Origin of the sequence: Pedobacter sp., assembly GCF_965249885.1 — a bacterium.
Taxonomy (GTDB): domain Bacteria; phylum Bacteroidota; class Bacteroidia; order Sphingobacteriales; family Sphingobacteriaceae; genus Pedobacter.
The window spans coordinates 4,267,688-4,498,373 of sequence record NZ_OZ252254.1 but is presented as its reverse complement, the minus strand read 5'-3'; the positions used below and the strand labels follow the sequence as shown (position 1 = coordinate 4,498,373).

208 protein-coding genes, 2 tRNA genes and 1 riboswitch (2 of these 211 cut by a window edge) are annotated in these 230,686 nt (G+C 37.9%); of the genes, 113 read left to right on the top strand and 97 right to left on the bottom strand.

What is annotated here, in order from left to right; translation table 11 throughout:
- The 3 genes in view from ACY2A0_RS19050 to ACY2A0_RS19040 are tightly spaced (at most 17 nt apart) and all read left to right on the top strand, a layout consistent with a single transcriptional unit that may run on beyond the window.
- Window positions 1-163 carry the 3' end of a hypothetical protein gene (locus ACY2A0_RS19050; protein ID WP_461790959.1) on the top strand. 206 nt of this gene lie to the left of the window's left edge, so only the last 163 of its 369 coding nucleotides appear in the window; its start codon lies off the left edge, out of view; the stop codon is at window positions 161-163.
- A complete protein-coding gene (locus tag ACY2A0_RS19045; protein WP_461791742.1) occupies window positions 153-605 on the top strand; it encodes a ferritin-like domain-containing protein in 453 nt (150 codons plus the stop codon). The genes ACY2A0_RS19050 and ACY2A0_RS19045 overlap by 11 nt, the downstream gene beginning before the upstream one ends.
- Before the next feature lie 17 nt (window positions 606-622).
- Window positions 623-880, top strand: coding sequence for a hypothetical protein (locus tag ACY2A0_RS19040; protein WP_461790957.1), 258 nt, complete (start codon window positions 623-625; stop codon window positions 878-880).
- 61 nt (window positions 881-941) lie between these two features.
- Here the strand turns inward: ACY2A0_RS19040 and ACY2A0_RS19035 are convergent, their stop codons facing one another.
- Window positions 942-3,431 carry a PAS domain-containing protein gene (locus ACY2A0_RS19035; RefSeq protein ID WP_461791741.1) on the bottom strand — a complete coding sequence of 830 codons (2,490 nt, stop codon included), beginning with the start codon at window positions 3,429-3,431 and terminating at the stop codon, window positions 942-944.
- A 41-nt stretch (window positions 3,432-3,472) separates the two neighbouring features.
- Window positions 3,473-4,453, bottom strand: coding sequence for a PAS domain-containing protein (locus ACY2A0_RS19030; protein WP_461791740.1), 981 nt, complete (start codon window positions 4,451-4,453; stop codon window positions 3,473-3,475).
- A gap of 260 nt (window positions 4,454-4,713) precedes the next feature.
- Here ACY2A0_RS19030 and ACY2A0_RS19025 point away from each other — a divergent pair, with 260 nt between their 5' ends.
- From ACY2A0_RS19025 to ACY2A0_RS19010, 4 genes are all read left to right on the top strand, one after another.
- Window positions 4,714-5,394: a response regulator gene (locus ACY2A0_RS19025; RefSeq protein ID WP_461790955.1), complete on the top strand. Its 681-nt coding sequence runs from the start codon at window positions 4,714-4,716 to the stop codon at window positions 5,392-5,394.
- Window positions 5,395-5,481: 87 nt separating this feature from the next.
- On the top strand, window positions 5,482-6,246 hold the full coding sequence (gene ku / locus ACY2A0_RS19020; protein ID WP_461790954.1) for a non-homologous end joining protein Ku: 765 nt from the start codon (window positions 5,482-5,484) through the stop codon (window positions 6,244-6,246).
- A 1-nt stretch (window position 6,247) separates the two neighbouring features.
- Window positions 6,248-8,689, top strand: coding sequence for a DNA ligase D (gene ligD, locus ACY2A0_RS19015; RefSeq protein ID WP_461790953.1), 2,442 nt, complete (start codon window positions 6,248-6,250; stop codon window positions 8,687-8,689).
- Between the two features lie 4 nt (window positions 8,690-8,693).
- Complete coding sequence (locus ACY2A0_RS19010) at window positions 8,694-9,740, top strand: glycoside hydrolase family 130 protein (RefSeq protein ID WP_461790952.1); 1,047 nt, start codon at window positions 8,694-8,696, stop codon at window positions 9,738-9,740.
- A 23-nt stretch (window positions 9,741-9,763) separates the two neighbouring features.
- Here ACY2A0_RS19010 and ACY2A0_RS19005 read toward each other — a convergent pair whose 3' ends face one another.
- On the bottom strand, window positions 9,764-9,898 hold the full coding sequence (locus ACY2A0_RS19005; protein ID WP_461790951.1) for a hypothetical protein: 135 nt from the start codon (window positions 9,896-9,898) through the stop codon (window positions 9,764-9,766).
- 201 nt (window positions 9,899-10,099) lie between these two features.
- Between ACY2A0_RS19005 and ACY2A0_RS19000 the strand changes: the two genes are divergently transcribed.
- The 11 genes from ACY2A0_RS19000 to ACY2A0_RS18950 all read left to right on the top strand — a co-directional run bounded on the left by ACY2A0_RS19000 (window position 10,100) and on the right by ACY2A0_RS18950 (window position 22,812).
- Window positions 10,100-12,154 carry a BatA domain-containing protein gene (locus tag ACY2A0_RS19000; protein WP_461790950.1) on the top strand — a complete coding sequence of 685 codons (2,055 nt, stop codon included), beginning with the start codon at window positions 10,100-10,102 and terminating at the stop codon, window positions 12,152-12,154.
- 67 nt (window positions 12,155-12,221) lie between these two features.
- A complete protein-coding gene (locus ACY2A0_RS18995) occupies window positions 12,222-13,481 on the top strand; it encodes a dihydroorotase (RefSeq protein ID WP_461790949.1) in 1,260 nt (419 codons plus the stop codon).
- A 143-nt stretch (window positions 13,482-13,624) separates the two neighbouring features.
- Window positions 13,625-14,299, top strand: a complete 675-nt coding sequence (locus ACY2A0_RS18990) for a hypothetical protein (protein WP_461790948.1) — start codon at window positions 13,625-13,627, stop codon at window positions 14,297-14,299.
- A 2-nt stretch (window positions 14,300-14,301) separates the two neighbouring features.
- Entirely contained in the window at window positions 14,302-14,880 is a 579-nt protein-coding gene (locus tag ACY2A0_RS18985) for a DUF4199 domain-containing protein (RefSeq protein ID WP_461790947.1), read from the top strand.
- 169 nt (window positions 14,881-15,049) lie between these two features.
- Complete coding sequence (locus ACY2A0_RS18980; RefSeq protein ID WP_461790946.1) at window positions 15,050-16,000, top strand: glycosyltransferase family 2 protein; 951 nt, start codon at window positions 15,050-15,052, stop codon at window positions 15,998-16,000.
- A 35-nt stretch (window positions 16,001-16,035) separates the two neighbouring features.
- Window positions 16,036-17,007, top strand: coding sequence for a glycosyltransferase family 2 protein (locus ACY2A0_RS18975; protein ID WP_461790945.1), 972 nt, complete (start codon window positions 16,036-16,038; stop codon window positions 17,005-17,007).
- Between the two features lie 104 nt (window positions 17,008-17,111).
- On the top strand, window positions 17,112-18,002 hold the full coding sequence (locus ACY2A0_RS18970) for a hypothetical protein (protein ID WP_461790944.1): 891 nt from the start codon (window positions 17,112-17,114) through the stop codon (window positions 18,000-18,002).
- Between the two features lie 78 nt (window positions 18,003-18,080).
- On the top strand, window positions 18,081-19,583 hold the full coding sequence (locus ACY2A0_RS18965) for a GH3 auxin-responsive promoter family protein (protein WP_461790943.1): 1,503 nt from the start codon (window positions 18,081-18,083) through the stop codon (window positions 19,581-19,583).
- Between the two features lie 48 nt (window positions 19,584-19,631).
- Window positions 19,632-20,777 (top strand): 1-deoxy-D-xylulose-5-phosphate reductoisomerase, encoded by a 1,146-nt coding sequence (locus tag ACY2A0_RS18960; protein ID WP_461790942.1) that lies wholly within the window; start codon window positions 19,632-19,634, stop codon window positions 20,775-20,777.
- A 41-nt stretch (window positions 20,778-20,818) separates the two neighbouring features.
- Window positions 20,819-22,219: an RIP metalloprotease RseP gene (gene rseP, locus ACY2A0_RS18955; RefSeq protein WP_461791739.1), complete on the top strand. Its 1,401-nt coding sequence runs from the start codon at window positions 20,819-20,821 to the stop codon at window positions 22,217-22,219.
- Window positions 22,220-22,290: 71 nt separating this feature from the next.
- Complete coding sequence (locus ACY2A0_RS18950) at window positions 22,291-22,812, top strand: iron-sulfur cluster co-chaperone HscB C-terminal domain-containing protein (RefSeq protein WP_461790940.1); 522 nt, start codon at window positions 22,291-22,293, stop codon at window positions 22,810-22,812.
- Window positions 22,813-23,262: 450 nt separating this feature from the next.
- Here ACY2A0_RS18950 and ACY2A0_RS18945 read toward each other — a convergent pair.
- A tRNA-Lys gene (locus tag ACY2A0_RS18945) sits at window positions 23,263-23,335 on the bottom strand.
- Window positions 23,336-23,536: 201 nt separating this feature from the next.
- Between ACY2A0_RS18945 and ACY2A0_RS18940 the strand changes: the two genes are divergently transcribed.
- The 6 genes from ACY2A0_RS18940 to ACY2A0_RS18915 all read left to right on the top strand — a co-directional run bounded on the left by ACY2A0_RS18940 (window position 23,537) and on the right by ACY2A0_RS18915 (window position 28,779).
- Window positions 23,537-24,103 carry a UbiX family flavin prenyltransferase gene (locus ACY2A0_RS18940; protein WP_461790939.1) on the top strand — a complete coding sequence of 189 codons (567 nt, stop codon included), beginning with the start codon at window positions 23,537-23,539 and terminating at the stop codon, window positions 24,101-24,103.
- Between the two features lie 21 nt (window positions 24,104-24,124).
- The gene (locus ACY2A0_RS18935) at window positions 24,125-24,727 is read left to right on the top strand and encodes a hypothetical protein (RefSeq protein WP_461790938.1); all 603 of its coding nucleotides are present in this window, start codon (window positions 24,125-24,127) and stop codon (window positions 24,725-24,727) included.
- Window positions 24,728-24,810: 83 nt separating this feature from the next.
- Window positions 24,811-26,127 (top strand): tRNA (N(6)-L-threonylcarbamoyladenosine(37)-C(2))-methylthiotransferase MtaB, encoded by a 1,317-nt coding sequence (gene mtaB / locus ACY2A0_RS18930; RefSeq protein WP_461790937.1) that lies wholly within the window; start codon window positions 24,811-24,813, stop codon window positions 26,125-26,127.
- Window positions 26,128-26,229: 102 nt separating this feature from the next.
- On the top strand, window positions 26,230-27,384 hold the full coding sequence (locus ACY2A0_RS18925; RefSeq protein WP_461790936.1) for a prolipoprotein diacylglyceryl transferase: 1,155 nt from the start codon (window positions 26,230-26,232) through the stop codon (window positions 27,382-27,384).
- 4 nt (window positions 27,385-27,388) lie between these two features.
- The gene (locus ACY2A0_RS18920) at window positions 27,389-28,180 is read left to right on the top strand and encodes an inositol monophosphatase family protein (RefSeq protein WP_461790935.1); all 792 of its coding nucleotides are present in this window, start codon (window positions 27,389-27,391) and stop codon (window positions 28,178-28,180) included.
- Window positions 28,181-28,317: 137 nt separating this feature from the next.
- Window positions 28,318-28,779: a heme-binding domain-containing protein gene (locus tag ACY2A0_RS18915; RefSeq protein WP_461790934.1), complete on the top strand. Its 462-nt coding sequence runs from the start codon at window positions 28,318-28,320 to the stop codon at window positions 28,777-28,779.
- A gap of 42 nt (window positions 28,780-28,821) precedes the next feature.
- Here the strand turns inward: ACY2A0_RS18915 and ACY2A0_RS18910 are convergent, their stop codons facing one another.
- The 4 genes from ACY2A0_RS18910 to ACY2A0_RS18895 all read right to left on the bottom strand — a co-directional run bounded on the left by ACY2A0_RS18910 (window position 28,822) and on the right by ACY2A0_RS18895 (window position 31,584).
- A complete protein-coding gene (locus ACY2A0_RS18910; protein ID WP_461790933.1) occupies window positions 28,822-29,370 on the bottom strand; it encodes a NifU family protein in 549 nt (182 codons plus the stop codon).
- A gap of 126 nt (window positions 29,371-29,496) precedes the next feature.
- The gene (purB, locus tag ACY2A0_RS18905) at window positions 29,497-30,843 is read right to left on the bottom strand and encodes an adenylosuccinate lyase (protein ID WP_461790932.1); all 1,347 of its coding nucleotides are present in this window, start codon (window positions 30,841-30,843) and stop codon (window positions 29,497-29,499) included.
- Window positions 30,844-30,978: 135 nt separating this feature from the next.
- The gene (locus tag ACY2A0_RS18900) at window positions 30,979-31,188 is read right to left on the bottom strand and encodes a PG1828 family lipoprotein (protein ID WP_113639234.1); all 210 of its coding nucleotides are present in this window, start codon (window positions 31,186-31,188) and stop codon (window positions 30,979-30,981) included.
- Between the two features lie 186 nt (window positions 31,189-31,374).
- Window positions 31,375-31,584: a PG1828 family lipoprotein gene (locus ACY2A0_RS18895; RefSeq protein WP_461790931.1), complete on the bottom strand. Its 210-nt coding sequence runs from the start codon at window positions 31,582-31,584 to the stop codon at window positions 31,375-31,377.
- 437 nt (window positions 31,585-32,021) lie between these two features.
- Here ACY2A0_RS18895 and ACY2A0_RS18890 point away from each other — a divergent pair, with 437 nt between their 5' ends.
- The 5 genes from ACY2A0_RS18890 (at window position 32,022) to ACY2A0_RS18870 (ending at window position 35,832) form a co-directional block, all read left to right on the top strand.
- Entirely contained in the window at window positions 32,022-32,588 is a 567-nt protein-coding gene (locus ACY2A0_RS18890; protein ID WP_461790930.1) for an RNA polymerase sigma factor, read from the top strand.
- Window position 32,589: 1 nt separating this feature from the next.
- Window positions 32,590-33,699 carry a S1C family serine protease gene (locus ACY2A0_RS18885; protein ID WP_461790929.1) on the top strand — a complete coding sequence of 370 codons (1,110 nt, stop codon included), beginning with the start codon at window positions 32,590-32,592 and terminating at the stop codon, window positions 33,697-33,699.
- A 209-nt stretch (window positions 33,700-33,908) separates the two neighbouring features.
- Entirely contained in the window at window positions 33,909-34,829 is a 921-nt protein-coding gene (locus ACY2A0_RS18880) for a DUF72 domain-containing protein (protein ID WP_461790928.1), read from the top strand.
- A gap of 89 nt (window positions 34,830-34,918) precedes the next feature.
- On the top strand, window positions 34,919-35,554 hold the full coding sequence (locus ACY2A0_RS18875; RefSeq protein WP_461790927.1) for a peroxiredoxin: 636 nt from the start codon (window positions 34,919-34,921) through the stop codon (window positions 35,552-35,554).
- Window positions 35,555-35,634: 80 nt separating this feature from the next.
- Entirely contained in the window at window positions 35,635-35,832 is a 198-nt protein-coding gene (locus tag ACY2A0_RS18870) for a cold-shock protein (protein WP_461790926.1), read from the top strand.
- 57 nt (window positions 35,833-35,889) lie between these two features.
- On the opposite strand, the gene ACY2A0_RS18865 is transcribed toward ACY2A0_RS18870, so the two are convergent.
- From ACY2A0_RS18865 to ACY2A0_RS18845, 5 genes are all read right to left on the bottom strand, one after another.
- Window positions 35,890-36,720 carry an HAD-IIA family hydrolase gene (locus tag ACY2A0_RS18865; protein ID WP_461790925.1) on the bottom strand — a complete coding sequence of 277 codons (831 nt, stop codon included), beginning with the start codon at window positions 36,718-36,720 and terminating at the stop codon, window positions 35,890-35,892.
- Between the two features lie 7 nt (window positions 36,721-36,727).
- Window positions 36,728-38,221 carry an MFS transporter gene (locus tag ACY2A0_RS18860; protein ID WP_461790924.1) on the bottom strand — a complete coding sequence of 498 codons (1,494 nt, stop codon included), beginning with the start codon at window positions 38,219-38,221 and terminating at the stop codon, window positions 36,728-36,730.
- A 34-nt stretch (window positions 38,222-38,255) separates the two neighbouring features.
- The gene (locus ACY2A0_RS18855; protein ID WP_461790923.1) at window positions 38,256-39,590 is read right to left on the bottom strand and encodes a sn-glycerol-1-phosphate dehydrogenase; all 1,335 of its coding nucleotides are present in this window, start codon (window positions 39,588-39,590) and stop codon (window positions 38,256-38,258) included.
- 175 nt (window positions 39,591-39,765) lie between these two features.
- A complete protein-coding gene (locus ACY2A0_RS18850) occupies window positions 39,766-40,404 on the bottom strand; it encodes a uridine kinase family protein (RefSeq protein WP_113639225.1) in 639 nt (212 codons plus the stop codon).
- Window positions 40,394-41,722, bottom strand: coding sequence for a LysM peptidoglycan-binding domain-containing protein (locus ACY2A0_RS18845; RefSeq protein WP_461790922.1), 1,329 nt, complete (start codon window positions 41,720-41,722; stop codon window positions 40,394-40,396). The genes ACY2A0_RS18850 and ACY2A0_RS18845 overlap by 11 nt, the downstream gene beginning before the upstream one ends.
- Before the next feature lie 262 nt (window positions 41,723-41,984).
- Between ACY2A0_RS18845 and ACY2A0_RS18840 the strand changes: the two genes are divergently transcribed.
- Window positions 41,985-42,464, top strand: coding sequence for a Dps family protein (locus ACY2A0_RS18840; RefSeq protein ID WP_461790921.1), 480 nt, complete (start codon window positions 41,985-41,987; stop codon window positions 42,462-42,464).
- A gap of 170 nt (window positions 42,465-42,634) precedes the next feature.
- Entirely contained in the window at window positions 42,635-44,461 is a 1,827-nt protein-coding gene (locus ACY2A0_RS18835; protein ID WP_461790920.1) for a UbiD family decarboxylase, read from the top strand.
- A 67-nt stretch (window positions 44,462-44,528) separates the two neighbouring features.
- Here ACY2A0_RS18835 and ACY2A0_RS18830 read toward each other — a convergent pair whose 3' ends face one another.
- On the bottom strand, window positions 44,529-45,884 hold the full coding sequence (locus ACY2A0_RS18830; protein WP_461790919.1) for an OmpP1/FadL family transporter: 1,356 nt from the start codon (window positions 45,882-45,884) through the stop codon (window positions 44,529-44,531).
- 32 nt (window positions 45,885-45,916) lie between these two features.
- Complete coding sequence (locus tag ACY2A0_RS18825) at window positions 45,917-46,792, bottom strand: hypothetical protein (RefSeq protein ID WP_461790918.1); 876 nt, start codon at window positions 46,790-46,792, stop codon at window positions 45,917-45,919.
- A 106-nt stretch (window positions 46,793-46,898) separates the two neighbouring features.
- On the opposite strand from ACY2A0_RS18825, the gene proS reads away from it, so the two are divergent.
- The 13 genes from proS (at window position 46,899) to ACY2A0_RS18760 (ending at window position 65,277) form a co-directional block, all read left to right on the top strand.
- Complete coding sequence (gene proS / locus ACY2A0_RS18820; RefSeq protein ID WP_461790917.1) at window positions 46,899-48,371, top strand: proline--tRNA ligase; 1,473 nt, start codon at window positions 46,899-46,901, stop codon at window positions 48,369-48,371.
- 87 nt (window positions 48,372-48,458) lie between these two features.
- A complete protein-coding gene (locus ACY2A0_RS18815) occupies window positions 48,459-49,160 on the top strand; it encodes a hypothetical protein (protein ID WP_461790916.1) in 702 nt (233 codons plus the stop codon).
- A gap of 79 nt (window positions 49,161-49,239) precedes the next feature.
- Window positions 49,240-50,403 (top strand): cystathionine gamma-synthase, encoded by a 1,164-nt coding sequence (locus ACY2A0_RS18810; protein WP_461790915.1) that lies wholly within the window; start codon window positions 49,240-49,242, stop codon window positions 50,401-50,403.
- Window positions 50,404-50,430: 27 nt separating this feature from the next.
- Entirely contained in the window at window positions 50,431-51,291 is an 861-nt protein-coding gene (locus tag ACY2A0_RS18805) for a TIGR02757 family protein (RefSeq protein ID WP_461790914.1), read from the top strand.
- A gap of 183 nt (window positions 51,292-51,474) precedes the next feature.
- On the top strand, window positions 51,475-51,987 hold the full coding sequence (locus ACY2A0_RS18800; protein ID WP_461790913.1) for a YdeI/OmpD-associated family protein: 513 nt from the start codon (window positions 51,475-51,477) through the stop codon (window positions 51,985-51,987).
- Between the two features lie 1,352 nt (window positions 51,988-53,339).
- Window positions 53,340-54,806 (top strand): DUF262 domain-containing protein, encoded by a 1,467-nt coding sequence (locus ACY2A0_RS18795; RefSeq protein WP_461791738.1) that lies wholly within the window; start codon window positions 53,340-53,342, stop codon window positions 54,804-54,806.
- Complete coding sequence (locus ACY2A0_RS18790; RefSeq protein ID WP_461791737.1) at window positions 54,796-56,742, top strand: DUF262 domain-containing protein; 1,947 nt, start codon at window positions 54,796-54,798, stop codon at window positions 56,740-56,742. Before ACY2A0_RS18795 ends, ACY2A0_RS18790 begins: the two co-directional genes overlap by 11 nt.
- Before the next feature lie 119 nt (window positions 56,743-56,861).
- A complete protein-coding gene (locus tag ACY2A0_RS18785; RefSeq protein ID WP_461791736.1) occupies window positions 56,862-58,382 on the top strand; it encodes a class I SAM-dependent DNA methyltransferase in 1,521 nt (506 codons plus the stop codon).
- Complete coding sequence (locus ACY2A0_RS18780; RefSeq protein ID WP_461790911.1) at window positions 58,372-59,634, top strand: restriction endonuclease subunit S; 1,263 nt, start codon at window positions 58,372-58,374, stop codon at window positions 59,632-59,634. Before ACY2A0_RS18785 ends, ACY2A0_RS18780 begins: the two co-directional genes overlap by 11 nt.
- Window positions 59,627-60,694 (top strand): hypothetical protein, encoded by a 1,068-nt coding sequence (locus ACY2A0_RS18775; RefSeq protein ID WP_461790910.1) that lies wholly within the window; start codon window positions 59,627-59,629, stop codon window positions 60,692-60,694. The genes ACY2A0_RS18780 and ACY2A0_RS18775 overlap by 8 nt, the downstream gene beginning before the upstream one ends.
- Window positions 60,694-63,801, top strand: coding sequence for a type I restriction endonuclease subunit R (locus ACY2A0_RS18770; RefSeq protein WP_461790909.1), 3,108 nt, complete (start codon window positions 60,694-60,696; stop codon window positions 63,799-63,801). Before ACY2A0_RS18775 ends, ACY2A0_RS18770 begins: the two co-directional genes overlap by 1 nt.
- Before the next feature lie 28 nt (window positions 63,802-63,829).
- Entirely contained in the window at window positions 63,830-64,756 is a 927-nt protein-coding gene (locus ACY2A0_RS18765; protein ID WP_461790908.1) for a DUF5655 domain-containing protein, read from the top strand.
- A 17-nt stretch (window positions 64,757-64,773) separates the two neighbouring features.
- A complete protein-coding gene (locus tag ACY2A0_RS18760) occupies window positions 64,774-65,277 on the top strand; it encodes a hypothetical protein (protein WP_461790907.1) in 504 nt (167 codons plus the stop codon).
- Between the two features lie 57 nt (window positions 65,278-65,334).
- Here the strand turns inward: ACY2A0_RS18760 and ACY2A0_RS18755 are convergent, their stop codons facing one another.
- The 4 genes from ACY2A0_RS18755 to pdxH form a co-directional block, all read right to left on the bottom strand.
- A complete protein-coding gene (locus ACY2A0_RS18755; RefSeq protein WP_461790906.1) occupies window positions 65,335-65,454 on the bottom strand; it encodes a helix-turn-helix domain-containing protein in 120 nt (39 codons plus the stop codon).
- Between the two features lie 559 nt (window positions 65,455-66,013).
- Window positions 66,014-66,739 (bottom strand): polyprenol monophosphomannose synthase, encoded by a 726-nt coding sequence (locus ACY2A0_RS18750; RefSeq protein WP_461790905.1) that lies wholly within the window; start codon window positions 66,737-66,739, stop codon window positions 66,014-66,016.
- Between the two features lie 93 nt (window positions 66,740-66,832).
- A complete protein-coding gene (locus ACY2A0_RS18745) occupies window positions 66,833-68,293 on the bottom strand; it encodes a peptide MFS transporter (protein WP_461790904.1) in 1,461 nt (486 codons plus the stop codon).
- Between the two features lie 82 nt (window positions 68,294-68,375).
- Window positions 68,376-69,026, bottom strand: coding sequence for a pyridoxamine 5'-phosphate oxidase (gene pdxH, locus ACY2A0_RS18740; protein WP_461790903.1), 651 nt, complete (start codon window positions 69,024-69,026; stop codon window positions 68,376-68,378).
- A 99-nt stretch (window positions 69,027-69,125) separates the two neighbouring features.
- On the opposite strand from pdxH, the gene ACY2A0_RS18735 reads away from it, so the two are divergent.
- The gene (locus tag ACY2A0_RS18735) at window positions 69,126-69,689 is read left to right on the top strand and encodes a YqgE/AlgH family protein (RefSeq protein ID WP_461790902.1); all 564 of its coding nucleotides are present in this window, start codon (window positions 69,126-69,128) and stop codon (window positions 69,687-69,689) included.
- Window positions 69,690-69,853: 164 nt separating this feature from the next.
- Here ACY2A0_RS18735 and purE read toward each other — a convergent pair whose 3' ends face one another.
- Both purE and ACY2A0_RS18725 read right to left on the bottom strand, forming a co-directional pair.
- Complete coding sequence (gene purE, locus ACY2A0_RS18730; protein WP_461790901.1) at window positions 69,854-70,336, bottom strand: 5-(carboxyamino)imidazole ribonucleotide mutase; 483 nt, start codon at window positions 70,334-70,336, stop codon at window positions 69,854-69,856.
- 220 nt (window positions 70,337-70,556) lie between these two features.
- A complete protein-coding gene (locus ACY2A0_RS18725) occupies window positions 70,557-71,696 on the bottom strand; it encodes a 5-(carboxyamino)imidazole ribonucleotide synthase (RefSeq protein ID WP_461790900.1) in 1,140 nt (379 codons plus the stop codon).
- Window positions 71,697-71,896: 200 nt separating this feature from the next.
- Here ACY2A0_RS18725 and ACY2A0_RS18720 point away from each other — a divergent pair, with 200 nt between their 5' ends.
- Window positions 71,897-73,084 carry a BaiN/RdsA family NAD(P)/FAD-dependent oxidoreductase gene (locus ACY2A0_RS18720; RefSeq protein WP_461790899.1) on the top strand — a complete coding sequence of 396 codons (1,188 nt, stop codon included), beginning with the start codon at window positions 71,897-71,899 and terminating at the stop codon, window positions 73,082-73,084.
- Window positions 73,085-73,395: 311 nt separating this feature from the next.
- On the opposite strand, the gene ACY2A0_RS18715 is transcribed toward ACY2A0_RS18720, so the two are convergent.
- Window positions 73,396-76,647, bottom strand: a complete 3,252-nt coding sequence (locus tag ACY2A0_RS18715) for an amidohydrolase family protein (protein WP_461790898.1) — start codon at window positions 76,645-76,647, stop codon at window positions 73,396-73,398.
- Between the two features lie 213 nt (window positions 76,648-76,860).
- Here ACY2A0_RS18715 and ACY2A0_RS18710 point away from each other — a divergent pair, with 213 nt between their 5' ends.
- The 9 genes from ACY2A0_RS18710 to ACY2A0_RS18670 all read left to right on the top strand — a co-directional run bounded on the left by ACY2A0_RS18710 (window position 76,861) and on the right by ACY2A0_RS18670 (window position 84,329).
- Window positions 76,861-78,753: a RecQ family ATP-dependent DNA helicase gene (locus tag ACY2A0_RS18710; protein ID WP_461790897.1), complete on the top strand. Its 1,893-nt coding sequence runs from the start codon at window positions 76,861-76,863 to the stop codon at window positions 78,751-78,753.
- Window positions 78,754-78,822: 69 nt separating this feature from the next.
- Window positions 78,823-79,188, top strand: coding sequence for a putative polyvalent protein kinase domain-containing protein (locus ACY2A0_RS18705; protein ID WP_461790896.1), 366 nt, complete (start codon window positions 78,823-78,825; stop codon window positions 79,186-79,188).
- 59 nt (window positions 79,189-79,247) lie between these two features.
- Window positions 79,248-79,451: a putative polyvalent protein kinase domain-containing protein gene (locus tag ACY2A0_RS18700; protein ID WP_461791081.1), complete on the top strand. Its 204-nt coding sequence runs from the start codon at window positions 79,248-79,250 to the stop codon at window positions 79,449-79,451.
- Between the two features lie 45 nt (window positions 79,452-79,496).
- On the top strand, window positions 79,497-80,861 hold the full coding sequence (locus tag ACY2A0_RS18695; protein WP_461790895.1) for an MFS transporter: 1,365 nt from the start codon (window positions 79,497-79,499) through the stop codon (window positions 80,859-80,861).
- Between the two features lie 21 nt (window positions 80,862-80,882).
- A complete protein-coding gene (locus ACY2A0_RS18690) occupies window positions 80,883-81,620 on the top strand; it encodes a (Fe-S)-binding protein (RefSeq protein WP_461790894.1) in 738 nt (245 codons plus the stop codon).
- 109 nt (window positions 81,621-81,729) lie between these two features.
- Complete coding sequence (locus ACY2A0_RS18685; RefSeq protein ID WP_461790893.1) at window positions 81,730-82,623, top strand: hypothetical protein; 894 nt, start codon at window positions 81,730-81,732, stop codon at window positions 82,621-82,623.
- An 81-nt stretch (window positions 82,624-82,704) separates the two neighbouring features.
- Complete coding sequence (locus tag ACY2A0_RS18680; protein WP_461790892.1) at window positions 82,705-83,394, top strand: SIR2 family NAD-dependent protein deacylase; 690 nt, start codon at window positions 82,705-82,707, stop codon at window positions 83,392-83,394.
- A gap of 45 nt (window positions 83,395-83,439) precedes the next feature.
- Window positions 83,440-83,871, top strand: coding sequence for an antitoxin Xre-like helix-turn-helix domain-containing protein (locus ACY2A0_RS18675; protein WP_461790891.1), 432 nt, complete (start codon window positions 83,440-83,442; stop codon window positions 83,869-83,871).
- A complete protein-coding gene (locus ACY2A0_RS18670) occupies window positions 83,868-84,329 on the top strand; it encodes an RES family NAD+ phosphorylase (RefSeq protein WP_461790890.1) in 462 nt (153 codons plus the stop codon). Before ACY2A0_RS18675 ends, ACY2A0_RS18670 begins: the two co-directional genes overlap by 4 nt.
- Here ACY2A0_RS18670 and ACY2A0_RS18665 read toward each other — a convergent pair.
- The 4 genes from ACY2A0_RS18665 to ACY2A0_RS18650 are packed head-to-tail and all read right to left on the bottom strand — an operon-like array spanning window position 84,321 to window position 87,429.
- Window positions 84,321-84,947 (bottom strand): hypothetical protein, encoded by a 627-nt coding sequence (locus ACY2A0_RS18665; protein WP_461790889.1) that lies wholly within the window; start codon window positions 84,945-84,947, stop codon window positions 84,321-84,323. The genes ACY2A0_RS18670 and ACY2A0_RS18665 overlap by 9 nt on opposite strands.
- A 60-nt stretch (window positions 84,948-85,007) precedes the next feature.
- On the bottom strand, window positions 85,008-85,670 hold the full coding sequence (locus ACY2A0_RS18660) for a YdeI/OmpD-associated family protein (RefSeq protein ID WP_461790888.1): 663 nt from the start codon (window positions 85,668-85,670) through the stop codon (window positions 85,008-85,010).
- Between the two features lie 22 nt (window positions 85,671-85,692).
- Window positions 85,693-86,223, bottom strand: a complete 531-nt coding sequence (locus tag ACY2A0_RS18655) for an RNA methyltransferase (protein WP_461790887.1) — start codon at window positions 86,221-86,223, stop codon at window positions 85,693-85,695.
- A 36-nt stretch (window positions 86,224-86,259) separates the two neighbouring features.
- Window positions 86,260-87,429 carry a galactokinase gene (locus tag ACY2A0_RS18650; RefSeq protein ID WP_461790886.1) on the bottom strand — a complete coding sequence of 390 codons (1,170 nt, stop codon included), beginning with the start codon at window positions 87,427-87,429 and terminating at the stop codon, window positions 86,260-86,262.
- 131 nt (window positions 87,430-87,560) lie between these two features.
- On the opposite strand from ACY2A0_RS18650, the gene ACY2A0_RS18645 reads away from it, so the two are divergent.
- Genes ACY2A0_RS18645 through ACY2A0_RS18630 form a run of 4 tightly spaced genes read left to right on the top strand, consistent with a single transcriptional unit; the run spans window position 87,561 to window position 91,490 of the window.
- On the top strand, window positions 87,561-88,604 hold the full coding sequence (locus tag ACY2A0_RS18645; protein WP_461790885.1) for an aldose epimerase family protein: 1,044 nt from the start codon (window positions 87,561-87,563) through the stop codon (window positions 88,602-88,604).
- A gap of 18 nt (window positions 88,605-88,622) precedes the next feature.
- Window positions 88,623-89,792: a glycosyltransferase family 87 protein gene (locus tag ACY2A0_RS18640; RefSeq protein WP_461790884.1), complete on the top strand. Its 1,170-nt coding sequence runs from the start codon at window positions 88,623-88,625 to the stop codon at window positions 89,790-89,792.
- Window positions 89,782-90,711, top strand: coding sequence for a glycosyltransferase family 2 protein (locus tag ACY2A0_RS18635; RefSeq protein WP_461790883.1), 930 nt, complete (start codon window positions 89,782-89,784; stop codon window positions 90,709-90,711). Before ACY2A0_RS18640 ends, ACY2A0_RS18635 begins: the two co-directional genes overlap by 11 nt.
- 2 nt (window positions 90,712-90,713) lie before the next feature.
- A complete protein-coding gene (locus ACY2A0_RS18630; protein ID WP_461790882.1) occupies window positions 90,714-91,490 on the top strand; it encodes a polysaccharide deacetylase family protein in 777 nt (258 codons plus the stop codon).
- On the opposite strand, the gene ACY2A0_RS18625 is transcribed toward ACY2A0_RS18630, so the two are convergent.
- From ACY2A0_RS18625 to ribD, 5 genes are all read right to left on the bottom strand, one after another.
- The gene (locus ACY2A0_RS18625; RefSeq protein WP_461790881.1) at window positions 91,487-91,999 is read right to left on the bottom strand and encodes a GtrA family protein; all 513 of its coding nucleotides are present in this window, start codon (window positions 91,997-91,999) and stop codon (window positions 91,487-91,489) included. The genes ACY2A0_RS18630 and ACY2A0_RS18625 overlap by 4 nt on opposite strands.
- A 7-nt stretch (window positions 92,000-92,006) precedes the next feature.
- On the bottom strand, window positions 92,007-92,879 hold the full coding sequence (locus ACY2A0_RS18620) for a nucleoside phosphorylase (RefSeq protein ID WP_461790880.1): 873 nt from the start codon (window positions 92,877-92,879) through the stop codon (window positions 92,007-92,009).
- Between the two features lie 89 nt (window positions 92,880-92,968).
- A complete protein-coding gene (locus ACY2A0_RS18615; protein ID WP_461790879.1) occupies window positions 92,969-93,583 on the bottom strand; it encodes an IMPACT family protein in 615 nt (204 codons plus the stop codon).
- Window positions 93,573-94,439, bottom strand: a complete 867-nt coding sequence (locus ACY2A0_RS18610; RefSeq protein WP_461790878.1) for an EamA family transporter — start codon at window positions 94,437-94,439, stop codon at window positions 93,573-93,575. Before ACY2A0_RS18610 ends, ACY2A0_RS18615 begins: the two co-directional genes overlap by 11 nt.
- The gene (gene ribD / locus ACY2A0_RS18605) at window positions 94,436-95,488 is read right to left on the bottom strand and encodes a bifunctional diaminohydroxyphosphoribosylaminopyrimidine deaminase/5-amino-6-(5-phosphoribosylamino)uracil reductase RibD (RefSeq protein WP_461790877.1); all 1,053 of its coding nucleotides are present in this window, start codon (window positions 95,486-95,488) and stop codon (window positions 94,436-94,438) included. Before ribD ends, ACY2A0_RS18610 begins: the two co-directional genes overlap by 4 nt.
- A gap of 113 nt (window positions 95,489-95,601) precedes the next feature.
- On the opposite strand from ribD, the gene prmC reads away from it, so the two are divergent.
- Both prmC and ACY2A0_RS18595 read left to right on the top strand, forming a co-directional pair.
- On the top strand, window positions 95,602-96,477 hold the full coding sequence (gene prmC, locus ACY2A0_RS18600; protein ID WP_461790876.1) for a peptide chain release factor N(5)-glutamine methyltransferase: 876 nt from the start codon (window positions 95,602-95,604) through the stop codon (window positions 96,475-96,477).
- A 106-nt stretch (window positions 96,478-96,583) separates the two neighbouring features.
- Window positions 96,584-97,447: an OmpA/MotB family protein gene (locus tag ACY2A0_RS18595; protein WP_461790875.1), complete on the top strand. Its 864-nt coding sequence runs from the start codon at window positions 96,584-96,586 to the stop codon at window positions 97,445-97,447.
- Between the two features lie 66 nt (window positions 97,448-97,513).
- Here the strand turns inward: ACY2A0_RS18595 and xerD are convergent, their stop codons facing one another.
- Window positions 97,514-98,413 carry a site-specific tyrosine recombinase XerD gene (gene xerD, locus ACY2A0_RS18590; protein ID WP_461790874.1) on the bottom strand — a complete coding sequence of 300 codons (900 nt, stop codon included), beginning with the start codon at window positions 98,411-98,413 and terminating at the stop codon, window positions 97,514-97,516.
- 129 nt (window positions 98,414-98,542) lie between these two features.
- On the opposite strand from xerD, the gene aroQ reads away from it, so the two are divergent.
- Window positions 98,543-98,959, top strand: coding sequence for a type II 3-dehydroquinate dehydratase (aroQ, locus tag ACY2A0_RS18585; RefSeq protein WP_461790873.1), 417 nt, complete (start codon window positions 98,543-98,545; stop codon window positions 98,957-98,959).
- A 41-nt stretch (window positions 98,960-99,000) separates the two neighbouring features.
- Window positions 99,001-99,726, top strand: a complete 726-nt coding sequence (locus ACY2A0_RS18580) for a TlpA family protein disulfide reductase (RefSeq protein WP_461790872.1) — start codon at window positions 99,001-99,003, stop codon at window positions 99,724-99,726.
- On the opposite strand, the gene ACY2A0_RS18575 is transcribed toward ACY2A0_RS18580, so the two are convergent.
- Entirely contained in the window at window positions 99,721-100,740 is a 1,020-nt protein-coding gene (locus ACY2A0_RS18575) for a glycosyltransferase family 2 protein (RefSeq protein ID WP_461790871.1), read from the bottom strand. The genes ACY2A0_RS18580 and ACY2A0_RS18575 overlap by 6 nt on opposite strands.
- A gap of 15 nt (window positions 100,741-100,755) precedes the next feature.
- Entirely contained in the window at window positions 100,756-101,625 is an 870-nt protein-coding gene (locus ACY2A0_RS18570) for a lysophospholipid acyltransferase family protein (protein WP_461790870.1), read from the bottom strand.
- Between the two features lie 37 nt (window positions 101,626-101,662).
- Here ACY2A0_RS18570 and ACY2A0_RS18565 point away from each other — a divergent pair, with 37 nt between their 5' ends.
- The 4 genes from ACY2A0_RS18565 (at window position 101,663) to hemF (ending at window position 105,900) form a co-directional block, all read left to right on the top strand.
- The gene (locus tag ACY2A0_RS18565) at window positions 101,663-102,265 is read left to right on the top strand and encodes a WbqC family protein (protein WP_461790869.1); all 603 of its coding nucleotides are present in this window, start codon (window positions 101,663-101,665) and stop codon (window positions 102,263-102,265) included.
- A 73-nt stretch (window positions 102,266-102,338) separates the two neighbouring features.
- Window positions 102,339-103,457 (top strand): magnesium/cobalt transporter CorA, encoded by a 1,119-nt coding sequence (corA, locus tag ACY2A0_RS18560; RefSeq protein WP_461790868.1) that lies wholly within the window; start codon window positions 102,339-102,341, stop codon window positions 103,455-103,457.
- A 96-nt stretch (window positions 103,458-103,553) separates the two neighbouring features.
- A complete protein-coding gene (locus tag ACY2A0_RS18555) occupies window positions 103,554-104,780 on the top strand; it encodes an MFS transporter (RefSeq protein WP_461790867.1) in 1,227 nt (408 codons plus the stop codon).
- A 223-nt stretch (window positions 104,781-105,003) separates the two neighbouring features.
- Window positions 105,004-105,900, top strand: coding sequence for an oxygen-dependent coproporphyrinogen oxidase (hemF, locus tag ACY2A0_RS18550; protein ID WP_461791080.1), 897 nt, complete (start codon window positions 105,004-105,006; stop codon window positions 105,898-105,900).
- Between the two features lie 52 nt (window positions 105,901-105,952).
- On the opposite strand, the gene ACY2A0_RS18545 is transcribed toward hemF, so the two are convergent.
- The 8 genes from ACY2A0_RS18545 to ACY2A0_RS18510 form a co-directional block, all read right to left on the bottom strand.
- Window positions 105,953-108,118, bottom strand: coding sequence for a S9 family peptidase (locus ACY2A0_RS18545; RefSeq protein ID WP_461791735.1), 2,166 nt, complete (start codon window positions 108,116-108,118; stop codon window positions 105,953-105,955).
- A 3-nt stretch (window positions 108,119-108,121) separates the two neighbouring features.
- Window positions 108,122-109,987 carry an LTA synthase family protein gene (locus ACY2A0_RS18540; RefSeq protein ID WP_461791734.1) on the bottom strand — a complete coding sequence of 622 codons (1,866 nt, stop codon included), beginning with the start codon at window positions 109,985-109,987 and terminating at the stop codon, window positions 108,122-108,124.
- Window positions 109,988-110,064: 77 nt separating this feature from the next.
- Window positions 110,065-110,745 (bottom strand): DUF4412 domain-containing protein, encoded by a 681-nt coding sequence (locus tag ACY2A0_RS18535; protein WP_461790865.1) that lies wholly within the window; start codon window positions 110,743-110,745, stop codon window positions 110,065-110,067.
- Window positions 110,746-110,762: 17 nt separating this feature from the next.
- Window positions 110,763-111,542 (bottom strand): enoyl-CoA hydratase/isomerase family protein, encoded by a 780-nt coding sequence (locus ACY2A0_RS18530; RefSeq protein WP_461790864.1) that lies wholly within the window; start codon window positions 111,540-111,542, stop codon window positions 110,763-110,765.
- Window positions 111,543-111,546: 4 nt separating this feature from the next.
- Window positions 111,547-113,583 (bottom strand): ComEC/Rec2 family competence protein, encoded by a 2,037-nt coding sequence (locus ACY2A0_RS18525; protein WP_461790863.1) that lies wholly within the window; start codon window positions 113,581-113,583, stop codon window positions 111,547-111,549.
- Between the two features lie 97 nt (window positions 113,584-113,680).
- Window positions 113,681-115,723, bottom strand: a complete 2,043-nt coding sequence (locus ACY2A0_RS18520) for a helix-hairpin-helix domain-containing protein (protein ID WP_461790862.1) — start codon at window positions 115,721-115,723, stop codon at window positions 113,681-113,683.
- On the bottom strand, window positions 115,713-116,516 hold the full coding sequence (locus ACY2A0_RS18515; RefSeq protein ID WP_461791733.1) for a PorV/PorQ family protein: 804 nt from the start codon (window positions 116,514-116,516) through the stop codon (window positions 115,713-115,715). Before ACY2A0_RS18515 ends, ACY2A0_RS18520 begins: the two co-directional genes overlap by 11 nt.
- 92 nt (window positions 116,517-116,608) lie before the next feature.
- Complete coding sequence (locus ACY2A0_RS18510) at window positions 116,609-116,944, bottom strand: MerR family transcriptional regulator (protein ID WP_461790860.1); 336 nt, start codon at window positions 116,942-116,944, stop codon at window positions 116,609-116,611.
- A 201-nt stretch (window positions 116,945-117,145) separates the two neighbouring features.
- On the opposite strand from ACY2A0_RS18510, the gene alaS reads away from it, so the two are divergent.
- Window positions 117,146-119,758 carry an alanine--tRNA ligase gene (alaS, locus tag ACY2A0_RS18505; protein ID WP_461791732.1) on the top strand — a complete coding sequence of 871 codons (2,613 nt, stop codon included), beginning with the start codon at window positions 117,146-117,148 and terminating at the stop codon, window positions 119,756-119,758.
- A gap of 71 nt (window positions 119,759-119,829) precedes the next feature.
- On the opposite strand, the gene pgl is transcribed toward alaS, so the two are convergent.
- The 13 genes from pgl to trpS form a co-directional block, all read right to left on the bottom strand.
- Window positions 119,830-120,549: a 6-phosphogluconolactonase gene (gene pgl, locus ACY2A0_RS18500; protein ID WP_461790858.1), complete on the bottom strand. Its 720-nt coding sequence runs from the start codon at window positions 120,547-120,549 to the stop codon at window positions 119,830-119,832.
- 84 nt (window positions 120,550-120,633) lie between these two features.
- A complete protein-coding gene (zwf, locus tag ACY2A0_RS18495) occupies window positions 120,634-122,142 on the bottom strand; it encodes a glucose-6-phosphate dehydrogenase (RefSeq protein ID WP_461790857.1) in 1,509 nt (502 codons plus the stop codon).
- A gap of 168 nt (window positions 122,143-122,310) precedes the next feature.
- Complete coding sequence (gndA, locus tag ACY2A0_RS18490) at window positions 122,311-123,729, bottom strand: NADP-dependent phosphogluconate dehydrogenase (protein WP_461790856.1); 1,419 nt, start codon at window positions 123,727-123,729, stop codon at window positions 122,311-122,313.
- A 12-nt stretch (window positions 123,730-123,741) separates the two neighbouring features.
- Window positions 123,742-124,065: a hypothetical protein gene (locus ACY2A0_RS18485; protein WP_461790855.1), complete on the bottom strand. Its 324-nt coding sequence runs from the start codon at window positions 124,063-124,065 to the stop codon at window positions 123,742-123,744.
- Window positions 124,066-124,211: 146 nt separating this feature from the next.
- Window positions 124,212-124,643 carry a hypothetical protein gene (locus ACY2A0_RS18480; RefSeq protein ID WP_461791731.1) on the bottom strand — a complete coding sequence of 144 codons (432 nt, stop codon included), beginning with the start codon at window positions 124,641-124,643 and terminating at the stop codon, window positions 124,212-124,214.
- Between the two features lie 8 nt (window positions 124,644-124,651).
- On the bottom strand, window positions 124,652-125,209 hold the full coding sequence (locus tag ACY2A0_RS18475) for a hypothetical protein (RefSeq protein WP_461790853.1): 558 nt from the start codon (window positions 125,207-125,209) through the stop codon (window positions 124,652-124,654).
- Between the two features lie 96 nt (window positions 125,210-125,305).
- Window positions 125,306-125,390 (bottom strand) — tRNA-Ser (locus tag ACY2A0_RS18470).
- Window positions 125,391-125,520: 130 nt separating this feature from the next.
- Window positions 125,521-126,156 (bottom strand): ligase-associated DNA damage response endonuclease PdeM, encoded by a 636-nt coding sequence (gene pdeM, locus ACY2A0_RS18465; protein ID WP_461790852.1) that lies wholly within the window; start codon window positions 126,154-126,156, stop codon window positions 125,521-125,523.
- 56 nt (window positions 126,157-126,212) lie between these two features.
- Window positions 126,213-126,746, bottom strand: coding sequence for a hypothetical protein (locus tag ACY2A0_RS18460; RefSeq protein ID WP_461790851.1), 534 nt, complete (start codon window positions 126,744-126,746; stop codon window positions 126,213-126,215).
- Between the two features lie 31 nt (window positions 126,747-126,777).
- Entirely contained in the window at window positions 126,778-127,506 is a 729-nt protein-coding gene (kdsB, locus tag ACY2A0_RS18455) for a 3-deoxy-manno-octulosonate cytidylyltransferase (protein ID WP_461790850.1), read from the bottom strand.
- The gene (locus tag ACY2A0_RS18450; RefSeq protein WP_461790849.1) at window positions 127,503-127,703 is read right to left on the bottom strand and encodes a DUF5808 domain-containing protein; all 201 of its coding nucleotides are present in this window, start codon (window positions 127,701-127,703) and stop codon (window positions 127,503-127,505) included. The genes kdsB and ACY2A0_RS18450 overlap by 4 nt, the downstream gene beginning before the upstream one ends.
- 3 nt (window positions 127,704-127,706) lie before the next feature.
- Window positions 127,707-128,321 carry a deoxynucleoside kinase gene (locus ACY2A0_RS18445; protein WP_427528975.1) on the bottom strand — a complete coding sequence of 205 codons (615 nt, stop codon included), beginning with the start codon at window positions 128,319-128,321 and terminating at the stop codon, window positions 127,707-127,709.
- 84 nt (window positions 128,322-128,405) lie between these two features.
- Entirely contained in the window at window positions 128,406-129,404 is a 999-nt protein-coding gene (gene trpS, locus ACY2A0_RS18440; RefSeq protein ID WP_461790848.1) for a tryptophan--tRNA ligase, read from the bottom strand.
- 212 nt (window positions 129,405-129,616) lie between these two features.
- Between trpS and ACY2A0_RS18435 the strand changes: the two genes are divergently transcribed.
- The 5 genes from ACY2A0_RS18435 (at window position 129,617) to ACY2A0_RS18415 (ending at window position 132,573) form a co-directional block, all read left to right on the top strand.
- The gene (locus ACY2A0_RS18435) at window positions 129,617-130,339 is read left to right on the top strand and encodes a lysophospholipid acyltransferase family protein (RefSeq protein ID WP_461790847.1); all 723 of its coding nucleotides are present in this window, start codon (window positions 129,617-129,619) and stop codon (window positions 130,337-130,339) included.
- Between the two features lie 70 nt (window positions 130,340-130,409).
- A complete protein-coding gene (gene gatC, locus ACY2A0_RS18430) occupies window positions 130,410-130,700 on the top strand; it encodes an Asp-tRNA(Asn)/Glu-tRNA(Gln) amidotransferase subunit GatC (RefSeq protein WP_461790846.1) in 291 nt (96 codons plus the stop codon).
- Between the two features lie 164 nt (window positions 130,701-130,864).
- A complete protein-coding gene (locus tag ACY2A0_RS18425) occupies window positions 130,865-131,623 on the top strand; it encodes an ABC transporter ATP-binding protein (RefSeq protein WP_461790845.1) in 759 nt (252 codons plus the stop codon).
- A 96-nt stretch (window positions 131,624-131,719) separates the two neighbouring features.
- Window positions 131,720-132,274 (top strand): cob(I)yrinic acid a,c-diamide adenosyltransferase, encoded by a 555-nt coding sequence (locus tag ACY2A0_RS18420; RefSeq protein ID WP_461790844.1) that lies wholly within the window; start codon window positions 131,720-131,722, stop codon window positions 132,272-132,274.
- 77 nt (window positions 132,275-132,351) lie between these two features.
- Complete coding sequence (locus ACY2A0_RS18415; RefSeq protein ID WP_097129232.1) at window positions 132,352-132,573, top strand: DUF2795 domain-containing protein; 222 nt, start codon at window positions 132,352-132,354, stop codon at window positions 132,571-132,573.
- Window positions 132,574-132,611: 38 nt separating this feature from the next.
- On the opposite strand, the gene ACY2A0_RS18410 is transcribed toward ACY2A0_RS18415, so the two are convergent.
- Both ACY2A0_RS18410 and ACY2A0_RS18405 read right to left on the bottom strand, forming a co-directional pair.
- Window positions 132,612-134,210 (bottom strand): ATP-dependent DNA ligase, encoded by a 1,599-nt coding sequence (locus tag ACY2A0_RS18410; protein WP_461790843.1) that lies wholly within the window; start codon window positions 134,208-134,210, stop codon window positions 132,612-132,614.
- Between the two features lie 2 nt (window positions 134,211-134,212).
- A complete protein-coding gene (locus tag ACY2A0_RS18405; RefSeq protein ID WP_461790842.1) occupies window positions 134,213-135,238 on the bottom strand; it encodes a ligase-associated DNA damage response exonuclease in 1,026 nt (341 codons plus the stop codon).
- Window positions 135,239-135,396: 158 nt separating this feature from the next.
- Here ACY2A0_RS18405 and ACY2A0_RS18400 point away from each other — a divergent pair, with 158 nt between their 5' ends.
- Genes ACY2A0_RS18400 through mgtE form a run of 3 tightly spaced genes read left to right on the top strand, consistent with a single transcriptional unit; the run spans window position 135,397 to window position 138,092 of the window.
- Entirely contained in the window at window positions 135,397-136,005 is a 609-nt protein-coding gene (locus ACY2A0_RS18400; protein ID WP_461790841.1) for a hypothetical protein, read from the top strand.
- Window position 136,006: 1 nt separating this feature from the next.
- Window positions 136,007-136,711, top strand: coding sequence for a DUF3307 domain-containing protein (locus ACY2A0_RS18395; protein ID WP_461790840.1), 705 nt, complete (start codon window positions 136,007-136,009; stop codon window positions 136,709-136,711).
- Between the two features lie 31 nt (window positions 136,712-136,742).
- Window positions 136,743-138,092, top strand: a complete 1,350-nt coding sequence (gene mgtE / locus ACY2A0_RS18390; RefSeq protein ID WP_461790839.1) for a magnesium transporter — start codon at window positions 136,743-136,745, stop codon at window positions 138,090-138,092.
- Window positions 138,093-138,135: 43 nt separating this feature from the next.
- Here the strand turns inward: mgtE and ACY2A0_RS18385 are convergent, their stop codons facing one another.
- On the bottom strand, window positions 138,136-138,546 hold the full coding sequence (locus tag ACY2A0_RS18385; protein WP_461790838.1) for an organic hydroperoxide resistance protein: 411 nt from the start codon (window positions 138,544-138,546) through the stop codon (window positions 138,136-138,138).
- A gap of 84 nt (window positions 138,547-138,630) precedes the next feature.
- Window positions 138,631-140,787 carry an FUSC family protein gene (locus ACY2A0_RS18380; protein WP_461790837.1) on the bottom strand — a complete coding sequence of 719 codons (2,157 nt, stop codon included), beginning with the start codon at window positions 140,785-140,787 and terminating at the stop codon, window positions 138,631-138,633.
- Window positions 140,788-141,668: 881 nt separating this feature from the next.
- On the opposite strand from ACY2A0_RS18380, the gene ACY2A0_RS18375 reads away from it, so the two are divergent.
- The gene (locus tag ACY2A0_RS18375; RefSeq protein ID WP_461790836.1) at window positions 141,669-142,865 is read left to right on the top strand and encodes a cytochrome-c peroxidase; all 1,197 of its coding nucleotides are present in this window, start codon (window positions 141,669-141,671) and stop codon (window positions 142,863-142,865) included.
- Window positions 142,866-142,943: 78 nt separating this feature from the next.
- Here the strand turns inward: ACY2A0_RS18375 and ACY2A0_RS18370 are convergent, their stop codons facing one another.
- The gene (locus ACY2A0_RS18370) at window positions 142,944-143,372 is read right to left on the bottom strand and encodes a DUF1801 domain-containing protein (RefSeq protein ID WP_461790835.1); all 429 of its coding nucleotides are present in this window, start codon (window positions 143,370-143,372) and stop codon (window positions 142,944-142,946) included.
- Between the two features lie 126 nt (window positions 143,373-143,498).
- Here ACY2A0_RS18370 and ACY2A0_RS18365 point away from each other — a divergent pair, with 126 nt between their 5' ends.
- Window positions 143,499-145,079 (top strand): Na+/H+ antiporter, encoded by a 1,581-nt coding sequence (locus ACY2A0_RS18365; protein WP_461790834.1) that lies wholly within the window; start codon window positions 143,499-143,501, stop codon window positions 145,077-145,079.
- A gap of 2 nt (window positions 145,080-145,081) precedes the next feature.
- Here the strand turns inward: ACY2A0_RS18365 and ACY2A0_RS18360 are convergent, their stop codons facing one another.
- From ACY2A0_RS18360 to ACY2A0_RS18330, 7 genes are all read right to left on the bottom strand, one after another.
- Window positions 145,082-146,140 carry a hypothetical protein gene (locus ACY2A0_RS18360; protein ID WP_461790833.1) on the bottom strand — a complete coding sequence of 353 codons (1,059 nt, stop codon included), beginning with the start codon at window positions 146,138-146,140 and terminating at the stop codon, window positions 145,082-145,084.
- Entirely contained in the window at window positions 146,127-147,671 is a 1,545-nt protein-coding gene (locus ACY2A0_RS18355; protein WP_461790832.1) for an FAD-dependent oxidoreductase, read from the bottom strand. The genes ACY2A0_RS18360 and ACY2A0_RS18355 overlap by 14 nt, the downstream gene beginning before the upstream one ends.
- Window positions 147,672-147,765: 94 nt before the next feature.
- Window positions 147,766-149,277 (bottom strand): polyamine aminopropyltransferase, encoded by a 1,512-nt coding sequence (locus tag ACY2A0_RS18350; protein ID WP_461791730.1) that lies wholly within the window; start codon window positions 149,275-149,277, stop codon window positions 147,766-147,768.
- A gap of 3 nt (window positions 149,278-149,280) precedes the next feature.
- Complete coding sequence (locus ACY2A0_RS18345; RefSeq protein ID WP_461790830.1) at window positions 149,281-149,505, bottom strand: DUF350 domain-containing protein; 225 nt, start codon at window positions 149,503-149,505, stop codon at window positions 149,281-149,283.
- Between the two features lie 177 nt (window positions 149,506-149,682).
- A complete protein-coding gene (locus ACY2A0_RS18340; RefSeq protein WP_461791729.1) occupies window positions 149,683-150,783 on the bottom strand; it encodes a DUF4178 domain-containing protein in 1,101 nt (366 codons plus the stop codon).
- Between the two features lie 203 nt (window positions 150,784-150,986).
- A complete protein-coding gene (locus ACY2A0_RS18335) occupies window positions 150,987-151,340 on the bottom strand; it encodes an S-adenosylmethionine decarboxylase family protein (RefSeq protein WP_461790828.1) in 354 nt (117 codons plus the stop codon).
- 64 nt (window positions 151,341-151,404) lie between these two features.
- Window positions 151,405-151,809: an OsmC family protein gene (locus ACY2A0_RS18330; protein ID WP_113635274.1), complete on the bottom strand. Its 405-nt coding sequence runs from the start codon at window positions 151,807-151,809 to the stop codon at window positions 151,405-151,407.
- Window positions 151,810-151,837: 28 nt separating this feature from the next.
- On the opposite strand from ACY2A0_RS18330, the gene ACY2A0_RS18325 reads away from it, so the two are divergent.
- The 3 genes from ACY2A0_RS18325 (at window position 151,838) to ACY2A0_RS18315 (ending at window position 156,962) form a co-directional block, all read left to right on the top strand.
- Window positions 151,838-152,284, top strand: coding sequence for a PaaI family thioesterase (locus ACY2A0_RS18325; protein WP_461790827.1), 447 nt, complete (start codon window positions 151,838-151,840; stop codon window positions 152,282-152,284).
- A gap of 98 nt (window positions 152,285-152,382) precedes the next feature.
- A complete protein-coding gene (locus tag ACY2A0_RS18320; protein WP_461791728.1) occupies window positions 152,383-155,514 on the top strand; it encodes a SusC/RagA family TonB-linked outer membrane protein in 3,132 nt (1,043 codons plus the stop codon).
- An 11-nt stretch (window positions 155,515-155,525) separates the two neighbouring features.
- On the top strand, window positions 155,526-156,962 hold the full coding sequence (locus tag ACY2A0_RS18315) for a SusD/RagB family nutrient-binding outer membrane lipoprotein (protein WP_461790825.1): 1,437 nt from the start codon (window positions 155,526-155,528) through the stop codon (window positions 156,960-156,962).
- 71 nt (window positions 156,963-157,033) lie between these two features.
- Here the strand turns inward: ACY2A0_RS18315 and ACY2A0_RS18310 are convergent, their stop codons facing one another.
- From ACY2A0_RS18310 to surE, 7 genes are all read right to left on the bottom strand, one after another.
- On the bottom strand, window positions 157,034-158,311 hold the full coding sequence (locus tag ACY2A0_RS18310) for a nucleoside recognition domain-containing protein (protein ID WP_461790824.1): 1,278 nt from the start codon (window positions 158,309-158,311) through the stop codon (window positions 157,034-157,036).
- Window positions 158,312-158,432: 121 nt separating this feature from the next.
- Window positions 158,433-159,590, bottom strand: a complete 1,158-nt coding sequence (locus tag ACY2A0_RS18305; protein WP_461790823.1) for a M14 family zinc carboxypeptidase — start codon at window positions 159,588-159,590, stop codon at window positions 158,433-158,435.
- 152 nt (window positions 159,591-159,742) lie between these two features.
- On the bottom strand, window positions 159,743-162,631 hold the full coding sequence (locus ACY2A0_RS18300) for a S9 family peptidase (RefSeq protein WP_461791727.1): 2,889 nt from the start codon (window positions 162,629-162,631) through the stop codon (window positions 159,743-159,745).
- Window positions 162,632-162,943: 312 nt separating this feature from the next.
- Window positions 162,944-164,737 (bottom strand): membrane protein insertase YidC, encoded by a 1,794-nt coding sequence (yidC, locus tag ACY2A0_RS18295; protein WP_461790821.1) that lies wholly within the window; start codon window positions 164,735-164,737, stop codon window positions 162,944-162,946.
- Window positions 164,738-164,755: 18 nt separating this feature from the next.
- Window positions 164,756-166,372 carry a CTP synthase gene (locus tag ACY2A0_RS18290; protein WP_461790820.1) on the bottom strand — a complete coding sequence of 539 codons (1,617 nt, stop codon included), beginning with the start codon at window positions 166,370-166,372 and terminating at the stop codon, window positions 164,756-164,758.
- A gap of 199 nt (window positions 166,373-166,571) precedes the next feature.
- Window positions 166,572-167,276 carry an SDR family oxidoreductase gene (locus tag ACY2A0_RS18285; protein WP_461790819.1) on the bottom strand — a complete coding sequence of 235 codons (705 nt, stop codon included), beginning with the start codon at window positions 167,274-167,276 and terminating at the stop codon, window positions 166,572-166,574.
- A 174-nt stretch (window positions 167,277-167,450) separates the two neighbouring features.
- Window positions 167,451-168,176: a 5'/3'-nucleotidase SurE gene (surE, locus tag ACY2A0_RS18280; RefSeq protein WP_461790818.1), complete on the bottom strand. Its 726-nt coding sequence runs from the start codon at window positions 168,174-168,176 to the stop codon at window positions 167,451-167,453.
- Between the two features lie 80 nt (window positions 168,177-168,256).
- Here surE and ACY2A0_RS18275 point away from each other — a divergent pair, with 80 nt between their 5' ends.
- From ACY2A0_RS18275 to ACY2A0_RS18265, 3 genes are all read left to right on the top strand, one after another.
- The gene (locus tag ACY2A0_RS18275; RefSeq protein WP_461790817.1) at window positions 168,257-169,162 is read left to right on the top strand and encodes a diacylglycerol/lipid kinase family protein; all 906 of its coding nucleotides are present in this window, start codon (window positions 168,257-168,259) and stop codon (window positions 169,160-169,162) included.
- 2 nt (window positions 169,163-169,164) lie between these two features.
- Window positions 169,165-170,472, top strand: coding sequence for a peptidoglycan DD-metalloendopeptidase family protein (locus tag ACY2A0_RS18270; protein ID WP_461790816.1), 1,308 nt, complete (start codon window positions 169,165-169,167; stop codon window positions 170,470-170,472).
- Window positions 170,473-170,559: 87 nt separating this feature from the next.
- Window positions 170,560-171,771: an exo-beta-N-acetylmuramidase NamZ family protein gene (locus ACY2A0_RS18265; RefSeq protein ID WP_461790815.1), complete on the top strand. Its 1,212-nt coding sequence runs from the start codon at window positions 170,560-170,562 to the stop codon at window positions 171,769-171,771.
- A 507-nt stretch (window positions 171,772-172,278) separates the two neighbouring features.
- On the opposite strand, the gene gcvP is transcribed toward ACY2A0_RS18265, so the two are convergent.
- The 4 genes from gcvP to ACY2A0_RS18245 all read right to left on the bottom strand — a co-directional run bounded on the left by gcvP (window position 172,279) and on the right by ACY2A0_RS18245 (window position 178,775).
- On the bottom strand, window positions 172,279-175,158 hold the full coding sequence (gene gcvP, locus ACY2A0_RS18260; RefSeq protein ID WP_461790814.1) for an aminomethyl-transferring glycine dehydrogenase: 2,880 nt from the start codon (window positions 175,156-175,158) through the stop codon (window positions 172,279-172,281).
- Window positions 175,159-176,389: 1,231 nt separating this feature from the next.
- The gene (locus ACY2A0_RS18255) at window positions 176,390-176,947 is read right to left on the bottom strand and encodes a hypothetical protein (RefSeq protein ID WP_461790813.1); all 558 of its coding nucleotides are present in this window, start codon (window positions 176,945-176,947) and stop codon (window positions 176,390-176,392) included.
- 133 nt (window positions 176,948-177,080) lie between these two features.
- Entirely contained in the window at window positions 177,081-177,992 is a 912-nt protein-coding gene (locus ACY2A0_RS18250; RefSeq protein ID WP_461790812.1) for an EamA family transporter, read from the bottom strand.
- A 60-nt stretch (window positions 177,993-178,052) separates the two neighbouring features.
- Window positions 178,053-178,775: a pyridoxine 5'-phosphate synthase gene (locus ACY2A0_RS18245; protein ID WP_461790811.1), complete on the bottom strand. Its 723-nt coding sequence runs from the start codon at window positions 178,773-178,775 to the stop codon at window positions 178,053-178,055.
- A gap of 108 nt (window positions 178,776-178,883) precedes the next feature.
- On the opposite strand from ACY2A0_RS18245, the gene ACY2A0_RS18240 reads away from it, so the two are divergent.
- Window positions 178,884-179,546, top strand: a complete 663-nt coding sequence (locus ACY2A0_RS18240) for a carboxypeptidase-like regulatory domain-containing protein (protein WP_461791726.1) — start codon at window positions 178,884-178,886, stop codon at window positions 179,544-179,546.
- 5 nt (window positions 179,547-179,551) lie between these two features.
- Here ACY2A0_RS18240 and ACY2A0_RS18235 read toward each other — a convergent pair whose 3' ends face one another.
- The 7 genes from ACY2A0_RS18235 to ACY2A0_RS18205 form a co-directional block, all read right to left on the bottom strand.
- The gene (locus ACY2A0_RS18235; RefSeq protein ID WP_461790808.1) at window positions 179,552-179,905 is read right to left on the bottom strand and encodes a DUF6370 family protein; all 354 of its coding nucleotides are present in this window, start codon (window positions 179,903-179,905) and stop codon (window positions 179,552-179,554) included.
- A 99-nt stretch (window positions 179,906-180,004) separates the two neighbouring features.
- Window positions 180,005-183,130: an efflux RND transporter permease subunit gene (locus tag ACY2A0_RS18230; protein ID WP_461790807.1), complete on the bottom strand. Its 3,126-nt coding sequence runs from the start codon at window positions 183,128-183,130 to the stop codon at window positions 180,005-180,007.
- A gap of 77 nt (window positions 183,131-183,207) precedes the next feature.
- Complete coding sequence (locus tag ACY2A0_RS18225; protein ID WP_461790806.1) at window positions 183,208-184,302, bottom strand: efflux RND transporter periplasmic adaptor subunit; 1,095 nt, start codon at window positions 184,300-184,302, stop codon at window positions 183,208-183,210.
- Window position 184,303: 1 nt separating this feature from the next.
- On the bottom strand, window positions 184,304-185,566 hold the full coding sequence (locus tag ACY2A0_RS18220; RefSeq protein WP_461790805.1) for a TolC family protein: 1,263 nt from the start codon (window positions 185,564-185,566) through the stop codon (window positions 184,304-184,306).
- 120 nt (window positions 185,567-185,686) lie between these two features.
- The gene (locus ACY2A0_RS18215; protein WP_461790804.1) at window positions 185,687-187,057 is read right to left on the bottom strand and encodes a sensor histidine kinase; all 1,371 of its coding nucleotides are present in this window, start codon (window positions 187,055-187,057) and stop codon (window positions 185,687-185,689) included.
- A 103-nt stretch (window positions 187,058-187,160) separates the two neighbouring features.
- Window positions 187,161-188,681 (bottom strand): hypothetical protein, encoded by a 1,521-nt coding sequence (locus ACY2A0_RS18210; protein WP_461790803.1) that lies wholly within the window; start codon window positions 188,679-188,681, stop codon window positions 187,161-187,163.
- Window positions 188,682-188,808: 127 nt separating this feature from the next.
- Window positions 188,809-189,486, bottom strand: a complete 678-nt coding sequence (locus tag ACY2A0_RS18205) for a response regulator transcription factor (RefSeq protein WP_461790802.1) — start codon at window positions 189,484-189,486, stop codon at window positions 188,809-188,811.
- A gap of 257 nt (window positions 189,487-189,743) precedes the next feature.
- On the opposite strand from ACY2A0_RS18205, the gene ACY2A0_RS18200 reads away from it, so the two are divergent.
- Entirely contained in the window at window positions 189,744-190,745 is a 1,002-nt protein-coding gene (locus ACY2A0_RS18200) for an LLM class flavin-dependent oxidoreductase (protein ID WP_461791725.1), read from the top strand.
- A gap of 46 nt (window positions 190,746-190,791) precedes the next feature.
- Here the strand turns inward: ACY2A0_RS18200 and ACY2A0_RS18195 are convergent, their stop codons facing one another.
- Window positions 190,792-191,991: a serine hydrolase gene (locus ACY2A0_RS18195; protein WP_461790800.1), complete on the bottom strand. Its 1,200-nt coding sequence runs from the start codon at window positions 191,989-191,991 to the stop codon at window positions 190,792-190,794.
- A gap of 279 nt (window positions 191,992-192,270) precedes the next feature.
- Window positions 192,271-192,464: riboswitch (cobalamin riboswitch) on the top strand.
- Window positions 192,465-192,561: 97 nt separating this feature from the next.
- On the opposite strand from ACY2A0_RS18195, the gene ACY2A0_RS18190 reads away from it, so the two are divergent.
- From ACY2A0_RS18190 to rplT, 7 genes are all read left to right on the top strand, one after another.
- Window positions 192,562-194,430 (top strand): TonB-dependent receptor plug domain-containing protein, encoded by a 1,869-nt coding sequence (locus tag ACY2A0_RS18190; protein WP_461790799.1) that lies wholly within the window; start codon window positions 192,562-192,564, stop codon window positions 194,428-194,430.
- Between the two features lie 105 nt (window positions 194,431-194,535).
- On the top strand, window positions 194,536-195,141 hold the full coding sequence (locus ACY2A0_RS18185) for a DUF6580 family putative transport protein (protein ID WP_461790798.1): 606 nt from the start codon (window positions 194,536-194,538) through the stop codon (window positions 195,139-195,141).
- Window positions 195,142-195,209: 68 nt separating this feature from the next.
- Complete coding sequence (locus tag ACY2A0_RS18180; protein ID WP_461790797.1) at window positions 195,210-196,139, top strand: ABC transporter substrate-binding protein; 930 nt, start codon at window positions 195,210-195,212, stop codon at window positions 196,137-196,139.
- Window positions 196,140-196,350: 211 nt separating this feature from the next.
- Window positions 196,351-198,276, top strand: a complete 1,926-nt coding sequence (gene thrS, locus ACY2A0_RS18175) for a threonine--tRNA ligase (protein ID WP_461790796.1) — start codon at window positions 196,351-196,353, stop codon at window positions 198,274-198,276.
- A 12-nt stretch (window positions 198,277-198,288) separates the two neighbouring features.
- The gene (infC, locus tag ACY2A0_RS18170) at window positions 198,289-198,861 is read left to right on the top strand and encodes a translation initiation factor IF-3 (RefSeq protein WP_113635221.1); all 573 of its coding nucleotides are present in this window, start codon (window positions 198,289-198,291) and stop codon (window positions 198,859-198,861) included.
- A gap of 24 nt (window positions 198,862-198,885) precedes the next feature.
- Window positions 198,886-199,086: a 50S ribosomal protein L35 gene (rpmI, locus tag ACY2A0_RS18165; protein WP_113635219.1), complete on the top strand. Its 201-nt coding sequence runs from the start codon at window positions 198,886-198,888 to the stop codon at window positions 199,084-199,086.
- Window positions 199,087-199,158: 72 nt separating this feature from the next.
- Window positions 199,159-199,503 carry a 50S ribosomal protein L20 gene (rplT, locus tag ACY2A0_RS18160; protein WP_461790795.1) on the top strand — a complete coding sequence of 115 codons (345 nt, stop codon included), beginning with the start codon at window positions 199,159-199,161 and terminating at the stop codon, window positions 199,501-199,503.
- A 689-nt stretch (window positions 199,504-200,192) separates the two neighbouring features.
- On the opposite strand, the gene ACY2A0_RS18155 is transcribed toward rplT, so the two are convergent.
- The gene (locus tag ACY2A0_RS18155; RefSeq protein ID WP_461790794.1) at window positions 200,193-201,617 is read right to left on the bottom strand and encodes an MATE family efflux transporter; all 1,425 of its coding nucleotides are present in this window, start codon (window positions 201,615-201,617) and stop codon (window positions 200,193-200,195) included.
- A gap of 191 nt (window positions 201,618-201,808) precedes the next feature.
- On the bottom strand, window positions 201,809-202,228 hold the full coding sequence (locus tag ACY2A0_RS18150) for an acyl-CoA thioesterase (RefSeq protein WP_461790793.1): 420 nt from the start codon (window positions 202,226-202,228) through the stop codon (window positions 201,809-201,811).
- Window positions 202,229-202,403: 175 nt separating this feature from the next.
- Here ACY2A0_RS18150 and mqnE point away from each other — a divergent pair, with 175 nt between their 5' ends.
- From mqnE to ACY2A0_RS18135, 3 genes are all read left to right on the top strand, one after another.
- Window positions 202,404-203,588, top strand: coding sequence for an aminofutalosine synthase MqnE (gene mqnE, locus ACY2A0_RS18145; protein ID WP_461790792.1), 1,185 nt, complete (start codon window positions 202,404-202,406; stop codon window positions 203,586-203,588).
- A gap of 81 nt (window positions 203,589-203,669) precedes the next feature.
- Window positions 203,670-204,284: a histidine phosphatase family protein gene (locus ACY2A0_RS18140; RefSeq protein WP_461790791.1), complete on the top strand. Its 615-nt coding sequence runs from the start codon at window positions 203,670-203,672 to the stop codon at window positions 204,282-204,284.
- Window positions 204,285-204,290: 6 nt separating this feature from the next.
- Complete coding sequence (locus ACY2A0_RS18135; protein ID WP_461790790.1) at window positions 204,291-205,016, top strand: menaquinone biosynthetic enzyme MqnA/MqnD family protein; 726 nt, start codon at window positions 204,291-204,293, stop codon at window positions 205,014-205,016.
- A 1-nt stretch (window position 205,017) separates the two neighbouring features.
- On the opposite strand, the gene ACY2A0_RS18130 is transcribed toward ACY2A0_RS18135, so the two are convergent.
- On the bottom strand, window positions 205,018-205,395 hold the full coding sequence (locus ACY2A0_RS18130; RefSeq protein ID WP_461790789.1) for a response regulator: 378 nt from the start codon (window positions 205,393-205,395) through the stop codon (window positions 205,018-205,020).
- A gap of 114 nt (window positions 205,396-205,509) precedes the next feature.
- On the opposite strand from ACY2A0_RS18130, the gene ACY2A0_RS18125 reads away from it, so the two are divergent.
- From ACY2A0_RS18125 to ACY2A0_RS18100, 6 genes are all read left to right on the top strand, one after another.
- The gene (locus ACY2A0_RS18125; protein ID WP_461790788.1) at window positions 205,510-206,094 is read left to right on the top strand and encodes a 2'-5' RNA ligase family protein; all 585 of its coding nucleotides are present in this window, start codon (window positions 205,510-205,512) and stop codon (window positions 206,092-206,094) included.
- 99 nt (window positions 206,095-206,193) lie between these two features.
- On the top strand, window positions 206,194-208,803 hold the full coding sequence (gene mutS, locus ACY2A0_RS18120; RefSeq protein WP_461790787.1) for a DNA mismatch repair protein MutS: 2,610 nt from the start codon (window positions 206,194-206,196) through the stop codon (window positions 208,801-208,803).
- Between the two features lie 54 nt (window positions 208,804-208,857).
- On the top strand, window positions 208,858-209,358 hold the full coding sequence (locus ACY2A0_RS18115) for a C40 family peptidase (protein WP_461790786.1): 501 nt from the start codon (window positions 208,858-208,860) through the stop codon (window positions 209,356-209,358).
- Window positions 209,358-209,921, top strand: a complete 564-nt coding sequence (locus ACY2A0_RS18110) for a redoxin domain-containing protein (RefSeq protein WP_461790785.1) — start codon at window positions 209,358-209,360, stop codon at window positions 209,919-209,921. The genes ACY2A0_RS18115 and ACY2A0_RS18110 overlap by 1 nt, the downstream gene beginning before the upstream one ends.
- Window positions 209,922-209,924: 3 nt before the next feature.
- Complete coding sequence (locus ACY2A0_RS18105) at window positions 209,925-210,398, top strand: TlpA family protein disulfide reductase (RefSeq protein ID WP_461790784.1); 474 nt, start codon at window positions 209,925-209,927, stop codon at window positions 210,396-210,398.
- Window positions 210,399-210,447: 49 nt separating this feature from the next.
- Window positions 210,448-211,062, top strand: a complete 615-nt coding sequence (locus ACY2A0_RS18100) for a thioredoxin family protein (protein ID WP_461790783.1) — start codon at window positions 210,448-210,450, stop codon at window positions 211,060-211,062.
- A gap of 4 nt (window positions 211,063-211,066) precedes the next feature.
- On the opposite strand, the gene ACY2A0_RS18095 is transcribed toward ACY2A0_RS18100, so the two are convergent.
- Window positions 211,067-212,989, bottom strand: coding sequence for a DUF3857 domain-containing protein (locus ACY2A0_RS18095; RefSeq protein WP_461790782.1), 1,923 nt, complete (start codon window positions 212,987-212,989; stop codon window positions 211,067-211,069).
- Window positions 212,961-214,940, bottom strand: a complete 1,980-nt coding sequence (locus ACY2A0_RS18090) for a DUF3857 domain-containing protein (protein ID WP_461790781.1) — start codon at window positions 214,938-214,940, stop codon at window positions 212,961-212,963. The genes ACY2A0_RS18095 and ACY2A0_RS18090 overlap by 29 nt, the downstream gene beginning before the upstream one ends.
- A 201-nt stretch (window positions 214,941-215,141) precedes the next feature.
- Between ACY2A0_RS18090 and ACY2A0_RS18085 the strand changes: the two genes are divergently transcribed.
- The 10 genes from ACY2A0_RS18085 to ACY2A0_RS18040 all read left to right on the top strand — a co-directional run bounded on the left by ACY2A0_RS18085 (window position 215,142) and on the right by ACY2A0_RS18040 (window position 223,863).
- Window positions 215,142-216,077: an exonuclease domain-containing protein gene (locus tag ACY2A0_RS18085; RefSeq protein ID WP_461790780.1), complete on the top strand. Its 936-nt coding sequence runs from the start codon at window positions 215,142-215,144 to the stop codon at window positions 216,075-216,077.
- 30 nt (window positions 216,078-216,107) lie between these two features.
- Window positions 216,108-217,403 carry a kynureninase gene (kynU, locus tag ACY2A0_RS18080; protein ID WP_461790779.1) on the top strand — a complete coding sequence of 432 codons (1,296 nt, stop codon included), beginning with the start codon at window positions 216,108-216,110 and terminating at the stop codon, window positions 217,401-217,403.
- Entirely contained in the window at window positions 217,396-218,256 is an 861-nt protein-coding gene (locus ACY2A0_RS18075; protein WP_461790778.1) for a bestrophin family protein, read from the top strand. Before kynU ends, ACY2A0_RS18075 begins: the two co-directional genes overlap by 8 nt.
- A 14-nt stretch (window positions 218,257-218,270) precedes the next feature.
- Window positions 218,271-219,170: a histone deacetylase family protein gene (locus tag ACY2A0_RS18070; protein WP_461790777.1), complete on the top strand. Its 900-nt coding sequence runs from the start codon at window positions 218,271-218,273 to the stop codon at window positions 219,168-219,170.
- A gap of 32 nt (window positions 219,171-219,202) precedes the next feature.
- Entirely contained in the window at window positions 219,203-219,886 is a 684-nt protein-coding gene (locus tag ACY2A0_RS18065) for a pseudouridine synthase (protein WP_461790776.1), read from the top strand.
- 35 nt (window positions 219,887-219,921) lie between these two features.
- Window positions 219,922-220,668, top strand: a complete 747-nt coding sequence (locus ACY2A0_RS18060) for a hypothetical protein (protein ID WP_461790775.1) — start codon at window positions 219,922-219,924, stop codon at window positions 220,666-220,668.
- A 10-nt stretch (window positions 220,669-220,678) separates the two neighbouring features.
- Window positions 220,679-221,620 (top strand): hypothetical protein, encoded by a 942-nt coding sequence (locus tag ACY2A0_RS18055; RefSeq protein ID WP_461790774.1) that lies wholly within the window; start codon window positions 220,679-220,681, stop codon window positions 221,618-221,620.
- Window positions 221,617-222,711 carry a DNA polymerase IV gene (dinB, locus tag ACY2A0_RS18050; RefSeq protein ID WP_461790773.1) on the top strand — a complete coding sequence of 365 codons (1,095 nt, stop codon included), beginning with the start codon at window positions 221,617-221,619 and terminating at the stop codon, window positions 222,709-222,711. The genes ACY2A0_RS18055 and dinB overlap by 4 nt, the downstream gene beginning before the upstream one ends.
- A 77-nt stretch (window positions 222,712-222,788) precedes the next feature.
- Window positions 222,789-223,265 (top strand): GAF domain-containing protein, encoded by a 477-nt coding sequence (locus ACY2A0_RS18045; RefSeq protein WP_461790772.1) that lies wholly within the window; start codon window positions 222,789-222,791, stop codon window positions 223,263-223,265.
- Window positions 223,258-223,863, top strand: a complete 606-nt coding sequence (locus ACY2A0_RS18040) for a DNA-3-methyladenine glycosylase (RefSeq protein WP_461790771.1) — start codon at window positions 223,258-223,260, stop codon at window positions 223,861-223,863. Before ACY2A0_RS18045 ends, ACY2A0_RS18040 begins: the two co-directional genes overlap by 8 nt.
- Here the strand turns inward: ACY2A0_RS18040 and ACY2A0_RS18035 are convergent.
- Both ACY2A0_RS18035 and queG read right to left on the bottom strand, forming a co-directional pair.
- Window positions 223,860-224,699: a hypothetical protein gene (locus ACY2A0_RS18035; RefSeq protein ID WP_461790770.1), complete on the bottom strand. Its 840-nt coding sequence runs from the start codon at window positions 224,697-224,699 to the stop codon at window positions 223,860-223,862. The two genes, ACY2A0_RS18040 and ACY2A0_RS18035, sit on opposite strands and share 4 nt — an antisense overlap.
- Entirely contained in the window at window positions 224,696-225,628 is a 933-nt protein-coding gene (gene queG / locus ACY2A0_RS18030) for a tRNA epoxyqueuosine(34) reductase QueG (protein WP_461790769.1), read from the bottom strand. Before queG ends, ACY2A0_RS18035 begins: the two co-directional genes overlap by 4 nt.
- 106 nt (window positions 225,629-225,734) lie before the next feature.
- On the opposite strand from queG, the gene ACY2A0_RS18025 reads away from it, so the two are divergent.
- Window positions 225,735-225,956 carry a hypothetical protein gene (locus tag ACY2A0_RS18025; protein ID WP_113635176.1) on the top strand — a complete coding sequence of 74 codons (222 nt, stop codon included), beginning with the start codon at window positions 225,735-225,737 and terminating at the stop codon, window positions 225,954-225,956.
- Window positions 225,957-225,971: 15 nt separating this feature from the next.
- Here the strand turns inward: ACY2A0_RS18025 and ACY2A0_RS18020 are convergent, their stop codons facing one another.
- The 4 genes from ACY2A0_RS18020 to ACY2A0_RS18005 form a co-directional block, all read right to left on the bottom strand.
- A complete protein-coding gene (locus ACY2A0_RS18020; RefSeq protein ID WP_461790768.1) occupies window positions 225,972-227,480 on the bottom strand; it encodes a GNAT family N-acetyltransferase in 1,509 nt (502 codons plus the stop codon).
- 488 nt (window positions 227,481-227,968) lie between these two features.
- The gene (ruvB, locus tag ACY2A0_RS18015; protein WP_461790767.1) at window positions 227,969-228,991 is read right to left on the bottom strand and encodes a Holliday junction branch migration DNA helicase RuvB; all 1,023 of its coding nucleotides are present in this window, start codon (window positions 228,989-228,991) and stop codon (window positions 227,969-227,971) included.
- Between the two features lie 104 nt (window positions 228,992-229,095).
- Entirely contained in the window at window positions 229,096-229,992 is an 897-nt protein-coding gene (locus ACY2A0_RS18010; RefSeq protein ID WP_461790766.1) for a 3-hydroxybutyryl-CoA dehydrogenase, read from the bottom strand.
- Between the two features lie 143 nt (window positions 229,993-230,135).
- A protein-coding gene (locus ACY2A0_RS18005; RefSeq protein ID WP_461790765.1) for a tetratricopeptide repeat protein crosses the window boundary here: on the bottom strand, window positions 230,136-230,686 show its 3' portion. 592 nt of this gene lie beyond the right edge of the window; the window shows 551 of its 1,143 coding nt (coding positions 593-1,143); its start codon lies off the right edge, out of view — the gene reads right to left on this strand; it ends in the stop codon at window positions 230,136-230,138.

Sequence of the window (230,686 nt, the reverse complement as noted above, 5' to 3'; positions counted from 1 at the left end):
AGCCAATACAGGTAGTGAAGATTCATCAGCTGTAGCAGGTGTGATGGATGATACGCCTCTTTCCGTTAGCAAACAAGCAACTACAAAAGGGGAAGATCCTAACCACAATGCAGATTTAGAAAACGAAGAAGATAGGAGTAATGATGAAACTAATGAGCAATAGAGACGTAATTGAAGATTTAAAAGGGCTTGTCAATATCCTGAATGATGGTAAAGAAGGCTACATGTCGGCAAGTGACGTCACTAAAAGCATTGAATTAAGGGATTTGTTCTTAAGATTTGCTTCACAGCGTATCGGTTATGCTACTGAGCTAAAAAGTCATATTGCGATGCACGGTGGCGATAGTGAAAACGAACAAGGTGGCTTATTAGGTGCTTTGCATCGCACTTGGATTGATATTAAACAGGCGTTGTCGAGTAATGAAGATGAAGCTATACTTGCTGCCATTGAAACGGGAGAAAAGGCGGCTATTGAAAAGTACGATGAAATTTTAGCAGAACCCGATGCGCATGCAGATCATCTAGAATTACTGCAAAAACAACGCACAGGAATTTTGGAGGCGCTCAAAGAAGTTGAAACCTATAGAATGCGATTAGAAAGATAACTTAAAATTGAAAAGAAATGGAAACGAAGAGCCAAATTTCTTCTACAAATGGAGAGAGCAATGAGTTTGGATTTATTCCAAGATCACAAATGAAAGGAAGCGATGCCGATGTTGACAGACAAGGTAAATCAAGTATTGAGAGCTTTAAAAACATAGGTAAAGGGGCAAATGATGAAGAGGTCAAAGGGCAATCTCTTTTCCGCAAACGAAGAAATACTTGGAATTCAGTAAACTTTGAAAACGAAGATTTGTTGGGCGGATTTACCATTGCCTAATGAAGAATTTATTATGGAATAGCACTTAGCGTAAAAAACTAAGTGCTATTTTTAATATACGTTAAATTGGAAACTGAATGTGTACCGTGGTTTGTTGCGGCAATGAGCTGATTTCCATTTTTCCGTTTAACAGCTTCACCTTAGATTCAATTGTTTTCAGCCCTATTCCCTTATTTTTTCTGGCATCAGTTGAAAAACCCAAACCATTATCCTTGGCAGTAATGTGTACCTCGTTTTTTTGTATCGAAACATCAATATGGGCTATTTTAGCGCTAGCATGTTTGGCAATGTTGAGTGTGAGCTCTTGAGCAATGCGATAAATAGCCAGTTGTAAATACTTCTCCAACGGAACATCCACACCGGAAAATGTGCAGTTGAAATTGGTTTCTCCTTTCATTTGTTCGCAGATATCTCTAATGCTAGCTTTCAAACCAAAATCTTCCAAAATAGAGGGCATCAGCTCGTGAGATATTTTTCTGCTTTCGGTGATGCAAAGTCCCAGTAATTCTTTTGATCTATTAAGTGCCTTGGCATTATCATCAGCAGGTATTTTTTGATCCAGTTTTACACGTTCAAGCGTGGCCTTAACCCCGTATAATACTTGTCCTAGGCCATTATGCAAACTTTCTGCAATGCGTTGTCGTTCCTCTTCCTGGGCGTTTAAAGTGGCCTTTAAAATCTCCCGCTGTTGTTTTTGTTCTAGTAGCTGCCTTTCTTTGGTCAGCTGTTTATTTCTCTCTTCTAAATTGCGCTGTTGGGTAATATCTTGTGAAATACCAACAATATGTGTGGGATTTCCATTTTCATCACGCATGTAAACGGTACTCTTTGTTGTTATCCAATGGATTTCTCCTTTAGCATCTACCAGTCTGTAAGTTACAGCATTAATTTCTTTATGGTTTTTCCATTTTAAATCTTCCAAATTGCCATAGAAATTCGCTTTATCCTCTGGATGAATAAAGCGCTCGAAGAAATTTTTGCCCATCTTCTTAATCTCTACCTGAGACTTTTCCACCAGCTGCTCAATACGGTAATTTGAGTAAAACTGTTGCATGGTTTCTAGGTTGATGGCATACAACATGTCTGGCGCCGAATTGGCAATACCTTGTATCATCGCAGAGTTTTCTGTGAAAAGTTGTTCAGCAATTTTACGTTCAGTAATATCTAATACGGTTGTCAGTAGCCCGTCGCCCATTTTAACAAACATGCAGGAGTACCATTTGTTAAAGTCCTCATACGGATAAAAATATTCGATACTAGCCGGCATACCTGTTTCCATTACTTTCAGCATCTTATCAAAAACCCCGGTTTTAACTATACCAGGATACTCTTCTGCATAAAGCTTATTGATTAAATCCCGACGGCCGGTTTCTTTCTCCAAAGCTCGGTTTACCAAGGCAAATTTGAAATCTAGGATTTTTCCATCGTCATCACGTACGGCACTCAAAACCGATATCGACATCAGCGTATTGTTGTAAATGGCCGCTAGTTCGTCTCTACTTTCCTTTAATTCTTTGGTTCTAAGATTAACATCTCGTTCCAGTTTAACTAAGTACCTTTCTTCTGCTTTTTTGATTAAATCAGCTTGTTCTTTTTGTGCTGTTATGTCCCAGTGGATCCCTCTGACCTCCAAAATCCCACTGTGTGGATGGAAAACTCCTTTTCCTCTTTCTTCAATCCAGGCCAGTTTCCCATCTACAGGTCTAACGATTCTGTAGATATGATGAAACTCTTTTTCATCCTTACACGCTTTTTCCAGTACATCCAAATGGCTTTGCCTGTCATCAGGATGAACCATAAAAAACCCCTCACTGTCGCTGTACGACGAACTGTTGTTTTTCAATCCAAATACTACTGAAGATAGCGGCGAAACCACCACATTCCCCTTTTTTGATAGCCAGTGGAAAGTACTCATGTTGGATGCTGTTAAAGCGACTGCTAGCTGTTCTTTGGAATGGTCTAGCTCTTTTGCAATACTTGCTTGTTCTACGTAAGCCCAAGTACGTTCGGCTGTTTCTTCAATTAAGGAAATTTGATTTTCGGTCCAGGTATACGGTTGTTCGTGCTGCACCATCAGCACAGCTACAAGTTTTTCGTTTTTTATCAATGGAACCGCTACCCAAGCAAATGAATTTAAAATTTGATGTAATGATACTTCCTCAGTGATATCACCACTAGTTACATCTTGCTGAGAGATAATGATCGTTTCTCCTGTCCTAAGTTCCTCTACTTTGATACCTAAATCTGAAAAAGGATATAGGTTAGGCTTAAATGGTGTGCCTTCGTTCTTTTGATATAGCCTTTCAATTTGGATATGCTCCAATTGGTTAACGGAAACTACATGACCGTAAAAAGCGTAATTGACGTTTAAATGCTCGCCAATCGCTCTTGCTGCAGCTTCTTGTATGTCCAAGGGATCTGAGATAAACCTAATCGCATCGGTTAATTTAAGTAAGTAACCTTGCTTTTCATCACTATCAATTAGGATTTTTTCTGCTTTTTTACGTTCCGTTACATCGTTAAATAGTACACCAACAAAGTCGTTGCCCATTTCTGCAATAGGAAATGCTTCTACCTCAAACCAACCATTAATTAAAGTGGTATGAAATTCAAAATGTCTGATTGTTTGCTTTTGGCAATGGCTCCGTAGGTTTCAATCCAGTAATGTTCAATATCTGGTTTAAAATCCAATATGGTTTTGCCCTGAGCGTTAATCATCCCGGTTTGTCGTTCAAACGCAGGGTTAGTTTCTATGAATCGATAGTTGATGGGCTCACCTTGCTCGTTCCATAACATCTCAATAATGCAAAAACCTTGATCAATGGAGTTGAATAGCGATTTATATTTGTCGTTTAATTGTGCGTTATAAGCTTCTTGGTGGCACTTCAGTTCGGTGATATCACGTCCAATAGCGATAACTCCTTTGATTTTTTCATTTACCGTAAACTCAGGTGCTAGCTTAATATCGTAAAACAAATCTCCTTCTGGTGTATTAAATTTGGCTACTACATTTTGGATTTCACCTGTTTCAAATACTTTCTGGGTCTTTTTAATAAGCAAGGGTAAACTGTCTTGTTTCCACATCTCTCGGTGCGTTTTTCCGATAGCATCTTCTAACTGCAAACCACTTCTCGCGATAAAAGCTTTATTGGCGTAGGTAAGCTGAAACTTACTGTTCCATTTAGTAACGATATCAGGCGTGTTTTCCACTAAGGTTTGGTAAAGACTTTCATTGTGCTTGTCTTTTTCAATACAATCGAAAGTAACTACCACACCATCTTCTAGTGGATTGATCGTCAGTTTAATCCAAGTTTTGGTAAATACAGAGATATACTCGAACTCGCTTCTCTTTTTCTTTGTGATCGCTTCGTTTACCTTTTCGAAGTAGTTAGTGCTTTTACTTTCTTGAAATAACTCCCAAACATTTCTGCCAAGCATTTCATTTTTGTCCCGGTTAAAAAAATGCTCAGCCTGTTTATTAATGAACGTAAAATTCCCCTCGTTATCTAACGTGTAGCAAGCTAACGAAATGGCATTTAAAATATCAACAGTAGCTGGGTGTATAGCGTTCATTTAATCGAGTGTTTTAACCAAACAACTTAACCGTTCTTTGGTTCGGCGCCAAAGCTTAGCAAAAAGGAAATTTTTAAAACAAAATGACGGTTTTCGTTATTACGTGTTATAGTTATAGGATTGAAATAACGGCTCTTTTATCGGATTAGCGAAATGTTTTTACAGAAACAGTATTTGTACTTGCAGTAATTGCGCTATATACCTCAAAAGATAAAATAGTACCTAATTTAATCTGCCCGAAAGACATTATAGTGCCTTTGTTGTTTAAGCTTGTAGAACATAATGAAACTGTGATGATACGAATTTTATTAGCAGAAGACCATAATATAGTAAGAAACGGAATTAAGATGCTACTTGAAGCTGACGATCAGATTAAGGTAGTAGGGGAAGCAGTGAATGGTCTGGAGGTGATGAAGCAAATTGCAACTCAACCTATCGACATTATTTTAGCCGACATTAATATGCCAGAAATGGACGGTATGCAACTGCTAAAAGAACTTAAAGCAAAGCATCCGGAAATCAAGGTAATGTTGCTTTCTATGCATGACCACGAAAAATATGTAATGGAAGCTTTCAAAAACGATGCTGATGGTTACTTGTTAAAAAATATAGGCGCCGACGAATTAATTTTTGCGGTAAAATTTGTTAACCAAGGTCGCAAGTATTTATGTTCTGAGCTTACGATGGCATTAATGGACAACTTATTAAAAAGTAAGCAATATTTAGTTTCAATGCTTGATAATGAAATAGATTTTTCTTTAAGAGAATTGGAAATCCTGCAACTTATAGCTGAAGGGCTCACCAACCTGGAAATGTCAGAGAAATTATTTTTAAGTAAACGCACCATTGAAGGACATCGCCAAAGCTTGCTTGATAAAACAGGCTCTAAAAATTCAGCAGCACTTATACGCTATGGTGTTTTGCATGGGTTGATCCAATAACCTCATTGCTAAACCATTGTTAAAATTAGGTGTTATTTAAAGCAGAGCTGTACAACGGCTTTATTCTTCTAACTTAAAAAAATAACGATGAAGTCAATTTGGAAAGGTGCCATTGGTTTTGGTTTAGTTAACATTCCAGTGAAGTTATATTCGGCGGTTCAAAATAGCAACTTGGATTTAGATATGTTGGACAGTAAAGACATGTCTAGAATCAAATATCAACGCATTAGTGAAAGAAGCGGTAAAGAAGTACCTTTCGACCGCATTGTAAAAGGATTTTTATTGAACGAAAGCTACGTAATCCTCGAAGATGAAGATTTTGAAAGCGCAATGCCCGAGAAAAATAAGCTGATAGAACTGGAGAATTTCGTGGACATCTCTGCCGTTAATCCAATTTATTACGAGACATCTTACTATACCCAGCCAGAGCCGCAGGGGAAAAAAGCCTATGCTTTACTTTTAAAAGCACTTCAGAAGTCAAAAAAAGCAGGCATTGCCAGATTTGTGTTGAGGAGTAGCGAGCACCTTTGTGTAATCCATCCCTTAGGCAATATGCTGGTAGTTACACGCATACGTTTTGATGAGGAAATTAGAAGCCCGAAAGAGCTGGAAATTGATGCGCCAACGGTAAAACCAAAGGAGTTGGAAGTAGGCATGGCACTAATTAAACAATATAGCAGCGATTTTGACATTTCTGCATTTAAGGACGAATACAGCAAGGAGCTGATGAAAATCATTAGGGCTAAAGCAAAAGGCAAGAAAACAGTGGTTAAAAAAATGCGCCCTGAAAAACGTGTGAGCGACGATTTATACGAACAATTAATGCAGAGCTTAAATAAGAAAGGAGCTTAACATGTCTTTAACCAAGTACGCCGAAAAACGAAACTTCGAAAAAACTACAGAGCCTAAGGGTGGAAAAGGAAAAGGTAAAAAACTGGCTTTTGTAGTACAAAGGCATCATGCATCGCATTTGCATTATGATTTTAGGTTAGAGTTGGATGGCGTACTAAAAAGTTGGGCAGTACCCAAAGGTCCTTCCTTAAACCCTAAAGATAAGCGCTTGGCCATGATGGTGGAAGACCATCCCTACGACTATAAATCGTTTGAAGGCGTAATCCCCAAAGGTAATTATGGTGCGGGTGTAGTTAATATTTTTGATGAAGGTACTTATGAACCAATTAGCGAGAAGGACAGCTTGCACAAAGGCTTGCACGAGGGCAATTTAAAATTTAAGTTGAACGGTAAGAAGCTAAAAGGCGAATTTGCCTTGGTGCGAATGAAAGATAGTGAGCATAATGCTTGGTTACTCATTAAACATGACGATAAATATGCCGTTAAAGATCAATACAGTGCAGAAAATGAGGTTTCGGCGAAGGTAAAAAAGGCAGGTAAGGACTTTAAAAAAGAACCTGTAGAAGAAATTAAGCTCCCCAAAAAAACAACAAACGCTAAAAAAGAGAATTACAAACCTATGCTCGCTAAACTAGTGAAGCATGTTACCACGGATGAGGACTGGATTTTTGAGGAAAAGCTGGATGGTTATCGAGCCATTGCACAGGTTAAAAAAACGAAGACTTCTTTAACGTCGAGAAATGGTAACGATTTATCTGCAGATTATCCGCCGGTAATCGAGGCACTCAAAAAATTGGGAGTAAATGCCGTTTTGGATGGCGAAGTGGTAGTGCGTGAAAAGAACAAAAGCAATTTTCAGGCATTGCAAAACTATAATCCTAATCAGAAAAAAGTAAACCTACATTACGTAGTTTTTGATGTATTAGAGATTAACGGCTCTGATGTGCGTGATATGCCTTTACATCAAAGAAAGCGCTTACTTGAAATGCTTTTATCCGATAAAAAGGTTGATGAAATTGAACTGGTTAGTGCCAGTAAGGTAAAAGGCAATGAGTTTTTAGAAGAAGCAAGGAAAAACGGCTGGGAAGGCATTATGGCCAAAAACGCCGAAAGTATTTATGCTAGCGGAGCACGGAGCAACAACTGGCAAAAAATTAAAATTCAGCAGTCGCAAGAAGCCATTATTGCAGGATATACTCAACCTTCAGGAAGCCGAAATCACTTCGGTGCACTAGTGTTGGGAATGAAAAATGAGCAGGGAGATTTGATATATATCGGCAACTGCGGTACGGGCTTTAATGAAAAATCTTTAAAAGAAATAGCTTCCTTACTTAAGCCTATAGCAACTAAAACTAAGCCTTTTGCCGAAAAAATCCCGCAGTCTAGAAACATTACTTGGGTAAAACCAACTATCGTTTGCGAGGTTACTTTTTCGGAATGGACAGAAAATGAACATTTAAGGCATCCAGTATTTAAAGGTATCAGAGATGATAAAACGGCGGATGAAATCAAGCAAGAAAAGCCCATGGATAATCCTAGTAAAAATATTAAAGGTGAAGATGAAAAATCGCTGAAGTTTGGCAGAAAAACAGTTAAGCTAACCAATTTAAATAAAGTTTATTGGCCTGAAGAAAAAATAACAAAGGGTGAAGTAATTGCGTATTACCAACAAATGGCAGATTATATTTTGCCGCATTTAAAAGATAGACCGCTTTCCTTAAATAGACATCCAAATGGTGTTAACAAGCCAGGTTTCTTTCAAAAGGATTTAAACACGGAGCAAATCCCAAAATGGATCAAATATGCTTCATTAACTTCGGAACACTTAAATAAAGATATTGATTACCTAATCTGCAACGACGAGGCAACTTTGCTTTGGATGGCTAATTTGGGCTGTATAGAAATTAACCCATGGATGAGCACTTACCGCAAGCCTGAAGTGCCTTTATTTGCCGTACTGGATTTGGACCCGCATGGGGTCGATTTTACTGATGCGGTAAAGGTTGCGCTTACTGCTAAGGAAGTATTGGATGAGCTAAAAGTCATTTCATTCGTGAAAACGTCGGGTTCAAAGGGTATACATATCGTAATTCCATTGGCTGCTTACGATTATGATGTTTCTAAAAACTTCATTCACTACGTTGCTGGTTTGGTTTACGAACAACATCCAGATATTACCAGTTTGGAACGTAGTCCGAGCAAGCGAAAAAACAAAATCTATCTCGATTATTTGCAGAACAGGAGAGGGCAAACTATTGTATCGCCGTATTCGTTACGGCCAAAAGCTGGCGCAACAGTTTCCACACCGCTAAGGTGGGATGAAGTTAATGAAGACCTTCGTATCTCCAATTTCACAATCTTCAACATTAAAGAAAGGGTAGACAAAGTTGGAGATTTGTGGGCAGACATTTACAAGGTGAAGAATAAAATCAAAATTCGTTAACGATATGGATTTAGCGTATCGATTCCCAGAAAATCCACTTTTATCACCTAAAGATGTTGCACCAAGTGCCGATAACTTGCAGATAATCTGCTTGCTGAACCCGGGTGTGTTCAAATGGCGAGGTAAGATTTATTTGTTGGTGCGTGTGGCAGAAAATGTAGCACCGCAAGAGGGTAAATTGTTTGTGCCTTTGCGTAGCGAAGCTGATTTGCTGGAAATCATGGAACTAAAGCTAGATGATCCGGATTTGATCAGTGCCGATCCGAGGGTCATTAATTACAAAGGCCTCGATTATTTAACTACCATTTCTTACTTGCGTTTATTTAGCAGTGCTGATGGCCGAAATTTTAAAGCTGAACCTTTAGGCCTTCACGGAAAAGGATATTTAGAACGTTATGGCATTGAAGACTGCCGAGTGAGCCAAGTAGAAGATACTTTTTACTTGACCTATACTGCGGTATCATCTAACGGAGTAGCTGTAGGTTTGAGAACTACTAAAGATTGGCAAACTTTTTTAAGTCATGGCTTGATATTTCCGCCACACAACAAAGATGTAGCTATTTTTGAGGAGAAAATCAACGGCAAATTTTATGCATTGCATAGGCCAAGCAGCAAAGATATTGGTGGGAATTTCATTTGGCTTGCCGAATCTTACGATGCCTTGCATTGGGGAAACCATCAGTGTATTGTGAAAACCCGAGGCAACAGTTGGGAAAATGCCAGGGTTGGCGCTGGTGCCGCTCCCATAAAAACCGAAAAAGGTTGGTTGGAAATTTATCACGCAGCTAATCAAGATCATCGCTATTGTCTAGGTGCAGTATTACTTGAGCTCAATAATCCGGCAAAAGTTTTGGCTCGTAGTGAAACGCCGATTATGGAGCCAAAAGAAAGTTATGAACTTAATGGCTTTTTTGGATCAGTGGTTTTTACCAACGGCCACCTTATAAATGGTGATGAATTGACCATTTACTACGGCGCCGCTGATGAATTGATTTGTGGCGCAAAGTTTTCAATAGAGGAAATATTAAAAAGTCTAGTTTATTTAGCTTAACTGACCTTCTCACTTTCTATATTCTACTTCCCACTTTTCTTCCTTTGCCTGTCTTCCGCTGCTTTTACTTCATCTTTTTCTGCTAACGGACGTTCCGTTTTCAACGTAGATTTTGTATTAGCTGTTTTTTCTGATGTTGTTTTTTCTGGCTTTTTCATGGTCAATCTTTATAGAAAATAACATCCTCGCTTTGCATTTTGTTGCTGCAAAGTGCTTCTTTTTGAAAAAGCCGTATTAATACCACATCGCTTTGCGTAAAATGCCTAGGCTTTATGCACGTTATCCGTTTGATAATTACTCAATCTTAAAAACTGAAATGTTATGCTTAAATGCCAAATGTTTTGTACCTTTGGTTTTTAATGAATTTCCTCTATCCGGGCTTTCTTTTTGCACTTTTAGCGGTCTCCATCCCGATCATTATCCATTTATTCAATTTCCGGAAATTCAAGCGAGTTTATTTTAGTAATGTTGCCTTTTTGAAAGAGGTAAAGGAGCAGAATTCGTCGAGGGAAAAACTTAAAAACTTACTGATTTTAGCTGCTAGGATACTCGCCATTACTTTTTTGGTATTAGCGTTTGCAAGGCCGTTTATCACTTCAACTGAAAAGGCCAATCAAAAAAGTGGAAATATTGTAAGTATTTATCTGGATAATTCGTACAGTATGGATGCCGTAAACAAAGAAGGGAGTTTACTGGATGAGGCCAAGCGACGGGCAAAAGAAATTGTAAAAAACTACCAGTTAAATGATAAATTTCAGCTACTTACAAATGATTTTGAAGGTAAGCATCAGCGCTTGTTAAACCCAGATGAATTTGTTCAAGCTGTTGATGAAGTTAAAATTTCTGCCGCCAGTCGTAACTTGCAACAAGTAATTAACAGGCAGCAAGGCGTTTTTACCGGTGGGGCTAACAGATTTTCGTACATAATTTCTGATTTTCAAAAGAATTTTGCTGGAGATGCACCTGTTAAAAAAGTGCAGCAAACGCAATTAACGCTACTGAAATTAAGTGCTAACGAATTACCTAATCTTTCGGTAGATAGTGTTTGGTTTTTATCGCCAGTGCACCAAGCTGGAGCTTCAGAGAAAATTGTGGTGCGTTTAAAAAACTTTGGTAACGAAGATGCGAAAAATGTGCCGTTAAAATTGAGCATCAACGGTCAGCAAAAGGCTATTGGTAGTGTTAACGTGGCTGCAAATGCGCATGCAATAGATACACTTTCGTACAGCGGTTTAAGTTTAGGATGGCAAAAGGCAGTGTTAAGCATTAAAGATTTCCCACTTACATTTGACGACGAGCTTTATTTTACGTTCAACGTAAATGCCAATCAGGAAGTGTTGAGCATAAATGGAGGCAAAACGGCAAAATACATCGAAGCGTTGTTCAACGCTGATCCTTATTTCAAACTTACTTCAATTTCGGAAAACAACATCAACTATACTTCCTTCGCTAATTATAGCTTAATCGTACTGAACGGTTTAAACGAACCATCTACAGGATTGGCGCAGTCGCTTAAAAGCTATGTTAGCAATGGCGGCACCGTTGTAATTTTTCCTTCAACATTTACTGATCAATCGGTTTTTTCTGCATTTTTAAATGCCATCGGTTTGCCGTCGGTTAGCAACGTATTAACTGAACCGACAAAGGTATCTCAAATAGAGCTAAAGCATCCTCTTTTTAACGGCGTGTTCGAAACGCTTCCTAAAAATATTGATTTACCATCGGTTAATAGATATTTTACTTTTACCGATAATAGTAAAATAGCAAAAGAATCTTTATTGCAATTACCAGCAGGGAAAACGTATTTAGCTCGTTATCCAGTTTCGGGCGGACAAGTCTTCTTATCCGCTACAGGTTTGCTTGAAGAGGAGGGGAACTTGTCAAAACATCCACTTTTTGTACCGCTGATGTACAAAATTGCTTTTGAAAGCGCTAAAGATCAACCGTTAAGCTACACCATTGCCAAGGACAACGTGATCACTTTGCCGTCAGTTAAGCTTGGTGCAAATCAGTCATTAAAACTTATTGGAGATGGATTTGATGTGATCCCCGACGTAAGTAACCAAAATGGAAATACCTTATTGTTTGTTGCCGATCAAATCAAAAAGTCAGGTTTCTATCAGGTAAAAAAATCAGACTCTACTTTGGCTGTAGTTGCATTCAACGATGATAGAAGCGAATCGAATATGGTTTACGATGACCAAAATACATTGGAAGACAAGTTTGGTCCGCAAAAAGTACTTTTTATTGATGCAAAAAAGCAGAACGTTTCATCAGCCATTGCAGAAAAAAATAACGGAAGCGAGTTATGGAAACTTTGCCTAATTTTGAGCTTAATTTTCATCGCCGCCGAAGTGCTGTTAATTAGATTTTTTGCCATAAATCCAAAAACAAAAATGAATCGAACGCCGTAGTTTAGTTCCGATTGATTTGTGGCTAGAGATACATTGATTAAAATTGAAAATAAAATTATAATAATTCATGAGCCTCTTAATTAAGGGAATTACCATTGCTGATGCTAGTAGCGAGTTTAACGGAAAAACTTGTGATGTGAGGGTTGAAAACGAATCCATTGTAGAAATTGGGAGTGGTTTGTCGGCTAAAAAATCGGAAACTGTTTTTGAAGCTAACGGAGCCGTTTTATCGCCAGGTTTTTTCGATTTGAACTGTTTTTTCGGCGAGCCAGGTTTGGAAACTAAAGAAGACATTAAAACAGGAACTGCGGCAGCTGCTGCGGGTGGTTTCACTGGCGTAGCCATTATGCCTAATACTAAGCCGGTAATCCAAAGCAAAAGTGAGGTGGAATATGTGATCAATAAAGCTAAAGGTAATTTGGTTGATGTACATCCGATTGGCGCAATTAGTCATGCTTTAGAAGGTAAGGAATTGGCGGAGATGTTCGACATGAAACAGGCAGGAGCAGTTGCCTTTGCGGAAGCCGGAAAAGCAATTGCCGACGATGGTTTTATGAGCAGAGCTTTACAGTACGCTTTAGGCTTTGATGGCTTGATTTTTAGTCACCCAGAAAATAAGTCGCTTGCTGGCAAAGCACATGTGAATGAAAGCGTAACTACTATTCTGTTGGGCATGAAAGGCATTCCGGCATTGGCCGAAGAGATGCAGATTTCAAGAGATATCTTCTTGGCACAATACCACAATGCACCAATTCACATCAGTAATATTTCTACTAGCGGGGCGGTGGCAATCATTAAAAAAGCCAAAAAAGATGGCGTTAAAGTAACCTGTGACGTTGCTGCGCATCAACTGGTTTTTACCGAAGATTTATTGAATGATTTCGATAGTAATTATAAAGTTAAGCCGCCTTTACGTAGCAAAGCTGATAATAAGGCACTTATTGCTGGGTTAAAAGATGGTACTATTGATGCGATTTCTTCACAGCACCGTCCACATGAAATTGAGTTTAAGAACGTGGAATTTGAAATTGCTAGCTATGGTATTATTGCCTTGCAAACGGTTTTGCCATTGTTGTTGCAGGCTGGCTTAGAGGCTTCGTTGATTGTAGATAAATTGGCTGTTTCACCACGTAAACTGTTGAAATTGCAGGTTCCTGAAATTAAGGTAGGAGCAAAAGCTAATTTTACCGTATTCAATCCAAATAAAACTTGGGAATTCAATAGCAACACTAATCAATCTAAATCAGCAAACTCACCTTTGTTTAACACTACGCTAAAAGGAAAAGTGGAATTGGTTTATAACAACGGGCAGTACAATATTTATTAATTTAACTCGTCATTGCGAGGTTCCAATAATTCGGAGAAGCAATCTCCAATTAATCATTTAGATTGCAGCGGGAAGACAAATTCCTCCCAACGTAGGAACAGAAAATGCTTCAAACTCGGTAACGACGAAAATATTTGAAATACATGAACAACACAGTAAAAAAAACAATAACTGCAGCGCTGGCTAAATTCGGCGAAGTGCAAAAAGCAGCAAGCGTTGAACTTACGCATCAATTAATTGCTGTCTTCGAAACGGATACCGACTTCATGTCTAAAGCAGAGAAATTTGACGCTGTTTTTGACGAGTATCCAAAATTCGAAGAGTTGAGAGAAGTATTTTTCGATTTACTAATGATTAATTTCTTCACTAGTGATGTAAACAAACTAGAAGAGGATTATCTAGAATCGAAAGAATGGGAAAAGATAGAAGACGAAACCATTGACAGAGGCACAGAGCTACTGAATTTGCTTTTGTACATCAACGAATGCCACGACGAGCAAATTAAGCCTAGCTTAGAAGACTTCCTAAAAGAGTTCTTATTGGTGGAAGAAGATGAGTTCCAAGATGAGTTTCACATTTACGAAGACTTGATTAGCAACCAACCACTTGTGGAAACGAGTATACAAGAAATTTGCGAAAATGCTAAAATTTTAGACTTAGGCGAAGAAATGAAAGATATGTTTGTGCCGTTTATGGCTTTCTTCCATCAGCCGCAAGCTAATGATGCTGTTTATAAAGATTTGGAGCGTTACAGTAACAATAAAGCTTTTGATGCGTCTTTATACAGTCTAATCACTAGTTTTAATCAAAATAGGTAATCATGAGTATGGAACAACATTTAACTGAGGAGCAAAAAAAGCCGAATGTGTTAGCTTTTCAATTGGCTTTATTATTCGCCTTTTATAACATGGCAATGATTTATGTTTCCGAGCTAATGGGTTTGGGCGGTGCAAAATACGAAACCGCCTCTGTTGGAATAAAAATGCTTTCCACAGCTTTAACTTATGTCCCTTTTATAGGAGTAATTTATTACGTTCAAATTAAACATAAAGCTGACCTAGGCGGATTTATTTCTTTCAAAAGAGCTTTTTCTGCTGGTTTCAAATTAGCCGCCTATGCTGGATTATTCATTGCTTTATTGACTGTTCTTTACTATAAAGTTCTTAGCCCTAGTTCGATGACTGCGGTTATTGATGCGGCAATTCAAAATGCTGGAGATGATCCACAGAAGTTGAAAGGTGTTGAAATGATGAGTAAGTATATTATTTTGTTCATGGTTTTTGGTTTAGCTGTTACATTTACGATTTCCGGCTTAATTATTAGCTTGATTAGTGCTGCTATTGTGAAAAAAGAAAATCCAAATCCTTTCGCAAATCAACAAGATCCAAATTTTGGATAGTCGTAAGTACTTTTTGTTAAATTCAAATCAAGCAAATCGTACACTTTAAAATAAATATGAAACGTGCAATTTTCTCAATATAATTGATGAAATTTGCACGTTGTTTTTTTATGGCGAGCTATTTCGAAATTGATCTCGATACGCCATAAGCTATACTCAATACTTAAGAATGGATATATCAATTGTAGTACCGCTATATAATGAAGACGAATCGCTGCCCGAGTTAATTACTTGGATAGATAGCGTGATGCAAAATCACCAGTTTTCTTATGAGGCAATTTTTATTGATGATGGAAGTACCGACCAATCTTGGAAAGTAATTACTGGCCTAAAGGAACAGTTTCCGAGCATACGAGCAATTAAATTCAGGCGAAACTATGGTAAGTCAGCGGCACTAAATGTCGGCTTTGCTGCAGCACAAGGTGATGTAGTTATTACCATGGATGCCGATTTGCAGGATAGTCCCGATGAAATTCCAGCGCTTTACCGCAGAATTAAGGAAGAAGGCTACGATGTCATCTCCGGCTGGAAAAAGAAACGCTACGATCCAATTACTAAGACCATCCCGACTAAATTGTTTAACGCGGCCACTCGTAAAATGAGTGGTATACAACTGAATGACTTTAATTGCGGGCTGAAATCATACCGACATGATGTAGTTAAAACTATCGAAGTTTATGGCGAAATGCACCGTTATATTCCGGTGTTGGCCAAATGGGCTGGTTTTACTAAAATAGGAGAGCAGGTAGTTGAACATAGGGCTCGTAAATACGGTGTAACCAAATTTGGCTTGAGCAGGTTTATCAACGGCTTTTTGGATTTGATGTCTATTTTCTTTGTAGGGAAATTTGGCAAGCGTCCAATGCACTTTTTTGGCTCGCTAGGTGTGCTTAGTTTCTTCTTAGGAATTATCATGGCCATTTATATCATGGTTGAAAAGAAAATACATATTTGGAACAATTTACCTTACCGTAATTCTACAGACCAACCATTGTTTTATTTAGCTTTGGTGGCCATCATCGTTGGTTCACAAATGTTTTTGGCGGGTTTTGTTGCCGAGTTGGTGGGACGTAACGCCCCGGAAAGAAATCAGTATTTAATTGAAAAAGAAATTAATTAGCTAATTGGCTAATTTGAAAATCAGCTAATTGGTTAATGTTTTTCTCCATTATCATACCACTCTACAATCGTCCGCAAGAAATTAAGGAACTGCTATCCACTTTGTGCAAGCAAACTTACATGCAGTTTGAGGTGCTTGTTATCGAAGATGGTTCGGTGAATGATGCAAAAGATATTGTAGAGAGCTTCAACAATAAGCTGGATATCAAGTATTTTTTTAAGGAAAATTCGGGTCAGGGATTTTCTAGAAACTTTGGTTTTGAGCGTGCCAAAGGCGATTATTTCATTATTTACGATTCAGATATTTTAGTGCCATCCAACTACTTGGAAATAGTAAAGAACTATCTTTACGAACATCAGTTGGATGCTTTTGGCGGGCCAGACGCAGCCCATGAAAGTTTTACCCCCATACAAAAGGCAATCAGTTATGCCATGACCTCTCCATTCACTACGGGTGGCATTAGAGGCAATAAAAAACACATTGGCAAGTTTCATCCACGCAGTTTTAACATGGGTGTTTCTAGGGAAGTGTATGAAAAAGTAGGTGGCTTTATTCTTACTCGTTTAGGTGAAGACATTGAATATAGCATTCGTATCCATGAAAATGGCTTCAAAATAGGCTTAATTCCGGATGCCAAAGTTTACCATAAGCGCCGTACTAGCTTCAAGCAGTTTTATAAACAATTGCACTTTTTTGGTAGGGCCCGCATTAATATTTACAAACATTTTCCTGCCGAGTTGAAAGCAGTTCATTTTTTTCCGGCAATATTTACGCTAGGCTTAGGTTTTACACTAGTTTGCAATGTGTTTTATAGGCCTTTAGCTTACGTTTGTAATTTCTTTGTATTGTTATACTTTTTGTTGATATTTTTTCACGCTTGGCAGAGCAACAAATCAATAAAAATTGCATTTTTGAGTGTAGTAGCTTCTTTTATACAGCTCACCGCTTATGGCTTAGGTTTTATACAAGATTTTGTGAAAAGAGTTGTGATGAAGAATGACAGTTAATGATTAACAATAACCATAGTTGTATTAAATTAGTTATTAAAAATTGATGGATGTTTTTGGGATCGAATCTCAATACTCATATCTCAATACTCATATCTAGAACAATGATCAATTATTTAAAAGAAAGTACGTTTGCAGTTAAGGATGTGGTTACGCAAGCATGGACGGTAACTAAAGAGAACTATTTTTCCATAGCAACGCTATGTTTTCTGATTTTCATCACCGCCTCAACCTCAACATTCATGGCGTTTTTTATGGAAGAGGTTAATGTTGGCATCAAAATCATCATGCTTACCATTTTCATCTTCTGTTATTGTGTCATCGAACTTGGTTTAATCAAATATATTTTACGGCTACTGGACAAAGGCGATGCGGACATTCTAATTGTGGAAACTTTGCCTACACGTGCAGAGGTTTTTAAATTCTTGCTGGCAACATTATATTTTGGTATTGCCATATTAGTTTCCATGCTATTTATTGTGCCGATATTGTATTTCGTACTCTACTTGTTGGATTCGTTATTTAAGTACATGGTGGCACAACACATGATTACCAGCTACGGACTAACAGGTGCCATTATTGTACAGGTAGCGGTTAATATTACAGCGTTAACGGTTTTTTTGGCGTTTTTGAAAATTATCTTCTTTCCATTTTTTATCATTGATAAAGGCACATCAGCATTTGAAAGCATCAAGTTGAGCATGGCAGTTACGAAAGGTAACTTTATGAAATTGGTGTTTTTTCTTTTTGCTCAAGTAATTCTGCAGGCAATCGTTTTCTTCCTATTCAGTTTCGGATTTTGGTTAATTTTTAGGGTAATCGGCTTCTTCTGGGATCTAGAATTTTTTCAGCAATATTCTTCGCTGATTGTGGTAGTGTTCACTTCTTTCGTAATGGTGCCGTTTACTACTGCATTTTTGGCGGTGGCCTATCGTAAAATTATGAGCGATTACAAAGGAGACGAACATCCAGACATTATCCATAACATTGTCTAATTGACGTTTTCTCTGATATAAATCATTTCACATCAATCTCAACGATAAACAAAGCGCCTCATTAAAGGTTAAGGGTATATGGCTTTAAAATCTTTCTTAAGTAAAATATTTGCTTCAATAGTAATTAACGGTATCAACAAATGGAAGTTTGATGCTGTAACAACGCAGGAAGAAACGTTGAGAAATTTAGTTAAAGAAGCAGCAAATACAGTTTTTGGAAAGGAACACGATTTTGCTGCCATCAAAAACTATCAAGATTTTAAAGCTAACGTTCCAATTAGGGACTATGAAGAGCTCCGACCATACATTGATAGGGTTGTAGCTGGCGAGAAAGATATTTTGTGGAAGAATAAGCCTGCTTACTTGGCGAAAACCTCGGGTACAACTTCAGGAGTGAAGTATATTCCCATTTCAAAAGAGTCGATGCCGGAGCACATTAAAGCGGCTCGAAACGCTTTGTTAACCTATATCCATGAAACTGGTAATGCTAGTTTTGTTGATGGTAAGGTCATCTTTTTACAAGGCAGTCCGATACTGACTGAAAAGAACGGCATAAAAGTGGGCAGGCTTTCTGGGATTGTAGCGCATTTGGTGCCTGCATACCTACAAAAAAATCGCATGCCAAGTTATGAAACCAATTGCATTGAAGATTGGGAAGAAAAAGTGGATGCTATTGTTGCAGAAACAATCAATGAGGATATGCGTCTGATTTCTGGAATTCCGCCTTGGGTGCAAATGTATTTCGATAAACTCACCGAGAAATCTGGAGGTAAGCAGATCAAAGAGATTTTTAAAAACTTCCAATTATTTGTCTATGGTGGTGTGAATTTCGAACCTTATCGAGCAAAAATCGAAGCGAGTATTGGTAAGCGTATTGATGCCATCGAAACTTACCCCGCTTCGGAAGGATTTATCGCTTACCAAGACAGTCAGACAGAAAAAGGATTGCTTTTACTTGCTAATGCGGGAATGTTTTACGAGTTTGTTCCTGCTGAGGAGTTTTACAATGAACATCCTACTCGTTTAAGTTTAGCAGAAGTAGAATTGGATAAAAATTATGCGCTGATTTTAAATACCAATGCCGGTTTGTGGGGATACAGCATAGGTGATACCGTAAAATTTGTTTCGTTAAACCCATACAAAATTGTGGTTACAGGGCGAATAAAGCATTTCATCTCCGCTTTTGGAGAACATGTGATAGGGGAGGAAGTAGAACAGGCATTATTGTCGGTAGCAAATTCCGAAGGTGTTGAAATCACTGAGTTTACAGTTGCGCCGCAGGTAAATCCGCCAGCTGGAGAGTTGCCTTTTCACGAATGGTTTATAGAGTTTGCAAAATCTCCAGTTAATATTGCCGAATTTGCGCTAAAAGTGGATGAAGCACTGCAGAAAAAGAATATTTACTATCTTGATTTGATTAAAGGAAATATTCTCCAGCCCTTAAAAATTACATCACTTGAAAAAGATGCATTTGTGAACTACATGAAGACGCAGGGTAAATTAGGAGGTCAAAATAAAGTTCCAAGACTGAGTAATGATAGGAAGATAGCGGAAGGATTAGAGAAATATATTAATACGTAAGCAATCTGTCAATATAACACGTTGACAATAAATAATTCAACAATAAATTTGAAACATATATCCATATTAGGTTCAACAGGTTCAATCGGTACGCAAGCACTAGAGGTAGTGCGAGCAAATCCAAACTTGTACAAAGTTGATGTATTAACCGCTCAGCGAAATGCAGATTTGCTGATTCAGCAGGCGCTGGAGTTTAATCCGGAATTAGTGGTAATTTGCGATGAAGCGCAATATCAAAAATTAAAATCTGCATTGCCTAACGTAAAGGTGCTTGCTGGTGAAGCTGCTTTAATTAATGCCGTACAGCTACCTCAAACGCAACTTGTATTGACAGCAGTGGTGGGCTCGGTAGGATTGAAACCTACCATAGCTGCTATTGAAGCAAAAAAAGATATCGGCCTTGCCAATAAAGAAACCTTAGTAGTTGCAGGTGAATTAGTGATGAATTTGGCTAAGCAGCATGGTGTTAAAATCATTCCTGTTGATTCTGAGCATTCAGCAATTTTTCAATGTCTGGTAGGAGAAGAACAAAATGAAATTGAGAAAATTTTATTGACGGCTTCTGGTGGCCCATTTAGAGGTAAAGACAGGGATTTCTTGGCTGGAGTCAGTAAAAATGAGGCATTAAAGCATCCAAATTGGGTGATGGGCGCTAAAATCACTATTGATTCGGCTTCTTTAATGAACAAAGGTTTGGAAGCTATTGAGGCCAAATGGTTATTTGATTTACAGCCTGAACAGATTGAAGTTGTAGTGCATCCTCAATCTATTATCCACTCTATGGTGCAGTTTACTGATGGTTCAATTAAGGCCCAAATGGGTTTGCCTGATATGAAATTACCGATTCATTATGCCTTAGCTTACCCTAGCAGATTAAAATCAGATTTTGAACGTTTTAGCTTTTTAAAGTATCCAGAATTAACATTTTCCTCGGCAGATACAAAAACTTTTCGTAACCTTGAGCTTGCTTACAGCGCAATGGCCAAAGGTGGTAACATGCCTTGCATCCTAAATGCCGCAAATGAAATTGTGGTGGAGGCTTTTTTAAAGGATAAAATTGGTTTTTTGGAGATGAGCGATGTAATTGAGCAATGTATGGGAGAGCTGAAGTTTATCGCAAGTCCTTCTTTGACTGATTATATTGAATGTGACACCAATGCTAGGATGCTAGCACAACAATTAGTAACAAAATAGATAACAAAACATCTAAAAATAGAAATACACGACATTAATATATGGACGGACTGATTATGGCGGGCCAGCTCTTGCTGGGATTATCGATACTAGTAATATTACACGAATTAGGACACTTTTTAGCCGCTAGGGCATTTGGAATTAAAGTAGAGAAGTTTTATCTGTTTTTTGACGCTTGGGGATTCAATTTGTTTAGTTTCAAGGTAGGAGATACCGAATATGGCGTAGGCTGGTTACCATTAGGCGGCTATGTCAAAATTTCGGGAATGATTGACGAATCCATGGATACCGAACAAATGGCAGCTCCTGCTCAGCCTTGGGAATTTCGTTCAAAGCCAGCTTGGCAACGCTTAATTGTAATGTTGGGTGGTATCATCGTCAATATCATTGTTGGTATTTTCATTTTTTGGATGATGGCCTTTAAATATGGTGATACTTTTATTCCAAACGATAAATTAGCTTATGGCATTAGTCCGGGTATTGTTGGCAAGCAAATGGGCTTGCAGCCTGGCGACAAAATTTTGGCTGTAAATGGCCAAAAGTTGATTTACCTTGATGAAATCATGAGTTCAAAGGTGCTTTTGAACAACACCAAATTAACCATTTCTCGTAACGGTGAAACCAAAGATTTGCGTGTTCCTGAATCAGTTTTGGACAGTATTAGTAAGTACAAAATGAAGGCGTTTATTGGCCCAAGGTTGGTTGCTAAAAAAATAGATTCGGTAATTACACCAAAGGACTTGACGCCTAAGCCTAGTATTCTTGATAAACTAAAGGCGTTATTCGTTAAGCCAAAACCGGTTGTGGTAGAAACCCCAGCTTTTGATGCAGGCTTCAAAAAAGGAGATAGTATCTTGTCAGTAAATGGCAAGCCAGCTAAATTCCACGACCAAATTACTACCGAAGTTTCGGCTAATCCGGGTAAGAAAATTGCCGTGGTTGTGCTAAGAGGAGCTGAACAACTCACCCTTACACCAAAAGTGTCTAAAGATGGTGTTTTAGCGATTAATATTCCGCCAATTAAGCCAGCAATGGTAACCATTAATTATGGTTTTTTTGAAGCGTTTTCAATTGGCATGGATAAAGGTTGGACTTCTTTTACCGACAACGCAAAAGGTATTTGGAAGATGATCACTGGTAAATTGAGTGCTCGTAATATCAGCAGTCCAATTGGAATTGCTGGTGCTTATGGAAGCGAGTTCGATTGGGAGAGATTCTGGGGACTAACAGGCTTGATTTCTATGGCGTTAGCTTTCATGAACTTGTTACCAATTCCCGCTTTGGATGGTGGTCACGTAGTATTTTTAATTATTGAGATGATTAAAGGTAAACCGCTAAGCGATAAGTTTATGGAACGAGCGCAAATTGTAGGCTTCGTGATCTTATTGTGCTTAATGGTGTTTGCGTTTGGTAATGATATCCTGAAAAAATTTGGAATATAAATTTGGCATTAGGTTTTAGGAATAAGGTTTTAGACCTGATACCTAATACCTTGTACCTGATACCTATTAAAATGAATTACTTCGAACTATATAGCTTGCCTGTTTCTTTTCATCCCGATCAAAACGTGGTTAAACAGCAATTTTATGCGCTGAGTAAAAAGTATCATCCAGATTTTTACATCAACGAGAGTTTGGAGAAACAGGAAGAGGTTTTAGAGCTGTCTACGCTAAATAATAAAGCGTTTCAAGTGCTTAAAAGTCCGCAAAAGGTGTTACAATATGTATTGGAACTTAAGGGAGTGATTAGTGAAGGAGAAAATTACACGTTGCCACAGTCTTTCTTAATGGATATGATGGATGTCAATGAAGCTATTATGGATCTACAATTTGATCCCAATCCTGATAAGCAAAAGGAAGTCCAAACTAATTTAAATCGTATCGAAGAAGCATTAATGAGAGATTTAGAGCATAGCACAATGGCTTTCGATAATTTATCCGAGGAAAATCAGCAAATACATTTAGATAAAATCAAAGATATCTACTACAGAAACAAATATATACAGAGAATAAAGGCTAGCTTAGCTAAGCTTTAATTCGCTTGGTTTTTCACTTTTACTTCAAATATTTTAGTTGAGTGCTAAATTTACAATCGCTTAACTCGATTTTGTGGCCTCTAACTCTAGGTTACATTTATCGTCCAATGCATTCAACTGCAATTCCGACACTGTGTAAAGTAGCTTTTATAAGCCTAATGACGATTCATCAAAAGCTCTTAGTTTAATCGAAGCTAATATGATGCCAGCGGCCTAGATACTACACACGCTTATTCAGAATCTTAATAAAATAGTAGCTTTAAGACCTTCTATGATTCCGCTAGGACGTGAACTTCGTTAGTTTCTGTGTTTAAAGGCTGGGTTCGTAGTGACTCAGCGAATTGCTCAACTTTTTATGGGAATTCGTGTAAGTTTTAGTAAAGTCCTAAAAGCAAAAACCCTGCTAATCGTACGATTGCAGGGTTTTATGCGATTTTTTAGTCATTTCTGTGATCCCGCTGGGATTCGAACCCAGGACCACTACATTAAAAGTGTAATGCTCTACCAGCTGAGCTACGGAATCTTCCTTTGTTCTAAGGAGGTGCAAATATAGAATTATGTTAAATTAACTGCAAATAAAAATTAATGATATTTTGTACTTCGCTGATTTATAGTGAAATTATTTAAAATTTACCTGCTTTTGAAGTGATTCACCTTTATTTGATGAGATTTGTCTGACGTAAACTTAGCGTAAGCGTATCGATTTCGCATGTATATTTGTGCTATGCAAAAGAGGAAAAAAATAGTTGTAGCCGTTACTGGTGCCAGTGGATCAATTTATGCAAAATTGCTGTTGGATAGCTTAAGCCTATTACCTGAGCAAATAGAAAAAGTGGGCGTAGTAATGTCCGATAATGCAAAGGAAGTATGGTCGTATGAGCTAGGTGACGAAAGCTACAAAAACTATAATTTTGACTTTTATTCTAAGATGGATTTTAATGCTCCTTTTGCATCTGGTTCGGCAAAGTATGATACCATGATTATTGTGCCTTGTTCAATGGGAGCTTTAGGTCGTATCGCACATGGCATTTCTAATGATTTAATTTCAAGGGCCGCAGATGTAGTTTTGAAAGAAAGAAGAAAGTTGATTGCAGTTGTTAGAGATACACCATTTAGCTTAATTCATCTACAAAATATGAAAACCGTTACGGAAGCTGGAGGGATTATTTGTCCTGCAAATCCGTCTTTTTACAGTAGGCCTACCTCAATCGAAGCGGTAGCTCAAACTGTTGTGGACAGGGTAATAGATTTAGCAGGTCTGGAAAAAGAAAGTTATCGTTGGAATGATTAACATAAACTATGAAATTTGCATATGAAAAAAATCTCTATTAGCGCTGCAGTTGTATTTTTACTATTGCTCTCATTTAATGCTTTAAAAGCTCAAAAAGATTATGTCGTTAAACTCACTGGAGACACAATTTTTGGAAAAATTAGGAAACCATTCTTAGATGGTTTGAAGTTTCAGGAAACCGGACAAAAAGATAGTAGATACATCACTTTAGATGAGTATAAAGCTTATTATCGTTCAAAGGACAGTACGCATTATGTTGCAGTTAAAATACCGGGAGCTAAAAAGTATGAGTTTTTGGAGCGTATGGAGTACGGAAAGCTTCAGTTGTTTGTTAGAGTGGTGAGTAGCCCAGGAACGATGGGGCCAGGCGGTGTGATGACTGGAGGTAGTTCAACTTCTACTTGGTATGCAGGGTTCGATTTAGATAGCCTCTTAGAAGTGAAAACCAATGGATTGATGGGATCTAGATCACAAAGGGAAAAAAACTTCGACACTTTGATTAGTACTTATCCAGAGCTTTTGGAGGATTTTAAAAAGGAAAAGGATTTCAGTTTTGCTATGATAAGGGCTTACGTGAGAAAGTATAATTACTATCATAGGCAAATCAAAAATGAAGTAAAGTAGATTTTTGTCAGATATCTTATGACTTAAAACTTACCGCTTTAAATTTACAACTTACCACAAATTCGTATCTTTGCATCCTTATAATGAAAAAAGTAGCCTTTTATACACTAGGATGCAAGTTGAACTTCTCTGAAACTTCAACAATTGGCAGGTTGTTTACTGATGCCGGGTATGCTGTGGTTGAGTTTACCGATGCAGCCGATGTTTACGTTATCAATACTTGTTCTGTTACTGATCATGCAGATAAAAAATGCAGAAAGGTAGTGAAAGAGGCACTTAAATATTCACCTAATGCCTATGTTACCATTGTTGGTTGCTATGCGCAGCTAAAGCCACAAGAAATTGCTGAAATAGAGGGCGTTGATATGGTGCTGGGTGCTGCTGAAAAATTTCGAATTGTCGAGTTCATCACTGATCTAACAAAGCAGCCTAAAGCGGTTGTGCATCAGCAAGATATCGAAAAGGTGAATCACAATTTCATTGCGGCGTATTCCATTGGCGATCGTACGCGTACCTTCTTAAAGGTACAAGATGGTTGCGACTATCCTTGTACTTATTGCACTATTCCCTTAGCTAGAGGAAATAGCCGTAGTGATACCATTGAAAATGTGCTGCAAAAGGCGCAACAAATTGCTGCAAGTGGTGTGAAAGAAATCGTGCTTACTGGTGTTAACTTGGGAGATTTCGGCATAAGAGAAGGCAAGCGTGAAGATCGTTTCTTTGACTTAGTAAAAGCTTTAGATGAAGTAGAAGGGATTGAGAGGATTAGAATTTCATCTATCGAGCCTAATTTATTGAGCAATGATATCATTGAATTCGTAGCTACATCAAAACGTTTTGTGCCGCATTTTCATATCCCTTTGCAATCAGGTTCTAATAAAATTTTAGGCTTGATGAAACGCCGCTATCAGCGTGAATTATACATAGATAGAGTAGCAAAAATCAAAGAATTAATGCCAAATTGCTGCATAGGAGTAGATGTGATTGTGGGCTTCCCTGGTGAAACGCAGCAAGATTTTTTGGATACCTATGAGTTTCTGAACGGTTTGGATGTTTCTTATTTGCACGTATTTACTTATTCGGAACGTGAACAAACCGAAGCTGCAGTAATGCCGGGTAAAGTGGTAGGGAGTACTCGTTTCGAACGCAATAAAATGCTCCAGATCTTATCTGACAAAAAACGTCGTGCTTTCTATCAATCACAAATTGGTGCACATGCACAGGTACTGTTTGAAGATGATCAAAAAAATGGTTTCATGCATGGTTTTACTAAAAACTATGTCAAAGTGAAAGCTAAGTATGATCCACTAATGGTAAACGAACTGAAAAACGTGAAGTTAGTCGCTATCACTGCCGATGGAGAGGTGGAAGTTGCTGAAGCAGAAACCATGTTCAGCTAACATCCACAAAGCATCAAGCAAATCAGCTTAAGCGAAACAAAAGAGTTTATAAATCGCACAATTCAACAATTAAATGTACTTTTGCGATAAAACTTATTAAGTATGTTTCCTACGGTATCCCATTTCTTATCATATTTATTCGGTATAAATATTCCCCTGCCTTTTAATACGTTTGGTGTTTTTGTGGCCTTGGCTTTTTTAGCCGCTTACTGGGCTTTCACTAAGGAGCTTAAAAGAAAAGAAGCATTGGGTTTAATCATGCCGACTAAACGTACTACGTATGTAGGTGAGCCTGCAAGTATTGGAGAGTTAATATCAAATGCAGTATTTGGCTTCTTAATTGGTTACAAGTTGATCTATGCACTTGTTAATTATAAACTTTTTGTGGCTGATTCGCAAAGTGTGTTGTTATCCACAAAAGGCAATGTACTAGGAGGTATCGCCTTGGCGGCACTTTTTGTTTACTGGTCTTATAAAGAAAAAGATAAAAATAAATTACCAACTCCTAAGAAAGTCGAGGTCACGGTTCATCCTTACGAATTAATGAGCAACATGGTAGTTTGGGCTGCAATTTGGGGCTTTTTAGGTGCTAAAATTTTCGACAATTTAGAGCATTGGGATAGTTTTATCGCTGATCCTATCGCTGGTCTGCTTTCTTTTAGTGGCTTAACATTTTACGGCGGGCTAATTTGTGGTGGTGCAGCTGTGTTATACATTGCACATAAAAATGGCATTAAGCCTTTGCACATGCTTGATGTTGGCGCTCCGGGTATGATGTTGGCCTATGGTGTCGGCCGTATCGGTTGTCACATGTCTGGAGATGGAGATTGGGGCATTGTAAATCCACATCCGAAACCATTTTCTTGGTTGCCTGATTGGCTTTGGGCTTACACTTATCCAAATAATGTAGCAGGCGAAGGTATTCCCATTCCAGGTTGCGTGGGTAAATTCTGTAATGAATTGCCCCAACCAGTATATCCAACCCCAATTTATGAAGTAATCGCCGCCTTATTGATTTTTTGGTTCCTTTGGAAAATTAGGGATAAAATAAAAACGCCAGGAATGATGTTTGGCATTTATTTAATGTTCAACGGTTTGGAGCGTTTCTTAGTCGAGCTCATCCGTGTGAACTCAAAATATCATGTTGCTGGTATTCCATTTACACAGGCCGAGTTAATTTCTGCTATTTTATTCATTGCAGGAGCTTCACTTGTCACATATTCGGTTAAAAATAAAGAGAAACTGGCTAATTATTAAGCGGATGAATTTAGAACTGTTGTGTGATAAGGTCGTTAATATTGCTAGGCTTACAGGTAATTTTATCCGAAAAGAAGCTTTGGCTTTCGATCAAAATGCTATCGAATATAAGGGGCTAAATGATCTCGTATCTTATGTGGATAAGACTGCAGAAAGGCAGTTGGTAAAAAATCTTGCAAAAATACTTCCCGAGGCCGGCTTTATTACTGAAGAGGACGAAACAGAAAATTCTTACCACAAGCCGTTTACTTGGATTATTGATCCGCTAGACGGAACTACCAATTTTATACATGGCATTCCAACTTTCTCTATTAGTATAGCACTTTACGAAGGCAGCGAGCCAATCCTTGGCGTTGTTTACGAAATCAATAGGGGAGAGATGTTCTATTCATATAAAGGTGCGCCAGCTTTTTTAAATAAGAAGGAAATCAGGGTTTCGCAAGCCACAGATTTATCACAGTGTTTACTTGCCACTGGCTTCCCTTATTACCAATTTGATAAACAACCGCAATACATCAAATTGTTTACTGAAATGATGCAGAAATGCCATGGTTTACGTAGGATAGGTTCTGCGGCAGTGGATTTAGCTTACGTTGCATGTGGCAGGTTTGATGCTTACTTCGAATACAATTTGAATTCTTATGATATGGCGGCTGGTGCATTTTTGGTGAAGCAGGCAGGTGGTACGCTACTTAACTTTTCTGGTGGTGATGAGTATTTAGAGACGCGGGAAATTGTGGCTACTAATGGCTTAATCACTCAGGAAATCCTCGACACCATTAAAAAGCACTTCTGATATCGTGTTTTTTAGCGCCGCAATGTGGCTACTTTGTACAATTTGTCTTTAATCAAATTCTAAATTAAGATTAAGGCTAGGTCTGAATAACTTTTCTTCGTTCAATAGTTGTATATTGTTTTATCAATAGTACTGCAATGAAAAAGAAAATATTACTGGGCCTATTGCTCGCTTTTTTGCTTATTCAATTATTTAGGCCACAGAAAAATAAATCAGAAGTAAAGCAGGTTAATGACATTAGTGCAGTGTATCAGGTTCCCAAAGAAACGGGTCAACTACTTCAAACGTCCTGTTATGATTGCCACTCTAACAACACCAACTATCCATGGTATGCGCACATACAGCCAGTGGCTTGGTGGTTAAATGATCATATTGTGGAAGGTAAGGAGGAGCTTAATTTTTCGGAGTTCGGTACTTATTCACTTAAAAAACAAGCCCATAAATTGGACGAAATAGCTGAGCTAGTGGCAAGCGGCGATATGCCTTTACCGTCCTACACCATCATACATGGAAATGCGAAATTGAGCGATGTTCAGAAAAAACAGCTCACCGATTGGGCGAATAGTCTAAAAATGGCGATTGAGGCTAAGGTGAAATAGACTTAATAAAAAAGAGCTATCTTTTAGTGATAGCTCTTTTTTCTATAATGCTTCTGATACTACTTCTTTTACTTCGGGTACCATGCGCTGCAGTAAGTTCTGTATGCCTGATTTCAACGTGATCGTACTTGATGGACAGCCGCTACAAGAACCTCTTAGTTCTACCGTTACAACGCCTTCATCAAATGATTTGTAGGAAATAGCACCGCCATCTTGCTCTACCGCTGGTCTTACGTAATCATGTAAAATCTGCTGAATCTTAATCTCAGTTTCTGTTCCTTCAAAATTCGGAGCTTCTTCAGCTGCGTCTTTAATCTTCAACTCAGATTCAACCGCACCTTTTACAAATTCTTTTAAGATAGCTTCAATATCACTCCATTCTGCGTCTTCAGTTTTAGTGATAGTCACAAAATTACTAGCAAAAAAAACGCCGTTTACAAAGTTGAATTTAAACAGTTCTTTTGCAAATGGAGAGCTTTCTGCACTTTCTTTGGTGGCAAAATCCTCACTGCCGTTAATAAGCAGCTTATTTACCATAAATTTCATGGTAGCTGGGTTTGGAGTTTGCTCTGTATATACGTTGATAGTCATTGATGTAAAATTTAATAGTACAAAAATATGGAATTGCTATTCCACTTCTTGTCTAATTTAGGTCATTAAAGTTAAAATGGTCTATTGAATTTAATAATGATAATAGAACAAATTATCCATTAGCGCTTAAAAAATACCAGTGTAGCTAAAAGGCGTAATTTGTTTTAGCTCCACCTTTACTTGCTCATTAACATCTAGCTCGTCAATAAAAGCTGCAATTGTATTCGCAGTGATTTTTTGATTAGTTCTAGTCAGCGCTTTCAGTGCTTCGTAAGGATTTGGATAAGCCTCTCTACGTAAAATGGTTTGGATTGCTTCTGCAACTACTGCCCAGTTTTCTTCCAAATCTGCGTCAATAGCCTGTTGATTGAGTATGATTTTTCCTAAACCTCTTAATGTTGAGTTGATTGCGATTAAAGTGTGTGCCATCGGTACGCCGATATTTCTAAGCACTGTTGAGTCGGTTAAATCACGCTGCAAACGTGAAATTGGCAATTTCGCAGCTAAAAATTCGAATAATGCATTGGCAATCCCTGCATTTCCTTCCGCATTTTCAAAGTCAATAGGGTTTACTTTGTGTGGCATTGCCGATGAGCCAACTTCGCCTTCTTTTATTTTTTGCTTGAAGTAATTTTTTGAAATATAGGTCCAAATATCTCTATCTAAATCTATGATAATATTGTTGATACGTTTTAAAGCATCGCACTGAGCAGCAAACTGATCATAATGTTCAATTTGTGTGGTGTATTGCGCCCTGCTTAAACCCAAAGTTTCGTTTACAAATCGGTTTGAAAACTCAACCCAGTTAATTTGTGGATAGGCAATGTGGTGCGCATTGAAGTTACCCGTTGCACCGCCAAACTTAGCACCATTTGGTAGCTGCTTTAAATTTGCCAATTGTACTTTTAAACGCTCTACGAAAACCATGAACTCTTTTCCTAATTTAGTAGGTGACGCAGGTTGACCGTGAGTATGTGCCAATAACGAAACATCTTTCCATTCGTTTGCAATGTTGGAAAGTGCAGCTATCAGTTGTTCTAAAGCTGGATAATAACTTTCAGTTAGGGCAAGTTTAAACGTATACGGAATAGCAGTATTGTTAATGTCTTGTGAAGTTAGTCCAAAATGGATAAATTCTTTGTAGGCTTCGAGGCCCAACTGATCAAACTTTGCTTTGATAAAGTATTCTACCGCTTTTACATCGTGGTTGGTTACGCTTTCGGTTTCCTTCACACTCTGCGCATCGGCATCATTAAAGTTTCCGTAGATATCTCTGAGTTTGGAAAATAAAGTACTATCAAAGTTTTCGGTACCCGGAATTTTCGCTTCAACCAGTGCAATGAAATATTCTATCTCTACTAAAACCCTATACTTGATTAAAGCGTATTCCGAAAAATAATTAGCTAATGCTGAAGTGGTTTTTCTGTAACGGCCGTCAATAGGGGATATCGCTTGCAATGGAGATAAAGTCATAGTTGCTGGTTTTTTAAAAAGATTTGCAAAGTTAACATTTGTTGGCTATTAACATAGCTAAAAAGCGAAATGTCGTAAACGAAAAAAGTCCCGAGTAATTAAACTCGGGACTTTCTATTCTGTTTCAACTATTGACTAGTGAGCTTTAGCAGCTGAGTCAACTTTAGCAGCAGCTGAATCAACTTTAGCAGCAGCTGAATCTACAGTAGCAGCAGCTGAATCAACAACAGCAGTTGAATCCATTGCAGTTGAGTCAGTAGCTTCTGCTTTTTTCTCAGATGAACAAGCAACTACAGTTAAAGATAATGCTAATGCTAAAAAGCCAAATTTGAATAAGTTTTTCATTTTGTTTTTAAGTTTAAACTTTATATAAAATTAATTAATTACTGGTTAATACCCTTATTCTTAAAAGGTAACCCGAAAAATTTCGAAAAAAATTAATAAATGTATAATTAATTGATTTTTAGGAAGTTAAAATGCAAAAAAAATCCCAAGGATAAACCTCGGGACATTTATTTCATTAGCTATTGACTAGTGAGCTTTAGCAGCTGAATCAACTTTAGCAGCAGCTGAATCAACAGTTTTAGCAGCTGAATCTACAGTAGCAGCAGCTGAATCAAGAACAGCAGTTGAATCTACAGCAGTTGAATCAGTAGCTTCTGCTTTTTTCTCAGATGAACAAGCAACTACAGTTAAAGATAACGCTAAAGCTAAAAAGCCAAATTTGAATAAGTTTTTCATTTTAATTTTCTGATTAAATAATTAATTAATTTTACTCTTAATGCCGCAAAGGTAAAAAGGTAACCCGTTGTTTTAAAAAAAAGATAAAATATTTTTTTATTTCCTTTAACGGTTACTTATTTGTGCTTTGGGTATTAAAACTAGGTGTTTTGTACTGGCTTTTGTGTCGTAAACCCGATTGACGCGTTATACTTTTTGTTTTCATAGCTGTGGTCCTGAACGTTAGTGAAGGAAACGCTAGTTGCAGTAAATGGAAATAGGTAATAGTGATAATGATTTGCAGCAAATCCAACAAAAAGATTAAGCGGAAAGCGGGACCATACATTAATAAGTAGTAGTACATTTGCTTTTCAAGACATAGTATCAGGCTCAAAATTTAAGTCGGTTATTTTTTTGATTATTATTGGGTTACCATTTGGATTTAATTGTATTAATAAGTGAGTATAAAGATTAACAGTGCAGCACCAACGGATAGGGAGGTTGTTTTAGGCATACTTAATAATTCGGCTGAGGCATTAAATAAATTGTATGTGGCATATTTTCCGATGGTGCTTCAGTTTATTTTGAATAATAACGGTGATGAGGATGATGCGAAAGATGTTTATCAAGAAGCAATCATTGTACTCTATAATAAAGTAAAGAGCGGAAGCTTCGAACTGAGCAGTAAACTTAAGACTTATATTTACTCTGTAAGTAGAAGAATTTGGCTTAAGAAGTTGGCACAGCAAAGTAGAAAGACCAGTAACATCGCAGATTTTGAAGATGTTTTGGTTGTTGAAGAGGATATGGAACAGCATGAACAAAAGGACATGCAGTTTGATAGAATGAAGCTGGCTTTAGATGGTTTGGGCGAACCTTGTAAGACTATTATCCAAGACTTTTACATTAACAACCAAACCATGCAAGATATTTGTGAAAAGTTTGGCTATACCAATGCTGATAATGCCAAGACTCAGAAGTACAAGTGTTTGCAACGATTAAAGAAAATATTTTTTCAATCATAGAATGAGACAAGACATAGAACTAGAGGCTATTATTGAAGATTACTTAAATGGTAAACTTACACCTGAAGAGCAGGCTGCTTTTGAGCAATTGAGGAGCAATGATCCTATGGTTGACCATAAAGTGGTGGCTCACAAAGTTTTTTTGGAATCGATGTCGCAATATGCGCATGTTGTAAAGCTGAAAGAGCAAATGGATATGGCACACGCACAAATTGATGTAGCTGCATTAGCTGACGATTTAAGACCACATCCTTCTAAAATTATCCAATTTTGGAGAAATAATAAATCTGCAGTGGCTATTGCTGCTTCGTTTGTTTTGTTGTCTTTGGTTACGTTGCTTTCTATCCATAAAAGTAATCAACAAGAAGGTACTTTTGCAGCCATGAGCAAGGATATGAATCAAATAAAAATTACGCAAAATTATTTGATTAGAGATATCAAAAACCGTGAAGCCAATAAAAATAACAATAGCAGGAATGCTAATAACAAAGCAAGTTTTGGCGGTACAGGTTTCGCTATTTCTGGAAACGGATACATTGTAACTGCCTATCATGTAGTTAGAAGCGCAGATTCAATTTACGTACAAAATGCAAAAGGTGCTTACAAGGTTCAAGCCATTTACACAGATCCAGTAAATGATGTTGCTATTCTAAAAATTAACGATAAAACATTTGAGAACTTACCTTCACTTCCTTACACCATCAAAAAAGGTATGTCTGGTTTAGGAGAGGCTGTTTTTACCTTGGGTTTTCCTAAAGATGATATCGTGTTAGGTGATGGTTATGTGAGTTCTAAAAATGGTATCAATGGCGATACTTTGGCTTATCAAGTTGCTATTCCAGTAAATCCAGGGAATAGTGGGGGGCCGTTGTTAGACAACAGTGGGAATATTGTTGGTATCATTAATGGTAAGGAAAACAAAACAGACGGTGCTACATTTGCAGTGAAATCTAAGTACATTATGGAAGCGCTTAATGCTATTCCACAGGATTCACTAAGTAAAAGAGTGTCTTACGGTAAGAAAAGCTTGTTAAGAGGTCTGAAACGTAATAAGCAAGTGGAAAAAATGCAGGATTATGTTTTCATGATTAAAGTGTACAATAACAACTAGTGCCAAAATAATATACGTTAAACCCCGAAAACATTTAATTGTATTCGGGGTTTTTCTTTTTAGAGTGTTTGTTGCCACAGATGCACAGATTTATAACAAATTTTATCTGTGCCTCTGTGGCTAAGATTTAATAAAGACACATGATATAGATTAACAGATTTATAATAAAATTTATCTGTGCATCTGTGGCTAACTGATTATATTTAACAATGGAATTTGGAAGAGTAGAAACTAGCGAAATAAATAAAATTGATTTTGCCTTGCCGGCGGATGGCGAACAGACTAAGCTCACGCTTAAGGGGAAAGCCGCTAAAGATCCTAAGTTTTTTGTCGGTTGCGCCAAATGGGGTAGGAAAGAATGGGTAAATCTGATATATCCTCCAAAAACAAAGGAAAAGGACTTTCTAGGAGAATATGTAAAACATTTTAATTCTATCGAGTTGAATGCAGTATTTTATGGTATTCCTAAAGAAGATCAGATATTAAAGTGGAAGGAAATGGCCGATCAGCGAGATGACTTTTTGTTTTGCCCCAAATTTTCCAGGGCCATTACTCATATTAAACGATTAAATAATGCCCACGCAGAAACCGATTTATATCTAAAAGCCATTAGCCAATTCGGAGATAAGCTAGGGCCTTGTTTTTTGCAGTTGGGCGATAACTTTGGGCCAAAGAACTTCGAAGTTCTTAAGCAATATTTAGAAGCTTTACCACGGGATTTAAATTTATTTCTAGAAGTTCGCCATCCAGATTGGTTCAGCGTAGCAGCAGATAGAAAAGCGCTTTTTTCGTTGCTTGCTGATTTGAAAATTGGTGCAGCAATTACTGATGCAAGTGGTAGGCGAGATTGCGTACACATGGAATTACCCACTCCAAAGGCGTTCATTAGGTTTGTAGGAAACGGAGGCAAGTTTTTAGATAGTTCCGACAAGAAAAGGGTGGATGATTGGGTGGAAAGACTGCAAGAATGGCTAAGTAGGGGCTTAGAAGAGGTGTATTTTTTCCTGCATCAGCATGATGAAAGTGACACACCAATCATAGCAGACTATACCATCGAAAAATTTAATAAATATTTGAAAGCTGATCTGCCACGAATAAAATTTTTGCCCAACCAAGGCGGTTTATTCTAGCGTATACGTTTAGATGTATTGAATAAGCAGAAATGATTTTGTAACTTGAATACATAATTAATCGATTTTAAAACTAAAATAATAATACTATGAGTTTACGAATAGGGGATATTGCTCCAAATTTTAAAGCTACAACATCTATAGGAGAGATAGATTTTTATGAATATTTAGGAGATAGCTGGGGTGTTTTGTTTTCTCATCCGGCAGATTATACGCCAGTTTGTACTACAGAATTGGGTAGAACTGCATCTCTAAAGCATGAATTTGATCAACGTAATGTAAAAGTTTTAGCGCTTAGTGTTGATCCAGTTGAGTCGCATTTAGGTTGGATTAAAGACATTAACGAAACTCAGAATACCAATGTTGATTTTCCAATTATCGCCGACTCGGACAAAAAAGTGGCTAACTTGTATGATATGATTCATCCAAATGCATCTGAGACGTTAACAGTTCGTTCATTATTCGTTATCGGGCCTGATAAAAAGGTGAAATTAATGATCGTTTATCCTGCATCCACAGGAAGAAACTTTGACGAAGTGTTACGCGTAATAGATTCATTGCAGTTAACAGCTAATTTTAGTGTAGCTACGCCTGCAGATTGGAAGGATGGTGACGATGTAATTGTGGTTAATAGTATCAAAACTGAGGATATTCCAGCGAAATTCCCAAAAGGCCACAAAGTAATCAAGCCGTATTTACGCACCACACCTCAGCCGAATAAATAATTGATAAAGCCTTGATAGTTAATAATAAATCATTAGATTTACGTTAATTATCAATTTAACACAGTAGAACTAAAACTAAAATGAGTACCGGAAAAGTAAAATGGTTTAACGCCGAAAAAGGTTACGGGTTTATCATCCAAGAAAACAACAAAGAAATCTTCGTTCATTTTAAAGATGTACAAGGTGGTATTAATGGAATTAAAGAAAACGACACTGTTGAATTTGAAGTGGCGGATGGTAAAAAAGGTCCTCAGGCTATTAATGTAAAAAAGGCTTAATCTTTATACTCCATTATAAGATAAAAAGGCTTTCATTTTGAAAGCCTTTTTAGTTTTTTATGGTTTACATTTTATTAAAAGCTCTTGTATTTCCGCTAAATTTTCTGCTACAATTGGTGGTTTTACGCTGGATGTTGCTACATCTTCCAGTGTAGCCTCGCCAGAAAGTACTAAAATTCCGAGAGCTCCGGCATTGATAGCCATCTGTACGTCGGTGTAAATTCTATCGCCAACCATAGCAATTTCGTTTGGCTTCAAGTTGTATTTATAAATGATGCCATCCAGCATCTGTGGATCTGGCTTGCCGATAATAGCATCAGGTTTCCTTTTGGTTGCTCCTTCAATGCAGGCGCAAATGGAACCGCAATCAACCAAAATATTAGGCTGGTCTGTAGGGCAAACCCAATCAGGATTGGTAGCAAAGTAAGGTAGTTGTTGGCTTGCCCAGTACGCTGCTCTGCATAATCTTGAATACACTAGCGAGGTATCGAATCCCACAACAAGCGCATCCGGCTTGTCATCAGCACTGTCATCAGTTGATACGAAACCGGCAGCTTCAAACTCCTTAATCATACTTGGCGTTCCCAAAATGAAAAGTCGTTTAAAACTTGGATAATTTTTTTTGATGTAGTTGATCGTAGCTACCGCTGAAGTATACATTTCGTCTTCCGTAGCTTCGATGCCCATTTTTTCTAAATGCTTAAGGTAATCGCTGGTACTTTTTGATGGATTGTTGGTAAGAAAGGAGTAATTGATACCATTTTCTTTTAAATAACCTAAAAAGCTGTTGGTAAAAGGGAATAAGGTGCTTCCGTTATAGATTGTTCCATCCATATCCAAAGCAAAATGTTTGATTTTTTTCAGCTGTTCTTTAATTTCTTGCGTCATATACCAATTAGGCTTCTTTTGTTTCTAAATCATCATATCCGTGTGCTTTTGCTTTCCACATTAAAGCAAAAATAAACACACAAATTACGGCCATGCCGATCATCATCATAAATACATAATCCCAAGCATTATCAGGATTTGTTTTGCTAAGCGTATCCACCATAAAACCCACACCAACTCCAGACACTAACCCGCTTGCATATCCAAAAAGCCCGGTAAGTCCATTAGCCGTGGCAGCAGCACGATTAGTTGCTTGATTGGCTGCCGCAATACCAATTAGTGCTTGAGGCCCGTAGATAAAGAAACCACACATTGCTAATACGAAAATCATTAACCACGAAGGAGTGTTGTCTGGAAGATATAAGAATATCGTCATGAAGATGGCAACTCCTACCATACAATAAAGTGAAGTGCGGTGTGCTTTGCCTTCCAAAAATCTGTCAGTAGCCCAACCAGCAGCCAACATGCCTAATATGCCAAATATTTCGAATATTGCCACTGTCCAACCGGCGTTGGATAAGGTCATGCCGTGTGCTTCTTTCAAAAATGTAGGTCCCCAATCTAATACGGCAAAGCGTACCACGTAAACAAAGAAATTGGCAATGCCGAGTATCCAAATCCATTTGTTACGATATACTGATTTTTTGATGAATGCTTTAAACTCGGCCGACGATTCTTTTCCTTTTTTATAGGTTTTATGAAGTTCGGGTAAGCCTACTGAGGAAGGTGTATCGCGTAATCCGATGAACAAACCGATGGAGCCAACCAATGCAATAGCAGCAGGGATCCAGAAACACCATTTCCAGGCACCGTAATGTGAAGCTGATTCGATTACGCTTTTCATCTTTTCTGTGTCGTTCACATCAATTTTTAAATTAGCGGCAATAGCGTTAATTATTTCAGGATTGTTGCTCATATTGGTGCCCATTGAACCCATGATGTAACCAGCTAATATGGCTACTAAAGCGGCTCCAATGGAGTGCGACGTGTTCCAGATTGACATTTTAGTAGCTAGTTCATTTTGTGGTATCCAGTGTGTTAATAGTCGAGCTACTGGTGGAAAGCCACTACCTTGAATTAGGTTGTTGATAATCAATATGATTCCGAATATTAGGACCATAGTATTGGTGAACATTGGCCCGCCGGTTTGTCCAGTGAAAATTGCACTTAAATCTGATCCCCACCCAAATGCAAAATTTGCAATGGCGCATAGAAACAGGCCTATTGACATGTGATAGCGAGCATTCATTTTATCGGCAATAAGTCCGTTTAGAAAACGAGAGATGCCATAAATAATCGTTACTAGCGTCATGATAATGCCGAAGCTAGTTTTAGTGATTCCGTATTCGGCGGTCAATCCTGGAATGGCAAATGAGAAGTTTTTCCTTACAAAATAGAACACTGCGTAACCTATCATTGTGGCAATGATGGTTCGAGTTTGCCAATACTTAAAAAGCTTGCTATTTGTACTTTGGGTGCTGTCAGTTGTATGTTGGTTCATATTAATTCAGTTTAAAGTCAGATCGCTGTTTCATTTAGATCTCCCAGATGCCGCCTTTGCCAAAGAGCTGATCAAGCCACTGCTTTAGGTAGCCAGTTCTTACTGCTAGGTCTAGTACGGTAAATCTTCTGCGGATATATTGCGCCCTAACGAAAGTGTCCTTTAATTTTTGTCGGCTTATGCCTATTTGCTCAGGTTCTGTAGGGGCGCCAACTGCTGCAAGTTTCTTTTTAGCTTCAGTATAAGGAACAATTTGCTTTGTTAATTGCTGTCTAATCTGTGGCCAATTGTCTTTTAGTTTTTGTAGTTGTAGCGCTAATTCTTGATGATTACTGTATTTCGCCGTGGTTTCTTGCAAACCAATTTCTGGAAAGTCTGTATCCTTAAATATTGTTAGCGCCTCTTTTTGAAGTTGTTCTAAATTAGGCCATTGTTTTAATGTGGCGTCGATGTCTAGTTCACTAAAATCAGTGTTTATCACTAAATCGTACAGTGCGGTGATTGCAAGCGTGCCAATACTTACTTGAAAACCATGGGAGATATGCCTGCCATTATTTAAATGGTGTTCCATATTCCACAAGTGACTAAATTGATGTTCAGCTCCAGAAGCTGGTCTGCTTGATTTAGACCACTGCATAGCGAAACCACCCAGCATCAAGCCTTCGGTAAGTTGGTTGATGGCTTGCGCTTCACCGTTTTTTGTTCCATCTGGATTGGATAGCGCTTCACGTAGTCCATCTTGCACTATACTCCAAGCTGTTGTATCAATAGGCTCTACACCAAGCGCATTTGCCAAAATCCAGTCGGCACCTGCAGTGATTTTCGCAAACAAATCAGCATAACCAGCAGCTGTCATTTCACTTGGAGCGTGACTTAAAATATTGATATCAGCAATGCATGCTTGTGGCGCAGGACAATTGAAAGTTTGCTTAGCTCCATTGGCGGTAATGGAAGCACCAAATGCCGTATATCCATCCATCGAGGCCGCAGTTGCTATACAAATGTAAGGTCGGTTAGTGAGGTGGGCTGCTAATTTCGTTAAATCATTAATGGTGCCCGATCCAACTGCTATAGGAATAGCATCATGTTGTTTTAGAACATCAACTAACTCTTGCACGTACTTATATTCAGCATAAATTTCTGGATCTTGAAAAATGTACGGCGTAAATTGTTCAACTCCATTGCTTTCAAATTGTTTCGATATGCTTTTTCCCAATAAATGGAACGTTGTCGCATCCGCTATTATAATAGCAGCTTTGTTGGGAAATTGTGATTTAAAAAGCTCATGTGCTTTTTCTGAAGCATTTTCTTCAATTATCAAAGCTTTTGTTTCTCTGGCAGCTTTTAAAGCACTAGTTACTTTCGACATTAGGTTTTAAAAATAATTTACACCGAGGCGGGTTATTGGTTGATCAAATAAACGATTTTTAAAAAAATAAAACAAATCAAAACTATAAAAATAACATTTTGAAATGTTCTTTATGTCGATAACAATGCATAAAAAAAGCGCCCTCGATCAGGCGCTTTCAAAAATTATTGGCTAATTATCCGCAATAGTTATTCTTAAACTCTGCCGACATTTGCTCTGTGATGCGTATGATGTCGTCCGCTTCGTTAGAGTTGTTGTAAATGATTTGGTCACATGTTTCGCGATATGGCAATAGGTATTCCTTATATGCCGGTACGACATGATTATGCCACTTGTAAAGTACATCTTCTTCTGGATAACCGCGTTCTATTCCATCTCTCTGAATTCGACGTTCCAACGCGATGTTTTCGTCTGCTTCTATAAAAATCCTGTAATCAATTAGGCTATTGATCTCTTCAAAATGCAAGATAAAAAGTCCTTCAACAATGACAATTGGCGCAGGATGAATCTCCAGAATTTTAGTAACTGCTAAGGGATTGTTGAAATTGTACTCTTTTTTGTAAACCGTTTCGCCGTGAATTAGCTTTTTGATATCCAACAAAAATTGTTGGTCGTCAATTGTACTCGGTAAATCGAAATTGTATAATTTGTTTTCCTCTTGGGTCATTTCTCCAGCAGGAATATAATAATCATCTTGCGATACTAAGGTTACTTCATCTGTTTTAAAATGATGAAGAAAGCTATGCAAGAAAAATGTTTTGCCAGAGCCACTTCCTCCAGCAATACCAATAATTACAGGCTTGTTACTTTTCATTATCTTTTGGTCCATAGGATAAATTACAGAAGAAACGCTTGTCGAGAGCACCTACGGCATCAGCAACAGCCTTTGTCATTACAATAATTACATCTTTGGTAGTTTCATTTTCGGTAAATTTACCAACAACTTTTGCGAAGGTAGAGCGATTAGTCATAGGATTGGTAATTTGAATAACCGTTCCAATGGGTGCAGTACGATGTAAGATAAGCATCTTGTTGGGATCTAAATCTGGATCAGAAATCCATACTGCAGTACCTTTTTCTTCGATTTTATTTAACCCGTAAACAGCAGCTGGACGCTTTAATGCAGGGTTTTTAAGCGTATTGGAGTTATCTGTGCTATCTCCGTCGTCTTCCGTACTAGTTGTATTTGGACTTACTGCCGCCGGCTTTTCACCCTTTATAACTAGCTTTTGCCCTACAACCAAATCATTGCTATTTAAGTTGTTCGCGGTCTTAATTTGGTATGTAGTAAGTTGGTATTTCTGTGCGATGGAGTAAATGGTTTCGCCATTGGCTACCACATGTTCAAAAGACGATTCTGGTTTCACGGCAGTGCTCACCGGCACAGTTACTCTATTTTCAGCTACCTTTGTTTCAGTAGTTTTACTTTCTACAGGTGGAGTAGATGGAGTTGCTTCAGAACTAGCAGATTTCGCTGGGATTTTTAATACCTGTCCAATTTGTAGGTTGTTCGAGCTAAGATTGTTCAGCGATTTTAATTCCTCCACAGTCACGCCATACTCTTTAGCGATTACCCCTAGATATTCTTTTGGTTTAACAGTGTGTTCAGTTACTGTGGTACTTAACGTTGTTGTAGGCGCTGGTTCTGGTGTTTTGGTTGCTACAACTGGAGCTTGAACGTTATTGGTTTTAGTGAAAGGAACTTTTAGCGTTTGCCCGATTTGAAGGTTATTGCCACTCAACCCATTTAATTTTTTGATGTCTTCAATGGTGGTGGCAAATTTTTCAGCAATCAAATTAAGGTTGTCTTTTGCTACAACGGTATAATTAAAAAAGCCTGCATTATTACTGGTAGGAGCGTTATTATTTGTTTTTTCGTTAAATGGAATTTCTGTAGGTATTTTGATAATAAGGCCTATCTGTAAACTTGCATTATTGTTATAGCTCTGAATATCCTTTACATTAACATTATACTTTCTTGAGATTGAGTAATAACTCTCTTTAGGATCAACCTTATGTACGATGAGTTTTTTGCCATTATTGTTTTCTACGCCTATCGAATCCAGTGGTTTGGAAGCGAATGCGCTTGCCGAACTCAATAGCGCTGAAATTAAAATATATCGTTTAAGCATCTATATTTTTAAATTTTTGAGGTACAATTATACGAATAATAAATAGTATCGTTAACAAAGTAAATTAACGGAACGCAAACGTATCTATTGTATGCAGTTTAAAAACGGCGATTTATTTATGCTATTACGCTTATGTATCACTGCCAAAGGGGGGATAAACTCTCAGTTCGTTTCCTTCAAACGGTTTCATTTTTTTGTCGTTATTTCAAACTAATTGCTGTAGATTTTGTTAATTGCACATCATTAAAACAACAGAAAAATTATGTCAGCAAAAGAAATAAATCTAACAGAGAAACAAGTGAAGCCAGTAGTTGATATGTTGAACGATTACTTGGCTAACTACCATATTCATTACCAAAAATTAAGAGGCTGCCACTGGAACGTTAAAGGACAGAATTTTTTTACGCTTCACCTGAAGTTTGAGGAACTTTATACCAACGCACAAGTAACTATTGATGAAATTGCTGAGCGTGTATTGACGTTAGGGAAACCGCCGCATAGTCGTTTTGCAGATTATATTAAAGAATCAGCGATTAAAGAAGTGGACACAATTGGTATGGCAGATACTGCAATGGTGGAAGCTGTTTTAGAAGACATGACAAAATTAATTGAGTTAGAACGCGATTTGTTGGAAGCTACTGATAAAGCCGGAGATGACGGTTCCAATGATATGGTTAACCGATTTATGCAGTTTAAAGAGAAAACCATTTGGATGTTAAAATCATTCTTGAATAAACAATAGCTAAATATCTGATAATAGTTAATTAATAAACTAGCCGCAATGCGTTTAATCGTATCTGCGGCTTCTTTTTTGATTTGAGCTTTTAGGTGCGTTCTGCCGATCACATCATCGTATTATCACATTCTTAAATCTTCAATTTTGCAATTTGTTCAAATAATTATCTTTGAGGCATGGGATATAAAAGTTTAGCCGACTGCGTTGTTGATTTGGAAAAACATGGACATTTAATACGGATTAAAGAAGAGGTAGATCCGTATTTGGAAATGGCTGCTATTCATCTTCGTGTTTATGAAAAACAGGGACCGGCGTTATTCTTTGAGAAGATTAAGGGCAGCCCATTTCCCGCTGTCTCTAATTTATTTGGCACTATCGAACGTTCAAAGTTTATGTTCCGAGACAGTTTGCCAAAAGTTAAAGACTTGGTTACTTTAAGATCTGATCCTGTAAAGGCACTGAAAAATCCTTTTAAATATGCAGGATCGGCGCTAACTGCACTTTCCGCATTGCCACTAAAACAATCGCTGTTTAAACAAACTTTCCAAAAAACAACCATATCAGCTATCCCACAAATAGTAAATTGGCCAATGGACGGTGGTCCTTTTATTACCATGCCTCAGGTTTTTACGGAAGATATTGAGAAGCCAGGCGTAATGAATGCAAATCTCGGAATGTACCGTATTCAGCTTGCTGGAAACGAGTATATTCAAGACAAAGAAATTGGCTTGCACTATCAGATACATAGAGGAATCGGTGTACATCAAACTAAAGCCAATGCTAAAGGACAACCTTTAAAGGTGAGCATCTTTGTTGGTGGGCCACCTTCACATCCTTTGGCAGCAGTAATGCCATTACCCGAAGGACTTTCGGAATTGACTTTTGCAGGGGCGTTGGGCAACAGAAGATTTAGGTATTTTAGGGATGAAGAAGGTTTTGTGATTTCGGCGGACGCAGATTTTGTAATCACAGGAACGGTATATCCGCATGAAAACAAGCCCGAAGGGCCTTTTGGTGATCATTTAGGTTACTACAGCTTAACGCATCCATTTCCTTTGATGAAAGTAAGCAACGTTTACCATAAAAAGAATGCGATTTGGTCGTTCACCGTAGTAGGTAGGCCCCCGCAGGAAGATACCAGTTTTGGAGCTTTAATCCACGATATTACTGGTTCGGCAATTCCGCAGGAAATTCATGGGCTGAAAGAAGTATATGCAGTTGATGCTGCCGGTGTACATCCATTATTGTTTGCGATAGGAAGCGAACGTTACACGCCTTATTTGAAGGAAAGAAAACCACAGGAAATTTTAACCATCAGTAATCATATTCTTGGAAAAAATCAGCTGAGCTTAGCAAAGTATTTATTTATTGCTGCTAGGGAAGACGATGAAAATTTAAGTACGCACCACGTGGCAGAATTTCTGTCGCACGTTTTAGAACGGATAGATTTGCGTAGAGATATTCATTTTCATACGAATACCACCATTGATACACTCGATTACTCTGGTGATGGATTGAATTCCGGTTCTAAAGTAGTTTTTGCTGCCGCTGGCGAAAAGAAGAGAGAACTACAAAAAACATTACCTACCGATTTTAAATTGGAAGCAGCTCATGCTCTGGCTTCGGCGGGAATACTTTCCGTTACTTTAGCTCCATATACTGATGCGGCATCTGCAAAAAAAGACATTGATTTGTTGAAAGAACATCTCAAGCGAAATAACCTAGTTGGCTTGCCTTTAGTTGTAGTTTGTGATGACGCAGGATTTTTAACGGAGCATATCAATAATTTGGTTTGGGTGGCGTTTACAAGAAGTAATCCAGCTGCCGATATACACGGTGTTGATGATTTTATCCAAGACAAACATTGGGGATGTAATGGGCCGCTAATTATTGATGCTCGTAAAAAACCTCATCATGCTCCCGAATTGATTAAAGATGAGGCTGTAGAAAGAAAGGTTGATCGTATGGGAGAGAAGGGCGGACCGTTGTACGGAATAATTTAATTGGACGTCAAATAAATGAAAACGCCCCCGAGCTATCGGGGGCGTTTTCGTTTAAACTTAAAGCTGGTTAAAATCTAATTCCGAACGTTAGGAAAACATTGTTTTTATTGTTTTTAGCACTCGCAACTGGTTCTTTATAATCATTCAGCAAATAAGGGCTGAACGTACTGTTAGTTTCAGTTCGCTGGTAAGCGACATCGAAATAGTAATTTTTATTTCTGTAGCCTATACCGCCAGAATAAAATGTAGTTTGGAAATCTTTGTCCCTATCATCTTTATAAGCAGATCCATTAATGCCGTAACCAGCTCTTAAGCTTACTAGGTCAGTAACCTTAACTTCAGCTCCAGCACGGTAGTTTACTGCGCTTTTAAAGCTAGACTTGATCTCATTATTGTTTTCGTTAATAGTGCCCATATCTCCGCCATCACTACTGCTAAAGCGTATTGATGAATAATCAACAAAGTCCACATCTGCAGAAATCAACGCTCTACCACCTAATACATAACTAGCTCCAACAGAACCTTTTAATGGAGTGCGTAGGTTATAGCTAAAATCGAAGGTTTGTGCAGATACAGCATTGTTATCTGTACTGTAAGAATAACTATCGTCAATATTAAACCAAGTTGGCGTTTGCAAATTCATCCCAATTCTAAATTCACTAACAGGTCTAAATATAATTCCAACCTTTCCGTTTACCCCAGAGCCTTTAGCGGTTTGATTTTGAAAATAGTTGACGCTATAATTCTCTACATTGCCTTTTTCATATAGGCTCATATCGTAATTCATATTTAAGCTTACTAATCCTAAATTAGCTCCGATATAAATTTGATTTGATATGTTGATTGCACCTGCGATATTGAATTCGGATACCGATCCAGATCTCATCACATTTCCAACCTGGTTATTACCAAGTGTAAATGCAGGATCTCCGTCGAACATATTATAAACTGAACTTGTATTGTTTGTGCCCGAAAAGTTTGCCTCCAAGCCATAATCGTTGTTTCGATTATATCCAAGTCCAATACTAGCACTCACTATGCCTTGTTTTGTATCTTTACCTCTTGATCGATAAGTAGGCATTTGAAACACTACGCCTAATTGATTAAGGTTAATTTCGCTTTTATTTGTGCTTGTTCGTGTATTGAGATAGTTTGCATCCATCATGGTGCCGTTAAATTCTGGAGTTAGAACAAACTCGGATCGTGTAAACAAACCCAGACCTGCGGGATTTCCACCTAAAGAACTGATATCTCCACCAACTCCGATTTGTGCATTTCCCATGCCTTTAAACCTGGCAGAGCTACCATAGTTAGTTTGAGAAAAACGCAGGGCATCTCCTGCATAAGTTGGTAATATTACTTGTGCGCTAGTATAGTTAGCAGTGGCTGCCGCCACCACTAACATTGTTATAATTTTTTTCATTTTTTGTTGGATGTACTGTGAATTGAAAACCCTTAGCCTCTACCGCCTCCACGTGTTGGACGACTGCCACCACTGCTTCCGCTACTGCCACTGCTGCTACTTCCACTACCGCTGTTGCTGCTTGATGGTGGTGGTGTGTAACTTTCTCTCTGAGGTGTTGATGGTCTTGAAGTTTCCGCTCTACTTGGTCTGCCATAAGAAGAATTAGTAGTCGACTCTGGTCTTCTAACTGTACCATTTGTAGTTGGATTGTAGCTTTCTGGCCTGGTAGGACGACTTCCAACATTAGCATTACCTCTAGAAGGGATTTCAGTTCCAAATCTTCCAGTTGGTCTAGCGCTATCTACGCCTCTAGTAGGTCTCGGTCTGTAATTTTCATTTCTAACAATTATGCCACTATTCCATCCACCGTTACCCCAGTAGCTGCTGCCCCAATAGCCGCTTCCCCATGTGTTATAGTAAGAGTAGGGACCCCAAGTATTCCAATGATAAGGACTTCCATAATATCCCCAATAGTTAAATGGGTTATTCCAGCGACTAAAGCCCCAGCCATAATTAAAGCCGAAGCCCACGCCTACATCAAAAGGGTTATACCAAGAATTATAACCATAAAAGTTATAATAATCGTCAAAGTAAATTCTGTTGGGACTTCCGTAGTAGAATCTATCAATCCTAGAAGCATAATCCATATCGTAATTAGGATTACTTGCTTGGTAAGATGGATCAACACGGGAAGTATCTATTTGTGCTGTTTGCGCAGGAGGAGCATATTTGTATACTTTTGCCTGTGCTACAGTGTTGTACACATCGTCGGCACTGTTGTTTTGTGCCAATTTTTGTGTAGAGCATGATGCAACCAACAATGCGGCTGCAGCAAGCGTTCCGGTTAAAAATAGGTTAACTCTCATCGTATTTAGGTTTTATTTGTGTGCTAAATTAATTTCTGACTATAAATTTATAGATTTGTAGACATCAATACAAGAAATTTAACACAAAAAACGTTCCAAATTAGTTATGAGCAAAGGTATTACGAGTAAAAGTGAAGATTATTCCCAGTGGTATAACGAAATTGTTATAAAGGCCGATTTAGCAGAGCATTCGTCAGTTAAAGGATGTATGGTAATTAAGCCGTACGGTTATTCAATTTGGGAAAAAATGCAGGCGGTTTTAGACCATAAATTTAAAGAAACTGGACACACTAATGCCTACTTCCCGTTATTCATACCTAAATCTTATTTTTCGAAAGAAGCTGCTCACGTAGATGGCTTTGCAACTGAATGTGCTGTGGTTACTCACTACCGTTTAAAAAACGATGGTAATGGAAATATTGTAGTAGATGAAGAAGCTAAGCTGGAAGAAGAATTGATTGTTCGTCCTACTTCAGAAACTATCATCTGGAACACTTACAAAGGTTGGATTCAATCATACAGAGATCTTCCTTTGCTTATTAACCAGTGGGCTAACGTAGTGCGCTGGGAAATGCGTACGAGATTGTTCTTACGTACTACAGAATTTTTATGGCAAGAGGGACACACCGCTCATGCTACTGCTGAAGAAGCGATTGAAGAGACAGAAAAAATGTTGGACGTTTATGCCGACTTTGTAGAAAATTGGATGGGTGTACCAGTAGTGAAGGGCAAAAAAACAGAAACCGAGCGTTTTGCTGGAGCATTAGATACCTATTGTATTGAGGCTTTGATGCAAGATGGTAAAGCTTTACAGGCAGGTACTTCGCATTTCTTAGGTCAGAATTTTGCTAAAGCGTTTGACGTTAAATTTGCGAACAAAGAAGGAAAACTAGAGCACGTTTGGGCAACATCATGGGGAGTTTCTACCCGTTTAATGGGTGCCTTAATCATGGCGCATAGCGATGATAGTGGTTTGGTATTACCTCCAAAATTGGCACCAATTCAAGTGGTTATCGTTCCAATTTATAAAGGTGAGGAAGAATTAAAACAGATTTCTACTTTCGTAGATGAGTTGTTACCTCGATTAAAAGGATTTGGTATTTCTGTAAAATATGATGATAGGGACAGTCAGCGCCCGGGCTTTAAATTTGCTGAATACGAATTGAAAGGTGTTCCGGTACGTGTAGCCATTGGTGCTAGAGATATGCAAAACGGTACGGTGGAGCTAGCTAGAAGAGATACTAAAGAGAAATTTACAGTTCCTCAAGAAGGCTTAGCAGAATATATCTTCCAGATGTTGGCTCAAATTCAACAAAATATATTTGATAGGGCGTTGAAGTTTAGAGATGAGCATATCACAGAAGCTAATTCATACGAAGAGTTTAAGGAGCTATTAGATACGAAAACTGGTTTTATCGCGGCGCATTGGGATGGTACGGCAGAAACTGAAAAGCGCATCAAAGAAGAAACTAAAGCGACCATTAGGTGTATCCCTTTGAACAATAAGTTAGAAGATGGTGTTTGTATTTTAACGGGCAAACCATCTACGCAGCGTGTGTTGTTTGCGAAAGCTTACTAATAGATTTGAGTACAGAGATGTGAGATTTGAGATTCAGTAACTCGATCTCGTTTCACATCTTATGGCTTTATCCCCATTTTTCGAACCATGGAAAAAGAAACTACCAATTATCAGCTGATCCTAAGTAAACTGGAAAGTAAAGCTTCGTTAAAGCAGGAAATCTATAGGAATACCATTGATGTTTTTGCTGTTGCAAAGAAAGCTTTGTCTAAAATTGCTTCTCGTTTGCACAAAGATTATCACGCGAAAGATCCATCAGTAGAAGTAGCTTACAGAGATGCGCATCAATTTGAAGCTGAACTTAAGTTTTCAGGGGATATGTTGCTGTTATCCATGCATAGTAACGTGTTTAACTTTGAGGAAGGACATCGCGTTTTTTCTTCTAGTTACGTGAAGGCAGATCCTAGTTTAAGCTACTGCGGAGTCATCTACATTCACAATTTTTTAGCTGATTCTATTAAGTATAACCGCTTGGCTGATGAAGGGACATTAGTTGCCCGGATTTTAGTGAATAAGGAGAAACGTTTTATTGTAGAAGGAGAAGGTCAGCTGGGGTTTTTATACGAATCTTTTAGCGACGGTGAAATTACGGAAGAGATACTTACTCGCATATTTGAACTGGCGATATTGGATTGCATGGATACCGATTTGCAATTGCCGCCTTACGCTGCCGTAAAAGACATCACGTTACATCAAAAACAAACCATATTAGCCGCTAGCGGTTATCCGACAGGAAAACGTTTAGGCTATCAATTTAAAGCCGAAGCGCAACAAAATAATAATTTATAATTTAAATTTTAACATATAGGCACATAGTAAATTTTGAGATTGATTTATTATTTATCGAATCAAAAGCCTATTTTTCTATGTGGTTAACAAAAATAAAAAAATGAAATTTGCAACTAAAGCCATCCACGCAGGTCAAGAACCAGACCCTACAACAGGGGCTATCATGACACCGATTTATCAAACTTCTACTTACTGGCAAGCATCGCCGGGAGAGCACAAAGGTTATGAGTATTCGAGGGGTACCAATCCAACCCGTAAAGCTTTGGAAGATTGTTTGGCTGCCTTGGAAAACTGTAAGTTCGGTTTAGCCTTTAGTAGCGGTATGGGCGCAACTGATTGCTTGTTAAGGTTATTAAAGCCAGGCGATGAAGTGATTACCGGTAATGATTTGTATGGTGGATCTTATCGTATCTTTACCAAGGTTTACCAAAACTATGGTATCAAGTTCCACTTCTTGGATCTTTCGAATCCGGAAAATATCAAACCTTACCTTAATGAGAAAACCAAGTTGGTTTGGATTGAAACACCTACCAATCCAACCATGCGCATTATTGACATTGAAGGCGTAGCGAAAATCACTAAAGAGAACAATATTCTTTTAACAGTGGATAACACTTTTGCTTCTCCTTATCTGCAAAATCCAATCGATTTAGGTGCAGATGTGGTAATGCATTCGGTGACTAAATACATTGGTGGCCACTCAGATGTGGTAATGGGCGCTTTGATTACCAATAATGAGCAGCTATATAAAGATTTGTTTTTTATCTATAACGCTTGTGGCGCCACTCCAGGTCCTCAAGATGCCTTTTTGGTGTTAAGAGGGATTAAAACGCTTCACCTGCGTATGAAAGCGCATTGTGAGAATGGAGAAAAAGTAGCTCATTTCTTAAGAAATCATCCAAAAATCGATAAGATTTATTGGCCGGGATTTGAAGATCATCCTAACCATGAGGTAGCTAAAAAGCAAATGCGTGGTTTTGGAGGCATGGTATCGGTGACTTTGAGGGACGCTGATTTGAAAGAGACTTTCCGTATTGCCTCAAGATTTAAGGTGTTTTCACTTGCTGAATCATTAGGTGGCGTTGAAAGTTTGGTGAACCATCCCGTGAGCATGACCCATGGCTCTATCCCTAAGGAAGAACGTGAAAAAGTTGGTGTTACCGATAATTTATTGCGTTTTAGTGTAGGTGTGGAAGATATTGACGATTTGTTGGCGGATTTGGAGCAAGCTTTATCAAATTAGTAGATTTGCTAATTAGCTGATTGGAGAATGAAAGTAGAAAATGTGAAGGATTTTCTTGATGCGAAGGTGGCGCAGTATAATCAGCCTAATTTCATTGCAAATGATCCGATAAGCATTCCTCATCAATACAGTTTAAAACAGGATATTGAAATTGCCGCTTTTTTTGCGGCAATTTTAGCTTGGGGACAAAGGAAAACCATCATCAACAAGTGTAATGAGTTGCTAGCTAGGATGGACAATCAGCCTTATCAGTTCATGCTGCACCACTCTGATCAGGATTTGAAAGGATTGCTGGGCTTTAAACACCGGACGTTTAACGATACTGATCTATTGTACTTCGTATCGTTCTTTCAACATCATTACCAGCAGTCCAACTCCTTAGAAACGGCCTTTGTTCCGCAGGCACTGACTTACCGCACCGATTATCTAAGTGTGGAAGAAATCGCCTCAGGTTATGAACTCACTTCTGCAAGCTGTTATACTTCAGATTTAGTACTATCCAACTTTACCATTGAAAAAGCATTGAATCACTTCCGTTCTTATTTCTTTAGCTTGCCAGATTTTCCACGTAGAACGATTAAACATATTTCATCGCCCCTGCAAAAATCTACCTGTAAGCGTTTGAATATGTTTTTGCGATGGATGGTGCGGAAAGATGAGTGTGGTGTTGATTTTGGTATTTGGGATATCATTAAACCAGCAGATTTAATTTGTCCGTGTGATGTGCATGTGGACAGGGTAGCTAGGCATTTTGGCTTGATACAGCGCAAGCAAACGGATTGGCTCACCGCAGTGGAATTGACGGAACAGTTGAAAACATTTGATGCTTTGGATCCTGTGAGATACGATTTTGCTTTGTTTGGATTGGGGGTGGAAGGGGAGTTTTAAGCCCCTCTCTGCCTTTGGCATCTCTCCCCAAAGGGGCGAGAGGTTGATATAGGAAAGTTGGCACGAATCCATTGACAGTAATTTTTTTAAATCTGTAGGCTGTCGTTATCATCTGCAAAGGGACAGAAAATGAACTTTCTTTGAAACTTTTTGCTTTTGACTTTATACTTTTAACTTAGTTCTATGGTAAACTTCATAGCTGAAATTGAGAAATTTGATACCAATGGTGAAAAAACCGGGTGGAGCTATGTCTTTATTCCCGAGGCGATAGCGCAGCAGATCAAGCCCAACGATAGGAGAGGCTTTCGTGTTTGTGGTCAAATTGACCAACTTTCTATTAGTGGGAAGAGCTTGCTTCCAATGGGTGGCGGCGATTTTATTTTAGCTTTAGATAGCAAAATGAGGAAGCAGTTGCGCAAAGAAGCTGGTCAGCCCGTTACACTTTCTTTAGCGCTTGATGTAAATTTTAAGGTGGATATGCCCGAAGATCTAGAAGTATGCTTAGCGCAAGAAGAAGGTTTGTTAGAGCAGTTTTTAAGCTACACCAAGTCGCACCAAAACTATTTTATCAATTGGTTGAACACTGCTAAAACTGAAGTTACCAGAACCAAACGCTTGGTGATGATTGTAAATGCGATGGCTTTGAAACAGGATTTTGGATTGATGTTAAGGAGCAATAGGAAGGAGAAGGGTTAAGTTATCATTGGCATGTTGTCTCGACTTTGTTCAATTGCAGTATTGTTGTTCTCTTGTCATCTCGAGATTTTATAGCAGTATCGTTGTTATCTTGTCATCTCGAGCTTGTCGAGAGATCTAAATTTGCGCTTTATTGGGGATCGGTAAAGGGCATCTTCTTTATCCTTGATGATTATAAGAGCAACCTGAGCTTCAGCGGAAGCATGCCTACCGATAAAAATCACAACAACATAGGCATAACATCAAGGTTTATATCTTTTCTCGCTCTATGCCGCTGGGCATCTTCTTTATCCTTGATGATAAAGAAGCAACCTGAGCTTCAGCGAAAGCATGCCTACCTATAAAAATCACAACAACATAGGCATAACATCAAGGTTTATATCTTTTCTCGCTCTATGCCGCGGGGCATCTTCTTTATTCTTGATAATAAAGAAGGAAACAATCAAGGCTTGCAACTTTTCTTGGATTAAACTACCAAAATATCCCGATAGCGCAAGAAAAAGGCATTTTCCATCCCGTTACCTTTTACTCACACTGCTTTCTTGCTTGGTGGTGCAAGGTTAGGGTTTATGCAATGGCTATTTTGGTGCTTTCTCCGTCGAAAACCTGCTATGCCATTGTCGTACTTAGGAATGGTTTTAGCGCTAACTAATCCCCTCTCTTTTTCAAGGAGTACTTGTCCCGACTGTTCGGGAGGGTTAGGGAGAGGATTTGCTATGGCTATTTTGGTGCTTTCTCCTTCGAAAACCTGCTAGACCATTGTCGTACTTAGGAATGGTTTGTTCCAATAGTATCTTCTTGTAGTATCGTTGCTATTTTGTCATCTCGAGCTTTTCGAGAGATCTAGTTTTCGCTTACAGATTAAATCGGCACAGGCTCTTCGTTAGGGCGTCTCCTTTACCCTTGATAAGAGATATTTAAGCTAAAGTTTTAAACATGAAAATTTAATTATTATGCAAGCATAAGATAGTACTCTCTTAGTACTCTATCCCTACTTGAACCCTACCTTTGATATGCTTTTGACCTAGGTAAGTAGTAAAGTTGTTTAATCGCTTATTTTTCTGGTTGGGAACTTGATCCAAAAGTATCTCGCTTTACGGGAAACCGTATTAAATTTTAGTTTGCTTTATAGAAGTTTAGGGATAATTACAACAATTTGTTTTGCCTTGGCTTTTTTATAAATTAGCAGCACATCAAAATAACAATCTCATTTATGTCTAATACTCAAATTGCAAATCTCTTTGCGCAAGTAAATAATCTCTTCGCCCGGTACGAAAAGTTAATGAGATAACTAGCGGTAATTTTAGAGTTTTCAGAATTCAAAATAAAAAATATAAACAGATAATTGATAAATGAGTAGCAATGCTGTAAGGAATAGGTATAATGGCGTACAAGTAATAAGCTGCACGTTTGAGGATTTAATTAATACTCGTTTTGCACGTATACCAAATTCTACTATTTGCGGTCAGTTGTGCATTCCAGAGTATCAACGGCCATACGTATGGAAAGAAAAGCAAATTAATAGGTTACTAGATGATTTTCGAGAGTATTTTGCAGACAATGATCATGAAAAATCAATGTTCTATTTAGGAAGTATTATTTTACATCAAGATGGAAACAAACTTAATATTATTGATGGGCAGCAACGTATTACTACGCTATTATTAATGAAGGCTGTGGTAGACGATTCATTCGTTAGTGGTTTAGAATATTGTTCATCAAAAAGTATCGATAATATTAAAAGAAACTATGCTTACTTGAAAAGCATTACTCAAAATGATATATTCGATTATGTAGATGCAGACTTATTAAGCCAGATTAATTTTACTGAAATAAATGTTACCGTGGTAGTAACAGGAACGGAAGATCTAGCGTATACATTCTTTGAAACACAAAATACTGGTGGTATACGTTTAAGTGGTTCAGATATCATAAAAGCCCATCACCTTAGGGCAATAACGTCCGGAAAAATTGTAAATTATCAAGCGAGAAAATGGGAGAGTACAGACAGTACAAATATTGAAGCGATTATTCAAAATTTAACTAAAGTTAGATTTTGGGATAATCGGAAATGGCGTAGATTTCCATTTTATAGAGATTTAAGATCAATCAAAAATGTTTTGATTGAAGAATTTACAGAGCGTACCAATAACGATAATGAAGACATTTCATTTTACTATAGTGCCGTTAAGAATAAAGATGGCCGTGCGATGCAAATGTATGAAAGTCATATCAAACAACTCAAACAGCCCTTGTCTGACGGTAATAATACTTTAGATTATATAAATGACTATGTTCAAATATGTGATGCACTCTTCGGTAAAAGACGAGACCATCGTGTTAATGATGCTTTTTATGATTTCTACGCAAGCTTAGTACACGGCCAAAATGGTACAATCTTCCTTAAAGAGCTTTTGGAAATTTGTATAGTAGCCTACGTAAGCAGATTTGGTTTTTTTCGCTTGTTTGAAACCAGCCTATGGTTATTTAGATGTATTTATTCGCTTCGTGTAACGTCAAGTAGAAATGTGCGTGAAGATAGTGTCTTTAAATTCGTTTATGCTCATCAGCTTATCGATAATATACTGGAAGTTTATACTGTTGAGGAGCTTCTTCAATTTTTAAAGAGATTTAACTATGAATTCAATACCGAAAATACTGAAGAAAATCAATCAAAAGACAAACACTTATCTACATTGAAGATATATTTTAGAGAATTTAGTTCATTAAAAATTAATACAATAAAACCTAAAGAGTTTGATAAATTACTAATAAAAGCGATTTCAGCAAAAATTAAAGATAATCGAGATGCAGAATAGAAAGTTCGGTACAGCAATAGTCAATTTAGCGCAGCTACAAGATTTTTGTTTTAGTATACCTACTTACCAGAGGCCTTATGTTTGGAAAGATGAACAGATTATAAAACTTCTTGGTGATTTTTATAAATCGTATAAATTAAATCCTACGGATGAATATTTCGTTGGTACAATCCTAACTAAAGAGTCCGGCCAATTAGCTGAATTAATAGATGGACAGCAACGTTTTACAACATTATGGCTTACTGCATTTGTATTTTCTCAAAAAAACAAAAATAGCGTACTTGCCAAATTTCTTAGAAACAATGACGGTTCACTAAAGATAGGCTTTGAGATTAGAACAGAAGTGGAAGATTTTTTAATTAGCTTATTAAAAATGGAACATATTCCTGAACATAAGCCAATGATAGCAGAATCTGTCGCTCAGTTTCCATATTTAAAAAATATTGCAAAAGCGTTGGCTACCATTAATGGAGTTATTGATGGGATTGAATCTGAAGATTTAAATGGTTTTGGAGAATTCATTTATCAAAAAATTCGATTTATTAAAAATTCTACACCGCAAAAAATAGATTTAAATAAACTTTTTTCAACGATTAATAGTGCTGGCGTACAATTGGAGCAAACGGATATTGTTAAAGCAAATTTGCTGAAACTAATAGATGAGAAAGTAGTATATGGGAAAGTCTGGGAATCTTGTGAAAATATGAATAACTTCTTCGAAAGAAATGTACGTAATTCTTTTCCAAATACAGACTGGACTAAAAATGATCTAAGTGATTTTATTGCATTTGATACGGATATTTTTAAATATCATGTTGAAAGCCCTATGGAAATTACAGCCGATGCAAAATGTTTTAGTATTGATTTTGTAAAAACATACAAAATTGATGAATATAAGGAAAAACCAAAACAATACGAAAACGAAGAAAGGAGGTCTCAAGATGTTTATTGCCGCTCCATCATAAATTTCGGACAACTTTTATTACATACCTACCGATTACATTTAAATTCAGAGGGCTTACCAGATTTTGAAGGCACGTTTCATGTTAATCGTTTAATTGAGATTTTCAAGTCTTTAGCAAATAGAAAAGACGTTGCAGAAATAAAGCGCTTTTTCTTGTTATTGTGGAAAGTAAGATACTTGTTCGATAAGTATGTTGTAAAATGGGTGAGTGATGTTGATACTAAAACAGAACATTTAGAATTGATGAACGTCAACAAAAATGCTGACAGTTATTATGCTAGAAGTAAATTTGAAAAATCTAAATCAGTAATGCTGCAAAGTGTCTTATATTACACCGGAGATTATTTAAGACAATACTGGTTAACACCATATTTGGGGTATTTACTGGAAAACCACAATCATTTAAACGGTAATGCTGCTCAACTTTTGACATCCCTTGAGAATATCGATAATCAGTTATCATTATGCAAAAAGTTAACGGATAAAGTTGCTTCTTACCAACTTTTAAATGCTGATTTAGCAATAGATTTCGATTTTGTTACTTACCTCAATGGCATTGAGGGTACTAAATTTAACCACTACTGGTTTCAGAAACTGGAGTATATCTTATGGAAAGAACTCTCTTATCTCAATACAAATGAATTTAATTTATTTAGAATTACTTCTAAAAATTCAATAGAGCATATGTATCCTCAACACCCTGAAAATCCTCTTAAAAATCCAAAAATTGAGAATAGCTATCTTCATAGCTTTGGGAATTTAGTATTGTTAAGTGTTTCTCAAAATTCTGAATACAGTAATAAATCAGTTGATGAGAAAAGAAGTATGTTTAAAAATAAAAGCGATACGTATGATACATTAAAATCTTATTATATTTTCAATGATTATACGGAGTGGACTATTGTTGAAATTATACAACACAAGGAAAAGATGATCGATCTTATTAAAAATCATTATCAAAATTATTCGTAAGATTTACTTTTCACATTGAATAACAGATTGTGGATTAGCAATGTGATTTTATTAAATCAATTTGAAACGTGTTAGCAAGTATAATTTACATATTTTAGTGCGGTAAGTTTAAGACTATCATGAGTAATATAAGAGAAATTGAAAAGACCCTTTGGGCTGCGGCTGACAAGCTACGTAGCAATATAGATGCGGCTGAATACAAACACGTCGTCTTAGGACTTATTTTCCTAAAATACATTTCAGACGCTTTTGCAGAACTGCATCAAAAACTACAGGAAGGACAAGGAGAATTTGAAGGTGCAGACCCTGAAGACCCAGACGAATATTTGGCTTTTAATGTTTTTTATGTGCCTGAAAAAGCTCGTTGGACTTTTTTGAGAGACAATGCCAAACAACCTGAAATCGGTATTCTGATTGACCAGGCAATGGACAGCATTGAGAAAATCAATGACAGCTTGAAAGGTGTGTTGCCCAAAAACTATGCAGACCCAGACCTTGACAAACAACGCTTGGGAGAACTGATTGACCTGATTAGTAAAATTGGCTTTGGTGGTGGCTACGAAGGCAAAGACATTCTTGGACAAGTGTATGAATACTTCTTGGGAATGTTTGCAGATGCCGAAGGCAAAAACGGTGGACAATTCTATACACCTAAAAGCATTGTTTCGCTTTTAGTTGAAATGCTTGAGCCCTACAAAGGCAGAATTTATGACGGTTGTTGTGGTAGTGGTGGAATGTTTGTGCAAAGCGAAAAATTCATTGAAAACCACCAGGGCAAAATTGGCGATCTGAGTATATACGGACAAGAAAGTAACCCGACAACCGTAAAACTGGCAAAGATGAACCTTGCCATTCGTGGCATTGATGCAAACATACAATTTGGCGACACTTTTACCAATGACCTGCACCCCGACCTGAAAGCCGATTTTATTATTGCGAACCCACCGTTTAACATCAGCGATTGGAAAGGCGCACAACTACGAGACGACAAAAGATGGAAATATGGCATACCACCCGTAGGTAATGCCAACTACGCTTGGTTGCAACACTTCATTCATAAACTTAGCCCCAACGGAACTGCAGGTATTGTATTGGCAAACGGCAGTATGAACAGTAACACAGGAAGCGAAGGCGAGATTAGAAAAAATATGATTGAAGCCAGATTGGTGGACTGTATGGTTACGCTACCTGCCAACTTGTTTTACAATACCACTATTGCCGCTTCATTGTGGTTCTTGGCAAAGAACAAAACCAATGGCAAATTCCGCAACCGTGAAAACGACATTCTGTTTATTGATGCCCGCAAAATGGGCAAAATGATAAACAGACGAAACCGAGTATTGGAACAAGCCGACATTGATCTGATAAGCAGCACCTACCACAAATGGCGAAATGTAAATGGCGGTTATGCCGACATAGCGGGCTTTTGCAAATCTGCCACCTTGGGAGAAATACGCCAAAACAACTATGTGCTGATGCCCGGCAGATATGTAGGCACCGAAGACGAGCAAACAGACGATATGCCCTTTGATGAAAAAATGCAAAGTCTTACCGCCAAACTTGCCGAGCAATTCGCCAAAGACAATGCCTTAGAAAATACCATTCGTGAAAACTTAAAGGAAATTGGATATGAGTTTTAATGAGTGGCAGACTTATAAATTGGGGGAAATTTGCTCGAAAATTGGGTCAGGAGCTACGCCTAAAGGCGGTAAAGAATCCTATTTAGAAAGTGGTGAGTATGCACTTATAAGAAGTCAAAATGTATTAGACTTTACTTTTTCCTATGATGGATTAGCGTATATCAATGAAGAACAAGCATCTAAATTGAACAATGTTGCTATCGAAGAAGATGATGTACTATTAAACATAACAGGCGATAGTGTAGCAAGAGTATGCCAAGTGCCTAACAATATTTTACCTGCAAGAGTAAATCAGCACGTTGCTATTATTCGCCCAAACAAGCAAATATTAGACAACACTTTTTTAAAGTATGTTTTATTAAATCCACCCTTTAAATCCCTACTTCTGAATTATTCATCAGTGGGTGCAACAAGAAATGCAATTACTAAGGGAATGATTGAAGAATTGAATATTTCCATTCCTTCTCTCAAGAACCAAAAGCGGATTGCTGAAATCCTTTCCACCATTGACGACAAAATCGAAAACAACCTTGCCACCAGTCAAACGCTTGAAGAAATAGCCAGAACGCTTTTTAAGGAGTGGTTTGTCAATTTCAACTATCCCAATGCAGACGGCAACGTAAAGCAAAGCGAGTTTGGGGAAATCCCTGAGAGTTGGGAAGTAAACGGAATTGGTGCAATTTCTTATGTACAAAATGGCTACGCATTTAAGAGCAAAGATTTTCAGGAACAAGGCGAAGTAGGTATCATCAAAATCAAAAACATCAACGGCAATGTAGTTGATATTCAAAATACAGATTTCGTGGATGCTTCGGTGGTTTCTTCCTTAGACGAGAAATTCAAAATTGAAAGTGGCTCATTGCTTATTGCAATGACAGGAGCAGAAGTCGGCAAAATAGGTTTAGTGCCGCTAACCGATAAAAATCTTTGGTTGAATCAGCGTGTGGGAATGTTCAAAGAGAATGTTCCATTTGGCAATTTGTATATGTATTTGCTTTTGTCAACCGACACTTATCAAACAGCCATTCAAAATTCAGCATTAGGAAGTGCTCAGCCCAACATCAGTGCATCAGCTATTGAAAGTATCAGAGCAATTATTCCACCTGCCGAATTGATTGTAGCTTTTGGCAGAATTGCCCAGCCAATGTTTGAAAAGATATTGGACAACCTTGCAGAAAATGAAACTTTAAAAAATACCCGTGACAGTATATTACCTAAGTTAATGTCGGGCGAAATAGAAGTACATGGCTGATAACTTACTACCATATAATGATGCGAAGTATCAGCGATTTAATGAATCGTTGGACGAAGATTGCAAAATTGAAGCCAATGGACAGGTAAAAGTTGGCGGTACGCAATTTCAACCCAGTCGCATCCTTTACGAAATGGAACCGATTGGCTATGCAGACGCCTATCAGGACTTTTTGAATTCGGAATATGAGCGAATCAAAGAAGTTGTTTACAATCAATACCCATCTTGCATTGCTTATAATTTCAGGCTTTCCGAGAAAGGCGAAGGAGCAGCAGACCCAGTAAGAAAACTGCTGCACCTAAAAGACACTTGGGAATCTATCGTTTTTGTTCTGTATTCTATTGTTTGGGGAGAAATCCGACACAAAGGTATTGATTTAAAAGCCGCACAGGTTTTGGTTGGCGTTAGTCCAACAGGAGCAGTTCACAAAAATTTCAATACAGACCGCTTAATTTCAGATGCTCTGAAAACCAAAATTCAAAACCTGAAAGCAGTCATTGAATTTGCAAGAGCCAACAACTTAGGCTTAAAGTGCGAAGAGATCGACCCTGAATTATTGGACAAACTATTGGCATTGCAAGACATCAGAAACGACATTTCGCACCATACCACACCAACAAGAGAAGAAGCAGAAGCAGAACTATTGCAAGTCGTTCCGATTTTCAAGGAAATGTTGATGATGACCGAGTTCTTAGCCGACTGCAAAATATTGAGATTTGAAAGCTTCTCTACAAAATGCAGGTGCGAAGAATTCAACGGTCATTTTCTAAACAAAGAATTTGGAGATTTTGACTTTGGGGCAAATCAGGCTTTTGTGCTTGGTCTTGGTCAGGAGCAGCTATTTATCAAATGGGAAACTGAACTTTTCAGTCTTTCGCCTTTCCTTCATTTCTTAAAAGACACAGTAGGCAGAGAAACCTACATAAGTTTCTTCAAAGGCAAAAAGGAAAGCAAGTATTGGTTTGAACCGATTACTAAAAGACAAGAAATTTCATTTGACCACTTGCAAGCAAGGTTTGATGCCGAGCAAGCAAATTTAATCAGTTTAATTGTGCCATAATGAACATATTAACAGAAGAAGAAATAGAACAAATGGCATTGCAGACTTTGCAGGAGCAAGGCTATGAAACACTCAATGGAGCAAACATTGAGCGGCAATACAGTGAAGTGGTTTTAACCAACTACTTACAAACCGCTATTGACAAAATCAATCCAGATGTTCCTGCCGAAGTGCGGGAAGAAGCTCTGCGTACTATTTCACGAATTCCATTTACCAATTTATTAGCCAATAACGAAGCATTTCACAAACTCATTACTGAGGGGGTAGACGTCAAAGGCAGAGAAGGCGAGCAAATCAAAACCTTTAAAGTGTGGTTGATTGATTTTCAAAATCCAGAAAACAATGACTTTGTAGCCGTCAATCAGTTTACCATTGTAGAAAACCACAGCAACAAACGCCCTGATGTAATCATTTTTATCAATGGCTTGCCTTTGGTAGTCATTGAAATTAAAAACGCAACGGATCAAAAAGCCGACCTGAAAGCCGCTTACAATCAGTTGATGACCTACAAACAAGCAATTCCAACCCTGTTCAATTACAACAGCTTTTTAATTGTTACAGACGGTTGGTTTGCCAAAGCAGGAACTATTACCAGCGATCGGAGTCGTTTCAGTGGTTGGAAAATTCCTGAAAACCCACCTGAAAATATTGTTGCAGAGCCAAACGAGATTTACAACTCAACATTATTTACAACCCCTACCACTAACATTGAAATGGATGTGGTATTGAGCGGAATGTTGAACAAGAAAAACATCATTGACCTGATACGCTATTTCATTGTTTTTGAGAAAACCAAGGACAAAACCTTAAAGAAAATAGCGGCTTATCATCAATACTATGCCGTAAACAAAGCCATTCATTCCACCATCAAAGCGGCAGCAGTTTCAGGCGATAAACGTGCAGGTGTGGTTTGGCACACCCAAGGAAGTGGCAAAAGTTTGAGTATGGTTTTTTATGCGGGCAAAATGGTGGTTACGCCACAACTAAACAACCCAACCATTGTGGTACTCACCGACCGCAACGACCTTGACCAACAACTTTTTGAAACATTCAGTAACTGCCAGCAACTCATCAGGCAAACGCCTGTTCAGGCAGAAAGCAGAAACCATTTGCAAAGTTTACTTTCTGTAGCTTCGGGTGGTGTGGTATTCACCACCATTCAAAAATTTATGCCCGAAGAAAAAGGGTCAACTTATCCTAAGCTATCCGACCGCAGAAACATTGTAGTAATTGCAGATGAAGCCCACAGAAGTCAATATGATTTCATAGATGGCTATGCAAGGCATATGCGTGATGCTTTGCCTAATGCTTCATTTATTGGGTTCACAGGCACACCTATTGAAAAAGAAGACAAGAATACCCAAGCCATTTTTGGCGAGTATGTGGACGTTTACGATATACAACAAGCCGTTGAAGATGGGGCAACTGTTCGCATTTTCTATGAAAGCCGTTTAGCCAAAATAGAACTTGACCCAGCAGAGCAGGAAATTATTGACCAACGTATTGAAGAAGTTACCGAAGAAGATGAACTGACCGAACGCCAGCAACGATTTGCCAAATGGACACAACAAGAAGCCATCGTAGGTAGTGACAAAAGATTAAGTCAGGTTGCGGCAGACCTCGTAAAACACTTTGAACAACGCAGTGAAGCATTTGACGGCAAAGGAATGATTGTTTGTATGAGCCGCAGAATTTGTGTGGCTTTGCATAATGAAATCATCAAAATCCGTCCTGAATGGTATAGTGGCGATGATGACAAAGGAGCCATCAAAGTGATTATGACAGGTTCATCGTCCGACCCTTTGGATTGGCAAGAACATATCCGTAACAAACCAAGAAGAAAATCAATAGGCGACCGGTTGAAAGACCCGAAAGACGAGTTGAAATTGGTCATTGTTCGGGATATGTGGCTAACAGGTTTTGACGCACCTTGCTTGCATACGTTGTATGTGGACAAGCCAATGACAGGTCATAACTTAATGCAAGCCATAGCACGAGTAAACCGAGTTTTCAAAGACAAAGAAGGCGGTTTGATTGTGGACTATTTGGGAATTGCCCAAGACCTGAAAAAAGCATTGAGCGTTTATACATCAAGCGGTGGTAAAGGCAAAATCGAGTTTGACCAGGAAGAAGCAGTTGCCAAAATGGAAGAACTCTATGAAATTGTGACGGAGTTATTCCACGGTTTCGATTACAAACGCTTTTTCACTTTACAACCAAGAGAAAAACTCACCTTCCTTTTAGATGCAACTGACTTCATTTTAGGACTAGGTAAAGGGCAAGAAAGGTTTAGTACCAATGTTTCCAATCTTTCCAAAGCATTTGCGATTTCTGTTCCGCATCCGAAAGCGATTGCAATAAGAGATGATTTGAGTTTCTTCCAAGCCATCAAAGCAAGAATTACCAAGCTGAGGGAAAGCAAGAAAAAACGAACAGATGAAGAGGTAGAAACAGCCATCCGACAAATCATTTCTGATGCTTTGATTTCAACAGAAGTCATTGACATTTTCCAAGCAGCAGGTTTGAAAAACCCTGAAATATCGGGCTTAAATATTCTTTCAGATGAGTTTATGGCAGAATTGAAAAATATGCCAAGAAAGAATCTCGCCTTGGAGCTTTTGAGAAGATTGCTCAATGACGAAATCAAAAAGCGTTCATCAAGGAATATCGTACAGAGCAAGAAGTTTTCAGAAATGTTGGCAGAGGCCATCAAGCGTTATCAAAACAACGCGTTGACAGCTGCGGAAATTATTGAAGAGCTCATACGGCTTGCCAAAGAAATCAAAGAAGCCGACAAGCGTGGCGAAAACCTGAATCTTGACTTCCGAGAGTTAGCATTCTATGATGCATTGGAAGTAAGCAACAGTGCCGTATTTATTTTAGGAGATGAAATATTAAGAGCAATCGCTAGGGAATTGGTTGAAAGTGTTAAAAACTCGGTAACAATAGATTGGGACAAAAAAGAGAGTGTTCAAGCAAAAATGAGAGTTATGATAAAACGTATTCTCAAAAAATATGGTTATCCACCAGAAAAACAAGATAAAGCTGTCAAGACTATACTTGAACAAGCAAAATTAATCGGTGATGAATTAATGGGTAACGAGTAAATCCTGCTTGTCAATTAAAACTTAAAATATGCTGCTTTTTAAAATCAACAAACAAAATCTTTCCCCGCTTAAAGAAATTCCTTTTAAGCTAGAACGAGATTTGCAAAAAGTATTTGAAACTAACTTAAATGCACTTACGCAGTTAACGTTAATTAAATCGGAATTTACGATTAAGAATTACCGTATAGATACTTTAGCTTTTGATGAAGACGCTAAGGCTTTTGTTGTAATTGAGTATAAGAGAAGCAATAGTAATAGCGTAGTGGATCAAGGTATAGCCTATCTTAACCTCATGCTCGATTATAAAGCAGAATTTATCGTAGAATATAATGAACGTTTTGGCAAGAGCCTACGTAGGGACGAAGTTGACTGGTCGCAAACTAAAGTAATTTTTGTATCTCCTGGTTTTAATGAAAACCAAAAGCAGGCGACTAATTTTAAAGACTTAGCAATTGAGCTTTGGGAGGTAAAACAATTTGAAGGAGATATCATTACCGTTAATCCAATCAAGAAAAGTAAATCAGCACCAAGTATAAAACAATTACAGGGAGCTGAAGATGCTGAACTAAAAAAGGTAGTTGATGAGATTAAAGTTTATGCAGAAGACGATCATTTACAAGGAAAGAGCGAAGATGTTAAGGAGCTTTACGAAGCTTTTAAAGATGCTATTTTAAACCTGACAAGCGATACCGATATTAAGCCGAAAAAACAAGAGATTGGTTTTATAAAGAATGGGAAAATTTTTGCCGATATATGCATCCAGAAAAGTAATCTAAAGCTTTGGATAAACTTAAAAAGGGGACAGCTTGATGATTCTAAAGGTTTAACTAGGGATGTTTCTAATGTTGGCCATTGGGGAAATGGCGACTATCAAATTATAGTTCAAGATACAAAGAACCTTGAATATATTATGAGTTTGGTTAAGCAAGCTATTCCAGATTACTGGTTGACTTAATTAAGCATATTATCTCTATGATTTATCTCGTTAAGTCCACTCATGCCATACTTGCTTACAAAGCGCTCAACTATGATATCGATCAATTTTGGATTGATTGGGCGGTGTTAATGTTGATGAATGGTTATGATACAGAACATTTAGTGATACTTGCTGGGATCAGCCCACCTTACGATCAGTTCGAACTACATTCGTTAACAAGTAAGGTCTTGAATGAACTGCATTTAGATTACAGCGATAAAGACCAGATAACTAAAAACTACGTGAGCTATCTGCTAGCGACTACCGATTTCGACCATTTTGATGTTGACGAAGTTTTGAAGACTTTGAGGGAACTAAGAGATTTGCATTTGTCTTTAAACAATCACATGTTAACTGATTTTTATTGTCTTTATTATGGGGTCGAAGATCTTCAACATGATGCCATACAATGGTATGTAGACGGATTGGATAGGGGAAATATCAAAGAGGTGGTGCAACGGATGTTTACTGAATGGTTGAAGAAAAATCCGATTAATTAGTGCAAAGTTCAAAAGCAATATTTCTATTGAATATTACACCGCTAAGTCGAAAAACCGTCAAAAATCCAACAGTTCCTTTGGCTCAATTCCTAAGCCTTTCGCAAGCTCGATGATAGTAGAAAGCTTAATGTTAAACTTTCCATTCTCTATTTTGGAAATTTTACTATCATTAATCAATATTAAATGCCTGCAAAAAAGTGATTGTAGTTATTGGTTAAGGATGAGGGATATGGTGAGGTGTTTGTTTATCCTACTAACGCATTAAGATCCCGAACTAAATTCGGGATGACGGTGGGGGATGGATGGTGCAAAAGAAATCACAACTGTGGTTTGTTAATCATTAATCGACATTAAATGCCTGCAAAAAAGTGATTGTAGTTATTGGTTAAGGATGAGGGATACGGTGAGGTGTTTGTTTGCCCTTCTGTCGCATTAAGATCCCGAACTAAATTCGGGATGACGATAAGGGATGGAGCGGTGCAAAAGAAATCATAACTGTGTTAATCAATGATTAACAGGCAACAAAGGCTTGCCCAAACGGGAATTGTAGTTATTGGTTAAGGATGAGGATACGGTGAGGTGTTTGTTTGCCCTTCTATCGCATTAAGATCTCGAACTAAATTCGGGATGACGGTGGTGGATGGGCGGTGCAAAAGAAACCAAAACTGTGGTAAATTAATGATTACTTGAATGTGAAACGATAGTTCTTAATTAACTGGAGAGTTGGGGCAGCTAGCTATCGCCTATAATTTCTAAACCAGCTGTTCACTTTCATTTGAATTACCCCAAGGAAAGCTTCCCTGAAAATACGGGTGCTCATTTTAGAGGTGCCTTCGGTTCTATCGGTGAAAATGATGGGTACTTCCACCACGTTGAACCCAAACTTGATGGCCGTAAACTTCATTTCGATTTGAAAGGCATATCCTACGAATTTGATTTTGTGCATAGGAATAGTCTCTAGCACTTTACGGCGGTAGCATTTGAAGCCAGCCGTGGCGTCCTGAATGTTGATGCCGGTAATGATCCGGACGTACATGGAGGCGAAGTAGGACATCAAAACGCGTCCCATTGGCCAGTTCACCACATTTACGCCTTTCACATAGCGAGAACCGATGGCTAAATCAGCACCGTTTACACAGGCCTCCCGTAACCTCACTAAATCTTCAGGATTGTGCGAAAAATCGGCGTCCATTTCAAAAATATACTCATACCTTTTTTCCAAAGCCCATTTAAAGCCATGGATATAAGCCGTCCCTAAACCTAACTTGCCTTTGCGCTGCTCCAAGTGTAAGGCAGGAAATTCGTTTTGTAGCTGCTGTACAATTTGTGCTGTGCCATCTGGCGATCCATCGTCAATAATTAAAATCTCAAATAAATAGGGCAATGAAAAAACCTTTCGAATGATCTTTTCGATATTCTCTTTTTCATTGTAAGTAGGTATGATGACTAAGCTATCTGACAATTAATGTATGTTTAGATTGACGAATTACGATTTGCGAAAGTAATGAATTTAAGCTGATGTTGAAACTTAGATAAGGCGTTAAATTTTGTTAAACTATCTGATGTCTGCCATCCACTTTTTCAGCACTGGAACTAAGAAAAATATCAGTACGCCAATACCTGCGGAGTAGATGGAGATTTGCAATAACACGCTGGCATAATAAGGTAAGGAAAGTACTGGATTATTTGCTTCCACAATATTTTTTGGAATACTCATCAATGCACCAATTTTTCCTGCCAAAAACTCGCCTATGGCCGTGAAAAAGAAGAAAATTCCCATCATTAAGCCTACAATATTTACCGGTGATAGTTTGGTGATCATGGAAAGGCCGACTGGAGAGATACACATTTCACCGCAAATGATGAAGAAATATCCTCCAGCAAATGCCACAAGTGGAATAAGTCCGTGATCTAAACTTGCTTGGCAAGCCAAATAAAAGGTAAAAAATCCCATGGCTACGAAAATAAACGACAGTGCAAATTTCGCAGGTGTAGAGGGTTCCCAACCGCGTTTATTTAGCCAAGGCCATAACGCAGCGAAAAGCAAACTTAATGCTACTACCCAAGCTGGGGGTAAGAAATTATTGACAGATAGCGCAGGTAATTCCAATCCGAATACATGCATATCCACGTTTCGCATTGCAAATAGGTTCAATGAACCTGCATTTTGCTCATAAAAAGCCCAGAAGAAAGTAGATACTACAACCATAATAAGCGCTGATAGTAGTTTGAATTTTGCTACTTTTTCTAGTTTTGATGCTACATAAAGAATATAAGCTACCGAGATTACTGCCAACACTAACATGATGCTATCCAGTGCCTCGTAATAATTGAATAAAGTAACTATAACAGGTAGTACTACTAAAGTTAGTAGGTAAATAAGGTATTCAATTTTGATAAAGCCAGCTACCTTTTCGTTAAGCTTATTGGTAAGTGGTAGCCCTTTTTCTTTCAATGACGATTTACCGATGATGAAAACGATTAAGCCTAACACCATAAAGATCCCTGCCAATCCGAAGCCGTAATGCCAGTTGATTTGTTGCCCTACGTAACCGCAAAGTAAACCACCCAGCGCCGCACCAACATTAATTCCCATGTAAAAAAGTGAAAAGCCACTGTCTTTCCGCGGGTCGTTGTTTTCATAAAGTGTGCCTACTAAGGAGGAGATATTGGGCTTGAAAAATCCATTACCACAAATAATAAATGCCATTCCGTAGAAAAAGCTCCAATCCTGCGGTATAGCCAACACGATGTGTCCAATTGCCATCATTATCCCTCCGAATATGATGGCCCGTCGGTAGCCTAAAAACTTATCTGCCAACATACCGCCAAACATTGGCATAGTATAAACTAAGGCCGAATAAGCACCTAAAATGGCATAACCCTTCGGCTCGTCGAAGTTTAACTGTGTTACCATGTAGGCCAACAGCAATGCTTTCATACCATAAAATGAGAAACGCTCCCACATTTCGGTGAAAAATAGAAGATAGAGCTGTTTTGGGTGTTTGGTAGTCATTGGATTTTGATTTGATTAGTTTTTGGTTTTTTGGGACAAAACTTAAATTTATACTTCGACAAGAGTCAGACTGACAACTTAACTACGGTGCCAAACGTTCGATTTTCCAGCCGCCGTTAACTAGCGTAAATTTAATTCTATCGTGTAAACGACTTGGTCGGCCTTGCCAAAACTCAATTGAAGTGGGTTTCACAATGTAGCCTCCCCAATGTGCAGGCTTAGGAATTTGCTTCCCTTCGTACTGTTGTGTGAGCTCTTGAACTTTTGCCTCTAAGCTTTCTCTGCCTTCAATTACTTGACTTTGTGGTGAGGCGATAGCACCAATTTGACTGCCCGTTGGTCGCGAATGAAAATATTGCTCAGAAGTTTCCTTGTCCAACTTTTCAATTTTGCCTTCAATTCTAACCTGACGCTCTAGTTCAGCCCAAAAAAACACCAAACAAGCGAAAGGATTTCTTTTGATTTCCTTTCCTTTTTGACTCAAATAGTTGGTGTAAAAGCTGAAGCCTTCCTCATCAACACCTTTTAACAATACAATCCTAGCGTTTGGCCTGCCCGATTTATCTGCTGTAGCTAAAGTCATCACGTTAGGTTCGTATATTTGTGCATCAATTGCATCACCGAACCACTTTTCAAATTGTGCTATAGGATTTTTAACGATATCTTTTTCATTCAATTCGGCCGATTTATAATCTTGCCTTAAATTCTGTACTGTTTCTTTGTTGAGCTTCATTAAGCAAAAGTAAGTTTGTTCGCCTATACTTTTTAATGTTCGGCTATTTTTTGAGATTTAAATGAGTTTAATCATAAAATATATTTGTTATTTTGAACTATGTTAAGTTTGTTAAACCCTTCTATAGGTAAGTTAATTATTTCGGAACCCTTTTTAGCGGATCCGAATTTTAAGCGCTCGGTGGTTTTGCTTACCGAGCACAATGAGCAAGGGACAATAGGTTTCATATTGAACCAGCCTAGTAATTTAGTGGTGAAGGATTTAATTCCTGATTTGTGGTTGGCTGATTTTCAGGTTTTTATTGGAGGTCCTGTAGAAGTAGATACGGTTCATTTTATCCATCGTTGTTACGATAAGTTAAACAGCGGCGAGGAAATTGCCGACGGAATTTACTGGGGCGGAGATTTTGAAACCCTAAAGATCCTGATCAACAATAATAGCATCAAAGAGGATGAGGTGAAATTCTTTTTAGGATATTCTGGTTGGGGTTATCAGCAGTTGGAGAGTGAGGTGGCTGCTAATACCTGGATTGTTTCTGATCAATATCACCAAGAAACTGTTTTTTCTAATAATGAAGAGGAACTTTGGAAGGAAGTGATCATCAATTTAGGGCCAAAGTATGCCCATGTAAGTAATTTTCCAATCGACCCAAGTTTGAATTAGGTTTTTGGTTTTTTGGTCGGGAAGTCCGAAAGTCGGGAAATCAGATTACCAATGTAGGAGGATATAATCTAAAGCCTAGAAATCCGACAGCATGGTTTTATCACTTCTGATCTTAAATACTATCACTCCCGACTTGCGGACTAAAAATCTTCCGGACTTTCTAATTAACTTTCCATTTCGGCAGCGGTTTCTTCCACTTTTGCTCTCAAAGTATCTTTGTACGCTTGCATCTTCTTTGCTAACTCTGGTTTTGCTGTTGATAAGATTTGTACTGCTAACAGGCCAGCATTTTTTGCAGCATTTAAAGCCACGGTAGCTACTGGGATACCATTTGGCATTTGAAGAATGGATAGAATACTGTCCCAGCCGTCAATTGAATTAGATGATTTTACCGGAACGCCAATTACAGGAACTGTAGTGATGGAGGCTACCATTCCTGGTAAGTGTGCTGCACCACCTGCTCCGGCGATAATCACTTTGATTCCGCGACTAGCCGCTTCTTTGGCATAGCTAAACATTCTGTCTGGTGTGCGATGTGCTGAAACCACTGTAATTTCAAAATCTACACCGAATTCTTTGCAGATATCTGCGGCGTCTTGCATAACAGGCAGGTCAGATTTGCTGCCCATGATAATACCAACTTTCATTTCTATATGGTTTGTTAGTTGTTTAGATGGTTGGTTTTTTAGCCCTATTACCATCGTTATTTTTGATCGTTATTGAGGTTTTAGTATTTAGGGGTTAGGTATTAGTGGTTAGTGGTCAGGTATCAGCGGTCAGGCTAATTGATGTACAGATTCAATTTGTTATTTCATGCTTTGGTTCTCGTACTTTCTATACTAATCTCTAACTACTAATTCCTATTCCCTACGATATCACTTTTAAAGTTTTTTGAACGAATCTCGCTTTTTCGATTGCTTTTTCCCTGTTTTGGTCCACGATAGTTAAGTGGCCCATTTTGCGGAATGGCTTCGTATATTTTTTTCCGTAGAGATGAACATATACGCCCTCCACAGAAAGTATTTTTTCTAAACCGTCATATTTAGCTACGCCGTCGTGGCCTTTTTCACCCAAAACGTTTACCATAATGGCATTTGAAATGGAGCGAGTATCTCCTAGTGGCAGATTTAGGATTGCTCTTAAATGTTGCCCGAATTGGGAAATGTAGTTTCCTTCGATGGTTTGATGCCCACTGTTATGCGGACGTGGTGCCAATTCATTTACCAAAATATCACCATTTGGTGTTACAAACATCTCAACGGCTAAAATGCCGGTAATATTTAATGCTGCAGCAATGTCTTTCGCAATTTTCTCCGCACGTTCTTGTATGCTTTCAGGGTAGGTTGATGGAGATATCAGGAACTCTACTAAGTTAGCTTCTGGATTAAATTCCATTTCTACCATTGGGAAAGTTTTAACATCACCATTAGCGTTTCTTGCTACAATCACTGCAATTTCCTTCTCGAAATTTACCCATTCTTCAATTAAAGTAGGTGCATCAAAAGCATCAGCAACGTCCGCCGAGTTGGTAATTTTCATTACCCCCTTACCATCGTAGCCGTCTCTTCGCAATTTTAAGATATAAGGGAAAGGAAATTTTTCACTGGTTAAATCTTCTTTGGAATTAACTAGCATAAATGGTGATGTAGGAATATCGTTTTCTTTAAAAAACTGTTTTTGTATGCCTTTATCCTGAATCAGTCTGATCACCCTAGGTTGAGGATAAACAAGTTTACCTTCTTTCTCCAACTGCTCCAGCGCTTCCACATTTACCTTTTCAATTTCAATGGTGATTACATCGGCTTTTTTGCCAAAGTTGTAAACGGTATCATAATCAGTGATAGAACCGTTTTCGAAATAGTTAGCAATGCTTTTGCAAGGTGCATCTGCATCGGGATCAAGTACTAAAGTTGTTAAATTGAGGTTGATCGCTTCTTGTATCAGCATTCTGCCTAATTGTCCGCCTCCTAAAATACCTAATTTGATTTCGCTAACTTGTTTTGCCATTATCGCTATTTAATTTGCAACAAAAATAGAAAAAATAGGGGAGTTATGGGCTGTTAGATTTACTAATTACGATTTATTTAGCTGATAGCTTAACGGCTTATTACCTAAAATGATGTTAATCGAAAAGCTGGAGGTGTAAAAGCTTGCACTAATAATCGTTAAGCTTTTTTACTTTTGCTTTTAATATTGATATTTACTAGATGGATTACGATGCGATAATTATTGGTGCTGGAGCTTGCGGATTAATGTGTGCGGTGCAAGCGGGCTTTTTAGGTAAAAGGGTGGTGTTGCTCGAAAAAAACAGTCAGCCTGGCGCCAAAATATTGATATCAGGCGGTGGCCGTTGTAATTACACCAATCTGGGTGCTACCGATGAGCAATTCATTTCCAACAATGAACATTTTGTAAAATCTGCGTTTAAGCAGTGGACTGTGGATGATACGATAAGCTTTTTCGAAACTTACGGTATTTATGGAGCAGAAAAAACACTGGGTCAATTGTTCCCGGATGGTAAAAATGCCAAAGATGTTGTCCGGGTTTTTACATCGCTTTGCGAAGAGATGGACCAGCGGATCATTTGCGATGCCGAAATTTTATCCGTAGAACAAAACAACGGTTATGAAGTGGTTTACCGCACAGGTGCAAAACAACGGACTTTGCAAGCTCCTAAGCTAGTGATTGCTACTGGTGGTTTGCCAATTCCTAAAATGGGTGCAACAGATTTTGCGCTTAAGTTTGCAAAGCAACACGGTTTGAATATTGTTGCCACTGCACCTGCATTGGTGCCTTTAACTGTTACTGGAAAGGATGAGGCATGGTTTGCTCAACTATCTGGAAATTCGGTGTTTTGTAGGGTGAATAGTGAAAGCGCTAGTTTTGAAGAGAACATATTGTTTACCCATTGGGGGTTAAGCGGGCCTGCTATTTTACAGATATCAAGCTATTGGCGTAAAGGTGAAAGTATCGAGATTGATCTGCTGCCGAATGATAACATACAAGAAGTATTAGTAGTTGAAAGACAGCGTAATGGAGGTGTTCAACTATCTACTTTGCTAAATAGATTTTACACAAAGAAGTTTACAGAGGCGTTAGGTAAATTCTTGCCATTAACAAAACTTATCGCCGATTTGAGCAAAGCTGAAATGGAGCAATTGGAGCAAACGATACATCATTTTAAAGTGAAGCCAGCTGGCGATAAAGGCTATGACAAAGCGGAGGTGATGCGTGGTGGTATTGATACCAACGAACTTTCGTCGAAGACTTTGGAGAGCAAGAAGCTACCCGGTTGTTATTTTGGTGGCGAGTGTGTAGATATAACGGGTTGGCTAGGTGGGTATAATTTCCAATGGGCTTGGGCTAGTGGTTTTGTAATAGCGCAACATATTTAAAACGCCTTGTTATGTCGAGGTTACGAGACATCTGTTATGAAATTTAATAGATTCTTCGCTTTGCTCTGAATGACAAGGGGTCGCCAAAGGGTAATATTCTAAAGCACCTTGTCATGTCGAGGTTACGAGACATCTATTATGAATTTAACAGATTCTTCGCTTCGCTCAGAATGACAAAGCGGCTCTGAAAGACAAGGTGGCTTTGAATGATGGGATGCTGAGTACTATAACAGATTCTTCGCTTTGCTCAGAATGACAAGGCGCTTGGAACGGCAATTCAATTCAAAATAATTTAACTCATATTACTGTCTCTAATCACAATTTGGTACGGTAAACGTCCAAGTTTCGGCCATTTTGTAAGGCAGTGAAAAAGCAACGCCTTTATCCATTTCAAACCACAATTTAGGTCTGATTTTCTCTCTGCTAATGGTTTCATTCATGGTCATACTGTCGTAAATGCGGCCGTTGATCATCACATATTTGATCTTCTCTGAATTCCTGATATCTTCTAAAGGATTATCTTCCAATACAATTAAGTCGGCCAGTTTACCAGTTTCCAGGGAACCTAATTCCTTACCCATACCTAAGTATTCGGCACCGTTCAATGTAGCACATTTGATTGCCTTTAACGGATCCATTCCTCCTTGAACCAACATCCAAAGTTCCCAATGAGCACCTAAACCTTGTATTTGTCCGTGTGCTCCCAAATTTACCTTAGTGCCGCCATCAGCAATTTGTTTGGTAGTTCTTGCTACCTCAATGTGACCGTAATCACCATATTCAGATGTAGTTCTTCTTCTTGATCTAGCGTCGATAATCGCTCTAGGTGTGAAGTTCAGTAATCGTTCATTTTCCCAAACGTTGGTTCTGTCGTACCAATAATTTTCGCCCCATTGACCGCCATAAGCAACAATTAAAGTAGGGGTATAGGCAACATTGGTATTATTCCAGAAACTCAGCACGTCTTTGTAAGCCGGTGCAATTGGAATGCTGTGCTCGATTCCGGTGTGTCCATCGGCAATCATATTCATGTTATGGAAAAAAGTAGATCCACCTTCGGGAACAACCTCCATTTTTAACTGTCGAGCCGCTTCCAAAATCTGCTGGCGCTGGTCTCTTCTCGGTTGATTGTAAGATTTTACCGAGAAGGCACCCACTGCTTTTAAACGACGAAGGTGTGAAAGGGCATCGTCCAAGCTATTGATAGTCACTTTAAAATCACCATCAGCACCGTACAAAATAGATCCTGTAGAATACAAACGAGGTCCGATCATGCGACCAGCTTTTAGCATTTCGCTTTGACTAAAAACCATTTCCGTATTGCTTGACGGATCGTGAGAGGTAGTTACGCCAAAACTTAAGTTGGCTAGGTACGACCAATCTTGTTGTGGACTTATACCGTCAGGGCTGGTGCGCAAATGCGCATGTACGTCAACCATTCCAGGCATAATGGTTTTGCCAGTAACGTCAATTACTTTTATATCTGCAGGAATGGCCACATCAGTTGCCTTACCGATGGCCTTAATTTTGTTGTTTTCGATTAAAATAGTGCCCTCCTCAATCACTTGGTCACCTTTCATGGTGATGATTCTAGCGCCTTTTAAGGCTACCAATCCAGTTGGAGCATCTGCCTTGAGTTTTAGTCCTAGCGATAATCCGGCGGTATCGGGCTCCGGTAAAACTTGTGGTGCACCTTCCACAAAAGCAAAGGTATTTTTGATTTCTCTATTGTAGTATTTCTCCCCTAAAGTCCATAGCAGTTTTTTGCTATCGGCACTCCAATGCAAGTAAGTGCCAGCATCTTTAGTAACCCTAGCTAATGGAATTGCTTTATTGCCTGCGGATAAATCCAAAGCAGTGCCAGCGGTAACCATTGGCGTAATGTAAGCGTTAAACAGTTCGGTGAAAGCCATCCACTTGCCATCTGGACTTGGACAAAACTGCGTAGCGTATTGCGAGGTGTAATGCACACGTTCGCCATTTCCATTTAAATCAACACTCTTAAAAGCCTTTTTGCCGCTATCATAGCTTTGGTAAAAAATACGGGTATCGTCGCTATTGAATTGAGGTTTAATGCCGTTATCCAATACCAATGTTTTTGCCCCACCATTAGCTGAAACTATAAAAATACCTGTATTTTTTCCATAAGTTAAACCTAGCACTTCATTTCCAACCCCTTTTCTGAAAACAATTTTATCTCCTTTATGCGAATAGCTTGGCGAATAGTAATAGCCCTTTTCGTCGGTTAAAGTGATGGTTTTGCCTGTTTTTAAGTCGGTACGTTTTACGGCACCTTTAAATTCATCGCTCCAAGTAGTGTAAACCACAAATTTACCATCAGGGCTAAAATCCGGTTCGAATTCAAAGTCCATTCCATTGGTTAAACGCTCTGGCGCACCGTTCGGTAGGTCTTTTTTGTAGAGAAAACCAGCGGCATTAAATACTACTGTTTTGCCATCAGGCGATGTAGTCAATTGCCTGATCATTTTTGCAGTAAACTCGGGCTGATAAACTTGCTGATCAAAGTGTAGCGCTTCCTGTACCGTTTGGTTGCTGGTCACTTCAAAAGGAATATCACTCACGTAAAGACTGTTCAACTCAATCTGTTTGATCTTTCCTTTTGCATAGAACACTATTTTTTTTGCATCAGGTGTCCAAGCAAAGTTTGGATAAACACCAAAGATTGCCCAAGTTTCCTGCTGGTCTTTAGAAAGGTCATCGTATAACTGAAATTCTTCGCCAGTTTTTAAGTTTTGCGCAAACAGTGCCGATTTTAAACGCACCCGTTTTACATAGGCTATATATTTTCCATCCGGAGAAACCTGTGGCCGTACCGAACCGCCTTGTTCTGCAATTAAATTGGTCAACTTTCCTGTGTTAAGGTCCAGCTGGCGAATAGCATAAATTAAACCGTTTGGATCTTTGCTGTACTGAAAGCTTGGCCCTGGCGATACATCTTCACTAAAATAAAGGAATTTGCCATCAGGCGATACATTCGGTTCGCCGGCATCTTGTTGGTCGTTTTTACGTTTCGTTAGTTGAACGCCATCACCGCCGTAAATGCTGTACATCCACATTTCGCCAGCACCTAGTGAGCGTGAAGCAGTAAAGTGTTTTCTGGCAATGATATAATCGCTATTAGGCATCCAAGTAGCATTGTTAAGCAATCTGAAAGTTTCTTTAGTGATTTGCTTTTTGTTGCCGCCTTGTCTGTCCATGATCCAGATATTATCGGCGCCACTTCTGTCACTAGTGAAAGAAATATATTTGCCGTTAGGACTAAATCTTGGTTGTACTTCATAAGCAACGCCGCCGCTTATTAATTTGGCGGTTCCACCGGTAATGGGCATTACGTAAATATCGCCCAGCATATCAAACACAATTTCTTTCCCATCCGGACTTACATCCAAATTCATCCAAGTACCTTCATTGGTATTGATACTAAAAGTTTTGGTTGCACCTTTATATTTTTCTACGTCCCACTTAGGACTTTCTTTTTTTTCTTGGGCATTAACATAGCTTAAGGCAAATAGGAGCGCTGAGGCAAATACGTACTTCTTCATTCTTAATTTTATCTTTACAACTAAAGGTTGCAATTTAGTTATTTGTTGCCACAGATGCGCAGATGTCTTTCTGAAAACTTGATACAATTGATATCAAAGTGTTTACAAACATTCCAACACATTTTAAGTTTGAATAGAACAAAATCTGTGCGGCTTTAGCTAAAGCTTTTTTGAAAAACCGCTGCCGTTTCATAGTTTTGAGGTTACCATATCATGACTGCAACTGAGGTTTTAAAGAAGTATTGGGGGTTTGATGTATTTCGTCCGTTGCAGGAGGAAATCGTACAGTCCGTTATTAATGGTCACGATACTTTAGCGCTTCTGCCTACCGGCGGAGGCAAATCCATCTGCTTTCAGGTTCCCGCAATGATGATGGATGGTATCTGCATTGTGGTGTCTCCATTAGTGGCCTTGATGAAAGATCAGGTAGAGAACCTAAAGGCAAAAGGAATTGAGGCTGTAGCCATTTTCGCAGGAATGGGCAAAAGGGAAATCGATATCCTGTTGGATAATTGTATCTATGGGAAAATCAAGTTTCTATACTTGTCGCCTGAACGACTGCTCTCGGAGTTGGTGCGAGTTCGTATTTCCTACATGAACGTGAATTTAATTGCCATAGACGAAGCGCATTGTATTTCGCAGTGGGGTTATGATTTTCGACCGCCATACCTCAAAGTCAAAGAGCTTAGAGAAATTCTTCCCGATGTACCGATGCTGGCATTAACTGCTACGGCAACGCCCGAAGTCAGGTTAGATATCATCGACAAACTGACGTTAAAGGATCCGCAAGTTTTCGTCAAAAGTTTTTCTAGAAAGAATTTAAGCTATGTAGTTTACAATCTGGACGATAAGCATGGTAAGCTGATCGATATTTGTAAAAATGTAAAAGGATGTGGATTGGTTTACGTGAGAAATAGACGAGAGACTGCGGAGGTTGCTCAATTTTTGCAGCGTAACCATGTTTCAGCAGATTTTTATCATGCAGGTTTAGATAAAGATATTCGTTTTCAAAAACAGGAGGATTGGAAGCAAGATAAAACCAGGGTAATGGTGGCCACCAATGCGTTTGGGATGGGAATTGATAAACCCAATGTGCGTTTTGTGGTACACTTGGATTTGCCCGAAAGTTTAGAGGCCTACTATCAAGAAGCGGGTAGGGCTGGCAGGGATGAAAAAAGAGCATTTGCAGTACTACTCACCAATAAAGCCGACCGCATTAACTTAGAAGCCAAATACACCGAAAGTTTTCCATCCGTTGAGGATATTAAAAAGGTGTATCATCACTTGGGCAATTATTACCAGCTGGCTTATGGTGCTGCCGAAGGTTTAACCTTTGAGTTTGACTTGGCCGACTTTTGTAAGAGGTTCAGCATTGGCGTGATTAAAACTATGGCTGCGCTGAAGTTTTTAGAAAGAGATGGTTATATCACTTTAACTGAAAGTGTTTTTATTCCATCAAGATTAATGTTTACGATAAGCCACGAAGAAGTCTATCGTTTTCAAATAGAGAATGCTGCTTTTGATCCTTTGATAAAAACCATACAACGATCTTACGGCGGGGCTTTTGATGGATATGTGAAAATCAAAGAAAGTGATTTATCCAATAGACTTAAAATTTCCTATTTGGATGTAATTGCTTACTTAAAGAAATTACAGGAATTCAATATCATTTCCTACATGCAGCAAACTGATCAGCCTCAACTGCAATTTGTTAGGCCACGTATGGATATGCTGCATCTCGATATCGATGCTAAGTTCATCAACTTGCGAAAGGAAATACAGCGTAGCCAAATAGAAGGGGTGCTTGCTTATGCAGCTAATGATATTTGTAGAAGCATCCAATTATTGACCTATTTCGGCGAAACTAAAGCTGAAAAATGTGGGGTTTGCGATGTCTGCTTGGCCGAACGGAGAGCAGAAGAAAAAGCTAGTTATTACGATAAAATGGAGTTTGAGATATATACGCTGTTGCAGGGCAATCACTTAGATTTAGATGAGCTGGTGAAGCAAATTGCCACAGGTACCGATAATGATAAGGTTGAATTGATAAGAGAACTACTTGATGCTGGCAAAATAAAAACTGATGGAAGAAAATATTATGTTTAGGTTCCTGCTCTTGATGGAATGCTAAATTGAAGTGCTTTTTTTCTATATTTGTAATGACGATTTAAGCTAGTGAAAAATGAAATACGTAATGTCCTTTCAGGAAAGAGCGAAGTTAGGTTCGGAAAAGTTATCCAAGCAATATCCAGTTACCTTGGAAAAAGCAAGAGCACAGGCGAAGCAATTAAAGGATCAAAGTCATTCCGACAACAAGAAACAGAGAATTTAGTTTCTTACATTGATAAAAATCGACTTTGGTTGGTTGATATAGATTTTTCTCAATATGTGAGTGAAGGTGCGGAACAAAAGGTATATTTAAAAGATAGCCAACATGTCATTAAGCTCAACGATGCTATCTATTACACTTCTTGGGTAGATTATTTTCATAATCTGTTGCTACATAATTATTTTTTTCCAGATACAGCCTACGTTTATTAGGTTTTACGAAAGATGATCAGGACGTTTTATATGCGGTGGTTCGATAGAATTTTGTAGTCATCACAAACATCACTGATTTGAAGAAAGTTAAAGAATTTCTCGAGCAAAACGGCTTCTCAAATTCACGTAATAACGACTATATCAATTGGGAAATCGGTATAATTTTAGAGGATTTGCATGATGAAAATGTACTTACAAACAACGGAATCTTATTTTTTATAGATACAGTGTTTTACTTAACGGAAGAATTTTGGAAAGATTAAATTGCTCAATTTTTCTATCTTAGTTTCAGCAAAACAAATTATTTTATGACCGACCACTTTTCAAGTGTAACAACAAAGGCCAACTTTGATTCAGTTCAAATAAAAAACGACAAAAAAACAATTCGCTCTTGGGCCTTTTTTGATTGGGCAAACTCTGCGTATAATCTGGTAATCACTTCCACTATTTTTCCAGCATATTACACCATCATCACTACAACAAAAGAACATGGTGATAAAGTAACGTTCTTCGGTAGAACTTTTACTAACACCGCTTTGTCTAACTATGCACTTTCGGTGGCTTATTTGGTTATGGTGTTGTTGCTGCCTATACTTTCATCGGTTGCAGATAGTAGGGGTAAGAAGAAATTTTTCATGATGCTTTTCACTTATATTGGTGCTTTAGCTTGCATTGGCTTGTATTTCTTTAAACTCGATACGCTAGAGTTTGGCATTATTTGTTTTGCCATTGCAGCAATGGGTTACGTGGGAGGTGTGATGTTTAATAACTCTTATCTGCCCGAAATTGCCTCGGTTGATCAGCAAGATTCCGTGAGTGCTAAAGGCTATTCTTTTGGATACATAGGAAGTGTGATTTTGCAGTTGATTTGTTTTGTGTTCGTGCTAAAACAAGAGTGGTTCGGCATTACTGATGATTCTTTTCCTCCGAGATTATCTTTCTTACTAGTAGGAGTTTGGTGGATTATTTTTGCCCAAATTCCTTTTAAAAAATTACCTGTTGATCAACCCAATCCTAAATATGATGGCGTGAATGTTTTTAAAAGTGGCTTTTTGGAACTCAGTAAGGTTTGGAAACAAATTAAGGGAATGAAGTTTTTGAAAAATTACCTGCTTGCTTTCTTCTTTTACTCCATGGGCGTACAAACCATTATGCTTGCTGCAGCAGGTTTTGGCGAAAAAACGTTGCATTTGGGTACTTCAAAGCTTATCGCCGTCATTTTGATTATTCAATTAGTGGCAATTTTAGGTGCGGTAATGATGTCTTCGCTATCCAGAAGAATAGGGAATATTAACGTATTAGCCATTGTGGTCTTTATTTGGATCGGCACCTGCTTTTGTGCTTATTTTATCACCAACGAATATCAATTTTATGGATTAGCTGCTGTAGTTGGCTTAATTATGGGTGGTATACAATCGCTATCCCGATCAACCTATTCTAAATACATACCAGCAGACACAAAAGATACGGCATCATTTTTCAGCTTTTACGACGCCACGGAGAAGCTTTCCATCGTAATTGGCTTGTTCAGTTTTGCCATTATTGAAGAGCTTACCAACAACATGAGAAATTCTATTATTGCTTTAGCTTCGTTTTTTGTAATAGGATTGATATTTTTGCTGCTCTTAAAACGAGTTCAGCCTTCATCTGTTACGGTTGACGAACGTGCTTAGGGCTATACGAAAAGATATCTGATGAAAGTTGAATTATTTATTCCCTGTTTTGTAGATCAATTATACCCTGAAACTGCCTTTAACACCATCAAGGTGTTAGAGAAAGCTGGCTGTGAAATAGTTTACAATCCTAAACAAACTTGTTGTGGGCAACCTGCTTATAACGCCGGTTACTGGGAGGAAGCCAAAGAAATAGGAACTAAGTTTTTAAATGATTTTTCTGAACATCAGTATATCGTTGCCCCGTCAGCATCTTGTGTAGGGATGGTGAAAAATGGCTTTAACGATTTGTTTACCAATACCATTGTACATAATAAATGCCGCAGTTTGCAAAGTAATATTTTTGAACTATCTGATTTTCTTATCAACGTGCTAAAGAAAGATTATTTTGGTGCCGAGTTGGAGGGAAAAGCAGTTTATCACGATTCATGCAGCGGTTTAAGAGAGTGCAAAATTAAAGACGAACCTCGCCAACTATTATCAAGAGTAATTGGATTGGAGATGTTAGAGATGAAAGACACCGACATGTGCTGCGGTTTTGGAGGAACTTTTGCTGTGAAATTTGATGCCATATCATCGGCGATGGCTGAACAAAAGGTAAACAATGCATTGGAAATGGACGCAGACTATATCATTTCTACCGATCTCTCTTGTTTAATGCACCTGGATGGCTACATTCAGAAAAACAATCTTTCCATCAAGACCATGCATTTGGCCGATGTTTTAGCCAATGGCTGGTTGGAAAGCACTGAATATTAAGGTATCAGTGTATTGTAAAACTCTAGTTATAAACGAAATAATTAACCTTTTTTAACACGATATCGCATCGCTTTCATTTAGATTTGCATTGCTTATTATCTTAAACAAAATGAAAAGAACATTTATTGCTTTTTTAAGTGCAATGGCCCTTACGATTGGTGCTCAAGCGCAAAAAAAATCGGGTGCTATCCAGTATCAAACCTCTATAGATCCAATAGCGATGGCTGAAGCTAGTGGTTTCCCAATTAGCGAAGAAATGAAGGCAAGAATGCCTAAATCTATAAAAGCCAATTACGAGTTGTTGTACAATGCTACAAATGCCAGCTTTATGCCGGTAACAGAAACTGAAGATAGCAATAGCGGTGGTGGTGGACAGCCTAACATGGGTCGTATGATGATGCGTTTCGGCGGATTCGGTGGCGGCAACAAGGAGTACTATTACACTTTCGCTGATCAAAAAGTGGTTGAGGTATTTGACTTGATGGATACAACTTATGTAATGCCTACCAAATTGACTGTAAACGTGGTTAACCCAATGATGGGTAGACAAAATGGTGGCGGAAATCAAAGTCAAACAACCAGTGCAGTACAATTTTTAAACGTTCCGCCTACAGTTGAAGTGATTAAATCAGATGAAACTAAAAAAATTGTGAATTTGAACTGCAACAAGGTTACTATTAAAACTACGCGTAAAGCAACAGTTTTAGGTATGGAAAAAGATATCACAGATGAAACTGTTTTATGGTACACTAATGATTTAGGTTTTAGTTTTTCGCCTGATCCAAATCTATGGACAGAAGGTACCGTGTTGGCTATTGAAAAAAAGGGTGGAGGCATGTTGGCTACTAGCATCGAGTACAGAGGTGTGAGTTCAAAAGATGTGTCTGCACCAAAAAAGGCGATTTCGATTACACCTGAGCAATATCAGGCGAAGCAAGCTGCAATGATGGCTAGGTTTAGAAATAATGGTAACCGCCAAGGTGGTTCTATGAGAATTAATTAATTTTTCCATTTATATTTTCTGAAATGTCCTGATCGTTTGGTTGGGACATTTTTTTTATAAATTTATTTATAGTAAAAAGATATGATAAAAAGAAAGTTGGTTGTATTTACTGGTGCTGGCATCAGTGCTGAAAGTGGTTTGAAAACTTTCAGAGATGCAGATGGCTTATGGGAAGGATACGATGTGACCGAAGTAGCTACACCCGAAGCCTGGATACGAAATCCTGAACTAGTGCAGCGCTTTTATAATGAGCGTAGGAGACAAGTTTTAGCGGCTAGCCCGAACAATGCCCATTTAGCAATAGCAGCTTTACAACAAGATTTTGACGTAGAAATTATCACTCAAAATATTGATGATTTGCACGAACGAGCTGGTTCGAAAAAGGTCACACATTTACATGGTATTATTACTTATGCACAATCTAGCAAAAATCCTAACTTGATTTATCCAATTAATGGCGATGAGATTAACATGGATGAGGTGTGCGAGTTGGGATCTCCTTTAAGGCCGCATGTGGTTTGGTTTGGTGAGGCTGTGCCAATGATTGAAATTGCGGCAAAAATTTGTGCTAAGGCTGATGTTTTTGTACTCATCGGCAGTTCGTTGGCAGTGTATCCTGCGGCTGGCTTGGTTCATTATGTACGTAGTAAAACACCAAAATTCATCATTGATCCTAAAATTCCAGACATAGGCGGATTGAGTAATGTTACAAAGATTTCTAAAAGCGCCACTGAAGGAGTGAAAGATTTACTGAACTATCTGAAAATTTGAATTTCAAGAAAATAGTCGTATATTGGTGTGACAAAATTCTATGTTATGAAATCCATCAAATACGGTTATCCTGAAAATCGGCAAATGTTGGTTGCAGCTGAACCAGAAGCACTCTATGCTACCACTCCGAAATTGCAAATCTATCAGATCAAAAGCTTTATCCATCTAAATGATTTGCTGCCATTTAGTCAAGCGGAGTGGGCTGATATACTGCATATTAGCGATAGGACTTTACAGCGCTATCTAAAGGATGAAAAACCCTTTGAGGGCTTGCATGCTGAACACTTGCACCAACTTGAAAATATGGCTAGTTTGGCTAAGCAAGTAATTGGAAAACCTGATGCGGTAAAGAGTTGGCTATTGCAAAAAAAAGAAGTATTAGGTATAATTTTAGATTTTTCTTCATTGCGTTCTTTTTGGGGCGTAAAACGCATTAGCAATGAGTTGGGTCGTATAGCTCATGGGGTTTACATATGATTTTATATCGCCTCGCCAATATAGATTATATCGAAGATCGGGAGGGGATAGGTGCGAAATTGTTTGGCGGCCGTTGGAACGAAGTTAATTACCCTTGTGTATATGCCAGTGCAACGCTATCATTAGCATTGCTAGAAAAATTCGTTCATGCTCAATTTAAGGAACACATGCGTAACTTGGCGGTATTGGAAATTGAAATACTGAACGCAGACGATATTTTTCATGTGGATGAAACACGGCTACAAAAGGAATGGATTTCCGATGTCAACTATACACAGTGGATTGGTAAACAACTGCTTGAAGATTCCAGCGTCGTTGCGTTTTCTGTTCCGTCCGTTATCGTTCCTTCTGAAAGAAACTACGTCATCAATACGCAAGCGGATTCTTTCAGAGAAGTGAAATTTAAAAAGGTTTCAGATTTTTTTACCGATAATAGGTTAATGAATTCCCTATTTTGATGAACTGTTAAACAAGCGACTTAAATTAGGTTTAATGCCTATTGTAAGTGGCATAGTAGTAAAATTTCGGTTTTGTATTTTTTTAAATCCATTCATATAGCTTGCCTCAGTAAACAAAGATAAGCCTCCTAAGCTGTATTCTATGCCAGCACCCATCTCTAACATTGGCATTCCGTAGGTTTTATTAGAGGAAATCACCTGTTGCGTAACTGGGTTAACCTCAACTTTTGGAGTGAGTATAAATCCACCTCCAGCACCTGCGTACCCATAAAAGCCAAATTTCCCAGTAATTTTTCTGTAACCTAGTGCTACATTTAGTAAATAGGTAGTTGATCTGGCATTTTGCGCAGTATAAGTTAGTCCGTCATCGGGCGTAATTCCATTGTATGCAAAGGCGTGTAAATTAAATTTAGGATATAAAAATAGGCCTTTGCTGCCTAAGCCCAAGTTTACGCCTAATGTGGTGGATATTTTTGGGCTAAAAAAATCAGCAGTTTCGCCAATTGGTACCGAGGTGCCAATTCCACTTACTGTGTAAAGTTTGTCAGGTCTGGTTTGCCCTTTTGCAACTACAAATAAGATTGAAAATATTAGGATCGAAAGAAATGATTTACCCATGTTTTATTTTAGACTAGAACAATGGTTTCACACATTTGTTTGAACGCTGCAGACTTAGGGCTATTTCTCGGAAGGATTTTTTTTGTGCTCTAGAAGTTTGGATATCATCTTATCCATCCTGTCGTTTTTAGTTTTTTCCTGTTTTGCAGTGATGATCCACAGTACGTATTCTTTTTTGTGGGAGTACGCCAATTGATTGTAAAATCCAAAAGCTGTTGGATGTTTTAGCAGGTGAGCTCTTAAATCTTCTGGCAGTGTTACGATTTTATTAACCGGATCAATGTATTTTCCATACTCATTTTCTTTTAGCTCTGCGTTGCCTACACCAGATTTTTTTTGAGTGCCGGATGGCTTCACTCTTATTGCTGTCCAAATCTTATCAATAGCTGCAGAAGCACATGGGGCCAATTCGAAACTTTTAAGCTCGTCCCAAGATTGCATTAAATTTAAGTCGCTAGCAATTGAGGTTTTAGCTTTAGGATATAGGATCCACAGTATGATTTGTCCGTCGATCCAAGGTTGGATTTCTTTTAAAGCATGTATCATATCAGCCTTGTTAATAGCGAAAACTAAGTATGCCTGTAAATGAGGCTGCGTTATGTAGCTGAAATTTATTGATGTAGGAATGTCTCCGAATATAGCGGCAGCATTTTCTGGCGCATTTATTACACCTACGTTAAAACCAGGTCTAATCTGTAGTTTCTTTAAAAGTTGATTTTCCATCTCGTAACGCTAAATAATTATACTAGAGTTTCATTTTAGCAAAAAAATCCCAAAGTACTATTCCAGCAGATATTACAATGTTGAAAGAGTGTTTGGTTCCAAATTGAGGTATCTCGATACACTTGTCAATTTGTTGCATCGCTTCTTCGCTTACACCATTTACTTCGTTTCCGAATATAAGGACATACTTTTCCTGTAAGTTAGGCTGGTTTTTATTTAACATTGTGCTATTTTGAGCCTGTTCAATGGCAATAATTTGGTAGCCTAAACCTTTGTATTTTTCAATAGCTGTTAATGTGTCGTCTACATGCTCCCAAGCAACGGATTGAGTAGCACCCAACGCTGTTTTTTCTATTTCACGGTGAGGTGGTTGAGCTGTAATGCCACAAAGTACTACTTTTTCTACGGCAAATCCATCAGCTGTTCTGAAAACCGAACCCACATTGTGCATGCTACGCACATTATCCAGCATAATTACAACGGGTAATTTTTCCTGCGCCTTAAATCCTTCTATATCTACTCTGTTGAGTTCTTCTAACTTTAATTTTTTCATCTCTATTCTATACTATTGCTGCAAACTTTCCTTTAACTAATTCTCATAGCCACTAATAACTTTCGGCCCATCACCAATTTCCTCCACATATATGGTGGCGTAGTAACCTACTTTACTGAAATAGTATTCGGACAGATGTGTCGCAAAATCTTCCTCAAAACCTTTTTCTAGTAGCGCAATGGCACAACCTCCAAATCCAGCTCCAGTCATGCGGGCACCAATAACGTGTTGGTAACTAACACAAAAATCTACAATGGTGTCAAGTTCTTTTCCGCTTACTTCGTAAAGTTCTTTTAAGGATTGATGCGATGCGTACATTAATTTTCCGAAAGAATGTAGGTTGCCCTCTGCTAATAGTTTAGCTGCCGAAATTACCCTGTCATTCTCTTTGACAACGTGAGAGGCTCGTTTTAGTAAAGTCTCGTCAACAATTAAATGTTGGTGTAAAGCAAATTTTTCAGCACTTAAGTCGCAGAGGTTGTTGATGTTAATTTCCCGTTGCAGGTACTGCAGGGCTTTTTGGCATTCTTGCACTCGCTCATTATATTTTGAATCGGCAAGTGTACGATGTTTATTGGTGTTAATAATTGCAAGTGAATATTCCTGTAAATTGCAAGCTACAATTTTATGCTTCAAGGTATTGCAGTTTAAAACGATAGCGCTATCCTTTTCACCAAATGCAACTGCAAATTGGTCCATAATACCAGAATTTACACCGATAAAATTGTTTTCTACTGTCTTGCACAACTTTACCAAGTTCAACTTATCTAAGCCTAAATTATAAATTTTGTTCAACGCAAAAGCGGTTACCACTTCAATAGATGCCGAAGAGGAGAGTCCCGAGCCAATTGGGATATTACCGTAGTATAATAAATCCAGTCCGCCACATTGCCAATCGTAAGCTTTTTGCAACTCATTTATCACTCCTAATGGATAGTTAAACCATTCACTTGCTGTTTTTGAGAAAGAGCTTTGTGCGGGGATTTCCGCTTGTTCATCAAAGTTTAAACTACGAAATCTGATTACATTTTCATCGTTTTTACCTATACAAAGCCAAGTTCCCATAGTAATGGCACAGGGCATTACCAAACCACCATTATAATCTATATGTTCTCCAATTAAGTTAACCCGACCTGGAGCAAAAAACTCATATTGAGGTTTATAGCTGTAGTTTTCATAAAATATCTGGTCGAGTTGATTTTTCATTCTGAATATTTTAAATCAATATTGATGTAGTTTAAAACTCAGTATTGGTGTTTTTTAAGGTTCTTCTTGTTTAAAAATTACTTAACAATGAGTATAATTGTAAGCGCCAAACAGGCGTCTAAGATAGCAAAATGAAAGCAAACCAAATATCCACAGGTAAATTTGTAGATGGTAAAGAAGTATTTGCCATAGAACTGATTAACAGTCAAGGAACTTACGTAAAGATTTTCAACTACGGAACCATTATCAATAAGTTTGTGGTTAAAAATGCGAAGGGTGAAGATCAGGATATTGTATTGGGGTTTGATGATTTCGATGGTTATATCAGTGAAGATTATTTGTCAAACTATCCCTACTTTGGAAGTATTGTTGGAAGATATGCAAATAGAATAAAAGGAGGGGAGTTCACTATTGATGGGACGAGTTATCAGTTGCCTAAAAATAACGGCGATGATTGTTTGCATGGTGGCTTACATGGTTTTGATCAAAAGGTTTGGGACATCGTGGAACTAAATGAGTCGCCGAATGCTTCTGTAACTTTTCACTACTACAGTATCGATGGTGAAGAGGGATTTCCGGGAGATTTGGCTGTACAGTTACAATTTACATTGACTGAAAATGACGAATTGATTTTGACTTACCAGGCCGATACTGACGAAGCGACCCCAATTAACTTAACGCACCATAGTTATTTTAATTTGTCCGCAGATAGTAATGACATCAGGTCCCACGTTCATCAAATGAATGCTTCTAATTGGTTGGAGCAAGATGAAAACTATGTGGTAACAGGTAAGCTGCTTCCTGTGGATGGATCGAACCACGATTTCAGAAAAGGAAAGACTTTTGAGGAGGGCTGGGACGAGGAAAACGGTTACGACCAAACCTATGTACTTGACAAAAACTATGGTGAACTAACATTGGCAAGCAAAACTTCTTCGGCAGACAGCGGACTTACGTTATCCGTTTATACTACTGAACCTGTGGCGCATTTGTACACCGCTAAATACACTGATGTTAAGAACGGAAAAGACGGAAAAAGCTATGGTAAGTTCAGTGCTTTCTGTGTAGAAACGCAACACGCACCAAATTCGCTAAATATTCCTGAGTTTCCTTCAACTATTCTGCAACCAGAGGAAGTTTATCATCAAACGACCATCTACAAGGTTAGCAAATAATTTTGCAAAGCTTAAACTATGAATATCATCTTAAAAGCGCTCAATAACAGGAAGTTTATACTCGGAGTTTGGCTTCTGCTGGCCATTTTTTTGGGTTTTAAACAATATCATAAGGGTTCGTACAATAATTACTTGATATTTAAGCATGTTTATCTACATGCCGTAGAGCGCCTAAACCTCTATGCAGAATATCCACAGCAATATGGAGACTCGAATCACTATGGGCCATTTTTCTCTTTGTTGATTGCACCATTTGCATTATTGCCTGATTACATAGGCACCATATTTTGGCAGATAGCAAATTCCCTATTTCTATTTTTAGCCATTAAACAACTACCATTAGGTGTGAGAAAGATAAATGCCGTTTACTGGATTGTTGCGCATGAATTAATGACCGCTTTGTTTAGTTTCCAATTTAACATTTCTATTGCTGCAATAATTGTATTGACGTTTGCTTTTATAGAACGTGGTAAAAATTTTTGGGCCGCCATGTTGATCATGCTTGGCACCTTTGTGAAACTTTATGGTATTGTAGGGCTGGCTTTCTTCTTTTTTGTGAAGAATAAATGGAGTTTTGTGCTTTCTTGTTTTTGCTGGGCCTTGATATTTTTTGTACTGCCGATGGTGTTTTTCTCGCCGACTTATATTTTGCAGTGCTATCAGGATTGGTACCAGTCGCTGGCAGAAAAACAGCAGTTGAATGCCAGTTTAACATCAATGCAGGATATTTCAGTGATGGGAATGGCAAGGCGAATTTCTGGAAATGTATATCTCTCCAATCTGCCATTCTTGGCTGGAGGTTTATTACTTTTTGTTTTGCCTTACCTCCGCATAAAAGCTTATGCTGATTTAAGTTTCAGATTGTTGTTGTTAGCTTCAACATTGATTTTTACGGTGATATTCAGTAATTCATCTGAGTCGCCTACTTACATTATAGCGTTTTTAGGCGTAGCAATTTGGTTTATAGTACAACCTCGGCCATTTAAATATTGGCAAATCGCACTATTTGTTTTTGCTTTATTGCTCACTAGTTTCTCTCCGTCAGATTTGTTCCCTAAATTTGTAAGGGAAAATTATATCAAACCTTATTCACTTAAAGCATTGCCTTGTTTAATAGTGTGGTTGGTAATTATTTACCAAATGATGTGTAGTAAATTTAACCAAACTGAACAATTGCATGCAGAATAAGTTAGTTTCTATTGTTATACCAGCTCACAACGAGGAAGAAAATATCGTTGTTATTGCTACACGTATTGAGCAAGTGTTAGCTGGGCTTTCTTACGACTATGAGATAATTATAGTTGACGATGGCTGTAGGGATAATACGTTGAGCGTGGTGCAGCAATTGGCCGCAAAAGATCCGAGAGTTTTTTTTATTGAACTTTCACGGAATTTTGGGCATCAATCTGCATTAAAAGCAGGACTTGACCACGCTCACGGAGATTGTGTGATTTCGTTAGATGCTGATTTGCAACACCCGCCTGAACTATTTGCCGAAATGTTGGAAAAATGGGAGGAAGGCTACGATGTGGTCTATACGCGAAGGGAAGAAGATCCTAACTTGCCATTGGCTAAGCGCAAAACTTCAATATATTTTTATAAACTACTGAATGCGCTTTCCGAAACTGAAATTGAAGCTGGTACTGCCGATTTTAGGCTGATGGATGCGAGAGTGGTTGAGGTATTTAGAAATTTCAAGGAAAACGATCTCTTTATTAGAGGAATGATCAAATGGTTAGGATTTAAGCAATACGCCATTGATTACATGCCGAACAAACGTTATGCTGGCGCCAGCAAGTACAATCTCAGGAAAATGCAGAAGCTTGCGGTTCAAGGTGTAACTTCGCTTAGTGTAAAACCATTACACATGGCAGTTTATCTCGGCTTCTTCATTTCTTGCTTGTCTCTGCTTTATGTTCCGTACGTTTTTTATGCCTATTTTTTCGCTAAACACGTTAATGGCTGGGCTTCGCTTATTGTAACCGTGGCATTTTTTGGAGGATTACAATTGGTAATTTTAGGCATTATCGGCATTTATATAGGAAAGATGTTCATGCAAGGCAAAAATCGCCCTACTTATATCATCAGATCAACTAATATTAAGTAGACATGGTGTTATTAAGTTTCGATATAGAAGAATTTGATATGCCTTTTGAATATGGTAAGGATATCTCTTTTGAAGACCAAATCAGTATATCCGTAGCCGGTTGCCATATCATTTTGGACTTACTGAAGAAACATCAATTTAAGGCTACGTTTTTTTCTACTGCAACTTTTGCTATCAATGCACCCGAAATCATCGCCCGGATAAAAGCCGATGGACATGAGTTGGCTTCTCACACCTATTATCATTCAAAATTTGAGGATGCAGATCTTCTAAAGTCGAAGGAGAAATTGGAGGAACTTTCAGGACTACCTGTCACTGGCTTTAGAATGCCCAGAATGGCGCCAGTAAGTGATGAGGAAATTGAAAAGGCAGGATATACTTACAACAGTTCCATCAATCCAACTTTGTTGCCAGGTAGGTACAACAACTTGCATATTTCACGTACTTATTATAAGCTAGGAAACGTAATGCAGTTACCAGCTTCCGTAACGCCAATTTTCCGTATTCCGCTTTTTTGGCTTTCTTTCCATAATTTTCCGTTATGGTACTACAAACACGTTTTTAATAAAGCTTATCGTAAAGATGGTTACGTCAACATTTACTTCCATCCGTGGGAGTTTTATGATTTAAACGACAAACAGCGCTTTGGCTTCCCTGGCTATGTAAGTAGAAATACTGGATTAAAGATGAAAGACAGGTTGGATCAACTGATGGCGTGGATCAATCGCAATCAATATCCAACATCAACTATTGCGTCGTTTTTAGAAAGTGTTGATTAACTTTCCTTTTCGGCTGGTGCTTTTACCGTTTTAAACGTGAAATACGTTTGGCAAAAATAAGCATACAAAGATAGTAGCACAATAATTAAGGCTTGTGAAGGCGTAGCCCAAAATCCTAAATATCCCACTAACAAATGAAGTAGAAGATAATCGAATATGATGCTGCTAATGGTAACGAATGCATAGCGGAAAAGCTGCACATGGCTTTGTAAATTAGATTGCTGGAAAACTACAAACTTATTAAGTATAAATCCTACAGGAAAACTTACAGAAAGTGCGATAATATAGGCGGCAATATATCTAGTTACTGGATAGGTTAACAGGTAAACTGTTTCATTAATAAAAATAAAGTTATAAGCCAGATAAAAGATTAATAGATTTAACACTGCATTGCTTCCGCCACATACCGCATATCTGAAAGTTTGTAAATCAAATATTTTTCTAAATGGCGGATAAAAAAAATCGATTATAGGAAGCAATATGGCTCGTAAACCTTTGGCAAAATTCATCTGTCAGTTAAATTCTTTCTAATGTCGTTGTGATGGCTTTTTCTACAATAGCATTTGGATTGGTGCTAAACTCAAACTTTACTCTACTAGCTAAAATTGCATTGATTGATAGTGCTTTATGACCAAGTGTATTGGCTAGAGCATAAATTCCGGCTGTTTCCATTTCCAGGTTGGTAATGCGTTGGTTTTTACTGTTAAACGAGTTTAATTTTCCTATAAAATCGGTAATGGTACCCTTGGCTCTAACCTTTCTTCCTTGTGGGGCATAAAAACCTGGCGCTGTTGCAGTAATTCCAGTTGGCATATCGTGAGCAAATTGCTCAAGCAAACTTTTATCAGCTACATTAAGGTAAGGTTTGATACCATCGATGTTGCCAAAATGTGCATGGATATCATTGAGTAGTAGCTGCTCTTCTTCACCTAGGTGTTGTTCGTAGTAATGCATCAGTGCATCAAAACCTAAGCCATGAGATGAGGCTAAAATAGTTCCCATTGGTAGGTCAGGTTGTATAGCGCCCGAAGTGCCAATCCTAATCAAATTGAGTGATTTCAACTGCGGCTTAACAGTTCTAGAATCGAAATCGATATTTACTAAAGCATCCAATTCATTTAAAACAATATCGATATTGTCCGTGCCAATTCCGGTAGAAATTACCGTAAGTCGCTTACTTCCAATGTAACCTGTATGTGTAATAAACTCACGTTTCCCCTTCTTCAGTTCGATACGGTCAAAATGCTTACTTACTTCTGGAACCCTGTCTAAATCTCCAACCGTAATTACTGTATCAGCAATATCTTCAGGAAGTAAATTCAAGTGATAAATACTTCCGTCTTGGTTGATGATTAAATCTGCTTCTGATAATTTTGCTGATTGGTTCATTAGTACAATACTTGATTTGTTAATTGCTATTTGTTTAATTGGTCAGTCCACTAACACCTATCAACTAATCCCTGACACCTAATCCCTAACTAAACTGTGCCTAAATATACGGTTTTCAAACCTTCTACCTTGTCTAATTTGTTCAAAACTTGGTTTAGGTTTGATTTTCTAACTTCAAAAGTCATTTGGCATTGCGTATCAAAATGTTGACTTAGTACATTCAATTGTTCCTCTTTGATGATTTTCATTACATCATTCATAGCAAGGTAATCGAAGTTAACTTCGTACACATCGTTAACCGTTTTTTGAATAATGTTTGCTACACTGAGCGCTTCTTGTGTGGCTGATTTGTAGGCATTAATCAAACCCGGTACACCTAGTAATGTTCCTCCAAAATACCTCACCACCACTACCAAAATGTTAGTGACGTCTGCTGAAAGTAGCGCATTCAGAATTGGTCTTCCGGCAGTTCCAGAAGGTTCTCCGTCATCGTTAAAGCGATGTACATTTCGGTCGGGAGTTAAACGCATGGCCCAGCAAAAATGCCTAGCTTTGGCATGCTCATTTCTCAGTGTGGCGATAATTTCTTTTATCTCGTTTTCGGTTTTGATAGGGTAGGCGTAAGCTATAAACTTGCTACCTTTATCTCTAAAAATCCCCTCTGTAGCGTCGCTTATAGTTTGGTAGGTGTCGTTAAACAGCATATAATTTGGATAACGTAATTAAAATAATCGAAGCAAGAGCGAGTGCCAAGCCCACATAGTTCCAATTGCTTAGCTTTTCCCTAAAAATGAATATCCCGATTAAGCTTCCCGCAACAATTACGCCCATATTCATTGCCGCAAATACGGTTGATGGGTTATTTGACATGGAACGATGCGCTTCCAGATAGAATAAAATATTACCGAAGTTAAAGATTCCCAAAATGCAACCGCAAAAGAAATTAACCAGTTGAAGTTTTGTTTTCTTTTGAACGACAAGATATAGTAGATATAACATCGAAATTATGAAAGCAATAGTGTAGATGATAAATAGCGAGGTAGTGTAAGGCACCTCGGTAATTTGACTTACTATTTTAAAAAGGATATCAACTGCGCCAAAGCCAAGGAATACCAATAACAGATATAACCAACTTTTTTTACTGGTCATTCTATCGCTCTTGCGGTACATGGTGAAAATAATTGCCAAGAAGCCAAACACTACCGCTACTTCCTTATATCTATCAAAAGTATCGTTAAACAGAAAGTAAGCAGCACTAAGTGAAATAAATAAGGATAAACGTTGGGCAATATCGGTTCTGGCTAAGCCTGCTTTCCTAACAGATAATCCCAAAGCAAAAAATAACGTTGGTAATAATATCCCGAGAATATAGTAAGTGGGTGTAAGGGAATTCAGGGTAATTCTACTAAAATCAGGTTTAAAACAGATTAAACTTAAAATTATTGCGAATAAATAGTTCCAGGCAACGGCTTGTGTAATATTGATTTGATAGCGTTTGGCTAGTTTTAGAAGAACTCCAACTGTTACGCTACAAATTACGCTGAATACTAAGTAAATCATAAGTTATTTTGCCTTAAAATTTGCAATTTATCATTTCCCACTGGAATTTCTTCTATGATTTTTCCATTAACTTGTGGCGCTTTAATACCGCTTTCCCAATTCACGTTAGCGGTAAATATCCGGGCTTCGTCCCAAAGTCCATCTTTAATAAACTGTTGAAGTAAATTGGCGCCCCCTTCTATAATTACCGATTGTATATCCATCAGGTAAAGTTGGTAAGCAATTTTCTGAGGCAGGTAGAAGTGCATATCTTCCATCTGCACATAGTGAATGTTGTTAATTACCTCTGTTTTTACTTCGTTAAAAATGATGATTTTGGCATCACCATTAAAAATATGGTAATCTTTCGGGATAGATAAAGACTTGTCAATCACTATGCGTATTGGATTTTTACCTTTTACTTCACGGGTGTTCAGTTGTGGATTGTCAGCTAAAACCGTAGTCTTCCCAACTAAAATGGCATCTTCTTCGCTACGCCATTGATGGCTAAGTACTTTGGCTTCAGCGCCCGAAATCCAACGTTGTGTTTGATCTGAAGGTGCGAAAAATCCATCTAATGTTTGTGCCCATTTCAAAATGAGATAGGGGCGCTGCTGGGTAATTCTAGTGAAAAATCTACGGTTAACCGCCCTGCATTCTTCATCCAAAATGCCCGATATGGTTTCAATACCTGCATTTTTTAGTTTTTCAATTCCTTTGCCATTCACACTATCGAAAGGATCGGTATTGCCAATCACCACTTTTTTGAGTTTGTGTTTAACTAACAAATCAGCACAAGGAGGTGTTTTTCCAAAATGGGCGCAAGGCTCCAACGAAACATAGGCCGTAGCATTTGCCAAAAGAGATTCGGCTTGATCACCATGCTTCTGCAATACATCATTTATTGCATTTACTTCGGCATGTGCTTGCCCAAACTTTTGGTGATAACCTTCGCCAATAATTTGATCTTCATGAACGATCACACATCCAACCATCGGGTTGGGGCTAACGTTTCCTTTGCCTTTCAGAGCGAGTTCTAAGCATCGGCGCATGTAATGTTCATGGTTCATTGTTGCAAAAATAGTGTTTATTTTGGCATTTGCCGATGTCAAGTTTGAAGCATTAGTCACATTTTCGTACATTTAAAGCTTGTTTAAAATCGGTTACAAACTTTATTGATCGCATGCAACTATTTGAGCTGGCTCAGTTATATCAAGATAGATTGAATAAACTGTATGAGGGGGAGGAAGTGCAATCGCTGTTTTTAATGGCGATAGCCGATACGCTTGGTTACAGTCGAGGTGATTATTTGTTGAATAAAAAACAAATAGTGCCCGATACCGCCTTGCTTAGACTTAATAATATTGTAAAAGAGCTGGTGCTTGGAAAACCTATACAGTACATCATCGGCTATGCTGAATTTTACGGACTAAAATTTAACGTAAATCCATCAGTATTGATTCCCAGACCGGAAACGGAGGAATTGGTGGAATGGATTTTATCCAATTACAAAGTTTCTAATGAAGATAGGCTTCAATCTTCATTAAATATTTTGGACATTGGTACCGGTAGTGGGTGTATCGCTATAGCGTTGAAAAAACATTTGCCTAAGGCCCAAGTGTCGGCCATTGATATTTCAACTGCAGCTTTAACTACAGCAAAACAAAATGCTTTGCTGAATGAAGTTCCTGTTGTTTTTATTGAGGATGACATATTAGATTCGAAAATAGAAGCTAAGATGTTGAATTTAGATGTAATTGTGAGTAATCCGCCCTACATTAAAGAAGCGGAGAAATCTTCGATGCACGAGAATGTGTTAGCAAACGAACCACATACCGCATTGTTTGTAGCTAATGATCGGCCATTGATTTTCTACGAAGCCATTGCAGACTTTGGAAATAAGCACTTAAAGTCTGGCGGAAAACTGTTTTTCGAAATTAATGCGGAATTAGGAAAAGAAACAGTTAAAATGCTTCATTATAAAGGTTTTGAAGACATTGTCCTGAAGTTGGATATGCAGGGCAAAGATAGAATGGTTAGCGCCAAAAAAGCCAATTGATTTGGTACGTATGGGGTGCTTTAAGCTACTAAACCAACCCATGTCAAAACTTTTTCGCCTGTAACATTGTTGATAAAATGATTTTTAACCAATTAAATTAATTGTCATGAAACATTTAAAATCGATATCAGCAATATTGGGCGTTGTGCTATTTGCCAGTTGTGGCGTAAGCAAAAAGAAATATGCTGAGTTGCAAGGTAATTTTAACCAAGTGCAACAGCAATACAATGATCTTAATAAAAAGCTAGTAGGTACGGAATCGGAGCTATCAAATGCCAGGACTAGAATAACTAGTTTAGACGAGGCGATTGCTAGGGAACGTGCCAATGCGAAAGAACTTCAGGATGCTTTAAATAAATGTTTAAATGCAAGTAGTCAGGGTAATGTGAATATTTCTAAGCTTGTTGATGAGATTAACAGCTCGAACAAATACATTAAGGAGTTGATTGCAGCTAAGAATAAAAGCGATTCGCTTAATATGGTGCTGACTAACAATTTAACTAGATCTTTGAGTAGAGAAGAAATGAGCGATGTAGATGTACAAGTGCTCAAGGGTGTAGTGTATATCTCATTATCAGACAATATGTTGTATAAATCTGGAAGCTATGAAATTTCAGATAAAGCTGGTGCTACGTTAGCAAAAATTGCTAAAATCATCACAGACTATAAAGACTATGAAGTTTTAGTAGAAGGTAATACCGATAACGTTCCAATTAAAATGAGTAACATCAGAAACAACTGGGATTTAAGTGCTTTACGAGCTTCATCTGTAGTTCAAACTTTGCAGAATAATTATGGCGTAGATCCTAAGCGATTAACGGCAGGAGGTAGGGGCGAATACAACCCGATTGCTTCAAATGATAGTGCGGCAGGTAAGGCGAAGAACCGTCGTACGCAGATTATCATCACACCTAAATTGGATCAGTTTATGGATTTAATAGGTAAATCGGCAGAAAAGCCTGCTAATTAGTTTGTGAGCTAAAATTAGAAAGACTTTCAAGTATAAAAACCGTAGATATGCGCATCTACGGTTTTTTTATGCCCTAGGATGAAATTGGGTGATTACCGTTTTTAAATAATCGCGGTCCAAATGCATGTAAATTTCAGTGGTGGTAATGCTAGCATGTCCAAGCATTTCTTGAATCGCCCTCAAATCAGCGCCGCCTTCTATTAAATGAGTTGCAAATGAATGTCTCAAGGTGTGTGGGCTGATTACTTTATTGATCCCAGCAGCCACTGTTAACGATTTGATGAGGTTAAAGATAGCAATGCGGGAAAGCTTAGCACCAAAACGATTTAGGAAGATAAAATCCTCACTTCCTTTCTTTACCGTATGATGAACCCTCACTTCGTTGATATAAATTTTAATCAGTTTTAATGCCGTGGCGCCGATGGGAACAATTCGCTCTTTATTTCCTTTTCCAACTATTTTAATAAACTCGGTTTCCTCAAATAAATTAGAAATTTTAAGTTCAGTAAGTTCGCTTACTCGTAAACCACAGCTGTATAATGTTTCGATAATGGCCTTATTTCGCATGCCTTCTGGTCGGGAAGCATCTATTGCCGCAACCAATAAGTTGATTTCATGAACGCTCAAAGTATCTGGCAATTTTCTGGTTTTTTTTGGCGTTTCCAAAAGCTCGGAAGGATTTGTACTGATGATTTCCTCCTCGGCCAAGTACCAAAAAAATGATTTAATCCCCGAAATTACTCGGGCCTGAGTGCTTGCTTCGGCACCTAATTCGTTAAGCCAAGCTAAAAATTCTCTTAAATTTTTTAACTGAATTTGCTGAATTGATAATGAACTTTCTGTATAATCTAAGTACTGAAAGAGCTTCTCAACATCTCTAAGGTAAGCTGAAATGCTGTTTTCTGCTAGTGAACGCTCTAACTTTAAATAAGCGGCAAATCCTTTTAAATACGAGCTAGAGTTCATTTTATGCATTCTTTTTTATAACATTGTGTTGCACAACTGCTACAAAAATACGTTAGCTTTTCAGTTATCGAACACTAAAAGCATACTTATTCTTTTTTTTGCCGAAGTGTAGTACCAAAATACAGTTAAATGAAGATACAAATTATCAACGGGCCGAATTTAAACTTGTTGGGCCTACGCGAACCAACTATTTATGGATCAGAAAGTATTGACCAATATATCACAAAACTTAGGGAACAATATTCCATACTACAAATTGATTATTATCAAAGTAATGTCGAGGGGGAACTGATCAATAAATTGCACGAGGTTGGTTTTTCCTACGATGGTATCATCATCAATGCAGGAGGATATACACATACATCCGTTGCCATTGCCGATGCGATTGCTGCAATTAAAACGCCAGTAGTAGAAGTACATGTATCTAATATTTACGCCAGGGAAGAGTTTAGGCATGTATCGTTAACAGGAAAAAATTGTAAGGGCGTGCTCACGGGCTTTGGATTAAATGGTTACCGATTAGCATTGGAAAGTTTTTTATTTTAGTGTATCTTCAAAAAAAATACTTCATCAATAATTTAACGCAAATGAAAAAATTGTTCTCCCTATTGCTGCTTATTTTTAGCATCTCTTTCACGCAGGCTCAGGTAACATCTAAAACAATAAAACTGGATGAGAAAACTATCGTAAAAGACGAGAGTGGTAATATTTATCCTTTTAACCTTTGGAGAAAGTTTATGGAGACGGGGCAATACTCGTTGAAGTTGATTTCAGATAAGGACGCATTAACTCCAGAGTTTCAGCTGTTCCAGATGACTCCAGATCAAATTGAAGAGAGCAAAAAACAACGTTCGGAATATGCGTCGACACTGCCAAAACCCTCTTCAAGTAGGTCATTTAGAGATGGGCAGAAATTCCGTTTTGAAAACATGAAATACTTGAATGGTAATAAGTTCGATTCAAAAACTGATACAGGGAAAGTAGTGGTACTTAATTTTTGGTTCATTAACTGTCCACCTTGTAAAAAGGAAATTCCAGAATTAAATGAGCTGGTTGAAAAATATAAAGATAAGAATGTGATATTTATTGCTATTGCACTTGATGATGCCTACAGTCTAAATAAGTTTTTAAGAATGTCGCCATTTAACTATAATATCGTTGAAGATGGTACGTATTATTCACAAAAGTATGTGGTGAAAAGCTACCCTACACATGTTGTTGTTGGCAAAGATGGCAAAGTGAAATTTAGCACGTCGGGGCTGGGCCCAAATACAATTTATTGGGTAGATAAAACGATAAGCGCAGAGTTATAAGCGATTTATTTCGGAAAACTTTTTTTTATTTTTGATGAAGTAGCTCCAAACGATACTTGAGTTGTAAACTCCACTATGTTGTGATAATTTAACCTGTGGTTTTTTACGTTTAGCAGCTGTTTTAAAGAAATACTTAAAGAAATGACAATGCGCTTTACTGATAGCAAATACAAATTTCCATTGCCCCTTAAAAGCAAATTGAAACCACGCAGCTAAATCTATCCACAAACGCGAAAGTACTTTATAGAAAGCCTCCCAAAAAGGGAGGTTTTTTTGCATAATAATTAGGTTGTTTCTGAAATTAAGGTATGTTTTAAACGGGCTACCTACGTTTAGCGTTCCTCCACCAACATGATAAACCTCTGTTTTAGTACAGCAAAGTACCTTATAGCCCAAATTTTTCAAGCGCCAACACAAATCAATTTCTTCCATATGGGCAAATAAATCGGCATCCAATCCGCCAACTTCTTTCCAAATGCTTGCTTTTATAAAAAATGCTGCACCGCTTGCCCAAAAAACTTCAATATCACTATCATATTGGCCATTGTCTTCTTCTAGAGCATCAAACAACCTTCCCCTGCAAAACGTGTACCCGAAGCTGTCGATAAATCCACCTGCTGCGCCAGCGTGCTCAAAACTGTTTTTATTAGCATAAAGCTTAATCTTTGGTTGCGCTACTGCAACTTTCGAGTCGCTTTCCATAAGCTTGATTACCGGCGAAATCCAATTGCTCGGAACTTCAACATCTGAGTTAAGTAGCACAAAATAATCGGCATTTACTTGTTGTAAAGCTTTATTGTATCCTTCTGCAAATCCATAGTTTTGATCGTTAACAATGATGCCTAATTGTGGATATTGTTTTTTAATAAACGCTACGGAATCGTCGGTAGAAGCATTATCTGCCACAATAATTTTTAAATTGTCGTAGTCAGTCTGTACCACACTTGGCAAAAACTGTTCTAAAAGCTTTTGGCCATTCCAATTTAAAATTACTACAGCTACGCTAGGATTCATCTTTATCAATACAAATTAATGATTAGCCTTCCATCTATTGTGGCTCCAAAGCCAATATTGCGGTTCTTCCTTTATAGTGGCGGCCAAGTGTTTAAAAAATAGTTCTGTAATCTCAAATTCTCGGGTTGCCATAGGATTTAAGCACATTGGAACGCAGTCGATTTCGTAATAGCCACGCTTCTTTCTTCTAATATCGAAATAAAAGATTGGTCGGTTAGTTTGCTTAGCTATTTTCTCCAAACCCAATAAAACGGAAGTGGGCTGGTGCAAAAACTCAATGATATGCTGCACATCCGAAACTGTCGGACTTTGATCGCTGGCGAAACAGAACATACTAGCCTCTTTTCTCGTGGCTGCAACTGCTCGTAATGTTTGTCTCATAGGGACAAAAACGTTACCAAATTTTGTTCTAAGCGTGTTAAACCATTCCTCAAATACCTTATTGTTGATGGGTTTATAAATTACGTGTGGATTGATAGAAAATTTTAGGCCCGCCGCCATCATTCCGAGCTCCCAATTCCCATAATGCCCGCTGCAAGAGAGCACACTTTCTCCTTTTTCAAAATAAGCTTCAGCTAAATGAAAATTCGTCATTTTTACACGCTTTAACACCTCGGCTTTGCTTATAGAGCTCATTTTCAATATCTCCACCATTAAATCTGTTAAGTATTGATAAAATTTGCGCTCTATATCGATAATTTCTTTAATTGATTTTTCAGGGAAGGAGCGTGTTAAGTTTTTACGCACAATTTTCTTTCTGTAGCCTACAACGTAATAAACCAAGTAATAAAGCAGGCTAGATAAGCCAAATAAAAACCACAATGGTAAATACGATAGCAGATGCAAAAAAAAAGTACCTATTCGCAAAAAAACTTTTTTAATCATTAATTTGGCCAACTGAATTGCAAACTTAAAATATCAGATGCAAAATCAAGCTATATTTCCACTATTTTATCTGCCTCCCGTTAGTTATTTTACATTGCTAAAAGAAAATAACAACGAATTTGTATTAGAAAAATTTGAGCACTTCCCGAAACAGACCTTTCGAAACCGTGCCACCATAGCCTCACCGAACGGACGATTAGATTTGGCCGTACCCGTAGTTAAAGGTGCAAAAGTACATACGCCATACAAAGATGTTAAAATTAGTTACGAAGAGCGCTGGCAGCGTTTACATTGGTTGAGCCTTCAAAATTGCTATCGCAGTTCAGCATACTTTGAATTTTATGAAGATGGACTAGCGCCGTTTTACGAGAAAAAATATGACTATCTTTTTGACTACAATTATGAAATATTGAGCTGGTTAAACAAGCAGTTAAAGTTAAATGCCAATTTAATGACCACTTCAACTTACGATGAGGAAGTAAAATTGGATTATAGAGCTTCAATGACGAAGAGAGACGTGCCTGCAATACAAACAAAGTCGTATTTTCAGGTGTTCAGTGATAGAAATGATTTTATGACCAATTTGAGTATCGTTGATTTGTTGTTCAATCAGGGGCCACAAGCGAAGAATTATTTTTAAAATGTAAATGTAGGTTTGAGATTAAGTTGTACAGCTAATGGAGATCCATTCGCTGCTAATTGAGTACTAAGGCATGTCGAAACAACTACGCGTTAAACATAAGAAAAAGAAATATGCAGTTCCAGAACCAGGAACTACGCCAGGTTTTATTTACATAGATGAGAACTCACTTAAGCCAAAAATAAGCTTATATACTTTCAGTGCGGAGGAGTTTGGAGTAGTGTCACTTGATGGACTACAGGATATTTCTGAGCTTACAAAAAATAAAGGGCTATTTTATTGGGTAGAAATAAAAGGACTTAACTCGGCTGAACTTTTTAATGTGTTTGGTGAAAAGTTAAACATCCATAAATTGGTTTTGGAGGATATCACCCGTACTTATCACCGGCCAAAATTTGAAGAATACGATGAGTATAACTTTGCTATTAGCAGAATGTTAAGCGTGGCCGAAGATAGGGGGCTTGAAAACCAGCAGGTCTCTTTCATCCAAACTAAAAATGTGCTTTATACATTTCAGGAAACTTATGGTGATTGTTTGGATGCCGTACGTAATCGTTTGAAGGAAGGAAAAGGTAACATCCGCACAGGTGGAACTGGTTATTTGATGTATGCAATCATGGACATGATTGTAGATGAATACTTTTCGGTACTTAACCAATGGAGCGAAGATATGGATTTGATAGAAGATCGTTTATTGGCGCAACCTGATAAGTCGGTAATGTATGAGATGCAGTTGGTTAAACGAAACCTTATAGCATTGAGAAGGGTGATTTGGCCAGAACGTGATAAGATGAATGATATCCTACGTACGGAAAGTGAGCTGATTTCGGATCAAACAAAGATGTTCATCAAAGATGCCTACGACCACTGCGTTCAACTGATGGATATGGTAGAAAGTATGAAGGAAATTGCGTCCAGTAACATCGATATGTATCTTTCTATCATTAGTAATAGGATGAACGAGATCATGAAAGTCCTCACCATCATCTCGTCGATTTTTATCCCACTAACCTTTATTGCTGGCATTTATGGAATGAATTTCGCGAAACAGGATCCGGTTACCGGGAAAATTATGCCTGAAAATATGCCAGAATTGTATCAGGCGCATGGCTATTTATATACCATGTTAGTAATGGGGATAATTGCATTAATTCAGGTGATTATATTTTGGCGCAAAGGTTGGTTTAAGTAATAAAATTAAAAAACAAGCATATTATTTTTAATTTATTTTAATAATTAGTTTTTTGTGTTGAATTTTTGTAGTTTCACTTCATCAAACTAAACTTCAATGGACCAGCAAACTAAACGCAAAAACATTACACTCATTATTTTAGTAGCATCTCTAGGCTACTTCGTTGATATTTACGATTTAATTTTATTTTCCGTAGTACGTGTAAAAAGCTTAAAGGATTTAGGTGTCCCTAATGAGGATATGCTTAGCGTAGGGGCAACTATCATCAACAGTCAAATGTTTGGAATGTTGCTAGGAGGTATCCTGTGGGGTATTTTAGGAGATAAAAAAGGCAGGCTTAGTGTGTTGTTCGGTTCTATCATAACTTATTCCTTAGCCAATATTGCCAACGGCTTCGCTACTACAGTGGATCAATATACTATCATTCGTTTTATTGCAGGTGTTGGTTTAGCAGGTGAGTTAGGTGCCGGTATTACCTTAGTTGCAGAAACGATGAGTAAAAAGAATCGCGGCTATGGAACCATGATCGTAGCATGCGTAGGGCTTTTAGGCGCCGTAATGGCGGCATTAATCAGTGCCAAATATACGTGGCAAACCAGTTATTTTATTGGAGGTGGAATGGGCTTACTGCTGCTTTCTTTACGCATAGGACTAGTGGAATCGGGAATGTTCAAGGAGACAACAGAGAACGAAAATGTAAAAAGAGGCAATTTTTTCATGCTCTTTAATAGTTGGCCGAGATTTAAGAAATATGTTTGCTGTATTTTAATCGGTTTACCTTTATGGTATGTAGTTGGGGTATTAATTACGTTCTCGCCTGAATTTGGTAAGGCTTTAAATGCTACTGGTATTTTAGATGCTGGAAAGGGTATCATGTATTGCTATATCGGAATTTCCATTGGTGATGTGGTAGCAGGTTTACTTTGTCAGTTGTTAAAGTCTAGAAAGCAGGTAATGTTCATTTTCTTGATGTTAACCGCTGTTTCGGTTGGCATTTATCTTTACTCGTTCGGGTTAACTCCAGAAGGTTTTATTTTGTTAAGCCTGCTTTTGGGATTTGCATCTGGTTATTGGGCTACATTTGTTACCATTGCTGCTGAGCAATTTGGAACGAATTTAAGAGCTACAGTAACTACAACAGTGCCTAACTTCGTCCGCGGCTCGCTAATTGCCATCACTACTGGCTTTCAGTTTTTTAAGGATAAATTGGGGATTTTAGAAGGAGCTATGGTAGTCGGCGCTATCTGTATCGTGATTTCCTTATTTGCGTTAAGTCAGCTTAAAGATACATTCAGTAAAGATTTGGACTACGTAGAACACTAAACCCAATTGCTTTCGAATTATCCGACGAGTTGTGCGCTAGAATGAAAGTGAACAAATAAGCATGCTGAAATAAAGCAATGCTTTGCGTGCTTGCAATACTTTAACCACTTTCAAATCGTGATTTGCGAATGTAGATATAAAAGTGTCAATCTAATGTACTATCTAACATTCTAAATCATTAAGCCCGGTAATAAGCTTAAATTTGCGTAAACAATTGGAGGAAATCATGTTTAAGGAGAAGGTTGCTGAAGCTTATCGACAAATACAGGATAGCATTTGTGCAGGTTTGGAAGTTGCTGATGGCAAAGCATTATTTGAAGAGGAATTATGGGAACGCGATGGTGGAGGCGGAGGAAGAACGAGGGTGATGCAGCATGGAAGTGTAGTAGAAAAGGGTGGTGTTAATTTTTCAGCCGTTTATGGTAAACTGCCTGAAGCGGTAAAAAAAGCTTTTAAAGTAGAAAACGATGAGTTTTTTGCCACTGGAGTTTCTATCGTAATCCACCCGGAAAATCCGTTTGTGCCAATTATTCACATGAACATTCGCTACTTTGAGATGGATGAACAAACCCGATGGTTTGGCGGTGGCATAGATTTAACGCCACATTACGTGATTCCAACGGATGTGCGGTTTTTTCACTACCATTTAAAACAGGCCTGCGATCAATTTAAAGCGGATTTTTATACTAAATTTAAAGCTCAAGCTGATGATTACTTTTTCATCAAACATCGCGATGAGACGAGGGGAGTAGGTGGTATTTTTTACGATCGCTTAAAACCTGAAAATACAGACTTAAGCTACGATCAATTGCTTGATTTTTCTTTAGCGATAGGAAACAGTTTCCTTCCAATTTACACTGAATTAATCGACAGGAATAGGGATAAGGAATACGAGGAATTTAATAAAGAATGGCAGTATTTACGTAGAAGTAGATATGCTGAATTCAATTTAGTATATGACTCGGGTACGAAGTTTGGTTTGGAAACCAACGGTAGAATTGAAAGTATTTTAATGAGTCTGCCGCCAACTGCCAAATGGCATTACAATGCGCAACCGAAGCCAAATTCTGAGGAGGAGCAAACCTTGCAACTGCTTAAAAAGGGAATTAATTGGGTATAAAAAAAGCCTCATAGAATTGAAACTATGAGGCTTTTTTGTGTGCAACTGAATGCTATTTAGCTCCCGGCGGGCAGTTTTCTTTTAAAAACTTAGTAAACGTTAATGCTAAATGTTCGCTTGTTCCTTCACCCTCGCTAATGCTATGGGTTCTGTTAGGATAGCTCATCAATTGGAAAGGTTTACGATATTTTACCAGTTCATTAATCAACATTTCTGCATTTTGGTAATGTACATTGTCATCACCAGTACCGTGAACCAATAATAAGTTCCCCTTCAAGTTTTTAGCATGCGTTACTGGTGAACCCGCTACGTAAGCATCTGTCGTCGGAAATGGCGTTCCCATGTAACGCTCCTGATAAATATTGTCGTAAGTTAACTGATTGGCTACAGGAGCAATTGAAATTCCAGTTTTGTAAATGTCAGGATATTGAAACAGCAGGTTTAAGGTTGATGAACCACCACCGCTCCATCCCCAAACTGCAACTCTATCTTTGTCCATGAAAGCATTGGTTGCTAATAATTTCTTTGCCGCCATCGCTTGGTCTCTGATGTTTAGGATACCTATGTTTTTATAAATTCCTTTGCGCCAAGCTTTACCTTTTGGTACAGGTGCACCACGGTTGTCCATCGAAATGTAGATGTAGCCATCTTTTGCCATATCGCCAGCGTATAACCTGTTCATTCCTGCACTGTATACATCTAACGCAGTTGCTGATGCTGGTTCACCATAAACGTAAAATACCACTGGATACTTTTTAGTTTGGTCAAAATTATCTGGTTTTTTCATCCAACCATCAAGCTCAATGCCATCTTCGGTAGTTACTTTAAAAAACTCAACTTTATTTTTTAACTGCTGCTGCGCTCCAACTTGGCTTGTGATGCTACCTTGCATAGTAAGCGGATTGTTGGTTTTGAAATTCATCCACTCGCTTACTGGTCTAACAGTAGAGCTTTGGTAGCTGTGCATTGCAAAGGCAGCATTTGGAGAAATGTTATAATTATGTGTTCCAGGCAATACAGATGGAGTTACCATTTCCAATTTGCCTTTGCCATCTAATTTCGTTTTGTAAAGGTACTTTTGGGTAGCATTGTTTGGCGATGCACTAAAATACACGGTGTTGGTAGCTTCATCAATCAAATTCACATCAATCACATCGTAATTTCCATTGGTAATCAAAGTGGCTTTTTTATTATCGATATTTACACGATATAAATGTGCCCAGCCATCTCTATCAGTTTTTAGAACAAACTCTTTGTTGTTGTTGATCCACTCGAAACTTTCAATCGCATCAATCCAGGCTTTATCAGTTTCTTTATAGATTTCTTTTAGTGTTAGCTCATTTGCATTGGCCAAATAAACAGTACTCACATTTTGCTCACGATTCAGCTGTTGCAAAATAATGCTGTTAGTGTTTGGCACCCAATCCATTCTAGGGATGTAATTTTGTACCTGACTTCCAGGAACGGCAAGCCATTTAGTTTGCGCAGTAGCCACATCAACCACACCAATTTTACAGCCTGAAGGATCTTGTCCAACTTTTGGATATTCTACTGGAACATTAAAAGAATAAATGGAATCGGTATTGTTGATCATCAAGAAGTTGCGAATTTTTCTTGCATCAATTTGCCAGTAGGCGATAGATTTTCCATCAGGACTCCACCTAAAACCATCTCTACAGTCAAACTCTTCCTCATAAGCCCAGTCAAAAGTACCATTGATCAATCTGTCGGTTCCGTCAGTAGTTAATGGCTTGATATTGTTAGTTTGCAAATCTTCCACATAAATATTGTGACCGCTTACGTAGGCTACTTTGGCAGCATCTGGTGAAAATTTAGCAAACATTAATGATGATGCAGGTTTGCCCTTGCCTAATTGAGTTAGCTGATTTGTCTTTAGGTCAATCACCCAATAATCGCCTCTAGTATCGTAGCGCCAAACCTTTTTACTGTTTGTGAAAATCAACGCTTTACTGCCATCATCGCTTAGTTGAAAGCTTCTTACCCTAATTGGTGTGCCTCCATTAGCAGGATTAAGCAGGTCTCGACTTACGATGGTAGTTCTATCGCCTTTTGGCAAGGTTACCTTTACAATTTCACCGCCGCTATTTTGCAGATAGCTGTTCCCATCTTTAGTCCATGTGATATTTTGCGCCTTTACTGTCGATAATAAACTTACCGTAATTGTAATTGCACCAATGAATTTTTTAATGTTCATCATTTATTATAAGTTTATAAATTGTTCGTAAACCATTTGAAGATATGATTTTCCAGACTTCAAAATTTGTGTAGTTTGCTTGGCATCCTTAGGATTGCTGTTATATAAAACGCTTTTGCCAATATTATCGAAAGTAACCGCATGTCCATTATCGATGAATCCTAGTCCATTATCCCAACTAAAATAGGCAAAGTGCTTAGTATATGGATTTAGGAGATTTTTACTCCATTTGAAATCTGCATGATTGATATTTAATTGAGATAGAAGTGTTGCGGCGATATCTTGTTGCGAACCTGTTTCGGAAAATACTTTGCCTTTAAATTCATCTTTAATTACGTCTCCATAAAAAATAAGTGGGATGTGATAGCGTTGGGGCTCAAAAATCTCATGATCACCTTTTGGTAATAAATGACCATGATCTGCAACGAAGATAAATAAGGTGTTTGCATACCATGCTTGCTTTTTCGCTTCCTTTAAATAGCTTCCTATACACGAATCCGTATAAAATGCCGTGCTTTTAAATTGTTGCGCATTATCCGAGGTGCCAAATTTATGTTTGCCCGGTAATTCAAATGGCTCGTGATTGGTTAGGGATAGAATTGAGGAAAAGAAAGGTTGCTTGCTTTTATTGGCGTCCGTTAGCTGCTTGGTAAAAACCGTACCATCGTAGGCTCCCCATTTTGAATTCATATCCTTCTTGTCGAAACTATTTCTATCTACTAGTTTTTCATAATTGTGAGATAATATAAACGCTTTATAGTTGTCAAATTCAGATTCACCACCATAATAGAAAGATGTATTGTAGCCGTTTCGGTTCAATTTTTGGCTAATAGCAGGTAATTTTTGCATCTTTTCTGGCCACTTCACCACACTTCCAATTCCAAGTGTAGGAAACCCGGTAAGTGAGCCAATCAAACCTTTATCTGTGCGGTTGCCTGTAGCATAGATTTGACTGAATAAAATTCCACTTTTTGCAGCGCTATCCAGATTAGGCGTAATTCCATCTGCGTCGCCCAACGTTTTGGTTAAGTCAGCGGTAAAGCTTTCCAAAATGAAGATAACCACATTTGGCCTTTGCGTTTTCAATATGGAAATTGTCGTGTCTTTCTCCACTTTGAATAGATTAGCTACTTCTTTGTCCGCCTCTTGTTTGTCAAAATACTGGTAAGGATTTGATTTAACCGTATTGCTAGATAGTATACTTGAAGTTAGATTCCACTCGGTATTGAGTGCCGCGTGATTAAGAATTTGATGGCTGGAGAAAAATGCCATACTTTGTGAGTTAGGTGCGGTTCCAACACCACCTCGTATAAGCAGAAAATTAAATCCCAATGTTAAAACAATTATCGCAAACTTAGCTCCGATAGGTGTTTTGATATAGTCGATTTTTTTAGGAATCAGTATAAAGTTGAGATATAAGCCAACCAGCAATAAAATCAACAATACAGATAGCGTTAAGAAAATAGGAGAAGATGCACCAGATGCCAAAGATTCGTTAGGGGTTCTAATAGCGAATTCAATTGCCCTTGAATTTACTTTGCTTCCCCATTCCCTGTAGATATTAAAGTTAATTACTGAAATTATGCTAAATAAGATAATGATTGCTGCATTGTATTTTTTTACCCAATTGAAACTGACTGAGTTTCTTTGGGTGAAGTACCAAAACGAATATACAAGCAAGGGAATTACTGCGATGTAGGCAGTCATAGAAAAATCGAGCCTGAGCGCATGGTAAAATGTAGCCAGTTTTTCGGAAAGTGGAATACTACGGAGTTTTTTATGAAAGATAAAAATGAAGATAAATCTATCTAAAGCGAAATAAATTAGCCAGAAAAGAAAGTATCTTACAAAGAAAAGTAGACTTTTGAACATGGTGCAAATTAGGAAAATTTCAATAAAAATAGCCCACGATTTGCACCGTGGGCTAGCTTATTTTTTAATGAAGTTGCTTATTGGCCACCACCTTGCATTGCCATAATTTCTTGCATGGTTTTTAGCTCATAACCACTTGGAATTTCTAAAGAGAGTGGTCCTACTTTATCTTCAGAAATGTTTTTTAAAGTTAACGTTACTTTTGCTCCTTGTTGGAAGGTGGTATATTTTACTAAAGCACCTTTCACATCTTTAAATTGCGAACCTGATAAACCAGCAGGTAACTCAATGTCATTAGTTGCCCACAATTCGTAGTTGTTGCCTTTATCATCTTTGTAAGTATATTTTTCTGCATTATAGCCACCAACTTTTTGTTTTTCACCTGTAGCTTTAAAATCAGATAGTTTTGGAAACGAAGCTTCGTCAGATTCCATTTCTTCTTTGCTCATTTTTACAGCAAACTGCTTTTGAATAATAGGCACATCAATTAACATCAAACCTTTTCTATCTACAATATCTTGTAAAAATCCGATAGAGGCAGGGCCTTGCTGCATGTCCATACGCATGATGTTACCATTAAATTTTACCTTTTGTTCCTTTGGCAGCTGTGAGGCCATCGCAGCAGCTTCCGGAGGTAAAGAGTACTCGGCTCCATAAGTAATAGTACCCTGAGCTATTTTCTTTTGTGCGTGGGCAATAATAGCCGATCCTACTAACAAAGCCGCTAATACGCCTGTTTTTACTGACTTGAACATCATATTTTTTTAAAGTTTAGTTACCAATTAATTTTTTCTTTTGCAAGGAAAGCGCCAATTCCGCGTTTAAAATCATTACTTTCTCTCGTTTTTGCGTTAATGTCAACCGCATTTGTTAAACATTCTCCAAGCCATGTTTTTGTAGTTTGGTTAATGAGTTGTTTGGTAAGCATTAACGAATTACCCGAGGCATTGTTGCACAAATCTAATGCAAAATTTTCAACGTTTTGACAGATATCTTCTGTCTTTGTTACATAGGTGATTAAATTATATTTTAGTGCTTCTTCAGCAGTAAATAGGTCGCCGCTGAGCAACAGCTTTTTAGCCAAGGTTTCGCCAACTTTTTGTACCAAATAACAACTTACAATGGCGGGTACGAAACCAAGTTTAACCTCAGTATAGCCAAATTTAGCTTCAGGTACGGCAAAAATAATATCACAAATGGTTGCTAAGCCGCAACCGCCCGCAATGGCATGTCCTTCCACTTGGGCAATTACCACTTTAGAAAGTGTCCTTATGGTTTCAAAGAGAGTTTTTAAGTTATTGGAATCGGCAACATTTTCCTCGTAGGAGAAGTGCTGCAGTTGCTGCATGTACGCTAAATCCGCTCCAGCGCTAAATACGTCGCCTTTTGCTCTCAATACTATTACTTTAGCCTTTTCATCATCTTGTGCTTTGAGCAAAGCTTCGGTAAGTTGCTTTACCAAATCTGGATTGAACGCATTGCGTTTTTCAGCTCGGTTTAACGTCAGGTAGGCAATTCTTTTCTCAACTTGATATAAAACGAGTGAATTTTCCATGTAATTATAATTTCAAGTGTAATGCCTGTTGTTTTTTAAAAGTATGCGATGGCAAATTTAACAGAATAGCTTGCTTTGACAACTCTGAAATGATATAATCTTTGTTAGTAGCATCAATTAGTATACCAGAAAAGTTAATTTCCTTGGCTAGGTCTGTTAATTTGTATTTAGGATTGTGATGTATCCAAACCCAATCGAACTTTGATGGTGTTATGATTTTTTTATAATTGAAACTATCATCCATCAAAAGAATAGATTTTCCTTTATAACGAATTTGGTGTTGACTTTTACGGAGTTCATCGTTTTGAAAGTCTTGTTCCCATTTAACCAATGTGATTTGTTTAATTTCCAGCTCATCTAAAGCGGGCTTTACAAAGAACTCAAAGTTTCGATCTTTTAGCATTAAATCAGTTATCAAAACACATTGACTTCCTTTAATAAATGCAGCGGCGTAGTTTTTTCTAAGACTGAAGAAGATCAACTTTTCCTGACGCATAAAGTTAATTTTTCTATAGGTAACACCACCTTGAAAAATGATTAGAATTATTACGCTCAGTAAAAATACTTTTCTTTTATACCTGCTTAAGCCAATACTTACCGTCAGAAGAAATAACGCTAACAAGATTAATTCCCATCGGTTGATCCATATTTCGGTAATGCCGGCATAGGGGAGGTTTGCAATCCACTTTAACCCTTTATTGGTAAAGTTAATAAGGTATTCAAATATTGGAGCTAGGAAATGAAGTTTTAATAGCAAAATGGCGATGCCTAAATACATCATCAATGTGATGGGGATCAATATGAACAAATTGCTAATTATAAAATACACAGGAAACTGATGGAAGTAGTAAATGCTTAATGGTAATGTAGCCAATTGCGCAGCTAAGCCCATAGCGGTAGTTTCCCATAATTTATTAACCCATTTATTTTTGAAGTATAGCCACTTTTTAATTTTAGGTTGATAGTAAATTAGTCCAATAACGGCCAAGAAAGAAAGTTGAAAGCCTACATCCCAAATTAGAAAGGGTTGGTATGCCAGTAAACAGAATGCAGTAAATGCAACTACGTTATAACTGTTACTACTTCTGTTGAGCTGTTTCGATAAAATGAATACCGTTAACATAATTGCCGAGCGAAGTACCGAGGGCGAAAACCCTGTAAGCAAGGAATAGCCCCAAATCAGCACACAAATCAGCACCACTTTAAAAAGTTGTGTAGCTTTCCTTCTATCTAAAAATCCCAGTAAAAAGTTAAGTGCAATATAGATGATCCCTACATGCATCCCCGACACCGAAAGTGCATGAATAGTACCAGTTTTGCTGTAAGCTGCAAGTGTTTCTTTGCTTAAATCTGCACGATAACCCAATATCAAAGTTGAGGCTACGGCAAAGGCTTCATCGTCTTTAATCAATTTACGATAGATATTTACTTGCTGTTGCCTCAATTTCAATGCAAATGCTTTTACTGGATTGCCCTTATTTTCAGCAGTTTTGACTAATTGAGTTTGCCTAATAAAAGTTTGATGGTAAATGTTTTTGCTTGCCAACCATTGTTTAAAATCAAATTCTCCAGGATTATATGGTGGCTCAACGGGTAGGTACTTCGCCGAAATCAAAAACTCATCTCCATATTTCAAATGGATGGGCCGCACGCTATCTACCTTTAACGCAATTAATAACTTGCCTGAACAGCTGGCTGCCGTATAGTTTGAGTAGCCTTTTGTTACTTCAGTTTCAAACCTAACAATATCTCCGCTAATTTGTGGTTCACTACTGATCCAGATGCTGAGATGGTTAAACTTTTTATTGGCGAAGTAATCAGGTTGAAGTTGATGAGAATTATGGAGACAAATAAAAATGCCAGCAACAGCAAATAAGCTATAGTAAAAGCACGTTAAGGATATTTTATATTTCCATGCGCTGAGCTTTTTGTAATATAAGTTGACTGTTCCTGCAATTAAAAGTAGGAAGGCGAGGATGTAGATAGATATTCGTAAAAGTTGTGTGTCTTGAAAATAGTAAGCTAAGATGATGCCGAACATGAAAGGCATTATAATCCTTGCAAATACTATTTCCGATCTAAACGTCAAAACATTTACATCAATTTTTAAGTTTCAAATTAACGATTCGAATAGGTTACTAAAATTGATATCTCAATTGTACTCTCATTTCTGATTTCATACGTCCACCAATTTCATCTAAGCCTGAACCAACCGTTTCAACATTATCATAATTATAAAGTGCATATCTTCCCCAAACGTCTAATCGTTTTGCTAAACGATATTTTAAATTAGCGTAGCCACGTAATCCCTTTCCGTTATACAATCCAAAGGTGAAATTATAAAGCACGTCATCTTCGTAGGCATAAATTCTACTATCATATGATGCTGTATTGAAATATGCTACCCTGACGTTGGCACTAAGCCTTGACGACAACGGGTTATAGTTGACATCCTGATAAGCTAAATAACCAAATTCCGCATTAGCATCACCTTTTTTGAACTGCACTATCTCAACTCTGTTTTGGAAACCGAAAGATTTACTAATCGCCCATTTCACTTCAGCACGATAGTTTTCACGTTTTACTTGGTCAAGGTAGTTATAAGGTACTGTTAAAGCGGTATTCTGCTGTTTTACCTCTGTTTTAAACCTTAACGTGGCTCTGAAAGTTTTAGTTGGCGTATAGTTAACTTGGCCTAAAAACTCGTAACCGTCGGATGGCGCATCAACCCTGAACCTCAACCATGGAAACTTGAAGTAATCACCGTAAAACTGAATGCTCCATTTTTTATTCGGATTGATATTCAAGCCAGCATAGAAACCTCTTTCGTTAATGGCTTCGCTTGCTTCAGCTGTAGCTTGATTAAAAAAGTTATGGTAATTCTTTTGATAGTTCCTATGTAATACAACAGCCGATACGGTAGGAGAAAGGCTCACCATTGCACCGTTGACATAGGCTAAACCAGCATCTAAAGCTTTACCAAATTCTCCAAAAAAGTAAAAGTTGCGATAAGTATAACTGTAATGGGCGCCAACGTTTGTAAGATCTGTACCAGCAAAGTTGAAACTTTGATATAATGACGAGCCCGGAACAAAAGTTCTATTATAAGAGGTATGGTAAGCGATCGCACCGATGCTTAATGAGGTGGTTCTGTATTGCAGCACACCTCCGTAAACAATCTGTTCCGTGCTGTTTTTGTTATTTATTTCGGATTGCGTACGATGTAATCCAGTTTCGTTGATTGTAGTTACCGTTTGTTCGCCATTAGCATTGGTGCTTACAGAAGCATCCAGTTTACGATGGGAAACAAATGGCGAAAAATCAATATTCTTAGCTACGTTTACCGTGGCAGCTACACCGCGTAAAAAGGCAAATTCATTAGCAGATGTGTAAGGCCGTAAGCCAACATCACGTTTGGCTACAGCGGTAATGTCAGGCGATTTACCGAAAGCGAAACCAGACCACAGTGTTAAAGCCTGCCCAAATTGCATGGAATAGTCGCCAATGACGAATTTTTTTAATCTACCAGTATTTAATATAGCAACATGCCCGGATAGGAAATCAAAAGGACGCTGTTTCGGTCCGTTGTAAAAATATTCACCAGCATCTTTTTCAAATACTAAGGAAGCTGAAACGCGGTTGCTATAGGTGTACCTGTAGCGGAATAAGTATCTATCAGGTGTTCCTAGATACCTGCTCCCCGGTAAATCGGTATAGCCCTTAGATTTTTCTATTACACGGCCGTAACGTACAATTAAATCGTTGTTGCCGTACTTTAATAAATTCCTTCCGGTAATTTGATCGCGTACTGAACCTTGTTCGAGAGTAACAAAGGGTAGAAGTCGTTGAATAGTTTGCAAATCAAATTCAGGAATACTTTGAAGTTCCAGTACGTCAATCAGTTTTCCATTTTTACGAATATGCTCAAATAGGTTACTAATTTGAAGCGGTGATAAAAAAACTAAGGTTTTTAATTCTTCAGCATTCGTATTATTTAAATTAATTGGGTTTTTTCGATAGTAAGTCAAACGATCTTGCAGCTCCGACAAGTCGTAATCCTCTGGCAGGTTTTCAGCAATACTTTCAATCAAGTCTTTAATTAGTTGATCTTCTTGTGTTTGTGCTTTTGCTGCAAAACCAATAAGTACAAGTCCTAGTAATACTAATAGCTTAAAACGCATACGACAAACCAATTTGAGGAGTGTAACCAATTTGCGGGTGACTTTCTACCGCTATATCCATAATTAATTTTTGATAATTTAAACCTATGCCAACATATTGTTTGAAAGGTTTTGCACTTATGCCGCCACGTAAACTTAACATTTCGTAAAATTTATAGTCTACGCCAATATTTACGTCGAATTTTTGTTCAAAATCTTTGGTGACCGTAGTCGCTAAAATTAACTTATTGGTGGGCATATAAGTAGCGCCCAAGTGAATTGCTGTTGGTATGTAGGTAGCTACATTCGATGCCTTATAACTTTGTGATGAAGGGTTGTTGACATACAAACCTAAACCAATTTGTTTACTCAGAACATAATTTACACCTGCATCTACCGAGAAAGCAGTAGCATTACCATAATTCGTTATCTTGATTTGATGTAAGTTAGCTTTAACGGCAATAGATAATTGTTCTCCGAATTTTTTCGCTAGCGCAAAGCCTGCTTTAATCTCATTAAACTCGTTAATGCCGTATCTGTTGATACTTATGCCTGCAAAATTGGTATTAAATGGCAGCACAAATGCGAAGCTCTGTTCACTTAGTTCTTCGCCAAATAAATAGCGGGCATAATTTAACGCAGCAGTGGGAGCTTTTTGTTCCGTAATTCCCGCAGGATTTGCATTTAAACTCCAAACATCGTTTACGGCCGCACTAGCCTTGCCCATACCGGTAAGTCTTGCACCTTGATTATACTGAGCGTAACTGTAACTTGCTAAAAGGAAAATCGTAATAAATAGTAAAAATTTGCGCATAGGCTGTTTGGTAAGGGCAATTTAGCAAATAATATGATAATGATGCAATTTAGTTTTAGCTAGAAAAGCTTGATCGATAGTCGTAATGGTAATTATATCTCTTCGTTCAATTTAAGTAAGAAGCTTTTTAAACGCTCCAAAGAGTCGATGATTTTTTGATTTTCTTTTACTTCGCCACTGTTACTTTTCATATGTTCTTTAGCTCCTTTTAAAGTGAAGCCTTTATCGTCAACCAAGTGAAAAATTATCTTAAGATTTTCGATATCTTCAGGAGTAAATAGTCTGTTCCCTTTTTTATTTTTTTTTGGTTTAAGTACCTCAAACTCCTTTTCATAAAATCTAATTTGCGAAGCATTTACGCCAAACATTTCGGTTACTTCGCCCATTGTATAATACATTTTATTAATATCTCTCTCTTTGTAAGGCATTTTTACGCTGATTATTAAATAATTATGAGTTTTACTTAAAGTGTTCAAATGTAAACCGATTTTAGCAGAAAACCACAAGAAAATTATAATTTTGTTGCGCATAAATTATTACCACTAAGACACAAAGAACACTAAGGGGTTTTGGTTAAGATAATAAGGTTAAAACTTGTTAACTAACCTAAAACCTAAAACCTATATCAAATGACAGCAAAAGAAATAAGACAGACCTTTTTAGAATTCTTCAAAAGCAAAGGACATCAAATTGTTGCTTCGGCGCCAATCGTAGTTAAAAACGATCCTACTTTGATGTTTACCAATGCAGGAATGAATCAATTTAAAGATTTGTTTTTGGGTGAAGCTACAATAAAGTATCCTCGAGTGGTAGACACACAACGTTGCTTGCGTGTTTCTGGAAAGCACAACGATTTGGAAGAGGTAGGAATAGATACTTACCACCACACGATGTTTGAAATGTTGGGCAATTGGAGTTTTGGCGACTATTTTAAAAAAGAAGCCATTACTTGGAGTTGGGAACTTCTGACCGAAGTTTATCAAATCCCTAAAGATCAATTGTACGTTTCGGTATTTGAAGGTGACGAAAAGGAAGGTTTACCGAAGGATCAAGAAGCTTACGATATTTGGAAGCAGTTTGTGCCAGAAGAACGCATTGTTTTAGGTAATAAAAAAGATAATTTCTGGGAAATGGGCGATACTGGTCCTTGTGGCCCTTGTTCCGAAATTCATGTGGATTGCCGCAGTGCGGAAGAACGTGCCGATGGCAAAGGTAAATCCTTAGTGAATGCCGATCATCCGCAGGTGATTGAAATTTGGAACAATGTATTTATGCAATTCAACCGTTTAAAAGACGGTTCATTGAAACCACTTCCAGCTAAACATGTAGATACAGGAATGGGCTTTGAACGTTTAGTACGCGTTTTACAAGGCAAAGCTTCCAACTATGATACAGACGTTTTCCAGCCTTTAATTCAGTTTATTTCTGAAAAATCTGGCATCGTTTATGGGAAAGAGGAGCAAACGGATATCGCTATGCGTGTAATGGCTGATCATATTCGTGCAATATCGTTTGTAATTGCCGATGGTCAGTTGCCTTCAAATAACAAAGCGGGTTACGTAATTCGTCGTATTTTAAGAAGAGCGGTGAGGTATGCTTACACTTTTCTTAACTTAAAAGAACCATTTTTAAACCAACTTGTCCCAGTGTTGGCCGAGCAATTTAAAGGTGTTTTCGATGAACTTTATCATCAAAAGGATTTTGTTCAGAAGGTGGTTTTGGAAGAGGAAGTTTCATTTCTAAGAACTTTGGCGACCGGTATTCAGCGTTTTGAGAAGTATGATGGCGGTAAGGTGATTGACGGCAATTTCGCTTTTGAATTATATGATACTTTTGGTTTTCCTATAGATTTAACCGATTTGATGGCCCGTGAAAAAGGTTTGTCTGTTGACATGGAAGGTTTCAAAAAGGCTTTGGAAGAACAAAAAAATCGTTCGCGTGCCGCAACTGCAATTGATACTGGCGATTGGGTACTAGTAAATGAAGATAGAGAAAGTGAATTTGTAGGTTATGATTTAACGGAGTGCGAAACAGAGATATTAAAGTACCGTAAAGTAACAGCCAAAGGCAAGGAGCAATATCAAATTGTTTTATCGCAAACGCCTTTTTATGCTGAAAGTGGCGGTCAGGTGGGGGATACCGGTAGATTAGAAGATCACAGTCGCCAGTTCTGGGTTGAAATTACCGACACAAAAAAGGAAAATGGACTGATTGTACACTTTGCCGATACTTTGCCTGCCGACTTAGAAGGTAAGTTTTGGGCAGTAATTGATGAAGATAAACGCAAGGAAACAGAAAATAATCACTCTGCAACGCACTTGTTGCATGCTGCATTAAAGCAGGTTTTAGGTCATCACGTAAATCAAAAAGGTAGCTTGGTTAATGCTGACAATTTAAGGTTCGATTTTTCGCATTTCTCCAAAGTTTCTGATGAAGAGTTGAATCAAATTGAAGATATCGTAAACGCTAAAATCAGAGAAAACATCTTATTAAAGGAACAACGCAATGTGCCTTATCAAGAAGCAATTGACAGTGGCGTAACTGCGTTGTTTGGTGAAAAATATGGTGATTTTGTTCGGGTGATCACGTTTGATGATCATTTCTCCAAAGAATTATGCGGCGGAACCCACGTAAAAGCTACTGGCCAAATCGGTTTCTTTAAAATTACAGCCGAAAGTGCTGTTGCCGCAGGTGTGCGTAGGATAGAAGCAATTACTGGTCGAAAATCGGCTAGCGTGATTAGAGCGAACTTTGATTTAGTAAAACAGCTGAATCATTTGCTCAACAATCCTAAGGATGTCGTATCGGCGTTAAATAAAATCATTGATGACAATAGTGCACTTAAGAAAGAGATCGAGAAAAGTGTAACAGAAAAAGCGGTGGCCTTAAGAGCTGATTTAGAAAAGCAATTGCAAACCATTGACGGCGTTAACTTTATCGCTACAATTGTTGAGCTTCCTACTGCTGATGCAGTTAAAACATTAGCTTACGCTGTTAAAGGCTCAGTACAAAACTTATTCTTAGTGTTAGGTGCTGTGATAGACGGAAAACCACAGCTTACCGTTGCGGTTGATGAAGAATTGGTGAAGGCTAAAGGTCTTAATGCGGGACAAATTGTTAGAGAGCTGGCTAAAGAAATTCAAGGCGGCGGAGGCGGACAGCCTTTTTACGCTACTGCGGGTGGAAAAGACGTTGCTGGACTTGCTAATGCTATAGAAAAGGCAAAAGGTTTTTTAAAGTAACTTTCAAATCTAGTTCAGATCCTACATAAAAGTCCCGAATTAAAAACTCGGGACTTTTTTTATATCGTATTTTAGCTCAATAAACTCGCAGCAGCTTCGTCTATAAACCACTGCAAATCTCCGGTTTTAGGCTCAATTAATTGCGAAGGATATTGCGCTACATCTCTCTGATCACCTAAAACATGCTTCAAAGCTTCCGCTTTGTTTTCTCCGAAAGTAATAAACGCGATATGTTTTGCTTGGTTAATTAAAGGCGCTGTCAAACTTACTCGGTTGGTATTGAGTTTTTCAACCCAAACACTTGCAACCGTAGCCTCTGTTTGCTGTACTAAATCGGTATAAGGAAAAATAGAAGCCGTATGTGCGTCATCGCCCATGCCTAATAAAATTAAATCGAAAACTATAGGCTGATTTTGAAAATGCTCATCCAGCTTTGACTTATAGTCGGCTGCCGCTTCTTCTGGCGATAAATTGGTATCTACATAAAAAACATGTCCATCTTTCAGCGATAAGTTATCGAAGAAACTTTCTTTAGCCATTAAGCCATTGTAGTCTTTTTCGAAAGGTAAAACTGTTCTCTCATCTCCGAAAAAGAAATAAGTTTTATCCCAATCAATTTGATCTTTATAGGTTGTAGAAAGCAGTTGATATAAGCCTTTAGGTGAACTTCCACCAGTTAAAACGAAATCAAAACGGCCTTTTTGTTCGATAGCTTCTTTAGCAACGGCAATCGTGTATTGCGCTAATTGCTCATTTAATTCTTCCTGATTTTTAAATATGTTTAGCTTCATTTATTCTTAGATATGAGTATTGAGATATGAGTATTGAGACTGAATTCCAGACTTTCAACTCATAACTCTTAACCTTTAACTTCTTTAATCTTTAATTGGTAAAGTAAACCAGTGGTAGCCATCTCTAGCTATCAAGGCTTCTGCTTCTTCCGGCCCCCAGCTATCAGCTGCATAATTAGGGAAACTTAAAGATTTTTTATTCTCCCAAGTATGGATAATTGGCATTACTAACTCCCAAGCAGCTTCCACTTGATCACCACGCATAAATAAAGTTTGGTCGCCAGTCATCGCGTCAAGCAATAAAGTTTCGTAGGCTTCGGGGCTATCATTTTCGTAAGTACCTTTGTAGTCAAACACCATATCCACCGGGTTAAGTACCATGTCCAATCCAGGGCGTTTAGATTGCACCTGTAATCTAATGCTCATTTCGGGCTGAATGCTGATAATCAAACGGTTTTGCTGCCAAGTTTCAGCCACATTGTTTGAAAAAATATGGTGTGGTACATCTTTAAACTGAATGGTGATAATAGATGAAGTTTGGTTCATCCTTTTGCCAGTTCTTAAATAGAATGGAATACCTTGCCAACGCCAGTTATCGATGAAAAATTTAACTGCAGCAAAGGTTTCGGTATTAGAGTGTGGATCAACTCCATGCTCTGAACGGTAGCCCGGTACTTCTTTGCCCTCAACCCATCCTTTGCTGTACTGACCTCTCACTGCATGTCCGCTAATTTCTTCCGGTTTAAACGGACGAACAGCTCGCAAAACTTCTACTTTTCTGTCCCTAATTTCATCAGCATTAAAAGAAATTGGAGCTTCCATACCTACCAAACACAATAACTGTAGCAAATGGTTCTGAATCATGTCCCTAAGCGCACCAGCACCTTCGTAGTAACCGCCTCTATCACCAACGCCAAGTTGCTCTGTAACCGAGATTTGGATATGTTCGATATAGGTACGGTTCCAAAGTGGTTCAAATAATGAGTTGGCAAAGCGGAAAGCCATCATGTTTTGCACCGTTTCTTTACCCAAATAATGGTCGATACGGTAAATTTGCTTCTCTGTAAAGATGCCGCTAAGTAATAAATTCAGTTCCTTCGCACTTTCTAAATCGTGACCAAAAGGTTTCTCAATTACGATACGGCAATTTTCTTCATTGCCTGTTAATTTATATTTATGTAAGCACTCGGCAATTAATGGAAACAAATTGGGAGCTACAGCCAAATAGAAAATTACTTGTGTTTTTTCGCCGAAATCACTTTCATATCGCTCAATTTCGTTCTTTAAATTTTCGAATGTTTGCTGAACTTTAACATCAATAGGGCAGTAGTGGATATTTTTACTAAACACATCCCATTTGTCTTTCTTCACCTTTCCACTTCTAGAAAATTCATTGATGCTATGAAGCATTTCTTTTTGGTATTTATCGTCGGTGAATGCCGTACGACCAGTGCCGATAATGGCGAATTTTGAAGGCATATAACCTTCAGTGTATAAATTGTACAGCGCCGGCGCCAGTTTTCTTTTGTTTAAATCGCCAGTACCGCCAAATATTACAAATATAGTGGGGTTAAGTTTACTTGCTTTTTTCATTGCTTTTTTTGTTACCACGAAAACATAAAGAAAACCAAAACATCTCTTTGATTACCTGAATGTAAACGATAAAACTTTTGCTCCTATTTTTTGCAGCAGATGGACAGATTATCAATTTTCAAAAAAATCATTGCACATCTGCAGCTAGTTCATTTTTACTTGTGAATTTTAACTTAATTTATTCCATTCTGCATGAAATACACCTTCACTATCGATGCGCTCGAAAGTGTGTGCTCCAAAATAATCACGCTGTGCCTGAGTTAAGTTAGATGGCATTCTGCCTGTTTTTAGCGTATCGAAATAAGTAATCGCCGCTGCATAACATGGAACAGCTATTCCTGCCGTAATTGAAGCTGCAATTACGCTACGTGTATGCTTTAAACCAGCTCGAATTTTTTGTTGAATGGCAGCATCTTGGTATAAGTGCTCCAAATTTGGATTCTTTTGATAAGCCTCGTACATATCTTGTAAAAACTCGGCACGAATGATACATCCACCTCTCCAAATTTTAGCAATTTCAGCCATGTTTAAATCGTAGTTGTATTCTTTAGAGGCTTTCCAAAGCAAGTGCATGCCTTGAGCGTAAGCAGATACCATTGAGAAGAAAAACGCTTCCTCTAGCTGCGCTTCAAAATCACCGGCATTTTCAATGCTGTTGGCTTTTCCAAATGCACTTTCTAATTCTACCCTAAGCTCTTTTAATTTGGATAAATTTCTAACAGCAACAGACGCGTCAATGGTATTTAATGGCACCTCAACGTCCATTGCAATTTGCGAAGTCCATTTTCCAGTACCTTTTGATTTCGCTTGATCTTTGATTTCATCTACCAATAAATTACCAGTCTTCTCATCTTTAAATAAAAATACATCTTTAGTAATTTCCATTAAAAATGATTTCAAACGACCGTTGTTCCATTTTTCAAACACTTGTTGTATTTGCGTATTGTTATAACCTAAGCCATTTTTAAGGATGTCATAAGTTTCAGCTAGTAGTTGCATTATAGCGTACTCGATACCATTGTGTGTCATTTTTACGAAGTGCCCTGAAGCTCCAGGACCAATATATGCAACACAAGGCTCCCCATTTACTTTCGCAGCAACAGCTTCAAGTACATCTTTAATTACTGGATAAGCCGTTTTTTCGCCACCAGGCATTAAGCTCGGTCCAAATCTAGCACCTTCTTCGCCGCCCGAAATTCCCATCCCGAAGAAACGAAAACCTTTTTCAGCTAATTCTTTTGATCTTCTTGTTGTATCGGCATAATACGAATTTCCACTATCAATAATAATATCACCCTCGTTCAAAAGAGGTGTAATTTCATTAATTACATCATCAACAATTTTTCCGGCCGGCACCAATAGAATAATAGTTTTTGGCGAAGTCAAGCTGGCAACAAAATCTTCCACCTTTGCAAAACCTTTAAGGTTGTGTGCTTTACCTTCTTCTTCCAATAATTGCAACATCTTTTCACTTTTGTCGTGTCCAGTTACTGAAAATCCGTGATCTGCCATGTTAAGCAGTAGGTTTCTGCCCATGGTGCCTAAACCGATCATTCCAAAGTTATAGGTGGTGTTTGTAGTGCTCATCTTATATGATTATTATTCTTGGTGTTTAAATTCGAAATCTATCAATTTTGCTTTTTTATTGGCGATTATACCAATTGCTCTATTACTCGTGATATCATAGAAATTCAACGTATCTTTTTCTTTGAACTGCCTTTTGAGGATGCAATAAATTTGAAGACATTTCATCCAATTGATGGCCGCGGGCTCATCTTTCCAAAGTTTTGGAAAAAGGAAAATGGAATTGTGTTTAATATCGATGAGCTTTTTTTCAAGCAATGATTTTACGTTGGCTAAAATCTTAGCGGATTGCTGCGCTTGATTAGCAGTTACCGTAGTTTTTTTATTGGCGTAAAACATGTTGCTAATTTACTAACATTTACCGTATTTTCCATCTAAGAATTGCCTTTATTTGGTATTGTTTCTGCCAAATTTGATGCTGTCTTAACGTTCTACCAAGCTTCGGGTTTGTGAAATACTTTCCGCTTGCACTAATGTTAAAGAGTTCAATTTCTTTTGTTAACGATGATTTTTCGAAGCTGCAAAATTCCATTGGTAAGATGTTGTTTTGGGCTAAAAAAAGGAAGGCTAAGTACTGATAACAGTGATATTCCGGCAGAAGCTCCTAAAGCGCCGCCGTATCCGTTAAAAAAGCTACTGGTGTTTAAATAGATGATGGCAAACACAAATCCTGAAATCGCTAGTTTGAAATAACTGTTTACTATTTTCTTGGATGCCATTCCGATGAAAGAGCCGCCTATAAAAACCACGGGAATATTTCTTGTAAGCGTAGCTGATAAAATATCGGGAAAGTAATGAAACAGCAATGCAACAATTAGCGCTAACAATGCGGAAGATCTTACAGCACCTTGTTTAAGGCTGTGGTTAACGTAGAAAGTCAGCATGGCTGCTAAAATTGCGGTAAATATGTAAACCAATGAGTTTATCATTTAAATAGCAGAAAAAATATAAACGATGTAATGGTAACGGCGGTGAATGCGATAGTGCCCAGCTTGCCCCCAAGTCCGTTGAATAAGCTTTTGGAGACTAACAGCAGTACGCCCGCAAAAAATGAAGCCGCTAACACGAAATAAATGGATGATGCAATGTTTAAGCTTGTCATCCCAATGAAAGCACCGCAATAAAATGTGGCAGGTAACTGCTTTAGATAAGTAGATCTTGTATTTATAGATGGTATAAATGAGGCTGCAGTGCCAACCAAACCAGCTGCCATTACAGGACCCAAGCTTAAATAATGATTCAGATAGTAGCAAATTAAAGCACCTGCGGGTATCCAAATCACAATAAGAATATGCTCATGTAAATTGGTTCGGTGATGTATAGGTGCCTTAAAGTAAGATATGAGAATCAGTACGCTCAGTAGAATAATGATAATGGGAGTGTAGCTGTTTTGTAGTTTTTCAAAGAAAATGGCAGCTAAAAAGAACAACTGTACAAAAAATGTAAGTGCGATAGTAACTAACCTAATTTTCTTCTTTGCCATTGATAAAATTGCCCTTGCTTTGTGATACCCTAAAGGAAACAAAAAGGCACAAAAAAAGCCCATTAACTAAATAAGGGCTTGCTTTGTTTATTTCCGCGGAAAGTGAGGGATTCGAACCCCCGGTCCTGTGACAGACAACGGTTTTCAAGACCGCCGCATTCGACCACTCTGCCAACTTTCCGGGGACAAAAGTACAAACTCTGAGCGATTCTGCAAACTTTGATTAAAAAAATGTTAACCAAACATTGAATTTTGGTGGTTTTTTGAGTTTACTTCCTTGTAAATTAGTAAGTTGTGCCGACGAATATTTTTTAAATTTCTACAATTTTAGAAGGCGTTACCGCATAAATAGCATCATTTTCCCTAGCTTGCACCAATTGTAATCCAGTAAAAGTGCTGAATGCAGGAAGGATAGCGTATTCATTTCCGAAGTAGAAGCAAGGAAGTTTAATGCTCTGCTTGGCTTTGTTGTACATCCTTACGCCCGGATGGATATGCCCGCCTATGGAGTACAGTGGGGAGTCGCACTTGAAAGCGTCGTGAATGAAACAGAAGTTATTGGTTTGGTAGGTAGGATCTTTTACCGTCACCTTTGAATCAGCATAAATATCATCATGTTGCTTGTCGTGGTTTCCCTTCACCAAAATGAATTCGATACTGCTAAATTGCTGCCTCCAAGCTATAAATTCATCAATTTCCGAATTATGATCGCTATGGAACATATCGCCATTAATCAGCAGTATTTTAGGTTGGTATTGGTGCAGCAGTGCTGATAACCGATCTAAATCATTTTTTGAAACTGCGTTGGGGATTGCCAATCCGGATTTACGAAAATGTGCCGCTTTTCCTAAATGTAAATCGCTAATGGCTAACAATTTTTCGTTTGGCAAATACAGTGCTCGTTCCTTATCTAAAATTAATTCTTCTCCTCTAAACGATATTTTCACGCTGTAAATTTACGCAGTAAAAAGCTAATATTTGTAGTATTTTTGCTAAAATTAACTCAGCAGCATTTATAATAAACCTTTACTTTTTGCTCTTTAGCCGACCAAGCAATGTAATAACTCTTGTCTTTACTAAATCGATATTCAAAGCCGTTTAAATTGGATTTTTTTAGTTCGTTATAAAAAGCAACGTCAGGTACATTTTTGTCCGGATTATCATTTTCCATAACTGCAGGCTCTAAAAAATGCTTTTCGTCGAAAAAATAGCTGACTTCCTCCTTTAGAAAGTTGACTTTATCTTCGTCGTCCTTCATTTCGGCGCTAGCTAAGTAATTTTTAAGTAGCTCATTTGCGCTAACTTCTTGTTTGTAAAGTTCAGTTCCATTAAACGAGCTAATGGTAAATACCAATTTCATTTCGTTAAGCTGTTTTCCAATAATGGCTACTTTAAAGGTATCTAGTTTTGTAGTGTCGGAGAAGGCATAAGTAGCAGTCTTAACCAAATCTTCAGGGTTTACTTCTTTTGATTTTGGAGACTTACAGGCATAAACGAAGCCAATAATTAAAACTAAAAGGGTAATTTTTTTCTTCACGAGAGTAGCTTTTTGAAATTCAATATAGCTATTATTTAGAAATTTTCTTCAAATCTTCTGGCGTATCAATAGCAATAGTTTCTAGTTGGGTTACTTTGGTTTTGATGGTAAAGCCGTTTTCCAACCAGCGTAATTGTTCCAAGCTTTCTGCCATTTCTAAAGATGAAGGTTGTAGTTTTGTAATGGCCAACAGTACATCTCTTCGATAGCCATAAATGCCAATATGCTTATAAAACTGATGTTTGTTGATCCATTCCTGTTTTTCGGCACTGCGAATGAAAGGAATAGTCTGCCTACTGAAATACAGCGCTTCTTGTCGACTGTTGATGGTTACCTTTGGAATATTGACATTAAAAAGCTCCTCTTCGGTACTGATTTCTTTGATCAACGTAGCTAATTGCGTTTCTTTATCTGTGAAGCAAGTGCTTAAAAGTTCAATTTGTTCTGGACTGATATATGGTTCATCACCTTGAATATTAATAATGATATCGTATTCAGGTAATTGGGCAGCAACTTCGGCACAACGGTCGGTTCCGCTTTGGTGAGCAGGGGAGGTCATTACATATTTACCACCAAAGTTGGTCACTTCTTCCGCAATACGCTCATCATCAGTTGCCACAACTACTTCCGCCAGTCCTTTGGTTTTAATGGATTGCTCATAAACCCGTTGGATCATGGTTTTGCCGTAAATATCAACTAAAGGTTTCCCAGGGAAACGGGTAGAGGCATAACGGGCCGGAATAATACCTATAATTTTCATGATGATGAGATGAGTTGAAAAATGATGAGCAATGCGACCAATGCTAAAAAAATATAACCAGCGGGATGGGCAAAGTTAAAAGTCCAACCCATTACTGGGATGCGTTTAGGCACAATTAACCGATGATCTTGTCTATTGTAATAGAAGATACCCCATTTCCAGTTGTCTGGATTACCGTGCTGAAAGTCCTTACTCATCAATTAAAATAATCCGTTGATTTCTGCTTCTATAGATTGGATCACCGCTCCCAGGTCTTCTGGATTATTGGTGAAATCAAGCTTATCCTTATCCAAAATCAGCAACTTACCTAGCTTGTAGTTTTTTATCCAAGCTTCATATTTTTCATTCAATTTAGATAGGTAATCGATTCTGATACTCGCTTCATATTCTCTGCCACGGCGCTGGATATTATTTACCAAAGTTGGTACTGATGCCCTTAGGTACACTAGCAAATCTGGTGGCTTGATAAATGAAGTGATGTTATCAAATATCGCTCGGTAATTATCGTGATCACGACTAGTCATCAGACCCATTTCGTGCAAATTATCTGCAAAAATGTGCGCATCTTCATAAATCGTACGATCTTGTATTACGTTACGTTTCTTATTTTCAATATCTACTATCTGCTGAAACCGACTGTTCAAAAAGTAAATTTGTAGGTTAAAGCTCCAGCGTTTCATATCGCTATAAAAATCCTCTAGATAAGGATTGTTATCTACCGCTTCATATAGGGCTTCCCATCCGTAGTTTTTGGCCAATAAGCCAGTTAAAGTTGTTTTTCCAGCACCTATGTTGCCTACAATTGCTATATGCATATTTTAGTATTGAGTATAAAGTATTGCGTATTGCGATTGGCGTTTTATCTCATTACGCAAACCGCAATACACAATACTACGAAATTAAAAACTTTTAAAACCTATTAGTTCGCGAACTTCTTTAATAGTGCGTTGAGCACTTTCTCTAGCTTTTTCAGCTCCAAGGCGTACTACTTTTTGTAGATATGCACTGTCGTTTGCGATATCATTGATACGTTCTCTCATTGGCTCAGTAGCAATTACCATATCCTCAGCTAATTGTTTTTTGAAATCACCGTAGCGTATTGCCATTTTATTGTACAAACCATCAAAATGCGCTAAAGTATCTTCTGTTGAAACAATTTTCATCAAATCAAACAAATTCTGAATCGCTTCCGGTTTTTGTTGGTTTTCTTCCGTTGGTCCGCCATCAGTAACTGCCCTAGACACTTTTTTACGAATAGCTTCAGGCGTATCTGAAAGATAAATGCAGTTGGCGTCGCCTTCTGATTTGCCCATTTTTCCTTTGCCATCTAAACCTGGTACTTTTACTAATTTATCTGTATAGCTAAATGCGTAAGGTTCAGGAAAATACTCTTGGTTATATAAACGATTAAATCGGTTTCCGAAAGTACGTGCCATTTCCAAATGCTGCTCCTGGTCTTTTCCAACGGGAACTTTTGTGGCTTTATGGATGAGGATATCAGCCGCCATTAAAACAGGGTAAGTCAATAGGCCAGCGTTTACGTTATCCGGGCTTGACCTCACTTTATCTTTAAATGAAGTTGCTCTTTCTAATTCGCCCAAATAAGCATTCATATTTAGGTAAAGGTACAATTCAATGATTTCTGGAACATCTGATTGTACGTAAATCGTACTTTTTTCAGGGTCTAAACCGCAAGCAAGGTAATCTACCACCACATTTTTGATGTTGCCGTGTAGGTTTTCTGGAGTAGGATGTGTTGTTAACGAATGCCAATCAGCAATGAAAAAATAGCAGTTATATTCTTCCTGCATTTTGATGAAGTTCTTTACAGCACCATAATAGTTGCCCAAATGTAATTTTCCAGTGGATCTTATCCCGCTAACAACTGTTTCTTTCATAGTGGCCGAAATTAGTGAAAAAACTGACAAGAGAGAAGAATGTTGATACTTGTAATGGTAAATTATAAGCTTTTGACAATTGCCGCCCAATACGATCGCAGCGTTGTAAGAAATTCCTTTAGTAAACGTGTTAAAATCCGCTGTTTAAACTTATGTGAACGATTTTTAAAAAAACGTAACGCTATTAAGCCAAAATTGTATTTTTGGTATTGATGATTAAATTGCTCCGCAAGCTGCATTGGGCATGGTGCCTATTTTGCCTATTTCTGTTTTTTGTGTTGTTTTGGCCGTTTTACTACTGGTTTACCAGGCATCCACGTTATTATGGCATACTTAATAAGTTTAGAACCATCCATTCGTTTACTGCAGCGGCACTTTCCGGTATCTTTATTAAATTTGATTTTACAGAGAAGCTTGATCCTAAACAAACCTATATTTTCTGTGCAAATCACACCTCCAATCTCGATATCATCATCTTTTGTATCTTAGCCAAAGGCAGGTATCATTTTATGGGGAAAGAAGAATTGATGAAAAACCCTTTGCTTGGTATATTTTTTAAAACAATTGATATCGCAGTCTCCAGAGAGAGTAAAATATCATCGTTTAGGGCATTTAAAAAAGCCGCGGACAATTTAGAAAGTGGAATGAGCTTAATTATCTTCCCTGAGGGAAAAATAGATGATGCTTATCCTCCAATTTTGCATGATTTCAAGAGTGGACCGTTCCGATTAGCCATTGAAAAAAATATCCCAATTGTTCCGGTAAGTGTAACCAATGCATGGAAAGTGATGTGGGATGACGGGATGAAGTACGGTACCCGGCCAGGTATTATTAACGTTAAGGTACATCAACCAATTTTAACCAGTATCTTAGCACCTGAAAATGACGAGGTTTTAAGGAACGAAGTTTTCAATATAATTAAAAGCAAATTGTAGATTTAGGTGTTTCCTATTAGTTTTCAATAGTAGGTTTAGTGTAATTTTACAACTTAGGATAATAGAGAAAATGATAATTGATAAAAATACAGTTTATAAAGTAGCCGATTTAGCTCGAATTGAAATTAAGGAGAACGAGGTAGACGACTTGACTCAGGAGATGAACAAGATCCTCACTTTTATGGAAAAGCTAAACGAGCTAGATACTAAAGGTGTAGCACCGCTAGTGTACATGAACGAAGAAACCAATGTTTGGCGGGAAGACGTTGCAGTAAACGAAATTAGCGTTGCTGATGGCTTAAAAAATGCTGCTGTACACAATGAAAGTTTTTTCATGGTTCCTAAGATCATCGAAAAATAGTTTCCAGTTGTCAGGCATTAGGTATCAATTGTAAGGTATCAGTTAACGGCTTACGTATTTAATAAATTGGGATTTAATGAATCAAATCGTACCTCGTAAATCTAAAATCGTAAATCAATTGTAACATTGTGTTGCAGATAATCGTCTAAAAACAAAAAAAAGCAATGCAGAAAGAACTCATCACCATTAAAGATATTGGCCGAAAGTACGTAATTGGCACTGAGGTTATACACGCATTAAAATCTGTGAGTTTAACCATTAATGAAGGTGAGTTTGTGGCGTTGATGGGCCCTTCGGGTTCTGGAAAATCCACCTTGATGAATATTTTAGGCTGTTTGGATACACCAACTAAAGGTGATTATATTCTTAATGGAACCAATGTTAGCCATATGAGCGACAACCAGCTCGCCGAAGTACGTAACAAGGAAATTGGTTTCGTTTTCCAAACGTTCAATTTATTGCCTAGATCAACTTCCTTAGATAATGTTGCTTTACCCTTAATTTATGCAGGTGCTGGTAAAAAGGAGCGTGATGCTCGTGCCCAAAAAGCACTAGAAAGCGTAGGGTTAGGGAATAGGGTAACGCACAAACCTAACGAACTTTCGGGTGGTCAGCGTCAGAGGGTTGCAGTTGCCAGAGCTTTGATTAACAACCCATCTATTATATTGGCCGATGAGCCTACGGGTAACCTTGATACCAAAACCTCCATCGAAATTATGGGCTTGCTTGAGGAAATTCACAGTAAGGGCAACACCATTATTTTGGTAACACACGAGGAAGATATTGCACAACATGCCCACAGAATTGTGCGAATGCGTGACGGGTTGGTAGAAAAGGACTATGTTAACGAGGATGTAAAGTCAGTTTCGCCACGCTTAAAAGCTATACGAGAGAGTGGCAACGATTTCGAGAGTATTGTTTAGTTGTGGACTGTACATTTTAAGTTTTTACGTAGTAGAATTTTCTAATTTTACATCCTAAACGTAAAACTTATTACTTAAACGTATAACTTTCCCTGCATGAAAATTTATACCAAAACCGGAGATAAAGGTCAAACTTCACTTATTGGAGGCACCCGCGTGCCTAAAAACCATATTCGTATAGAAAGTTATGGCACTGTCGATGAACTAAATTCGTACATCGGCTTAATTGCCGCACAAGATATTACCGCTGAAGTTAAACTGCTTTTAAAGGAAATTCAAGATAGGTTGTTTACCGTAGGAGCCTCATTGGCAGCTGATCCAGAAAAGTCTAAAATGAAAATTCCAGATTTATTGGAAAGCGATATCTCTTTGCTAGAAGCAGAGATAGATGCGATGAATGAAGTTTTACCTGAATTAAAACACTTTGTTTTACCCGGTGGAAGTACAACAGTATCTTATTGTCATATAGCTAGGTGTGTTTGTAGAAGGGCAGAGCGGCTAACGGTTGCGTTGGCGGAAAATAGTTTCGTTGACACAAAGGTTACCATTTATTTAAACAGATTGAGCGATTATTTGTTCACTTTAGGTCGCAAATTGGGGCATGATGCAGGTGTTGTGGAAAACATTTGGCTGCCTAGACAAAATAGTTGAAAAAAATATTTGTAATGCTCGTTTTTTTTCACATGTTTTGCGGAAATAGTAATTGACGAATTAATAATAATTAAGATATGTATTGGACCTTAGAATTAGCATCGCATTTGGAAGACGCTCCATGGCCTGCAACTAAAGATGAATTAATTGACTACGCCATTCGTTCAGGAGCACCAGTAGAAGTAATTGAAAACCTACAAGCTTTGGAAGATGATGGTGAGCCTTATGAAACTATTGAAGAAATTTGGCCAGATTATCCAACCAAAGACGATTTCTTCTTTAATGAAGATGAATATTAAAACGAAATCCCGATAGTTATCGGGATTTTTTTATATTATTAGCTATTGGTATTGGCATTTAAAAGCTGCCTTAAATCATCTAAAGTATTAATCTCATCAGCTTTTTTATCTTTTCGCCAACGAGCTATACGTGGAAAGCGTAGCGCTAAACCAGCTTTGTGTCTTTTACTTTCGGCAATGCCTTCAAAAGCAATCTCAAAAACTAATTCTGGTTTTACGGTACGTACCGGACCAAATTTTTCAATGGCATTCTTATTTACGAAGCTATTTACTTCCTTAATTTCTTTATCTGTTAAACCAGAATATGCTTTTGCTATGGTAATCAGCTTGTCGCCGTCTCTTACAGCAAAAGTATAATCAGTATAAAAATTGGCTCGTCTGCCGCTGCCTTTCTGAGCGTAAATCATCACCGTGTCAACAGTGTAGGGATTGATTTTCCATTTCCACCAATCGCCACGTTTTCTTCCAGCATGAAATATCGAATCCATATGTTTTAGCATAATACCTTCGCTATTGATATCTCTTGCTGTTTCTCTAATTTCCGCTAATTCATCCCAGTGATTGAAACTGATTGTTGGTGATAATACTACAATTTGTTTTGTTTCTAGTGAACCTATCAAATTTTCTAACAATGCACGTCTTTTAGCTAGAGGTTGAGTTCTAATATCTTTCGTTTGGTGCTCGAGTATATCGTAAGTATAAAATCCTATGGGTGCGGCATTTAACTGGCTTTTGTTAATGGTTTTTCTGTTAAGCCTTTGTTGTAAGGTGCTAAAAGGTAGTACCATTCCATCTTTTACCGCCAATATTTCTCCATCTAGCACGGTACCATCAGGTAGTTCATCTTTTAGGAAATGTAATTCTGGAAATTGCTCCGTCACCAATTCTTCGCCACGGCTCCATATGAATAGCTCGCCGTTACGTTTCACAATTTGTCCTCTTATTCCATCCCATTTCCACTCGGCCTGCCATTGGCTAGTTTCTCCAAGTTGCGAAGGTTCGTTATCTAATGCATAAGCTAAACAGAAGGGATAGGGCCAGGAATTGTCTGTGTTAACGTGACTTCCAGAGGTAAGCTCTTCATAAGTGATTTGATTGGGCTGCCATTTGCCCATAATACTATGCATTATTTTATTGGTATCGGTGCTGCTTTGTTTTGCTATAGCATTAACGAGCATTTTATTGGAAACACCAATTCTGAAATTTCCAGAAATTAGTTTGTTGAAGATGAATCGCTCTTGTGTAGTTAAGCTGTCCCACGCAGTGATGATATAGGATTTTTTTTGCTCCTCAGTTTGATTTTGCAAATTTGCCAATTCGCTTATCCATTGATGTAAAGGTTTTTCAATGGTGTGTTTTGCAGGAGGCAATACCAATGCTATGGTTTCACTTAAGTCACCAACACTGTGGTAGCTTTCTGTAAAAAGCCATTCTGGAATACCACTAAGTTCAATTGCCCATTGTTTTATAAATGTAGTGGTGATTGGTCGCTTAGGCCTTTTGCCAGTGAACATGGCAATTACATACGGTTTATCTAAAGGGTTAGCTTCGTTAAAATAATTCACCAATGCTTCTATTTTATCGTTGGTTTTATTGCTCAGCTCTAATTCCTGTATCAATTGTGCAAAACGTTTCATAGCTAAGCTTCGGTTTTTTGTTCTTCTTCTATTTGCTCTTCAGCTTCTTCTTCGTCTCCATACTGCGTTTTCACTTCTTCGGCGCTAATGCCAATTTCATTTAAGTACCGACTAAAAATGGCTGTGCTACCATGAGTTACCATCACTTTTTCTGCCTCTGTTGCTTTGATTGCACTGAGTAAACCATCCCAATCAGCATGGTCACTTAGCGCAAATCCGGCGTCGGCACTTCGCCATCTTCGTCCTGCCCTTACTGCCATCCAACCGCTACAAACGCCTGTTGCGGGACTAACTAAGTTTTTAACCCAACGACTATCTGCCAATGCTGGTGGTACAATTACAATTCCTTTTTGCAGCTCATCTTTTTTGATGTCGGCGGTAATTTTAATGGTTTCTGGTAGTTTTACACCACTTTCAGTAAATGCATCGTTTAAGTTTTGTATAGTTTGATGTACAAAAATCGGGTAGTCCGCGTTTAGATTTGTGATGATGCGTTGTGCTTTCCCTAAACTGTACGCCACTAATACGCTGGTTTTGTTTTTAGCATGATTGTTTGCTATCCATTGCTCCATTTGACTGAAGATAGTTTGTTGTGCTTCCCACTTGTAAATGGGTAGTCCAAAGGTGCTTTCTGATACAAAAGTGTGGCACTTAACCGGCTCAAAAGCTGTACTAATGCCGTCGTCTTCTGTTTTGTAATCTCCAGAAACTACTACTATTTCACCTTTATATTCCAATCTAATTTGTGCTGAACCTATCACGTGTCCTGCTGGATGCAAACTGATTTTAACACCGTTAATGGTAATTTCTTCGCCGTAACCCAAGGTCTGTATTTCGTTTTCAATGCCATATCTGGTAGTTAATATAGGTTTAGTAAGATGATGGCATAGGTAGTATTTATTTCCCCAACGAGCATGGTCTGCATGGCCATGAGTGATGATTGCTTTGTCAACCGGTCGCCAAGGGTCAATGTAAAAATTACCTTGTTTACAAAATATGCCCTTATTAGTGAATTGGATTAATGCCATAGGTAATAAACATTTACACTAAGTTATAGTTTTATCAGTAATTGATTATCGGCTTTTTAAACGATATCTGTTTTTATCGGTTGATTAGCCGATATTATTATTTATCGGTTATTTAACCGATATTTTGATTTATCGGCTTTTTTGCCGATATTGTTGCCATGATTGCAGTAATAACCGGTGATATCGTTAATTCAAGAGAATTGCCATCGCTTTGGATAGCCACTTTAAAAGATGCTTTATCGGCTTTGCCAAAACAAGCTACCAAATGGGAAATATTTAGAGGCGACAGTTTTCAAATCGCTTTACCGCCACAGGAAGCTTTTTTAACAGCATTGTATGTTAAAGCATGCATGCGAGCGCTAAAAGGAGCGGACGTAAGGATGAGCATTGGAATTGGCAGTGTTTTAGATGGTAATGCTGAAAAGGTTACAGAAGCCAATGGAGAAGCCTACATTAATTCTGGTGAAGGATTTGATACACTGAAAAGCAGTAAAGTAAATCTAACAATCAAAAGTCCATCTGTAAAATTTGATGAAGATATGAACCTATATTTCAAGTTGGCACTTATAGCAATGGACAGTTGGAGTCCAATTGCCGCACAGGTAGTTAAACAAACCATCGAAAATTTCAATGAGAAGCAAGATAAAATAGCTAAGATATCGGGCAGAAGCCAGTCATCTATTAGTGAAGCACTCAAACGAGCCCATTTTTCGGAGATGATGGAGCTAGAAAATAAGTTTAGAACACTTTTAGCAGCAACTTTTTAACATGGAATTGGCTTTAATAAAATTTTTAACAGCGCATATACTTGGAGATTTTTTTCTGCAGCCAGACGAATGGGTAGCTGAGAAAGAGCTAAAAAAATTGAGATCAGCTAAATTGTATATTCATGTAGTTATACATATTGCTTTAATTTTCTTACTTTTTTTCGATACCAATATTTGGCTACAGGCGCTACTTATTGGTGCAGCTCATTTTGTAGTTGATGCGTGTAAGTTATTATTTCAAACATCTAAAAACAGGAGAGCTTGGTTTTTTACAGATCAGCTTTTGCACGTATTAGTGATATTAGGAATTTGGCTAGCTTTTAACGGAAACCACAAAATTGATTTGCAGGTTTTGCAAGATGAAAAAGCATGGATTTATGTGTTAGGTGCATTGTTTTTAACTAGCCCTGCGGCAATTGTTATAAAAGTAGCTATTGCCCGATTTATTCCAAGTAAAAGTTCAATTTCATTACACAATGCAGGTAAATTCATTGGTATTTTGGAGCGACTGTTGATCTACCTATTTATTGTAACCCAACATTTTGAAGCCGTAGGATTTTTGTTGGCGGCCAAATCAATTTTTAGATTTGGGGATTTAAAAGAAGGTAACGAATTAAAACTTACAGAATATGTACTGATAGGCACTTTGTTAAGCTTTGGAATCGCAATTATAACAGCATTAGCCGTAATTCAATTTAACCCTTAGGTCATCATTCTTATCCCAAATTTGTAATCATATGCAATCGTTCGAGCTTGATAAAACAGATCTTTCAAAACTAAGGAAAGCCATAGAGGGCGATGACGAGCTATTAGCGGCAACTTTAGCCGAGTACCATGCTTCAGAAATTGCTATTTTATTCGATAATCTCAATTCGGAGGATAGGCAACGTATCATCAATTTATTAGAGGTTGAAAAGGCATCTGAAGTAATTGCAGAGATGAGCGAAGAAGCGCATCCCGAGGAGCTGCTAATTCAGTTACATCCCGAAAAGCGTACAGAAATTGTTGAAGAACTCGATTATGACGATGCTACGGATATCATTTCGCAATTGGATGAAGATGAGCAGCAAGAAATATTAGAGGATTTAAGTGCCGATGACGCACAAAGCATTAGGAATTTATTGAGCTACCATGAGGAAACTGCCGGTGGTTTGATGAATACCCAAATGATTACGGTAAACTTCAACTTTACTAAAAAAGATGCTATTGACGAAATTATCAGGCAAAGCGAAGAGATTGAAGAATTTTACACTGTTTTTGTAGTAGATGATGCAGGAACATTTAAAGGTATAGTTTCCTTAAAAGATATTATTAAGGCAAAAGGGAATGCGAAAATAAATGATATGGTGAAACCGGATGCTGTTTATGTAAAAGCTGACACCGACCAGGAAGAAGTGGCTAAACTGCTTTCACAATATAATTTGACAAGTATTCCAGTAGTGAATGACGACCTGGTTTTGTTAGGTAGGGTAACTTTTGATGATGTTATTGACGTATTAGAAGATGAAAATACGGAAGATATCCTTAAAATTTCTGGTGTATCAGAAGATGAGGAACTAGCTGGTAACTGGGTTGATGCCGTGAAATCTCGTTTGCCTTGGCTAATTATTAACTTGGGCACTGCTTTTTTGGCATCGGCGGTAGTAAGGTACTACGAAGATACCTTAGCACATTTAGCAATTTTATCTGCTTATATGACCATTATTGCGGGAATGGGAGGGAATGCCGCTACGCAGGCTTTGGCGGTAACAGTTAGGCGTATTTCCTTATTCGATTTAACGGATAGGCAGGCTTATCGTACTGTATTAAAGGAATTCACCGTAGGGATGATTAATGGTGCGGTAACTGGTTTAATTGTACTAATATTTGCCTATTTCTTTGATGCAAACTTGATGTTGGGTTTGGTTATTTTTATGGCGATGACAGGGAATTTGATCATTGCTGGGATTACTGGCGCCGGTATTCCGCTTATGTTGAAACGTATTGGGATTGATCCTGCAATCGCTTCCTCTATTATCATTACCACTTTTACGGATGTTTTTGGTTTCTTGCTACTATTGGGCTTAGCTAGTAAGCTGTTATTGTAAAAAAAGCGGATGAAGCAGCTAACTACATCATCCGCCAATAAACTTAAACCGCTGTTATCCTAGTTTCAATGTTGCCTTTGGTGGCCTTTGAATACGGACAAACTGCATGTGCTTTCTCCGCTAAAGCTTGTGCTTCTTCTACCGTAATTTTAGGAATATGCACATCCAATTCAGCTGATAACGCAAAACCGTTACCATCCTTATTGAAAGAGATGTGGACGTTTACGTTGGTATCAGTAGCATCAACACCCTCATGCGATGCAACAGTTTGTAAAGCACCCAAATAACATGAGCCCCAGGCGGTTGCAAATAGTTGCTCCGGATTTGGAGCCCCTCCCTGACCATCCATTTCTTTAGGTTTCCTTAAATCTGTTTCAAAAATTCCATCGCTGCTTTTTGCATGGCCATCTCTGCCGCCAATAACTACAACAGAAGCCGTATATATCTTTTCCATAACATTCATTTTTTACAAGCAACAAATGAGTGTCGTTTTAGTTTGCCATTGGCTTGTCAATGACGGTTTTTCTTAAACCTAGAGCTAGATTTTGATTTTTTCCGTGAGTTTAAAAATGTCGTAAGATACTTTTTGGATGAGGTCAAATTGTTCGGAAACTACCATATCAGCATGAGCAAGCGCTAGTTCATTATCATTTTTAAACCTAATTAACGGTACATTACTTAATCCGTCACTGTTTTTATTTAAATTTTCGGCAGCATTTTCAAGCAGATAGGTGGTGTTATCAGCAATTGGCTTCACGTCTTTTAACGTAGCACAAACAAAATGATGCTCCTTAATATAAAGAGATAAGCTAGCTACATAAGATGTAAGCAGGTGATTTAATACCGTAAACTGATGCAGTTCTTTCATGTATAACTGCTTACTTTTGGGTTCTGAAAACATCCGTTGAAATAAAGAGGCAAGGTTGGAAGTTTTAACATAAATATCTTTCCTAGCCAACTTATAAGCGGTATTGTCGATATTTTCATTAAAGTATAACTTCGTTACTTCTATAAAATAATTCCTATTCGATTTAATGACATCTAGCATTGCTTCCTTTAGCTTTTCATGCTCCCAATTTGGAAATAGGGAATAACTTGCTAATAATGCAATTCCAGAGCCAATCAAGGTATCATAAATGCGTTCCTTGGCTATTGACATTACACCCATGCCCAAAAAATCGAACATTATCAAGATGTACGGCGTCATGAACAGGACGCTCACCACATAATTTTTACGCTGAAAGCTGTAGCCTGCCACCATAAAAACAATTAGAATACCGAACAGTGTATGTTTATCATTTACATAATGTAATACCGCCATCCCTAAAAAGGCACCTGCTACTGTACCAATAATTCTGTGGTAATTTCTCTCTTTTGTTAAGCTGAAACCTGGTTTTGAGATCACCAATATGGTTAGCAATATCCAGTAGCTATGCGCAAAATCTAGGCTTCGGGCTACCAAAAATCCAATGAGCATTACAATGGCTACCCGTAAAGAATGCCTAAATGTAGATGAACTAAAAGTCAGGTTATTGAGTAATATCTTAGTGTTGATTTCCTGCGAGGTCACAAACTTACCTACGTCAATATCTCCTTTTTTTATTTTACGCTGCTCTTTTTTGTTGAAGTACCTATTAATAGTTTTTATACGACTAACGATGTTTTCTATATTTACTTCGATATTCCTTAGTGCAATTAAACCTAAAGTGTTGTACGTGTTGCTTTTATTTTGCTCTAGCTCGCTAATTTCATTTCTCAAATTTTCGAGATCCTTTTCTAGATTTTCGGCTAATGTAGGTACACCGCCACTTTTTAAAGCAAAAGCGATATCATCCAATGAATCAGCAATTTTATTGATCGCATCCTCATAATGATTCAAAATACCAATGTCGTCAAATTGCTGGTGGAGCTGTTTGTAATTATAGTAGGTTGACATTACTTGCTCAAACAAATCAACCATGTCTGTAAAAACAATCAACAAAAATCTGCCTTGTGGCGTAGATTCACGTACAATTTCTCGAGTTTTAAAAAGTACTTCGCGAACCTCATCTTGCTTTTGGCTTACATCTACTTGGAGCTGTAACAATGCAGCGTAATTTTTCTCGTAATTGGTATTTTGGGAATAGAATTTTGCTTTCGCTCTAAGAAAATCAGCCACTTCGTGTATCGAGTCACTTAGAGTTTGCTGAGCTAGTCGGTATGGGCGTAGCCGATAAATGATATAGCTAAGTGCCGTGTACCAGATACTTCCTATAAAAACTAAAATACTATAAAAAATAACCTCCTGCCATGGGCGGATATCGTCGATACTCAAAATCATAATCAGTAAAACTGATGTTCCAATGGAAGCAGCTCGATTGCCGTACAGGAAAAGCATCGAAAAGATGAAACTGAAAGCTACGATAAGGATTCCAGTAAAAACAGCACTTTTATTGGTTAAGCCTACGATAATAGTTACCAAAAATAATAACGCTGTGGTAACAAACATGGCATTTCTGCGATGTTGGATTGGACCTGGTGAATCTACTATGCTCACACAAAGCGCTCCTAATGATAAGGTCATGCCATATTGCAACATGCCAAACTGCGCCATAATTAACGAAGGGCAAAGCACGCCAAAAGTGATCCGCAAACCTTCAGCAAAGTAATTGCTGAGTAAAAAGTCTTGAGTATCTCTAATTGGACGATGAAGCATATATACAAAGCTAACACTATTGTGGGGAAACATTAAATATTATAATAAAAGTGGAGATAAAAGCTTTAATAACTTGATTCGAAGGTTAACAACATGAGCTTAACTTTAGTTTTTTGCGGAAAAAAAACTGTCACAATAACAATCTTTTATATAAAATTGTTAAGATGTTGATTGTTAATAACTTATTGAAATCTATCGCAATAATGCAAATACAGCACATTTTCCCAAACTTTATAATAAAAAGATTGTGTATAAGCGCAAAATATTGGTTGATAAGATGTTAGTAATATTACTTGTATTTTCTTGCAAAAAAATCAAACTCCTATTAACTTAGATATATCAAAAACGAAGTACTTTGACCGTCTGAAAATCCAAAACGAAAGAGAAGCTGAAAAGCTAAAACTTTTGGGATGATGAAAATTGTAACATTGCTTTAAGCAGTTTGAAAGTTGAAAAAACAATCAAATAATCCAAATACTCAAATTATTCGAAAGAAAGATGGAGCAAATGGAAGGTTAACACCTAAAGGTACAATTAAACAACAGACAATGATGGTAAAAGCTGGAATTCTATGGAAAGAAAGTTCGAGAACATCAAATTGAAAACCTACGATTGAAATAATTGTAAAGTTTAAAAGGTCAAGTAAAATTCGGCTGATGGCTTACCAAATCTACGGACGAAGTAAGTGTTAAAACGGAGAACCAAATCGAAAGAGGCAGTTCTCCGTTTTTGTTTTTAGCCTATCCGCATCCACTTCTTTAAAACTTTCGGTTTTAATCTTTGCATAGCGTTCTTTGAATTGCAACAAATTTGTTAATATTGATTAAACCAAAGCTATAAAGATTAGTCCTACAGCTAATTAACCAAACTAATTAAACCTTATGAAAAAGATCGTTTATTGCATTGCGCTCTCAGCGTCAATCTTTGCGGCAATTTCCGCATGTAAAAAGAGCAGTGAAGAAAGCACTACGGACCTATCCGCCGATTACCCAAATATCAAATCTACATTTGGAGATAAAATTAATCTCAATGCGTTGGAGAATTACGCCAAGCAAACTATTCCTGTTTACATTACCAGAGATAATACCAATTCAAATCCTATTACAGATAAGGGTGCTACACTTGGAAGAGTTTTGTTTTATGATAAAAATTTATCCAAAAATAACACCATGTCTTGCGCAAGCTGCCACAAACAGGAATTTGCGTTTGGAGACAACGCCGTTGCCAGCGTTGGAGTGAATGGCACTACAGGTAGGCACTCCATGCGTTTGGTTAATGCGAGATTCTCGATAGAGGGCAAATTCTTTTGGGACGAAAGAGCGGCAAACTTGGAAGCGCAAACCGTTATGCCGATACAAGATCACAAGGAAATGGGTTTTAGTGGCACCAATGGCGATGAAAACTTTTCGGCACTTATCACCAAGCTTCAAAATATTAAATACTATCAAGAGTTTTTCAAGTTTGTTTATGGTGATGCTACAATAACGCAGGAGCGCATACAAAATGCGTTGGCGCAGTTCGTGAGGAGCATCCAATCTTTCGACTCCAAATATGATGCAGGCAGGGCAACTGCACCTAACGACCAAGCTAATTTTACGAACTTTACAGCGCAAGAAAATAATGGCAAGAATTTATTTTTAGCTGCGCCAGTATTCGACGCCAATGGAAGCCGTACTGCCGGCGGTTTAGGTTGTGCAGGTTGTCACCGCCCGCCTGAATTTGATATCGATCCGAATTCGTTGAACAATGGTATTATAGGCATTATTGGTACAACTGGAATTGATTTAACCAATACTAAATCGCCAACATTGCGCAACGTAGGGAGAGCTAACGGAAATGAAAACGGGCCTTTTATGCATACCGGAAACTTAGCCACTTTACAAAATGTAATTGGGCACTATGGAACAATTAATATTGCACCTGGAAATAATAATTTGGATCCAAAGTTAAGGCCAAATGGGGTTGGTCAGAAACTGAATTTAACGGCAAATGAGGTAAATGCAGTTATTGCTTTCATTAGAACGTTGGACGGTAGCGATGTATATACAAACAAGAAATGGGCTAGTCCATTCTTATAAGAAATCAAGTGGTATTAAAATGAGGCTGTCTAAAGGTGTTTTCATCTACGAGACAGCCTTTATGGATTTAGCCGGAAATTAGCGTTTTCCATGTTTTGCTTCTAAAAATCTAATTGTCTCCAAAATTATTTCTTTAAGCACTTGTACGTCAATATCCGATAGTTTTTTCACATAAATACATCCTTTGCCTTTTTTGAACTTGCCAAATTTTTCAAGTAAAGATTGATTTTTTTCAGTATTGGCATAAACATAAAGTGATATTGCGGCCTTGCGTGGCGAAAATGCTACTAAAGGCCAGTCGGCTTCTTGCTTACTTTTATCAGATTTGTAATGATAAACCCCGAAGCCAATGATGCTGGGTCCCCACATCTTCGCTTCGTAACCGGTAAAATTACTGATGATATCTACCAACTCAAAAGCATCCTGACGCTTTTGTTCATTGTCAGCAAATGAATGAATAAACTCTTCTACACTTGCTGTGGTTTGTTTGGTTTTAACGGTAGCCATTGGTTTAGTGATTGTTGAATCTAATTTACGTAAAAAACTTATTATTATTTGAATGGAAAAAATGTATAGATTAATGAAAAGTTTTTAAATTACATAGACTAAACAGCTATAACACCAATTAACATAATGCATTCTATTTTACCTTTTCTACTTGCCATGGTGGCGGCAATCGTACTGTTGAATATATTTGCTACTAAACTAAAAATAGCGTATCCAATTTTGTTGGTGATAGCAGGTTTGCTAGTGAGCTTTATCCCTGGCTTACCAGTTTTAAGGATAGATCCGGATTTAATCTTCTTCATATTTTTACCGCCTTTGCTTTGTGAAGCCTCTTGGTCGTTATCACTCAAAGAAATGAAAAAGTGGTATCGAATGATTACTAGCTTTGCATTTTTAGTGGTTTTTTTCACAGCACTTGCTGTTGCTATTGCCGCCAATCATTTCATACCAGGATTTACCATTGCGCTTGGTTTTTTGTTAGGAGGTATAGTTTCTCCGCCAGATGCGGTTAGTACAGCAGCAATAACCAAGTTTGTAAAAATTCCCAAGGCAACGCAAGCAATTTTAGAAGGAGAGAGTTTATTGAACGATGCGTCTTCCTTGATCATTTTTAGGTTTGCGTTAGTTGCAGTTGGCACAGGACAGTTCATTTGGCAGGAAGCTGCCACAAGCTTTTTGTGGACAGTGTTGGGTGGCGCTGGCATAGGTTTGCTATTGGGTTGGTTATTTGTACAAGCGCACAAAAAACTGCCTACAGATACCTCATCTGATATTGCCTTAACACTAATTGAACCTTATCTATTTTACTGGTTAGCCGAAACGGCACATAGTTCAGGTGTGTTAGCAGTAGTAGCAGGAAGCATATATATGTCTTCCAAACGCCTTACGTTTTTGTCAAGTTCGGGGCGTATAAAGGCATATAGTGTTTGGGAAAGTTTCGTTTTCATCCTTAACGGTGTAGTTTTTCTGATCATCGGATTAGAACTGCCTGAAATTATAGCAGGGATAAAATCCTCGGGCATTCCTCTTGACGAAGCAATTGGTTACGGCGTATTGGTTACCACAGTATTGATTATTACCAGAATGATGAGCAGTTACGCAGCATTATTTGCAACTATGCTGTTTAGGCGTAAATCAGTGCCACACATCAATAATAAAAGGCGACGCTATTTAATGCCAGCACTATTAGGATGGACGGGCATGAGAGGCGTGGTATCCTTGGCTGCTGCACTGGCAATTCCAGTGAAACTAAATGGAGCGATGTTCCCTCAAAGAGATTTAATTTTGTTCATCACGTTTGTAGCCATACTGCTTACTTTGTTATTGCAAGGCCTCACGTTACCATATTTTATAAAGAAAAGTCGCTTGTTTGAAGGTATTTTTAACGAAGCAGAGGAAGAGGAAGCAAGGAAAGCAATGAAAAGAGGTTTGAAACAGCATGTATACGAATTTTTAAATAGTAGATATGAAACCGAATGGAAAGGGCAGGAGGTAATGGAAAAATTTATCCATCAATGGGAGGAACGATCTAAAATTCAAGATGATAGTTGGATGAACGATAAAACCAAGCTTATATTTTTGGAGATGTTGGAAAGTCAGCGAAACTATTTAGTAGCCTTAAATAACGACCCAAAAATTAACGAAGAAATCATTAGACAGCAGTTGTACCAAATTGATTTGGAGGAGGAGAGGTTGAGGCTTGTTTAAAGTTAGAAATTATATTTTTTCTTCCAGATGAAACCATCTAAAACATAGTGTGTAGCTTGTGGTAGCGCTAATAATGGAATAAGTAGAGACAATAGAAATTGGTCGTTAACAGTTGGTAAAAATGAAAATATTTTAAAGAACTGTTGATGTTCTTTCCATATCATCCCGTCCCATAATGCCTCCTCCACGTAAGCCAAGGCTAAAATTATGGCGATGAAAATTAAGATGCCATATTTACCAAAAGCAAATTGTTGAAATTTAGTATTTAGGTTAGGGCTGCTTTCTCTCTTTTTTTCGATAAACCAAATGAGTGCCATATAAGGTATGCCATGCGATACCACGTTAAAGAGGGTGAAAACGAGATCGCCATTAAAATAAATAATACTAACATACCACGACAATATGGTGCCTAACAGTAATACATTTTTCGGGATGTTTAGCTCTTTAAGATTTACAGATAACGCAATTTCCTTAACAAAATACATCGCTAAAATTAAAACATAGCAACCTTGTACGAAGGTCAGTAATGAATCATTCACGTAGATGATGAAATCTCCTGAAATAAACCAGTTGAAGTTTCTATCTCCTTTTAAATGCCAGTAAATTATGGGGTATAAGGTTGCTGCGTAAATTGCTGCCGCATCTATAAATTGGTTAGTTCTACTTGACTTTCTGGTTCTATTGTACAGTTTCATGAAACCATATTGTTGTCTAATGAAATGAAATACAGCTAAATAGGCTAATATTCTCCAAAACCACAAACTGTTGATTTGATACAATGTAAAGCCAGAAAGATAACAGCCTATAGGAATTAATGTAAGTAGTGTTAAATTGTTATTGAAGTTTTTCCTATTGAAATATGTTCTGTAAAGTGTGCTGTATACATGAGCAACATCTATAAAAACCACTAATAAAAGCCAATGTATCGCAGAGAATTGTTCATTAGCTATAAATGCTTTAGGTAAAATGGCGATCAGCAATAAGCAGAAAAACGGGGGAGTCAATATAAATATCGAATCTTTCCAAGCGGAATTTAACCAAGGTTGTTTATGCCTGATCATGCGATATAACTTGTTTAGCTACTAAAATTCCCTGGTGAAAAGCTTCCTCAAAAATTGAAATTCCACTTAAATCGGTATGCGCAAAAAATATTTTATTGTCAATTGGTCTTCTTCCCTCCGCCAAGTTATAACCGAATATCAAATTTGGTGTTGGTGCAATCATCCCATGTCCCCAAACCCACAAATCAATTTCTTTAATTGCAGTTTCAATTTCAGGATGCATGTAAGTAAGCTCTGGCATAATAATATCTAACCATTGCTCATAAGTTCTAGTATAAGCGGCCAATCTTGAAATAGTTGGCTCATAATCACATAAAGGAAGATAATATGTAAGTACTTTATCTTTATTTATCATGCTTATATTTTGTTGCGTTGCATTTACATAACCCACTGAAGGCATGTTGTAAGCAACGTTATCCCAAAATAAAGGTGTACCTTTAGCGTTTGGTAAATCGCTAACTGTGATATTGGCAATTAACCAAGGTGAATAGGTCAATTTTTTATAATCAAAGTTTGGACGGAATACATCTTTTAAAAGCTTTTGGTTAACATATTGTGGTGTCGCTAAAATTAACTTTTGGGCAATAATATAAGTACTCTGCTTAGTGGCTAAATTATAAATCCAAGCCTTAATTTTGCCATTTGCTGTTTCACTAATTTCGTTACAAAGGCTTGTTGTGCTAATATGCGTTTCTAACTTCTTAGTCATTTGCTCGGCTAACCATGCGTTACCATCTGGCCAAGTCAATACTGCGTTATCTTCCGCATTTGCTGCTTTTCCCCGTCGGCTTGCAAAATAATGTAAGCCTGCCCATGCAGATATTTTCTCTATTTTTTGACCGTAGTCATCTTTACATGCATAATTGAGATACCATAGCAAATATGGGGAATCGTAGCCTTTATCTTTTAAATAGCTTTCAAATGTGATATTATCTAACTTTCTAACATCTGGATCCTGCGAACAGTTAGCGATAGGAATGGTAAAAAGATAGTTGCCATCTTTGCCTTTAACTTTTTTCAAGTTTTCCATTTCCATTAAGAAATCCTTAATTTGCTGTTTATCTTTTTGTGGCACTCCAAAATCTGGAACTAGCCCTTCCTGCCATTCGCCGTTAATTAATAAACGTTCTTCTGGGTCAAATGTAAGGTAGTAATCATTATAGTAAGGTATTCCGTTCTCAAAATGAGTAATTACATTATGTTCCCTAAAAAAGTCGATTAATAAATCATCATCATGGTTAGCAACTGTAGTGTAATGCGCACCTAAAGGATGTGTGGATACATTGTTTTTACCTGATCGAGAGTTGCCACCTGTTTTGTCTTCCAGTTCGATGATTTTAAAGTCCTCTTCGCCGTTTTGTTTTAGCCACCTGGCGGCCGAAAGTCCGCTAATCCCAGATCCAACAATTAAGATTTTAACCTCCACTGTTTTATTGGGCTTAGCTATCGCGATTTTATCACGTAGAATGTGGCCCGCAGCGGCATTAGGTCCACGTAAGCTGCCTTTAAATCCATACTTTTTGGATGTCATTTTTTTAATGCAACCACCAATAAAGATACTGCCAGTGATTAATCCTAAGCGTAATAAAAATGCACGCCGACGCAAGTAGCTTGCAAATGTCGAATTATAGGGTGTTTGACCACTCATCTTCAAAGTACTTCACCAAGATTTGGTTATTCAACTTGTTCACTTCTGTTTCCACCTTTGCCATATCTCTTGGGAAATGCAGCATCAGGTCAACACTTTCCTTTGAAACAAATTTTAGGTCTGATTTGTAAGTGAGGGGCTTTTTGTAAGTGTGGCTTGGGTGCATGGCCATGATATATCCCCACTCTCCAAAAGAGGGTACATAGTTATGATAAGGAATGGTTTTAAAATCGACACTTTCTAAGGTTTTATTAACCGTCCAAAAAGATTTTGGAGCAACGTAAGGTGAAGTAGATTGGATTACCATGATCCCTTGTGGCGCTAAGATTTCTTTCATCGCTCTATAAAAAGAGTTAGTATATAGTTTTCCGACAGCATAATTTGAAGGGTCCGGAAAATCTACTACAATAAAATCAAATTTCTTTTTTTGGGATTTAACCCAACTAAACGCATCAGTATTGATAACTTTTACAATGGGAGAAAGTAAAGATTTTTGGTTGAGTTTCAGTAACATTTCATTGGATTGAAATAATGATGTCATACCATGATCTAAATCAACCAAAGTGATATTTTGCACGCTATCGTACTTTAGGATTTCTCTTACTGCAAGCCCATCGCCACCTCCCAAAACCAATACATCTTTAATGTTACTAAGTGATTGTAAACCAGGATGTACTAATGCTTCGTGATACCGGTATTCATCATCAGAGCTAAACTGAAGGTTACCGTTCAGGAATAAACGTAACACTTTGTTTTTTTTGGTAAGTACAATTCGTTGGTAGGGCGTGCTTTTGGCGAAGATAATAGTGTCACTATAGGTCATATTTTCTGATAAACTTGTGATTTTATCAGCATAAACAAAACCTGTCGTTAAAATCAATATGCTTATTACTGCACTATTTCTTAAGTACTTAGCACCTTTAATTTCCTTAGAAAAACTGATACTTACAATTAAGGCTACGCTAACATTTAAGATGCCGAATAAATAAGCAGTTTTAACTAATCCTAGGTAGGGGATGAGTAACAGCGGAAAGATTAGCGAAGCTAGTAATGCTCCAATATAGTCGAACGTAAACACCTTAGAAACAAGGTCTTTAAATTCAAACCTATTTTGAAGGATACGCATGAGCAAAGGAATTTCCAAGCCTACCAAAATTCCTGTTAAGCCAACTAAGCCATAAAGTACCGTTCGGAATGATGCAATACTTTCGAAGATAAGAAATAAGATACTGGCGCTAAAACCGCCGACCAAACCTACCAGAATTTCTATTTGTATAAACCACGATAGTATGTTTTTTTCGAAATATTTGGATAGCCATGAGCCAATACCCATTGAAAAGAGATAAAGACCAATAATTGTTGAAAATTGAGTGACCGAATCGCCTAATAAGTAACTAGCTAGGGTTCCTGCAATCAGTTCGTAAATTAACCCGCAGGTGGCAACAACAAATACTGAAAGAAGCAATAAAATGGGTAACTTCTTATTCATTTTTTAGCTGTGTATCGCTGAGCTTATGATGAGAGCAATCGCAATAATAAACGCAGCAAAAACAATTGCTAAAGCTTTGTTCTGCTTTTCTAAAATTTCTTTCCAAACGTTTTCTGGAGTAATTTTTTCAATTACCCAAAATGATATGAAAAGCACCACTATTCCGATAAACGAGTACAATAGTGATGCTATAATGTATTTAATGCTGATAAGTTCGTTTAAGTTCATGTTATTTATTTATGGTAAAATCTATTAATATATCCTACACGATGAGAACGGTTGTATTCTGTATTTTTTTCTACGCTATCACTGTAAATTGCATACCCTTCCCACATACTGAAAGCATAAAGGCCAATTGCTACAATCATTAATACTATGTAAATTCTTATAGGTTTGATATTCATATTAACTAATATAAGGTGAATAATCGCTGTTATCCCAACGTTTTTTTTCGAAATTCCTCATCCTATACCAGCAAAAAGCTGGGTACAGACATAATACCAAACAGGTAATTAAAGTATTTCGCCATAGGCTTGAATTTGCCGTTACTTTAATTTGTAAAGTATCACGGTTAGGATCGCCAGTATAAGGGTATACATTTAAATGATACTTACCTTTGGGTATATGGGATAGCATGATATTAGCGTATCGGTCACCTTCTGACCAACTTTCGCCATCCTCATAACCCGAGTAATATTCAAATCCTTTGGAAACTTCCCAAGTTCGGTTGTCATTATTATTTACTAACACAATGGTAGCTTCTAGCCAATTATCAGAAACTGGCGAGCTGATGGAAAATTCTAAATTCGATGATTCATCACTTATTTCGAAGCTAGTGGTGGTAAATGATTTCAGTGCATCACTTCCATTCACTTGGTGGTGAACCAAATCGAAGTTATTGTAAAACAACTCCTTTTCCGGCTTAAGAATTTGTATGAGTAAGTGCAATAAAAGAACCAAAACAATAGCTATGCCCGTTATGGGAAATAAAGTGTCCCATCTGTTGTACCAAGTTGACGGTTGTATTGCTCCAATGCCAACTTTTTCAGGAAATGAATCTAAGTTTAACTTAAATCCTTCAGCAATCTCTTTAGCATCTATATATTCGCCTAAATAATAGGTTGATTTATTGCCGTGTTTCTCTTTTACAATCATGTAAGGCGCAGCCACAAATTCAACTGCGTTTATCTTTTCGTTCAAGACATCTTCGCCAAACTCGCCGACAGCAGCGGTTACTTTCGGTACATATTTATTAAACAAATGAAAATCTGAATTGGCAAACCTTATGTTAGACCCGTTACTATCCTCTATATTATCCAAATCCGGGTAAAATTCTTTGCCTTTGATAATGCTCCAATGTCCGTCAAATTCTGCGAGTGTTACATATCCTTTTTGCTGATTCAATAAAATGTATTCTCTCCAATTATACTGGGTGCCGTTTTCCTTTTTCTCCAAATAAGCAATTACTTTAAATTCATCGCTATTTATTGTTCCTGTGCTTCCCACTTTTAAAACTGGAACATCTTTCAGATTATTCGTGATTGTTTTAAACTGGAAATTATCGTCTGCTGTGCGCTTTAAGTAGCCTCTGCAAGTTGGACAAATTAAAAAATCACAATCTGCAAGGTGATAAACTACAATTGAGGCGCTACATTTTTGACAGTTTATGTAGGAATTAGTTGGAAAAGAAATTAAGTTAGGTGTAGTCATTAACGGTTAATTGCAGATTTTTGTCTTTCAATTCCTTCAAAAAAATTCAGTACCTCGCTATAGATTTCTTCTACCTTTTTGCTGTTATCTCTTTTATAGTTGGATAAGAATACATCGAATGTAGCAAGTTCATATTCAGGCCAGGTGTGAATAGAGATATGTGATTCTGTAAGACAAACGACAGCGGTAAAGCCACCATTTTCAAAATCGTGATAAACTTCGCCCACTTTTTCAAGTTGATGGCTGGTGATCAAACTGTTAAATAGTTGTTTGCAGTGAGAGGATTTGCTTAATAAACCGATGTTACTTGAGGAAAATTCGGCCAAAATATGCAAGCCAGGACTATATTTCATAAGCGTTTGTTGAAATCAAAAATAAGTATTATTTATAAATCTCAAAACATACTTCCATTTAACTTTATGATACGCTTATAATTTCAATAGGATTAGTTAATATTTTGTGGATTGGACATTTATCTGCGATAAACATTAATCGTTTATATTGCTCATCATCAAGGTTTCCTTTTAGTTCTATCTTGCGCTCTATTACGGTTCCTTTATTCATTTCATCTTCTGCACAAATTTTCAAATTGATCGTAATGCCTTCCAAAGGAATCTGTTTTCTATCAGCGTACATTCTGACGGTTATTGCTGTGCAACTTCCTAGACTGGCCAATAGCAATGCTCCCGGCGACATGCCTTCATCTGTACCTCCCAATTCTTTGGGTTCATCGGCATAGATAAAATGGCCATCGGCAAATATCTTAGTCTTAAATCTTGATTGGTCTAGCTCTACTACAGCAGTAATTTGTTTTTTGCTCATTCCTTTGTTTTTTGCCTAAATTTAAGAAATGGATTCACAAAAAAGCACAAACGATAGGTTAAAAGTTTTCCAGTCGTTGATAGGGAAGGAAGTAACTCAATCGCCATCAAATTTTATGAACTGGCTAAAACCAACTGTGATCGCTGCAGAAATTGGTAGTTTGCATTGTAGCTATCTCGTTAGAAAAGAGATGACTAATCCGTTTGGTGTTTTGCATGGTGGCGTTACTGCTGGAATTATCGATGATTTAATTGGAGCGACTGTTTTTACCTTGGGCCTAGACCATCGTTATACTACAGTAAATAATAGCATTGACTATTTTGCTCCAGCGAAAGAGGGTGATCTAATTGCTGCAAGAACACGCATAGTAAAGCGAGGTAGAACAATTATTAACGTGCAATGTGAAGTGATTTTAATTGCTAAAAGCAGAATTATTGCAAAAGGAACTTCAAATATGTTGAATATTGGAAGTTGATTGTTTGGCGATAAAAACGTGAAATTTTGTTAGCTTTTATACAAATTTCCCTATATTGAGTTGACAATCAACTAATCATTAACTAATCAATCACAACTATGAGCAAAAGAATTACTCTAATTATGCTCGGATTGCTGTTATTTGCTGTATTTGCTTATGCCCAAAACAACGTTACGGGAAAAGTTATCGATGCAAGTACGGGTTCGGGTATTCCAGGTGTAAGTGTATCAGTGAAGGGGCAAAAAGCCAACGCTGTAGCAACTGGAAATGATGGAAGTTTCTCCATTCGGGTTCCAAGTAACGCAGTTTTAGTATTCTCGTCTATCGGTTACAGCACAAAGGAAATTAATGTTGGCAGCCAGTCCGTTATCAATGTTCAATTATCCGAAGATGCAAAAACGCTTGAAGGGGTAGTGGTAACTGCGTTGGGAATTACTAGGGAAAAGAAGGCTTTGGCTTATTCTGCGCAGAGCGTAACCTCTGAAGAAATCAATTTTGGAAACAAACAGAATATGCTAAATGCATTACAAGGAAAAATTGCTGGCGCTACCATATCTAGTACAGGTGGAGCTCCCGGACAAGGAACCAGTATACGCATTAGAGGTGTAAATTCTATCGATCCAAATGTTTCAGGCGATCCGCTTTACGTTATAGATGGAGTTCAAATTGATAACACTACATCTTCTTTGGGTGCCTCAACCAATACTACTGGAGGTCTTAACTTCCGTGGAATTGGCAATAGGGTGTCGGATGTAAATCCTGAGGATATCGAAACCATTAATATATTGAAAGGTGGAGCAGCAACCGCTCTTTATGGCTTAAGAGGTGCTAATGGTGTAGTGGTAATTACTACTAAAAAAGGGAAAAGTGGCGCCGTAACGGCAAATTTTTCCAGTAGCTACGGGGTAGATATGATTGGTAAGACACCAAAGACACAAAAGGTTTATACCTCTGGTGTACTTGGTAACTATAATAATGGTTCTTTAGGCATAGGACCAGCGTGGGGTCCAACAATAGCAGAAGCTAAACTTATTGATCCTAGTCACCCAGACTTTTTATACGATAACTATAAACAGGCTTACGATAATGGTTCGCAATTAAGAAATTCAGTATCGTTGGCCGGAGGTACCGAGAATGTACGTTTCTTCTCCTCTGTATCTAGTTATTTTCAGGAAGGTATGATGCCGTTTACCGATTATAGAAATTTATCGGCACGTTTAAACACGGATGTTACTATAAGCCCGAAAATTAAGGCTGGTGTTAATATGAGCTTCACTAATTCTGGAGGGTATAGGTATGGTGCAGATAGATTTGGAGAAAGCTTGGCTTATTGGTCGCCTCGTTGGAATGTAAAAGACTATTTGAAGCCAGATGGAACTCAAAATTTTATAGGTACCAACAATCCCATATTCGGTGCGGCAACTAATCGTTTCAAGGATGATGTAAACCGATTTATTGGTGGAGCTTCACTGAGTTATCAGCCTACAACTTGGCTAAACTTCAGTTATCGTTTCGGTTTTGATACTTATGGAGATAATAGATTAAAAACTGCCCCTGGGCCAATGGGTATCACAGGTGAAGCCACCTACGATAACGGTTTAGGATCTGTTGGAGAGTTTACCGCCAATTCAAGAATCATCAATTCAACCTTCGTAGCAACACTTAATTCAAAGCTCACTGCTGATATAAACGGAACACTACGTTTAGGACACGAGCTATATGATAAAAGATATCGCGAGGTTGGAACTACGGGAAGCGAGTTAGCAATTTACAATTTTTTCAATTTTGCTAATGCAAGGGTCTTGTCTGCTTCGCAACTTTTATCTGAAAGAAGATTAATGGGCTTTTTTGGAGAGGCCACTTTGGATTATAAAAACTATTTGTTTTTAACAATTACTGGCAGAAATGATATTACTTCAACACTTTCTCCAGACCAACGTTCATTTTTCTATCCCTCTGCAAGTTTGGCATATGCTTTTTCAGATCATTTAAAGTTGCCTAGTTATATTGGACAATCAAAGTTAAGATTTTCTTATGCTAGAGTAGGTAAAGATGCTAGAGAATACGCAACATCCGTAGGATTTACCGGATATAGTTCTTTGCCAACTGGATATAACGGTTTAACTATTTCGTCGAATTTAGGTAACCCCGCTCTACGTCCAGAGTTTACAGATACTTACGAGGCTGGTTTGGAGATGAGTTTCTTTAAAAATAGGCTTGGATTTGATTTAACATATTACTACTCATTGAGTAAGGACCAGATTGTTCAAGCGCAAATATCTTCTGCTACTGGCTATGTAACTACTTCTATTAATTCCGGAGACATGAGAAATAGGGGATTTGAGGTTGTGTTGAGAGGTAGTCCGATAAAAAGCAAGAATTTTTCTTGGGATGCTACTTTAAACTTCTCTGCAAACCGGAACAAAATATTAACAATGCCCGACAACCTTTCCGAAATTGTTTACGGAACAGCAAGAGGGTATGGGAATGCTGCAATAACTCAAAAAATAATTTTGGGTGAATCATATGGAAATATTTACGGTACATACTGGCAGAGATACTATGGTAGTGATGCTGAAGATCCAATAAGGACGGATAAATCTAGGCCTCAACTTATCGGTGCAGATGGTTTTCCTGTGATCTCAGGAACTAAAACAAAGTTGCTGGGAAATTCACAACCAGATTGGATAGGAGGATTAACTAACACCTTTACCTATAAGAATATCACGTTGAACACTCTAATTGATGCTAGAGTAGGTTTTGAGAAATATGATTACTTAGAAAACTTTTATGCAGCATTCGGCTTGCCAGAATATACCCTTGATAGAAGATCATTTAAAGTTTTTGACGGAGTTTTAGCTAATGGAACAACGAATACAAAACAAGTATGGTTAGGACAGGGAACTGGTCCAGATGGTGTGGCATATGGGGAAGGTTATTACAGGAGGTTCTACCGTTTGATATCTGAACCTTTTGTTCAGGATGCATCTTGGGTTCGTTTGAGATCGGTGACGTTGACTTATAATCTACCTAAAACATGGTTACCTAAAAAAGCCATCCGAAATGCTTCGATTGGTGTTACTGGTAACAATCTTGTATTAATTACTAAATATTATGGTTTAGATCCTGAGTCGAGTTCATTTGATGCAAGCAGTAACGTAGACGGTGTTGCTGGTTTTACTTATCCAACAGCCCGTACAGTAATGTTTAATTTAAATGTTGGATTTTAATAATTGATGAGATGAAAAAAATATTCAAATACATATTCGCTTCTGTGGCAATCATGGGTATGCTGCAAGGGTGTAAAAAGGGTTACTTTGATGATCTAATTCAAAACCCCAATCAAGTAACTGTTCCAACTTTACAATCACTCTTAGCTACAGGAACCACAAAGGCAGGTGTTAATAGTTATACTGTTTCCAACAACGTTACGAGTAACTACGTTCAGTATTTGGCAAGCCCATCCGCTGCTTCAGCCAGTGATACTTACGAAACGATTAATTTTAGCGGGACTTGGGACGTGTTATATTACGCAATGGCAGATGCCAATGAACTAAAAAAACTTGCCACAGCTCAAGGGGCAAGTGAATACTTAGGAGTAGCAAATGCGCTATTGGCTTATAACCTGATCATGGTGAATGACCTTTGGGGATCGGCGCCCTTTACCGAGGCTTTTCAAACCAACATATTAACGCCGAAATATGATAGCGAGCAATCTGTATATAACTCCACTTTGTCGCTTATTGATCAAGCTATAGTAGAATTGAGTAAAACTGGTGCAACCATTAAATTGGCTACCGGTTCAGATACGATGTTTGGAGGTGATAGAACAAAATGGTTAAAATTTGCTTATATGCTTAAAGCAAGACAGCTTAACAAAATTAGCAAGAAGTCATCTTATGATCCGGCTGCTGTTTTAACGGCAGTAGGTAGCAGCTTTACTTCGAATACTGATGATGCGGGAATGGCGGTGTTTGTGACTAGAAATTTTTGGGCATCCATAGCTATAAGTAATGCGGCTCAATCACTAGGCGGGTGGCTATCAGAACAGCTAGTAGACCATTTGAATGGAACTACTTATGGAGTAGCAGATCCTAGAATTGCCAAAATAACGGATAGGGCTCCAGTTAATAACTTGTATATCGGGACTGTTAATGGTGCTGGAAATAGGTTGCCTGGCGCTAATACTGCTAAAGATGAATGTTATATTTCCGTAAACTCGCCTTGGACAAGTAATACAGCACCTATTTGGATTGCCACTTATGCCGAACTTAAATTTATTGAAGCTGAAGCAGCATTGAGATCTAATCCTGTTAACAGAACGCGAGCTTATGCTGCATACTTAGCGGGTATCACTGCAAATATGAATAAGCTTGGAGTTGCAACCGTTGATCAAACTGCCTACCTTGCTAATCCCGCAGTTGCGGTAGGTGAGGCCAATTTGACACTAGATTTAATTTTTAAAGAGAAATTTGTGGCTACTTACTTAAACCCTGAAGCATGGAATGATGCTAGAAGGTACGACTATAAGTACAAAGATTTCACTTTACCAGTTAATGCGGTATTGCCTACCTTTATAAGGAGGCTAGACTTTCCATTGAGTGAGAGAAGTGAGAATGGCGCAAATGTGCCAGCGGACTCACCTAGAAGTACCAACTTATGGTGGGATAAGCCATAAAAATCCTAATTATAAAAAAACCGCATCATTTAAATTGATGCGGTTTTTTTTATGTTTTCTAATATGCCATCCTAACTGTTTCCAAAAAATAAATACGCCAATCCGATAGCAGTACAAACGCCAGCTAAATCTGCTAGCAACATGGTACCTACGGCATATCTCGTATTTTTAACGGACACAGAACCAAAATAAACTGCGATAACATAAAAAGTAGTATCAGCAGCACCTTGAAACACTCCAGAGAGTTTGCTCGCAAACGAGTCAGGGCCATAGGCCGTCATCGTGTCCACCATCATTCCACGGGCGCCACCGCCACTCAATGGTCGAATCAATGCAGTTGGTAAGGCTTCAACAAAACGAGTATCGGCTCCTAAAAATGCAAAGAAGTTTTTAATTCCTAAGATCACAACATCAAAAGTTCCACTGGTGCGTAACATGCTAATGGCAACGAGCATGCCTACCAAATAAGGGATGATTTTAACAGCTGTCTCAAAACCTCCTTTAGCGCCATCAACAAAAGCATCAAATACATCGATTTTTTTATAGACTCCTCCTAGTAAAATGGCTAGTACGATAAACAAAATGACACCGCTGCTCAACGTACCTGAAAACGACGCGATATCCTTTGGATTAAGTGAAGTGATGTACCATACCAATAAGGCAATAACCGTACTTATGCTTAATATCCAACCCAAAATTACTGGCTGGAGTAAGTTAATTTTTTGTTTTAGAGAAACAATCAGCATAGCGGTTAACGTACCTACGAAAGTTACGATTAAACAAGGGATAAAAATATCTGTAGGATCGCTAGCGTTCGACGAAGCTCTAAGTGCAATTACACTTACAGGAATTAAACTTAAACCCGCTGCATGCAGGCATAGGAACATAATTTGCGAATTGCTAGCAACCGATTTATTAGGGTTAAGCTCCTGCAAACTTTCCATGGCCTTTAAACCAAAAGGAGTAGCGGCGTTATCTAATCCAAGCAAATTTGCAGAAAAATTCATCACCATATGACCCGTGGCTGGATGCCCTTTAGGTACTTCAGGAAAAAGTCGAGAAAAAAAAGGGCCAACAATTTTAGAGAGCAAGCGGATACCGCCGGCTTTTTCAGCTATGCTCATCAAGCCCATGAAAAATGCCAGGATACCAATAAGTTTAAGACACATCTCTACTGCATTCCAGCAAGTTTGTATTACGCCATCAACTTTAGTTAGATTAGCCGGGTCGTCAGCTTTGCCTATCACCATCCAGCTAAATATTTCTGTTTGACCAAAAAAGAAACACTTTATTGCGGCTACAACAATTGCTACTATAATAAATGCAGACCAAATTCTACTTAATGCCATTTGTTTGTATTTGTTTGTGCGTTGAATTTAGTGTTTTTGCGGTATTTTATTACATAGAATGATATATTTTTCTGCATAACTATGGTTTTCAATAATTTCGAATGTGGCACTTTCACAGCTTTCATTCAATTAAATTGCCGTTTTCGAACGATACTAATGTTACGCTATCCATCACTAAACTAAAATTTGCCAGTTTGTTAAAGGCGATTTCTCCTTTCAGCGTGTGGTTTTTTGCTTCGTAAGTAGCGTAGGCTTCGCAAAAGCTTAAATCTCCAATATCTTGGATGCTATAAGTTTTATAAGTGCTGCACCCATCTGAATTTGGACATTCATCATAGTTAATACCAACGCTGACGTCAATTCCATTTAAAATCACATTATGGATAAGGATATGAAATATTTGCTTGGTATTTTTTGGAATGGACAAATAATGTTCAATACGTTGTGATGTGTAGCTTTTTTGAGCAATTGAAGCTAAACCAGATAGGATAGAAGCAAAGTAGTATTGGCGTATTTTTTGTTTCTCTGGATCGTTATGGTAACCACCAGCTTCTATTAAAATGGTCGAAGTTCCTGCGTTTTGAAAGTTATCGCCAAAAGCCCGTGGTTCATATTCATCATCAAATAAACCAATCTGCTGTGGTAATAATTCGTTCAAGTCCTGATAGATATCAGCAATTACAAGCATTGCGTTTTTACGTACATCGTTAATTGAAACAGCTTTATCAAAAGCTGGCGCTAAATAAGAAAGTGTAGCAGGTTTTAACGTACCATCAACACTCCATAAAGTAGTTTGATCATGCAGGTTGAAGCCGAAATGGGGATTGAAATTTTCCCTAGCTTGTCGTAAAATTTTTGCCTCGGGTGTAACGGTTTGCAGAAAATCTCTATTGATATCAATTTGTTGTGCGTTTCTTCTGGTAAACATTTCAGCACCATCTGGATTTACCATCGGAATGATAAGCAATTCGCAACTTTCATTCAATAGGTTTACAATTTCATTTTCTTTTTGCAAAAAATTAAATAAATCAAATAACGCCATTGTACCTGTTGCTTCGTCGCCATGCATTTGGCTCCAAAGCATCACTTTAGTTTCGCCTTTTCCCCATTTTATAGCGTTAATGCTTTTTCCCTTTACAGAAATTCCAAGTTGTTCAACATTAAATTCAAGAGATAATCGAGTGATTAAACGAATAATGTCTTTGTGCTTGAAAAACCGGTTACTTAGCGTTTTTTCTTCAAACGCAGAATAATGAGCTAGAATTGATTTGATATCCATTGAGATCGAAATTAAATAAAAATCGTCATTGCGAGTAGAGAATTAACCTTTCATTTTAGAGAGATTGCTTCTTTTCTTGCAATGACGATTTAATATGTTAACCGCTAACTAAAATATGTTAGCGGCTAATTGGAAACTTTAATTCAAACTGACTAAGGTTTTTCGTCAGTTAGTTCAAAACCCCAAGTTTTACCTTTTTCGGTAGCAGGAATTCCGTTTACCATCCAAGCAGGAGCTTTAGCACCTTTAAGATAATAGTCAAAAAATTGCTGTTCACGAATTTGGATATCCTTTCTGTTTTGGCGCTGCACTAAATTGTGTGCTTCATTGTTGTAGTTCAATAACCAAACTGGTTTACCTAAACGTCTTAAACCGGTGAACATCTCAATCCCTTGATACCATGGCACTGCACCATCAGCATCGTTAGCCATAACAACCACTGGTGTGTTTACTTTAGGGAAGTTGAACAAAGGTGAGTTCTCGATATATAACTCTGGTTTTTCCCATAAAGTTGCTCCAATTCTACTTTGCGTTTTTTCATATTGAAACTGTCGGTTCATTCCACTTTCCCAACGGATGCCACCATAAGCAGATGTCATATTCACTACTGGTGCGCCAGCCCAGGCAGCAGCATACATGTTAGTGGCTGTGATTAAGTGAGCAACTTGATAGCCGCCCCAGCTTTGACCTTGAATACCGATTTTAGTGCCGTCAACCCAAGCATTTTTCTTCAAATATTCTACGCCTGAATTGATAAATTCTTCTGCAGATTTTCCTGGATGTCCGGTTTCGTAGCTGATATCCGGTGTGAAAACCAAATAGCCATTGCTTACAAAATATGGAATGTTTAAGCGTGATGGAGTAGGAGCTGGTGCCTGATAACTGTATAAACCTTCAGAAAGTTTCTCATAGAAATAAACAATCATCGGGTATTTTTTATTAGGATCGAAATTTTCAGGTTTGTATAAAATTCCTTCAGATTTATATCCTTTTGGTGTAGTCCATTTTACCAACTCGCTAGTGCCCCAATTATAGTTGGCCTGCTGAGGGTTGGTATTGCTAATTTTAGTGCTAGTTTTAAAGTCTTTAGTCAAATAAACATCTGGCGAATTGATGTAACTTCCCTTATCATAAATATACATTTCAGCGCCATCAGCTTTAACTACCGATGAAAACTTAGCTTTCTCCATGAGAATTTGCTCAGGCAATTTGTTATCGTTAATCGCTTTGCGGAAAAAGCCATTCTCTTTGGTGGTATTATTAAAGGCATCTAAAAGCAGCACTTCATTCTTTTTAAAGTACTTGTCGTCACCATTGCCACGTCCACCTCTACCAAGTAAACGCTCTTCACCAATGCTTACTCGTTCAACACGTAAGGTGAAATTGTTTGAACGACCAAAACCGATGGTTACATTTTTTGGTGCCGATTTGCCGTCTGGAGAAAAAGCCCAAATATCGTAACGATCGTATATTAAAACAGACTTATCATCTTCCGTCCAACCAGCTACGCCGTAACTACCAGCAAAATCAGGTACGTCGTTCTCTTCATCGGCAAATTTTACCGACAAGCCATTGTTTAACCAAGTTATTTTTCCGGTAGCTACTTGGTAGGTATACCAATTACTGTTCTCTCTATTGAAATACAAAATGTACTGGCCGCTAGGTGAAGCCATCACATTTCCATTTAAGCCTTCAATGATCTTTTTACGGCTACCATTCTTAACGTCAACTAAGTAATAGTCTCTTTTAGTACCTCCTGTCCATTGACTTGCAATACGATTGCCGAAATCAGTGGATGCTAAAACATATGGTGCATCGCCTTCATTAAGTAGAGATGCGTCAGGCAACTTCACATCAGTTAAAGGAACAATTTTAGGATCGGCGCTAAAAATATCAATTACGGTTAAATAGCTTCTACGTTGTTCACGCTCTACGTTTTTAAGCTGAACGGTTTGTAGATAATCATCTTTATAACCCCAAATATCTACTTTCGCATTTTCGAAATCCACTAGAGTGGTGTCTTTTGGTAATTTAACAGGAGCAATACCAAAAAATAATTTGGTGCCATCTTTGCTAAAATTCAGTCTACCATCAGCACTTACCACAAGTTTAGCTGGCATTCCTGCGATTTCGTTGTCTACTAAAATTTGCGCAGTATCTAGCGTAAGCGAGTTGTAATAAACGTTATAGTCTTTGATCTCCTTTTTTTCAGGGTCTGTTTCACCTAAAAACGCCAAGTGGTCGCCATCTTCATCAAATACAAAACTTTTGAAGTTTCCTTTTTCTTTTACTAGATTTTTTAAAGTCCATTTTTCGGTATTCAGCAAAAACACGCCAGGTTTAACGGTTGCGTCTTTTTTGGAACCCGAGCAAGCAAAAGCTAATAGCTTTCCATTTTTACTGAAAGCATATTCAGTAACGTATTTATAGGTTTTTTCAACTCCGGTAATTAAGTTTTTAACCACTAAATCAGTTCCCTCTTTACTTGCAGCACTACCAGCAGCTGGTTCATCCGCAAAAAAATCACTGTCGTTTTTTTCAGGCATAGCCGATGTAGGCCTCGATTTTTTTGAAGTATCTAATGGTTTTTCGAATTGATATGCAATTATGGCTACACCTTTTTCTGGAAAAGTGAATGATTTGATTCTTGGAATCTTGGTAACGCTCAATGTAGTTAAATTGACAATAGCCAAAGAGTCTTTTGTCATTTCGTCTGGCTTTTTCTTTTTGATTTTAGCGGTTCTAACATCTTTAAAAAGCGGCTTTATTGCTAACGCAGCAAATTTCGAGTCTGGACTAAAGCTGGCGTCAGTTCCTCTGTTTACTTTCAATTTACGGTTGGTAGGCGCTGTTTCTTGGAAGTATAAATTGCCATCACCCTCTTGTACATTGACGATGAAATTAGCCCAAAGGCCGTTGCTTGAAAGTTGTTTGCTACCTACCGATTGCCACGAGTCGTAAACACTGTGGTCTAGTGGTTTTTTTTGAGCAAAAACGGCGCCGCTAAGCAGCACAAAAAACAAAATGAGTTTCTTTTGCATGTCGTTATTATAAATATTTAAGTAGTTTGATTTAAATTGTTCCTAAAAATGCTGATAAAACCATCTTAAAGCAAATGTTAAGAGAAATTTTACAATATCTATTTGTGAATGGGGTTTTCAAATCTTCACTGCGAGGCACAGCCTGATTCGATATTTCGGAGAGGCAACCCTGTATCGCTAAGAATAAAGCGTTGTTTAAGAATGCGCACTATCACGCAACGAGGAAGTTTATTGCGAAATATTCGTGCATCTATGGCAAAAAAAAAAAGCACCATTTCTGGTGCTTCTTATTATTGTTTTGTTTTGTTGTTGCTATTTTTTCTTCTGATTAGCTTGCTGTTGTTGTTGACGCATGTAATCTTCTAAACGAGCTTGAAATCCTGATTTCTTTTTTTCTACTTTCGGTTTCGCTTTATTTTCCTGCAAAATGGCATGTATCTTCGTATCATCAACCATCTTTCTAATAAGGAACTGTTGCAAGAATGTCAACATGTTAGCTAGGAAATAATAGTAGTTTAATCCTGATGGGTAGCTATTTAATACACCTAAAAAGATGATTGGCATAATGTAACCAATGTATTTCATTTGACCTGTAGCACCAGAAATTTGGTTGTTAAAGTAAGTATAAATTAACGTCGAAACCGTCATCAAAATACACATTAAGCTCAAGTGGTCGCCAATGAAAGGAACAGTAAAACCAAACTTAATGAAATCATCATAAGTAGATAAGTCTTTCATCCAAAGGAAACTTTCTCCTCTTAGTTCGAAAAGGTTAGGGAAGAAGAAGAAGAATGCCATTACAAATGGTAATTGAAGTAACATTGGCAAACAACCACCAAGAGGATTTACACCTACTTGTTTGTATAACTTCAGATATTCTTGTTGTAAAAGGGTAGGGTTGTCTTCTCCAACTTTAGCTTTGATTTCATCCATTTCAGGTTTTAAAACCCTCATTTTAGCCATCGAAACATACGATTTGTAGGTTAATGGCGACATCGCTAGTTTAAGTAGGATAGTTAACACTAAAATGATTAATCCATATCCCCAGTTAAAGCCTTCTAGCAAGTTAAATACTGGAAGTACCACAAATCTATTGATGTATTTAAGTGGCCAATAACCCAAATCAACCTGTTTTTCAATCTCGTGACCTTGCTCTTTTAAAACGCTAAACTTGTTGGTTCCAAAGTAGAATTTGAAGCCGTAGTTTTGAGTTGGCTGCTGATTAAATGCTAGCTGCATATTCGCATTGTACCATTTAATTTTTCCAGGCTCAGTTAATGTTTTTATTTCTAAATCGCCTTTTTCAAACGGTGTGGTAGGTATTAAAACTGCAGAGAAGAAGTGTTGTTTGAATGAAAACCATTCGATTTTTCCCTCCGTTAATTCTTTCTTCTCATCTTTGTGTAAGTTCAAGTGATCAGGGTTTTCTTTTTCGTATTTGAAATAAGGTCCTGAATGTTCTTGTTCTTTTTTAGCATCTTTTTCTTGCTGCAATAGCGTAGCTTCCCAATTTAAGGAGATAGTATTACCTTGAACTACCTGATTTAAACCGTTTACGTTCACATTGAAATCTACATTGTACCCATTTGCTGGAATGCTATAAGTAAAATCAATGTACTGATTTTCACTGTAGTTGGCACGCATGGTTGCTCCATTAGCCGTTTTTGTAGCAGTGAAATAAAGATTGTTAGTGTTGAACGGTTTTCCGTTGATGTTGAAGTTAAATCCAAACTTATTTTGATCACCATCGAATAAAATCAAAGGCTTTTTACCGTAAGTTTTTTGGTTTTTAATTTCTACAGATTGAATTTTACCACCAAGGTTGCTCAGGGTAATCTTCAAATTTTCATTTTCAATTACGGTAGTTTGTTCTGTACCTGTCATGTTAGCACCAAAAGGGCCTTTCAAAGCAGCGGAATCCACCGCTTTAGGTACGTTTGCTACTACGCTTTGTTGAGTGGCTGCAGGTTTTTTTCCTGCATTTTTAATCGAGTCTTGAACTTGTTGTTCTTTTTTTACCTCTGCTTCAGAAGGTCTCATAAAGAACACGCCGCCTGCCAATATGATCATGATCAGGAACAGACCCGTGAAAGTATTTCTATCCATTAGTTGTTATACTGCGTTTTAAATCGTTTTCTTTTTCGCATGCTCCATTGCAGCGGCGACAAATTTAATAAAAAGTGGGTGAGGATTAGCAACTGTTGATTTTAATTCTGGGTGAAATTGTCCACCAACGAAAAATGGATGATTTTTAAGCTCAACAATTTCAACCAATTTGCTCTCTGGATTGATACCAGAAGCAATCATTCCAGCTTCCTCATATCGTGCTAAGTATTCGTTGTTGAATTCATAGCGATGACGGTGACGCTCAGAAATATGCTGTTTTCCATAAGCAGCAAAAGCTTTTGTGCCTTTTTTAAGATCGCATGGATAAGCGCCCAAACGCATTGTACCACCTTTAGTAGTAATGCTTTTTTGCTCTTCCATCATGTTAATTACTGGATGAGGCGCATTTTCGTCGATTTCGGTAGTGTTAGCATCTTTCAATCCTAAAACATTTCTACCAAACTCAATTACGCAACATTGCATTCCTAAACAAATGCCGAAGAAAGGCACATTGTTTTCTCTAACGTATTTAATGGCATCAATTTTTCCTTCAATACCACGACTACCGAAACCTGGCGCAACCAATACACCATCTAAATGTCCTAATTTTTCCTTTACATTGTCTGGATAAATGCTTTCAGACGGAATATATTCCACTCTTACTTTACATTCGTTTTTGGCGCCGGCGTGTATAAATGCTTCTGTGATAGACTTATAAGCATCAGGAAGCTCAACGTATTTACCTACTAGACCTAATCTTACTTCGGAAGTAGGATTTTTCAAACGTCCTAAGAAATCTTTCCAGCTTTCCATATCCGGCTCTGCCTTTGTCGGAAGCTTCAATTTGCTTAAAACGGTTTTGTCTAATTGCTCTTTGTACATCAATAACGGTACATCATAAATTGTTGATGCATCCATTGATTCGATTACTGCATTGATGTTAACGTTACAAAATAATGCAATTTTTCTTCTAATGTCCTGACTGATATGGTGTTCTGTTCTACAAACTAAGATATCTGGCTGGATGCCATACTCTAATAATGCTTTAACAGAGTGTTGAGTAGGTTTAGTTTTTAACTCGCCAGCTGCAGCTAAATAGGGCACTAAGGTTAAGTGAATAACCAATGCATTGTTGCTACCTTCTTCCCACTTGAACTGTCGCACAGCTTCAACAAATGGTAATGATTCGATATCGCCAACAGTACCACCAATTTCGGTGATTACAATATCGTATTCGCCGCTTTCGCCCAAAATACGCATGTTGCGTTTAATCTCATCGGTAATATGAGGTACAACCTGTACTGTTTTCCCTAAAAATTCTCCCTGACGCTCTTTGTTAATTACATTTTGGTAAATACGACCAGTAGTAATATTGTTTGCTTGAGAAGTAGGTACGTTCAAAAAGCGTTCGTAGTGACCTAAGTCTAAATCTGTTTCTGCACCATCTTCAGTAACAAAACACTCACCGTGCTCATAAGGGTTCAAGGTTCCTGGATCAATATTGATATAAGGGTCGAACTTTTGAATGGTTACGCGGTAACCTCTGGCTTGTAAAAGTTTAGCTAAAGATGCGGAGATGATGCCCTTACCTAATGAGGAAGTAACACCGCCCGTAACAAAAATATACTTAGTCATGGATGAATTTTTGGTGCAACAAATACATTTTGTTGCTTTTTGTACGGGATACAAAGGTAAGAAAATATTGCCGTTGTTGGAGTGCTGTTGATAATATATTTTTATCAGTGGCAATACGTTGACCTACAAATGATAATGTAAGTGCAAGGTCTGTTTATAAGTAATTTCTAGCGGTTGACCTAAGCCAACCGCTAAAAAATTATTTAGTCCTAGTTGGTCTAACTTCAATTTTAGAAGGCAAAACGTTTGAGTTTAACTTGAGCAAGTCTACAATCATCTGTCCTAAATCTTCAGGTTGTATTTTCCAACCATCAGCGTCATTTGGCTGATGTTCATTAAAGTGGGAGGTAACCGAGCCCGGCATGATGGTAGTGGTTTTCACGTCATATTCTCTCAAATCTAACATTGCTGCTTGGGTAAATCCTACAACACCAAACTTTGAGGCGTTGTAGCCAGCACCGTTAGCAAAAAAGTTAGTTCCAGCTAAGCTCGCAATGGAAAAGTAATATCCTTTATTAGCCTTCAGCTGTTCAACACTCGCTTTTAAGGTATGAAAAACTCCGGTTAAGTTGGTGTCAATCATTGCATTCCAATCTTCCAAGCTTAGCTGATCTATCGGTGCAAATTTTCCTAAACCTGCATTGGCAATCACGATATCTAATTTACCAAATTTTGCAATGATTTCTTTAACAGCGTTTTCTTCATCGGTATAGTGGCGTACGTCGGACGCCAGTGCCAATACATTTTCGCTACCTAATTCGGCTTTTGCTTTTTCTACATCGGCTAAATTCCTGCCCGAAATGGCGACTTTTAAACCCGCTGCTAAAAGTGATTTGGCAATTCCAAAACCAATACCTTTTGTGCCTCCTGTTATGTAGGCAACTTTATTTTCTATATTCATCATTTTTATTTTAAGTAAAATCAAAATTGCTAATTGCGTATCAATCCTATGTTGCTCTGGTGTCAAATAATAAAATTGAAAAACTTACAATAACCAATAACCAATAACCAATGATCAATGACCAATAATCAATTATCAATTGCCAATAATCAATTGGAGCAGATAGCTGGCAATTTATTAACCTTCAGCTTCCTCTCTTAATCGTTTTTCGTCAGTGAGGTCTAATCTAAGTGGTGTGATAGATACGAAGTTATTTTCAATTGCCCATCTGTCGCTGTTTTCTTCGGCTGGATCTAATGATTTTACCGAAATCCAAAAATTTCTTCTACCCATCGGATCTTCGCTAGGTATCACCGTGCCATCGTATAAACTTACCGACTGCCTAGTCCATTTGATGGAAGTAGGCTGTTGAGGAAAGTTGACGTTGTATAATGCAGGCTCATCAGTTTTGAATAGCAATTGCAGGCTTTGCGCAACAAATGGCGCTAATAAATCAAAATCTGGTTCTGTTTTACCTACTGGAGTGCTTAATGCGATACCTTTAACGCCCAATAAAACAGCTTGTTTTGCAGCGGCTAAGGTACCAGAGTGCCACATAGAGTTACCTAAATTTGGTCCCATATTAATACCTGATAATACCACTTGAGTGTCAGGGTAAAGATGTAAACCCAAAGCTACACAGTCTGCAGGAGTGCCGTTCACCCTAAATGCTTCCATTCCTTCAAAAGTAATGGGTGATTTTTTATAGGTGAGGGGTCTGGAGTGTGTAATTGCATGTCCCATAGATGATTGCTCCACGTCGGGAGCAACAATTCTTACCGTACCAAATTTAGATGCAGTTTGTGCTAAAGCGGCTATCCCTGGACTGTAAATGCCGTCATCATTAGTGATTAAAATATTCATGCTCCATATTTTTTGGTGATATCTTAAAAACTATTGGAAGCCTGTTATTGTTGACAAGAAATGAAAATAGATATTTCGCTATGAAAATTGAACCAACTAAAATAGAACTTGTTCATAATCCTACAGCAGGTGCTAAAGAGCATGAAGCAGAACATCTTACGGAGTTGCTAGAAGCAGCAGGTTATAAAGTATATTATGGCTCATCAAAAAAGAAGATACTCAAAAAAGTAGCAGTAGAGAGCAAGTTGATTGTTGTTGCTGGTGGTGATGGCACCGTGAGAAAGTCGATAATTGCGCTGCTGGATAAGAAGATTAAATACAAACGTCCAATTGCAATTTTACCTTTAGGTACTGCGAATAACATTGCGAGTTCTTTAAAAATAGAAGAGAATTTAAAGTTAAATGTAGATGCCTGGCGTAAAGAGAAACTGCAAAAACTAGATGTTGGATTAGCGAGAACTAAAAAAGATGAAGAGTATTTTATAGAATCTTTTGGATTTGGATTGTTTCCAGCATTAGTAAAATGGATGGATGAACAAGCCCGAACTCCCGCTGAAGATCCTGAGGATGAAGTGCGGCAAGCACACAACGCGCTGCTTCATTTAAGTAAACATTACGAGGCGTTTGAGGCTACTTTAATTAATGACGGTAAAGAGATTTCTGGAAAATTCCTCTTGCTAGAACTGCTTAATATCTCTCGATTAGGACCGAAATTAGAATTGGCTAAAAATGCGAATCCTGGCGATGGTAAGCTGGAACTTATAATGGTTAAAGAAAATCAGCGTCCACAGCTTATCAAGTATTTTGAAGAAATTATTGCAGGGAAGAAGCCTATTTTTCCAATAAAACCGGTTGCTGTTACTCATTTAAAGCTATCTGTTACATGTAAGGATTTGCATGTAGATGACGAGTTGAAAGAAACCAAATTTCATACTTGGGATATTTCGATATTACCTAATTTATTTGATGTTGTGTTAACTAGCTAGATATGAGGATTAGCTTATATTTATTGATTTTAGTTGCTTGTTTAAGCGCTTGTAAAAGTGGACCTTTTAGCTTAATTAAATCAGCATCACCGCATGAGCAATACGAAAACAAACTGATTAGCGCAGGATTGGATAAAAATACCATGGGGCAGCGTTGGATTAGCAAATCAAAATCTTTGCTTAATGAGGCCAAACTGATCAAGTTGCCTTACAAGGAAATGGGATACTTTGCGGCTGAGAAAATTGAAGGTGCTGCATTTAACTTTAATTTGGAGCGTGGTCAAAAGCTCACTGCAAACTTAAGTACGCAGTCCGTTAGTGGCTTTGCAATTTACATGGATATTTGGGAGCAAAAAGAAAATGGCGAGTTCAAAAAGCTTGCTTTTGCAGATAGTTCAGGAGCAAGTTTACAATTGGAAGCAAAACGTAGCGGAATCTACTTACTGCGCCTACAGCCAGAGTTGTTGGTTTCTGGATCTTATACCTTGGAACTAAATGTTGGACCATCTTTGGCCTTCCCGTTAAAGAATACCAGCAGAAAGCAAATTCAGAGTTTTTATGGCGTTGGTCGGGATAATGGTACACGCAAACATGAGGGCGTTGATATTTTTTCGAGTTTTAGAACCCCTGTTTTAGCGGTAGCTGATGGAACGGTAACTAGGGTGAACGAAAATAACTTAGGCGGTAGAGTAGTTTGGTTTAGGCCAAAAGGTAAAGACTACACCCTTTATTATGCACATTTAGATGAACAAATTGCCACTGAAGGAAGCGAAGTGGCATTAGGTGATACTTTGGGTTTGATGGGGAATACTGGAAATGCGAAGACAACGCCACCACACTTGCATTTCGGGCTTTATACTAGCGGTGGAGCAATTGATCCACTGCCGTTTATTGATCCAACAATTGCGCCTACGCCGAAAATTAGTAGCGATATCTCCAAATTGAATATTACCTTAAGAACTTTAAAAAGTACAGTTAAGTTTATTGATAATCAACAGAAGGAAACTTCGGTTAACTTGAAGCAACACACCATAGCTAGGGTGTTGGCTGCATCAGGAAATCAGTATAAAATAGAATTACCAGATGGTAAAATTGGCTACGTAAGTGCTAGTCTCCTGATAGCGACAAAACCATTAACAACCCGTAAAGTAGAGGCTAATTCCCAAACTTTGTATGACAGCCCCAATTTAGCTGCAGGCATTAAGGCAAGTTTGCCAGTTGGTCAAACGGTGACGGTACTTGGAAACTTCGATAATTTCCAGCTTGTAACCACCGCCGATAATACTATAGGCTGGGTAAGCTTGAAATAAGTACATTCGTTAATAGATAACAGTTTTGCGACGTTCCGCTTTGCGTAAAATTTATTTAGCTATCTTTAGCTATCAAAACCAATAACGATGAAAATTTTCTCTTTGCTAGCTGTTGTCTTGCTTTTATGCTCGTGCTCTCTAAAAATTAATGCCAATACCAATAGTGCGGCTTCAAAAATAAAAACCGGTGCCGACCAAACAGAACTTTACTTGCCTTTGCTTAAAGGAAAACGGGTAGCTATCATGGCTAATCAAACAACCATTATCGGTAAAACGCACTTGGTGGATAGTTTGCAGAAGCTCGGGATAAACATTGTAAAAGTATTTGGCCCGGAACATGGCTTTAGAGGTAATGCAAGTGCAGGTGCCAGGGTTTCAGACGAGATTGATCAGCGTACTGGAATTCCTATCATTTCTTTATACGGGAAAAAAAATAAACCTAGCAACGAAGATTTGAAAGATGTAGATATTCTAGTGTACGATTTACAGGATGTAGGAGTTCGTTTTTATACCAATATCAATGCCTTGTCTCGTTTAATGGAAGCTTGCGAAGCCAATAATAAAACATTATTGATTTTAGATAGACCTAATCCAAACGGCTATTTAGTTGATGGGCCAATATTAGATATGAAGTATAAATCAGGCATTGGCATGTTCCCAATTCCAATGTCGCATGGATTAACGGTTGCAGAGTTTGCTCAAATGGCAAATGGCGAGGGTTGGCTGACTAACAAGGTTAAGGCAGATTTAAAGATCATTAAAGTTGCGAATTACAACCACGACATGCCTTACACCTTGCCCGTGCCGCCGTCACCAAATTTGAATACGCAACAGGCGATTTTGCTTTACCCTAGTGTTTGTATGTTCGAAGGTGTTTATGTGAACCATGGTAGGGGAACATATAATCCTTTTACTGTGTTGGGCAGTCCTGCTTACAAGGGGATTTATAGTTTTAGTTTCACTCCTAAAAGCATCAAGGGCATGGCTGAAAGTCCAATTTTTATGGATGAAGTGTGTTATGGTATTGATTTACGCAATTACGATACAGAGAAATTAAGAAAAAGCAAGAAAATCAACTTTGAGTGGATAAAAGAACTTTACAAGGCACATCCTAAAAAAGAACAATTCTTTGAGTCGAAGTTTAGTAACCAAATGAACAATATCGAAATACAAATCGGTAGAGGCGATTTCAGACAGCAAATCATTGATGATGTTCCTATTGAAACCATAAGGGCAGGATGGGAGCCGGGTTTAAAGGCTTACAAAGAAATGAGGAAGAAGTATTTGCTTTATCCTTAGTTAATTTCAGACTTTTTTTGAACAATTTTTAGACTTACGAAGTTTTAAAGACTTCGTAAGTCTTTTTTATGCAATACTTAGGTGTTTGTTTTTTGCAAAGGTTTAAGTTAAATAAACCAGATGGAAGCGGATATCCTTTTTGTTCTCCCACTGCTGTCATCTTGAGCTTGTCGAAAGATGGTTGATCATAGCGCTTCGAAAGGTTTGGCATTGCAAAAGTGAAGGGCAATAGCCAACAAAAAGATAGTAGCGAACAGCGGGGCTAACGTTAAAATGAATGCGGTATTTGCTTTTCTAAAAGAATTAAGGTGCTGTAATAGATCCTTCGACAAGCTCAGGATGACACACCGTAGGAGGAATTACAAATCTGAACACAAAAAAATAGCCCGAACTTTCGCTCGAGCTATTGTTATACGATTTTATGAGGTTCTTCCACAAGGATAACAAATCGTCGATTAGACAGTGGTTAAGCAACATCGTAAATCTAAAATCTACGATCGTAAATTCTTAAGCCATTGCTTCTTCTTCGATATAGCTTTCCAATGGAGGGCAAGCGCAAATCAAAGATCTATCGCCATGACTATCGTTCACTCTACCTACCGAAGGCCAGAATTTGTAAGCAGCTACGTAAGGCAGCGGGAATGCAGCCGTTTGACGGCTATAACCATGATCCCAATCGTTTCCTGTTACTACAGCAGCAGTGTGTGGCGCATTTTTCAATGGGTTATCCACCTTATCTAAACTTCCAGCTTCCACTTCACTAATTTCGCCTCTAATGGCAATTAAAGCGTCGCAGAAACGATCCAACTCGTGTTTAGGTTCACTTTCTGTAGGCTCAACCATTAAAGTTCCAGCAACTGGGAACGAAACCGTAGGAGCGTGGAAACCATAGTCCATTAAACGCTTAGCAATATCAACCACTTCGATACCAAAGTTTTTGAAACCGCGGCAGTCTAAAATCATCTCGTGTGCGCAACGACCATTTGCACCAGCATATAACACTGGATAATGTTGCTCCAAACGAGCTTTCATGTAGTTGGCGTTTAAGATGGCATATTTAGTTGCGTTGGTTAAGCCTTCGCCGCCCATCATGGCAATGTATGCATGTGAAATTAACAAAATACTTGCCGAACCCCAAGGAGCTGAAGATACCGCTGGAATAGATTTTCCTTTATCGATATTTACTACAGCGTGACCAGGTAAGTAAGGTACCAAGTGTGCTGCCACACCAATTGGACCCATACCAGGACCACCGCCACCATGAGGGATACAGAAAGTTTTGTGTAAGTTCAAGTGACAAACATCGGCACCAATATTAGCCGGACTAGTTAAGCCTACTTGTGCGTTCATGTTGGCACCGTCCATGTATACTTGTCCGCCGTGCTCGTGAATTACTTTACAGATTTCGATGATACTTTCTTCGAACACACCGTGGGTAGAAGGGTAGGTAACCATTAAGCAAGAAAGGTTAGCTGAATGCTCCGCTGCTTTTGCTTTCAAATCTTCTACATCAATTTCGCCTTTTTCAGTAGATTTTACTACAACAATCTTCATTCCGGCCATAGCTGCCGAAGCAGGGTTTGTACCGTGAGCCGAAGCTGGAATTAATGCGATGTTACGGTGGTGATCACCACGATCCTGATGATAAGCTCTGATAACCATTAAGCCAGCGTACTCACCTTGAGCTCCTGCGTTAGGCTGTAGGCTCATTGCGGCAAAGCCAGTGATTTCGCTTAACCATTTATCTAGCTCATCGAAAATAGTGTAGTAACCTAAAACTTGGTCGCTTGGTGCAAAAGGGTGAATTTTACCAAACTCTGGCCAAGTTACTGGAATCATCTCAGTAGTAGCGTTAAGTTTCATGGTGCATGAACCTAAAGCTATCATCGAGTGACAAAGAGATAAATCTTTAGTTTCTAATGACTTGATATAGCGCAACATTTCATGTTCTGAATGGTGCGAATTGAATACAGGATGTGTTAAATATTCAGAAGTACGTTGTAAATCAGTTGGGATAGTGGTGCTTACTTCATCAATAACTACTACGCTATCAGTAGCGATAGCTTTCACTTTGGAGAAAATGCGAACTAGCAAACTTACATCAGCGAAGTTGGTAGTTTCATCTAAAGAGATGGTAGCTTTTTCACCTTTGTAATTCAAGTTGATGTTGTTGTCCAAGCAATCTTTATGGATAGCGCCCTTTAAGTCGCCAAGCTCCACTTCAATGGTATCAAAATAAGCTTGATTACTTACTTTATAGCCAATAGCTTTTAAAGATTCTGCCAATGAAACTGTTAAACCGTGAACACGCTCAGCAATTAATTTTAAGCCTTTTGGTCCGTGGTAAGCTGCATAAAAACCAGCCATAATAGCTAACAAAGCCTGTGCTGTACAAATGTTTGAAGTAGCTTTATCCCTACGGATATGCTGCTCACGAGTTTGCAATGCCATACGCAAAGCATAGTTATTATTGCTATCAATGGTAACTCCAATAATACGACCTGGGATAGAACGTTTGTACTCGTCTTTAGTAGCAAAAAATGCCGCATGAGGCCCGCCAAATCCCATTGGAATTCCAAAACGTTGCGTTGTACCAACTACCACATCAGCGCCCCATTCGCCCGGAGGCGTTAATAGTGTTAGGCTAAGCAAATCTGCAATTACAGTTAGCTTTACATTTTGAGCGTGTAAGGCGTTTGCAAAGTTGCTATAGTTGTAAACTTCACCGTTAGCAGCTGGATATTGTACAATAGCACCGAAAAATTCAGCAGTAGGCTCAAAAGTTTCGTGGTTACCGATTACTAATTCAATGCCGAAAGGATTAGCTCTAGTTTTTAAGATATCGATAGTTTGAGCGAAGATTGCTTCAGAAACAAAGTATTTATTCCCTTGTTCTTTTTTGCGCAAACTGTATTGCATAAACATGGCTTCTGCAGCAGCAGTACCCTCATCCAATAAAGAAGCATTAGCAATTTCCATTCCTGTGAGGTCAATAACCATGGTTTGGAAATTCAATAGTGCCTGTAAACGGCCTTGTGCAATTTCAGCTTGGTAAGGCGTGTATTGCGTGTACCATCCCGGGTTTTCAAAAACGTTACGCAAAATAACGCCAGGAGTAATGGTATCATAATATCCTTGGCCGATAAATGATTTGAAAACTTTGTTTAAAGATGCTGTTTGTTTAAGATTGTTTAAGTAATCTACTTCAGATTTCGCTTCCGGCAGGTTTAAGCCTTGTTTTAATCTGATACTTGCAGGAATAGTTTGCTCAATTAATTCGTCTATTGAATTTACTCCTACAGTTTGTAACATTGCCTCAGTATCGGCCTCATTTGGCGCAATATGGCGGTCTTTGAAGTTCTCTTGGTAATGGATGTTTAAGCTCATGGAATGCTAGCATTTTTAATGCCGCAAAGGTAAGTATTTAAAAGGAGATATTTTCGTAACAAATCCTTAATAAAAAGTCATATTAGTGCTGATAAATTCTATGGTTTTTGTAGAAAATAGCTTGGTTTTTGAAAAGCAGGTTTTGGTTTTTGATAGGTACACGCAGTCCTGCTATCCACTTCTCCCGATAAAACCTATGCAAAAGGAAAGCATATCATTACAAACGTCATTAGAAGGTTAAAATCGGGATCCGTTGCTATCAGGTTTAGCTTACAAGTTCTAGTGCTAAAATGTTACAAGAGCTAATACATTATTTAGCGGGAAAAAGCTTAGCTGTTCGATATTTATACTGTTCGATATTTATAACGTCGAACTACTTATCACGGAATTTTTAATTCCAATTGCTAGAGATTGACTATACCAACTGTTCGGATTACAAATCCGACGATACTGCTTCGGAGTTGCAAGCGCTGAAGAGCAGAAAACTGTTCGCTGATCTTTGCGCAATCTCCGTGTACTTTGCGGTAAAATTTCAACTAAGATTAACCGCAAAGTTTTGAAAGCCTCGCAAAGTACGCAGAGAATAAAATAAAGTCTGCACTTTAACAAAGCTGTTCGATATTTGTAACGTCGAACTACTTATTACCAAATTTTTAATTCCATTTGGTAGAGGTTGACTATACCAACTGTTCGTATTACAAATCCGATGATACTGCGATGTAATAATGCTGTTCGCTGATCTTTGCGTAATCTCAGTGTACTTTGCGGTAAAATTTCAACTAAGATTAACCGCAAAGTTTTGAAAGCCTCGCAAAGTACGCAGAGAATAAAATAAAGTCTGCACTTTAACAAAGCTGTTCGGTATGTCGAACTACTTATCACGGAATTTTTAATTCCAATTGATAGAGATTGACTATACCAACTGTTCGTATTACAAATCCGATGATACTGCTTCGGAATTGCAAACTCCAAAGAGCGGAAAGAGCGTAAGAGCAGATTTGGTTTTTCACCGTACATCTAATGCCCGCTATACACTGCAATCTTTTTGCTTTTGGTTCCTGTCATTCCGACGTTAGGAGGAATCTATTATTTAATGTATAAATTTCAAATCCTTCACTATCATTAAGGATAACAGCATAAGAAAACAAAAGTATTTCTGCTGCCATTATAGCAATCGCATAAAAATGTTAGGTAAAATTGCAATTCTTCGATGGAAGCTTTAATCCCTCATCTATTTCCTCACTTTCCAACCTTCTTCTTTATCATATTTTAAACGGTAAGTTTTCGTTAAAAACTCACTATTTTCCTCCGGATTTTTTTGAAACGCAGCGAAAGGCGTATTAGTTTTCTTTAATGATACCGTTACTTTAGCGGTGGCATCGTTTACTTTGGAAAAATCTACGGGTTTTTCTTCGGTAAGTTCATAAATTACTGCTTTAACGGTGGCTTTTTCGTTGCTTTGCTGCAACACATACTCACTTGCTTTTTGGGTAAGCTTAGCACTATAAACGTAGCTGCTATCTTTAGAAAGAAACTTCTTTTTTGCACTCAACAGGGTAAGCGTAATATAGCCTTCCTTAGCTAATTGGCGATAATTTGCCAGTTCGGCATATTCTCTTTCACTATTAAACTTCAATTCGCCAAATTCAAACTTAGTGGTTTTGTATTCTGGGTTACCATTTAAGTAGGTAGTAATTACCCTACCTGCCTCATCTGTGTTAATGGTAGAGGTATTTTTACAAGCAAAAATGGTAGAAGTGACTAGTGCAATTAATATTGTTTTTTTCATAAAATAATCAATTATGGTATCAAATTTTTCCTCTCTGCCCTTTGGGCATCTCTCCAGAAGGAGAGCATAGCGTTTTGTTTAAGCTACTTGCTTCTTTCTCCCTTATAGAAATATGGCGTAGCCGGAGAGGGCTTTAAGTTTTACTAAAGCTATTCGCTTTCTTCAGATTTTCCAAATTTGGGATAATCATTGCCACCAAAATGATGATAACACCAATCCAACGCAAAAAGTTTACTTGTTCGTGCAAAACAATGGCAGACATGCTAACTGCTACCGGAAGTTCTGCTGAGCTGAGTATCGAACTTAATGTTAAACCGATTTTCGGAATACCAGAAGCAAAACACAATGGAGGGATGACGGTGCCAAATACAGCTAAAATTAAGCCCCACTTTAGTAAACTGCCAGCTAATGCTCCGTTAAATAAAAAATAAGGAGGCAGGACAATGAAGATCAACAAACATGCGCCAGTTATCATCAATGCACTTTTTTGTAGTGGCGGATATTCGTTTCCTAAATTACCGTTGAGCATTAAAAATATCGCATAACAAAGCGCTGCAATAAAGCCATAACCAATGCCTGCCAAACTTAACGTTGTACCTGTTTGCTCAAAATAGCCACTGGCCGCAACTGTGCCAACTAAAATAAATGCTATCGCTAAAACTTGTGAACGACTCGGCCTTTTCTTAAAGAATATAAATTCCAGCAAAACGCTAATCCATACAAACTGCATTAATAGAATAATGGCAACTGAAGCCGGAATCAACTTTACGCATTGATAGTAGCTCAAACTAACCAATCCAGTGAAAAAGCCAGCCACAACCAATTTAATCCAGTGCGTTTTAATTACCGGTTTAGGCTGGTCTACAGGTTGCACTTTCCTTTGAATTAGATAGATTGACCACAATAAAACAGCGCCAAACAAAGCTTGTGTTCCTGTTACATCGCCCAAGCTATAGCCTTCAGCATAGGCCAATTTAACAAAGGTGGATAAAATACCGAAGCTACAAGCTCCGAGTAAAACGAGAAGAATACCCTTTAAAGTCAAAAATGAAAAGTTTAATGTGAAAAATACGAGGCGTTTAAAACGTAGAACTTAACGTACTACTTATAACTTATTAAGTTGTGCCAAATAACGTTTAATCGTTTCCTCCAGCCCTAAATAAAGCGCATCACTTATAAGCGCATGACCAATAGAAACCTCCAATAAGCCAGGAATGGTTTGCGCAAAATATTTCAAGTTGTGTAAGTCCAGGTCGTGACCAGCATTAATGCCTATGCCAAGCTCGTTAGCTTTGTGTGCCGCGGCCAAATATGGCGCAATCGCTTTTTCTCTGTTGTTAGTGTATTGCTGCGCATAGGCTTCTGTATAAAGTTCTATTCTGTCTGTTCCAGTAGATAGGGCAGCCGCAACCATTTCAACTATTGGATCTACGAAAATAGAAACCCTAATGCCAGCATTCTTAAATACGGCTACCATTTCCTTTAGGTAATCCTGATGTTTGATGGTGTCCCAGCCATGGTTTGATGTGATTTGACCTTCGGCATCAGGTACCAAGGTTACTTGCGCTGGTTGATTTGCCAGCACCAAATCAACAAATTTTTGCTCTTTGCAATTACCTTCTATGTTAAATTCTGTAGCAATTACAGCTTTTAAATCAAAAGTATCTTGATAGCGAATATGACGTTCATCTGGTCGTGGGTGAACAGTGATGCCTTGCGCACCAAATCGTTCGCAATCCAATGCAACTTTTACTAGATCAGGGTTGTTGCCGCCTCTGCTGTTACGCAACGTAGCAATTTTGTTGATATTTACCGATAACTTTGTCATAGTGCAAAGATACGTTTTAGCCACAGATGCAAAGATAAAAACCATAAGAATATGTTTTATCAGCGTTATATTTTTAACTTTAAAATTGTTAACGTAAATCCTTTGACCATGAAACGCATTCTGTTTTTGCTTTTTTTCATTATAACCGCTGCTGTTATCGGTTGTAAAAAAGTCAAGCCGGGTGTAGAAACTTCAATTCGTGGCTATGTAATTGATAGCGTGAAAAATAAACGCTTGGCTAACGCCACTGTTCTTGTATTAGGCTGTAGTATAAATCCTTATAATGGAAGTCGTCAATGCTATAATGAAGTACATAGAACAAAGACGGATGCGAATGGAAGTTTCAAAACAGCTTTTGTTTCGGATGGAAAATATGTTGGCTATAGTGTAGCAATAGAAGATGATGAGAATTATGTAAATCGTAGTGGTGAGGCTTACACCTATAAACTTAATCCAGGAGTAGAGAACAATCTGATAGTTAATGTTATCGAAATGAACTTGATGAAGTTTAATCTTAAAGTATTAAAAACCGATGCCGAAAGACTTGCTGTTTATGTGAATTATAAAAATATAGATCTGCCAGCAAAACCTTTAGATACTACTTTGGAGGTTAAAATTTTACCGGACGCTGTAAATAACGTGTTTTTTATAGCATATTATCCAAATGATGTAAGGAAAGGGTTTAGAGAATATCCTAGATTTGGCAAAGAAAGTGTAGTTTTCTATGAGAAAATAATTGAAGATACTAAGGAACTACCTTTGTATAAATAGCTTAGCTATTTATGTGTTGGTTTTTTAACTTTCTTGCTTTCAATTAATTGCATTGATGTAGCTTTAAACCTTCCGTCAACGATTTCTCCGCTTACCACCGCTTTTCTAACCGCATTACAAAAACCATCTTCTGCATGGGCATCGCCGAAGTCATCAATTTTACGTCCATCTACAAAATATCCCACGCCGTCAATTTTAACTGCTAAGTTGCAGCCTTTTCCCTCCATTTTGAACATACATTCGCCACAGGAAATTTCTGCATTCTTTTTTTCTACTTTGGTGATTTTTACTGGTGTTTTTTGTGCGTTGGCAGCAAATGTAAACGCTACAAATAATGTGAGCAAGGTTAATTTTTTCATGTTATTGTTGTTTGCACAAATATGTGAAATGTAGTTGATTATAGAAATGATTGAAATCAAAACTTTTTACTTTCTAAGTCATTTTTAAAAAAAAGTCGTTTAAACTGGCTGATTTAGTTGTTTAACTTTTTTGCCGTAACTCCAATAAAATACAATGGGATAAACAAATAAATTGAATAGTGTGTTCGTAATTAAACCACCAATTACTACTACTGCTAAAGGTTTTGATGCTTCAGATCCAATTCCAGTGGAAACCGCAGCGGGCAATAAGCCAATTGCAGCCATTAATGCCGTCATGATCACAGGCCGCATACGGCTAGCCATCCCGTCTTTCACTGCGTCAGCAAAGGTCCAAGTTTGATGATGTTTTAATTCAACTATATTGCTTTTGAACTTTGTGATTAAAATAACGCCGTTTTGTACACATATCCCAAATAGAGCAATAAAACCAATTCCCGCTGAAATATTGAAGTTGATTCCCGTGATTAACAATGCAAATATGCCACCAATCATAGCGAATGGCACGTTGTTGAGCACAAGAAGGGCATCTTTAGCATTGCCGAATAAAATGAACAGGATAAAGAAAATCAATAATAAACTAATAGGAACTGCTTGAGAAAGCTGTTTGCTTGCTCGCTGCTGATTTTCGAAGTCTCCTGCCCATTCTAAACGGTATGGCTTTGGTAATTTAATGGCAGCGTTAACTTTTTGTTGGGCCTCGCTAATCACGCTTCCCATGTCCCGCCCACGGATAGAGAATTTAATTGCGCCATAACGGTGGTGCTTATCTCTGTAAATCATACTAGGACCGGTAATTTTCTTTATTCTCGCAATCTCATTCAATGGTACTTTCGCACCTGAAATGGTTGGTACACGTAAATTTCCGATGGCCGTTTCATCATTCCTGAAGTCTTCAGGATAACGGATAATCAAATCAAATTTCTTCTCTCCTTCATAAATTTGCGTTGCTGCTTTGCCTCCAATGGCCATTTCAACTACGGCATTGGCATCAGCTGTGCTTACTCCAAAAAGCCCCATTTTACGCTGACTTAAATCAATTTGCAGTTCAGGCTGGCCAAGATTTCTTAAAATTCCCAGATCTTCTATGCCGTCAACCGTTTTTAAAATATCGTAGATCTTCTCTTCTTGCTGTTCAACAAACTCAAAATCATCTCCAAACAATTTAACTACGATGGAGCCTTTTACGCCCGAAACAGCCTCTTCCACATTATCAGAAATGGGTTGCGAAAAATTCAAACTAATTCCTGGGAATGCTTTTAACTTCTCTTGCATCCGTTCAATCAGCTGTTCTTTGGTTTGCTTTCGTTTCCATTGTTTGCGAGGGTAGATGTCAACATGAAATTCCATGTTATAAAAGCCAGTGGCATCAGTACCGTCATTTGGTCGGCCCGTTTGCGACAGCACTTGTTTCACTTCATCAAAACTTAAGAAGATTTTGCGCATTTCGTTAGAGAGCTTTTTCGTTTCATCTAACGAGATACTTAAAGGACCTGTAGCTCTCACATAAATCGACCCTTCATCTAGATTAGGCAAAAATTCGCTTCCTAGAAATTTAAAACTTGCTACACCACTAACTAAAATTACTATTGAAGTAATAAAAGCTATTTTTTTGTATTTGAAGCATTTATCGTAGGCTTTTAAAACATATTTAGTGAGGAATTCTAGAAAGAAATTATGTTTTTCTCTAACGTTCTTTTTCAGTAATAGACTTGCCATAGCGGGAACTAACGTGAAGGTTAAAAGCAAAGCTCCTAATAGGGCAAAACTCAATGTCCAAGCCAAAGGAGAAAACATTTTACCCTCTACTTTTTCGAAAGTAAAAATGGGCATCAATCCGGTAATGATAATTAGTTTGGCAAAGAAAATACCTTTCCCGTTTTCTAAACATGCCTTTTTAATTAGTCCTAATTTACTAATGCGATTGAACTTTTGCATTCCTACCGCTTTTGCTTTTTGATCTAGCACTACAAAAATACCCTCGACCATCACTACTGCACCGTCAATAATGATCCCGAAATCAATGGCTCCCATAGACAGCAGGTTGGCCGACATTCCTTTTAGTTTAAGGCAGATAAATGCAAATAGTAGTGCTAAGGGAATAACTAACGATACGATTAATGTAGTTCGCCAATCGGCCATGAAAAGAAAAACGATAACAGTAACAAACAAAATGCCCTCGAACATATTACCCATCACAGTATGCGTCGCAAAATTCACCAAGTCTTCTCTATCGTAAAACGATTTTATTTTAACATCATCCGGTAAAATATGATCATTTATCTCATTGATTTTCACCTTCAATCGTTTAATTACCTCACTTGGATTTTCGCCTTTTCGCATTACCACAATACCTTGCACTACGTCTGGATCTAAGTCTCTACCAACTTGACCTAAACGTGGCAGCGCCGATTCTGTAACTTCCGCAATGGTTTTTACATAGATAGGCGTGCCGTTGTGGTTGTCGACTACCACATTTTTGATCTCTTCGATGTTGTTAAGTACACCAATACCGCGTACTACATAGGCCTGACCAGCTTGTACAATTACATCGCCACCTACGTTAATGTTACTTTTAGAAACCGCTTCAAATAGTTCTGTGGCGCTGATATTATACTGTATGGCTTTTTGCGGATCTACCGTAATCTGATAGGTTTTCACTTCTCCGCCAAAGCTCACTACATCGGCTACGCCCGCCACTGAAAGTAACTCCCTTTCAATGGTCCAATCCTGAATAGTTTTGAGTTCCCTAACCGATTTTTTATCACTTGTGAGTGTATACCTGAAAATTTCCCCCGTGGGTCCATAAGGAGGTTGTACTTCTGGTTGTATGCCATCGGGCAAATCAGCCTCAGCGATATGGTTATTAATTTGAACCCTCGCAAAAGCATAATCTATTTCGTCTTCAAAAGTCACTTTTACAATAGATAGGCCAAATAGAGAAGAAGAACGAATGCTAGTCCGCTTTTCAGTTGGATTCATAGCGATTTCCAAGGGGCGGGTTACAAATTTCTCTACTTCTTCTGCACTCCGTCCGGGCCACTGCGTAATAATGGTGACGCTAGTATTGGTCACATCGGGGAAAGCCTCAATCGTAGTTTTTTTGAAACTTAAATAGCCTGCCAGCACCAAAATAAAGGTGGTAAAAAAGATAAAGTACTTATGTTTTAAAGAAAAACCGATGATGGTTTTGATGAATTTATTCATTTTAAGGTTATTTGTGTGTTCGGCCTCGTTCCGAAATAAGTTCCGGATGTATAAATTGTGGGGTAGCGCTTTTGAGCTTACTTCAAGCTCTCAAATAGAAATACTTGCTTAGAAGCTACAACTTTATCTCCTGGATTTAAACCATTACTCACATAAACTCGGTTGCTTGTTTTTCTGCCAATAGCTATGGGTTGCACTCGAATTTTCTTTTCAGCATCAAGTACCAAAACATAGTTCTTATTTTCATCAAAAATCACCGATGAAGCCCTTACAGAGGGCAATTCGATATCTGATTTTGCCATCACCTTTACGGTAGCCATCATGCCGGGTTTTAAGCTTAAATCGCTATTGCTAATGTTTACTCTAGCGCTAATCACTCTGCTTTCATTATCAATAGTTTGATAAATTCGCTGGATCTTTCCGGGGTAGATTTTCTCTGGGTAAGAAATTACGGAAACCTCAACTTGATCGCCTTCCTTAAGCATGGCCAATTCGCTTTCATAAACGTTGATAATTGCCCATACTTGGGATAAATCCGCCACTTTAAATGCCGCTGTTTCATTATCAGGACGCAACTGCATGTAACTGCTAATGTTTTTTTCGATGATAAAACCTGAAATAGGTGTGGTCATTCTGTAACTGCCCTTTGCATTTCCACCGTTAATTTTTAGTGCTGTTTTCGCTCGTTGGAGTTCTGCCTTTTTGATGGTAAGCTCATTTTTCACCTCTTCCAATTCCTTTGCAGATGTTAAACCGCTTTTGTACAGTTCCTCCGCTTGTGCGAAAGAACGTTCTGCATTTTTCAATTCTGCTTCTGCACTCACCAACTCTTTATCAAAACCAGCCATTTCGATGCTGCTTATGCTGGCTAGAACTTGGCCTTTGCTTACTTTATCGCCAATTTTTACGTTCACAGCGCCAACAGTTCCGCTTACCATTGGATAAATTTCTGTTTGAAGATCTTCGTTGGCGGCAATTTTAGCAGAGAAGTTGAGCTCGCTTAAATTATTAGCAGATTGCACCGTATCTATTAGCAAATTATTGATAAGCGAATCTGTTACTTCAAATTTGTCGTTTTTTACTTCGCTAACGTTTGAAGTGCATCCTTGCACAATTGCAGCAAATAATAGTAATGAAAAGCTAATTTTTTGGAGATATATGGACTGAGACATGTTATTTGTAAATGTTGGTTCCGGTAACAAAATTGATTTCTTCAAAAGCGCTGATGCGCTCGTATTGCAATTGATTATGCTGTAAAGTGGTCTCTTTAAATGACTCGTAGAAGTCCAAGAATTCTAGCAAACCGATATTTCTTTTTTTAAAGTTGTTCGTAACTTCTTGAATCAATTGTTGGTAGTCTTTATGGAAGTTTTTATCCATGTTTGCCGTTAGTGTTTCTATTCGTTCGGCATTTTGGTAAGCTTGGAAAACCTCATTTTTTAAAGTATTCTCTAGCTGATTAAATGCCACTTCCTGCATTTCAACCGCCACTTTAGCTCGTTTAATTTCGCCTTGGTTTCTATTGAACAACGGAATAGGAATGCTAATGCCCAAACCTGTATATTTTTCCGGGTAGTTCCCTTTCAAGTCGTAGGCTAATGACAATTGCACATCGGGTATGGCATTTGCTTTTTGAAGCTTTAATTGCTGTTGCGCATAAGTAATTGCGGCTTGGGCTGATTTTAAATCGATACGATTGGCTTTAGCTGTTTCCAGTAAAGTGTTGTAAGCCTGTCTGTTAACCGAGTGATTTTCGGTTGGCATTTCGCTAATGGTCTGTATCTCCGTTGCTGCGTCAATTTGAGTCAACAATTTCAAATCATTCGTTAAACCAGCTATTTCATTTTTGATCTGAATTTGCTCTGCAAGTAGATTGTAAAGCAAAGATTTGATCCGAAGTACGTCTTTAGCTGCCACATTGCCCAATAAGAGCTGTTTACTTGAAGCATCAATAAGTTGTTGCAATGCATCTATCTGTACTTTATAAATATTGGCCGATTGCTGCAGACTGTGCAGTTTAAAAAAGCTAGTCCGAAGCTGATAGCGTAAAGTGCGTATCAAATCAAAATACTCGTACTCTTGTAATTTCACCGCGGTGTTGGCTAGCGCAATGCTTTTATTTCGTTTACCTGCCAACTTAAAAAGTTGAGAAATTTGTGTGTTGAACTGACCAGTTGCGTAAGAAGTTTCTAAAAATCGTTTGGTTTCGTGGTTGTAGAAGAGGTTCTCATGACTAAGCTCCGGATTATCAAATAATTTTGCTGTAATCACATCAGCTTTCGCCTGTTCAATCTCATATTTTGCCAGCAACAACTGGTAATTGTTTTTCAAAAATAGCTTTTCGGCATCTTCAAGGCTTAACTTGAGCGTATCTTGAGCCATTAAATTTTGGCATAAAGCAAAACAGCCAGCGATGAATATTAACTTAATTTTCATTGCAGGCAAAGCTATTTTAGCGGAATTAAAGCGGAATTAAATCGAAATTAAAAAGCGATTAAAGATAGTTGGAAGTGTAAAGTTTAAAGTAAAAAGTGTAAAGTTTTAATCTCTAAAAAACTAAACAACTAAACAACCACGCTTCCAGGTTATCCAAAATGTAGTTCCGTTTTCGTCAGATTTGAAACTTAAATTGCCTTTGGATAAGGTGATGATTTGATGTGCCATATATAAACCAAGTCCTGTTCCTTTTGTATTTGTTTCACTAGATGCGGTGAAAAATGGGTGGTAAATTAACTCAGCATTTTGATCTGGAATGCCAGTACCGAAGTCTTGTACAGCGATAGAAATTTCCTTATCACTTGATTGCAACCTTACATGGACATCTTTTTGATCAGAGAATTTAAAGGCATTGGCAATAATGTTGTTCAATGCAATTTCTAACAACGATTTGTTGAAGTTAATTGTCAATTCTGCTGTGTTTTTTAAATCATTAACCTCTAAATGAAGACTCGGCGCTGCCGGATATTTTTTATCCCAGTTGGCTTTAATATCAAATAGTAGCGCTGTTAGGTTGATGGTTTCGGTATGCAAATTTCCCAACTCCAAATCGGCTTGTGCCAAATTAACCAAGCCATTGATCATTTGGTTCATTTTGTCGGTATCCTCAATGATAGAACGTAGCGCTTTTTGATAATCTTCCGCATTTCTTGGTTGACTGAGTGCAATTTCGGCCTCCATTAACAAACTCGTTATTGGTGTGCGCAACTCGTGTGAGACGTTAGCAACAAAAGTTTTTTGCAGCACAAATGCCTGCTCCAAATGATTTAGTAATTGATTGAAATTTTGCGCTAGCAAATTAATTTCATCCTTATTAGCACCTTCTTTAACCCTAAAACTTAAGTTGTTTGATTTTACCAACTTTACATCGGATATAAATTTGTTTAATGGTTTTAAGATTTTATCAGCAATCCATCTAGCGGAAAGTAGCAACCCCACAACAATGGCGATAAAAGTAAATAACATGCTGATGCGCAACTTGCCAATTCGGGCGTGAGTACTTTTGTCGATAGCTGATGCTAGTATCACGAAATTACCTTGATTGTCTTTGTAATAGATGCCTACGGTTTGTCGCAAGCCATCTTTTAGTTTGATTTTTTTATTCTTTCTTACGAGATTGATGACGTCATTGGTCCAAAATTGCTGCTGATCTTTAATGAAACGAGCCGTGTTCCGATCATCGTAGATTCTAACTACTTCATCGTGTAAGGTTTCAAGATATTCAGTTTTAACCGTTTTTAGCGAGTCGGTCGATATCTCATCAGCTTCTAGATAAAGTTTAGCATTGATGAAAGCTCTGTCATTTAAACGATCGTAAAAATCACTCTCTAAAAACTTCACGAAAATGAAGTACACTACCACTAAAACAGCTGCTAAAGTGCCAGTGCTAATCAACGTAAAATATAAAGCTAATCTATCTTTTAGTTTCATGGAATGCTAATGGCAAAGATAGCCATTATAAATTTACCGCTATTTCAACGTTGAAATAATCACGCTAGCAAGTGTAGCAGTGCCAGCGTGATTTTGGTAGCTATTACTGATAAGTGAATACTGTTTTTGTAACGTGAGTATCTGCAAAGGTGACTGGATTCCTGTATTTTGTAAAAAGTTCAGTAGGGAAGCCATCATCACCATAGGTGTAATTGAAAGCGTAAGCTTCCGCATTTGGTATAATGATGCTGTAGTTTGAGATATCGCTAAGTTTATTGTGTTTTGAAACGTTATTTAGCCAAAAGTTTGGAACTCCCAAATGCACAAATGGATTGATATTAAAATCGTAGGAGATTAAACTCAGTTTGGCATTACCATGAGTAGTTGTATTCGAATAGTTCTCTGCATTTCCTCCGTACATGTCCATAAAAACGTGCTGCTGATAATATTTGTAAGAAAATGAATAGGTAGCGCCAATTTGGTAGTTGCCAGTGATACCTCTTTTACCAGGAATAGCTGCATAGCTAACCGTTGCATTTATGGCACCTTCGTTATTTACTTCACGCATTTTATCAATTTTTCCATCCGGGAGATAAGAAAAATATTGTGTTCTGTCTCCGGAAGTACTGGTGAAATAAATCTCACTTACTCGGCCGTTTTGATATTCGAATTCCTCGGCCGCATCGAGCACTTTGTTGCCATTCAGATCTTTACTTAAATAATTAATCCTAAATAATTTTCCAGTGGCGAAATAGTCATATTCTTTTCTGGTATCAGCAATCCATTGACCGTTAACATATTGATATACCGATTCACTTTTCAACTTTTTGGGTTTTAAGTTGGCTCCGCCGATACTTAACGACATGTTTTTCATTTCATTCGCAGCGATTTCCACTTCATCACTTAAACCCCATTTAGAGACCATAATTTTATATTTCGATACTTTTTTAGATAAGGTTATGGTTTTACCACCAGCCGGAAGTACCTGCGTGCTGATGGCTTGCGTACCGTTTAAACCATAAGTGGTAATACGAAGCGAAGCGGGTATGCTGTCATAAACTATTTCGCCAATTCGAAACAGTGGCCTTATCTCAACTTTAAACAAATCGCTGTTCTGATCGGGAGGAGGAAGCTTGAAGCTATCTGCCGCGTAGCCAAAGTCTTCTGGTCTATCAGCATTTGAAACTTCTGCCACTTCAACAGCTAAAATTTTAACGGATTCGTTTGTTAAAGACAGTGGCATTTCCAGAGGTTGAGTTACCGCTTGCGACTTTATGGAACCTACCAGCGGACTAGCAAAAAGTGCATTCCCATTACTATCCTGAATAATAAGCTTCACTAAACGATAATCTCCTTTAGGCAACTCGAGTATATCGGTTAAAAAGCCATCATTGTAGTTCAAATCTACCTTTACATCATTAATTGCCAATTCGCCAGTTGATGATTTAACGCTAATAATTGCGGCGAGATTACTATTTGCAGGCGTTGATGTTGGTAAGTTAGCTACTTTGATTGCAAATTTAAGCTTGCTCTGTAGCGGTTGATCGATAGTCCTGTCTTTTTTGCAGGAGCTCATTATTAGCAATATTGCTAACATAAATGTTGTAGTAAAATTAGTTTTCATTTTATGTGTTTTGTCTTAAGACGAGGCGAACTAGTCTTACGTTTCAAGCACACAATCCGTTGTCGACCAACAACGTGAAAAATCGACAAACGTCAAAAAATCGGAAATGAATGAAAAGCGGTTTAAGCTATTTTAAGATGTAGCCCATACCAATTTTGGTGTGGATTAACTTTTTATCAAAGCCTTTTTCAATCTTATTTCGAAGGAAATTTACGTAAACATCAACAACGTTGGTGCCAGTGTCAAAGTTGATATCCCAAACTTGTTCTGCAATGTACTGCCTAGAAAGCAATTTGTTGGGATGGCGCATAAAGAGTTCCAGCAAATGAAATTCCTTAGCAGTTAATTTGATTTCCTCGCTGTCTCTAGTCACTTCTTTGCTTTGTAAATCAAGCACTAAATCCCCAAATACAAGCTTGCTTTCTACTGCGTTTTGGTTGAAGTTCCAACGCCTCAGCATGGCTTCAATACGGGCAGTCAGTTCCCGAAAATGAAAAGGTTTTACTAGATAATCATCTGCTCCAGCAGCTAAGCCATTTACTTTGTCGTCTATGGTTCCTAAAGCGGTAAGCATCAAAATCGGTGTTTTAATATTCTTCTCGCGAAGTTTAGTACAAATGTCTATCCCGGTAAGCGTTGGCATCATGACATCTAATATCAATAACTGAAAATCTAGTGTACAGAAAGCGTCGAGGGCAGCCTTGCCATCATGGAACATCTCCACTACATATCCCTGCTCTTGCAACCCGTTTTTTATAAGCGATGCTATTTTTTGATCATCTTCAGCTAAACCTATTCGATACATGGATTCAAAGTTAGAAAAAATATTTGGCGGAGGTTTTTAGTTTAATGGTTCATTGGTTCATTGGTTCATTTGTTCATTTGATAAACTGGAAATTGATTATTGGTTATAGGAAATTGATTATTGGCTATTGATTATTGGTTATTATCTATTCGTTATCGTCCGGCTTATCATCTCAATCTAACATGTCGTTCAAAATAGTGTCATCTCTATCTATATACATGGCGAGCTACATCCATACAGTTTATCTTTGTAGCATCATGAGCGAAAATAGATTAAGTAAACTTCCATATTCCGTATTAGATTTAGCTGGGGTTAGAGCAGGTTTTGATATTGCAGATACTTTCAAGAACAGTGTTGCTTTAGCGCAACATGCGGAGCGATTGGGTTACAACCGCTACTGGTTGGCTGAACACCATAACATGATCAGCGTCGCTAGCTCTGCAACATCCGTATTGATTGGCCACGTTGCTGGGCATACCAATAGTATCAGAGTAGGTTCGGGCGGAATTATGTTACCTAATCACACACCATTAATTGTAGCAGAGCAATTCGGTACTTTGGCTACATTATATCCTAACCGTATTGATTTAGGCTTAGGTAGAGCTCCCGGTACAGATCAGCTCACTGCTTTCGAAATTAGGGGAGAGCGATTTCACTCGCCGCAGCATTTTCCTCAAGATGTATTGAAGTTGCAGCAATATCTTGGCGACGACAATTATGATAGTAAGGTACGGGCTATACCCGGCGAAGGAACCAATGTGCCCATTTGGATTTTAGGTTCAAGTACTGAAAGTGCGCATTTGGCCGCATCCTACGGTTTACCTTACGCTTTCGCAAGTCATTTTGCGCCTACTCACTTTTTGGAAGCCATCAGCATTTACAGAAACAACTTCAGACCTTCTGCAGTGTTGAAGGAGCCCTACGTGCTTTCTTGCGTGAATGTGGTTGCTGCCGATACAGATGAGGAAGCAGAGCGTTTGTCTACCTCGTTAAAAACCTTGTTTTTGGGGATTGTTACTAATCAGCGCAGACTATTGCAGCCGCCAGTTGAGCGTATGAACTGGTCCGACATAGAAGAAGCGGCTGTGGAACAAATGTTGGATTTCGCTTTTATTGCTGGTCCTGAAAAACTGAAATCGCAGTTGAATTCTTTCGTTTCGCATACCAAAATAGATGAATTGATGGTGACTTCACATATTTACGACCAACAGGCTAGATTAAAATCTTACGAAATCTTGGCCGATGTGCTTCAGCGTTAGTAAGCCCCTAACGGGATCAGCGCTTTAAGTCCATTCAGTGCTTTTATCACCGATAATCCATTCGGTATCGCTCCAAATTAGGTTGATTGTCTTTTTTTCGGCTAAGTTCATAATCGTAAATGGTGCGGCCTAGGTTTTTCATGAATGGATAGCAAACGGTTTCGTACTCGTATTTACTGTCGTTGTAAATCCCATCTTCGTTACTTTGCACCACTGCAGTTAAAAAGAATTCAATCTTATTCTTGAAATCAACAAAATATGAATTGTCGATGATGAAGCCGTAACTATCGCCATACTTGTTGAATATCCTGATATTTGGATCTACTGCTGCATTTTTGTCTCTACCATAAAACAACATTTTAGCGTAGGTTGGCCAAAATTCTTTAGCATCATATTTAGGAAAATCACTTTCAGTTGGCAACTTGCTCATGAAGGTATAGATGAGTTGGTAATCTTCGGGTTTGAGGTTAAATTGTTGTTTTGCAGGGTAAGCTTCAGGCATCATTAAACGCTTCATCAACGATTGTTGATCTGCTATAGTAAAAACATTTTTGTTTTCGAAACTATAAGGTTTGTTCACTAATTGCTCGTTGCCGTCGATATAGCCAACGCCAACAATCAAATTGGTGAGCGCTAGCGGATAATTCTTAGGATCGTATTGCGCAGGTTGATTATAAACTAACTTCTCCCCGTCATAAAAGCGAATTGGGTTGGTGTTTTTCTCTCGTTCGCCGCCATCGCCAATAGCCAACCGATTTAAAATACGGCTGTTCACTAGGCCATACTTTTTAAGTTTCGCATTAATTTCGGCCCTGCCAATAAATTCAAATAATCGATTGTAGGCGTCATTATCACTGGTAAGCAGCACCTTTTTTATGTAATGTGCAATAGTTGGTTTGCCATTGGCAGCACTTTTATCTTCGTTTACGGTGGTTTGTCCGTTAAAAGCACTATCGGTAATCATGGTGCTATACGCAGTCAGGCCCGGCACTTTTAGCTCATTGATTTTCTCTAAAGCAAAAATCACCGCGGCCAATTTTACGGTACTAGCAGGGTAGAAGTAATGCTTAGGATCAGTGCGATAGGTATAGGTTTTAAAACTAGGTTTGTTGTTTTTATCTCTGCTAACCTGTGTATACATTACCTGTACCTCATTTTTGTTCGGGTGGTTAAGTACGCCGGAAAATAACTCTGGTTTACTTTCCAATAACTTTTTAATGAAAACGGTGTCCGTTTGTTGAGCCATAGCAACTGTACTAATTGATAATAAAAAACACGTGATAACTTTTCGCATGTGATAAAGATAAGTACCGAGAATTAATATTCAATAATCAGTAGACAATAATCAATGAACAAATTCCAATAATTGATGAATGAATGAACCAATGACCAATAATCAATAAACAATAATCAATGACCAATAATCAATAAACAGTGACCAATGACCAACAAACAAATGAACAAATGAACAAATGAACCATTAAACTAAAAACAAAAAAACCAAACAACTAAACAACCAAAAAGCTATATTTGCACCGCTTTTGGTTTCCGTTGGTAACGCTTCGGAATTAAAAGGGAATATGGTGTAAATCCGTAACTGTCCCGCAGCTGTAAGCTCTACAACTGTTTGCCATTCTAAGCCACTTTCCAATTTGTAATGGAAGGGAAGGCGGTAAACGGGGAGTAAGTCAGAAGACCTGCCTTTAGCATTATAATTCATAGCTTTCGGGGATTGAAGCTTGGAATGTTGTACTACTATTATACGTACCATTTCCTGGTAAAACTGTTGGCTGTGATCAAAAGTCACAAACACAGCATGAAGAAAAAAATTGCATTGCTTGCAGGCCTAGGGCTTGTACAATCAGCGGTTTTGGCACAAACAAAACCTGCAGACAGCGTAACAACGCTAAAAGATGTAGTGATTACTACTACAAAAAACAATCAAAAACAATCGCAAACTGGTAAGGTAGCAACCATTATTGGTCCAGAGGTTTTGGACAAAAGCTACGGTAAAACTTTGCCACAACTATTGGCTGAACAAGCTGGCGTTATCGTAACTGGTGCTACCAGTAACTATGCCGCCAACAAATCGCTTTTCGTAAGAGGAGCGGGAAGCGCTTATGCGATAGTGCTTATCGATGGCATTGTACAGAATGATCCTTCTGGTAACGGCGGTGCTTTTGATTTGCGTTTATTGCCAATCGATCAAGTTGAACGCATCGAAATTTTAAGAGGCGGCCAATCAACTATTTATGGTTCTGATGCTATTGGTGGTGTAATTAACATCATCACTAAAAAAGGTGCTAAGCAACCGCTGAATGTTTACGGTGTAGCTAGCGCAGGAAGTTACAACACTTACAAAGGCACTATCGGTTTGCAAGGAAATGTGAGTAATTTCGATTACAACATCAGCTATACTCATGTAAAAAGCGATGGTATTTCTGAGGCAGCAAATCCTGTAGGAAACACTTCAGCATTTGATAAAGATGGTTTAAAAACAGATGGTGTAAATGCTAAATTCGGATTGAAGTTAAGCAATAACTTTTCTATTAATCCATTTGTGAGATACAATACCGGTACCTATAATTTCGACGACGGTCCGTTTACAGATGCGGCGAACTTTTCTATCCTTAAAAATTTAGCGCTCGGTACCAATGCGGTTTACCAAATGGGTTCTGGTAAAGTGACTTTAAATTACAGCCACCAGAAAACATCTAATGATGTGCATAACGCTTATCCATCGTTGTTGAAAGGAGAAGTTAATTTCTTAGATGTTTACTACAATCAAACTTTAGGTGAAAAATTAGATCTTTTATTCGGTGTAGATCATAGAAACATGAAATTGCCAAATATCGCGGGGCAACCTAACGCGAATATTTTAGCCGGTTATGGTTCGGTGTTTTTACACGATTTGAGCATTTTCAACTTAGAAGTTGGCGGTCGCTACAACAAACATGAGCAATATGGCGAAAACTGGACTTACACCATTACGCCTAGCATCAATTTGGTGAAAGAAGTGAAGTTGTTTGGAAATATTTCTACAGGTTTCAAAATTCCTACATTAAATATGTTGTTTGGTGCTTTCGGTGCTAACTTAAATCTAAAACCGGAAAAATCACAAAACTACGAAGCAGGAGTGGAGTTTAACTTTGCAGATGGAAAATACAAATTACGTGGAGCAGCTTATAAACGCGATTTAACTGATGCCATCATTTATAATTATCCGCAAGGCTACGAAAATCAGGTTAGCCAAAAAGCTAAAGGTTTTGAAATTGAGCCTGCAGTTAAGCTGGGGATATTTAGCTTAAATGGTTTTTATAGCTATACAGAAGGTAATGAGTTCAACTTCGTGGATAATGGTGTGGCTGATTATCTTTTCCGCCGTCCAAAACACACTTACGGCGCAACCGCAGGCTTACAAGCAACTAAGGATTTGTTTCTTAGCGTTAACTACCGTTATGTGGGAAGTCGTACGGATGGGGATTTCAATAGCTATCCTGCGGCAGTGGTTAATCTCCCATCGTACAAATTGTTAAATGCTTATGCGGAATATAGCTTGGCAAAATCGAGCGTAAAGCTATTTGTGGATACTCAAAATATTTTAGATGAAAAATATAACGAAATCTACGGTTACAATAGTTTAGGGTTCAATATAAACGCTGGAGTAAGATTCAATATTCACTAAATGCCATATTCACCACATGAGCGGTTTTTCCATTGTACCAGCTCATGTGGTTGTTTAATTTAGATATTCTTAAAGTGTTTCTTATCTTTACAAAAAAAATCAACTATGTCACATATCAAATTTAATCCACGTTCGCTTGTTTTGATGGTAGTTATTTTAGCTATTATGTTGATGCGTGTATTGATCGTTTTTAATACTGAAGCGCTTAGCTTTGCAAATTTCTCCTCGGTGGGAGCGGTTGCGCTTTTCGGCGGAGCTTATTTTTCTAACAATTTAAAGGCATATTCTTTTCCAGTTTTAAGTTTGTTTATTACTGATATTTTGTTCGCGAACACCATTTATAAAAGTTACAGCGATGGCTTTTTATATGATGGTTGGTACTGGACTTATGCAGCTATTATTTTAATGGTGGTTGTAGGTAAGTACATATTGAGAAATATTACTTTAGCAAATGGTGCATTGGCAGCAATAGTAGTTACTGTAGTTCATTGGTTGGTATCTAACATTGGTACTTGGTATGGCAATCCGTACAATAACCCACTATTTACGCAAGATGTATTAGGCTACTGGAACTGTTTAGTATTAGCTATTCCATTTGAGCTTAGATTTTTATCTGGTACGCTAATTTACGGCACGGTAATGTTCGGCAGTTTCCAATTGTTAAAAAGTAAATATCCTGCTTTGCAACGTAAAGAAGTTTTAGCCGCATAATTTAACGCAATACGATTTTTAAATAGGTTTGCAATTACTTGTAAACCTATTTTTTTATATTAATAATCATGAAAGCAGTTTCTTTTTTACCAGCGGCCACGCAAATGATGTACGAAATGGGCTTAGAGGGATATCTACAAGGCATTACGTTCGAGTGTCCAACGGTAGCTCACCATCTACCTAAAATTGTAAGGTGTATTTTTGAAGGTAAAGATTACAGCAGCGCCGAGATAGACCGTATTTTTTCTTCGTACAAACGAGAAGGGAAAAGCTTGTATTGGGTGGAGCAAGAACTGTTAGAACAAACGCAGGCAGACGTGATATTTACGCAGGATTTGTGTGAAGTATGTAATATTGATACGCAGTGCACCTCTGCAGCTGTAGATAAACTTAGCAAACAACCGCAACTTATACCCTTATCTCCAAATAACCTGAACGATGTTTTTGATGCTGCTTATACGATTGGTAGCGTTTTAGGTGAAGAGACAAAGGCGTTATTGTATTTAGCTTCCCAAAAGGCAATTATCGATCGTGTATTAACTACGCTGAGGGAAAACAATATGCCTTTAAAACGAGTGATGCTGATGGAATGGATTGAGCCAATTTACAATTGTGGCCACTGGATTCCTTTTCAAATTGCACAAGCTGGCGGCGTAGATATGTTGTCTAACCCCGCAGGCGATAGTATTGTAACCGAATGGCAAAAAATTGTGAAATATGATCCTGAAGTGTTGGTAATTGCTCCTTGCGGTTTCAGCAAAGAGCGCACTTTGGAAGAGTTGCACTTGCTTACCAGTAAACCAACTTGGCAACATTTAACTGCGGTAAAAAACAAGCAAGTTTTTATAGCTGATTTTGATATGTTTACGCAGCCTAGCGTTGGAACCTTGGTAAAGGGCGTCGAGGCCTTGGCTTGCATGTTTCATCCGTCTATTTTTTCGCCAAGCGATGAAATTAAGGACAAATACTTTAATCTATACGATACCGTAAATGTTTAAGGCAGGGTAATGTTTTGATGCCGCTCATTAGTATCCTTGTTGACGAGTATCATTCAATTTGTTGTCAAAATTAAACTTGTTTGCAAGCTACTAGCTTCTGTAATCAGGAGTTAAAAATCTCGCTAAAAACTCTTACCTTTGCACAAAATAAATCACACACGTAGGTGATTTGCTATTTAACCTATTTTTAAAATTTAAATCATAGTTGTAGATGATTAACATTACACTACCTGACGGTTCTGTCCGTCAGTACGAAAAGGGCGTTAGCGCTCATCAAATTGCCTTATCTATTTCAGAAGGATTAGCGAGAAACGTATTAGCTGCCGAAGTAAATGGCGAAGTGTGGGACAGTTCTCGTCCTATCGAAGCAGATTCTTCGGTGAAACTGCTAACATGGAATGATACAGATGGCAAAGCTACTTTTTGGCACTCGTCCGCTCACTTAATGGCTGAGGCCTTAGAAGCACTTTATCCGGGAACTAAGTTTGGTATCGGTCCAGCTATTGAAACCGGTTTTTACTATGATGTAGATTTTGGTGATAAAGAATTCTCTTCTGACGACTTCAAGAAAATTGAAGACAAAATGTTGGAATTGGCTAAGCAAAAAGAAGTTTTCGAGCGAAAAAGCGTAAGCAAAGCTGATGCGGTAAAATACTTCACTGAAAAAGGCGACGAATACAAATTAGATTTAATTGACGGCCTAGAAGACGGAAAAATTACTTTTTATACTCAAGGTAGTTTTACAGATTTATGCCGCGGGCCACATATTCCAAATACCAGTTTCATTAAAGCTATTAAGTTGATGAATGTTGCTGGCGCTTACTGGAGAGGCGATGAAACTAAGAAGCAATTAACTCGTATTTACGGTGTTACCTTTCCCAAAGCAAGCGAGTTAACGGAATATCTTCACATGATTGAAGAGGCTAAAAAACGCGATCACCGCAAATTGGGTAAAGAATTGGAACTTTTTACTTTCTCAGAAAAAGTAGGAATGGGCTTGCCAATGTGGTTGCCAAAAGGTACTGCATTGCGTGAGCGTTTAGTTCAGTTTTTAACTAAAGCACAACAAAAAGCAGGTTACGAGCAAGTAATTACGCCACATATTGGTCACAAGAACTTATACATCACTTCTGGTCACTATGAGAAATATGGTAAAGATGCATTTCAGCCGATAAAAACACCACAAGAAGGAGAGGAGTTCTTCTTAAAACCGATGAACTGTCCGCACCATTGTGAGTTGTATAAGTTCAAACCTCGTTCTTATAAAGATTTGCCGGTTCGATTTGCCGAGTTTGGTACAGTATACCGTTACGAGCAAAGTGGCGAGTTGCATGGTTTAACCCGTGTACGTGGCTTTACTCAAGATGATGCACACTTGTTCTGTCGCCCAGATCAGGTAAAAGACGAATTTAAAAAGGTAATTGATTTAGTGCTGTATGTTTTCAAGTCGTTAGGCTTCGAGAAATATGTTGCACAGGTATCTTTACGTGATCCTGAGAATAAAGCGAAGTACATTGGTTCTGATGAAAACTGGATGTTGGCGGAAACTGCTATCATCGAAGCTGCTGAAGAAAAAGGATTGCCGACAGTAATTGAATATGGCGAAGCTGCTTTTTACGGTCCTAAGCTAGATTTTATGGTGCGTGATGCACTAGGTAGAAAATGGCAGTTAGGTACCATTCAGGTAGATTATAACTTGCCAGAGCGTTTTGAACTGGAATATACTGGTAGCGATAATCAAAAACATCGTCCGGTAATGATTCACAGAGCGCCGTTTGGTTCAATGGAACGTTTCGTGGCAGTACTAATTGAACACTGCGCTGGAAACTTCCCATTATGGCTTTCTCCAGAGCAGTACATCATTCTTCCTATTTCAGAAAAGTATGAAGAATATGCAAAAAAAGTTTCAGAAGAATTAAATAATTCCGATATTCGCGGTCTAATTGACTTTCGTGATGAGAAAATCGGAAGGAAAATTAGAGACGCTGAAGTTAAAAAACTGCCTTATATGCTCATCATCGGCGAAAAAGAGATGGAAGAAGGAAGAGTTTCAGTTAGGAAGCATGGTGAGGGCGATTTAGGAAGTATGACTTTAGCAGAGTTTAGTGCATTAATTAATAAAGAAGTAACCGTTTAACAAGGAAAGCATTTGGCATTAGGAAGACCAGGATTTAATAGGGGACCACGTCCGCCTTTTAAGAAAAAAGAAGCAGAACACAATATTAACGAGCATATTCGTGCTCAAGAAGTTAGGCTAGCTGGAGATAATGTAGAGCAGGGTATTTATCCATTGTCAAAAGCATTGGCAATTGCTGATGAGCTTGAGTTGGATTTAGTGGAGATTTCTCCAAATGCTAACCCGCCTGTTTGCCGTATCATGGACTATAGTAAGTTCATGTATGAGCAAAAGAAAAAGCAGAAGGAAATCAAAGCTAACGCGAAGCAAACGGTAATTAAGGAGATCCGTTTCGGACCTAACACTAACGATCACGATTTCCAATTTAAGCTAAAGCACGCAATCAGTTTCTTAGAAGCTGGTGAAAAAGTTAGAGCTTACGTTCACTTTAAAGGTAGAGCTATTGTTTACAAAGAACAAGGCGAAATCTTATTGTTGAAGTTTGCACAGGCATTAGAGGAAGTGGGTAAAGTAGAGTTATTGCCTAAATTAGAGGGTAAACGTATGTTTTTAACGGTAGCCCCAAAAGCAACAGCAAAGAAATAATAAATTATATAAACAAATCAGGTTATGCCAAAAATGAAAACCAATTCCAGTGCCAAAAAGCGTTTTTCGCTTACTGGAACAGGTAAAATTGCAAGAAAGAACGCATACAAAAGTCACATCTTAACAAAAAAGAGTACTAAACGTAAGCGTAACTTAACCAACACTAGTATGGTAAACGATGCGGATATGGGCAACGTTAAACGTATGCTTTGCATCGGAAAGTAATTAATTTTTAACCCGATATTCGGTTTCAAGTTTGCTATTAAAGCAACACCGCTTATCAAAACTTAACACATTATGCCTCGTTCGGTAAACGTAGTAGCTGCTAGACGCAGAAGGAAAAAAGTCCTAAATATGGCCAAAGGCTATTGGGGCTCAAGAAGCAAGGTTTTTACCATTGCTAAAAACACGGTAGAAAAAGGTTTGCAATATGCATACCGTGACCGTAAAGCTAAGAAAAGAGAATTCCGTGCATTATGGATTCAACGTATCAATGCTGGTGCTCGTGAGCACGGTATTTCTTACTCGCAATTGATTGGTAAATTAGCTGCAAAAAATATCGGTTTAAACCGTAAAGTTTTAGCTGATTTAGCGATGAACAACAAAGAAGCTTTCAAAGCTGTTGTTGATGCGGTAAAATAAGATACCTCAATAATTTGAAAATGCCGTTCTACTTTTGTGGAACGGCATTTTTGTTTTCAATGGGTTTTGTTTTGAAATGTTAACCGCAAGCTGCAAACTTAGCGTACTTTGCGAATCCTTAAAAAACTTTGCGTTAACAAAATAAATTAACCGCAAAGACACGAAGTACGCTAAGTTTTCGCAAAGCTTAATGATTTAATATGCTATTCCAACTTAGCGTACTTTGCGAAACCTTAAAAAACTTTGCGGTAAAATATAAATCAACCGCAAAGACACAAAGAACACAGAGTTTTCGCAAAGCTTAATAATTTAATTCGCTGTTCCAACTTAGCGTACTTTGCGAATCCTTAAAAAACTTTGCGGAAAAAAAATAGATCAACCGCAAAGGCACGAAGTACGCTAAGTTTTCGCAAAGCTTAATGATTTAATTCGCTATTCCAACTTAGCGTACTTTGCGAAACCTTAAAAAACTTTGCGTTAAAAAAAAATTAAATCAACCGCAAAGCCACAAAGAACACAAAGTTTTCGCAAAGCTTAATGATTTAATTCGCTGTTCCAACTTAGCGTACTTTGCGAAACTTTAAAACTTTGCGATAAAATATAAATCAACCACAAAGGCACGAAGTACGCTAAGTTTTCGTAAAGAATTGGATTTTGATTCAGACAACAGAAGATAAAATCATCAATAACTAAACAGCCGTCTTTTTCCAATTTCCTTTCTTGAAAATCAAATACGCCGCTAAAGTGATCCCAACTTCTGCAACGGGAATTGCTATGAATACACCTGTTGGCCCCATTTCCAAATATTTAGCTAAGAAGTAGGCGAAAGGAATTTGGAAAAACCAAAAAGCTACGACATTGATCTTTGTAGGTGTCCAAGTATCGCCAGCACCGTTAAAGGCACTGATGAGCACCATCCCAATGCCATAGAGGACAAATCCATAACTTAATATCCTCAACGCTTCAGTTGCCACCCCGATAACCTGCTTGTCTTCAGTAAAAAATGATGCAAATAAATGTCCGAAAGTCAAAAACAGCAACATCACCACCGCCATAAATATCATCGAATATTTGATGGTGGTAAATACTGATTTTTCTGCTCTTTCCATTTGATTAGCGCCCATATTTTGTCCAACTAAAGTTGCTGCAGCATTACTTAAGCCCCAAGCTGGAAGCATGAAAAACATCATTAACCTTAGCGCCGTCTGATAACCAGCAGAACCATGATCTCCACCGGTAGTAGCTACTAACTCAGCTAGAAAAATCCAACTACACGAGGCGATAACAAATTGAAGCACTGCCGGAGCTGCAACTTTTACAATAGCTTTAATCTGATCGAAATGAGGCTTTAAGTAGGCGAGCTTCACTTTGAGATTTCCACTGCCTTTAGCTAAATGATAAAGCTGGAACAACACCCCGGTCCCCCGACCGATGGCAGTAGCTAAAGCTGCGCCAGTTAATCCCATTGCCGGTATTGGTCCTAGTCCTCTAATTAAAATTGGACATAAAATGATGTTGATAGTATTGGCCAACCATAAACTTTGCATCGCGATAGCTGCGTTGCCTGCGCCTCTAAATATCCCATTAATCAAGAACAAGAGCATGATAGCTAGACTTGTTCCCATCATAATTCGTACGAACGTAATGCCTTGTTGCGCCGTTTGTTCGCTAGCGCCCATTAGCAGCAGAATATCTTTAGCAAATACTAAACCTGCGACGCTAATAACTATGGAAATGAAAAGCGCTATGGCAATAGTTTGCATGCCCGCCATAGAGGCAGCAGTGACATTTCTCTCGCCAATCCGACGAGCCACCACTGCAGTTGCAGCCATGCCTAGCCCCATGGCTAATGAGTAAATGATGGTTAACACCGATTCCGTTAAACCCACAATTTGGATAGCTTCGGCACTGTTTGGTAGGTGACCAACAAAGTAAAGATCCACTAGTACAAATACCGATTCCATCATCATTTCCAACATCATTGGAACTGCTAGAAGCATAATTGCTTTTCGAATGCTGATGCTAGTATAATCTATTTCGGCGCCAGTAAAGGCTTGGCGAAGTACAGTAAAAAAATTAGACAAACGTGATTTTGTCTTGATAGATTGTGACATATATAAAAATATAAAAAGAAATTACCATGAGATGCCAAAGAATTGACATCATTAATTATTTAGATATTGGAGTCCTCGTTACTAGGCTATTCTGATACGGACTGCAAAAAACTTCATGGTTCGTGATATTTTGATGACCAAAGTTATGCAAAAAAGTCAAACGTCCAAAATTAAAAGACGCTAATCTGGAGTTAAATACTATAAGCCTCGATCATTTCTAGCGTTACCCTACTTGATCGTTGCGTTTTTAAATCAATCATTACATACTCAAAAATACCATCGGAAGCTACTTTTCCAGTCTTTTTATTCGCAATTTCAAATTGTACTGTACAGCCGCGTTCATTGATTTCTAAAATACCGGTTTTAATTAACAGTTGATCGCCCATTTTCAACGGACGTTTAAATGAAATGCTAACTTTTGATACAACCCAACCATAGCCTTGCGCTTCAAACTTTTCCCAGCTCATCCCGTAAAACCTGTCCATTTGTTCGTAACGAGCAGCCAATACATAATCTAAGTACTTGCTGTTATGCACATGATTAAACATGTCAATATCATCAGGTCTTACGTTTAACTCACTTTCGAAAATGCTGTACTGGTTTTGTATCATTTTACAAAGGTATATTTAAACCACAAAGGCGCAAAGAACGCAAAGACGTAAGTTGATTTATATTTAAAAATCATAATCTCCATCAACGTTAAAACTTTACAACATTTCAACTTTTCAACAACAAAACAATTCAGCAATTAAACGTACTTTTGTACAAATCTAAAGGAGAAAAATAGTGCAATCATTAGCTATACTTTTACAGAATCCAAACCTTGCGCAACCGTTAAAAGATATCGCAGTTAAAGTTAAAGATGGGGTACGCATCAGCTTTGATGAAGGTGTTTATTTGTATGAACATGCAGAGCTGAGTTATTTAGGGGTGTTGGCCAATTATATCCGGGAGGGGAAACACGGCGACAATACTTACTTCAACAGGAATTTCCATATTGAGCCTACTAATATTTGCGTTTATGATTGTAAATTCTGTTCCTACAGTCGCATGATTAAGCAACGCGAAGAAGGTTGGGAGATGGAAGTAGATGGTATGATAGACATCTTGAAAAAGTATGATGACGAGCCAGTTACAGAGGTACACATCACCGGTGGTGTAGTGCCAAAGCAAAATTTAGATTTCTACGCTGAGTTCTTCAGACGTGCAAAAGCACACAGACCAGATTTGCATATCAAAGCGTTGACTCCTGTAGAATACTACTACATCTTTAAAAAGGCAAAACTGAGTCACTACGATGGCATGAAGTACCTGAAAGAAGCAGGTTTAGATTCAATGCCTGGCGGTGGAGCAGAAATTTTTCATCCAGAGGTAAGAGAGAAAATTGCTCATGATAAATGTAATGCAGAACAGTGGTTGGATATTCACGAACAAGCACATAAATTAGGCATGCGTTCTAATGCTACTATGCTCTATGGACATATTGAAGAGTTTTGGCACCGTGTAGATCACATGGAGCGTTTGCGTCAACTGCAAGATAAAACAGGAGGTTTTCAAGCGTTTATTCCATTGAAATTTAGGAATCAAAATAATCAAATGAGCGAAGTGCCTGAAGTTTCGGTTGTGGAGGATTTGCGTAACTATGCCATAGCTCGAATATACCTTGATAATTTTGAGCACATCAAAGCTTATTGGGCAATGATCAGCAGAGAAACTGCGCAACTAAGCTTAAATTTCGGGGTTGATGATATTGATGGTACACTTGATGATACTACGAAAATATATTCAATGGCCGGTGCAGAGGAGCAAACACCAGCAATGAGCACTAAGGAACTGGTTGAGCTGATCAAAAATGTAAAACGCAAACCGATTGAACGTGACACTTTGTACAATGTTGTGACAGACTATTCGGATTATGTTTTTGAAGATGATGCCAAACCATCTTACTATAAGCTGCCGGTAGTCAATTAAAATTTTAAATGATTGAATTTTGAATGAATAATTATTACTATCCAAAATTCAATCATTCTTTAAGTCAAAATTCAATCGTTAATGAAAGAACTTTATATCATCCGCCATGGCGAAACTGAACTTAACAGGTTAGGAATTGTTCAAGGTAGAGGTGTTAATGCAGATTTAAATCCAACAGGCGTAGCTCAAGCAGCTGCATTTTTCAACAAATATAAATCGGTGCCATTTGATAAGGTATATACTTCATCCTTAGTTAGAACGCATCAAACTGTTAAAGCTTTTATTGATTTAGGATTACCTTGGGAACAATTGCCCGAACTGGATGAAATGGCTTGGGGCGAGTGGGAAGGCAAACCGAACACGGAAGAAGCGAGAACAGCCTTTAGAGAAGTGGTAAGGCAGTGGCAGCTGGCTAACTATGATGCTAAATTTGGTGGCGGTGAGAGTCCAAACGAGGTGGGTGTGCGTTTGTCTAAAGCCATTGATCATATCAAACACCAAACTGATGAAAAGACTGTTTTAGTGTGCATGCATGGAAGAGCCATGAGGTTAATCTTATGCTTGCTATTGGAAAAACCCTACAGCGATATGGAGGAGTTTTTACACACCAACACCACTTTATACCGTTTGACATTCGATGAAAAAACTGGAAAATTCACTTTGATCGATGCAAATAATACTTCACATCTAGTTTAATTGATTTTGAATAAAATTAAAGTTTCCGCCGTTTCCTATACCAATACAAAGCCGTTCATCTATGGTCTACAGCATTCAGAGATCTTGGATCAAATTGATTTAAGCTTAGATGTTCCTGCAGATTGCGCTAGTAAACTTATTGATAACAAAGTAGATATAGGATTGATTCCTGTTGCTGCAATTCCGTTCGTGTCCAATGCTGAAATCATCGGATCATATTGCATAGGTTCGGTTGGAGCTGTTAATTCCGTATTTATATTTGCTGATAAACCTATCCACGATGTTAAAACGGTGAAGCTAGATGCGCAGTCGCGTACATCTAACAATTTAGCGAAGGTATTGTTAAAGAATCATTTTAAGGTAGAAGTAGAATTCTTATTAGATCAAGATTTAGAAGCAGATGCCATGGTATTGATCGGAGATAGAACTTTTGGCAGGAAAAATGATTTCGCCTACGTTTACGATATGGGTGAGGAGTGGATGAAGTTTACTGGATTGCCGTTCATGTACGCCGCATGGGTTGCAAATAAGCAAATTTCAAAGGAGTTTATCGAAGAATTTGATAGTGCATTGGGCTTAGGCATTCAGCATATACCGGACGTAATTGCGCAACTGCCAAAAACCGAGGGCATAGATCTTGGCGATTATTTACAACACAAACTCGATTTCAACTTAACAGCAGATAAATTGAAAGCAAAAGATTTGTTTTTAGACTTAGTCAGCAAGCTTTAAATTACGCCGAGTGGCTGTAAAAATCCACTCTTTGCATAAAATCATTTAAGTCAAAGGGCTTATTTATATAGCTGTCGGCATCGCATTTTGATTTTACTTTGCTTAAATAATTGTTACCCGACATCATCATCACTGGAATTTGATGCGTACTGATATTTCTTTTCAATTGCTTGCAAATATCTAAGCCATTTCCATCCGGCAAAATAATATCAAGCACAATCATATCAGGCTTTTTTTGAGTCATTTCATCCCAAAAACAAGCTACGCTTTTGCAAACTTTCACTTCGTAAAGCTCTTCTGTTAATAAGAACTCAATAATGTCACCAATGTTGGCGTTATCTTCCAACACATAAACCAGTTTTTTATCTGCTGTTTCCATAACATTTTAATTAGTTTAATCAATAAACGTATATTGTAAATCAGTGGTTTATGGTATTTATTAACAAGTTAAAAGTTATCAACTTTTTGTGTGATAAGGTTGTTTAGTATACAAATGGTAAATAAGGTTAAAATAGAATATTCTTTAGTTTTCGAACCTCCAATTGCTGAAATGGAATACGTTAAAAGTTTGAAGAAGACATTGGAATCTAAAATAGGAAGGTATTCTAGTTGTAATTCCCTTGCACATATCACCATAGCTGGTTTGAAGGCACATAATGATAGATCTGTACATAAAATCATCCCTTTTTTAAAAGAAATTGCTTCATATGAATTGCAAATTCCTGTACGATTTAATTCCGTTGATAGTTTTATCAATGGCGTCGTTTATTTAAAACCTGATAAAAAATCTGAAGAGTTACTTAAGATTTCTATGGATAGGATTAATAAACAACTTAAACTCAAATTCAACTTTCAATTTAAATTTTCTAATACTCCTCACTTAACTATTGCAAGAGATCTCAATCATGATCAGGTTCAGTTTGCTTTAAATTTATTTAAGGAGGTATCAGTCCTTGAGTTCTCCTGTAATTCGTTCACGTTAAGAAAGCTAGGTTCACATCAATTTGTTCGCCTACAAGAATTTCCTTTCCTTGGATGGACTCCTAAACCACCCGATCAACTCAGCTTAGCGTTATGACATCTATTCAACTAAATCCACAACGTCATTATTTTTCCACAAAATCGGCCTAGCCATTTAGCAAATGGTATATTTACAGCTTAGTAATTTAGGATAATTTTGGCCAAGGCAAATACAAAAGAGACCCCGTTAATGCAGCAATACAATGCCATCAAGGCAAAGTATCCCGGTGCATTGTTATTATTTAGGGTTGGAGATTTTTACGAAACATTTGGAGAGGATGCAGTTAAAACAGCACAAATTTTGGGCATCGTTTTAACTAAAAGAGGAACTGGCCCCAACGGCGCATTAGAATTGGCAGGTTTTCCGCACCATTCTTTAGAAAATTACCTTTCTAAATTGGTTAGGGCAGGGCAACGTGTGGCAATTTGCGACCAGTTGGAAGATCCAAAAATGACCAAAACGATTGTCAAACGGGGCGTTACAGAATTGGTAACACCGGGCGTAGCCTACAGCGACAATATCCTAAGTCAGAAATCAAATAATTATTTAGCGGCAGTATACTTTGAAAAAGGCATATTTGGCGTAGCTTTTTGCGATATCTCTACTGGAGAGTTTTTGGTGGCACAAGGTAGTGCAGAATATGTAGATAAATTACTGCAAAGTTTTAAGCCTACCGAGGTTGTCTATCAAAAGAGTAAACGAAGTGAATTCCCCCAAATTTTTGGCGATAAATTTTATACTTACCACATCGACGATTGGGCGTTTACACAGGATTATGCAAGCGAAATTCTTACCAAACATTTCGAAGTAAGTTCTTTAAAAGGATTTGGAGTAGATAAACTTACTTCGGGTATAGTGGCTGCCGGCGTTATTTTATACTATCTGGGCGAAACCGAGCACCGTAACTTACAACATATTACCAGTATTGCACGTGTAGAAGAAGAAAAATACATGTGGCTGGATCGATTTACTATACGTAATTTGGAATTGGTTAGTTCGGCAAACGATAATGCAGTAACACTCTTTGATGTGCTGGACGATACCTGTACACCAATGGGAGCGAGGTTGTTGCATAAGTGGATCATTATGCCATTAAAGGAGTTGAAGCCAATTGAAGAACGACTCGGTATGGTAGATTTCTTTGTGAAAGATGAAGAGATTTCTAACGAGTTTTTGCAGCATATTAAGCCCATTGGTGATTTAGAGCGACTTATTTCCAAAGTTGGATTACAGAAGGCTGGTCCGAGAGAACTGTTGCAGCTTAAAAGAGCATTGTCGCATATTGAAGAAATCAAAAGACTGGCGGAAGAAAGCAAGAACCCATTTTTGGAAGTGCTTGGCTCACAATTAAATGCTTGCACTACCATTAAGGATAAGTTGGAACGAGAGCTTCAGGCCGACCCGCCAGCAATATTAGCCAAAGGTAATGTAATTGCGGACGGTATAGATGAAGAGTTAGACAAGTTGCGTAAAATAGCCTTTGGTGGAAAGGAATTTTTGGTAGAAATTCAGCGTCGAGAAATTGAAAATACTGGTATTCCTTCCCTAAAAATATCTTTTAACAACGTTTTCGGTTATTATTTAGAGGTTACGCATACACACAAAGATAAGGTTCCCGAAAGCTGGATCAGGAAACAAACTTTGGTAAACGCAGAGCGTTACATTACGCCGGAGCTGAAGGAATATGAAGAGCAGATTTTAGGAGCCGAGGAAAAAATACAAGCAATTGAAGTTAGGCTTTATAACGAATTGATGTATCAGGTTTCTCATTTCATCAAGCCAATTCAGCTCAATGCTTATCTAGTGGCACAATTAGATGTATTGTTATGTTTTGCGCAGCTTTCATTGAAGAATTACTACGCTAAGCCAGAGCTAAATACGAGCAAAGAAATTGATATCAAAGGTGGTAGGCATCCAGTTATAGAGAAGCGTTTGCCTGTGGGAGAAGAGTACATTACTAATGATGTGTACTTGGATAGTGATACGCAACAAATCATGATGATTACTGGACCGAACATGTCTGGTAAATCTGCCATTCTTAGACAAACTGCATTAATTGTATTGATGGCACAAATGGGCTGTTTCGTTCCGGCTAAATCGGCGAGTTTAGGTATTGTAGATAAGATTTTCACTCGAGTAGGCGCTTCCGATAACCTTTCGAGCGGGGAGAGTACCTTCATGGTTGAAATGAATGAGACGGCTAGTATCTTGAATAACATTTCCGATAGAAGCTTGATCTTATTGGATGAAATTGGCAGGGGAACAAGCACTTACGATGGTATTTCTATTGCTTGGGCAATTGCAGAGTATTTACATGAACATCCAACTGCTCGCCCAAAAACACTTTTTGCTACGCATTATCACGAGTTGAACGACTTGGAGAATACCATGGGTCGTATCAAAAATTACAACGTGACAATTAAGGAATTGCAAAACAAAGTGATTTTCTTGCGTAAATTAGTTCCTGGCGGTAGTGAGCACAGTTTTGGTATACAAGTGGCTAAAATGGCGGGCATGCCAGCCAAATTAATTGGAAGGGCTAACGAAATATTGAAGCGTCTAGAGATTGACAGGACCGAGGGGCAGAGCATTAAAGACAGCATCAAGAAAGTGCAAAACCAAGCTTATCAATTGCAGATGTTTGCCATAGATGATCCGGTATTAGTTAAAATTAGAGATTCGCTGAATAACTTAGATGTAAATACGCTAACTCCTGTTGAGGCGTTATTAAAACTGGACGAAATTCAGAGACTGATTAAGAATTAAAGCTACTTTACTTTCAATTGAAGAACGTTAAGTAGTCATCAAAATTTAAATCGAATGATAATCACTACAAAGCGAAGTTATTTTTTATTGATCTGTATGTGTTTAATGTTGCTATTGGCATCATGCGGTAGCAGAAAAAGTACAAGTAACACTAAAGCAGCTCGTGCCGCCGACGCGATGGCAAATTTGAAAAATAAATCACTTTATAGATTTATTAATGATTGGACTGGAGTGAGATATAGGCTTGGTGGTTTGGATAAAAGTGGCATTGATTGTTCGGGTTTTGCCCTGTTGCTACAACAAGATATCTACGGCAGAAAACTTCCTAGAAGGTCTAAAGATCAAGCTGAAGCCATCAAAAAGCGAAGTTTGGGCAATTTAAAAGAAGGCGATTTGATTTTTTTCTCCTTTGGTGGAAAAGAAGTAGACCATGTGGGAATTTACTTAAACGGTGATTTCTTTGTACACGCTTCAACTACTCGCGGAGTTATTGTTGATGATTTATCGTTGCCTGTGTACCAGCAAGCTATTGTTAAAACAGGAACACTGAACTAATGAAAAGAATATCGGTATTACTTGCTGTGCTATTGATTTGGGGCTTTTTTTCGAAAGCACAAGAGGTGTTGAAAGTGGGAGACACGCTTGACAGTCTTCGATTAAAAAATGTTGATGGTAGCTATTACAGTTTAAGGGAACAAAACAAAAGCGGTTTTATATTGGTTTTCATGACCCCAAGCTGCGATCACTGTTTGGCTTACGTTAACAGGGTGATTAAACTTAATAATTTATATGCTTCAAAAGGATTTCCTGTAGTTGCCATTGGACCTTATGGTGATAATGAGAAAGACTATCCTTTTGATGCTATGCCAGCGATGAAAAAATTAGCAGAGGAAAGGAAGTTTACTTTTCCGTATTTAGCTGATGAAAAATTCAAGTATACCTGGCTGTTCGATTTACGGCAAACGCCTAAAGCAGTAGTGCTGAAAAAAATAAACAACGGCTTTTTGGTGAAATATATTGGAAATATTGACAATCAACCAGATGAAAAAGCTATACCCACACAGAAATATGTGGAAGAAGAAGTTAACGAGCTGCTTTTAAACCGTACAAAACGCTAAAATATGCTGGCTAAACTCACTGTAACAATTGTGTTGATTTTAACTGGGTTAGTTGCTAATGCTCAAGTTAAATTACTAACTTTAAATGAGTTAGAAGCACGAGCAGCTAAAGGAAAGGACACTACTTTTGTAATAAATTTTTGGGCTACTTGGTGTGTACCTTGTGTAGAAGAGCTTCCATATTTTGAAAAGCTTAACACCGAAAACTTTAAAAAGCCAGTTAAAGTATTGCTGATGAGTTTAGATTTTAAATCGAAATTAAATAGCGATGTAATACCTTTCGTTAATAAGCATCAACTTAAAGCTGAGGTTTTCGTAGTTAATGAAGCTGATCAACAACGCTTTATTGACCGTTTAGATAAAAACTGGTCGGGTGCTCTGCCGGCTACACTGATTATAAACACGGCTGATCGGAGGCGCTCATTTTATGAACGGACGTTTAATTATGAGCAGCTTAGAAAAGTGGTAGAGCAATAAACTTAGAGATAATTAATTGAATATTTTTTTAACACTAAGATGTAGAATTATGAAAAAGTCAATATTAACGTGTTTGTTTTTAGTTGTTGCCATTGTTGTATTTGCGCAATCGGGATATCAAGTGGGAGATATCGCGGCAGATTTCAACCTTAAAAATACAGATGGTAAAAATGTTTCGCTCGCTAACTATAAAAATACAAAGGGATATATAGTAGTTTTTACCTGCAACACCTGTCCGGTTTCTAAAGCCTATGAAGCTAGAATAGAAGCCTTGAATAAAATGTATGCTGCAAAAGGATATCCAGTAGTGGCAATCAACACCAATGATCCCATCACATCTCCAGGAGATAGCTATGAAAAAATGCAGGAGAGGGTAAAGGAAAAAGGATTCACATTCGCCTATTTGTTAGATCCAGATCACGTTTTTACTAAAAAATATGGTGCACAGCGTACACCACATGTTTTTGTTTTAGAGAAAACAGCCAGCGGTAATGAAGTAGCTTATATTGGTGCGATAGATAACGATCAACAAGAGCTAAATGCGCAACGTGAAAACTATGTTCAGAATGCCGTAAACCAACTTTTAAGTGGACAAAAGCCTACAGTGTCATCTACTAAGGCTATTGGCTGCAGTATTAAGTGGAAAAAGGAAGCTAGTAAATAGCGTTCTACTTTTTAACTGGAAATGAAATCCTAACTCTATCATAGTCTGCAATTTCGTTGATGAAGCTTTCATAAGCTTCGTATTCGTTTGCTTTATACGTACCGTCATTTAAAACTAGTTTGCGATAATAGCTAAGCTTTCCGTCGGTTAACTTAATTTCAGCATAGTAGTTGCCAAACTTACTTTCTATTTTCATTGTTTTCGGAGAAATAAAAGGTATGATCTGATAGCCTAAGCTAAAAGTGATTTTGTCTTCGTCTGTGTAACCTCGCTTTATTTCAAATGCTAAAGATCTATTTCTTACCGACGGAACACTTCGTTTAACATTGAAAAGATTCGGTGAAAACGTAATTCTACCGTTATTTATACTAGCATAATTTGTGGCTTCGAACGTTAGCTTTTCTGTAAAGCGCTGCAAGTCGGTATTGGCCTCCAACTCAACAGCTGTAAATTCTATGTTATTAATATCATACAGATATTTCAGTTGTTTTTCACGTTCTAAAGGCGATTTTTTCGTTAAAAAAAAGTGACTGTCAAATTGAGAACCGCTAAATTCGGTTTTTAGTGTGCCTTTAATACTGCCGTTGTCAGCCAGTAGCAATTCCGATGTTCTTAATTGAGTGCTTTTACTTGTTTCGTACTTAGGCGTTTTCATAAGTTTTCCGCCTTCGTTGGTGCATGCTAGCACCCATCTGTCGTCAGTGAACGAACCTAGGTAACCAAATGGCGCATCCTGACTGGTACATTCTAACCAAATATTTTCCCCATTCACAGGAATACATAAAATAATATGATTTCCTTGTTCCATGCTGGCGAAATCTTTAATTAAATCCGTCTTATCATCTCCTGCGTCTACTACGCAATAGTAAGAATCAATCCCAGCGGCCTCAAGTAAACTCTGCATGTAATTCACCAATGCTTTACAATCACCGTACCCTAACTTGTCTACCTCGCTTGCGCTTATTGGTTTAAAGCCGCCAATTCCAATTTGCACGCTGATGTATCTTGTTTTTTGTTGAAAATATTCATAGATCTTTTTAGCCTTTGCTTTGTCGCCACTTTCATCTTTTACTAAGTTTTTAACAAAGTTTGTGGTTGTTGCAGGTAGCTCACGTCCATTTTTCAATAAGTAATCATAAGATATTTTTCCTAGTTCGTTCCAGTTGGTATAGCTACCTTTAAAGTTGTAATAGCTAAAGTTTTTGGGCGCCACTTTTACGGCAGGGAAGTAGGTTTCAGGATTAGTTGCATACGCTTCGTATTTGATTGCCGGGAGGTTTTCAACTAACCATTGTTTGCTAATTCTTTTTTCACTGGGGATTTCATTTTTCAGGCCTTTGAAATTTCTTTCAAGCACCCTAACTTCATCAAGTAAACCATACTTAAACTCATAACTGCTTTTTTCCACTGCAACATCAAAACCTGGCAAAGGCCGCCAATCAGGAATAATCAAATTCTGTTTGTTCCTGATTTCATATTGATAAACGATGGTATATGGGTAAGAATTTATTTGCGGAATGTAATACTTCACCCTGCTATCCTCAAATAACGAAAAATCACTAACTGCGCTTTCATCTTTGAAATTACTTAAAGAAAATTTAGTGATCAGCTTGCCAAATTCGTCATATATTTCTCCCTTGGCGGATTTGATATTGATGTTTTTATCATAAAATATTGCGAGCTGACCATATTTGTCGCCGTTTTTGTTTAAAACTGTTACCGCTTTGTAATTACTAACAAGAACATTGTCGGTCGACTGCATATCCACTACAACTTTACTATCTCTAATTACAGCATGTGCCTTATTTGTTAATTGACTACTTAGGTTTGATAAAGCAAAATTTTGAGCGAAGCCTACAGCGCTAAACGCAAAGAAAAGAAGTAACAGTAGTATTTTTCTATTTATTGGCTTTAACGATAACGACATCAGTTTTTTGTTTTTGGATAATCTGATTATAAAATTCTTTTAAATAGTAATATTCCTCAGAAGTATAAATGGCTTTGTTTAAAGTGAAAAGCTGGTTTAAGGTAAATTCATTTTCATTAATTCCGGTTTGCAAAATATATCTTCCACCCTGATTAGGCAATGCCAAAGAATAGTCTTTGGGATGCTCCTTTATCGAAAAACCACTAGGTAAGGCAATACGTATTAAAATTCGCTCTTCTCTGGCAGCACCTAAATCAACAGGATAGTTTCTTTCTTTTAATTTAAATGGATTTCTGCGAAGAGGATTGATAAAAAACGGGTTGAATGCTTGATTACCACCATTGCTACTGCCGGTATTTATTTCAACTTCATACTCTTCAATTAGGGCATTTTCTACGCTGTCAATATTTGATATTTTAAAGTTTTTAATTTTGATGTTGCTCAATCTCTCATCAAGTTTTTCCACGTATTCATCAATGGACGTGTATTTTTTAATTTCTTTCCTCGTGTTCGCAGCATCGTAACCCATGGCCATATTGGTTAACGTAGCTTTTACTTTCCCATCTTCGGAAATTGTCCCTATAAGGGAGTAACTAGTTAAACTTTTTTTCGATGCTTTTAAATCCATCCAATAAGAAGGCTTCTTTAAATTAATTACCCTGCCTTGATCGTTAATACACCTCAAAGGCAATAACCCGAAAGGCATAAACGGATCAGTGGCATCTAATAAATAACTTTCGTTATCGATGTTTACTTTAGCCACTACGTAGTTGAAATCGCTGATAATGGGGTACAATTTATTCACTGTTCCATTTTCTCGAGTTGATAAAATTACTGCCTCTACATCAAAATTTGCGGCTCCTAAAGCTGCAATTAATGCCAGGTTGATATCTGCTGCATTTCCAGATCTTTTCTCAATTAAATCTTTAACGCCAATTTCACTGTATTTACCGTAATAATTATTCCATTTCGCCTGTTTTTTAATGTATTCGTATATCTTTTTTGCTTTAGACAGGTCGCTGTCACTATCTGAAATTACGGAGGAAAGTATATTTTTGAAAACTTCCTTACGTTTCATTTGACCACCAAAATCTTTATTGCTTTTCAACTCGTAGTCAATGTCGCTCCATGATTTTGTGTATTTTTGGTTGGAGCCATTCAAATAAAATACTTCCGATAATTCAAAGTAAATTGCTGATTTATAGTTAGAAGCTGCCGTCATGTAATCTTCTTCCATAAACGCCGGAAGGTTTTTCATGGTATAGGTCAATTTCGAGCAGTCCATATCTTTCCCCGCAACGCGTAAGCAGCCATTATTTACTTCTGACTTAGTTTCTGTTAACTTATAAAATCCACGAAGTGATACATTGTACCTGTAATTTGCAGGAATATATGCTACGTAGGTACTCTGAAGCTTCGGAAAATCTGCCTGGAAGTTCCATGTTTTGAAATTAAACAGGTAAGGACTTTCAATCGTGTACTCGTATTCAATAATCGAACCTTCTTTTAGATTAGGTAAGGTGAATTTTGTTAAGGTTAAGTATTTTGATTTCTCCTCCTTAAAAACAGTTTTTTCACTCATTTCAGATTCCACAGGATTATCGTTTTCTAAATTAAAGGTGACTGCTCTGATTTTGGAAATATATTCCGCCTGATCATTTGCGCTGCCACTTTTATAAAGCGGTACGATTACATTAGCGGCCTCAAAACCTTCTTTTTTATAAATCTTTATTCTTGCATGATAATTATGCACTAACATCATTCGTCCCGTTTCCGAGTCAAACGTGAACCGCGTAGTACCAAATTCATTTAAATAAATAGCGTTAGCATTGCTGTCTATTTTAGTTCTATCGAAATTAAAATCGCTTTCGGTAAGTTTGCCAAACTCAAATTCTTGGGAAAATGAGCTAAAAGGCAAGATCAGTAGGAAATATAAGAGTTTGCGTATCATTAGCGTTGGTTTAATAGTCCGCAATTTAATCGATGCAATTCATTTATTTTCGGAAAGTTTAAAATATTGTTGAGTTGGCGCTAAATCCAAACTTTATGTTTGTTCTGTAGAAGCAATATGTGATTTATTTAATAGCTTTTTTAAGTGAAAAAGAGAAATTACGATAGTATTTTAGCAAATTTGGAACTTAGAATAACCTGTATGAAATTAAATTTAAAACGCCCTCTAGCATTTTTCGACATTGAGGCAACTGGAGTGAACGTAGGAGCAGATCGCATTGTAGAAATTGCTATACTTAAAGCAATGCCCGATGGTACTGAAAGTATGCTAGTTAAACGGATAAATCCAGAAATTCCAATTCCGATGGTTACTTCCTTAATTCATGGAATTTATGATGAGGATGTGAAAAACGAGCCAAAATTTGCTGATGTTGCGCAAGAGTTGGCAGATTTTATTGGCGATGCTGATTTAGCTGGATATAATTCTAACAAATTTGATATCCCAATGCTTTTGGAAGAATTTTTACGTGTAGGCGTTGATTTAGACATGTCGGACAGGAAATTTGTTGATGTTCAAAATATCTTTCATCAAATGGAACAGCGGACGTTAAAAGCTGCTTATAAGTTTTATTGCGATAAGGATTTAACTAATGCACATGCCGCTGAAGCTGATATAAGAGCTACTTATGAAGTGCTTTTAGCACAGCTAGATAAATATAAAGATGCTGAATTCACTGACAAGCAAGGAAAGGTTTCGGTTCCGGTTGTTAATGATGTGGATGCTTTGCATAGCTTTACTAATCTCAATAAATCCGTTGATTATGCGGGGCGCATTGTATTTAATGACAACGGCGAAGAGTGTATTAATTTCGGCAAGCATAAGGGCAAAACATTAGAAACTATTTTCAATACCGAGCCAAGTTATTATGCTTGGATGATGCAGGGCGATTTTCCATTATTCACTAAAAAGAAATTGGAGGAGATTTGGAAGCGTTGGAATAAAAGAAAGGAAGAACTTAAGCAGCCGAAGCCTACGCAACAACAAACTCAACGTACTGCGCCGCCTAAAAAACAGGAGCCAGCAAAGCCAGTTACCAATGACATGTTGGAACAGCTTAAGATGAAATTTGGCAAGTAAGTTCAACTCAATTCTAGGTCATAACTCCATATGATAAATTTTGAAAATAACCTAGCCTTTGCAAAGGCTATGGACGCAGCTGATCCGTTAAAAGCATTGAGGGACGAATATTTATTTCCTCAGCAAAACGGACAACCATTCATTTATTTATGCGGCAATTCATTGGGTTTACAGCCCAAAATAGCGAAAGAGGTTTTAAACGAACAGCTAAACAACTGGCAAAATTTAGCGGTTGAAGGCTGGTTTGAAGGGGATAAGCCTTGGATGTTTTATCATAAGGAGCTTAAAAAGTTGATGGCACCAATAGTGGGAGCTAGCGAATTGGAAGTTTGTCCTATGAACACCTTAACGGTTAACTTACACTTGTTAATGGTGAGTTTTTACAGACCGACACAAAAGCGCTTCAAAATCATTATGGAGGCGGGTGCTTTTCCTTCTGACCAATATGCTATTGAAAGTCAGGTGCGTTTTCATGGTTATGATACTAAAGAAGCGATTATTGAAGTTGCTCCTAAAAATGGAGCCTATACTTTAGCTACTGCAGATATTTTAGAAGCTATTCAACATAATGGCGATGAAATTGCTTTGGTACTGTTTGGCGGCATCAATTATTTCACAGGCCAGTTGTTCGATATGGAAGCCATTACCAAAAAAGGTCATGAAGTTGGTGCGGTAGTTGGTTTCGACTTGGCTCACGCCGCTGGAAATGTTCCGCTTAAGCTGCACGATTGGGACGTAGATTTCGCTTGCTGGTGTTCTTATAAATATCAAAATGCTGGGCCAGGTGGCATCAGCGGTATTTTTGTGCATCAAAAGCATTTTGGCGATCAAGATATGCCTCGATTTGCTGGGTGGTGGGGTTATCAAGAGAAAACTCGCTTTTTAATGGAAAAAGGTTTTGTACCCGAAGCAGGCGCTGATGGTTGGCAGGTAAGTTGTACGCAGGTAATGCCAATGGCTTTGTATCACGCATCTTTAAAACCGTTTGAAAAAATAGGATTTATGGAGCCACTGCGAAACAAAAGCAAAATATTAACCGGCTATTTGTTTTATATCATTAACGAAGTAAATAACGAATTAGGAGAGGAGCAGTTTAAAATCATAACGCCTTCCAATGAAAATGAAAGGGGTGCTCAAGTATCAATTATAGCAAAATCAAATGGTAAACAATTTTTTGATCACTTGGTGAAAAATAATGTACTTGGAGATTGGCGAGAGCCAAATGTGATCCGATTGAGTCCGGTGCCAATGTACAATAGTTTTGAAGACGTGTTCAAAACAGGTGAACTGCTTTTATCCATAGGTAAATCTTTAAAGAATGATTAATTACAATCCAAAAGAGTGGATCAATTTTATTTTTCGTTTTCACAAAGCTGACTCGTTTTATAAGCTTTGGAAATTGATGCTTAGCGTAGCGATTTTCTCGGGTATCATTGCCTATCTGGAACTTAACTACGTCAAATTATCCGAAACTAGCTATATTAAAAATGTTGGCATGATGCACAGCCTTTTGGGTTTTGTGATTTCGATGTTATTGGTTTTTCGTACTAATACCTCATATGATAGATGGTGGGAAGGAAGGCGGTTACTAGGGCAGCTGGTCAACGTTAGTCGTAACTTTGCCATTAGATTAAACGCACTCGATTTAAGTAACGAAGACCGAGCATTTTTTAAATACGCAATTCCAAAATATGCCTTTGCTTTAAAGGAACATTTGCGTGAAAAGCAGTACTTCGGTAAAAATAGTATCCTAATTGAAATTGACGGAGGAAAGCACATTCCCAATCAGGTTGCTGTGAGTATTACGAACAAACTTTTTGATTTAAGTAAAGCTGGTAAAATTACTGGTGAACAACTGATTACGCTTAGCAATGATAGCACTCAATTCACTGATGTTTGCGGCGCTTGCGAAAGAATTAAAAATACACCGATACCATATTCTTACAGTGCTTTTATCAAAAAGTTCATCTTCGTGTATGTAATTACCTTACCTTTTGGATGGGTTTTTAGTTTAGGTTATTTTGTGATTGGTATTGTTCCTTTTATTCTGTACGTGCTAGCCAGTTTGGAACTTATTGCTGAAGAAATTGAAAACCCATTTGGTACGGATGCAAACGATTTACCAGTGGACCAAATTTGCAACAACATTGAAAAACATGTAGGGGAGATCTTAGATTAGTCGTTGGTTTTGTCATGATAAAGATTGCTTATCATCCCATTTATGCACATCCACTACCAGAGGGACATCGGTTTCCAATGCTGAAGTATGAGCTAATTCCGGCACAATTACTACATGAAGGCACTATTGAGCAAAGCAATTTATTCGCTCCAGAACCTTTGACTGAGCAACATATCATAAGCACTCATCGTGAAGACTATTGGCAGCAACTGAAGCAACTTACTTTGCCTTACAAGGAGCAGCGACGTATTGGCTTTCCACTTGATGCGCTGTTGGTAGAGAGGGAAATCCGGATAGCGCAAGGCACTATTGATGGAGCTATTTATGCACAGCAGTATGGCATTGCATTTAATGTTGCTGGTGGGACTCACCATGCAGGTAGCAATTGGGGAGAGGGTTTTTGCTTGTTAAATGACCAAGCTATTGCGGCTAATTATTTGCTGAATAATGGTTTATCTAAACGTATTTTAATTATCGATTTAGATGTACATCAAGGAAACGGAACCGCTGAAATATTTCAAACAGAGGAACGAGTATTCACTTTCTCCATGCATGGCGAGAAAAATTTTCCGTTCAGAAAAGAACAATCTGATTTTGATATTGGCTTAGCTGATGGTGTGGCAGATGATGAATTTCTTTCCATCTTAAGTGATAAATTTCCTCAGATTATTAAAAAGCATCAACCGGATTTTATATTTTATTTGGCAGGCGTTGATGTATTGGCTAGTGATAAACTAGGTAAATTAGCGTTGAGCAAACAAGCTTGCAAACAGCGTGATCAAATTGTTTTTGAGCATTGTTTGAAAAATCAGTTACCGGTTCAGGTAAGTATGGGAGGCGGTTATTCGGAAGATATTAAGGTGATTGTTGATGCACACTGCAATACATTTAGAACTGCATTCGACTTGTATTAAAAAAGCCAAACTACAATTACTATCTTCGTTGCGTGTTAGAAATTTTATATCAGGATGAGCATCTCATTGCTATCAATAAACCACATGGGCTATTGGTGCATCGTTCTAAAATAGCAGACGACGCAAAGGAATTCGCTTTGCAATTATTAAGAGATCAGGTAGGTAAGCACGTAAATCCAACGCACCGTTTGGATAGAAAAACCTCAGGGGTACTACTTTTTGCTTTCGATAAAAGTACTGAAATCGCAATGCAGAAGCAATTTCAGGAGAGCTTAGTAGATAAACACTACTTAGCAATTGTTAGGGGCTACACACCACCAGAATTAGAAATTGATTATCCTTTGGCTAAGGAAAATGGCACTTTACAGGATGCTCAAACCAAATTCGTCACCTTGCAGCAGGCAGAAATGCCGTTTGCCATCGGAAAACATGAAACATCGAGGTATAGCTTAGTGAAAGCTAATCCGAGAACTGGTCGTATGCACCAATTACGTAAACATTTTGCGCATATCTTTCATCCAATAATTGGCGATAGGCCACACGGATGTAACAAACAGAATCGCTATTTTAAGGAGCATTTAGAGATGAATACCATGATGTTGCATGCATTATCGCTCAGTTTTGCGCATCCAGTTACTGAACAACAAATTACCATAATTGCAGATGTGCAGCCAGAGTTTAAAAGAATGCTCGACTTAATGAATTTTACCCTGTAAAACAATTTTCTTGATATATTGCTGTTATTAACCATATGCTGTACAAATTTCGATTAACTGTTATTTTACTTGCTAGTATTTTTCTTAGCAGCTGCTCATCCATTTACATGCCAGGCGTACCAAATACGCCAATGCTGACTACCAAGGGAGAATTTGCAGGTGGCGCACATGTTTCATTAAGGGGTAATGTAAATGTGAATAGTGCTTATGCAGTAAGCGATCATTTAGCGGCAATGGTAAATTTTGGATTTCTGGACATTCAGAAAAAACGTAAAGATATTGATCATCGATATTTTGAAATTGCTGGCGGATATTTTAAAACCTTTGGGCCAGAAGACAATAGAATTTTAGAGTTCTATGCAGGCATGGGTACCGCAAATAGCTTTCGTGTATTCAGAGATTTTGACGATGGCATTTTAATAAATAGCGATATTTACGATGCGAAGTATACTAAAACTTTTGTGCAAGCCAATTACAGCTCTAAAAAAACAAGTAAAGTGCGTTTGCTTGGGATTGATTTTGGGTTGAACTATGGTACCGCTTGGCGTTTAAGTTTTGTCTCAACCAATGATTTTAAATTAAACGGTGTTCCCACGCCAAACGAGGATAACATTTTTATCGAACCTGTTTTCTTTACCAGGATGGTGTTAAGCGAACAATTCCAATTGCAATACACTAGCGGGAGTAACATTGGTTTACGTAACAGAAAATACTTGAATGCTGGGCATTCGGTATTTAGCGTTGGGGCAGTGCTTAACCTAGGCCGGAAGCCTAAAAAATAAAGTTGTGGATATGAAGCGCTATCTAATCGTTATATTTTCATTAGTTATTTCAATTAACTTAAAAGCGCAGCGCTCTTTCCAAGGGCTTACAAATGCTGTGTTTATGGCCGATAGTAGCGTCAGCCTAACTTTTGATGAAGGAACAATCGTTAACAAACGTCCTACCGAGGTCATTATCTATGCGCTACCAAATGGCAATACCACCGCACAAACTTTCGGTAAAAAACTGAAAGAAGGCGACGATTGGCATTTTGATATCCAACACATTGGAGCACAAACCCAATTCATTCGTAACATTGATAATTCGAAAAACTATATTGTAGTTTATGCAGAGAACAGTTTGAAAAGCTGGCCTTCTTGGCGAAAAAGTCATCATCAATCAGATAGTTTAATCAATGTGTTGGTCGACGAAGTGTATGTAAAATATAAATCTTTAAAGCCGAAAATTGTATTGTGTGCCCATAGCGGTGGAGGTAGTTTCATTTTTGGCTTCATTAATGCTAACCAAAACATTCCTTCTTTTATCAATCGGATAGGTTTCCTGGATGCCACTTATGGCTACGAAACAGAAAAGCACCAAGCTAAATTAAATCGTTGGCTTAGCAATAAAAACAACTCACTACAGGTAATTTCATATAACGATAGCGTGGTAGTGTATAATGGCAAGCCCTTGGTTTCGCCAACTGGTGGCACTTGGTATAGGAGCAAATTAATGGCTAATGACCTTCAAAAGCTTAGAAAAGAAGAAACAGACGCTTACCTAAAATGGAATAATCGCCGAAGTAATGTAAGCTTACTACTGATTAAAAATCCGGAAGCGAAAATTTACCATACCGTTTTAGTTGAAAAAAATGGTTTCATTCACACGATATTAAATGGAACACCTTTCGCCTCAAAAAACTATCAATTTTGGGCTGAAAGAGCTTACGAAAGTTTTATTTTAGAGGAATGAAAAACGAGGCAGCAAAATTTCGCAAAATTATTCACGTGGATATGGATGCGTTTTATGCCTCGGTTGAACAACGAGATTTTCCGGAATTAAGAGGTAAGCCTGTGGTAGTCGGTGGCTCTCCCGACGGAAGGGGTGGAGTGGTGGCTACTGCGAGTTACGAGGCAAGGACTTACGGAATCCGTTCGGCAATGTCGTCTAAAAAAGCGCAGCAATTATGTCCTTACGCTATTTTCGTTTACCCAAGGTTTAGTGCCTACAAAGAAGTCTCGAAGCAAATCAGAGAAATTTTCAGCAGATATACCGATTTGATTGAACCCCTTTCGCTAGATGAAGCTTACTTGGATGTCACCCACGACAAACTCAATATTGGTTCTGCAATTACCATTGCCGAAGAAATTAAAAAAGCAATTAAAGATGAGTTGAACCTTACAGCGTCGGCAGGAGTTTCAATTAACAAATTTGTAGCTAAAATTGCTTCTGACATGAACAAGCCAGATGGATTAACTTTTATAGGTCCATCTAAAATTGAAAAATTCATGGAGAAACTTCCAGTGGAAAAATTTCATGGTGTAGGAAAAGTAACTGCTGAGCGCATGAAAATGCAGCACATTCGTAAAGGCAGCGATTTGAAAAAACTGAGTGAGGAGCGGTTAACTTTGCTATTTGGTAAGTCCGGAAAGTTTTTCTACAATATCGTAAGGGGAATCGACAATCGTCCTGTAAAACCTGATCGAGAAATTAAATCGGTAAGTTCCGAGGATACCTTTGGCTATGATTTGGATAAGGGCAGCGAGTTGAGCGAACGTTTGTTGCAGATTACACAGTCGGCATTTAAAAGAGTTAAGCAATATCAGCTCTACGGAAGAACATTAACGCTTAAGATCAAATTTGCTGACTTTAAACAGATTACCAGAAGCGTTTCCTTTGAGCAAGCGATTACGGATGAGGAAGAAGCATATAAAGCTGCACAAACATTATTAGAAAATGCTGATTTCGATGGTAAGTTAGTACGTTTAATTGGCGTGGGCTTTTCTAATTTTCATGAACCAAAATCAAGAGGCAAAATAGATGAACAACGGTTATTGTTTTGATAACTTAATTTCATCACCACAGTTTCATAAGCCAATTTTTAATTGAAACGTTGTTTAATTTATAGCTAAATTTGTGCATGGCAGAAGATTTAACGATTTTAAAAGAAGCTTCAAAAGAAGAGCAATATCAATCTATTTTACCTCAAATACAAGCATTACTAACCGGCGAAACAGATCTAATTGCCAATTTGGCTAATGTTTGTGCGGCACTTAAAGAACAGTTTAATTGGTTTTGGGTGGGCTTTTATCTCATTAAAGGAGATGAATTAGTATTAGGCCCATTTCAAGGTCCAGTTGCTTGTACCCGTATAAAAAAGGGAAAGGGTGTTTGTGGCAGTAGTTGGGAGCAAGAACAAACACTGATCGTACCTAATGTGGATGAGTTTCCTGGACACATTGCCTGTGCCTCTGCTTCTAAATCAGAAATTGTACTGCCTTTGGTTGTGCAGGGCGAAATCATCGGTGTGTTAGACGTGGATAGCGAACATTTATCGCACTTTGATGAAATAGATGCGAAATATTTAACTGAAATTTTGAGGTTTTTGGATGTCTAAACTGCCTGCAGATTTCTATCTTCAAGAAGATGTAGTTAGCTTAGCTAAGCAGCTTTTAGGGAAAAAACTGTTTACCAATATTAATGGTGAGCTAACTGGTGGCATCATTACCGAAACAGAAGCTTACGACGGCGCAATTGACAAGGCCTGCCATGCTTATTGTGGTAAAAATACAAACCGAACCGCTACCATGTACTTGGCTGGTGGCGTTACCTATGTGTATTTGTGCTACGGCATCCATCATTTGCTTAATGTAGTAAGTGGTAAAGAAGGAAATCCTCAGGCCATATTAATAAGAGGTATTGAGCCAACTACAGGTTTGGATGTGATGTTACAGCGCAGAAAAATGCAAAAGCTCGCACCACGCATCACCGCTGGACCTGGCGCATTAGCTCAAGCTTTGGGGATCGATAAGCAAATCAACGCTAAATTTTTAACAGCAGATGAAATTTGGATTGAACGGGCAGCCGACTTGGATGAAGATCAAATTGTTTCTACCACTCGTATAGGCGTGGCTTACGCGGAGGAGCATGCGCTTTGGCCATTCCGGTTTTACATTAGAGGAAATAGTTTTGTAAGTAAACCCAACAATGGTTAATTCGTTGTCGGATAAGTTGGGTTTTCAATTATTCCTTCATCACTCAACAGGATATGCAATAAAGGATCTTTTAAAATAGCCGATAGTTTAACTTTTTTGCCATTTAAAATCGCGTCGTTCAACACCAATCTTACCCCGTGACTGTAATCGGCCCAAGTATTGGTATGCTTATTATACACGGGTTGAATCGCTTTCCCATCTAATTTGTGCCAGCCATAAATAACTACTCGAGGCGTAGGCTGACCATAGATTTTATTAGAAATGATGATGTCTTTCTTATGTCCTCCAGTTAACTCTGATTGTAAATGCCTTTTCTTTAAACTATCCAACTGCTTAATTACTATATTGTTATGAGCTATAAAAACAGGAACGGTAGTCATCAGTTTACTTGGAGGAATTGGTTGAGGTGCCAACCTGATTAAAGCATTGGAATAAATATCATCCACCATTTTTTTAGTTGGTAGCATCGCTTTGCTTAAACTGGCAATTTTCTGCGCTAACATCGGTGTAGTTGGTGTATAAAAGAAATCTTCGTCATTTCCAATAAGCAAATAATCTGGTGCTACTTGAAAGCTTAACTGATACAACTTTCCACTAATGGTTTGCGTAATGTTGATTGTCGTTGGCTTTCTGTAAAAGTCAGGAACATTTCCGTTTTTAACTTCCGTAAAGATGATTTGTTCACGTGCTTCCAGGGTTAAACTGGTATCGGCAATACTTTTTGCAAATTCGCTACCACTTAATGCATTTGCTTTTCGTTTGACAAATTTAAGCTGCTGTGTTGCGCATGACAAGAAACTGCCACAAAGCATGATCAATAATATTCTGTTCATCATTGCTTTAGAAAATCGATGTTCCGTTTTAAACCACTAAATTTAGTTCTTTTCACTGCTGAATTCTTGAAAACTTTACGGAATACCTCTTCGGTTAAGTCGGTCCATTCGCTTGTGCTGAGCCCAAGTAAGTTTTCCTTGGGTTCAAATTGTTGCTCTTGATGTGGTGTAGAAAATCGATTCCAAGGGCATACGTCTTGACAAACGTCGCAACCGAACATCCAATTGTCCATTTTTCCTTTAAATTCCGCTGGAATTTCGTTTTTCAGCTCAATGGTAAGGTACGAAATGCACTTACTGCCATCAACTACGTAAGGCGCAACTATCGCATCTGTAGGGCAGGCATCAATACAACGAGTGCAAGATCCGCAATGGTCCGTAGGGAAGGGGTTGTCATAAGCCAAATCCAAATCAATAATCAGCTCTGCTAAAAAAAAGAAAGAACCAGCTTGTTTGCTAATTAAATTTGAATTTTTGCCACGCCAACCTAAACCCGCTTTTTCAGCCCAAGCTTTATCCATCACCGGTGCGGAGTCAACAAAGCAACGGCCACTAACTTCGCCAATATTTTCACGAATGTAAGCCATCAATTCTTGCAACTTTTCCTTAATTACGCTATGATAATCCGAGCCATAAGCATATTTGGAAATTTTAGGTGCCTGCGGGTCGAGTTGCTGTTGACCAGTATAGTAATTTAGCGTTAAGGAAACCACAGACTTGGCATCATCAACCAGTAATCGGGGGTCAAGTCGCTTATCGAAATGGTTTTCCATGTAGCCCATTTCTCCATGATGGTTGTTTTTTAACCAATGCTCTAATCTAGGTGCTTCTTTTTCTAAAAAATCTGCCTTCGCAATTCCACAGCTCATAAAGCCTAAGCGTAGCGCTTCTTGCTTAATCATTTGACTGTACTGGACTTGCTTGCTCAACATTGTACTGCAAAGATAATAGCAATTCGCTCAAAAAACCTTTTAATGGCTTTATTGTTTAAGTACTAAGATTAAAATATTACCAACAACTAAATTAAAACTTAAGATTATGGAAAATCAAGCAGAAAATATAAACGACCAAAATAAACATGTTACTCACGAGGTAGAGCATGATTACGATGCGCACAAACAAAATCCAAAACCCGCACCAACGGTAAACGAACCGGATAACGGCGGTGCGGGTCAGGCAATGAAATGGATTATTCCAATTGTTGTAGTGGTGTTGCTTATCATCTGGTTTTTCTTCTTTAGAAATAACGTTACCAAATAATTAACAAGGGTGAAGCTACTCCTTAAGTAGCTTCACCTCATACAAATCTTTCCGTCTATCCTTCAATATCTTCACTGTTCCAAAGTGGTGCAATTCATCTAATAAGTGTAAATCCACATCAACTACCAACATCATTTCTGTATTTGGCGTCGTTTCAGCTTTCACGGCATTGGTTGGAAAAGCAAAATCTGAAGGTGTAAATACCGCCGATTGGGCAAACTGAATATCCATGTTATTCACCTTCGGTAAGTTACCTACGCAACCTGCAATGGCCACATAACATTCATTTTCAATAGCTCTAGCTTGTGCACAATGCCTCACTCTGGTGTAGCCATTTTGTGTATCAGTTAAAAATGGTACAAATAATAGCTGCATCCCTTGGTCGGCATAAATTCTGCTCAATTCAGGAAACTCAACATCGTAGCAAATTAAAATGCCAATTTTACCGCAATCGGTATCAAAAACACCAATCTTATCGCCACCACTCATGCCATAGTATTTTTTCTCATTAGGAGTGATGTGTATTTTCCTATAATTTTCGGTCAGTCCATTGCGATGACACAAATAAGTTGCATTGTACAATTTGCCATTTTCTTTTACAGGCATACTGCCAGAGATGATATTTACGTTATAAGCCACCGCATATTCCTGAAGCTTCAGCACAATTTCCTCGGTTTTATCCGCTAGTTTCTTCATTGCTTCCTGTTCGGGCAAATGATTATAAGGTTGTAGGAGAGGAGTGTTAAAGAACTCAGGGAACATGATGAAGTCTGATTTATAGCCGCTTACTGCATCTACAAAGAATTTAACCTGCTCGTAAAAAGCATCCAAATCACTGAACAAACGCATTTGCCATTGTACCAAACCTAATCTAATGGTTTGTGCCGACCGAGGAGAAACATTGTCGTGATAGTAAATGTTGTTCCATTCAATTAGCGTAGCGTATTCTTTAGACTCTTGATCGCCGGGCAAGTAGTTTTTAAGCACTTTTCTTACGTGGAAATCATTAGCAATTTGAAACGACAAAGTAGGATCGTAAATTTCCTTTGCTTTAACTTTGTCAATATACTGTCGAGGTGTTAATCGATCTGCATACTCATGATAACCCGGAATTCTGCCGCCGGCAATGATACTTTCCAAATTGAGCAATTCGCAAAGTTCCTTTCTAGCTTCATATAATCTTCTAGCTAAACGCAAACCTCTATACTCAGGATGTACAAATATTTCTATGCCATAAAGTACATTTCCATGTGGTGTATGGGTCGAAAATGTATATTTTCCAGTAATTTTTTCATAAGTGTGAGTGTCACCAAATAAATCGTAATCTACAATAATCGAAAGTGAACACGCTACTACTTTGCCATCTACGGCGATACAGAGCTGGCCTTCAGGAAATATGCGCAATAAGTCATTGATTTTCGCTTTGCTCCAAACACCATTTCCACTATCTAAATAAGCTTGTTGCATGGATTCTCGAAGATCTTGGTAGTCTTCGATACCGAGTTTACGTAATTCTATGTTCATGTATAAAGAACAAAAAAGCAAACTGATTGTTTAGTTGGGCTGAAGTCGGTTTAGTGAATCAAACTGACCATGAGTGTAAATGATTTAGAAAAAGAATGTTAGAAGCGCTTGGTAAACTGAAGTCCCGTCATCCGCTGCAATATTTTTGTTGGCATTACCATTTATTTATGTCATGCTGAGCTCTCGAAGCATCTGCTTTTAACAAACAACCCTTCGACAAGCTCAGGGTGACGTCCAACAAAAAGTATTTTCGCTACTACCGGGTTTAGTTTGCAATACCAGTGAAAGTGGCTATGGCTTGCTTTAACATTAGCAAAGGCAGTGCACTTTAAACGGGATAGCAGTGCAAAGCCCGCAATCCCAATGTGAATTGGGAGAGGACTTGAAACGGATAGCCCGACCAACCGATGATTGGAAATGAGACATTGCTTTTCAAAAAATAAATTGATGCAAGTCAATAAAACTCAACTTTTGAAGGTAGTTATTTGTTAAAATAATTTTCCCGTCTGTCCTAGTTTTACTCTATTCAAATGTTTGTAAGCAGCTTCAGTTACTTCTCGACCACGGGCAGTGCGCATTAAGTAACCTTCTTGGATTAGAAATGGCTCGTAAACCTCTTCAATGGTGCCATCATCTTCTCCAACTGCCGTAGCAATTGTTTTTAAACCCACAGGGCCACCTTTAAATTTATCGATAATGGCTAGCAATATCTTGTTATCCATCTCATCTAAACCGTGTTCATCTACATTTAAAGCAGATAAGGCATAACGGGCAATTTCTGTATCAATCTCGCCATTACCTTTAATTTGAGCAAAATCTCGGGTTCTGCGAAGTAATGCGTTGGCAATACGTGGCGTACCGCGGCTACGACGGGCAATTTCATAAGCGCCTTCCTCTGTAATAGGCGTATTTAAAATAGCCGATGATCTTAACACAATGGTGGTGAGCAACTTGGCGTCATAGTAAGCTAACCTTGAATTGATGCCAAAACGAGCCCTCAAAGGTGCGGTTAATAAACCTGAACGAGTGGTAGCGCCAACCAAAGTGAATGGATTTAACCCTATCTGTACGGAACGGGCATTAGGTCCGCTTTCCAACATGATATCGATCTTAAAATCCTCCATGGCCGAATACAAATACTCTTCCACCAAAGGGGATAAACGGTGAATTTCATCTATAAAAAGGATATCACCACTGTCTAGATTAGTTAGTAAGCCAGCTAAATCGCCCGGTTTATCCAACACTGGACCAGAAGTAACTTTAATATTTACGCCCATTTCATTAGCAATGATATGGGATAAAGTAGTTTTTCCAAGTCCCGGAGGGCCATGCAAAAGTACATGGTCAAGTGCCTCGCCACGTAATTTAGCTGCCTTTACGAAAATCCTTAAATTCTCAAGAATTTTATCCTGCCCCGTAAAATCCTCAAATTCTTGAGGTCGCAACACTTTCTCAATATCACGTTCCGTTGGCGATAAATTTTCAGAAGAAGGATCCAAATTTTCGTTCATGTGGTAAAGATAAAAAAATTAGGTCTATTGCGTTATTGCTAAATACCAAGCAAGCTCAAAATGCTAAATATAGCATCACATTTTTGCAGTGGCAATTTTACATTTTATACCAGTTTTGCAAACTTGGGAGCCACTTTGGCTTCTTTAACGCCATTGCTGTAATCATAAAAACCCTCACCAGATTTCACGCCTTTTTTTCCTGCAGTTACCATATTTACCAAAAGAGGGCAGGGGGCATACTTAGGATTTCCAAAACCTTGATGCAAAACGTTCAAAATCGCTAAACAAACATCTAAACCAATAAAATCAGCTAATTGTAGCGGCCCCATGGGATGCGCCATTCCCAGTTTCATCACGGTATCAATTTCGTAAACGCCCGCAACACCTTCATAAAGCGAATAAATAGCCTCGTTAATCATAGGCATCAATATTCTGTTTGCCACGAATCCAGGATAATCGTTTACCTCAACAGGAACTTTATCTAACTTTCTAGACAAATCCATAACTAAATTCGTAGTTATATCACTAGTTGCGTATCCGCGAATAACCTCAACCAATTTCATAATTGGTACTGGATTCATGAAGTGCATACCAATCACTTTATCACCACGCTTGGTAACAGCAGCAATTTGTGTAATTGATATAGAAGAAGTGTTAGATGCCAGAATAGCGTCTGGCTTGGCAAATTCATCTAAATCTCTAAATATTTTTAATTTTAAGTCTGTATTTTCTGTTGCGGCTTCAACAATTAAATCAGCATCGGCAACAGCAGTTTTCAAATCCGTAAATGTAGTTAAATTTGAAAGTGTCGATTGTTTATCATCCTCGGTAATTGTTCCTTTAATTACTTGTCTGTCTAAATTTTTGCCAATAGTTTCTAACGCTTTTTTCAAAGCATCAGCATTAACATCTATTAAATTTACTTTGTACCCAAATTGTGCAAAGGTATGCGCAATGCCATTGCCCATAGTTCCAGATCCGATAACAGCTATAGTTTTCATTTTATGTATTAAGTTAGAAATGGTGTCTAATTTAAGCATTTTCGGTAATAAAATTTTTGACTTATAATTAACGTTATGTTAAGTTTATATTTTAGCTACCCTTTTCTTGCGTAGCATGTTGATTGAACTGGAATCTCTTATTCTTAAAATTCGTTTAATTTGCGTTTCAGCTCCTGAACTTTGTCCAACCTATTTTTGCGAGTGTAGATATCAATCAGCAACTTAATGGTATTTCTATGATTGATATTGATGTCATGGGCTCTTAATAAAGTATATTCGGCCCTATTAACGAAAGCAGTAAATTTTTGGTTGTCTTTTTTTGCTAAGGCTTCATTAGCGCTTTGCATGTAAGTTAGTGCAAGTTGATATAAGGCATCAAAGTAATTGTAGTCCACTTCTAGCGCTTTCTGATAGGCCAATTCTGCCGTACCTATATTTTTTACCTGATTTTGTTGAAGATATCCATAAAGGAAATACAGCAATTTACTTTTCTTATCTGTTTTAAGAGAATTTTCTATGGCTTTGGTGGCTTTTTCGTATTGCTCAGTATCTAGCAATAAATTAATGTAATCGTTTGTTAATAACGGATGATAAGGATTTAGATTTAGCCCATCTTCTAAATACTTTATAGCAAGTTCATTTTCGAACTTTGAAGCATAAATTGAGGCAATATTCTGAAACAAAGCAGCATTTT

Bases quoted from the DNA above. Each gene is read 5' to 3' on its own strand.
- yidC (WP_461790821.1), bottom strand. From the start codon at position 164,737: ATGGATAGAAATACTTTCACGGGTCTGTTCCTGATCATGATCATATTG.
- ACY2A0_RS18105 (WP_461790784.1), top strand. From the start codon at position 209,925: ATGCTGGCTAAACTCACTGTAACAATTGTGTTGATTTTAACTGGGTTA.
- ACY2A0_RS18355 (WP_461790832.1), bottom strand. From the start codon at position 147,671: ATGACATCCAAAAAGTATGGATTTAAAGGCAGCTTACGTGGACCTAAT.
- ACY2A0_RS18835 (WP_461790920.1), top strand. From the start codon at position 42,635: ATGGGATATAAAAGTTTAGCCGACTGCGTTGTTGATTTGGAAAAACAT.
- ACY2A0_RS18125 (WP_461790788.1), top strand. From the start codon at position 205,510: ATGGTAAATAAGGTTAAAATAGAATATTCTTTAGTTTTCGAACCTCCA.
- ACY2A0_RS18680 (WP_461790892.1), top strand. From the start codon at position 82,705: ATGATAAAAAGAAAGTTGGTTGTATTTACTGGTGCTGGCATCAGTGCT.
- ACY2A0_RS18610 (WP_461790878.1), bottom strand. From the start codon at position 94,439: ATGATTTACTTAGTATTCAGCGTAATTTGTAGCGTAACAGTTGGAGTT.
- ACY2A0_RS18950 (WP_461790940.1), top strand. From the start codon at position 22,291: ATGAATTACTTCGAACTATATAGCTTGCCTGTTTCTTTTCATCCCGAT.
- ACY2A0_RS18535 (WP_461790865.1), bottom strand. From the start codon at position 110,745: ATGATGTTCAAGTCAGTAAAAACAGGCGTATTAGCGGCTTTGTTAGTA.
- ACY2A0_RS18510 (WP_461790860.1), bottom strand. From the start codon at position 116,944: ATGCCTTACAAAGAGAGAGATATTAATAAAATGTATTATACAATGGGC.
- ACY2A0_RS18900 (WP_113639234.1), bottom strand. From the start codon at position 31,188: ATGAAAAACTTATTCAAATTTGGCTTTTTAGCATTAGCATTATCTTTA.
- trpS (WP_461790848.1), bottom strand. From the start codon at position 129,404: ATGAAAGAAACAGTTGTTAGCGGGATAAGATCCACTGGAAAATTACAT.
- dinB (WP_461790773.1), top strand. From the start codon at position 221,617: ATGAAAAACGAGGCAGCAAAATTTCGCAAAATTATTCACGTGGATATG.
- ACY2A0_RS18775 (WP_461790910.1), top strand. From the start codon at position 59,627: ATGGCTGATAACTTACTACCATATAATGATGCGAAGTATCAGCGATTT.
- ACY2A0_RS18095 (WP_461790782.1), bottom strand. From the start codon at position 212,989: ATGTCGTTATCGTTAAAGCCAATAAATAGAAAAATACTACTGTTACTT.
- ACY2A0_RS18845 (WP_461790922.1), bottom strand. From the start codon at position 41,722: ATGCTTAAACGATATATTTTAATTTCAGCGCTATTGAGTTCGGCAAGC.
- ACY2A0_RS18805 (WP_461790914.1), top strand. From the start codon at position 50,431: ATGAAAGTAGAAAATGTGAAGGATTTTCTTGATGCGAAGGTGGCGCAG.
- ACY2A0_RS18760 (WP_461790907.1), top strand. From the start codon at position 64,774: ATGATTTATCTCGTTAAGTCCACTCATGCCATACTTGCTTACAAAGCG.
- gatC (WP_461790846.1), top strand. From the start codon at position 130,410: ATGATAATTGATAAAAATACAGTTTATAAAGTAGCCGATTTAGCTCGA.
- ACY2A0_RS18405 (WP_461790842.1), bottom strand. From the start codon at position 135,238: ATGGCATTAATCCAATTCACTAATAAGGGCATATTTTGTAAACAAGGT.
- ACY2A0_RS18575 (WP_461790871.1), bottom strand. From the start codon at position 100,740: ATGAATCCTAGCGTAGCTGTAGTAATTTTAAATTGGAATGGCCAAAAG.
- ACY2A0_RS18485 (WP_461790855.1), bottom strand. From the start codon at position 124,065: ATGTTTTACGCCAATAAAAAAACTACGGTAACTGCTAATCAAGCGCAG.
- ACY2A0_RS18895 (WP_461790931.1), bottom strand. From the start codon at position 31,584: ATGAAAAACTTATTCAAATTTGGCTTTTTAGCTTTAGCGTTATCTTTA.
- ACY2A0_RS18840 (WP_461790921.1), top strand. From the start codon at position 41,985: ATGTCAGCAAAAGAAATAAATCTAACAGAGAAACAAGTGAAGCCAGTA.
- rseP (WP_461791739.1), top strand. From the start codon at position 20,819: ATGGACGGACTGATTATGGCGGGCCAGCTCTTGCTGGGATTATCGATA.
- ACY2A0_RS18615 (WP_461790879.1), bottom strand. From the start codon at position 93,583: ATGCTGTTTAACGACACCTACCAAACTATAAGCGACGCTACAGAGGGG.
- ACY2A0_RS18555 (WP_461790867.1), top strand. From the start codon at position 103,554: ATGGACCAGCAAACTAAACGCAAAAACATTACACTCATTATTTTAGTA.
- ACY2A0_RS18670 (WP_461790890.1), top strand. From the start codon at position 83,868: ATGATTTTATATCGCCTCGCCAATATAGATTATATCGAAGATCGGGAG.
- ACY2A0_RS18515 (WP_461791733.1), bottom strand. From the start codon at position 116,516: ATGCGCAAATTTTTACTATTTATTACGATTTTCCTTTTAGCAAGTTAC.
- ACY2A0_RS18345 (WP_461790830.1), bottom strand. From the start codon at position 149,505: ATGAACTTAAACGAACTTATCAGCATTAAATACATTATAGCATCACTA.
- ACY2A0_RS18300 (WP_461791727.1), bottom strand. From the start codon at position 162,631: ATGCAAAAGAAACTCATTTTGTTTTTTGTGCTGCTTAGCGGCGCCGTT.
- ACY2A0_RS18520 (WP_461790862.1), bottom strand. From the start codon at position 115,723: ATGCGTTTTAAGCTATTAGTATTACTAGGACTTGTACTTATTGGTTTT.
- ACY2A0_RS18735 (WP_461790902.1), top strand. From the start codon at position 69,126: ATGTTAAGTTTGTTAAACCCTTCTATAGGTAAGTTAATTATTTCGGAA.
- ACY2A0_RS18830 (WP_461790919.1), bottom strand. From the start codon at position 45,884: ATGAAAAAAATTATAACAATGTTAGTGGTGGCGGCAGCCACTGCTAAC.
- ACY2A0_RS18195 (WP_461790800.1), bottom strand. From the start codon at position 191,991: ATGGCTCAACAAACGGACACCGTTTTCATTAAAAAGTTATTGGAAAGT.
- ACY2A0_RS18090 (WP_461790781.1), bottom strand. From the start codon at position 214,940: ATGATACGCAAACTCTTATATTTCCTACTGATCTTGCCTTTTAGCTCA.
- pdxH (WP_461790903.1), bottom strand. From the start codon at position 69,026: ATGAAGCTCAACAAAGAAACAGTACAGAATTTAAGGCAAGATTATAAA.
- gcvP (WP_461790814.1), bottom strand. From the start codon at position 175,158: ATGAGCTTAAACATCCATTACCAAGAGAACTTCAAAGACCGCCATATT.
- kdsB (WP_461790850.1), bottom strand. From the start codon at position 127,506: ATGAAAATTATAGGTATTATTCCGGCCCGTTATGCCTCTACCCGTTTC.
- ACY2A0_RS18540 (WP_461791734.1), bottom strand. From the start codon at position 109,987: ATGTTCAAAAGTCTACTTTTCTTTGTAAGATACTTTCTTTTCTGGCTA.
- ACY2A0_RS18720 (WP_461790899.1), top strand. From the start codon at position 71,897: ATGGATTACGATGCGATAATTATTGGTGCTGGAGCTTGCGGATTAATG.
- ACY2A0_RS18155 (WP_461790794.1), bottom strand. From the start codon at position 201,617: ATGTCACAATCTATCAAGACAAAATCACGTTTGTCTAATTTTTTTACT.
- ACY2A0_RS18085 (WP_461790780.1), top strand. From the start codon at position 215,142: ATGAAATTAAATTTAAAACGCCCTCTAGCATTTTTCGACATTGAGGCA.
- prmC (WP_461790876.1), top strand. From the start codon at position 95,602: ATGCAACTATTTGAGCTGGCTCAGTTATATCAAGATAGATTGAATAAA.
- ACY2A0_RS18780 (WP_461790911.1), top strand. From the start codon at position 58,372: ATGAGTTTTAATGAGTGGCAGACTTATAAATTGGGGGAAATTTGCTCG.
- ACY2A0_RS18060 (WP_461790775.1), top strand. From the start codon at position 219,922: ATGCTGTACAAATTTCGATTAACTGTTATTTTACTTGCTAGTATTTTT.
- ACY2A0_RS18315 (WP_461790825.1), top strand. From the start codon at position 155,526: ATGAAAAAAATATTCAAATACATATTCGCTTCTGTGGCAATCATGGGT.
- mgtE (WP_461790839.1), top strand. From the start codon at position 136,743: ATGCAATCGTTCGAGCTTGATAAAACAGATCTTTCAAAACTAAGGAAA.
- ACY2A0_RS19045 (WP_461791742.1), top strand. From the start codon at position 153: ATGAGCAATAGAGACGTAATTGAAGATTTAAAAGGGCTTGTCAATATC.
- queG (WP_461790769.1), bottom strand. From the start codon at position 225,628: ATGTTGAGCAAGCAAGTCCAGTACAGTCAAATGATTAAGCAAGAAGCG.
- ACY2A0_RS18180 (WP_461790797.1), top strand. From the start codon at position 195,210: ATGAAAGCAGTTTCTTTTTTACCAGCGGCCACGCAAATGATGTACGAA.
- ACY2A0_RS18765 (WP_461790908.1), top strand. From the start codon at position 63,830: ATGCTGCTTTTTAAAATCAACAAACAAAATCTTTCCCCGCTTAAAGAA.
- ku (WP_461790954.1), top strand. From the start codon at position 5,482: ATGAAGTCAATTTGGAAAGGTGCCATTGGTTTTGGTTTAGTTAACATT.
- ACY2A0_RS18915 (WP_461790934.1), top strand. From the start codon at position 28,318: ATGAAAAAGAAAATATTACTGGGCCTATTGCTCGCTTTTTTGCTTATT.
- ACY2A0_RS18380 (WP_461790837.1), bottom strand. From the start codon at position 140,787: ATGCTTCATCGTCCAATTAGAGATACTCAAGACTTTTTACTCAGCAAT.
- ACY2A0_RS18070 (WP_461790777.1), top strand. From the start codon at position 218,271: ATGATAAAGATTGCTTATCATCCCATTTATGCACATCCACTACCAGAG.
- ACY2A0_RS18910 (WP_461790933.1), bottom strand. From the start codon at position 29,370: ATGACTATCAACGTATATACAGAGCAAACTCCAAACCCAGCTACCATG.
- ACY2A0_RS18415 (WP_097129232.1), top strand. From the start codon at position 132,352: ATGTATTGGACCTTAGAATTAGCATCGCATTTGGAAGACGCTCCATGG.
- ACY2A0_RS18010 (WP_461790766.1), bottom strand. From the start codon at position 229,992: ATGAAAACTATAGCTGTTATCGGATCTGGAACTATGGGCAATGGCATT.
- ACY2A0_RS18925 (WP_461790936.1), top strand. From the start codon at position 26,230: ATGTTTCCTACGGTATCCCATTTCTTATCATATTTATTCGGTATAAAT.
- ACY2A0_RS18870 (WP_461790926.1), top strand. From the start codon at position 35,635: ATGAGTACCGGAAAAGTAAAATGGTTTAACGCCGAAAAAGGTTACGGG.
- xerD (WP_461790874.1), bottom strand. From the start codon at position 98,413: ATGAACTCTAGCTCGTATTTAAAAGGATTTGCCGCTTATTTAAAGTTA.
- ACY2A0_RS18785 (WP_461791736.1), top strand. From the start codon at position 56,862: ATGAGTAATATAAGAGAAATTGAAAAGACCCTTTGGGCTGCGGCTGAC.
- ACY2A0_RS18450 (WP_461790849.1), bottom strand. From the start codon at position 127,703: ATGAGTAAGGACTTTCAGCACGGTAATCCAGACAACTGGAAATGGGGT.
- ACY2A0_RS18270 (WP_461790816.1), top strand. From the start codon at position 169,165: ATGAGGATTAGCTTATATTTATTGATTTTAGTTGCTTGTTTAAGCGCT.
- ACY2A0_RS18035 (WP_461790770.1), bottom strand. From the start codon at position 224,699: ATGATGAACAGAATATTATTGATCATGCTTTGTGGCAGTTTCTTGTCA.
- ACY2A0_RS18865 (WP_461790925.1), bottom strand. From the start codon at position 36,720: ATGACGCAAGAAATTAAAGAACAGCTGAAAAAAATCAAACATTTTGCT.
- ACY2A0_RS19005 (WP_461790951.1), bottom strand. From the start codon at position 9,898: ATGAAAAAGCCAGAAAAAACAACATCAGAAAAAACAGCTAATACAAAA.
- ACY2A0_RS18630 (WP_461790882.1), top strand. From the start codon at position 90,714: ATGGTGTTATTAAGTTTCGATATAGAAGAATTTGATATGCCTTTTGAA.
- purE (WP_461790901.1), bottom strand. From the start codon at position 70,336: ATGAAAGTTGGTATTATCATGGGCAGCAAATCTGACCTGCCTGTTATG.
- ACY2A0_RS18650 (WP_461790886.1), bottom strand. From the start codon at position 87,429: ATGAAAAATCAACTCGACCAGATATTTTATGAAAACTACAGCTATAAA.
- ACY2A0_RS18265 (WP_461790815.1), top strand. From the start codon at position 170,560: ATGAAAATTTTCTCTTTGCTAGCTGTTGTCTTGCTTTTATGCTCGTGC.
- ACY2A0_RS18140 (WP_461790791.1), top strand. From the start codon at position 203,670: ATGAAAGAACTTTATATCATCCGCCATGGCGAAACTGAACTTAACAGG.
- ACY2A0_RS18875 (WP_461790927.1), top strand. From the start codon at position 34,919: ATGAGTTTACGAATAGGGGATATTGCTCCAAATTTTAAAGCTACAACA.
- ACY2A0_RS18040 (WP_461790771.1), top strand. From the start codon at position 223,258: ATGTCTAAACTGCCTGCAGATTTCTATCTTCAAGAAGATGTAGTTAGC.
- ACY2A0_RS18370 (WP_461790835.1), bottom strand. From the start codon at position 143,372: ATGGCTACCGTTAAAACCAAACAAACCACAGCAAGTGTAGAAGAGTTT.
- ACY2A0_RS18225 (WP_461790806.1), bottom strand. From the start codon at position 184,302: ATGTCTCAGTCCATATATCTCCAAAAAATTAGCTTTTCATTACTATTA.
- ACY2A0_RS18625 (WP_461790881.1), bottom strand. From the start codon at position 91,999: ATGAATTTTGCCAAAGGTTTACGAGCCATATTGCTTCCTATAATCGAT.
- ACY2A0_RS18715 (WP_461790898.1), bottom strand. From the start codon at position 76,647: ATGAAGAAGTACGTATTTGCCTCAGCGCTCCTATTTGCCTTAAGCTAT.
- ACY2A0_RS18990 (WP_461790948.1), top strand. From the start codon at position 13,625: ATGAACAACACAGTAAAAAAAACAATAACTGCAGCGCTGGCTAAATTC.
- ACY2A0_RS18210 (WP_461790803.1), bottom strand. From the start codon at position 188,681: ATGAAAACTAATTTTACTACAACATTTATGTTAGCAATATTGCTAATA.
- ACY2A0_RS19040 (WP_461790957.1), top strand. From the start codon at position 623: ATGGAAACGAAGAGCCAAATTTCTTCTACAAATGGAGAGAGCAATGAG.
- thrS (WP_461790796.1), top strand. From the start codon at position 196,351: ATGATTAACATTACACTACCTGACGGTTCTGTCCGTCAGTACGAAAAG.
- alaS (WP_461791732.1), top strand. From the start codon at position 117,146: ATGACAGCAAAAGAAATAAGACAGACCTTTTTAGAATTCTTCAAAAGC.
- ACY2A0_RS18425 (WP_461790845.1), top strand. From the start codon at position 130,865: ATGCAGAAAGAACTCATCACCATTAAAGATATTGGCCGAAAGTACGTA.
- ACY2A0_RS18130 (WP_461790789.1), bottom strand. From the start codon at position 205,395: ATGGAAACAGCAGATAAAAAACTGGTTTATGTGTTGGAAGATAACGCC.
- surE (WP_461790818.1), bottom strand. From the start codon at position 168,176: ATGAATATTTTAATCACTAATGATGACGGCATTTACAGTCCAGGGATA.
- ACY2A0_RS18045 (WP_461790772.1), top strand. From the start codon at position 222,789: ATGGCAGAAGATTTAACGATTTTAAAAGAAGCTTCAAAAGAAGAGCAA.
- ACY2A0_RS18335 (WP_461790828.1), bottom strand. From the start codon at position 151,340: ATGAAATATAGTCCTGGCTTGCATATTTTGGCCGAATTTTCCTCAAGT.
- ACY2A0_RS18205 (WP_461790802.1), bottom strand. From the start codon at position 189,486: ATGTATCGAATAGGTTTAGCTGAAGATGATCAAAAAATAGCATCGCTT.
- ACY2A0_RS18980 (WP_461790946.1), top strand. From the start codon at position 15,050: ATGGATATATCAATTGTAGTACCGCTATATAATGAAGACGAATCGCTG.
- ribD (WP_461790877.1), bottom strand. From the start codon at position 95,488: ATGAACCATGAACATTACATGCGCCGATGCTTAGAACTCGCTCTGAAA.
- ACY2A0_RS18880 (WP_461790928.1), top strand. From the start codon at position 33,909: ATGGAATTTGGAAGAGTAGAAACTAGCGAAATAAATAAAATTGATTTT.
- ACY2A0_RS18110 (WP_461790785.1), top strand. From the start codon at position 209,358: ATGAAAAGAATATCGGTATTACTTGCTGTGCTATTGATTTGGGGCTTT.
- ACY2A0_RS18445 (WP_427528975.1), bottom strand. From the start codon at position 128,321: ATGCATATAGCAATTGTAGGCAACATAGGTGCTGGAAAAACAACTTTA.
- ACY2A0_RS18115 (WP_461790786.1), top strand. From the start codon at position 208,858: ATGATAATCACTACAAAGCGAAGTTATTTTTTATTGATCTGTATGTGT.
- ACY2A0_RS18255 (WP_461790813.1), bottom strand. From the start codon at position 176,947: ATGAAAAAAACAATATTAATTGCACTAGTCACTTCTACCATTTTTGCT.
- ACY2A0_RS18655 (WP_461790887.1), bottom strand. From the start codon at position 86,223: ATGAAAAAATTAAAGTTAGAAGAACTCAACAGAGTAGATATAGAAGGA.
- ligD (WP_461790953.1), top strand. From the start codon at position 6,248: ATGTCTTTAACCAAGTACGCCGAAAAACGAAACTTCGAAAAAACTACA.
- mtaB (WP_461790937.1), top strand. From the start codon at position 24,811: ATGAAAAAAGTAGCCTTTTATACACTAGGATGCAAGTTGAACTTCTCT.
- ACY2A0_RS18330 (WP_113635274.1), bottom strand. From the start codon at position 151,809: ATGAGCAAAAAACAAATTACTGCTGTAGTAGAGCTAGACCAATCAAGA.
- ACY2A0_RS18860 (WP_461790924.1), bottom strand. From the start codon at position 38,221: ATGAACCAACATACAACTGACAGCACCCAAAGTACAAATAGCAAGCTT.
- ACY2A0_RS18855 (WP_461790923.1), bottom strand. From the start codon at position 39,590: ATGTCGAAAGTAACTAGTGCTTTAAAAGCTGCCAGAGAAACAAAAGCT.
- ACY2A0_RS18710 (WP_461790897.1), top strand. From the start codon at position 76,861: ATGACTGCAACTGAGGTTTTAAAGAAGTATTGGGGGTTTGATGTATTT.
- ACY2A0_RS18350 (WP_461791730.1), bottom strand. From the start codon at position 149,277: ATGAATAAGAAGTTACCCATTTTATTGCTTCTTTCAGTATTTGTTGTT.
- ACY2A0_RS18325 (WP_461790827.1), top strand. From the start codon at position 151,838: ATGGATTCACAAAAAAGCACAAACGATAGGTTAAAAGTTTTCCAGTCG.
- ACY2A0_RS18410 (WP_461790843.1), bottom strand. From the start codon at position 134,210: ATGAAACGTTTTGCACAATTGATACAGGAATTAGAGCTGAGCAATAAA.
- ACY2A0_RS18100 (WP_461790783.1), top strand. From the start codon at position 210,448: ATGAAAAAGTCAATATTAACGTGTTTGTTTTTAGTTGTTGCCATTGTT.
- ACY2A0_RS18790 (WP_461791737.1), top strand. From the start codon at position 54,796: ATGCAGAATAGAAAGTTCGGTACAGCAATAGTCAATTTAGCGCAGCTA.
- ACY2A0_RS18565 (WP_461790869.1), top strand. From the start codon at position 101,663: ATGCAAAATCAAGCTATATTTCCACTATTTTATCTGCCTCCCGTTAGT.
- ruvB (WP_461790767.1), bottom strand. From the start codon at position 228,991: ATGAACGAAAATTTGGATCCTTCTTCTGAAAATTTATCGCCAACGGAA.
- ACY2A0_RS18230 (WP_461790807.1), bottom strand. From the start codon at position 183,130: ATGAATAAATTCATCAAAACCATCATCGGTTTTTCTTTAAAACATAAG.
- ACY2A0_RS18825 (WP_461790918.1), bottom strand. From the start codon at position 46,792: ATGAGAGTTAACCTATTTTTAACCGGAACGCTTGCTGCAGCCGCATTG.
- ACY2A0_RS18665 (WP_461790889.1), bottom strand. From the start codon at position 84,947: ATGGGTAAATCATTTCTTTCGATCCTAATATTTTCAATCTTATTTGTA.
- ACY2A0_RS18420 (WP_461790844.1), top strand. From the start codon at position 131,720: ATGAAAATTTATACCAAAACCGGAGATAAAGGTCAAACTTCACTTATT.
- ACY2A0_RS18185 (WP_461790798.1), top strand. From the start codon at position 194,536: ATGTCACATATCAAATTTAATCCACGTTCGCTTGTTTTGATGGTAGTT.
- ACY2A0_RS18795 (WP_461791738.1), top strand. From the start codon at position 53,340: ATGAGTAGCAATGCTGTAAGGAATAGGTATAATGGCGTACAAGTAATA.
- ACY2A0_RS18850 (WP_113639225.1), bottom strand. From the start codon at position 40,404: ATGAAAAGTAACAAGCCTGTAATTATTGGTATTGCTGGAGGAAGTGGC.
- ACY2A0_RS18595 (WP_461790875.1), top strand. From the start codon at position 96,584: ATGAAACATTTAAAATCGATATCAGCAATATTGGGCGTTGTGCTATTT.
- ACY2A0_RS18975 (WP_461790945.1), top strand. From the start codon at position 16,036: ATGTTTTTCTCCATTATCATACCACTCTACAATCGTCCGCAAGAAATT.
- ACY2A0_RS19000 (WP_461790950.1), top strand. From the start codon at position 10,100: ATGAATTTCCTCTATCCGGGCTTTCTTTTTGCACTTTTAGCGGTCTCC.
- ACY2A0_RS18770 (WP_461790909.1), top strand. From the start codon at position 60,694: ATGAACATATTAACAGAAGAAGAAATAGAACAAATGGCATTGCAGACT.
- ACY2A0_RS18245 (WP_461790811.1), bottom strand. From the start codon at position 178,775: ATGACAAAGTTATCGGTAAATATCAACAAAATTGCTACGTTGCGTAAC.
- ACY2A0_RS18395 (WP_461790840.1), top strand. From the start codon at position 136,007: ATGGAATTGGCTTTAATAAAATTTTTAACAGCGCATATACTTGGAGAT.
- ACY2A0_RS18885 (WP_461790929.1), top strand. From the start codon at position 32,590: ATGAGACAAGACATAGAACTAGAGGCTATTATTGAAGATTACTTAAAT.
- ACY2A0_RS18285 (WP_461790819.1), bottom strand. From the start codon at position 167,276: ATGATGAATATAGAAAATAAAGTTGCCTACATAACAGGAGGCACAAAA.
- corA (WP_461790868.1), top strand. From the start codon at position 102,339: ATGTCGAAACAACTACGCGTTAAACATAAGAAAAAGAAATATGCAGTT.
- ACY2A0_RS19030 (WP_461791740.1), bottom strand. From the start codon at position 4,453: ATGAACGCTATACACCCAGCTACTGTTGATATTTTAAATGCCATTTCG.
- ACY2A0_RS18985 (WP_461790947.1), top strand. From the start codon at position 14,302: ATGAGTATGGAACAACATTTAACTGAGGAGCAAAAAAAGCCGAATGTG.
- purB (WP_461790932.1), bottom strand. From the start codon at position 30,843: ATGACTTTATCTCCATTGCAAGCGATATCCCCTATTGACGGCCGTTAC.
- ACY2A0_RS18240 (WP_461791726.1), top strand. From the start codon at position 178,884: ATGAAACGCATTCTGTTTTTGCTTTTTTTCATTATAACCGCTGCTGTT.
- ACY2A0_RS18525 (WP_461790863.1), bottom strand. From the start codon at position 113,583: ATGTTCGGCATCATCTTAGCTTACTATTTTCAAGACACACAACTTTTA.
- ACY2A0_RS18815 (WP_461790916.1), top strand. From the start codon at position 48,459: ATGGAAAAAGAAACTACCAATTATCAGCTGATCCTAAGTAAACTGGAA.
- ACY2A0_RS19035 (WP_461791741.1), bottom strand. From the start codon at position 3,431: ATGGGCAACGACTTTGTTGGTGTACTATTTAACGATGTAACGGAACGT.
- ACY2A0_RS18545 (WP_461791735.1), bottom strand. From the start codon at position 108,118: ATGATGAACATTAAAAAATTCATTGGTGCAATTACAATTACGGTAAGT.
- ACY2A0_RS18025 (WP_113635176.1), top strand. From the start codon at position 225,735: ATGGAAAATCAAGCAGAAAATATAAACGACCAAAATAAACATGTTACT.
- ACY2A0_RS18290 (WP_461790820.1), bottom strand. From the start codon at position 166,372: ATGACTAAGTATATTTTTGTTACGGGCGGTGTTACTTCCTCATTAGGT.
- ACY2A0_RS18275 (WP_461790817.1), top strand. From the start codon at position 168,257: ATGAAAATTGAACCAACTAAAATAGAACTTGTTCATAATCCTACAGCA.
- ACY2A0_RS18190 (WP_461790799.1), top strand. From the start codon at position 192,562: ATGAAGAAAAAAATTGCATTGCTTGCAGGCCTAGGGCTTGTACAATCA.
- ACY2A0_RS18800 (WP_461790913.1), top strand. From the start codon at position 51,475: ATGGTAAACTTCATAGCTGAAATTGAGAAATTTGATACCAATGGTGAA.
- ACY2A0_RS19010 (WP_461790952.1), top strand. From the start codon at position 8,694: ATGGATTTAGCGTATCGATTCCCAGAAAATCCACTTTTATCACCTAAA.
- pgl (WP_461790858.1), bottom strand. From the start codon at position 120,549: ATGAAGCTAAACATATTTAAAAATCAGGAAGAATTAAATGAGCAATTA.
- ACY2A0_RS18200 (WP_461791725.1), top strand. From the start codon at position 189,744: ATGAGCGAAAATAGATTAAGTAAACTTCCATATTCCGTATTAGATTTA.
- aroQ (WP_461790873.1), top strand. From the start codon at position 98,543: ATGAAGATACAAATTATCAACGGGCCGAATTTAAACTTGTTGGGCCTA.
- ACY2A0_RS18940 (WP_461790939.1), top strand. From the start codon at position 23,537: ATGCAAAAGAGGAAAAAAATAGTTGTAGCCGTTACTGGTGCCAGTGGA.
- ACY2A0_RS18235 (WP_461790808.1), bottom strand. From the start codon at position 179,905: ATGAAAAAATTAACCTTGCTCACATTATTTGTAGCGTTTACATTTGCT.
- rpmI (WP_113635219.1), top strand. From the start codon at position 198,886: ATGCCAAAAATGAAAACCAATTCCAGTGCCAAAAAGCGTTTTTCGCTT.
- ACY2A0_RS18995 (WP_461790949.1), top strand. From the start codon at position 12,222: ATGAGCCTCTTAATTAAGGGAATTACCATTGCTGATGCTAGTAGCGAG.
- ACY2A0_RS18365 (WP_461790834.1), top strand. From the start codon at position 143,499: ATGCATTCTATTTTACCTTTTCTACTTGCCATGGTGGCGGCAATCGTA.
- kynU (WP_461790779.1), top strand. From the start codon at position 216,108: ATGATAAATTTTGAAAATAACCTAGCCTTTGCAAAGGCTATGGACGCA.
- ACY2A0_RS18020 (WP_461790768.1), bottom strand. From the start codon at position 227,480: ATGAACATAGAATTACGTAAACTCGGTATCGAAGACTACCAAGATCTT.
- ACY2A0_RS18635 (WP_461790883.1), top strand. From the start codon at position 89,782: ATGCAGAATAAGTTAGTTTCTATTGTTATACCAGCTCACAACGAGGAA.
- ACY2A0_RS18150 (WP_461790793.1), bottom strand. From the start codon at position 202,228: ATGATACAAAACCAGTACAGCATTTTCGAAAGTGAGTTAAACGTAAGA.
- gndA (WP_461790856.1), bottom strand. From the start codon at position 123,729: ATGAGCACTACAAACACCACCTATAACTTTGGAATGATCGGTTTAGGC.
- ACY2A0_RS18970 (WP_461790944.1), top strand. From the start codon at position 17,112: ATGATCAATTATTTAAAAGAAAGTACGTTTGCAGTTAAGGATGTGGTT.
- ACY2A0_RS18320 (WP_461791728.1), top strand. From the start codon at position 152,383: ATGAGCAAAAGAATTACTCTAATTATGCTCGGATTGCTGTTATTTGCT.
- ACY2A0_RS18645 (WP_461790885.1), top strand. From the start codon at position 87,561: ATGAAAGCAAACCAAATATCCACAGGTAAATTTGTAGATGGTAAAGAA.
- ACY2A0_RS18685 (WP_461790893.1), top strand. From the start codon at position 81,730: ATGAAAAGAACATTTATTGCTTTTTTAAGTGCAATGGCCCTTACGATT.
- ACY2A0_RS18305 (WP_461790823.1), bottom strand. From the start codon at position 159,590: ATGGATATCAAATCAATTCTAGCTCATTATTCTGCGTTTGAAGAAAAA.
- ACY2A0_RS18215 (WP_461790804.1), bottom strand. From the start codon at position 187,057: ATGAAACTAAAAGATAGATTAGCTTTATATTTTACGTTGATTAGCACT.
- ACY2A0_RS18375 (WP_461790836.1), top strand. From the start codon at position 141,669: ATGAAAAAGATCGTTTATTGCATTGCGCTCTCAGCGTCAATCTTTGCG.
- ACY2A0_RS18690 (WP_461790894.1), top strand. From the start codon at position 80,883: ATGAAAGTTGAATTATTTATTCCCTGTTTTGTAGATCAATTATACCCT.
- ACY2A0_RS18570 (WP_461790870.1), bottom strand. From the start codon at position 101,625: ATGATTAAAAAAGTTTTTTTGCGAATAGGTACTTTTTTTTTGCATCTG.
- ACY2A0_RS18660 (WP_461790888.1), bottom strand. From the start codon at position 85,670: ATGGAAAATCAACTTTTAAAGAAACTACAGATTAGACCTGGTTTTAAC.
- ACY2A0_RS18935 (WP_461790938.1), top strand. From the start codon at position 24,125: ATGAAAAAAATCTCTATTAGCGCTGCAGTTGTATTTTTACTATTGCTC.
- rplT (WP_461790795.1), top strand. From the start codon at position 199,159: ATGCCTCGTTCGGTAAACGTAGTAGCTGCTAGACGCAGAAGGAAAAAA.
- ACY2A0_RS18920 (WP_461790935.1), top strand. From the start codon at position 27,389: ATGAATTTAGAACTGTTGTGTGATAAGGTCGTTAATATTGCTAGGCTT.
- ACY2A0_RS18360 (WP_461790833.1), bottom strand. From the start codon at position 146,140: ATGATCAGGCATAAACAACCTTGGTTAAATTCCGCTTGGAAAGATTCG.
- ACY2A0_RS18580 (WP_461790872.1), top strand. From the start codon at position 99,001: ATGAAAAAATTGTTCTCCCTATTGCTGCTTATTTTTAGCATCTCTTTC.
- ACY2A0_RS18475 (WP_461790853.1), bottom strand. From the start codon at position 125,209: ATGGCAAAGAAGAAAATTAGGTTAGTTACTATCGCACTTACATTTTTT.
- ACY2A0_RS18075 (WP_461790778.1), top strand. From the start codon at position 217,396: ATGATTAATTACAATCCAAAAGAGTGGATCAATTTTATTTTTCGTTTT.
- ACY2A0_RS18725 (WP_461790900.1), bottom strand. From the start codon at position 71,696: ATGGCAAAACAAGTTAGCGAAATCAAATTAGGTATTTTAGGAGGCGGA.
- ACY2A0_RS18400 (WP_461790841.1), top strand. From the start codon at position 135,397: ATGATTGCAGTAATAACCGGTGATATCGTTAATTCAAGAGAATTGCCA.
- ACY2A0_RS18530 (WP_461790864.1), bottom strand. From the start codon at position 111,542: ATGGAAAATTCACTCGTTTTATATCAAGTTGAGAAAAGAATTGCCTAC.
- ACY2A0_RS18695 (WP_461790895.1), top strand. From the start codon at position 79,497: ATGACCGACCACTTTTCAAGTGTAACAACAAAGGCCAACTTTGATTCA.
- ACY2A0_RS18310 (WP_461790824.1), bottom strand. From the start codon at position 158,311: ATGGCATTAAGTAGAATTTGGTCTGCATTTATTATAGTAGCAATTGTT.
- ACY2A0_RS18640 (WP_461790884.1), top strand. From the start codon at position 88,623: ATGAATATCATCTTAAAAGCGCTCAATAACAGGAAGTTTATACTCGGA.
- ACY2A0_RS18435 (WP_461790847.1), top strand. From the start codon at position 129,617: ATGATTAAATTGCTCCGCAAGCTGCATTGGGCATGGTGCCTATTTTGC.
- ACY2A0_RS18965 (WP_461790943.1), top strand. From the start codon at position 18,081: ATGGCTTTAAAATCTTTCTTAAGTAAAATATTTGCTTCAATAGTAATT.
- ACY2A0_RS18055 (WP_461790774.1), top strand. From the start codon at position 220,679: ATGAAGCGCTATCTAATCGTTATATTTTCATTAGTTATTTCAATTAAC.
- ACY2A0_RS18385 (WP_461790838.1), bottom strand. From the start codon at position 138,546: ATGGAAAAGATATATACGGCTTCTGTTGTAGTTATTGGCGGCAGAGAT.
- ACY2A0_RS18220 (WP_461790805.1), bottom strand. From the start codon at position 185,566: ATGAAAATTAAGTTAATATTCATCGCTGGCTGTTTTGCTTTATGCCAA.
- ACY2A0_RS18745 (WP_461790904.1), bottom strand. From the start codon at position 68,293: ATGACTACCAAACACCCAAAACAGCTCTATCTTCTATTTTTCACCGAA.
- proS (WP_461790917.1), top strand. From the start codon at position 46,899: ATGAGCAAAGGTATTACGAGTAAAAGTGAAGATTATTCCCAGTGGTAT.
- ACY2A0_RS18675 (WP_461790891.1), top strand. From the start codon at position 83,440: ATGAAATCCATCAAATACGGTTATCCTGAAAATCGGCAAATGTTGGTT.
- zwf (WP_461790857.1), bottom strand. From the start codon at position 122,142: ATGAAAAAAGCAAGTAAACTTAACCCCACTATATTTGTAATATTTGGC.
- ACY2A0_RS18620 (WP_461790880.1), bottom strand. From the start codon at position 92,879: ATGAACCAATCAGCAAAATTATCAGAAGCAGATTTAATCATCAACCAA.